Origin of the sequence: Roseomonas alba (assembly GCF_019430885.1) — a bacterium.
Taxonomy (GTDB): Bacteria; Pseudomonadota; Alphaproteobacteria; order Acetobacterales; family Acetobacteraceae; genus Neoroseomonas; species Neoroseomonas alba.
The window spans coordinates 1-227,780 of record NZ_JAHYBZ010000010.1 but is presented as its reverse complement, the minus strand read 5'-3'; the positions used below and the strand labels follow the sequence as shown (position 1 = coordinate 227,780).

Annotated in this window: 203 protein-coding genes, 2 tRNA genes and 3 pseudogenes; 121 read left to right on the top strand and 87 right to left on the bottom strand. The window is 69.4% G+C overall.

The window, feature by feature from the left end; translation table 11 throughout:
* From KPL78_RS25700 to ggt, 3 genes and pseudogenes are all read left to right on the top strand, one after another.
* A pseudogene (locus tag KPL78_RS25700) lies at positions 1-403 on the top strand (hypothetical protein); the annotation flags it as partial.
* Positions 404-456: 53 nt separating this feature from the next.
* Positions 457-711 (top strand): hypothetical protein, encoded by a 255-nt coding sequence (locus tag KPL78_RS25695; RefSeq protein WP_219765831.1) that lies wholly within the window; start codon positions 457-459, stop codon positions 709-711.
* A gap of 16 nt (positions 712-727) precedes the next feature.
* Complete coding sequence (gene ggt, locus KPL78_RS25690; RefSeq protein WP_255569437.1) at positions 728-2,416, top strand: gamma-glutamyltransferase; 1,689 nt, start codon at positions 728-730, stop codon at positions 2,414-2,416.
* Positions 2,417-2,855: 439 nt separating this feature from the next.
* Here the strand turns inward: ggt and KPL78_RS25685 are convergent, their stop codons facing one another.
* The 3 genes from KPL78_RS25685 to KPL78_RS25675 form a co-directional block, all read right to left on the bottom strand.
* A complete protein-coding gene (locus KPL78_RS25685) occupies positions 2,856-4,187 on the bottom strand; it encodes a carbohydrate porin (protein WP_219765829.1) in 1,332 nt (443 codons plus the stop codon).
* A 77-nt stretch (positions 4,188-4,264) separates the two neighbouring features.
* The gene (locus KPL78_RS25680) at positions 4,265-5,605 is read right to left on the bottom strand and encodes a sensor histidine kinase (RefSeq protein ID WP_219765828.1); all 1,341 of its coding nucleotides are present in this window, start codon (positions 5,603-5,605) and stop codon (positions 4,265-4,267) included.
* Positions 5,598-6,275, bottom strand: coding sequence for a winged helix-turn-helix domain-containing protein (locus tag KPL78_RS25675; RefSeq protein ID WP_219765827.1), 678 nt, complete (start codon positions 6,273-6,275; stop codon positions 5,598-5,600). Before KPL78_RS25675 ends, KPL78_RS25680 begins: the two co-directional genes overlap by 8 nt.
* A gap of 201 nt (positions 6,276-6,476) precedes the next feature.
* On the opposite strand from KPL78_RS25675, the gene KPL78_RS25670 reads away from it, so the two are divergent.
* Complete coding sequence (locus KPL78_RS25670; protein ID WP_219765826.1) at positions 6,477-7,931, top strand: Do family serine endopeptidase; 1,455 nt, start codon at positions 6,477-6,479, stop codon at positions 7,929-7,931.
* Positions 7,932-8,325: 394 nt separating this feature from the next.
* Here the strand turns inward: KPL78_RS25670 and KPL78_RS25665 are convergent, their stop codons facing one another.
* The gene (locus KPL78_RS25665) at positions 8,326-8,799 is read right to left on the bottom strand and encodes a GNAT family N-acetyltransferase (RefSeq protein WP_219765824.1); all 474 of its coding nucleotides are present in this window, start codon (positions 8,797-8,799) and stop codon (positions 8,326-8,328) included.
* Between the two features lie 148 nt (positions 8,800-8,947).
* A complete protein-coding gene (gene lpdA, locus KPL78_RS25660) occupies positions 8,948-10,339 on the bottom strand; it encodes a dihydrolipoyl dehydrogenase (protein WP_219765823.1) in 1,392 nt (463 codons plus the stop codon).
* Between the two features lie 243 nt (positions 10,340-10,582).
* Between lpdA and KPL78_RS25655 the strand changes: the two genes are divergently transcribed.
* Positions 10,583-11,581, top strand: coding sequence for a tripartite tricarboxylate transporter substrate binding protein (locus KPL78_RS25655; protein ID WP_219765822.1), 999 nt, complete (start codon positions 10,583-10,585; stop codon positions 11,579-11,581).
* Between the two features lie 13 nt (positions 11,582-11,594).
* Complete coding sequence (locus tag KPL78_RS25650; RefSeq protein WP_219765821.1) at positions 11,595-12,557, top strand: tripartite tricarboxylate transporter substrate binding protein; 963 nt, start codon at positions 11,595-11,597, stop codon at positions 12,555-12,557.
* A gap of 63 nt (positions 12,558-12,620) precedes the next feature.
* Here the strand turns inward: KPL78_RS25650 and KPL78_RS25645 are convergent, their stop codons facing one another.
* Together KPL78_RS25645 and KPL78_RS25640 are read right to left on the bottom strand one after the other, a co-directional pair.
* Complete coding sequence (locus KPL78_RS25645) at positions 12,621-14,003, bottom strand: amidohydrolase family protein (RefSeq protein WP_255569434.1); 1,383 nt, start codon at positions 14,001-14,003, stop codon at positions 12,621-12,623.
* Between the two features lie 27 nt (positions 14,004-14,030).
* Positions 14,031-14,675, bottom strand: a complete 645-nt coding sequence (locus tag KPL78_RS25640) for a TetR/AcrR family transcriptional regulator (RefSeq protein ID WP_219765820.1) — start codon at positions 14,673-14,675, stop codon at positions 14,031-14,033.
* 311 nt (positions 14,676-14,986) lie between these two features.
* On the opposite strand from KPL78_RS25640, the gene KPL78_RS25635 reads away from it, so the two are divergent.
* On the top strand, positions 14,987-16,780 hold the full coding sequence (locus tag KPL78_RS25635; protein ID WP_369412857.1) for a flavin-containing monooxygenase: 1,794 nt from the start codon (positions 14,987-14,989) through the stop codon (positions 16,778-16,780).
* Between the two features lie 37 nt (positions 16,781-16,817).
* Here the strand turns inward: KPL78_RS25635 and KPL78_RS25630 are convergent, their stop codons facing one another.
* The 3 genes from KPL78_RS25630 to KPL78_RS25620 form a co-directional block, all read right to left on the bottom strand.
* Entirely contained in the window at positions 16,818-17,732 is a 915-nt protein-coding gene (locus tag KPL78_RS25630; protein ID WP_219765819.1) for an aminotransferase class IV, read from the bottom strand.
* Positions 17,729-18,769 carry a histone deacetylase family protein gene (locus KPL78_RS25625; RefSeq protein WP_219765817.1) on the bottom strand — a complete coding sequence of 347 codons (1,041 nt, stop codon included), beginning with the start codon at positions 18,767-18,769 and terminating at the stop codon, positions 17,729-17,731. Before KPL78_RS25625 ends, KPL78_RS25630 begins: the two co-directional genes overlap by 4 nt.
* Positions 18,770-19,184: 415 nt before the next feature.
* Entirely contained in the window at positions 19,185-20,063 is an 879-nt protein-coding gene (locus KPL78_RS25620; protein WP_219765816.1) for a LysR substrate-binding domain-containing protein, read from the bottom strand.
* A gap of 125 nt (positions 20,064-20,188) precedes the next feature.
* Between KPL78_RS25620 and KPL78_RS25615 the strand changes: the two genes are divergently transcribed.
* The 3 genes from KPL78_RS25615 to KPL78_RS25605 are packed head-to-tail and all read left to right on the top strand — an operon-like array spanning position 20,189 to position 24,015.
* Positions 20,189-21,163 (top strand): Bug family tripartite tricarboxylate transporter substrate binding protein, encoded by a 975-nt coding sequence (locus KPL78_RS25615; RefSeq protein WP_219765814.1) that lies wholly within the window; start codon positions 20,189-20,191, stop codon positions 21,161-21,163.
* Positions 21,164-21,178: 15 nt separating this feature from the next.
* Positions 21,179-21,967 carry an enoyl-CoA hydratase/isomerase family protein gene (locus KPL78_RS25610; RefSeq protein WP_219765813.1) on the top strand — a complete coding sequence of 263 codons (789 nt, stop codon included), beginning with the start codon at positions 21,179-21,181 and terminating at the stop codon, positions 21,965-21,967.
* On the top strand, positions 21,964-24,015 hold the full coding sequence (locus KPL78_RS25605) for an acetate--CoA ligase family protein (protein WP_219765812.1): 2,052 nt from the start codon (positions 21,964-21,966) through the stop codon (positions 24,013-24,015). The genes KPL78_RS25610 and KPL78_RS25605 overlap by 4 nt, the downstream gene beginning before the upstream one ends.
* Before the next feature lie 38 nt (positions 24,016-24,053).
* Here the strand turns inward: KPL78_RS25605 and KPL78_RS25600 are convergent, their stop codons facing one another.
* The 3 genes from KPL78_RS25600 to ilvE form a co-directional block, all read right to left on the bottom strand.
* Positions 24,054-25,619: a GMC family oxidoreductase gene (locus KPL78_RS25600; protein WP_219765811.1), complete on the bottom strand. Its 1,566-nt coding sequence runs from the start codon at positions 25,617-25,619 to the stop codon at positions 24,054-24,056.
* Between the two features lie 5 nt (positions 25,620-25,624).
* Positions 25,625-27,190, bottom strand: a complete 1,566-nt coding sequence (locus tag KPL78_RS25595) for an ABC transporter substrate-binding protein (RefSeq protein ID WP_255569433.1) — start codon at positions 27,188-27,190, stop codon at positions 25,625-25,627.
* 254 nt (positions 27,191-27,444) lie between these two features.
* On the bottom strand, positions 27,445-28,359 hold the full coding sequence (gene ilvE, locus KPL78_RS25590) for a branched-chain-amino-acid transaminase (protein WP_219765810.1): 915 nt from the start codon (positions 28,357-28,359) through the stop codon (positions 27,445-27,447).
* Positions 28,360-28,488: 129 nt separating this feature from the next.
* Here ilvE and KPL78_RS25585 point away from each other — a divergent pair, with 129 nt between their 5' ends.
* The 8 genes from KPL78_RS25585 (at position 28,489) to KPL78_RS25550 (ending at position 36,329) form a co-directional block, all read left to right on the top strand.
* Complete coding sequence (locus KPL78_RS25585) at positions 28,489-29,310, top strand: enoyl-CoA hydratase (protein WP_255569432.1); 822 nt, start codon at positions 28,489-28,491, stop codon at positions 29,308-29,310.
* An 11-nt stretch (positions 29,311-29,321) separates the two neighbouring features.
* Entirely contained in the window at positions 29,322-30,950 is a 1,629-nt protein-coding gene (locus tag KPL78_RS25580) for an acyl-CoA synthetase (protein WP_219765808.1), read from the top strand.
* Positions 30,947-32,338, top strand: coding sequence for a M20/M25/M40 family metallo-hydrolase (locus tag KPL78_RS25575; protein ID WP_219765806.1), 1,392 nt, complete (start codon positions 30,947-30,949; stop codon positions 32,336-32,338). Before KPL78_RS25580 ends, KPL78_RS25575 begins: the two co-directional genes overlap by 4 nt.
* A 111-nt stretch (positions 32,339-32,449) precedes the next feature.
* Positions 32,450-33,385: a DnaJ C-terminal domain-containing protein gene (locus tag KPL78_RS30905; RefSeq protein ID WP_432761295.1), complete on the top strand. Its 936-nt coding sequence runs from the start codon at positions 32,450-32,452 to the stop codon at positions 33,383-33,385.
* Between the two features lies 1 nt (position 33,386).
* Complete coding sequence (locus KPL78_RS25565; protein ID WP_219765804.1) at positions 33,387-33,701, top strand: chaperone modulator CbpM; 315 nt, start codon at positions 33,387-33,389, stop codon at positions 33,699-33,701.
* Positions 33,698-34,603 (top strand): dihydrodipicolinate synthase family protein, encoded by a 906-nt coding sequence (locus KPL78_RS25560; protein ID WP_219765803.1) that lies wholly within the window; start codon positions 33,698-33,700, stop codon positions 34,601-34,603. The genes KPL78_RS25565 and KPL78_RS25560 overlap by 4 nt, the downstream gene beginning before the upstream one ends.
* A 2-nt stretch (positions 34,604-34,605) precedes the next feature.
* Positions 34,606-35,775 (top strand): Bcr/CflA family multidrug efflux MFS transporter, encoded by a 1,170-nt coding sequence (locus KPL78_RS25555; protein WP_369412856.1) that lies wholly within the window; start codon positions 34,606-34,608, stop codon positions 35,773-35,775.
* Entirely contained in the window at positions 35,772-36,329 is a 558-nt protein-coding gene (locus KPL78_RS25550; RefSeq protein WP_219765802.1) for a GNAT family N-acetyltransferase, read from the top strand. Before KPL78_RS25555 ends, KPL78_RS25550 begins: the two co-directional genes overlap by 4 nt.
* Positions 36,330-36,469: 140 nt before the next feature.
* Here the strand turns inward: KPL78_RS25550 and KPL78_RS25545 are convergent, their stop codons facing one another.
* The gene (locus KPL78_RS25545; RefSeq protein ID WP_219765801.1) at positions 36,470-38,146 is read right to left on the bottom strand and encodes a thiamine pyrophosphate-binding protein; all 1,677 of its coding nucleotides are present in this window, start codon (positions 38,144-38,146) and stop codon (positions 36,470-36,472) included.
* Positions 38,147-38,275: 129 nt separating this feature from the next.
* On the opposite strand from KPL78_RS25545, the gene KPL78_RS25540 reads away from it, so the two are divergent.
* Positions 38,276-38,773, top strand: coding sequence for a DUF3597 domain-containing protein (locus tag KPL78_RS25540; RefSeq protein ID WP_219765800.1), 498 nt, complete (start codon positions 38,276-38,278; stop codon positions 38,771-38,773).
* A 36-nt stretch (positions 38,774-38,809) separates the two neighbouring features.
* On the opposite strand, the gene KPL78_RS25535 is transcribed toward KPL78_RS25540, so the two are convergent.
* Positions 38,810-40,795, bottom strand: coding sequence for an elongation factor G (locus KPL78_RS25535; protein ID WP_219765799.1), 1,986 nt, complete (start codon positions 40,793-40,795; stop codon positions 38,810-38,812).
* Between the two features lie 307 nt (positions 40,796-41,102).
* Between KPL78_RS25535 and KPL78_RS25530 the strand changes: the two genes are divergently transcribed.
* Entirely contained in the window at positions 41,103-42,188 is a 1,086-nt protein-coding gene (locus tag KPL78_RS25530; protein WP_219765798.1) for an OmpA family protein, read from the top strand.
* Between the two features lie 57 nt (positions 42,189-42,245).
* Here KPL78_RS25530 and KPL78_RS25525 read toward each other — a convergent pair whose 3' ends face one another.
* The 7 genes from KPL78_RS25525 to KPL78_RS25495 all read right to left on the bottom strand — a co-directional run bounded on the left by KPL78_RS25525 (position 42,246) and on the right by KPL78_RS25495 (position 52,299).
* Positions 42,246-43,085: a UPF0280 family protein gene (locus KPL78_RS25525; RefSeq protein ID WP_369412855.1), complete on the bottom strand. Its 840-nt coding sequence runs from the start codon at positions 43,083-43,085 to the stop codon at positions 42,246-42,248.
* A gap of 423 nt (positions 43,086-43,508) precedes the next feature.
* On the bottom strand, positions 43,509-44,993 hold the full coding sequence (locus KPL78_RS25520) for a 6-hydroxynicotinate reductase (RefSeq protein WP_219765796.1): 1,485 nt from the start codon (positions 44,991-44,993) through the stop codon (positions 43,509-43,511).
* Between the two features lie 76 nt (positions 44,994-45,069).
* Positions 45,070-46,809 carry a hydantoinase B/oxoprolinase family protein gene (locus tag KPL78_RS25515; protein WP_219765795.1) on the bottom strand — a complete coding sequence of 580 codons (1,740 nt, stop codon included), beginning with the start codon at positions 46,807-46,809 and terminating at the stop codon, positions 45,070-45,072.
* A gap of 142 nt (positions 46,810-46,951) precedes the next feature.
* Positions 46,952-48,970: a hydantoinase/oxoprolinase family protein gene (locus tag KPL78_RS25510; protein WP_219765794.1), complete on the bottom strand. Its 2,019-nt coding sequence runs from the start codon at positions 48,968-48,970 to the stop codon at positions 46,952-46,954.
* 5 nt (positions 48,971-48,975) lie between these two features.
* Complete coding sequence (locus KPL78_RS25505; protein WP_219765793.1) at positions 48,976-49,689, bottom strand: ABC transporter ATP-binding protein; 714 nt, start codon at positions 49,687-49,689, stop codon at positions 48,976-48,978.
* Entirely contained in the window at positions 49,682-50,461 is a 780-nt protein-coding gene (locus KPL78_RS25500; RefSeq protein WP_219765792.1) for an ABC transporter ATP-binding protein, read from the bottom strand. The genes KPL78_RS25505 and KPL78_RS25500 overlap by 8 nt, the downstream gene beginning before the upstream one ends.
* Positions 50,458-52,299, bottom strand: a complete 1,842-nt coding sequence (locus KPL78_RS25495) for an ABC transporter permease (protein ID WP_255569454.1) — start codon at positions 52,297-52,299, stop codon at positions 50,458-50,460. The genes KPL78_RS25500 and KPL78_RS25495 overlap by 4 nt, the downstream gene beginning before the upstream one ends.
* 212 nt (positions 52,300-52,511) lie before the next feature.
* On the opposite strand from KPL78_RS25495, the gene KPL78_RS25490 reads away from it, so the two are divergent.
* Positions 52,512-54,071, top strand: coding sequence for a peroxidase family protein (locus tag KPL78_RS25490; RefSeq protein WP_219765791.1), 1,560 nt, complete (start codon positions 52,512-52,514; stop codon positions 54,069-54,071).
* Between the two features lie 76 nt (positions 54,072-54,147).
* Here the strand turns inward: KPL78_RS25490 and KPL78_RS25485 are convergent, their stop codons facing one another.
* Positions 54,148-55,359 carry an ABC transporter substrate-binding protein gene (locus KPL78_RS25485; protein WP_219765790.1) on the bottom strand — a complete coding sequence of 404 codons (1,212 nt, stop codon included), beginning with the start codon at positions 55,357-55,359 and terminating at the stop codon, positions 54,148-54,150.
* A gap of 195 nt (positions 55,360-55,554) precedes the next feature.
* Between KPL78_RS25485 and KPL78_RS25480 the strand changes: the two genes are divergently transcribed.
* The 4 genes from KPL78_RS25480 to kce all read left to right on the top strand — a co-directional run bounded on the left by KPL78_RS25480 (position 55,555) and on the right by kce (position 57,856).
* Positions 55,555-55,809: a hypothetical protein gene (locus tag KPL78_RS25480; RefSeq protein ID WP_219765789.1), complete on the top strand. Its 255-nt coding sequence runs from the start codon at positions 55,555-55,557 to the stop codon at positions 55,807-55,809.
* A complete protein-coding gene (locus tag KPL78_RS25475) occupies positions 55,806-56,192 on the top strand; it encodes a GFA family protein (protein WP_219765788.1) in 387 nt (128 codons plus the stop codon). Before KPL78_RS25480 ends, KPL78_RS25475 begins: the two co-directional genes overlap by 4 nt.
* A gap of 177 nt (positions 56,193-56,369) precedes the next feature.
* Positions 56,370-56,663, top strand: coding sequence for a 50S ribosomal protein L28 (gene rpmB / locus KPL78_RS25470; protein ID WP_219765787.1), 294 nt, complete (start codon positions 56,370-56,372; stop codon positions 56,661-56,663).
* A gap of 266 nt (positions 56,664-56,929) precedes the next feature.
* A complete protein-coding gene (kce, locus tag KPL78_RS25465; protein WP_219765786.1) occupies positions 56,930-57,856 on the top strand; it encodes a 3,5-dioxohexanoate:acetyl-CoA acetone transferase in 927 nt (308 codons plus the stop codon).
* A gap of 37 nt (positions 57,857-57,893) precedes the next feature.
* Here the strand turns inward: kce and KPL78_RS25460 are convergent, their stop codons facing one another.
* A complete protein-coding gene (locus KPL78_RS25460) occupies positions 57,894-59,768 on the bottom strand; it encodes an ABCB family ABC transporter ATP-binding protein/permease (protein ID WP_369412854.1) in 1,875 nt (624 codons plus the stop codon).
* Between the two features lie 164 nt (positions 59,769-59,932).
* On the opposite strand from KPL78_RS25460, the gene KPL78_RS25455 reads away from it, so the two are divergent.
* The 4 genes from KPL78_RS25455 (at position 59,933) to KPL78_RS25440 (ending at position 64,735) form a co-directional block, all read left to right on the top strand.
* Positions 59,933-61,384, top strand: a complete 1,452-nt coding sequence (locus KPL78_RS25455; protein WP_219765784.1) for a DUF1963 domain-containing protein — start codon at positions 59,933-59,935, stop codon at positions 61,382-61,384.
* A 172-nt stretch (positions 61,385-61,556) separates the two neighbouring features.
* On the top strand, positions 61,557-62,309 hold the full coding sequence (locus KPL78_RS25450; RefSeq protein WP_219765783.1) for a hypothetical protein: 753 nt from the start codon (positions 61,557-61,559) through the stop codon (positions 62,307-62,309).
* Between the two features lie 46 nt (positions 62,310-62,355).
* Positions 62,356-63,210 (top strand): NUDIX hydrolase, encoded by an 855-nt coding sequence (locus KPL78_RS25445; RefSeq protein WP_219765782.1) that lies wholly within the window; start codon positions 62,356-62,358, stop codon positions 63,208-63,210.
* 187 nt (positions 63,211-63,397) lie between these two features.
* On the top strand, positions 63,398-64,735 hold the full coding sequence (locus KPL78_RS25440; protein WP_219765781.1) for a coiled-coil domain-containing protein: 1,338 nt from the start codon (positions 63,398-63,400) through the stop codon (positions 64,733-64,735).
* A gap of 298 nt (positions 64,736-65,033) precedes the next feature.
* On the opposite strand, the gene KPL78_RS25435 is transcribed toward KPL78_RS25440, so the two are convergent.
* Both KPL78_RS25435 and KPL78_RS25430 read right to left on the bottom strand, forming a co-directional pair.
* A complete protein-coding gene (locus KPL78_RS25435) occupies positions 65,034-67,178 on the bottom strand; it encodes a malate synthase G (protein WP_219765780.1) in 2,145 nt (714 codons plus the stop codon).
* Between the two features lie 102 nt (positions 67,179-67,280).
* On the bottom strand, positions 67,281-67,727 hold the full coding sequence (locus KPL78_RS25430) for a hypothetical protein (RefSeq protein WP_219765779.1): 447 nt from the start codon (positions 67,725-67,727) through the stop codon (positions 67,281-67,283).
* Between the two features lie 140 nt (positions 67,728-67,867).
* Here KPL78_RS25430 and KPL78_RS25425 point away from each other — a divergent pair, with 140 nt between their 5' ends.
* Positions 67,868-69,439: a gamma-glutamyltransferase gene (locus KPL78_RS25425; RefSeq protein ID WP_219765778.1), complete on the top strand. Its 1,572-nt coding sequence runs from the start codon at positions 67,868-67,870 to the stop codon at positions 69,437-69,439.
* Between the two features lie 327 nt (positions 69,440-69,766).
* Here KPL78_RS25425 and KPL78_RS25420 read toward each other — a convergent pair whose 3' ends face one another.
* Together KPL78_RS25420 and KPL78_RS25415 are read right to left on the bottom strand one after the other, a co-directional pair.
* Positions 69,767-70,423: an HD domain-containing protein gene (locus tag KPL78_RS25420; RefSeq protein WP_219765777.1), complete on the bottom strand. Its 657-nt coding sequence runs from the start codon at positions 70,421-70,423 to the stop codon at positions 69,767-69,769.
* Between the two features lie 4 nt (positions 70,424-70,427).
* Positions 70,428-70,820, bottom strand: a complete 393-nt coding sequence (locus KPL78_RS25415; protein WP_219765776.1) for a hypothetical protein — start codon at positions 70,818-70,820, stop codon at positions 70,428-70,430.
* A gap of 202 nt (positions 70,821-71,022) precedes the next feature.
* On the opposite strand from KPL78_RS25415, the gene KPL78_RS25410 reads away from it, so the two are divergent.
* Positions 71,023-71,829, top strand: coding sequence for an AraC family transcriptional regulator (locus KPL78_RS25410; RefSeq protein WP_255569431.1), 807 nt, complete (start codon positions 71,023-71,025; stop codon positions 71,827-71,829).
* Positions 71,830-71,952: 123 nt separating this feature from the next.
* On the opposite strand, the gene KPL78_RS25405 is transcribed toward KPL78_RS25410, so the two are convergent.
* The 7 genes from KPL78_RS25405 to KPL78_RS25375 form a co-directional block, all read right to left on the bottom strand.
* On the bottom strand, positions 71,953-72,144 hold the full coding sequence (locus KPL78_RS25405; protein WP_219765774.1) for a hypothetical protein: 192 nt from the start codon (positions 72,142-72,144) through the stop codon (positions 71,953-71,955).
* Between the two features lie 107 nt (positions 72,145-72,251).
* Positions 72,252-73,475, bottom strand: coding sequence for a 2-oxoglutarate dehydrogenase complex dihydrolipoyllysine-residue succinyltransferase (gene odhB / locus KPL78_RS25400; protein WP_219765773.1), 1,224 nt, complete (start codon positions 73,473-73,475; stop codon positions 72,252-72,254).
* 31 nt (positions 73,476-73,506) lie between these two features.
* On the bottom strand, positions 73,507-76,383 hold the full coding sequence (locus tag KPL78_RS25395) for a 2-oxoglutarate dehydrogenase E1 component (protein ID WP_219765772.1): 2,877 nt from the start codon (positions 76,381-76,383) through the stop codon (positions 73,507-73,509).
* 163 nt (positions 76,384-76,546) lie between these two features.
* Positions 76,547-77,443 (bottom strand): succinate--CoA ligase subunit alpha, encoded by an 897-nt coding sequence (sucD, locus tag KPL78_RS25390; RefSeq protein ID WP_219765771.1) that lies wholly within the window; start codon positions 77,441-77,443, stop codon positions 76,547-76,549.
* 2 nt (positions 77,444-77,445) lie between these two features.
* A complete protein-coding gene (sucC, locus tag KPL78_RS25385; protein ID WP_219765770.1) occupies positions 77,446-78,642 on the bottom strand; it encodes an ADP-forming succinate--CoA ligase subunit beta in 1,197 nt (398 codons plus the stop codon).
* Between the two features lie 62 nt (positions 78,643-78,704).
* Positions 78,705-79,658, bottom strand: a complete 954-nt coding sequence (gene mdh / locus KPL78_RS25380; protein WP_219765769.1) for a malate dehydrogenase — start codon at positions 79,656-79,658, stop codon at positions 78,705-78,707.
* A gap of 122 nt (positions 79,659-79,780) precedes the next feature.
* The gene (locus tag KPL78_RS25375) at positions 79,781-80,215 is read right to left on the bottom strand and encodes a hypothetical protein (protein WP_219765768.1); all 435 of its coding nucleotides are present in this window, start codon (positions 80,213-80,215) and stop codon (positions 79,781-79,783) included.
* A gap of 159 nt (positions 80,216-80,374) precedes the next feature.
* On the opposite strand from KPL78_RS25375, the gene KPL78_RS25370 reads away from it, so the two are divergent.
* Complete coding sequence (locus tag KPL78_RS25370) at positions 80,375-80,734, top strand: carboxymuconolactone decarboxylase family protein (protein WP_219765767.1); 360 nt, start codon at positions 80,375-80,377, stop codon at positions 80,732-80,734.
* Positions 80,735-80,872: 138 nt separating this feature from the next.
* On the opposite strand, the gene zapE is transcribed toward KPL78_RS25370, so the two are convergent.
* Positions 80,873-82,069, bottom strand: a complete 1,197-nt coding sequence (gene zapE, locus KPL78_RS25365) for a cell division protein ZapE (protein WP_219765766.1) — start codon at positions 82,067-82,069, stop codon at positions 80,873-80,875.
* A 110-nt stretch (positions 82,070-82,179) separates the two neighbouring features.
* Here zapE and KPL78_RS25360 point away from each other — a divergent pair, with 110 nt between their 5' ends.
* Both KPL78_RS25360 and KPL78_RS25355 read left to right on the top strand, forming a co-directional pair.
* Positions 82,180-83,826, top strand: coding sequence for a glycosyltransferase family 4 protein (locus KPL78_RS25360; RefSeq protein ID WP_219765765.1), 1,647 nt, complete (start codon positions 82,180-82,182; stop codon positions 83,824-83,826).
* A gap of 623 nt (positions 83,827-84,449) precedes the next feature.
* Positions 84,450-85,208 (top strand): sulfite exporter TauE/SafE family protein, encoded by a 759-nt coding sequence (locus KPL78_RS25355; protein WP_219765764.1) that lies wholly within the window; start codon positions 84,450-84,452, stop codon positions 85,206-85,208.
* On the opposite strand, the gene KPL78_RS25350 is transcribed toward KPL78_RS25355, so the two are convergent.
* Complete coding sequence (locus KPL78_RS25350; protein ID WP_219765763.1) at positions 85,195-85,881, bottom strand: RraA family protein; 687 nt, start codon at positions 85,879-85,881, stop codon at positions 85,195-85,197. The genes KPL78_RS25355 and KPL78_RS25350 overlap by 14 nt on opposite strands.
* 223 nt (positions 85,882-86,104) lie before the next feature.
* On the opposite strand from KPL78_RS25350, the gene atpH reads away from it, so the two are divergent.
* From atpH to KPL78_RS25295, 11 genes are all read left to right on the top strand, one after another.
* Positions 86,105-86,707: an ATP synthase F1 subunit delta gene (atpH, locus tag KPL78_RS25345; RefSeq protein ID WP_369412852.1), complete on the top strand. Its 603-nt coding sequence runs from the start codon at positions 86,105-86,107 to the stop codon at positions 86,705-86,707.
* A gap of 2 nt (positions 86,708-86,709) precedes the next feature.
* Complete coding sequence (atpA, locus tag KPL78_RS25340; protein ID WP_219765761.1) at positions 86,710-88,242, top strand: F0F1 ATP synthase subunit alpha; 1,533 nt, start codon at positions 86,710-86,712, stop codon at positions 88,240-88,242.
* 25 nt (positions 88,243-88,267) lie between these two features.
* Positions 88,268-89,155, top strand: coding sequence for a F0F1 ATP synthase subunit gamma (locus KPL78_RS25335; protein WP_219765760.1), 888 nt, complete (start codon positions 88,268-88,270; stop codon positions 89,153-89,155).
* A 16-nt stretch (positions 89,156-89,171) separates the two neighbouring features.
* The gene (atpD, locus tag KPL78_RS25330) at positions 89,172-90,599 is read left to right on the top strand and encodes a F0F1 ATP synthase subunit beta (RefSeq protein WP_219765759.1); all 1,428 of its coding nucleotides are present in this window, start codon (positions 89,172-89,174) and stop codon (positions 90,597-90,599) included.
* A gap of 197 nt (positions 90,600-90,796) precedes the next feature.
* Positions 90,797-91,207 carry an ATP synthase F1 subunit epsilon gene (gene atpC, locus KPL78_RS25325; RefSeq protein WP_219765758.1) on the top strand — a complete coding sequence of 137 codons (411 nt, stop codon included), beginning with the start codon at positions 90,797-90,799 and terminating at the stop codon, positions 91,205-91,207.
* Positions 91,208-91,358: 151 nt separating this feature from the next.
* A complete protein-coding gene (locus tag KPL78_RS25320; RefSeq protein WP_219765757.1) occupies positions 91,359-92,219 on the top strand; it encodes a ferritin-like domain-containing protein in 861 nt (286 codons plus the stop codon).
* An 854-nt stretch (positions 92,220-93,073) separates the two neighbouring features.
* The gene (locus tag KPL78_RS25315; RefSeq protein ID WP_219765756.1) at positions 93,074-94,204 is read left to right on the top strand and encodes a type III PLP-dependent enzyme; all 1,131 of its coding nucleotides are present in this window, start codon (positions 93,074-93,076) and stop codon (positions 94,202-94,204) included.
* A gap of 545 nt (positions 94,205-94,749) precedes the next feature.
* Complete coding sequence (locus KPL78_RS25310) at positions 94,750-95,220, top strand: Lrp/AsnC family transcriptional regulator (protein WP_219765755.1); 471 nt, start codon at positions 94,750-94,752, stop codon at positions 95,218-95,220.
* Between the two features lie 34 nt (positions 95,221-95,254).
* Entirely contained in the window at positions 95,255-95,926 is a 672-nt protein-coding gene (aat, locus tag KPL78_RS25305) for a leucyl/phenylalanyl-tRNA--protein transferase (protein WP_219765754.1), read from the top strand.
* Between the two features lie 73 nt (positions 95,927-95,999).
* A complete protein-coding gene (locus KPL78_RS25300) occupies positions 96,000-96,455 on the top strand; it encodes a carboxymuconolactone decarboxylase family protein (protein WP_219765753.1) in 456 nt (151 codons plus the stop codon).
* On the top strand, positions 96,455-97,321 hold the full coding sequence (locus KPL78_RS25295; RefSeq protein WP_219765752.1) for a sigma-70 family RNA polymerase sigma factor: 867 nt from the start codon (positions 96,455-96,457) through the stop codon (positions 97,319-97,321). The genes KPL78_RS25300 and KPL78_RS25295 overlap by 1 nt, the downstream gene beginning before the upstream one ends.
* A gap of 12 nt (positions 97,322-97,333) precedes the next feature.
* Here the strand turns inward: KPL78_RS25295 and KPL78_RS25290 are convergent, their stop codons facing one another.
* From KPL78_RS25290 to thiS, 3 genes are read right to left on the bottom strand one after another with little or no spacing between them, the layout of a single operon-like run.
* Complete coding sequence (locus tag KPL78_RS25290) at positions 97,334-97,768, bottom strand: VOC family protein (RefSeq protein ID WP_219765751.1); 435 nt, start codon at positions 97,766-97,768, stop codon at positions 97,334-97,336.
* Positions 97,769-97,827: 59 nt separating this feature from the next.
* A complete protein-coding gene (locus KPL78_RS25285) occupies positions 97,828-98,625 on the bottom strand; it encodes a thiazole synthase (RefSeq protein ID WP_219765750.1) in 798 nt (265 codons plus the stop codon).
* Positions 98,626-98,630: 5 nt separating this feature from the next.
* Positions 98,631-98,843, bottom strand: coding sequence for a sulfur carrier protein ThiS (gene thiS / locus KPL78_RS25280; RefSeq protein ID WP_219765749.1), 213 nt, complete (start codon positions 98,841-98,843; stop codon positions 98,631-98,633).
* Positions 98,844-98,974: 131 nt separating this feature from the next.
* Between thiS and aroQ the strand changes: the two genes are divergently transcribed.
* The 4 genes from aroQ to sugE all read left to right on the top strand — a co-directional run bounded on the left by aroQ (position 98,975) and on the right by sugE (position 101,718).
* Positions 98,975-99,427, top strand: coding sequence for a type II 3-dehydroquinate dehydratase (gene aroQ, locus KPL78_RS25275; protein WP_219765748.1), 453 nt, complete (start codon positions 98,975-98,977; stop codon positions 99,425-99,427).
* Positions 99,427-99,888, top strand: coding sequence for an acetyl-CoA carboxylase biotin carboxyl carrier protein (accB, locus tag KPL78_RS25270; RefSeq protein ID WP_219765747.1), 462 nt, complete (start codon positions 99,427-99,429; stop codon positions 99,886-99,888). The genes aroQ and accB overlap by 1 nt, the downstream gene beginning before the upstream one ends.
* Positions 99,889-99,973: 85 nt before the next feature.
* Positions 99,974-101,320 carry an acetyl-CoA carboxylase biotin carboxylase subunit gene (gene accC, locus KPL78_RS25265; protein WP_219765746.1) on the top strand — a complete coding sequence of 449 codons (1,347 nt, stop codon included), beginning with the start codon at positions 99,974-99,976 and terminating at the stop codon, positions 101,318-101,320.
* 83 nt (positions 101,321-101,403) lie between these two features.
* Complete coding sequence (gene sugE / locus KPL78_RS25260) at positions 101,404-101,718, top strand: quaternary ammonium compound efflux SMR transporter SugE (protein WP_219765745.1); 315 nt, start codon at positions 101,404-101,406, stop codon at positions 101,716-101,718.
* A 61-nt stretch (positions 101,719-101,779) separates the two neighbouring features.
* On the opposite strand, the pseudogene KPL78_RS25255 reads toward sugE, so the two are convergent.
* A pseudogene (locus tag KPL78_RS25255) lies at positions 101,780-102,952 on the bottom strand (ABC transporter substrate-binding protein).
* Positions 102,949-103,311: an ABC transporter substrate-binding protein gene (locus KPL78_RS30470; protein ID WP_255569427.1), complete on the bottom strand. Its 363-nt coding sequence runs from the start codon at positions 103,309-103,311 to the stop codon at positions 102,949-102,951. The pseudogene KPL78_RS25255 and the gene KPL78_RS30470 overlap by 4 nt, the downstream one beginning before the upstream one ends.
* Positions 103,312-103,454: 143 nt before the next feature.
* On the opposite strand from KPL78_RS30470, the gene KPL78_RS25250 reads away from it, so the two are divergent.
* The 5 genes from KPL78_RS25250 (at position 103,455) to KPL78_RS25230 (ending at position 109,151) form a co-directional block, all read left to right on the top strand.
* Positions 103,455-105,053, top strand: coding sequence for an ABC transporter substrate-binding protein (locus tag KPL78_RS25250; RefSeq protein ID WP_219765744.1), 1,599 nt, complete (start codon positions 103,455-103,457; stop codon positions 105,051-105,053).
* Between the two features lie 16 nt (positions 105,054-105,069).
* Complete coding sequence (locus KPL78_RS25245; RefSeq protein ID WP_219765743.1) at positions 105,070-106,077, top strand: ABC transporter permease; 1,008 nt, start codon at positions 105,070-105,072, stop codon at positions 106,075-106,077.
* Entirely contained in the window at positions 106,074-107,003 is a 930-nt protein-coding gene (locus KPL78_RS25240) for an ABC transporter permease (RefSeq protein ID WP_219765742.1), read from the top strand. Before KPL78_RS25245 ends, KPL78_RS25240 begins: the two co-directional genes overlap by 4 nt.
* 124 nt (positions 107,004-107,127) lie before the next feature.
* Positions 107,128-108,117 carry an ABC transporter ATP-binding protein gene (locus tag KPL78_RS25235; protein WP_255569426.1) on the top strand — a complete coding sequence of 330 codons (990 nt, stop codon included), beginning with the start codon at positions 107,128-107,130 and terminating at the stop codon, positions 108,115-108,117.
* Positions 108,114-109,151, top strand: coding sequence for an ABC transporter ATP-binding protein (locus KPL78_RS25230; protein WP_219765740.1), 1,038 nt, complete (start codon positions 108,114-108,116; stop codon positions 109,149-109,151). The genes KPL78_RS25235 and KPL78_RS25230 overlap by 4 nt, the downstream gene beginning before the upstream one ends.
* A 99-nt stretch (positions 109,152-109,250) precedes the next feature.
* Here the strand turns inward: KPL78_RS25230 and KPL78_RS25225 are convergent, their stop codons facing one another.
* From KPL78_RS25225 to KPL78_RS25195, 7 genes are all read right to left on the bottom strand, one after another.
* Complete coding sequence (locus KPL78_RS25225) at positions 109,251-110,447, bottom strand: MFS transporter (protein ID WP_219765739.1); 1,197 nt, start codon at positions 110,445-110,447, stop codon at positions 109,251-109,253.
* Between the two features lie 515 nt (positions 110,448-110,962).
* A complete protein-coding gene (locus KPL78_RS25220; protein ID WP_219765855.1) occupies positions 110,963-111,721 on the bottom strand; it encodes an NAD kinase in 759 nt (252 codons plus the stop codon).
* Positions 111,718-112,572 (bottom strand): carbon-nitrogen hydrolase family protein, encoded by an 855-nt coding sequence (locus KPL78_RS25215; protein WP_219765738.1) that lies wholly within the window; start codon positions 112,570-112,572, stop codon positions 111,718-111,720. The genes KPL78_RS25220 and KPL78_RS25215 overlap by 4 nt, the downstream gene beginning before the upstream one ends.
* Before the next feature lie 562 nt (positions 112,573-113,134).
* Positions 113,135-113,527 carry a hypothetical protein gene (locus KPL78_RS25210; protein ID WP_219765737.1) on the bottom strand — a complete coding sequence of 131 codons (393 nt, stop codon included), beginning with the start codon at positions 113,525-113,527 and terminating at the stop codon, positions 113,135-113,137.
* A gap of 4 nt (positions 113,528-113,531) precedes the next feature.
* On the bottom strand, positions 113,532-114,548 hold the full coding sequence (moaA, locus tag KPL78_RS25205; RefSeq protein WP_219765736.1) for a GTP 3',8-cyclase MoaA: 1,017 nt from the start codon (positions 114,546-114,548) through the stop codon (positions 113,532-113,534).
* A gap of 57 nt (positions 114,549-114,605) precedes the next feature.
* The gene (locus KPL78_RS25200) at positions 114,606-115,361 is read right to left on the bottom strand and encodes a sulfite exporter TauE/SafE family protein (RefSeq protein ID WP_369412851.1); all 756 of its coding nucleotides are present in this window, start codon (positions 115,359-115,361) and stop codon (positions 114,606-114,608) included.
* Positions 115,358-115,513, bottom strand: a complete 156-nt coding sequence (locus KPL78_RS25195; protein ID WP_219765735.1) for a DUF3553 domain-containing protein — start codon at positions 115,511-115,513, stop codon at positions 115,358-115,360. Before KPL78_RS25195 ends, KPL78_RS25200 begins: the two co-directional genes overlap by 4 nt.
* Before the next feature lie 99 nt (positions 115,514-115,612).
* On the opposite strand from KPL78_RS25195, the gene KPL78_RS25190 reads away from it, so the two are divergent.
* The 6 genes from KPL78_RS25190 (at position 115,613) to KPL78_RS25165 (ending at position 121,769) form a co-directional block, all read left to right on the top strand.
* Entirely contained in the window at positions 115,613-116,230 is a 618-nt protein-coding gene (locus KPL78_RS25190; RefSeq protein ID WP_219765734.1) for a histidine phosphotransferase family protein, read from the top strand.
* A gap of 122 nt (positions 116,231-116,352) precedes the next feature.
* Positions 116,353-118,953: a hybrid sensor histidine kinase/response regulator gene (locus KPL78_RS25185; RefSeq protein WP_219765733.1), complete on the top strand. Its 2,601-nt coding sequence runs from the start codon at positions 116,353-116,355 to the stop codon at positions 118,951-118,953.
* A gap of 15 nt (positions 118,954-118,968) precedes the next feature.
* On the top strand, positions 118,969-119,451 hold the full coding sequence (locus KPL78_RS25180) for a chemotaxis protein CheW (protein ID WP_219765732.1): 483 nt from the start codon (positions 118,969-118,971) through the stop codon (positions 119,449-119,451).
* A gap of 10 nt (positions 119,452-119,461) precedes the next feature.
* The gene (locus KPL78_RS25175; RefSeq protein ID WP_219765731.1) at positions 119,462-119,845 is read left to right on the top strand and encodes a response regulator; all 384 of its coding nucleotides are present in this window, start codon (positions 119,462-119,464) and stop codon (positions 119,843-119,845) included.
* Entirely contained in the window at positions 119,842-120,945 is a 1,104-nt protein-coding gene (cheB, locus tag KPL78_RS25170; RefSeq protein WP_255569425.1) for a chemotaxis-specific protein-glutamate methyltransferase CheB, read from the top strand. Before KPL78_RS25175 ends, cheB begins: the two co-directional genes overlap by 4 nt.
* On the top strand, positions 120,942-121,769 hold the full coding sequence (locus KPL78_RS25165) for a CheR family methyltransferase (protein WP_219765730.1): 828 nt from the start codon (positions 120,942-120,944) through the stop codon (positions 121,767-121,769). Before cheB ends, KPL78_RS25165 begins: the two co-directional genes overlap by 4 nt.
* Before the next feature lie 242 nt (positions 121,770-122,011).
* On the opposite strand, the gene ctrA is transcribed toward KPL78_RS25165, so the two are convergent.
* The 6 genes from ctrA to KPL78_RS25135 all read right to left on the bottom strand — a co-directional run bounded on the left by ctrA (position 122,012) and on the right by KPL78_RS25135 (position 127,536).
* Positions 122,012-122,752, bottom strand: a complete 741-nt coding sequence (ctrA, locus tag KPL78_RS25160) for a response regulator transcription factor CtrA (RefSeq protein ID WP_219765729.1) — start codon at positions 122,750-122,752, stop codon at positions 122,012-122,014.
* Between the two features lie 143 nt (positions 122,753-122,895).
* Positions 122,896-123,786 carry an alpha/beta fold hydrolase gene (locus tag KPL78_RS25155; RefSeq protein ID WP_255569424.1) on the bottom strand — a complete coding sequence of 297 codons (891 nt, stop codon included), beginning with the start codon at positions 123,784-123,786 and terminating at the stop codon, positions 122,896-122,898.
* Positions 123,787-123,807: 21 nt separating this feature from the next.
* On the bottom strand, positions 123,808-124,257 hold the full coding sequence (locus tag KPL78_RS25150) for an STY0301 family protein (RefSeq protein WP_219765728.1): 450 nt from the start codon (positions 124,255-124,257) through the stop codon (positions 123,808-123,810).
* 58 nt (positions 124,258-124,315) lie between these two features.
* Positions 124,316-125,224, bottom strand: a complete 909-nt coding sequence (locus tag KPL78_RS25145) for a lipid A biosynthesis lauroyl acyltransferase (RefSeq protein WP_219765727.1) — start codon at positions 125,222-125,224, stop codon at positions 124,316-124,318.
* Positions 125,211-126,233 carry a zinc-binding dehydrogenase gene (locus KPL78_RS25140; RefSeq protein ID WP_219765726.1) on the bottom strand — a complete coding sequence of 341 codons (1,023 nt, stop codon included), beginning with the start codon at positions 126,231-126,233 and terminating at the stop codon, positions 125,211-125,213. Before KPL78_RS25140 ends, KPL78_RS25145 begins: the two co-directional genes overlap by 14 nt.
* Positions 126,234-126,243: 10 nt before the next feature.
* Positions 126,244-127,536 (bottom strand): AraC family transcriptional regulator, encoded by a 1,293-nt coding sequence (locus KPL78_RS25135; protein ID WP_219765725.1) that lies wholly within the window; start codon positions 127,534-127,536, stop codon positions 126,244-126,246.
* Between the two features lie 66 nt (positions 127,537-127,602).
* On the opposite strand from KPL78_RS25135, the gene KPL78_RS25130 reads away from it, so the two are divergent.
* Positions 127,603-129,057 (top strand): DUF1254 domain-containing protein, encoded by a 1,455-nt coding sequence (locus KPL78_RS25130; RefSeq protein ID WP_219765724.1) that lies wholly within the window; start codon positions 127,603-127,605, stop codon positions 129,055-129,057.
* A 582-nt stretch (positions 129,058-129,639) separates the two neighbouring features.
* On the opposite strand, the gene KPL78_RS25125 is transcribed toward KPL78_RS25130, so the two are convergent.
* The 4 genes from KPL78_RS25125 to KPL78_RS25110 form a co-directional block, all read right to left on the bottom strand.
* Entirely contained in the window at positions 129,640-130,905 is a 1,266-nt protein-coding gene (locus KPL78_RS25125) for a beta-ketoacyl synthase N-terminal-like domain-containing protein (RefSeq protein ID WP_219765723.1), read from the bottom strand.
* The gene (locus tag KPL78_RS25120) at positions 130,902-132,077 is read right to left on the bottom strand and encodes a beta-ketoacyl-ACP synthase (protein WP_219765722.1); all 1,176 of its coding nucleotides are present in this window, start codon (positions 132,075-132,077) and stop codon (positions 130,902-130,904) included. The genes KPL78_RS25125 and KPL78_RS25120 overlap by 4 nt, the downstream gene beginning before the upstream one ends.
* The gene (locus tag KPL78_RS25115) at positions 132,074-132,520 is read right to left on the bottom strand and encodes a 3-hydroxyacyl-ACP dehydratase FabZ family protein (protein ID WP_219765721.1); all 447 of its coding nucleotides are present in this window, start codon (positions 132,518-132,520) and stop codon (positions 132,074-132,076) included. Before KPL78_RS25115 ends, KPL78_RS25120 begins: the two co-directional genes overlap by 4 nt.
* Before the next feature lie 153 nt (positions 132,521-132,673).
* Entirely contained in the window at positions 132,674-132,955 is a 282-nt protein-coding gene (locus KPL78_RS25110; RefSeq protein ID WP_168043808.1) for an acyl carrier protein, read from the bottom strand.
* A 263-nt stretch (positions 132,956-133,218) separates the two neighbouring features.
* Here KPL78_RS25110 and KPL78_RS25105 point away from each other — a divergent pair, with 263 nt between their 5' ends.
* A complete protein-coding gene (locus tag KPL78_RS25105) occupies positions 133,219-134,583 on the top strand; it encodes a chloride channel protein (protein WP_219765720.1) in 1,365 nt (454 codons plus the stop codon).
* A 112-nt stretch (positions 134,584-134,695) separates the two neighbouring features.
* The gene (locus tag KPL78_RS25100) at positions 134,696-135,187 is read left to right on the top strand and encodes a cupin domain-containing protein (RefSeq protein WP_219765719.1); all 492 of its coding nucleotides are present in this window, start codon (positions 134,696-134,698) and stop codon (positions 135,185-135,187) included.
* A 302-nt stretch (positions 135,188-135,489) separates the two neighbouring features.
* Here KPL78_RS25100 and KPL78_RS25095 read toward each other — a convergent pair whose 3' ends face one another.
* The 3 genes and pseudogenes from KPL78_RS25095 to KPL78_RS25085 all read right to left on the bottom strand — a co-directional run.
* Positions 135,490-137,079, bottom strand: a complete 1,590-nt coding sequence (locus tag KPL78_RS25095) for a GMC family oxidoreductase (RefSeq protein ID WP_219765718.1) — start codon at positions 137,077-137,079, stop codon at positions 135,490-135,492.
* Positions 137,080-137,110: 31 nt separating this feature from the next.
* Positions 137,111-137,575, bottom strand: a complete 465-nt coding sequence (locus KPL78_RS25090) for an acyl-CoA thioesterase (protein ID WP_219765717.1) — start codon at positions 137,573-137,575, stop codon at positions 137,111-137,113.
* A gap of 3 nt (positions 137,576-137,578) precedes the next feature.
* A pseudogene (locus KPL78_RS25085) lies at positions 137,579-138,226 on the bottom strand (HpcH/HpaI aldolase family protein); the annotation flags it as partial.
* Between the two features lie 227 nt (positions 138,227-138,453).
* On the opposite strand from KPL78_RS25085, the gene KPL78_RS25080 reads away from it, so the two are divergent.
* From KPL78_RS25080 to KPL78_RS25045, 8 genes are all read left to right on the top strand, one after another.
* The gene (locus tag KPL78_RS25080; RefSeq protein WP_219765715.1) at positions 138,454-139,302 is read left to right on the top strand and encodes a dimethylarginine dimethylaminohydrolase family protein; all 849 of its coding nucleotides are present in this window, start codon (positions 138,454-138,456) and stop codon (positions 139,300-139,302) included.
* A gap of 5 nt (positions 139,303-139,307) precedes the next feature.
* On the top strand, positions 139,308-140,702 hold the full coding sequence (locus KPL78_RS25075; RefSeq protein ID WP_219765714.1) for an FAD-binding oxidoreductase: 1,395 nt from the start codon (positions 139,308-139,310) through the stop codon (positions 140,700-140,702).
* 4 nt (positions 140,703-140,706) lie between these two features.
* Positions 140,707-141,888: an MFS transporter gene (locus KPL78_RS25070; protein WP_369412849.1), complete on the top strand. Its 1,182-nt coding sequence runs from the start codon at positions 140,707-140,709 to the stop codon at positions 141,886-141,888.
* Between the two features lie 61 nt (positions 141,889-141,949).
* A complete protein-coding gene (locus tag KPL78_RS25065; RefSeq protein WP_219765713.1) occupies positions 141,950-142,780 on the top strand; it encodes a universal stress protein in 831 nt (276 codons plus the stop codon).
* A gap of 143 nt (positions 142,781-142,923) precedes the next feature.
* A complete protein-coding gene (locus KPL78_RS25060; protein WP_219765712.1) occupies positions 142,924-144,093 on the top strand; it encodes an efflux RND transporter periplasmic adaptor subunit in 1,170 nt (389 codons plus the stop codon).
* 6 nt (positions 144,094-144,099) lie between these two features.
* A complete protein-coding gene (locus tag KPL78_RS25055; protein ID WP_219765711.1) occupies positions 144,100-147,249 on the top strand; it encodes an efflux RND transporter permease subunit in 3,150 nt (1,049 codons plus the stop codon).
* A gap of 100 nt (positions 147,250-147,349) precedes the next feature.
* Positions 147,350-149,101, top strand: coding sequence for a metallophosphoesterase family protein (locus KPL78_RS25050; RefSeq protein WP_219765710.1), 1,752 nt, complete (start codon positions 147,350-147,352; stop codon positions 149,099-149,101).
* A 78-nt stretch (positions 149,102-149,179) separates the two neighbouring features.
* Positions 149,180-149,265: transfer RNA gene (locus KPL78_RS25045), tRNA-Leu, on the top strand.
* 176 nt (positions 149,266-149,441) lie between these two features.
* On the opposite strand, the gene KPL78_RS25040 is transcribed toward KPL78_RS25045, so the two are convergent.
* From KPL78_RS25040 to KPL78_RS25030, 3 genes are all read right to left on the bottom strand, one after another.
* Positions 149,442-149,528: transfer RNA gene (locus tag KPL78_RS25040), tRNA-Leu, on the bottom strand.
* A 233-nt stretch (positions 149,529-149,761) separates the two neighbouring features.
* A complete protein-coding gene (locus KPL78_RS25035; protein ID WP_219765709.1) occupies positions 149,762-150,160 on the bottom strand; it encodes a cupin domain-containing protein in 399 nt (132 codons plus the stop codon).
* Between the two features lie 52 nt (positions 150,161-150,212).
* A complete protein-coding gene (locus tag KPL78_RS25030; protein ID WP_219765708.1) occupies positions 150,213-150,839 on the bottom strand; it encodes a glutathione S-transferase family protein in 627 nt (208 codons plus the stop codon).
* A gap of 185 nt (positions 150,840-151,024) precedes the next feature.
* Here KPL78_RS25030 and KPL78_RS25025 point away from each other — a divergent pair, with 185 nt between their 5' ends.
* The 6 genes from KPL78_RS25025 to KPL78_RS30465 all read left to right on the top strand — a co-directional run bounded on the left by KPL78_RS25025 (position 151,025) and on the right by KPL78_RS30465 (position 156,830).
* Positions 151,025-151,507 (top strand): disulfide bond formation protein B, encoded by a 483-nt coding sequence (locus tag KPL78_RS25025; RefSeq protein ID WP_219765707.1) that lies wholly within the window; start codon positions 151,025-151,027, stop codon positions 151,505-151,507.
* Positions 151,508-151,579: 72 nt separating this feature from the next.
* Positions 151,580-152,845: an ABC transporter substrate-binding protein gene (locus KPL78_RS25020; RefSeq protein WP_219765706.1), complete on the top strand. Its 1,266-nt coding sequence runs from the start codon at positions 151,580-151,582 to the stop codon at positions 152,843-152,845.
* Positions 152,845-153,753, top strand: a complete 909-nt coding sequence (locus KPL78_RS25015; protein WP_219765705.1) for a carbohydrate ABC transporter permease — start codon at positions 152,845-152,847, stop codon at positions 153,751-153,753. Before KPL78_RS25020 ends, KPL78_RS25015 begins: the two co-directional genes overlap by 1 nt.
* Positions 153,750-154,592 (top strand): carbohydrate ABC transporter permease, encoded by an 843-nt coding sequence (locus KPL78_RS25010; protein ID WP_219765704.1) that lies wholly within the window; start codon positions 153,750-153,752, stop codon positions 154,590-154,592. Before KPL78_RS25015 ends, KPL78_RS25010 begins: the two co-directional genes overlap by 4 nt.
* Before the next feature lie 44 nt (positions 154,593-154,636).
* The gene (locus tag KPL78_RS25005) at positions 154,637-155,755 is read left to right on the top strand and encodes a 2OG-Fe(II) oxygenase (protein WP_219765703.1); all 1,119 of its coding nucleotides are present in this window, start codon (positions 154,637-154,639) and stop codon (positions 155,753-155,755) included.
* A 211-nt stretch (positions 155,756-155,966) separates the two neighbouring features.
* Positions 155,967-156,830 (top strand): DUF2272 domain-containing protein, encoded by an 864-nt coding sequence (locus tag KPL78_RS30465; protein WP_255569423.1) that lies wholly within the window; start codon positions 155,967-155,969, stop codon positions 156,828-156,830.
* Between the two features lie 15 nt (positions 156,831-156,845).
* On the opposite strand, the gene KPL78_RS24995 is transcribed toward KPL78_RS30465, so the two are convergent.
* The 3 genes from KPL78_RS24995 to KPL78_RS24985 all read right to left on the bottom strand — a co-directional run bounded on the left by KPL78_RS24995 (position 156,846) and on the right by KPL78_RS24985 (position 159,078).
* A complete protein-coding gene (locus KPL78_RS24995; RefSeq protein WP_219765702.1) occupies positions 156,846-157,661 on the bottom strand; it encodes a M15 family metallopeptidase in 816 nt (271 codons plus the stop codon).
* Between the two features lie 31 nt (positions 157,662-157,692).
* Entirely contained in the window at positions 157,693-158,268 is a 576-nt protein-coding gene (locus tag KPL78_RS24990; RefSeq protein ID WP_219765701.1) for an HNH endonuclease, read from the bottom strand.
* Positions 158,269-158,418: 150 nt separating this feature from the next.
* Entirely contained in the window at positions 158,419-159,078 is a 660-nt protein-coding gene (locus KPL78_RS24985; RefSeq protein WP_219765700.1) for an alpha/beta hydrolase, read from the bottom strand.
* A gap of 51 nt (positions 159,079-159,129) precedes the next feature.
* Here KPL78_RS24985 and gluQRS point away from each other — a divergent pair, with 51 nt between their 5' ends.
* Positions 159,130-159,999, top strand: coding sequence for a tRNA glutamyl-Q(34) synthetase GluQRS (gene gluQRS / locus KPL78_RS24980; RefSeq protein ID WP_219765699.1), 870 nt, complete (start codon positions 159,130-159,132; stop codon positions 159,997-159,999).
* A 359-nt stretch (positions 160,000-160,358) separates the two neighbouring features.
* Here the strand turns inward: gluQRS and KPL78_RS24975 are convergent, their stop codons facing one another.
* Entirely contained in the window at positions 160,359-161,168 is an 810-nt protein-coding gene (locus tag KPL78_RS24975; RefSeq protein ID WP_255569440.1) for a substrate-binding domain-containing protein, read from the bottom strand.
* On the bottom strand, positions 161,168-162,658 hold the full coding sequence (locus tag KPL78_RS24970) for an aldehyde dehydrogenase family protein (RefSeq protein WP_219765697.1): 1,491 nt from the start codon (positions 162,656-162,658) through the stop codon (positions 161,168-161,170). The genes KPL78_RS24975 and KPL78_RS24970 overlap by 1 nt, the downstream gene beginning before the upstream one ends.
* A 121-nt stretch (positions 162,659-162,779) precedes the next feature.
* Between KPL78_RS24970 and KPL78_RS30460 the strand changes: the two genes are divergently transcribed.
* From KPL78_RS30460 to modD, 5 genes are all read left to right on the top strand, one after another.
* Positions 162,780-164,036, top strand: coding sequence for a DUF2325 domain-containing protein (locus KPL78_RS30460; protein ID WP_255569422.1), 1,257 nt, complete (start codon positions 162,780-162,782; stop codon positions 164,034-164,036).
* 63 nt (positions 164,037-164,099) lie between these two features.
* On the top strand, positions 164,100-164,870 hold the full coding sequence (modA, locus tag KPL78_RS24960) for a molybdate ABC transporter substrate-binding protein (RefSeq protein ID WP_219765696.1): 771 nt from the start codon (positions 164,100-164,102) through the stop codon (positions 164,868-164,870).
* A gap of 553 nt (positions 164,871-165,423) precedes the next feature.
* Positions 165,424-166,122, top strand: a complete 699-nt coding sequence (gene modB, locus KPL78_RS24955) for a molybdate ABC transporter permease subunit (protein ID WP_219765695.1) — start codon at positions 165,424-165,426, stop codon at positions 166,120-166,122.
* A complete protein-coding gene (modC, locus tag KPL78_RS24950) occupies positions 166,122-167,267 on the top strand; it encodes a molybdenum ABC transporter ATP-binding protein (RefSeq protein WP_219765694.1) in 1,146 nt (381 codons plus the stop codon). Before modB ends, modC begins: the two co-directional genes overlap by 1 nt.
* The gene (modD, locus tag KPL78_RS24945; RefSeq protein ID WP_219765693.1) at positions 167,248-168,096 is read left to right on the top strand and encodes a ModD protein; all 849 of its coding nucleotides are present in this window, start codon (positions 167,248-167,250) and stop codon (positions 168,094-168,096) included. The genes modC and modD overlap by 20 nt, the downstream gene beginning before the upstream one ends.
* 309 nt (positions 168,097-168,405) lie before the next feature.
* Here modD and KPL78_RS24940 read toward each other — a convergent pair whose 3' ends face one another.
* Positions 168,406-169,251, bottom strand: coding sequence for a universal stress protein (locus KPL78_RS24940; protein ID WP_219765692.1), 846 nt, complete (start codon positions 169,249-169,251; stop codon positions 168,406-168,408).
* Positions 169,252-169,568: 317 nt separating this feature from the next.
* Here KPL78_RS24940 and KPL78_RS24935 point away from each other — a divergent pair, with 317 nt between their 5' ends.
* Complete coding sequence (locus KPL78_RS24935) at positions 169,569-171,425, top strand: ribonucleoside-diphosphate reductase subunit alpha (protein WP_408904497.1); 1,857 nt, start codon at positions 169,569-169,571, stop codon at positions 171,423-171,425.
* 84 nt (positions 171,426-171,509) lie between these two features.
* On the opposite strand, the gene KPL78_RS24930 is transcribed toward KPL78_RS24935, so the two are convergent.
* Complete coding sequence (locus KPL78_RS24930) at positions 171,510-172,268, bottom strand: TetR/AcrR family transcriptional regulator (protein ID WP_255569420.1); 759 nt, start codon at positions 172,266-172,268, stop codon at positions 171,510-171,512.
* Here KPL78_RS24930 and KPL78_RS24925 point away from each other — a divergent pair.
* The gene (locus KPL78_RS24925; protein WP_219765690.1) at positions 172,261-172,575 is read left to right on the top strand and encodes a hypothetical protein; all 315 of its coding nucleotides are present in this window, start codon (positions 172,261-172,263) and stop codon (positions 172,573-172,575) included. The two genes, KPL78_RS24930 and KPL78_RS24925, sit on opposite strands and share 8 nt — an antisense overlap.
* Positions 172,576-172,623: 48 nt before the next feature.
* Here KPL78_RS24925 and KPL78_RS24920 read toward each other — a convergent pair whose 3' ends face one another.
* Positions 172,624-173,613 (bottom strand): Bug family tripartite tricarboxylate transporter substrate binding protein, encoded by a 990-nt coding sequence (locus tag KPL78_RS24920; protein ID WP_219765689.1) that lies wholly within the window; start codon positions 173,611-173,613, stop codon positions 172,624-172,626.
* Positions 173,614-173,712: 99 nt separating this feature from the next.
* Between KPL78_RS24920 and KPL78_RS24915 the strand changes: the two genes are divergently transcribed.
* Positions 173,713-174,060: a hypothetical protein gene (locus tag KPL78_RS24915; protein WP_219765688.1), complete on the top strand. Its 348-nt coding sequence runs from the start codon at positions 173,713-173,715 to the stop codon at positions 174,058-174,060.
* A gap of 6 nt (positions 174,061-174,066) precedes the next feature.
* Here the strand turns inward: KPL78_RS24915 and KPL78_RS24910 are convergent, their stop codons facing one another.
* Positions 174,067-175,056 (bottom strand): Bug family tripartite tricarboxylate transporter substrate binding protein, encoded by a 990-nt coding sequence (locus KPL78_RS24910; RefSeq protein ID WP_219765687.1) that lies wholly within the window; start codon positions 175,054-175,056, stop codon positions 174,067-174,069.
* Between the two features lie 169 nt (positions 175,057-175,225).
* On the opposite strand from KPL78_RS24910, the gene KPL78_RS24905 reads away from it, so the two are divergent.
* Together KPL78_RS24905 and KPL78_RS24900 are read left to right on the top strand one after the other, a co-directional pair.
* The gene (locus tag KPL78_RS24905) at positions 175,226-176,995 is read left to right on the top strand and encodes a glucan ABC transporter ATP-binding protein/ permease (protein WP_219765686.1); all 1,770 of its coding nucleotides are present in this window, start codon (positions 175,226-175,228) and stop codon (positions 176,993-176,995) included.
* Positions 176,996-177,184: 189 nt separating this feature from the next.
* On the top strand, positions 177,185-177,616 hold the full coding sequence (locus tag KPL78_RS24900) for a CBS domain-containing protein (protein ID WP_219765685.1): 432 nt from the start codon (positions 177,185-177,187) through the stop codon (positions 177,614-177,616).
* Between the two features lie 81 nt (positions 177,617-177,697).
* Here the strand turns inward: KPL78_RS24900 and KPL78_RS24895 are convergent, their stop codons facing one another.
* From KPL78_RS24895 to upp, 3 genes are all read right to left on the bottom strand, one after another.
* The gene (locus tag KPL78_RS24895; protein WP_219765684.1) at positions 177,698-178,210 is read right to left on the bottom strand and encodes a cupin domain-containing protein; all 513 of its coding nucleotides are present in this window, start codon (positions 178,208-178,210) and stop codon (positions 177,698-177,700) included.
* A 136-nt stretch (positions 178,211-178,346) separates the two neighbouring features.
* On the bottom strand, positions 178,347-181,133 hold the full coding sequence (locus tag KPL78_RS24890; protein WP_219765683.1) for an ATP-dependent DNA helicase: 2,787 nt from the start codon (positions 181,131-181,133) through the stop codon (positions 178,347-178,349).
* A gap of 57 nt (positions 181,134-181,190) precedes the next feature.
* The gene (gene upp / locus KPL78_RS24885) at positions 181,191-181,823 is read right to left on the bottom strand and encodes a uracil phosphoribosyltransferase (RefSeq protein ID WP_219765682.1); all 633 of its coding nucleotides are present in this window, start codon (positions 181,821-181,823) and stop codon (positions 181,191-181,193) included.
* Between the two features lie 135 nt (positions 181,824-181,958).
* Between upp and KPL78_RS24880 the strand changes: the two genes are divergently transcribed.
* The gene (locus KPL78_RS24880) at positions 181,959-183,218 is read left to right on the top strand and encodes a nucleotide sugar dehydrogenase (RefSeq protein ID WP_219765681.1); all 1,260 of its coding nucleotides are present in this window, start codon (positions 181,959-181,961) and stop codon (positions 183,216-183,218) included.
* A gap of 241 nt (positions 183,219-183,459) precedes the next feature.
* On the opposite strand, the gene KPL78_RS24875 is transcribed toward KPL78_RS24880, so the two are convergent.
* Both KPL78_RS24875 and KPL78_RS24870 read right to left on the bottom strand, forming a co-directional pair.
* Positions 183,460-185,823: a glycosyltransferase gene (locus KPL78_RS24875; protein WP_219765680.1), complete on the bottom strand. Its 2,364-nt coding sequence runs from the start codon at positions 185,821-185,823 to the stop codon at positions 183,460-183,462.
* Positions 185,823-187,454 carry a thiamine pyrophosphate-binding protein gene (locus KPL78_RS24870; protein WP_219765679.1) on the bottom strand — a complete coding sequence of 544 codons (1,632 nt, stop codon included), beginning with the start codon at positions 187,452-187,454 and terminating at the stop codon, positions 185,823-185,825. Before KPL78_RS24870 ends, KPL78_RS24875 begins: the two co-directional genes overlap by 1 nt.
* Positions 187,455-187,621: 167 nt before the next feature.
* Here KPL78_RS24870 and KPL78_RS24865 point away from each other — a divergent pair, with 167 nt between their 5' ends.
* The 3 genes from KPL78_RS24865 (at position 187,622) to KPL78_RS24855 (ending at position 190,614) form a co-directional block, all read left to right on the top strand.
* Positions 187,622-188,599 (top strand): Bug family tripartite tricarboxylate transporter substrate binding protein, encoded by a 978-nt coding sequence (locus KPL78_RS24865; RefSeq protein ID WP_219765678.1) that lies wholly within the window; start codon positions 187,622-187,624, stop codon positions 188,597-188,599.
* Between the two features lie 65 nt (positions 188,600-188,664).
* The gene (locus KPL78_RS24860) at positions 188,665-189,639 is read left to right on the top strand and encodes a Bug family tripartite tricarboxylate transporter substrate binding protein (RefSeq protein ID WP_219765677.1); all 975 of its coding nucleotides are present in this window, start codon (positions 188,665-188,667) and stop codon (positions 189,637-189,639) included.
* A 243-nt stretch (positions 189,640-189,882) separates the two neighbouring features.
* On the top strand, positions 189,883-190,614 hold the full coding sequence (locus tag KPL78_RS24855; protein ID WP_219765676.1) for an EthD domain-containing protein: 732 nt from the start codon (positions 189,883-189,885) through the stop codon (positions 190,612-190,614).
* On the opposite strand, the gene KPL78_RS24850 is transcribed toward KPL78_RS24855, so the two are convergent.
* Both KPL78_RS24850 and cysQ read right to left on the bottom strand, forming a co-directional pair.
* On the bottom strand, positions 190,577-191,548 hold the full coding sequence (locus tag KPL78_RS24850; protein WP_219765675.1) for an L-threonylcarbamoyladenylate synthase: 972 nt from the start codon (positions 191,546-191,548) through the stop codon (positions 190,577-190,579). The two genes, KPL78_RS24855 and KPL78_RS24850, sit on opposite strands and share 38 nt — an antisense overlap.
* The gene (gene cysQ / locus KPL78_RS24845) at positions 191,545-192,315 is read right to left on the bottom strand and encodes a 3'(2'),5'-bisphosphate nucleotidase CysQ (RefSeq protein WP_219765674.1); all 771 of its coding nucleotides are present in this window, start codon (positions 192,313-192,315) and stop codon (positions 191,545-191,547) included. The genes KPL78_RS24850 and cysQ overlap by 4 nt, the downstream gene beginning before the upstream one ends.
* Positions 192,316-192,425: 110 nt before the next feature.
* Between cysQ and KPL78_RS24840 the strand changes: the two genes are divergently transcribed.
* The 4 genes from KPL78_RS24840 (at position 192,426) to KPL78_RS24825 (ending at position 197,574) form a co-directional block, all read left to right on the top strand.
* On the top strand, positions 192,426-193,904 hold the full coding sequence (locus KPL78_RS24840) for a leucyl aminopeptidase (protein WP_219765673.1): 1,479 nt from the start codon (positions 192,426-192,428) through the stop codon (positions 193,902-193,904).
* Between the two features lie 10 nt (positions 193,905-193,914).
* Positions 193,915-195,336 (top strand): leucyl aminopeptidase family protein, encoded by a 1,422-nt coding sequence (locus tag KPL78_RS24835; protein ID WP_219765672.1) that lies wholly within the window; start codon positions 193,915-193,917, stop codon positions 195,334-195,336.
* Positions 195,337-195,343: 7 nt separating this feature from the next.
* Positions 195,344-195,793: a DNA polymerase III subunit chi gene (locus KPL78_RS24830; protein ID WP_219765671.1), complete on the top strand. Its 450-nt coding sequence runs from the start codon at positions 195,344-195,346 to the stop codon at positions 195,791-195,793.
* 164 nt (positions 195,794-195,957) lie between these two features.
* Positions 195,958-197,574 (top strand): EAL domain-containing protein, encoded by a 1,617-nt coding sequence (locus KPL78_RS24825; protein WP_369412848.1) that lies wholly within the window; start codon positions 195,958-195,960, stop codon positions 197,572-197,574.
* 42 nt (positions 197,575-197,616) lie between these two features.
* Here the strand turns inward: KPL78_RS24825 and KPL78_RS24820 are convergent, their stop codons facing one another.
* Positions 197,617-198,582 carry a Bug family tripartite tricarboxylate transporter substrate binding protein gene (locus KPL78_RS24820; RefSeq protein WP_219765669.1) on the bottom strand — a complete coding sequence of 322 codons (966 nt, stop codon included), beginning with the start codon at positions 198,580-198,582 and terminating at the stop codon, positions 197,617-197,619.
* A gap of 179 nt (positions 198,583-198,761) precedes the next feature.
* On the opposite strand from KPL78_RS24820, the gene KPL78_RS24815 reads away from it, so the two are divergent.
* On the top strand, positions 198,762-198,935 hold the full coding sequence (locus KPL78_RS24815; protein ID WP_219765668.1) for a hypothetical protein: 174 nt from the start codon (positions 198,762-198,764) through the stop codon (positions 198,933-198,935).
* Between the two features lie 480 nt (positions 198,936-199,415).
* On the opposite strand, the gene KPL78_RS24810 is transcribed toward KPL78_RS24815, so the two are convergent.
* On the bottom strand, positions 199,416-201,281 hold the full coding sequence (locus tag KPL78_RS24810) for an ABC-F family ATP-binding cassette domain-containing protein (RefSeq protein WP_219765667.1): 1,866 nt from the start codon (positions 201,279-201,281) through the stop codon (positions 199,416-199,418).
* A 130-nt stretch (positions 201,282-201,411) separates the two neighbouring features.
* Here KPL78_RS24810 and KPL78_RS24805 point away from each other — a divergent pair, with 130 nt between their 5' ends.
* The 5 genes from KPL78_RS24805 (at position 201,412) to KPL78_RS30455 (ending at position 203,889) form a co-directional block, all read left to right on the top strand.
* Positions 201,412-201,744, top strand: a complete 333-nt coding sequence (locus tag KPL78_RS24805) for an ArsR/SmtB family transcription factor (protein ID WP_219765666.1) — start codon at positions 201,412-201,414, stop codon at positions 201,742-201,744.
* On the top strand, positions 201,741-202,187 hold the full coding sequence (locus KPL78_RS24800; RefSeq protein ID WP_219765665.1) for an SRPBCC family protein: 447 nt from the start codon (positions 201,741-201,743) through the stop codon (positions 202,185-202,187). Before KPL78_RS24805 ends, KPL78_RS24800 begins: the two co-directional genes overlap by 4 nt.
* The gene (locus KPL78_RS24795) at positions 202,184-203,266 is read left to right on the top strand and encodes a WD40/YVTN/BNR-like repeat-containing protein (RefSeq protein ID WP_219765664.1); all 1,083 of its coding nucleotides are present in this window, start codon (positions 202,184-202,186) and stop codon (positions 203,264-203,266) included. Before KPL78_RS24800 ends, KPL78_RS24795 begins: the two co-directional genes overlap by 4 nt.
* Positions 203,259-203,531: a ubiquitin family protein gene (locus KPL78_RS24790; protein ID WP_219765663.1), complete on the top strand. Its 273-nt coding sequence runs from the start codon at positions 203,259-203,261 to the stop codon at positions 203,529-203,531. The genes KPL78_RS24795 and KPL78_RS24790 overlap by 8 nt, the downstream gene beginning before the upstream one ends.
* A 235-nt stretch (positions 203,532-203,766) precedes the next feature.
* The gene (locus KPL78_RS30455) at positions 203,767-203,889 is read left to right on the top strand and encodes a hypothetical protein (protein ID WP_255569418.1); all 123 of its coding nucleotides are present in this window, start codon (positions 203,767-203,769) and stop codon (positions 203,887-203,889) included.
* A 52-nt stretch (positions 203,890-203,941) separates the two neighbouring features.
* On the opposite strand, the gene KPL78_RS24785 is transcribed toward KPL78_RS30455, so the two are convergent.
* On the bottom strand, positions 203,942-204,214 hold the full coding sequence (locus KPL78_RS24785) for an usg protein (RefSeq protein ID WP_432761294.1): 273 nt from the start codon (positions 204,212-204,214) through the stop codon (positions 203,942-203,944).
* Between the two features lie 309 nt (positions 204,215-204,523).
* Between KPL78_RS24785 and groES the strand changes: the two genes are divergently transcribed.
* The 9 genes from groES (at position 204,524) to KPL78_RS24740 (ending at position 212,066) form a co-directional block, all read left to right on the top strand.
* The gene (groES, locus tag KPL78_RS24780; protein WP_219765662.1) at positions 204,524-204,838 is read left to right on the top strand and encodes a co-chaperone GroES; all 315 of its coding nucleotides are present in this window, start codon (positions 204,524-204,526) and stop codon (positions 204,836-204,838) included.
* Positions 204,839-204,892: 54 nt separating this feature from the next.
* Positions 204,893-206,536 carry a chaperonin GroEL gene (gene groL / locus KPL78_RS24775; protein ID WP_219765661.1) on the top strand — a complete coding sequence of 548 codons (1,644 nt, stop codon included), beginning with the start codon at positions 204,893-204,895 and terminating at the stop codon, positions 206,534-206,536.
* 284 nt (positions 206,537-206,820) lie between these two features.
* Positions 206,821-207,801 (top strand): Bug family tripartite tricarboxylate transporter substrate binding protein, encoded by a 981-nt coding sequence (locus KPL78_RS24770; protein WP_219765660.1) that lies wholly within the window; start codon positions 206,821-206,823, stop codon positions 207,799-207,801.
* Positions 207,802-208,007: 206 nt separating this feature from the next.
* On the top strand, positions 208,008-208,211 hold the full coding sequence (locus KPL78_RS24765; RefSeq protein ID WP_219765659.1) for a cold-shock protein: 204 nt from the start codon (positions 208,008-208,010) through the stop codon (positions 208,209-208,211).
* Between the two features lie 9 nt (positions 208,212-208,220).
* A complete protein-coding gene (locus KPL78_RS24760) occupies positions 208,221-209,174 on the top strand; it encodes a threonine dehydratase (RefSeq protein WP_219765833.1) in 954 nt (317 codons plus the stop codon).
* Positions 209,171-210,349, top strand: coding sequence for an amidohydrolase family protein (locus KPL78_RS24755; RefSeq protein ID WP_219765658.1), 1,179 nt, complete (start codon positions 209,171-209,173; stop codon positions 210,347-210,349). Before KPL78_RS24760 ends, KPL78_RS24755 begins: the two co-directional genes overlap by 4 nt.
* A gap of 72 nt (positions 210,350-210,421) precedes the next feature.
* Complete coding sequence (locus KPL78_RS24750; protein ID WP_219765657.1) at positions 210,422-211,174, top strand: SDR family NAD(P)-dependent oxidoreductase; 753 nt, start codon at positions 210,422-210,424, stop codon at positions 211,172-211,174.
* A gap of 194 nt (positions 211,175-211,368) precedes the next feature.
* Positions 211,369-211,899, top strand: coding sequence for a DUF1003 domain-containing protein (locus KPL78_RS24745; protein WP_219765656.1), 531 nt, complete (start codon positions 211,369-211,371; stop codon positions 211,897-211,899).
* Positions 211,896-212,066: a hypothetical protein gene (locus KPL78_RS24740; RefSeq protein ID WP_219765655.1), complete on the top strand. Its 171-nt coding sequence runs from the start codon at positions 211,896-211,898 to the stop codon at positions 212,064-212,066. The genes KPL78_RS24745 and KPL78_RS24740 overlap by 4 nt, the downstream gene beginning before the upstream one ends.
* Before the next feature lie 34 nt (positions 212,067-212,100).
* Here KPL78_RS24740 and ubiG read toward each other — a convergent pair whose 3' ends face one another.
* Entirely contained in the window at positions 212,101-212,829 is a 729-nt protein-coding gene (gene ubiG, locus KPL78_RS24735) for a bifunctional 2-polyprenyl-6-hydroxyphenol methylase/3-demethylubiquinol 3-O-methyltransferase UbiG (protein ID WP_219765654.1), read from the bottom strand.
* 133 nt (positions 212,830-212,962) lie between these two features.
* Here ubiG and KPL78_RS24730 point away from each other — a divergent pair, with 133 nt between their 5' ends.
* The 9 genes from KPL78_RS24730 to KPL78_RS24690 all read left to right on the top strand — a co-directional run bounded on the left by KPL78_RS24730 (position 212,963) and on the right by KPL78_RS24690 (position 221,861).
* On the top strand, positions 212,963-214,186 hold the full coding sequence (locus KPL78_RS24730) for an aspartate kinase (RefSeq protein ID WP_219765653.1): 1,224 nt from the start codon (positions 212,963-212,965) through the stop codon (positions 214,184-214,186).
* A gap of 29 nt (positions 214,187-214,215) precedes the next feature.
* Positions 214,216-215,208 carry an NAD(P)H-dependent flavin oxidoreductase gene (locus tag KPL78_RS24725; protein ID WP_219765832.1) on the top strand — a complete coding sequence of 331 codons (993 nt, stop codon included), beginning with the start codon at positions 214,216-214,218 and terminating at the stop codon, positions 215,206-215,208.
* A gap of 75 nt (positions 215,209-215,283) precedes the next feature.
* Positions 215,284-216,210 (top strand): helix-turn-helix domain-containing protein, encoded by a 927-nt coding sequence (locus tag KPL78_RS24720; protein WP_219765652.1) that lies wholly within the window; start codon positions 215,284-215,286, stop codon positions 216,208-216,210.
* A gap of 100 nt (positions 216,211-216,310) precedes the next feature.
* The gene (gene ispG, locus KPL78_RS24715; protein ID WP_219765651.1) at positions 216,311-217,459 is read left to right on the top strand and encodes a flavodoxin-dependent (E)-4-hydroxy-3-methylbut-2-enyl-diphosphate synthase; all 1,149 of its coding nucleotides are present in this window, start codon (positions 216,311-216,313) and stop codon (positions 217,457-217,459) included.
* Positions 217,456-217,872, top strand: a complete 417-nt coding sequence (locus tag KPL78_RS24710) for a hypothetical protein (RefSeq protein WP_219765650.1) — start codon at positions 217,456-217,458, stop codon at positions 217,870-217,872. The genes ispG and KPL78_RS24710 overlap by 4 nt, the downstream gene beginning before the upstream one ends.
* A gap of 125 nt (positions 217,873-217,997) precedes the next feature.
* The gene (gene hisS / locus KPL78_RS24705) at positions 217,998-219,236 is read left to right on the top strand and encodes a histidine--tRNA ligase (protein ID WP_219765649.1); all 1,239 of its coding nucleotides are present in this window, start codon (positions 217,998-218,000) and stop codon (positions 219,234-219,236) included.
* The gene (prfA, locus tag KPL78_RS24700; RefSeq protein ID WP_219765648.1) at positions 219,233-220,288 is read left to right on the top strand and encodes a peptide chain release factor 1; all 1,056 of its coding nucleotides are present in this window, start codon (positions 219,233-219,235) and stop codon (positions 220,286-220,288) included. The genes hisS and prfA overlap by 4 nt, the downstream gene beginning before the upstream one ends.
* On the top strand, positions 220,285-221,154 hold the full coding sequence (gene prmC / locus KPL78_RS24695; RefSeq protein WP_219765647.1) for a peptide chain release factor N(5)-glutamine methyltransferase: 870 nt from the start codon (positions 220,285-220,287) through the stop codon (positions 221,152-221,154). The genes prfA and prmC overlap by 4 nt, the downstream gene beginning before the upstream one ends.
* 239 nt (positions 221,155-221,393) lie before the next feature.
* Entirely contained in the window at positions 221,394-221,861 is a 468-nt protein-coding gene (locus KPL78_RS24690) for a DUF4167 domain-containing protein (protein WP_219765646.1), read from the top strand.
* A gap of 519 nt (positions 221,862-222,380) precedes the next feature.
* On the opposite strand, the gene KPL78_RS24685 is transcribed toward KPL78_RS24690, so the two are convergent.
* On the bottom strand, positions 222,381-223,145 hold the full coding sequence (locus KPL78_RS24685; RefSeq protein WP_219765645.1) for an MOSC domain-containing protein: 765 nt from the start codon (positions 223,143-223,145) through the stop codon (positions 222,381-222,383).
* A gap of 109 nt (positions 223,146-223,254) precedes the next feature.
* On the opposite strand from KPL78_RS24685, the gene clpB reads away from it, so the two are divergent.
* Positions 223,255-225,840, top strand: a complete 2,586-nt coding sequence (gene clpB / locus KPL78_RS24680) for an ATP-dependent chaperone ClpB (protein WP_219765644.1) — start codon at positions 223,255-223,257, stop codon at positions 225,838-225,840.
* A 58-nt stretch (positions 225,841-225,898) separates the two neighbouring features.
* Here the strand turns inward: clpB and KPL78_RS24675 are convergent, their stop codons facing one another.
* Positions 225,899-227,335 (bottom strand): M23 family metallopeptidase, encoded by a 1,437-nt coding sequence (locus KPL78_RS24675; RefSeq protein WP_219765643.1) that lies wholly within the window; start codon positions 227,333-227,335, stop codon positions 225,899-225,901.
* Positions 227,336-227,780: the final 445 nt, after the last annotated feature.

The following is a 227,780-nucleotide window of genomic DNA, read 5'->3' as shown; positions in this document are numbered from 1 at the left end:
TGCGGTGACGCCGGCGGTGCCCGCGCCCTTCGCCCCCGCCATCCGCCCGGCCCCGGCCCCGGCCCCGGCCCAGGCGCCGGCGCCGGCGCCGGCGGCTGTGGCGCCCGTTCCTCCGCCGGCCCCCGCCACGCGCATCCTGAACGTCGCGAGCCTGACCATCTCCCGCCTCTATGTCGCGCCGGCCGACCAGGGCATCGGGCGGGAGGACTGGCTGGGCCAGGCGCAGATCACCGCCGGCAATGCCGTGCAGATCCGCCCGCCCCAGGGGCAGGGTTGCGTGTTCAACATCCGCGCTGTCTATGTTGGGGGCAGGACCGAGGACCGTCCGGGAGTCGATTTGTGCGCCGCGCCGGAGTTGCGTTTCGAAGGTGGCAAGGCCACGGGCGGGGCATCCTCGCGCTGACGCTGTTCGCTGCGCCGGCCCTGGCGCAGCAGCAGCCGCAGCCACGGCCCTTCGTGCTGCTCAATCTGGGGCCTGGGACCATCGTGGCGGTCGAGCTGTCGGCCGCCGGGCAGGGTCAGTACAGCGCCTCCCTCATCGGCCGGGTCGAACTGCCGCCGGGCAACGCCCTGCACATCACGCCGCCCTCGCATTCCGCCTGCGTGAATGACCTGCGCATCCGCTGGGCCGACGGCCGCAGCCAGGAGCTCGGGCGCGAGGATCTCTGCCAGCCGCAGCGCGTCTTGCGGCTCACATCGCCATCACCCTGAGGGACAGAACACCACCATGAGCCAGCCCTGGACCGATCGCGCCGGCACGCGCTTCACCACCGAGAAGCGCCCCGCCACGGGCACCAGGGGCATGGTGGTGACGAACCATCCGCTGGCCTCCGCGGCCGGCGCCGAGATGCTGGCGGCCGGCGGCAACGCCGTGGATGCGGCGATCGCCTCGCTGTTCACGCTGACGGTGGTCGAGCCGATGATGGTCGGGCTGCTCGGCGGCGGCACGGCGCATCTGCGCCTGGCGGACGGCACCCACACCATCATCGACGGCATGGCGACCTGCGCCGCCGCCGCGACGCCCGACATGTTCACCCCGGCGCAGCCCGGCAATCCGCGCAACCTGGAAGCGGTTGGGCGGCTGAACGCGGTGGGCGGGCTGTCGGTGGCGACGCCGGGCAACCTCAAGGCCTGGTGCGAGATGCTGGCGCGCTTCGGGTCCTTCCCGCTCGCCGATGTCATGGCGCCCGCGATCCGGCATGCGGAACGCGGCTACCGCGCCACGCCGTACCTGGCCGAATGCGCCAAGGAAGCCGCGCCCGACATGGCGAAGGACCCGGCCATTGCGGCGATCTACGTGCCGGACGGTGCGCCGCTGAAGCCCGGCCATCGCGTGGTGCAGTCCGACTACGCCGAGACGCTGAAGACCATCGCGAAAGAAGGCGTCGCCGCGCTGGACGGCGCGCTGGGCCAGGTGATCGGGGACGGCATCGCGCGCGCCGGCGGTCTCGTCACCGCCGAGGACATCCGCGCCTATCGCACCATCGAGCGCGCGCCGCTGCGCGGCCCCTATCGCGATGTGGAGATCGTGCTGCCGCCGCCGCCCGCGTCCTCGGGTGTGCATGTGTTGCAGATGCTGAACATCCTGTCCGGCTACGACCTGCGCGCCATGGGCTTCGGCACTGCCGACACCGCGCATCTGCTCGCCGAATGCCTGAAGATCGCCTTCGCCGACCGCGCCGCGGCCTCCGGCGACCCGGCCTTCGTGAAGGTGCCGGTCGAGAAGCTGACCTCCGCCGCCTATGCCGACGAACGCCGCGCGCTGATCGACATGGGTCGCGCTCAGGCCTGGGGCGCCGGCGTCGCCCCCGAAAGCCCCAACACCACGCATCTGACCGTGGCCGACGGGGAAGGGCGCATCTGCTGCTTCACCCAGACGATCAACTCGACCTTCGGGGCGCGCTTCATCGTCCACGGCACGGGCCTGATCCCGAACAACTACCTGGCGACCTTCGACCCGCGCCCCGGCAACGCCCTGTCCATCGTGCCCGGCAAGCGCGTGACGACCTCCATGTCGCCGATGATCGTGCTGCGCGGCGGCAAGCCGGCCTATGCGCTCGGCATGCCCGGGGGTCTGCGCATCTTCGGGTCGGTCATGCAGGGCATGCTGAACCTGGTCGACCACGGCATGTCGCTGCAGGAAGCCGTGGAAGCCCCGCGCCTGTGGACCCAGGGCGAGGCGTTGGAACTGGAACCTGCCTTCGGCGAGGCGGTGCGCGCCGAGCTCACCGCGCGCGGGCACGAGATCGACCGCATGCCCCATGTCGGCGGCGGCATGTGCGCCATCCGCTTCCATGACGACGGCGTGCTGGAGGGTGCGGCCTGCTGGCGCGCGGACGGGACGGCGGTCGGTGTCGGCGGCGGGCTGGCGCGGGAAGGCGTGCGGTTCTGGCCGGACGCGGCAGGGCAGCGGTGAGGGCGGTGCCTCTTCTTCGACTGTAGGACCGAGAGGGGCTCAGCCCCTCTCGGGCTCACCTCGCCAAAGGCCACAGGGCCTTTGGAAACCTTGATCGGGTGCCGGGTACGACTGTCGGGCTGAGCGTCGGAAGGCGCATTCGGGCGCGAGATGTCCTAGGACGGGCGCTGTGCCCGGCGCCAAGAGCTGACGCTCCAAGGTCCCGGTGGTCACCGGATAGAGCGCCCGGGATCCACAGTTCGGACGCCGGCTCTCGAAGGTCGGGCAGCGAGAGAGCGCGCTTCGTGCATGACGCGAGGGCACCGTACGCATTCCGGCATCGCGAAGCGGCTGTTTTGCCAGGCGCCAGGTATCGGTTTCCAAAGGCCCTGTGGCCTTTGGTGGGGTGAGGTCCGGAGAGGGGCAAAGCCCCTCTCCGCTGCTGTCCCCGCCGTGCCGGCTACAGCGTCGCCACCAGCCGCAGCCCGATCACCACGGCATCCGGCAGGGAGCTGTCCGGGCTACGCTGCTCGTTCGGCTCGCCGGCCGCGGGGTTGAAGTAGAACTGCACCAGCGGGCGGATCGACAGCCGGTCCTTGATCGCCGCGAAGTCGTAGTTGATTTCGAGCACCGTCTCCGCGCTGCGGATCGGCCAGACCGTGCCGTACTCGTTCACGTCGCGGTCGTAGCTGCGCGACTGGTTGCCGATCCGCGCCCAGGACACGCCGACGGAGAAGGTGTCGTCGCTGCGGCCAAAGGGCCCGCGCCAGGCCAGCCCGCCATCGAGTTGCAGGGCGACCGCGTTGCGGTCGTCGGGCTGGGTGAAGACGCGGCCGAACACGGACAGCCATCCTTCGTCGCCGCGCCACAGCGTCACCTCGCCGACGCCGTAGCCGCCGTAGTTGTTGCGGAAGCGCTGCGGGACGCCATTGCTCGCCGGGTCGGCAAGGGACAGGCCGGTCTCGTCGAACAGTACCGAGTCGGTGCCGCCGTTGTAGAACCAGCCGCCGAGCTTCAGCACCCAGCTCCGCGGGGCGTCGTCGCCTCCCGGCGCCTCGCCGCCGGTTACGGCTTCGGCGATGTAGAAGATGCCGTCCGCGGTGCTGAAGGTGGTGCCGTAGCGGTTGTGCATCTGCGGGTTGGTGTCGACGCCGTATTTGCCGCCGGGATTGCCGGAGAACAGCGCGGCGCGGATGCCGGTGCCGCCATCGGGATCGCCGAGGGCGATCCGCGCGCCGAGCGTCGGCAGCGGATAGGCCGGGCCGCCGCCGGGCAGCGTGTTCGCGAGCGAGACGGGCCAGCCGAAGGTGCCGTTGACCAGGTTGCCGGCGCTGAAGGCGGTGATGAACTCGGCATCGGCGGCGAGCTGGCCGGCGCGGATCGATCCCCACTCGCCGAAGCTGCGCTGGACCCACAGCTCGTTCAGACGGACGGTGGACACCGCTTCGATATTGCTGACGGCGGCGAGGCTGCCGACACGGGTCGGCGTCGGCTGCCGGCCGTAGATGCCATAGACGCTCATCGTGGCGGACCAGCCCTCGAGGCCCATCAGCCGTTCGAGGTCGGCTTCGAGGCCCAGGTTCAGCAGGCCGATCGCGGCGGGGCCGGAGCGGATGCCGCCGCGCAGGTTCTGCACTGCATCGAGCGTGCCGACGGCCGAGAAACAGAGGCCGTCGGCGAGGGCGTGGCCACCGTCGCAGGCCTGCTGGTCCTCCTCGTCGGCGGCCGCGGGCAGGGCGGCGCTGGCGAGCATCAGGATCAGTACGGCAAGGTAGGGGCGCGGCGTCGGCATGGGCCGTCCATCTCCGATCGAATTGCTAATGCCTCGCATTCTGACCGTATATTATACCGCGTCACATGAAGGATCGGTTAGGCGGCACGGGGCAGCGCGACCCGCACCCGCAGCCCCGGTGCAGCGTCACCCAAGGTGATCTCCATGCCATGCAGTTCCGCCACGGCGCGCACCAGCGCGAGGCCGAGTCCGCTCCCCGGCGTGGAGCGCGAGGCGTCGAGGCGGTGGAAGCGGCGGAACACCTTCTCGCGTTCGGCTTCGGGGATGCCCGGGCCGTCATCGGACACGACCACCTCATCCGACGTGATGGCGAGGCCGATGCGGCCGCCGCTCCGACCGTGGCGCACGGCATTTTCCACCAGATTCGCGAGCATCTGCGTCAGCAGCGCCGGGTCGCCGGTGAGCATCACGCCCGGCGCGATGGCGGTGGCCAGCGTCTGGCCGCGCTCCTCGGCGGCGGGGGCATAGACTTCGGCCACCGACTCGGCGATGGCCGACAGGTCCACCGGCGCGAAGCCGGCGCGCTGCGTGCCCGATTCGACCTGCGCGATGCGCAGCAGCGCGGCGAAGATCTCGAGCAGCCGGTCGGCCTCGGCCTGGGCCGCGGCGATGGTGGCTGGATCGGGCGCCCGTGCGGCCTCGTCCAGGCGTTGGCGCAGGCGTGTCAGCGGGGTGCGCAGGTCGTGCGCGATATCGTCCGTCACTTCGCGCAGCGCCGACATCAGCGTCTGCAACCGGTCCAGCGTGGCATTGATGCGCGCCGCCAGCCGGTCGAATTCATCGCCGCCCCGACCGACGACGAGGCGATGGTCGAGATCTCCGCCCTGCACCGAAGCGAGCGACGCTTCCATCGCCGCCGCACGGCGGGCGACCGATCGGCCCAGCAGCAGCCCGCCGGCCAGGCCCAGCAGCAGCACGGCGCCCCCGACCCAGACGGCGCTTGCCAGCAGGCGCTGTTCCAGCGCGCGCGCCGCGGAGAGGTCGCGCCCCACCACCAGCGCGCCGCCGCCGGGCAGGGGCTGGGCGTACATCAGCACGGGTGTCTCGCCACCATCCGGCAGGCGGATCGCCCCTTCGCGCCAGCCGCGCTCGCTCGACACGCCGGAGAGATTGCCCGCCAGCCTCTGCCCATCCGGCGCGGCGAGCAGGTAGTATTCCTGCCCGTTGCGATCGGCGGCGAGCCGCGCCTCGATGGATAGCGCCACGCCGCGGGCGCCGGACAGGGCGCCCGATTGCAGCAGCACGCCCATGCCGCGCTCGATTTCCTGCGCCGCCTGGCGCATCGCGAAGCCGGCCGTCACCCACCAGGCCACGCCGCCCACCAGCGCCGTGCCCGCCAGCGTCAGCACCAGATGCAGCAGCGTGACGCGGAAGGCCGTGGTGCGGGCGAAGGCCCAGCGCGGATTGCGTTCAGCCATCGGCGCGGATGACGTAGCCGGCGCCGCGCACCGTGTGCAGCAGGTCCCGCGCGAAGCCCTTGTCGATCTTGCCGCGTAGGCGGCTGATATGGGTCTCCACCACGCTGGTCTTGGGGTCGAAGTGGAAGTCCCACACGCCTTCCAGCAGCATGGTGCGCGTGACCACCTGGCCCTCGCGGCGCATGAGGTATTCGAGGAGGCGGAACTCCCGCGGCTGCAGGTCGATCCGCTTGCCCGACCGGGTCACCGCGCGGCGGATCAGGTCCATTTCCAGATCCGCGACGCGCAGCACGGTGATTTCCTGCTTCATCGGCGGGCGGCGCGCCAGCGCATTGATGCGCGCGAGCAGTTCCGCGAAGGCGAAGGGCTTGGCCAGGTAGTCGTCGCCGCCGGCTTCCAGCCCTTCGACGCGATCGCCGACGCCGGTGCGCGCGGTCAGGAAGATCACCGGCGTCGCAATGCCCGCCGCCCGCACCGCGCGCACCAGCGATAAGCCGTCGAGCTTGGGCAGCATGCGGTCCACCACCATCACGTCATGGCCCCCGCCGGTCGCGAGGAACAGCCCGTCCTGGCCGTCCGTCGCGCGGTCCACCACGTGGCCGGCTTCCTCCAGCCCCCGCGCGACATAGGCCGCGGTCTCCGCATCATCCTCGACGACCAGGATCCTCACGGTGCCTCCCCGAACATCCGGCATGGCCAGCGCTCCATCCGTCCCGGACGGACAGGTAGGGCGTTGGCGGCCGCCGCAGTGAAGCGACCAGCATACGGATCGGTAAGGGGTGCGACAGGGGGCGGGGAAGGGCCAGGGCGCTTTCTGTGCGGGACGCCGAGCCAGAGCGGCCCGGTCCTGGATCCTCAGAGGGAGACACAGATGCCTCGCTTCAACCTCCGCCGCCCCGCGATCGCCGCCGGCATCCTGGCGCTGGCGCTCGGCACCACGGCGCTGACCGCCATCCCGGGCACCGCGCAGCAGGCCCCGGCGCCGGTGGCCGGCGTGGCCCTTCCCCGCCCGGCCGGCCCGGACTTCGCCGATGTCGCCGCCCGCGTCGGCCCCTCCGTGGTCCGCGTGCTGACCGTGGAGCGCGTTGCCCAGGTGCAGCAGCAGCAGCAGCAGATCCCGCCGCAGCTCCGCGGCACGCCGATGGAGGAGATGTTCCGCCGCTTCGGCCAGGGCCAGATGCAGCAGCAGCAGCCCCAGCAGCGCCGTGCCGGCCAGGGCTCGGGCTTCATCGTGGATGCTGCCGGCTACATCGTGACCAATGCGCATGTGGTGGGCGACAACAACGAGGTCCAGGTGGTGCTCGCCGACGGTCGTGAGCTGGCGGCCCGCGTGCTCGGCCGTGACACGGCGACCGACGTCGCCCTGATCAAGGTCGATGCCGGCGCCCCGCTGCCCGCGCTGAACTTCGGCGACAGCGACACCACCCGCGTCGGTGAGTGGGTGATGGCCATGGGCAACCCCTTCGGTCTCGGCGGCACCGTCACGGCGGGCATCGTCTCGGCGCGCGGCCGGCAGATCGGCCAGGGCCCCTATGACGACTTCATCCAGACGGATGCGTCCATCAACCCGGGCAACTCGGGCGGGCCGCTGTTCAACGCGGCGGGTGACGTGGTCGGCATGAACACCGCCATCTTCTCTCCCTCCGGCGGCAACATCGGCATCGGCTTCGCAGTGCCGTCCAAGATGGTGCAGCACATCGTCGCGCAGCTTCGCGACCATGGGTCGGTGCAGCGCGGCTGGCTCGGCGTGAGCCTGCAGCCGATGGACCCCGAGTTGGCGACCGCGATGCGCGCCACCGACGCCAAGGGTGCCCTGGTCTCGGCAGTGGAGCCGGACAGCCCCGCGGCCAAGGCCGGCCTGCAGCCGGGCGATGTGATCACCGCGATCAACGGCACCCGCGTGCAGACCCCGCGTGACCTCGCCGCCGGCGTGGCCGACGTGGCCCCGGGCCAGAGCGCGACGCTCGCCGTGCTGCGCGATGGCAACGCGATGGAGCGCCGCGTGGAGGTCGGGGCCAACCCGGCTAACCAGCAGGCCGCCGGCAAGCCGGATGCGGCGGGTCAGCCGCAGCTCGGCATCGCCCTGGCCCCGCGCCAGGACGGCGGCGTCGCCATCGCCCGGGTGGAACCCGGCTCGGTGGCCGAGGAGCGCGGTCTGCGCCCGGGTGACGTGGTGATCCGCGCCGGTGAGCGCGAGGCGGCCAAGCCGCAGGACGTGGTCGACGCGGTGCGCGCCGCCCGCGAGGCGGGCCGTCCGTCCATCGCGTTCCAGGTCGAGCGCGACGGGGCGCGGCGCTTCATCGCCCTGCCGCTGCGCGCGGCCTGACGGTTCGGCGGTCCGGGGACCTCTTCTTCCCCTCGGTTCCCAGGCTGCCGCTCGGGGCTGAGCCGCCCTTCCACTATCCCCCGGGGCGGGCTCTGCTCCACTGGCGCACGTCGGTCGGATGACCGGCGTGCGCTTTTTTTTTCCGGAACCGAAGACGTCGACCTGCAGGAAGTCGACGCGAGCCGCGGTGCCGGTCTTTCCGGACAGCCTTTCAAGGAAGGTCGTTGCGGCAACGGATGCACCGGTCGGGCGTGCCTCGGGCCGGGTGGCCGCACGTGAAACCGAGGCCCTGACAACGAGGCAGCCGCACGGCTGGCCGTTACGGAAGCGGGGCTCTGCCCGGCACCGCGCCGGGGACCGTCCGCGGTCCCCGGACCCCGCGTGGACCTTTGATTCAACCCAGCGGACGCGCCAGGAAGCGTGTGCCGATGACCGGGGTGTCGTAGTAGGGGGCGATGTCCTGGAAGCCCATGCGGGCATAGAGGGATTGCGCCTGGGCCATGCTGGGGAGGGTGTCGAGGCAGATCTCGCGATAGCCCAGGCGGGCCGCCTCGGCGCAGATGGCCTCAGCCATGGCGCGGCCCAGACCGAGGCCACGGCCGGCGGGCGCGACGTAGAGGCGCTTCATCTCGCAGCGCCCGGCCTGCGCCATGGGCCGCAACGCGACGCAGGCCAGGGCTTCGCCCGCATCGCCTTCCGCGATCAACAGCGCGCCCGTGGGCGGCACATACTTGCCCGGTAGGGCCGCGAGTTCCGCCGCAAAATCCTGATAACCAAGATCGACTGGCAGCGACGCCGCATACTCTTGGAACAACCGCGCCACCTGCGCGATCTGTTCTGGCGTCGAGGCCTGTCCGATGCGGGTCATGCCCCGATTATGCGGGCTGCTGCGCGCTGCCCGCAATGTGCGGGCATTGACAGCGGCGCCCGGCGCCAAGTGACGGTTTCCAAAGGCCCTGTGGCCTTTGGCGGGGAGAGGTCCGGAGAGGGGCGGCGCCCCTCTCCGGTCGCGTTCATCAGATGTGGATCGGCTTCGTCCACGCCGCCAGCGCCGCTTCCTTCACCGCCTCGTTCAGCGACGGATGCGCGTGGCTCACCCGCCCGATGTCCTCCGCGCTCGCGCCGAATTCGATCGCGATCGCCATTTCCGCGATCAGCGTGCCGGCGTCCGGCCCGATGATGTGCGCGCCAAGCACCTTGTCCGTCTTCTTGTCGGCCAGCACCTTCACGAAGCCGTCAGTCGAGCCCATCGCGCGGGCGCGGCCATTGGCGGTGAAGGGGAACTTGCCGACCTTGTATTCGACGCCGGCGGCCTTGAGGGTTTCCTCGGTCGCGCCGACCGAGGCGACTTCCGGCCATGTGTAGACCACGCCCGGAATGGCGTCGTAGTTCACATGCGGCTTCTGGCCAACCAGCATCTCGGCGAGGGCGTAGCCTTCATCCTCGGCCTTGTGGGCGAGCATCGCGCCGGCGATGCAGTCGCCGATGGCGTAGATGCCGGGCACGTTGGTCGCGAAATGGGCGTCGGTCTTGACGCGGCCGCGTTCGTCCAGCGCCACGCCCACCGTGTCGAGGCCCAGGCCCGCGACATAGGGGCGGCGGCCGATGGCCAGCAGCACGATGTCGGCCTTGATCTCCTCGGCGTCGCCACCGGCGGCGGGTTCGACCTTCAGCGTCACGCCATTGGCGTCGGCGACAGCGCTGGTGACCTTGGACTTCAGGCGGAACTTCACGCCCTGCTTCGTCAGGATGCGCTCGAACTGCTTGCGCACCTCGCCATCGTTGCCGGGCAGGATGCCGTCGAGGAATTCGATGACGGTGACCTCGGCACCCAGGCGCCGCCAGACGGAACCGAGTTCCAGCCCGATCACGCCGCCGCCGATGACCACCAGCGACTTCGGCACGGCATCCAGCTCGAGCGCGCCGGTCGAGGTGACGATGCGCTTCTCATCCACCTCGACGCCCTTGAGCGGGGTGGATTCCGAACCCGTCGCGATGACGATGTTCTTGGTGTCGTAGGTCGTGCCGGCGACCTCTACCTTGCCGGGGGCGGTGATCTTCCCCTCGCCCTTCAGCCAGGTGATCTTGTTCTTCTTGAAGAGGAACTCGACGCCCGAGACGTTGGCCTTCACCACATCCGCCTTGCGCGCCTGCATCTTCGCGAGGTCGAGGCCGATCTGGCCGACCACGATGCCCTGTTCGGCGAAATGGTGGCCGGCTTCCTCGAAGGCCTCGGAGGAATGCAGCAGCGCCTTGGACGGGATGCATCCGATGTTGAGGCAGGTGCCGCCCAGCGTCTCCCGCTTCTCGACGCAGGCGACCTTCAGGCCGAGCTGTGCCGCGCGGATCGCGCAGACATAGCCGCCAGGGCCGGCGCCGATCACGATGACGTCGAAGGATTCAGCCATATGACAAAATTCCTGCTTGAGTCGGAGGCGCGCGGAAACTGCGCTGCCTGAAGCTGTGGATCAAGACGTAATGGCGGCCCTGGGCGCCAACAACCGGCTACCTCTGCATAGGCGACGGGCGCTCTGCGCCGCTTTGCGGCAGGTCAGACAGAGGACTTGGGCTGGCGCGCCGCTTGCCCCTATCCTGCCGGGCATTGGCAGGCGCCCACAGATGCGCCGCCGTGAGGAAAAAGGAACGTCCGCATGCCCGTCCGGGACAACACCCGCTTTCTGCCCACGCGCCGCCTGCTGCTGGCGGCGGGGGCGGCCAGCCTTGCCGTGCCGGGGCTGGCCCGCGCACAGGGGCGCTTTCCCGACCGCCCCATCCAGCTCGTCGTGCCATGGCCCGCGGGCGGCTCGGCCGACGCGCAGCTGCGCTCCATCGCCGATCTCGTCAGCGCGAAGGCCGGCCAGCCCTTCATCATCCAGAACCGCCCCGGGGCGGGCGGGACGCTGGGGCCCATGCAGGTCGCGCAACAGTCAAGGCCGGACGGCTACACCCTGACCCAGATGCACCTGTCGGTGCTCCGCCGGCCCTGGATGATGCGCACCCCGCAATGGGACCCGGTGGGCGACTTCACCCACATCATCGGCATGACCGGCTGGCTGTTCGGCTGTGCGGTCAAGGCGGACAGCCGCTTCCAGACCTGGCAGGAAATGATCGCCTACGCGCGGGCCAATCCGGGCAAGCTCAACTACACCACCTCGGGCATCGGCACGACCAACCACCTGGCCATGGAGACGATCCAGGAAAAGGAGGGCGTCCAGCTCACCCACGTCCCGTTCCGCGGGTCCAACGAGGCGGTGACGGCCGTGCTCGGCGGCCAGGTGGACATGGTCTGCGACAGCTCCACCTGGGCGCCTTTCGTCGAGAACAATCAGATGCGCGCGCTGTCCGTCTGGACCGCGGAACGCGTCCAGCGCTTCCCGAATGTCCCGACGCTCAAGGAGCTCGGATACGATCTGGTCGTGACATCGCCTTACGGCGTCAGCGGCCCGAAGGGCATGGATGAAGGCGTGGTCCGCACACTGCACGACATGATGAAGGAAGCGCTGATGTCGCCGCAGAACGCCGAGATCCGTTCGCGCTTCGACATGCCGCTCGTCTACCAGGACACGCAGACCTACCGCGCCTTCATCGCGGAGCGCGTGGAATACGAGAAGGCGATGGTCCGCCGCCTTGGCCTGACGCTGGACGGCTGAGGGGGGCGCATCGATGCTTCGTCGCACGCTGATCGCGGCAACGGCGCTGCCGCTGCTCGCCCGTCCGTCACTGGGCCAGGGGCGGTACCCGAACCGTCCCGTGAAGTTCATGATCCCCTGGGCGCCGGGCGGCACACTGGACGGCTTCATGCGGCTGCAGGCCGAGATCTTCCAGCAGGAATTCGGCCAGCCGCTGATCATCGAGAACCGCCCCGGCGCGCGCGGCACGCTGGCGGCGATCCAACTCGTCACCCAGACGCGTCCTGATGGCTACACCATCGCGCACCATCACCTGTCGGTGATCCGCCATCCCTTCCTGACGCGGCGGCAGACCTGGGACCCGGTGAACGACTTCACCTACATCATGCAGCAATCCGGCTTCGTCTTCGGCCATGTGGTGCGGCCGGATTCCGGCTGGAACACGCTGGCCGAGATGTGGGCCGCCGCACGTGCCCGGCCCGGGCAGCTCTCCTACGCGACCTCCGGCATCGCGACCTCCAACCACCTGGCGCAGGAGGAATTGTGCGAGAAGGAAGGTGTGACGATGATCCACGTCCCCTTCCGCGGCACCAGCGAGAACATCACCGCCCTGCTGGCGAAGAGCGTGGACCTGATTGCCAATTCCAACGCCTGGCAGCCCAATGTGGAATCAGGGCAGTTGAAGCTGCTCGCGGTCTGGACGCGGCAGCGGCTGAGCGCCTTCCCCGACGTGCCTACGCTGAACGACCTCGGCTACAACATGGTCGTCACCTCACCCTATGGCATTGCCGGGCCGAAGGGCATGGACCCCGAGATCACCGAATTCCTGCATCAGGCCTTCAAGCGCATGCAGTTCAGCGACCAGATCCAGGCCTATATGCGCCGCAATGACATGCCGGACGAATATCTCGGACCGGCCGACTACACGGCCTTCGCGCGCGACCGGGCGGTGTATGAGGAACGGATGGTGCGGCGGCTGAACCTGAATATCGACTGATACCCGCCGCCGCTTTTTCCGAGCCGTGAGACCGGGAGGGGCAGAGCCCCTTCCGGAACCACCTCACCCCGCGAAGGCTGCCTGGGCCTGCGGCAGGTCCCAGATCTTGCCGATCGCCGCGACGCCGGCAGCGGTGATCGCGGCCTCATCCGCATGGATGTACCGCCCGCCTTCGATCAGCAGCCGGCCATCCACCAGTACCAGATCCAGATTCGCCCGGTTCGCCAGCCAGACCAGGGCGCGCCGCGGTTCGTACAGCGGTTGCAGGTGCGGGTGCCCGACATCGATCGCGGTGATGTCCGCCCGCGCGCCGGGACGGATCACGCCGAGGTCGTCTCGTCCGATCGCCGCCGCCGCGTCACGCGTCACGGCGTCGATCAGCTCAGGCGCCGAGGCGACCGTCGCCGACCCCGCACTGGTCTTGGAGATGATTGCCGCCGCGTTCATCTCCCCCAGCAGGTCGAGGTTGTAGCCGTCCGTCCCGATCACCGTGCGCAGCCCGTGCGCGCGGAAATGCGCGTAGCTTGCGACGGTGCCGGCGCGGGCGAAGACGCGCGGGCAGTTCAGCACCGTCGTCCTTCGCGCGGCCATCAGTCGGAGGTCGTCATCCGTGCAATCCACGCAATGCGCCGCCAGCAGGTCCGGCCCCAGCACGCCGAGCCAGTCGAGATACTCCGCCGGGGTGCGGTCGTAGCGCGTGCGGATGGTCGCGACCTCGCCGGGACTCTGCGCCAGATGCGTGGTGTTCGGCACGCCGAGCTCCCGCGCGCGCGCGGTTGCCGTGCGGAACAGGTCCGGCCCGACGGTATCCGTGGCATGCGGGCTCATCGCGAGCCGAATGCGCCCGTCATCGCGTCCTTCCCAGGTGTCGTACAGCGCGTTCCAGGCCGCGAGATCTGCCGCGCCATCATCGCCGGCATAGCGCACCACGCCATCCGCGCCGGCCACCGCATCGGCGGTCGAGAACAGGTAGGGCGCTCCGTAGAAGCGCAGCCCCATCTCCTCGGCCGCGGCGAACATCTCGGGCAGGCCGTTGCGGAAGGGTTCCATGACCGTGGCGTTGCCGCCCTTCAGCAACTGCAGCACGCCGAGCCGCGCGACGGCCATGCGTTCCTCGGGCGTGTAGAGCTCCAGACCGCGCCGGCTCAGCGGCATCAGCACGGTGTAGACGATGCTCTTGTTGTTCTTCCGCCCGGCACCGTCCTCGGTGTGGGTGCGGGCGAGCATCTCGCTGAAACAGTGGTTGTGCAGGTTGATCAGACCCGGCAGGAGGAAGCGCCCCGGCCGGTCCAGCACGACATCGGCCTGCGGCCGCGTCGGCGTGACGGCGGCGATGCGCCGGCCTTCGAGCAACACCCAATGGTCGCGCAGCACGGCCTGCGCGCCGTCCTGTTCCGTCAGCGCGAAGCTTCCGAAGATCGCGGTGGTCCCGGGATCGGTCAGCATGCAGTCATCGTCCTTGAGTAGACGCCGTCAGGCATCGAGCGGCGCTGCGCGCTTCTCCACGAATTCGCCGACATAGAGGCGCAGATAGGCCAGGCGCGCGCGCATCGCCTCGGCTGCCATGTCCGGCTCGACGGAGCCGCTGCGCGCGAAGGACAGCGCCCAGATAGAATCCGAGATCGTCACCGAGATCGCGAAGGCTTCCTCCAGCGCGGGGCTCTCCGCCACCGTGAAATGCTGGATCAGCTTGCGGTAGTGGAGGCCGCCGATGCGCCGGTTGGTGGCGAGGTCGGCTGCGCGGATCTCCCACCCGCTTTGCGGGCCGAGGAAGAGCCGCATCGCGACCGGATGCTCATGGTAGAAACGCAGGGCAAGGTCAGCGTGGAAGACGCAGAGATCGCTCCATTGCGTGAGCCGGTCATGGTCGATCCGGTGCGACGCCAGGGCCTCGAAGGCGGTGTGGTAGCGCCGCGCGAGTTCCATCAGCAGCGACTGGCTGGTCGAGAAATAGTGGTAGAGGGATGCAGGTGGGAGCTGCGCCTGCTGTGCGACCTCCTGCAGGCTGAGGTCGGTCACGTCCTGCCGCGCGATCACCTGGTCGGCGGCATCGAGGATCTTCTCGATCCGCAGCCTGCCGCGAGCCTGGCGTTGCGGCGGACCGGGTCTGAGCGGCATGGGGGGGCTGGTCCTCGGAACTGCGTTGCGGGCGATGTGCTGGCGGGTGCAGCCGGGCAAAGCAGCGGGGCGGGAGGCGCCCGATCCGACGATGCCCAAGATTACAGCTTGGGGAGTGATGCGGGCTTTGGTCAAGCTGAAATCCGAATTCATTCGGATTCCATGGCCGTCATGCACACGGATCAGAAGAAATTGGCGCAATTACTCGAAGAAAATTGACTCAGCCTTGCGTGATCGCGCCAGCCTCTGCGATCCTCGGCCATCCGACGGGCGTGATCGCGCCTTCGCCAATCCTGCAAGGAATCCGGCTCGTGCTGCAACTTACCGCAGAGGATCAGGCCAAGGCGTGGCTGGCGCGCCTGGCCGCGGCGCTCGGGGCGCGCGCGACACCGGATGCGCTGGCCCTGTTCCGCCAGGACGGACAGTGGCGCGATCTGCTCTGCTTCACCTGGTCGATCGCCACCTTCGACGGGCCGGCAGAGATCGGGGCAATGCTCGATGCCTGCCTCGCCGATACGGCGCCCGCCGGCATCACCATCGAACCTGGCAGCGGCCGCGAGACGGACGGCACCGTCGAAGCCTGGTTCCGCTTCGAGACCGCGTCGTTGCGCGGCCGCGGTCACGTGCGGCTGGTCGATGGCCTGTGCCGCACGCTTTTCACCGCCGCCGTCGAGATCAAGGGCCATGAGGAGCACACCGGGCGTCGGCGCGAGATGGGCGTCGAGCACGGCGCGTATCGTGGCCGCCAGACCTGGGTGGAACGGCGCGCTGCGCGCGAGGCGGCGCTCGGCACAACGGAGCAGCCCTATTGTCTCATCATCGGCGGCAGCCAGGGCGGGCTGTCGCTGGCGGCGCGGCTGAACCGGCTGGGCGTGCCGACCCTCGTCATCGACAGCCTGAAGCGGCCCGGGGATGCCTGGCGGCGGCGCTACCGCTCGCTGCATCTGCATGACCCGATTTGGGCCTGCCACATGCCCTACATGCCTTTCCCGGACCATTGGCCATTCTACATTGCCAAGGACCGCATGGGCGACTGGCTCGAGGCCTATGCCGATCTGATGGAGATCGCCTTCTGGGGCTCCACCACCGCCAGCAATGCCCGCTTCGACGAGGCGACCGGCACTTGGACCGTGGAGGTCGAGCGCGACGGCACGCCCGTCACGCTGCATCCGAAGCAGCTCGTCATCGCCACCGGCATGTCCGGCGCGCCCGCCATCCCGCGCTTCCCCGGGGCCGAGACCTTTCGCGGCGTGCAGTGCCATTCCAGCGCCTTCGACAGCGGCGCGGCCTATGCGGGGCGCAAGGTGGTCGTCATTGGGTCCAACAACTCGGCGCACGACATCTGTGCTGATCTGTGGGAGCACGGCGCGCAGGTGACGATGGTGCAGCGATCCTCGACCCTGGTCGCGCGGGCCGAGACCCTGTTCCGCTTCATCACCAGCAAGATCTTCTCCGAGGACGCGCTCGCCGCCGGCATCACGACGGAGCAGGCGGATTTCGTGGCTGCGTCTCGCCCGTACTCGATGGTCGCGGAACTGCATCGCCGCCTCTACCCCGAGATCCGGGCGCATGACGCCGCGTTCTATGCACGGCTCGAAAAGGCCGGCTTCATGCTGGATTTCGGCGAAGACGACACCGGCCTGTCGATGAAGTATCTGCGCCGTGCCTCGGGCTATTACATCGATGTCGGCGCTTCCGAACTTGTCGCCAATGGCGAGATCGCGCTGCGCAGCCGCGTGCAGGTGACGCGGCTGCTGCCCGAGGGCGTGGAATTGTCGGATGGCTCCGTGCTGGAGGCCGATCTGATCGTCTATGCCACCGGCTATGACCCGATGGAGACCTGGATCGCGCAGCTTATCTCGCCCGAGGTGGCGGATCGCGTCGGCCATGTCTGGGGGCTCGGTTCCGACACGCGGCGCGATCCTGGCCCCTGGGTCGGTGAACTGCGCGCCATGTGGAAGCCGACGCGCCAGCCAGGGCTGTGGCTGCAAGGGGGCAACCTGCAGCAGGTGCGGTTCTACTCGCGTATCCTCGCGCTGCAGATCAAGGCGCGGATGCTCGGGATCCAGACCCCGGTCTTCGATCCGAAGGGGCTGGCGCACTGATGGATCGGAGAGGGACTCTGCCACTCTCCGTTCGACCTCACTCGTCGTAAGCAACTGCCGTCGTCAGCGCCTCATCCTCGTGCCGCTTCCAGTAGAGGTCGAGGATCCGCCGCGTGATCGGCCCCGGCGTGCCGTCGCCGAGCGCCTTTCCGTTGTACGACGTCACCGGCGTGATCCCGCCCGCGGTGGTCGAGGTGAACATCTCATCCGCCTCGTCGAGTTCCTCGACGCGCACCGGCCGCACCTCGCAGCGCATCTGGAGGTCGGCGGCGATCTCGGTGACGGTGCGACGCGTGATGCCTTCGAACAGGCCGCGGTTCGGCGTCGCCAGGGCACCGTCCTTGACGATGAAGATGTTGTAGCCCGGCCCTTCCGTCACGGTGCCGTCGGCCAGCGGCAGCACGGTGGTGTGCGCATCCTGGTCATAGGCCTCGAAGAGGCTCATCGTCAGGTCGAGCCAGTGGAAGTTCTTGATCCGCTGGTCGAGCGATTCCGGCGGGATGCGCTGCGTCTTGGCGAGGATCAGCTTCAGCCCGTCGCGCCGCTGTTCTTCATTCGCGATCCACAGGAAGGGCGTGACATAGGCATAGAGCCGGTTGCGGCACAGCCGCGGATCCCGCGTCCCCGGCGGCTGCACCCCGCGCGAACACATCACCATGACGAAGGCATCGCGATATCCGGTGCGACGCACGCATTCCATCAGGATGTCGCGCAGTTCTTCGTCGGTGTGCGGCAGGGACATGCGCAGCCCGGCGATGGAGGCACGGAACCGGTCGATATGGTCCTGCATGCGGAAGAAGCGGCCCTTCCACACATGCAGCGCGTCATAGGTGACGTCCGACCGCAGGAAGCCGCGATCGAGGATGGGGATGGAGGCCTCGGCGAGCGGCATGAACCGCCCGTCCATATAAGCCACGCCCTGCGCCGCGGCCATTTCGTCGATCGCGTTCATGCTGCGGTGGTCTCCCGTCCTTCGAAGCCTGCCAGCGCGCCGGCGACGCAGCGCGCGATGGTGTCCATGTTGTAGCCGCCTTCCTGCACCAGCACGGTCGGCAGGTTCAGCGCGGCGAGCCGCGCGCCGATGCGGCGGAAGCCATTGAAGGTGACGGCTAGGCCCGCGGTCGGGTCATCCTCATGCGCATCGACACCGAGTGACACGACCAGCGCCTCCGCCTGGAAGGCCGCGATGCGTGTGCAGGCAGTCTCCAGCGCTGCGAGGAACGCGTCGTCGCTGGTCCGCGCCGGCAGCGGCAGGTTCAGGTTGAAGCCGAGCCCGTTTCCCTCGCCGCGTTCATGCGCATGGCCCGCGAAGTACGGATGATAGTCGATCGGATCGCGATGCAGAGAGACGAACAGCACGTCATCGCGCCGCCAGAACACGCCCTGCGACCCGTTGCCGTGATGCACGTCGACATCGATCAGCGCGACGCGCCCGAAGCTTCGCCGCAGATGCTGCGTGGCGATCGCTGCATTGTTCAGGAAGCAGTTGCCCCCGCCCATGTCGGGGAAGGCGTGATGCCCTGAGGGCCGGCACAGCGCATAGACCGCGCGTTCCCCCTTCAGCAGATGCTCCGCCGCCTCCACCGCGAGGTTCGCCGAATCCCGCGCGACCGCCCAGGTGTGCTCCCCGATCGGCGCCCAGCAATCATGCATATGATAGCCGGCCCGCCCGACGATCGAGGTCGGGTAGCCATGGTCCATGCCACGCACGGGGAAGATATAAGGAAACACGTCCTCCGACGCGCCCTCGATCTTCCGCCACTCCACCCAGGCCTGTTCCAGGAAGTCGAGATATTCCGGCGTATGCACCGCCGCGATCGGCGTCATGCCATGCGGTGCCGCGTTCAGCAGCGTGTGCCCGTCCTGGCGCAACGCGGTGAGGATGTTCTCCGCCCGCGTCGGCAGGTCACGGTTCGCGACGATCCGGCCATGCCGGAAAGTCTGGCTGGGGCGATGCCCTGCGTGATGCGGGGAGAAGAAGGCCTTCATCGGCATGGTCCCAAAGGGCGTCTCGAATTCGAAGGAATTCGATTTTCAGGACGGTGCCAGTATCCCCGTGACGCAGCAAGGGGCGGCTTGATGCCTTTCTGGCCCACCAAGGAACCGGAGGGGCTCTGCCCCTCCGGACCACCCCGCCAAATGATAGATCATTTTGAAAGCCGGACACTCGGCGCCCGGCATGAAAGACCTCCGGCGCCCTTACAGCGCGCTTTGTGCGCAAGTGCAGGTCTCGGCGCCTTTCCTGTCAGCGGCGCCCAGCGCCAAGTGACGGGTTCCAAAGGCCTCGGGCCTATGCGGGCTCCCACTCGCGTTGCGCAGCAACGTGAATGGGTCCCGGTGGTGGGGTGGTTTGGAGGGGAAAGGCCCTCCAATTCTTCTAAGGCCCGCCCGACGAAATTCGTCGTTATTCGATTTCCTGGCCCGCCGGTGCACCGCCATGCGCCTCCGTCACCAGCCAGTCGCGGAACCAGGCAGCGGCGGGGCGTTGCCGGCCAGGCGGCAGCAGCAACCAGTAATGCTCGCCCGTCGCGGCTTCACCGCCCGGCAGGGGCGTCAGGCGCCGCTGCCGGACTTCCTCCGTGACGTAGGAGGGCGGGCAGATCACCGCGCCCAGCCCCTCCAACGCCGCCTGGATGGCGAGCGAGGTGCTCTCGAACAGCAGCGTATGACCGCTCGCACCTTCGCCCTGCGCCTGCAGCCACACCGCCCAATCCCCCGGCCGGATGCGACTGCCCAGCCGCGTCAGATGTGCCGCGCCCGCCCGCCGCAGCGCAGCCGGCGTGGCATAGGGGACGACGGTGATGGGCTGCAGCCGCAAGGCGCCCTTCAGTGGCGGCCCGGCGCTGCTGCGCACGGCGGCGTCCAGCCCCTCGCGCGCGAAATCCACCTCGGGCGCGGTGGAGGTCGCCACCTCGATCTCGACGCCCGGATGAAGGGCGCGGAAATGCGGCAGGCGCGGGATCAGCCAGCGCAGGGCGAAGGTGGTGTAGGCGCGCACCCGCAGCGGCGCCGCCGGCCCGGCCCCGAGTTCCGCCGTCGCCGCCGCGATGCTGTCGAAGGCCTGGCGCAGCGCGGCGGCGTAGCGCGCGCCGGCTTCCGTCGGCACCACGGCATTTGCGCCCCGTCGCAGCAGGGTGACGCCGAGCGCGGCCTCCAGCTCCCGCACGCGCCGGCTGATGGCTGGTTGGGTCACGTTCAGCCGCGCCGCGGCCGCGGCCAGGCTGCCGCCCTCCATCGCCAGCGCGAAGGCGTGCAGGGCTGCGAGCGGCGGCAGGCGATCCATCACTGTAGCCTAACATGATGTTGGGGTAGGACAAAGATTCCAGCCTCGACCGCCGCTGCAGATCGGCACAGACAGGCCGCATCTCGACAATGCCGGCATCCGAAATCCGGCAAGGAGGTCTGTCCATGAACCGCCGCCAAGCCCTGGCGCTCGCTGCCCTGCTGCCCCTGTCGCGCCCCACCTTCGCGCAGGGCACCTTCCCAGACCGCCCGCTGCGCCTGATCATCCCGTTCACCGCCGGAGGCAGCAACGACATCGTTGGCCGCCTGATCGCCGAGGGCATGGCCACCCGCCTCGGCCATCCCGTTGTGGTCGAGAACCGTGGCGGCGCCGGCGGCCTCATCGGCAACGACGTGGTCGCCAAGGCGCCGGCCGATGGCTACACCATGCTGCTCGCCGGAAGCGGCAGCTTCATGATCTCCTCCCTGGTGCAGCCGCGCCTGCCCTATGACCCGGTGAAGGACTTCGCGCCGGTTGGTTTCATCGGCGCCGCGCCGAACGTGATCACGGTGAATCCCTCGGTGCCGGCGCAGACGCTGGCGGATCTCCAGCGCGTCGCGCGCGCCGCCTCCGATCCCCTGCGCTACGGTACGCCTGGCGTCGGCACGACCGGCCACGCGCTGGGCGCGATGATCGGCGTGGTGCTCGGGGTGGAACTCGACCCGGTGCATTACCGCGGCACCGGCCCTGCACTGACCGATGTGCTGGCCGGACGGCTCGACATCCTCACCAACGCCTCGGCACCGCTGCAGCCGCATATCGAATCCGGGCGCCTGCGGGCGCTGGCCATTGCCGGACGCACGCGATCCGCCGCCCTGCCCAACGTGCCGACCAGCGTCGAGCAGGGTTTCCCCGAACTCGATTCCGCCACCTGGTACGCCATCCTCGCCACCGCCGGCACGCCGGCAGACCGCATCGCCATCCTGCATCGTGCCCTGAACGCGACGTTGGCGGACCCCGAGGTGAAGCGCCGCCTCACGGAGAACGGCGTGGACGAGATCGCGCCGAGCGCCCGCCCCGAGGACCTCGCCGCCCTGCTGGCCGAGGATCGTGCCCGCTGGCGTCGCGTGGTCGAACGCGCCCAGCTCCGCGTGGAATGACAGGACCCATTTGCCATGACCGATGAAACCCCGATCGTCCTGACGGTCACCGACGGCGTCGCCACGCTGCGCCTGAACCGCCCCGATCGCCGCAACGCCATCGACGACGCGACGCGCGCCCTCATGATCGACGCGCTGGAGAACGCCGCCGTCGATCCGGCGGTCCGCGCCCTGGTCGTCACCGGCACCGGCACTGCCTTCTGTGCCGGTGGCGATGTGCGCGGCATGCAGCAGCGCCTGAGCGCCCCGCAGGAGGACGTGGCCTTCAACGGCTGGCGCCGCCAGGGCCGCACGCATCGCGCCGTCGCGCTGCTGCATAACTTCCCCAAGCCCACCATCGCCGCGGTGAACGGTGCGGCGGCGGGCCTCGGCGCCGACGTCGCCCTGTGCTGCGACTTCATCGTCGCCGCCGAGAGCGCGCATTTCACCATGAGCTTCATCGCCCGAGGCCTGATCCCCGATGGTGGCGGCATGTATTTCCTGCCGCGCCGCGTCGGCCTGGCCCGCGCGAAGGAGCTGGTGTTCAGCGGCCGCCGCGTCGGCGCGGCCGAGGCGCTGACCATGAACATGGTCGAACGCGTTGTCCCGGATGGGGAACTGCTGCCCGCGTCGGAAGGCTGGGCACGCGAACTCTCGGCGGGCTCGCTTGCCTCCATCGCGCTGGCGAAGTCGGTGATGGACCGCACCTTCGAGATGAGCTTCGAGGACGTCCTCGCCGAGGGCGCCAAGGCCCAGGCCATGTGCTACACCACCGGCGAGCACCGCGCCTCGGTCGCCGCCTTCCTCGCGAAGTCGAAGAAATGAGCGGCCTCGATCGCCTGCTGCGCCCGCGCAGCGTCGCCGTCATCGGTGCTTCCGCCGATCCTACGAAGACCACGGGCCGCCCGGTCGGCTACCTGCAACGCCATGGCTTCGGCGGCGCGATCTGGCCGGTCAATCCGCGCGTCGCCGAAATCGGTGGCCTGCGCTGCTACCCTGATGTCGCGAGCCTGCCGGACGCACCGGATGTCGCCATCGTGCTGCTCGGCGCCGAACGCGCCGGGGATGCGGTGCGTGACCTGTCGGCCCGCGGTGCGGCGGCGGCCGTCGTGCTCGCCGGCGGTTTCGCCGAGACCGGCGGCGACGGCGGCGACCGCCAGGCGCGGCTGAAGGAAGCGGCGGGCAGCATGCGCCTGCTCGGCCCGAACACGATCGGGCTGGTGAACCTTGCCGACCGCATCGTGCTCTCAGCCTCCGGTGCGCTGGAAGTGGAAGACCTCGCCGCCGGGCGCATCTCCCTGGTGTCGCAGTCGGGCGGCATCCTGGGCGCGGTGCTGTCGCGCGGGGCGGCGCAGGGCATCGGCTTCGCGCAGCTCGTCGCGACGGGCAACGAGGCCGATATCGACGTCGCCGATGTCGTCGACCATTTGGCGGGTGACGACAGCACCGACGTGATTGCCCTCTACATCGAGGGCGTCCGCCGTCCGGACGCGTTCCGTGCAGCCGCGTGCAAGGCCGCGGCGGCGGGCAAGCGCCTGGTCGCCTACAAGGTCGGGCGGTCCGAGGCCGGCGCGCAGGCCGCCATCTCCCACACCGGCGCGCTGTCCGGCGCGGACCGGCTGTATGACGCGCTGTTCCGCCAGCTCGGCATCATTCGTGCGGAGCGCTTCTCCGACCTGCTCGACGTCGCTTCGGCGCTCGCGACGCGACGCCTCGTGCGCGGCAAGCGCGTGGCCGTGCTGACCTCGACCGGCGGCGCCGGCGCGCTGCTCGCGGACAATTTCGGCCTGGCCGGCTTCGAACTGCCGCCGCCCGATGCGGCGACCGCCGAGCGCCTCGCCGCGCTGACGGGTGAGGTCGCCGTGGCGAACCCGCTCGACCTCACTCTCGCCGGCCTGAAGTCCGAGGTGATGAACGGCGCCATCGCTGCGCTGCTCGAAAGCCCGACCTATGATGCGCTCGCCGTGGTGGTCGGTTCCTCGGCGCTGGCGCAGCCGCGTCTGGCCGCGGATGCCATCGCCGCGGGGCAGGCGATCAGCGACAAGCCGGTGATCGCCTATCTCAGCCCGCATGCGCCGGCGATCGGCGCGGCGTTGCAGCGCCAGGGCATCCCGGCGGTGAGCGCGCCGGAAGCCGCCGCGACGATGCTCGCAGCGCTGGTGCCGCCCGCGCCGCTCGCCGCGCCAGCCACTGCGCCGGAAGCGCCTGTGGACCTCCCGTCGGGTCCGCTGGATGAGGCGGAGAGCAAGGCCCTCTTCGCCCGCTTCGGCGTCACGCCGGTGCGCGAGGTCGCCTGCGCGACGCCGGAAGAGGCTGCGGCCGCTGCCGCGACCCTCGGCGAGACGGTCGTGCTGAAGGCGCTCTCCCGCCACCTCGCGCACAAGAGCGATGTCGGCGGCGTGCGCGTCGGCGTGAAGCCCGCCGATGTCGCGGCCGAGGGCGCGGCCATGATCGCCCGCGTCACCGCAGCGACCGGCCGTGCTCCGGAGGGCCTGCTGGTCCAGGAACAGTTGCGCGGCGGTGTGGAGGTCATCCTCGGCCTGCAGCGCGACCCGCATCTCGGCACCGCGATTCTGCTCGGCATGGGTGGCGTCGCGGCGGAGGTCTTCCACGACACCGCCCTGCGCCTGCTGCCGATCGACCGGGCCGAGGCGGAATCGATGCTCGCCGAACTCCGTGGCGCGACGCTGCTGCAAGGCTTCCGCGGCCGGCCGAAGGCCGACGTCGCGTCGCTGATCGACACGGTCCTCGCCTTTGCCCGCATGGGCGAGGCTCTCGACAATCGCCTGGTGACGGCGGAGATCAACCCGGTCTTCGTCATGCCGGAAGGGCAGGGGGCACGCGCCGCGGATGCGCTGGCGGTGCTGACCTGATGTGGAGCCGGAGGGGCCTCGCCCCTCCGGGCCGCGTCTCACGCGCGCATTCGTCGCGCCAGATTCTCCCCGATCATCACGCAGGTGAAGTGCAGGTTCGCCCGGCAATCCGTCGGCATGATCGAAGCATCCGCCACGCGCAGGCCCTCGACCCCGCGGACGCGCAGATCGGGATCGACCACGCCGCGCGGATCCTCATGCGCCGTCATCTTGCAAGTGCCGGCGGCATGCTGGATGTCGCCCGCCTGTTCCAGCATCACCTGGTCCAGTTCGGCGTCCGGCAGCGCAGCCGCCTCGGCCAGGCTGAGTTCGGTCTCGCAGAAGGTGATGCGTTCCGCGATGCCCGTCACCGCATCGCGCGCCACGAGCCGTGCCAGTCGCTTCACCCCATCCCGCATGCGCAGCAGGTCCGCAGGGTCGTCGAGCATGTTCTCCTCGACCACCGGCTGCGCGTCCGGATTGGCAGAGGTCAGCCGCACCGACCCGCGCGCATAGGCGTCATACAGCGACAGCCCGATCGCGCCTGAGGAGGACGGCAGGTCGTCATCGGTGACGCCGCGATGGTTGAAGGCAATCATGATCATGTCGCGTTCGGCCCCGCCGGCCAGCCCGCTGCTGTAGGTGAGGCAGCAATTGGTGTGGCGCGCATCGCGTCCGCGCGCGACATGGTCGGGCTTGAGCGCGAGCGTCGCCCGCAGGATCGGATGATCCATCAGGTTGCGCCCGACCGCCGGCAGGTCATGCAGCACCGGAATGCCCAGCGCGGCGAGTTCCGCCGCCGGCCCGATGCCGGACCGCAGCAGGATGGTCGGGCTGTGGATCGCGCCGGCCGACAGCACCACCTCGCGTGCCGCGATCTCCTCCCATGGCCCATCGCCGAAGCGTACCCGCACACCGCGCGCCTGCCTGCCGTCGAACAGCACGCGATCGACCATCGCCTCGCCGCGGATGGTCAGGTTCGCCCGCCCGCGCGCCGGTTCCAGATAGCCGTCGTTGGTCGTGATGCGCTTTCCGTCCCGCAGATTGATCGGGTAGCAGGAGACCCCTTCGCCCTCCGGTGCGTTCAGATCCGCCTTCCAGGCATAGCCATCGGCGAGTGCCGCATCGCGCAACGCACGATCCACGGAGCCCCAGAGTTCCGCCGGCATGCGCCAGACCGGCAGCGGCCCACCCTTGCGCACACCCGGCGCAACGCCGGTATCGGCATCGTCCTCGATGGCGTCGAACAGCGGCAGCACATCGGACCCGGCCCAGCCTTCGCAGCCGGCCTCGGCCCAGCCGTCGAAGGCAGCAGGCACGCCGCGAATGGCGATCTGCGCATTGACCGTGGAGGATCCGCCCAGCGCCTTGCCGCGCCAGTAGAATTTCGGATCCTGCGCCTTGGTTCGCCGTGTCAGCAGCCCGGGCCACTGCCATTCCGCCTGGTGCGAGGGTTGGTGCATGAAGGGGATGATGTTGGCGCTGCGCAACGCGTGCGGCGCCTCGGCGGCGCGCCAGTCACGCCCGGCTTCGAGCAGCAGGACGCGGCGCCCGGGATCCTCGGACAGCCGCGCAGCGAGCGGGGCGCCGGCCGAACCGGCGCCCACCACGATCACGTCATACATCGCGACTACTGCTTCTCCACATTCCAGAAGAGAGGAATTGCCGACGGGATCAGATTGCGCAACTGAGACCGATAGGCGGCCGGCTGCGCGAACTGGCCCCAGGGCACGGCCATCGCCTGGCCATAGACGATGCCCTGGATCTCGCCGGCGATGCGCTGGCGCTCGGCGAGCGTCGGGGCGGCGGCGAAGGCGTCGAACAGCGGCGTCAGCGCTTCCTGGCAATGGAAGCCGCCGGTGGTCGCGCCGGTGCAGTTGAAGCCGATGACCGAATTGGTCAGCGGGTTGTGCAGATCGACGCCGAGTGCATGCACGCCGAACACCGACCAGCCCTCGCGCCGTGTGCGGCGGGCGAGCACCGAGGCCCAGTCCATCACCTGCATGTCCACGGTGAAGCCCGCCCGGCGCAGCCGGTCGGCAAGGATCTCCGAGGAGATCTTCGGTGCCTCCAGGTCGTTCGCCACGAGCACGATGACAGGCTCGCCATTGTAGCTGGTCTGGCGCAGCGCCGCGCGCGCCGCCTCGATGGACGGGTTGCGCATCGGCTCGGTGCCGACCTCGTTCTCATAGGGCGAACCGCAGATGAAGAAGGCGTTGCAGCTCCGCGAATAGCGGTCGGTGAGGCCCATGCCGGTCATCACCTCGGTTTGGTCCACCAGGGACAGCAGCACGCGGCGGATCGCGGGGTCGGAGAAAGGTCCCGACGCGGCATTGGTGCGGTAATGCCCGGTGAACTGCTCGAGCCCTTGGAAATTCATCAGCGAGATGCGCCGGTCGCGTTCCAGCGCGGAGAGCATGTCGAAGGGCGCGTACTGCATGTAGTCGATCTCGCCCGAGCGCATGGCGTTGACGACCGTCGCCCCGTCCGGGATCACGCGGATGTCGAGCGCGTCGATGCGCACCACCTTGCCGCCGGACAGGTGGTCGGCCGGCTCACTGCGCGGCACATAGGCGGCGTTGCGGCGCAGCAGCATGCGGTCGCCGGGGCGATGGTCGGCCCGGCTGAAGACGAACGGGCCGGACCCGATGATCTCCGGGATGCGTTCCGTGCCGGGCGTCGCGGCGAGCCGCGCGGGCATCATGAAGGGGCCTGGCGAGGACGTGGTACCGAGCGTCTCCAGTACCAGGCCGAAGGGCTGGCTCAGCGTCAGCACGAAGGTCTTGGGATCGCGCACTTCGAGCGACGCGGTGGCGCGGCCGAGCCGCCCGCCCAGCGCGCTGCGCGTGAACCAGCGCTGCAGGGAGGCAACGGCATCTGTCGCCGTCACATCCGCGCCGTCATGCCATTTCAGCCCGTCGCGCAGCGTGAAGGTCCAGGTCAGGCCGTCGGACGAGGCCGTCCAGCGGTCCACCATCTGCGGCTTCACCTCGCCCGCCGCGTTCATCGCGAAGAGCGTGTCGAAGACCATGTAGCCGAAGGTGCGGGTGATGTAGGCCGGCGTGAAATGCGGATCGAGCGTGACGATCTCGGCCTCCAGCACCGCCGACAATGTCTGGGCCTGTGGCACCCCCGGCAGGAGGCTGCCGAGCAGCCCCAGCATCGGGAGCCATCGCGTCCGGGATCGTCTTGGCATGCCGCCATCTCCTGTGTTCGTGTCGTGCGCAGACCACCATGCCGGCCGCCCGTGCAACAAGGTGGGAATGCGGGGAAAACCGCAGATCCGTACTGGCATCTGCCCGCCACGCGGGCATGGCGACCGGGGCGCGATGAATTCGACCGCAGCGCTTTCGTGATCAGTTCTGCGGTTCGGGGCGCCGCACCATGGCGTCGCTTCCCGGGCGGGCACCGTGAGCCGGGCGTGGCACGGCGCCTGTCCGATGCGCCGGCTCAGACCACGGGTGTGCGCCATTCCGCATGGGCGTCCGTCGTCCCGCGCACGACGGATTCGTAGGCTTCCTGAAGCTTCATCGTGATCGCCCCCGGCTTCCCGTCGCCGACCGGCAGCCGGTCGATGGTCGCCACCGGCACCAGCTCCTGCCCGGTGCCGCAGAGGAACACCTCGTCGGCGACATAGAGCTCGGAGCGGTCGGCGCGGCGCTCCTCGACCGGTACGCCGAGTTCCGCGGCGAGTTGCATGACGGTGGTGCGCGTCACGCTTTCCAGGATGTCGCTGTCGCGGGCGGGCGTGATCATGACGCCGTCGCGCACCAGGCACAGGCAGGCGCCGGCGGATTCGCTGACCTTGCCTTCGCGCGTCAGCAGGATGGGCGCGTCATAGCCGTCGGCCTTGGATTGCAGCGTGGCGATGCGCCCGGCGTGGTAGTTCGCCGTCGCCTTGATGCGCGCCGGCGTGGTGTTGTCGGCGATGCGCGTCCAGGATGAGACGCCGAGGGCGAGCCCGCTGGTCCGCTTGGGCGAGCGTTCCCGCGGGATGGCGGCGCAGACCCAGCCGACCTTACCCGTGGTGGACTGGTTGCCGAGGCTTTCGATGTGCACCTGCAGCCGGATATAGGCATCGTCGTCCGGTGCATTGGCCTTCACCGAATCGAGCACGCCTTGGCGCAACTCGTCGCGCGAGGGCGGGTCGTCGAAACGCATGAACTTCATGCCCTGGTCGAGCCGCACGAGATGTTCCTCGAGCCGGAAGACCGACAGGCGCTTCGTGACCGGATTGATGTAGGCGCGGATGCCCTCGAAGACCGAGGCACCATAGGCGAGGCCGACAGCCAGCGGATGGATACGCGCTTCCTCGAAGGGAATGGCCTTGCCGTTCTGAATGATGGTGTGCGCAGTCCAGGCCATGCTTTCCCCTCGGGTATCACCAATGGGGGCAGGCTGGCCCGAAGCGGGACGCCCGGCAAGGGCTGGACCGCTTCTAGCTGCGCCCCGCGCGCGCTACTCTACCGCGGAGACAGCGGAGGAAGCTGGGCCATGAGCGCGGCAACGGAGATGGGGACCGCAGCCCCGATGCTGCTGCGGGAGGGGGGGGCGAGCGGCGTGACGGTGCTGACGCTGAACCGCCCGGCGCAGCGCAACAGCCTGTCGCTGCCAATGCTGGACCTGCTGGAGGCCGCCCTGGCCGAAATCGGCGAGGATGCGTCCGTGCGCTGCGTGATCCTGGCCGCGGCCGGGCCGGTCTTCTGCGCCGGGCATGATCTGCGGGAACTGACCGCTCATCGGGCCGATGCCGATGGCGGGCGCGGCTTCTTCGACCGCACGATGGAGACGTGTTCGCGCGTCATGCAGGCCATCACGGCGCTGCCGCAGCCGGTGGTTGCGGCGGTGCAGGGGGTGGCGACGGCGGCAGGGTGCCAACTGGTGGCGACCTGCGACCTGGCCGTTGCGGCGGAACCGGCACGCTTCTGCACGCCGGGGGTCGATATCGGGCTGTTCTGCTCCACGCCGGCGGTAGCCCTGGCGCGCGCGGTGCCGCGCAAGGCGGCGATGGAGATGCTGTTGCTCGGCGAGATGGTCCCGGCGGCGGAAGCCTTGCGGCTGGGCCTGGTGAACCGGGTCGTGCCGGCGGATGCGCTGATGGCCACCGCCCATGATCTGGCGCAACGCATTGCGGCGCGATCGGCATTGACGATACGCATGGGCAAGGCGGGCTTCTACCGTCAGGTGGACAGGCCGCTGGCCGAGGCCTATCGCACGGCCGCCTGCGTGATGACGGAAAACCTGATGGCGCACGACGCCGCGGAGGGGATCGCCGCCTTTCTGGAGAAGCGCCGACCCGTCTGGAAAGATCGCTGAGGAGCGGACACATGGCCGATTACGAGACGGGTCTGGCGCGCAACGCCGCGAATCACCAGCCGCTGACGCCCCTGCTGTTCATGGAGCGCGTCGCGCAGGTCTACCCGCAGGCGCTGGCCGTCGTGCATGGAGCGGTGCGGCGGAACTACCGCGATCTGCGGGATCGCTGCGTGCGACTGGCCTCGGCGCTCGCGCGCCATGGCATCGGGCGCGGTGACACGGTCGCTGCGGTGCTGCCGAACATTCCGGAAATGCTGGAATGCCACTACGGCGTGCCGATGGCCGGGGCGGTGCTGAACACCATCAACACGCGACTGGATGCGGCGACGGTCGCCTATATCCTCGACCACGGCGAGGCCAAGGTGCTGATCGTCGACAAGGAGTTCATGCCGGTGGTCCGCCTCGCCCTGCTTCAGGCCAAGGCGAAGCCGCTGATCATCGAGGTGGACGACCCTATGGCGCCGGCCGCGGCGCAGGCCGAGACGCTCGGCGGCATGGGCTACGAGGCCCTGCTGGCCGAAGGCGACCCGGCCTTCGCCTGGACCATGCCGCAGGATGAGTGGGACGCAATCACGCTCAACTACACCTCCGGCACCACGGGCAAGCCGAAGGGCGTCGTGTATCACCATCGCGGGGCCTATCTGCTCGCGGTCGGCAACGTTCTGTCGGCGGAGATGGGCAAGCACCCCTCCTATCTCTGGACGCTGCCGATGTTCCACTGCAACGGCTGGTGCTTTCCCTGGACGGTCACGGCGCAGGCCGGCGTGCATGTCTGCCTGCGCGCGGTGCGCGGGCCTGACATGTGGCGGCTGATGGCCGATGAGGCCGTGACCAACATGTGCGGCGCGCCGATCGTCATGGCGACGCTGCTGAACACGCCGGAGGCCGAGAAGCGCGACCTGCCGCATCAGGTGAAGTTCATCGTCGCCGGCGCGCCGCCGCCCGAGGCCGTGCTCGCCGCCATGCAGGCCGCGGGCTTCGCCATCTGCCACGTCTATGGCCTGACCGAGGTCTATGGCCCCTCGGTGGTGAACGAATGGCATGCGGAATGGGATGCGAAGCCGGCCCATGAACGCGCCGCGCTGATGGCCCGGCAGGGCGTGCGCTACATCGCGCTCGAGGGCCTCGACGTGAAGGATCCCATGACCATGGAGTCCATGCCGGCGGATGGCGCCTCCCTGGGCGAGGTGATGATGCGCGGCAACGTCGTGATGAAAGGCTATCTGAAGGACGATGCCGCGACGGCTGCTGCCTTCAAGGGCGGCTGGTTCCACACCGGCGACCTCGCCGTGAAGTATCCGGACGGCTACATCCAGTTGAAGGATCGTTCGAAGGACATCATCATCTCGGGCGGGGAGAACATCTCCTCCATCGAGGTCGAGGACGCGCTGTACAAGCATCCGGCGGTCGCGGTGGTGGCGGTGGTGGCGCGGCCGGACGAAAAGTGGGGCGAGACGCCCTGCGCCTTCGTCGAGCTGAAGCCCGGCGTCCAGGCCACGCCGGAGGAGCTGATCGCCTTCGCGAAGCAGCACCTGGCGGGGTTCAAGGTTCCACGTCACATCGTCTTCGCCGAATTGCCGAAGACCTCCACCGGCAAGATCCAGAAGCACGTCTTGCGCAGCCAGGCCAAGGAAGCATGACCTCAGTCGATACGATTCTCGCCCATGCCGCCGCGCGGCGTGAGGAGTCCCGCGCGCGTTGGTTCGAATGGCTGCGCATCCCCTCGGTTTCCGCCCAGCCGAACCATGCCCCGGATTGCCGGCGTGCCGCGGAGTGGCTGGCCAGCCAGCTTCGTGCCATCGGCTTCACCGCCGAGCTGAAGGACACGGCCGGTCATCCGGTCGTGCTGGGGCACCACCCCGGCCCGGCGGGCGCGAAGCGCCACCTGCTGTTCTACGGCCATTACGACGTGCAGCCGGCCGAGCCGATGGAGCTGTGGACCAGCCCGCCCTTCGAGCCTGTTCTCGTGGACGGCCCCAACGGCAAGCGCGCCGTGGCGCGCGGCGCGGTGGACGACAAGGGCCAGGTGATGACCTGGCTGGAGGCGCTGCGCTTCTGGCACGACACGCAGGGCGGCCCGCCCTGCCGCATCACCATCGTGGTGGAAGGCGAGGAGGAGGTGGGGTCGAAGCACCTGCCCGATTTCCTCGAGGCCAACGCCGACGCGCTGCGTGATGCCGATGTCGTCGTCATCAGCGACAGCAACATGTGGGACGTGGCGACGCCGTCCATCGTCACCAGCGTGCGCGGGTTGGTCTACACCCAGCTGGACATCACCGCGGCCAACAAGGACCTGCATTCGGGCCTGTTCGGCGGATCCGCGCTGAACCCGATCAACCTGATCACCCGCGTCCTGGGCGACCTGAAGGACGAGGCCGGGACCATCATGATCCCCGGCTTCTACGACGGCGTGCAGGAGATCTCGGCTGAACGCCGCAAGCAATGGGATGGTCTGAACTTCGACGAGAAAGCTTTCCTCGGCGGCGTCGGCCTGTCCGTGCCGGCGGGCGAGGTGGGGCGATCGGCGCTTGAACGGCTCTGGGCACGCCCGACCGCGGATGTGAACGGCATCTGGGGTGGTTACACTGGGGAGGGCGCGAAGACCGTCATCCCGTCCGAGGCGCATGCGAAGGTCTCCTTCCGTCTGGTGCAGGGGCAGAGCCCGGCCAAGGTCCTCGCCGGCTTCCGCGACTTCATTATTGACCGCATCCCCGAGGATGCGACGGTGAAGATCCAGGTCTTCAGCCATGGCGAGGGTATCGAGATCCCCTCGGACAGCCCCTTCGTCCGCGCCGCCCAGGCCGTGCTGACCGAGGAATTCGGCAAGCCGGCGATCCTGCAGGGCGGTGGCGGGTCGCTGCCGGTGGTCGAGCAGATCAAGCAGATCATCGGGCTCGACTGCCTGCTGGTCGGCTTTGGTCTCGATGACGACCAGGTGCACAGCCCGAACGAGAAGTTCGACGTGGTCTGCTTCGAACGCGGCATCGACAGCCACATCCGCATGCTGGCGGCGCTGGCCGAGGCCTGATCCGCGCCCGCGCGGTTCCCTTGAAAGCGGAACTGCGCGAGCTTTGGTTTGAGCGAGCATCTGCACCCGCCCGGCTGATATCCGGCCGGACGGGACCTTCTCCACGGAGGTATCGTGAACGAGGATCCCTATGACGTCCTGGGCGTGAAGCGCGACGCCTCGCAGGACGACATCCGCAAGGCCTATCGCAAGCTCGCCCGCAAGCTGCATCCCGACCTGAACCCCGGCGACAAGGCGGCTGAGGAGAAGTTCAAGGCGGTCTCCGCCGCGAACGACATCCTGGGCGATGCCGAGAAGCGCGCGCGCTTCGACCGCGGCGAGATCGACGCGGCGGGCAACGAACGACCGCCGCAGCCCCCGCCCGGCTGGTATCGGGACCACGCCGAGGCGGGCGGGCCCTATGCCTCCGATGCCGGCTATGCCGACATGATGGATGAGGACGAGTTGCTCGGCGCGCTGTTCGGTCGCGGCGCGCGGCGGCGCGGTGGAGCGGGCGGCGCGCAGTTCCGCATGCAGGGCGGGGACATCCATGCGCGGCTCGCCATCGACTTCCTCGATGCCGTGAACGGCGCGACCAAGCGCGTGACCCTGCCCGATGGCAGCACGGTCGACGTGACCATCCCGCCCGGCACGCGCGAGGGCCAGGTGCTGCGGCTGCGCGGCAAGGGCTCGCCTGGTATCGGCGGTGGGCCGGCCGGTGACCTGATGGTGGAGGTCAGTGTGGGTGAACACCGCCATTACAAGCGCCGCGACGACGACATCCTGCTCGACCTGCCCGTGAGCCTGACCGAGGCGGTGCTGGGTGGGAAGATCGAGGTGCCGACGCCGGCGGGCCCTGTGATGGTGACGGTTCCGAAGGGATCGAACAGCGGGACGGTGCTGCGGCTGAAGGGGCGCGGGGTGAAGAAGCGCGACGGATCGCGCGGCGATGCCTTCGTCACGCTGCGCCTCGTCCTGCCGGACAAGCCCGATGCCGATCTGGAAGCCTTCGCCGAGCGCTGGACCGCCGGGAAGGCCCAGAATCCGCGCGAAGGGATGGAGGGCTGAGATGGCCGAGATGAACGACCGCCTGCGCCGTCTGCGTCTTCAGGCGACGATGCTGGAAGCCTGGGTTTCGGCCGGCTGGATCGCGCCGGAGACGCCGGAGTACAGCGAGACCGACCTCGCCCGCGCCTGCCTGATCCGTGACCTGCGCGAGGCGATGGGCGTGAATGATGAGGGTGTCGAGGTCGCGCTCGACCTGCTCGACCAGATCCACGGCCTGCGCCGGGCGCTGCGGCGCGTCGGCGATGTGATGCACGGCCTGCCCGAACCGGCGCGGCAGGAAGTGCTGGTGATCCTGCGCGAATTGGACGAGGCATGAGCCCTGGCTTTCACGGCGTCTTTCCCTATCTCGTCTCGCCCGTCGCGCCGGATGGCGCGGTGCTGGAAGCGGAGCTGCGCCGGCTGGTGGAGCATCTGATCGACGCCGGCGTCCATGGGCTGACGCCGCTCGGCAGCACGGGGGAGTTCGCCTATCTCGACACGGCGCAGCGGCGGCGGATCGTCGAGATCGTGGTGGAAACCGCGCGCGGCCGCGTGCCGGTCGTGGCCGGCGTCGCCGCGACGACGACGGCCGACGCGGTGCGCCAGGCGAAGGATTATGCGGCGATCGGCGCGGACGGGATCCTCGCCATCATGGAGGCCTATTTCCCGGTCTCGGAGGCCGGGGTGGTGGCGTACTTCACCGCCATCGCGGATGCGACCGACAAGCCGGTGGTGCTTTACACCAACCCGAACTTCCAGCGGTCGGACCTGACGCTGCCGGCGATCGACACGCTGTCGCGGCATCCGCGCATCGTCGGCATCAAGGATGCCTCGACCAATACGGGGCGGCTGCTGTCCATGCTGAACCGTACCGAGGGGCGGATGGAAGTCTTCGCGGCCTCCGCCCATATCCCGCTCGCGGTGATGATGATCGGCGGCAAGGGATGGTTCGCCGGGCCGGCCTGCGCCATCCCGCGGGAGTCGGTGCGGCTCTATGAGCTGTGTCGAGCAGGGAAGTGGGATGCGGCGCTGACGCTGCAACGCGCGCTGTGGCGGGTGAATGAGCTGTTCGCGGCGCATTCCCTCGCCGCCTGCATCAAGGGAGCCTTGCAGATCCAGGGCTTCGCGGTCGGTGATCCGATCCCGCCCCAGGCGCCGCTCTCGGCCGAGGGCCGTGTGGCGGTGGAGAAGGCGCTCGCGCTTGCTGCCGAGGCTCTCGCCGCCGCGCCCGAGGCCTGAGCGTGCTCGACAGGATTCGACTGCCGCTGGTGCTCGGTGCGCTGGCGATGATCGGGCCGTTCTCGATCGACATGTATCTGCCGGCGCTGCCGGCGCTGGGGGCGTCGCTGAACGCCTCGCCCGGCGCGGTGCAGGGGACGCTGGCGATCTACTTCCTCGGTCTCGCCTGCGGGCAGATGATGTACGGACCGATGTCGGACCGCTTCGGGCGACGCGGACCGCTCTTCGTCGGGCTGAGCCTCTACACCGTGGCGGCGACGGCCTGCGCGCTGGCACCCGATGTGCAGACGCTGACGGTGGCGCGGCTGTTCCAGGCGCTGGGCGGCTGTTCGGGGATGGTCATCGCGCGCGCCATGGTGCGGGATGTGTCGGATGAGCGCGGCTCGGTGCGGCTGATGGCGCAGCTCATGCTGGTGATGGGCGTCGCGCCGGTCATTGCACCGATCGTCGGCGGGGCGGTGCTGCCGGTCTTCGGATGGCGCGGCATCTTCGCGCTGCTGGCGGTCTATGGCGTGACGATGCTGGCGGTGATCGCCCTGTTCCTGCCGGAATCCCTGCCCATCGAACGGCGCCGGCGGGATGGGTTCGCGGCGGTGCTGCGCGTGTGGGTCGGGCTGCTGATGGATCGGCGCTTCCTGGGCCTCGCGCTCGCGGGCGGCTTCATCAGTGGTGGGATGTTCACTTACATCAGCGGGTCGCCCTTCGTGTTCATGGAGTTGAACGGCGTGCCGCCGGGGCATTACGGCTTCTATTTCGGGGCGAATGCACTCGGCATCATGGCGATGGGGCAGATCGTGGGGCGGCTCGCGCATCGCATCCCGCCGAAGCGCATCCTGCCGGTGACGATCACGGTGCCCTTTGTCTCGGGGCTGGTGCTGCTGTTGGTGACGAAAACGGGTTTCGGTGGCTTCCCGGCAATGCTGGTGGCGCTGTTCTTCTTCGTCGCGATGATGGGCGGCGTGATGCCGCTGACGACCGCACTTGCCATGGGGCCGCATGGGGCGGTGGCAGGGAGTGCCTCGGCGTTGATGGGCACGCTGCAATTCAGCATCGGGGCCTTGTCGGGGACGGTGCTGGGCGCCTTACAGGACGGAACGGCGGTGCCGATGGCGATGGTCATCGCCGGGTGCGGCGTGGCGGGGTGGTGCTCGCGGCGGTTCCTCGCGCGATGACGATGCTGATCCGACCATGCCGCGATGCGCTGCCCGAGTATGTCGCGGCGCTGGAAGGTGGCTGGTCGCCTGCGAATGTCGCGGGTGATGCGGTGATCCGGGCGCATCTGGCGGCCATCGCGCGGGATGCGGATGCGTTCCTGGCGAGCCTGCATGACCCGGAGGCGCGCGGGGCGCCGATCACCCTGCCGGATGGGTCGACCGTGCCGCGCCTGCCGTCGTTCACGCGTTGGATCTGGGATGGGCAGTTCTGCGGCGCGATCCATTTCCGCTGGCAGAACGGAAGCGAGGATCTGCCGGCGCATGTGCTTGGGCACATTGGCTATGCGGTGGTGCCAGGGAAGCGGGGGCAGGGGCATGCGACGCGGGCCCTGGCATTGCTGCTGCCCGAGGCGCGGGCGGTCGGGCTGCGGCATGTCGAACTGACGACCGATCCCGATAATGTCGTGTCGCAGAAGGTGATTACGGCGAATGGCGGGATGCTTATGGCGCGGTTCCGAAAGGAAGCGGCCTATGGCGGGAAGGAGGGAGTACGGTTCCGTATCCCGCTGTAGCCCTGGGGCAGCCCACTCCCGTCATTGGCTGAACTGTGGTGCGCGGCGCCAAGTGACGGTTTCCAAAGGCCTTGGGCCCTTGGTGGGCGCGAAGCACTGCTTCGCGGTATGGAGAGGGGCAAAGCCCCTCTCCAACGGTGCTACTGCCGCGCCCGCTCCGCATGCTTCCCCATGGTCGCATAGGGCGCATAGGGCGGCACTGGCCCGATCGCGCGCATGTCCACCTCGACCAGGGCGGGACCGTTCGCCGCGATCGCCTGCGCGACGACCGTGCCGACCGTCTCCGCGCTCGATACGCGGAAGTAGGGCAGCCCTGCGAGGGCCGCCAACCCCTGCAACTCCGGCGTCAGCAGGTCGTGGCCGAATTGCCGGCCATCGGCGACCGCGTCCTGGATGTGGCGGATGACGCCGTAGCCCCCATCGTTCATCACCATCGTCACCAGGTCGGGCTTTTCCTGCGCGGCGGTGAAGATTTCGCACATGCCGAGCGAGAAGCCGCCATCGCCGACCATGGCCAGCGTCTTGCGTCCCTTCGCGGCGATGGAGGCGCCAAGCCCCAGCGCCAGCCCCGGCCCGATCGCCGCGCCGACCGGATAGACCGAGTTGCGCGGGTCGTAGATCGGGAAGACGCGGTTGCCCCAGGTCGAGTTCGCGATGGTGATGTCGCGCACGAAGACGCCGTCGCGCGGCAGGGCGGCGCGGATGGCGTCGGGGAAGGCCGAATAGGGGCCGAGGGTGGCGAGGTATTCCTCCCGTGCGCGGGACTTCAGCGCCGCGAAATCACCCGCGAAGCCGGCATCGACGCTGCTCCGCCCAGCCAGGCGGTCGGCGATGCCCGACATGACCAGCCCCGCATCGCCATGGATGAACAGGCTGTTGGCGTAGGTCCGGCCATCCGCCGAGGCATCGCAATCCGCATGGATCAGCGTCTTCGGCAACTTCATCGAGAAGTCGCCCGTCTCATGCCCGCGCAGCCGCGACCCGACGACGAGCATCGCATCGACCGACCCGTAGAAGTCCTGCACGCGCGGCGACCCGTTGCCGTGCAGCCCGCCAAGGGTCATCGGATGATCCTCGGGGATCGTCCCGCGCCCGTTCCACGACGACACTGCGCCGAAGCCCATCGCCATCAGCCGCAGCGCCGCGTCGCGCGCTTGCTTCGCGCCATTGCCGAGCCACAGCATCGGCCGCTTCGCGGCGGCGAGGATTTCGGCGGCGGCGTCCAACTCCGCCGGGTTGGGCGGCAGCGGCGCGGTGATGGGCAGGACCAGGGACTCCAGCCCGCCGGGCCGGGCGATCGGTGCGCGTTGCAGGTCGATCGGGATTTCCACCGAGACCGGCCCGCGCGGCGCGGACAGCGCCTCGGCCGCCGCGCGCACCAGCACGCCGAAGGCCTCGTTCGCCGAGCGCACGCGGTAGGCGGCCTTGCAGGCCGCCGCCAGCATCGCCGTCTGCCCGGGCACGTCATGCACGGACCCGACGTCACGGTCGATGAACTTCGTTGCCGTCTGCCCGGTGATGTGCAGCACGGGCGATCCGGCGAACCGGGCCTCCACCAGGCCGGGGATGGCGTTGGCCATGCCGGGACCGGTCGAGGTGAACAGCACGCCGAGATGCCCAGCCACCCGTGCATAGGCATCGGCCATGTGTGCCCCGCCCATCTCGCCGCGGCACATCACGTAACGCAGCGCATTGCGCTGCCCGATCGCGTCCAGCATCGGGATGTTGTGGACCGAGACGATGCCGAAGACGGTCGACACGCCGATCTGCGGCAGGAAATCCGCGACTAGATCGGCGACGGTATACGGGCTGGTCATGCAACGTTTCCCCTTTGCGTTGCGTTCAGTGTGGCACGTGCCGCGCGAAGCGGAAGCCCCCGGGGGCGGCGATCGGCCCGCAACGGAGGGGCGGCGCATGGCACCGCATCGCAGACAGGGAGCCAGGCCATGAGCATCTTCCAGTCGATTATGAATGGCGTCTTCGGCCGTCGCGGACAGGGCGAGCCGCATGCCGCACCGACCGGCGCGACCGGGGGTCCCGACTACGACAACGGGCCGCTTTCGGCCGCGCCGGACTCCGCGCCTGACGCCCCGGGCCACAGTTCCGTGAAGCCCGCTTCGGCAGGCGCGGCGGATCCCAATCCGCTCTCGGCAGCACCGGATTCGGCACCCGATGCCCATCGGCCGCAGGTGGACGTGGCGGCGGTGTTGAGCGGGATGGAGGCCGCGTCGGGCCAGAAGCTCGACTGGCGCCATTCGATCGTCGACCTGATGAAGCTTCTCGGCATCGACAGCAGCCTGCCGGCGCGCCGGGAACTTGCGCGCGAACTCGGCTATGCTGCGTCCACCGATGATACGGCCGCCATGAATGTCTGGCTGCATCGCCAGGTCATGCAGAAGCTCGCCGAGAATGGCGGAAGGGTCCCGCCCGACCTGATGGCGTGAAGAACGGGGGGCGTCGTCGCGCCCCCCCACCTTTGCTCAGCGCGCTCGGGCCTCGGCCAGATGGTCGAAGCGACGAGTATAGGTGCCGAGGCCCATGGTCTGCGACCGCAGCTCGATGATGAGGTCGTGCAGCTCCGCTTCGGGCACCAGTGCCTGAACCTCGTCCCAGCCGGGCCAATCGGGCTTCTCGGCGTAGCCGAGGATCTGCCCACGGCGCCCGGTCAGCAGCCGCTGTGCCGCGGCGGTCGAATCCTGCGGTACCAGCACCGTGACCTGGTCCACCGGTTCCAGCATGACGGGCTCCGCCTTGGCCAGCGCCTCCTGCATCGCCATGCGCGTCGCGGTCGCGAAGGCCATGTCGGACGAATCGACCGAATGGAAGGCGCCGTCCAGCAGGGTCACCGCGATGTCCACCACCGGGTTGCCGAGCGGGCCCTTGCGCGATGCCTCCTCCGCCGCATCGCCCACGGCCGGGATGTATTTGCGGGGAATGGCGCCGCCGACGATGCGGTCCTCGAAGGCGAAGCCCTCGCCGCGGGGGCGGGGCGAGACCTCGAGCGTCACATCCGCGAACTGCCCGTGTCCGCCGGTCTGTCGGCGATGCCGCGCATGGTGACGCGCCGCCTGGCGGATGGTCTCGCGGAAGGCGATGCGCGGATGGGCCGTGGTCACGCGCAGGCCATGCGCCTCGGCCAGCCGCGCCACGGCGTGGCCGAGATGCATCTCGCCCTGACCGGCGAGCAGGATCTGCCCGTTCTCGGCGTCGTGCCGGACGAAGACGGCAGGGTCCTCCTCGGCGAGGCGCTGCAGCGCGCCGGACAGGCGAACATCGTCCTTGCGGTCCTCGGTGGCGATGGCGACGGCGAAGACCGGCGCCGGCGGCGCAGGGAAGGGCAAGGTGGGGACATTGCCCGACGGTGACAGCGTCGCCCCCGTCGGCAGCGGGTCGAGCCGACCGAGGGCCACCACCTCGCCGGGGCCAGCCTCGCCGGCGCGCGCCGCCTCGGCCGCCGGATAGCGGGTGATGCCGCCGATCCGCGCCCCGTTGACCGTCGCACCATCCTTTAACGTCCCGCGCCAGATCCGCGCAAAGCTCAGCTTGCCGCCCTGGCCGGCATGGAAGGTGCGAAAGACCTGGGCGATCGCCTCGCCTTCCGGCGCGATGCCGCGGCGTGAAGCGGTCACCTCGGCCGCGGGCGTGTCGTGGCGCAGCGCCTTCCACAGGCGCATCACGCCGTGGCGACGCTCTGCCGCGCCGATCAGCACGGGGTCGAGGCGGCCGGCCGCGACATCCGCATGCAGCGGGCGGTAGAGGTCCTCGGGCGTCGGGATCGTGTCCTCGACCACCTTCTCGAGCAGCGTGTCGTCGTGGTCGGCGAGCGTCTCGGCGAGGGCCGCGCGCGCCTCCTCCTCTCGCGGCAGGATCGAATCGGGGATGCGGATCAGCTCCGAGGCCTCGCCCGGCCGCCAGCGATACGCCCGCGTGCTGACAAGATCGACATAGCCGGTGACCGTGCCGCCGTCGCGGATCGGCACCTGGCGCAGCACCAGCGGGCGGCGCGAATGGGCCTGCAGCGCCGCGATAGTGTCGCGGATGCGACCCTCGCCCAGCGAATCCGTCTTGTTGACGAAGACCATGGCCGGCAGCCCGGCCGCCTCCAGCGCATGGAAGGTGGGGGCGAGGGCGGCGGCGCGCGCCGGGTCCGGTTCGCAGACCACCAGTGCGAGGTCGGCGATGGCGAGTGCCGCCGCGGCTTCCTGGACGAATTCGACCGAGCCCGGGCAGTCGAGCAGCGCCCAGGGCTGATTCATGAAATTGCAATGACCGAGTCGCGTCTCGGTGCCCATGGGCCGTTGGCGCCCTTCGGCGCGACGCGGCGGGGGGCTGCCGGCGGCAGCGAGCAGCGCGTCGAACAGTGTCGACTTTCCACTGCCTTGGGGGCCGATCAGGGCGATGGCGCGAGGCCAGGCCCCGTCGGGCGTTCTCGACGCTGGGGCGGTATCCTGTGGGGTGGCGGGCATGGCGACGATGTCTCCTCCTGTGCCCGGCCGTTGACCGGCCGTGTGCAACGGCGGCCCGGCGGGAGGGGCCGCCATGGCGGAGACTAGACCGGGCGCGGCCGGATGCGGCGAATTTCGTGGCTCGGAGGGATCAGCCGCCGTGGAGACACGGTGTGGCGCGGCCGCCACACTGCTCTGGCGATGTTGAGCCCGGGATGAGGTTCCCGCCGCAAGCGCCGAGAAGTTGTGTTTTAGTGCGTCAGAACCCCTGAAGGGGGGCGCCATGAGCACCGGCGGTGTCGGTGCGGATCGGATGCGAGGAATGACGATGAGCTTCAGGAAGACGCTTCTTGCCGCGACGCTGCTGTCGCTGCCGATGGCCGCGACCGCGAACGCGCAGAGCTGGGATCCGCGGGTGCAGGGCATCTACATCGGTGCCGGCCTCGGGACCAACTATCTCGACACCGCCGATGGCGACCGCACCTCGATCTCCTTCGAGTGGGGCTGGGCCGGCGTTCTCTCGGTCGGCTACGGCTTCGGCAACGGCCTGCGCCTCGAACTCGAGGGCAACTACCGCAACAACGACGTCGACACCATCAAGGTGAACGGCGTGAACACGCCGCGCGCCGGTGGCACCGCCACCACCTGGGGCCTGATGGTCAACGCGCTGTATGACTTCAACCTCGGCCCGGTGCTCCCCTATGTCGGCGTCGGCGCCGGCTATGCCTGGCACGACTACGACAGCGTCGGCTTCCGCCAGAACTCGGGCGGCAACTCCGGCACGGTGAATGTCGGCGGCACCAACGGCGCCTTCGCCTACCAGGCGATCCTCGGTCTCGCCTTCCCGATCCAGGCCGTTCCGGGCCTGGCGCTGACCGCCGAAGGCCGCTTCTTCGGCACGGCGAACGAGGACATCGACGGCCGCGCCAACGGCAACTTCTCGGTCAACGGGCAGGCCTACAACGCTCGTGAATCGGTGAAGTTCCCGGCTGACAACTACAACTGGTCGCTGCTGTTCGGCGTCCGCTACAACTTCGGCCGCACCGCCGCCCCGGTGGCCGCGCCCGTGGTTGCCCCGCCGCCGGCCCGCACCTTCCTGGTGTTCTTCGACTGGAACCGCGACAACCTGACCGACCGCGCCCGCCAGATCATCGCGGAAGCGGCGCAGGCCTCGCGCACCCAGCAGGTCACCCGCCTCGAGGTCAACGGCTACACCGACACCTCGGGTTCGGCGCAGTACAACATGGGCCTGTCGATCCGCCGCGCGAACAACGTGGCTGCCGAGCTGGTTCGCCTGGGCATCCCCCGCAACCAGATCGTCGCCCGCGGCTTCGGCGAGACCAACCTGCTGGTCCCGACCCCGGACAACACCCGCGAGCCGCAGAACCGCCGCGTGGAAATCATCCTCCGCTGATCACCGCATCAGCGTCGGAGACCGGAAGGGGGCGCCGCAAGGCGCCCCTTTCTGCGTTCAGGGGGCAGGCAGGGCAGGGAGGCCTGTGGTGCGCAGCGCGCCACCCAGGCGCATTGCGGCGCCGATGATGTGGCCTGCGGCGCGGAAGGCCTCCGCCCGCGCCAGGCCGGCATCGAGGGCCTGTGCCACTTCCGTCGCCGACAGGGTGCCGACATCGACTGTGACCAGGTGCTCGCCGAGGTCGCTGTCGGGATCGCGGGAGACGGCGGTTGCGCGGCGCACGGCCGGGCTGTCGCAATCCACCGCATTGGCGATCAGCGTCGCGGCGGCATCGGCCATTGCGGCATCCCGCGCCAGCACCGTCACCGCATCCGCGATGCCCAGCGAGAAGGAGCGGCCATGCCGCCCCGACGTCGCCACGCCGCCAATGCCGCTGTCGCCGGTGATAAGCAGCGCACCCTGCAGGGCAAGCCGCAGCGGATCGTCGGCCAGGCCAATGGCGATGCTCTGTCCTGCCGCGACGCGTACGGCGATATCCCCACCATTATTGACATAGGCGCGATCCAGCGGCGCGGCCCGAAGCATCGCGGCCAGCAACGCATCGGCCACGGCGCCCGCCACCGCGGCCATGGGCGTCAGGAAGACCGGAGCGAAGGGCGCGCAGGCGGCGACCATGCGCCGCGCGATCGGATGCGCGACCTGTGGCGCCTCCGCCATCGGCCGGCGGAGCTCGGCCAGCTCCGCCGCCAGCCCGGGAAGGATGCCCGGGAACACGGCAATGGCAGCGGACTCGGCCGCGCGGACCGCATCCGGGGTGCCCCAGGCCCGCAGGACTACGTCAATGGGGCCATGCGACAGGTGCAGCCGATCGCCGGCCAGCCGCTGCACCGAACTCACGACGCCCACGCCTTCCGCCGGGAATGGCCGGCGCCAGGCATCGGCCTCTGTCCAGTGGCCAGGATGCCGTTGTTGCCGCGGTCCGCGACGCTCTGCCCCTCCAGGCCACCCCGCCCAGGTTCCCATCGACGGCGCATTGCAGCCTCGATGGCCCTCCCGGATCCTGGCCATCCTGGGCTTCGGTCGTCTGATACCGGGCGCACCAACAGCCCTTCGTGCACAGGAGCGGGCCCCGGTATGTTGCTTCCCGTGGCGCAGGGCGCCAGATCGAGGTTTGCAAAGGCCATTCGGCCTTTGTCGGGGTGAGCCCGAGAGAGGCAAAGCCCCTCTCGGTTCCGTAGCGGAAGCATCAAGGTCATCCGGAGCTCCCGCAGCCTTCGGTCTGGCGAGGTTCTGGGAGGGGTGGCGCGCCGCCCTCCGGCATTACCGTCCGAACGGCCAGGTGTTCCCCGGGTGCCATGTTTCGACCCGTAGATCCGCGCCGAGACCCCGCAATACATCCTCGACCGGCGTCACTTCTGTCATGTGCCCGCCGAGCCGCTCGTACAGCGCCCTTGGCAGAGTGAATTCGATCGGTGCGACCACGGCGGGCGTCGGCACATGCCCGAAGGCGTGCTTCGGCATGCGCAGTACGTCGGCCATCACGGTGATGCCTCCGCCGGGCCACAGATAGACCGGCGCACCGCCCATGGTGACCCGTGTCTCTCCCCGCGCGACCGAACGCGTCAGCAGTACCGGGTTTTCTGTCACACCCGCGCGCAGCGATCCCCCGGCGCCGGCCATGAAGACCACCGAACACAGCGACGGCTCGCAATTCTCCCCGATGCGATCGACCACCATGCGCACGGCGGCCGGCATCTCGGCCTCGACGGGCCGCAGCGCCTCGTCCAGCACGCAATACAGCGCGTGATCGCCGGTGGTGCTGGTCATCAGCAGCCGGAGCCCGGGCCATGCCATCCTGGGGTCGATGCTCTCGATGATCTCGAGCGGATCTGTGATGTCCGTCCCGCCCCAGCCGAGGCCCGGCTGCGCCACCTGGAAATACCGCCCCGGCGTCGACCGCCGCCCGCGCACGCGGATGCCTGTCGGCTTCATGGCCAGCACCTTGCCGGCCTGGTGTTCCGACAGCACGCCTGTGATGTGGTCGTCGACCACGATCACCTCATCCACATGCCCCAGCCATTGCTGCGCGAAGATGCCGACCGTCGCGCTGCCGCAGCCTACGCGCATGCGGAGTTCCGGCACGCCATCGACGATCGGCGCCGCGCCGGCCTGCACGACAACGGCGTGGCCACCATCTATGGTCATCTCCACCGCCTCGGCATCGCAGAGCTTCAACAGCGTCTCGCAGGTCACGACGCCTTCCTTCTTCGACCCGCCGGTCAGATGCCGGACGCCGCCGATGGACAGCATCTGCGACCCGTATTCGGCGGTCGTGACATGGCCGACCTGCTCGCCCTTCACCCGCACCGGCGCAGCCTCGGGGCCCAGATGGCGGTCGGTGTCGATCTTCACCTTCACGCCGCAATAGCTGAACATGCCCTCCGTCACGACGGTGACGGTGTCCACGCCGTCATGCTGCGCACCGACGATGAAGGGCGCGGGCTTGTAGTCGGGATAGGTGGTTCCGGACCCCACGCCGGTGACGAAGACGCGCGACGGGTCGATCAGCGTGCCGTCCCACTCCGCCTGCGCGAAGGGCACCAAAGGCTGGTTGCCCTCAACAGCATGCATCAGGGCGAGCGCGGGATCGGTGCGGACCAGCACGCCATTGTCGTTGGCATAGCGCGAACACGCGCCGGACCGGCCGGGGCGGATGCGGCAGAGGACAGGACAGGCATCGCAGCGGATGATGCCGTCACCCTCGGCGGCGCCGAACTTTTCGCTGCGGGCGGTGCGATTGGTCATGGCAGCGAAGGGCGGGGGAGTGAACTCCCCCGGACCCCCTCCTTCTTTTGTCTGTCACCAGGGAGCATCAGGCGCATCAGGCGGCGACCCCCCGACGGAGGGCGGAGGTGGCGGCGATATCGACGCTTCCATCGGCGGCGATTGCCACGCCCCACAATGCCGACGCCTGCTGCGCCGTGTAGTAGCCGCGGCGCACGTCACGGGCGACCAGCGCGGGATCGCGTGCGAAGGGATCGCCATAGCCGCCACCGCCGGGCGTCATCACCTCCACGCGGTCGCCGGGCGACAATGCAATGCCCTGGTCCTTCGACAGATGCGGCGGAATGGTCGTCTCGCCGCTCCGATGGATGCGCACCACATTGGGTGCGCCATCGCCGCCTCCGAGCACGCCAGGTGGGCCAAAGCGGCCATGGTCCATGACGAAGGACGCCCGCGCCTCGCCACGCAGCAGCTCGACCTCGTAATGCACGCCGAAACCGCCGCGATGCGCGCCGGCGCCGCCCGACCCCTCGCGCAGCGCGAAGCGCGTGAACAGCACGGGGTAATATTGCTCCATCACCTCGACCGGCGCGGTCTTGCTGATGCCGATGGTCGAGCATCCATTGGACAGCCCGTCCTCACCCGCATTGCCGCCATACCCACCGCCGGTGATCTGATACATCACATATCCGGCGCCACGCGCGGGATCGAACCCACCCAGCGCGAAGTTCCCGGACGTCCCCGCCGGAGCCGCCGTCACCTCATCCGGCAGCGCCTGCACCAGGCACAGGAACACGGCCTCCGCGATGCGCTGGCTGACTTCCGCCGCGCAGCCCGAAACCGGCCGCGGATACCGCGCATCGAGGAAGGTGCCTTCCGGCCGGATGATCTCCAGCGGCGCGAAGGTCCCGGCATTGATCGGTACGTCGGGGAAGATGTGCTTCACGCCCAGGCACACGGCCGAATAGGTCGTGGCCCACACCGAATTCATCGGCCCCGCGCAGGGCTTGGACGATCCCGTGAAGTCGAAGGTCAGCGTATCGCCGCGCCGCGTGACGGCGAGCGCGATGCGCAGCGGCTCGTTCACCACGCCATCCGAATCGACGAAGGCCTCGGCCCGCCAGGTCGCTTCGGGCATGCGGCGGATTTCGGCGCGCATACGCTCGGTGGCGCGGTCGCGGATCAGAGCGATCGCCTCACGCAGCGTGTCCGCGCCATAGCGATCCACGATCTCGGTGAGGCGCCGTTCGCCCACCAGCAGGGCGGCGGCCTGTGCCTTGATGTCGCCGATGCGCTGTTCGGCGACGCGGATGTTGGACTGGATGATGGACAGGATCTCGCGATCCATCTCCCCGCGCTTGAACAGCTTCACCGGGGGCAGGCGCAGACCTTCCTGCTCGACCTCGGTCGCATGCGCGCTGAAGCCGCCCGGCACCATACCGCCCGTGTCGGGCCAGTGGCCGGTGTTCTGCAGCCAGCAGAACAACTGGCCGTCCACGAAGAAGGGGCGGGCGAAGCGCACATCCATCAGATGCGTCCCGCCCAGATAGGGGTCGTTGACGATGTAGATGTCGCCCGGTTCCGGCGCGGCGACCGCACCTTCGCCGATCAGCCGGATCAGGTGGCCGGCCGAATGCTGCATGGCCCCGACGAAGACCGGCAACCCGCCCTCGCCCTGGGCGATCAGCGCACCATCCTCGGCGGCATAGATGCCGTCGGAGCGGTCATCCGCCTCCGCGATCACCGGCGAGAAGGCTGAGCGTGTGAAGGCCAGGTCCATCTCGTTGCAGACCTGCTGCAACCCGGCCTGGATGACGGCGAGGGTAAGAGCATCCATCAGGCGCAAAGGTCGGGGGAGAGAACTCCCCCGAACCCCCTCCTTTTTTTGGTCACTTGGCGCAGCCCCCCGCCGTCAGTCCCCAACGGCCAAAAAACGGAGGGGGATTTGGGGGAGGTGTTCCTCCCCCGTCTTTCTTCCGTCATGCCCGCACCCTCAGATTGCCGAGCGCATCGACGCTGGCCTTGCTGCCTGGCTCCAGGATGATCGTCGCATCCGCCTGTTGCAGCACGGCGGGCCCTGAGATTCGCGAGTCGACCGCCAACGCCTCGCGTCGCCAGATCGTCGCCTCATGCCAACTGCCCTCCGCGTAGAGACGCCGCGTGCCGAGCCGCGCCTCTCCCGTGCCGCCGGCCGCCAGCGCGCGCATATCGAATGTCTTGCGCCGTCCGATCACGCTGGTGGTCAGGTTCACCAGCACGGCGCGGATTTCCGGCAGGCTGACGTGGAAGCGCGCGTAATAGGCTTCCTCGAAGGCCGCCTGTACTTGGCCGCGCGACGGCGTGGCGGAGTCGAGCGCCACGCGGATCAGATGCGTCTGGCCGCGGAACTGCATTTCGGCGACGCGCTGGACTTCGATGCGTTCGACCTCGGCGCCGCCGGCGGCGACCCCGGACCGGCCGCGCGATTCCTGTGCGGCCAGCACTTCGGCGATCTCGGCCTCGGCGATGTCATCCAGCCCGCGGTTCAGCGTGTTCACCACGTCCTGTCGCAGATCGGCGACCAGGCAGCCGAGCGCGTTGGTCAGGCCCGGGCGGAAGGGGACGAAGACTTCCGGGATGCCGATCTCCCGCGCCAACGCCACGGCGTGCAGCGGCCCGGCGCCGCCGAAGGCGAACAGCGCGAAGTCGCGCGGGTCGTGGCCGCGGGACAGCGACACCATCCGGATCGCGCCCGCCATCAGTACATTGGCCAAGCGGATCACGGCCTCCGCGGCCTGTTCCGGCGTCATGCCGAGCGGGTCGCCGATATCACGGGCAAAGGCGTCGCGGACTTCCTCGACCGTCACGCGCCGGCCGGTGGCGAGCAGCGCATCGGGGTCTAGCCGCCCCAGCACGAGGTTCGCGTCCGTCACGGTCGGCCGCGTGCCGCCGCGCCCGTAGCAGATCGGGCCGGGGGTGGAGCCCGCGCTTTCCGGCCCCACGCGCAGCATGCCGCCGCGATCGATCCAGGCGATGGACCCGCCACCCGCGCCCACGGTGCGCACATCGACCATGGGCAGATGGATCGGCAGGCCATAGGCGATCGACAATTCCGCCGAGACTTCCGGCACGCCGCCCGCGATCAGCGCGACATCGGTCGAGGTCCCGCCCATGTCGCAGGTGATGGCGTTGCGCACGCCTGCCTGGGTCAAGGTGGCGGCGGCCGCCATGACGCCGGAGGCCGGGCCGGACATCACCGTCTTCGCCGCTTCCGCCGCGACCGCGCGGGCCGGCACGGTGCCGCCATTGCCGTTCATCACCAACAGGTCGCGCGCATGGCCGGCCTCGGCCAGGCGGTCCTGCAGATGGCGGATGTAGCGGTCGAGCACCGGCTGCACCGCGGCGTTCACCGATGCCGTGGTGCCGCGTTCGTATTCGCGGAATTCCGACAGCAGCGCGTGGCCCAGCGTGACGTAGCCATTGGGCCAGATGGCGCGCGCGATCTCTCCGGCGCGGCGTTCATGCGCGGGGTTCGCATAGGCGTGCAGGAAATGGATGACGAGCGCCTCGCAGCCCTCGCCGATCAGCGCGCGGACCTCGCGTTCGACGGCGGCCTCGTCCAGCGGCGTGACGACGGCGCCGCGCGCATCCATGCGTTCGGCGACTTCGCGGCGCCATTCGCGCGGGATCAGCGGCTCGAAGCTGCCGGTCATGCCATAGGCGCGCGGGCGGGTGCGGCGACCCAGCTCCAGCACGTCGCGGAACCCCGCCGTGGTGATCAGCCCGACCTTGGCCAGCTTGCGTTCCAGCACGGCATTCGTTGTCGCCGTCGTGCCATGCACGATCAGGTCGAGCGCCGCCGGCGTCGTTCCCGCCGCCTCGATCGCGCCCAGCACGCCGCCAGCCTGGTTCGCGGTCGTGGTCGGCACCTTGGCGATGCGGATCGAGCCGTCGGCCTCCTGCATCACCAGATCGGTGAAGGTGCCGCCCACATCGATGCCGGCAATGCGTCGCGTCATGCGTGTCAGACCGTCAGATAGGTGCGGCGGACATCCTCATCCGCCTCAAGCGTCGCGATCGGGCCTTCCCACCGCACCTGGCCCTTTTCCAGGATCAGCGCGCGGTCGGCGACGGCCGCGGCGAAGTCCAGATCCTGTTCCGAGACCAGCACGGCGATGCCTTCCGCCTTCATGCGCAGCACCGCCTCGGCCATCTGCTCGACGATCACGGGGGCCAGGCCCTCGGAGGGTTCGTCCAGCAGCACGGCTTCCGGATTGCCCATCAGGGTGCGCGCGATGGTCAGCATCTGCTGCTCCCCGCCCGACATGGCGGAGGCCCGACGATGCCGCATTTCCGCGAGGTTGGGGAAGATTTCGAACAATCGTTCCGCGGTCCAGGCGGCACGGCCCGCGGGTGCGGCGCGCCGCCCGACTTCCAGATTCTCCATCACCGACAAGTCGGTGAAGATGCGCCGGTCCTCGGGCACATAGCCCAGGCCAAGCCGCGCGATGCGATACGGCGCCAACCCCGCGATGTCCTGCCCCGCGAAGCGCACCGACCCGGCGCGCGGCGTCAGCAGCCCCATGATGGCCTTCATGGTGGTGGATTTGCCCGCGCCGTTGCGGCCCATCAGGGCGGCGACCTCGCCGCGGTCGAGATGCAGGGCCACGCCGAACAGCACCTCGGCCGGGCCATAGCCGGCGGACAGGCCGGAGACCTCCAGCACGCGCTCAGCCATGCGCACGCCTCGCGCGCTGCGCCGCCTTCGTCCCGGCGTGGCCGAGATAGACGCGCTGTACTTCCGGATCGTTGCGCACCTCCTCGGGCGTGCCGCGGGCGATGATCTCCCCGCGCACCAGCACCAGGATGCGATCGGCATGGGCGAAGACGGCATCCATGTCGTGCTCGGTGAACAGCACGCCGATGCGCTGCTCCCGCGCGATGCCGGCGACCAGGGCCATCAGCGCCGCGCGCTCGGACGGCGCCATGCCGGCGGTGGGTTCGTCCATCAGCAGCAGGCGAGGGGCGGCCGCGAGCGCGATCGCCAGCTCGACCCGCTTCACGTCGCCATAGGCGAGCTCGCCGATCGGGCGTTCAGCCTGCGCGGCCATGCCGACGCGGTCGAGCAGCGTCAGCGCCTCGGCACGGTGCATGGCCATGGCATCGCCCAGCAGCTTCCGCGTCTGCCCATGATGGGCGATCAGCGCCATCTGGACATTGCCGATGACGGTGAAGGACAGGAAGGTCTGCGCCACCTGGAAGGTGCGACCCACGCCCATGCGGCAGACCGTGCGCGGCGGCATGCCGGTGACGTCGCGACCTTCGAGCATGACGCGCCCGCCATCGGGACGAAGCTGCCCGCCCACCATGTTGAAGGTGGTCGACTTCCCCGCCCCGTTGGGGCCGATGATGGCGAGCATCTCGCCCGCGTCCAGCGCGAAGGACACATCCTTCGCGGCCAGCACGCCGCCGAAGCGCTTCACCAGGCCCTCGGCTGCCAGCAGCGTCATGCCGCGCGCCTCCGCAGCCCGGCCAGGCCGCGCGGGAAGGCCAGCACCATGGCGATGATCGCAAGGCCCAGCAGCAGCCGCCAATGGTCGGTCAACGGCATCAGCTGGTCCTTCACCGCGTGGAAGGCCGCCGCGCCGGCCAGGGGACCGAACACCGACTGGATGCCGCCCAGCAGGATCATCGACAGGAAATCGACCGACAGCGGGATGGACAGCAGCGTCGGATCGATCGAGCCCTTGGAGAAGGCATAGAGCCCACCCGCCAGCCCCGCCGCCGCGCCGGCCAGGATGAATCCCAGCCAGCGATGGGTGCGCACATCGATGCCGATGGCGTCCGCCCGTGCGGCCGAATCCCGCGCCGCGCGCAGCGTCGCGCCAAAGGGCGCGCGGATCACCCGGGTGAGGAACAGGATGGCGGCAATCGACAGCGCGGCGGTGAGGTACAGGTACACCTCCCGCGATGCCGCCCAGCGGGAGGGCCAGACGCCGACGATCCCGTTGTCGCCGCCGGTCACCTCGACCCATTGGAACACGACGGCATAGGCGATCTGCGCGAAGGCCATGGTCAGCATGGCCAGGTAGATGCCCGACAGCCGCACCACGAAGAAGCCGAACAGCGCCGCCGCGGCACCCCCGGCGATGGGCGCGGCCAGCAGCGCGGGTTCCATCGAAAGCCCCGCCTTGGTCACCAGCATCCCCGCGCCATAGGCGCCGAGCCCGAAATAGGCGGCATGGCCAAAGGAGACGATGCCGCCATTGCCGACCAGGAAGTTCAGCGAGAAGGCGGCCAGGGCGAAGATCAGCACCTCGGTCCCCACCTTCACCGAGTAGTCGTCCAGCAGCGGCAAGGCGAGCAGGGCGAGCACCGCCACGCCCGCCAGGACCTTGCCGAACCGATCCAGCGGGCGCGGGTCGAGGATGCCTTCCGGCAGCACGGCCCGGCCGCTCGCCACATCCGGCTTGCCCAGCAGCCCCCAGGGCTTGACCACCAGCACCACCGCCATCAACAGGAAGGCCAGCACCAGCGTGATCTTGGGGAAGACCAGCACGCCAAAGGCCTGCAGCAGCCCGATCAGCAGCGCTGCCAGGAAGGCTCCCGGCACCGACCCCATGCCGCCGATGACGGTGACGACGAAGGCCTCGGTGATGACGGACAGGTCCATATGGGCGTTGGCGGAGACACGCGGGATCTGGAGCGCGCCGCCCAGCCCCGCCAGCGCCGCGCCGAGGAACAGGGTGCCGGTGAACAGCATCGCCTGGTTCACGCCCAAGGCACCCACCATCTCCCGGTCCTGCGTCGCCGCGCGGATCAGCACGCCGAAGCGCGTGCGGTGCATCAGCAGCCACAGCAGCGCCAGCACCGCCGGCCCGACGAAGATCAGGAACAGCTCGTAGGCCGGGAAACGCTGGTCGAGGATATAGACGCCGTGCCGCAGCCCCGGCGCGCGCGGCCCGGCGATATCCACCGGCCCCCAGGCCAGCAGCACCAGGTCCTGCACGATCAGCACCACCCCGAAGGTGGCGAGAAGCTGGAACAGCTCCGGCACCTTGTAGATCCGGCGCAGCAGCAGGACCTCCATCACCACGCCGAGCATCCCGACCACCAGCGCCGAAGCGATCACGCCGGCGAAGAACAGCGTCGGCGAGCGGTCGAATTCCAGCAGCCAGGGCACGATCGTCACCGCCGCATAGGCCCCCAGCATGTAGAAGGACCCATGCGCGAAGTTCACGATGCGCGTGACGCCGAAGACGATCGTCAGGCCCGAGGCGATGACGAACAGGGACGATGCGCTGGCCAGGCCGGACAGGGCCTGGATGAGAACGAAATCCAGTTCCATCGTCACCCGATCGGATCAGCGGCGGTGCCGGGCATGAATCAGGCTCCGGGGGATGCTGCGAAGCAGCAAGCATCACGCCCGGGGCCCCCGCGGTCCAGTCGCAAATTCGGCGCGTTTCTCATGTCGATCTCGCATTGAAGTGACTGCGAATACACGCCACGGGCCTGTGGCGGGCGCATGATCCCCCGGCGACGACCGCACAGGGGGCACCCATGAGTGACTGGCTTGAGGCACGCCTGTTCCGCGCTGCCGGAAACCTGATCGACGGCTGGGCCTGGCTGTCCGGCGAGGCGAGCGCCGCGGTCATCGGCAAGGCCGTCGGCAGCACGCGCAACCGGCCCCATCCCTGGAGCAGCTTCTCCGACTACACATGCTGGCAGGGGCTGACTGATCGCAGCTACCTCGCGCGGCACCTCCCCCCCGTCGACGTGCCGGTGCAGCCGGACCCAGAACGGGTCCGTGCGCTTTTCGCGCGGCCGGACGGGGAAGCGCAGATCTCGCGCAAATCCACCTGCCTCTTCCCCGCCTTCGCGCAATACCTGACCGATGGCTTCCTGCGCACCGTCCCGGGCCAGGTGGACCGGACCACCAGCAATCACGAGATCGACCTCTGCACCCTCTATGGCCGGACGCCTGCCCAGACCCGCGCGCTGCGGCTGAAATCGGAGGAGGCCGGCCGCCGCGGGCTGCTCAAGAGCCGCATGGACGGTGCGGAGGAATTCCCGCCCTTCCTCTACGCCACCGGCACGAAGGCGCTGTCCGATCCGGAATTCGCCATTCTCGACGCGCCGCTGGTGGATGAGGCCCTGCCGCAGGCGCAGCTCGACACGCTGTTCGCGATTGGCGGCGACCGCGCCAACTCCACGCCCTTCACGGCGATGATGAACACGCTGTTCCTGCGCGAACACAACCGCATCGCCCGGCACCTGCAGACGCTGCATCCGGACTGGAACGACGAGCGCGTCTTCCAGGTGGCGCGCAACATCGTCATCGTCCTCTTCATCAAGATCGTGGTCGAGCACTACATCAACCACATCACGCCCATGCCCTTCAGCCTGCGCGCGGACCCCTCGGTCGCCTGGCATGCCGAGTGGAACCGGCCGAACTGGATGACCGTGGAATTCAGCCTGCTCTATCGCTGGCACGCGCTGATGCCGGACGCCATCGCCTGGCCGACCGGCGACATCCCGCTGCGCGGCTTCATCGCCAACAACGCGCCGCTGCTCGCCGTCGGCCTGGATGCGGCCTTCTCGGCCGCCGCATCCCAGCCCGCCGCCAAGCTCGGCGCCCGCAACACCGCCGCCGCGCTGCTGCATATCGAGGACCGCGCCGTGCTGCAGGCGCGCACCAACCGGCTGGCCCCCTACAATGCCTATCGCGTTGCCTTCGGCATGGAGCCGGCGCGCGACTTCTCGGAGATCAGCAGCAATCCGCAGATCGCCGCGACCCTGCAGGATCTCTACGGCGATCCGGACCATGTCGAATTCTATCCCGGGCTGATGGCGGAGGACCGGGTGAAGGACTCGCCCCTGCCAGGCTTGTTGCTGCGCATGGTCGCGGTCGATGCCTTCAGCCAGGCGCTTACAAACCCCCTGCTGTCCGAACATGTCTGGAACGAGGCGACCTTCACCCCCTGGGGCTTCGACCTGATCAAGCGGACCAGCAAGCTTGGCGACGTGCTGGCGCGCAACGTGCCCCATCGTGGACCGACCCCGGTCGAGATGACCCAGGCCGACTGGCGCTACGGCGATCCGGACGGGCCGGTGGCCTGACCCGTCCGGCCGCGTGGGGGTGCGGCCCGGTGCCCAACGCGGAAACGCGCCGTGAGGCGCGTTTCCCACCCGACTTTCAGCGTGGCCGCGCGACGAGCACCTCGGCCTCGGAGAACATGTAGTCCTTGCCGTCCGCGAAGCGCCAATTGCGCAGCACGCCGCGGCCGTTCTGCAAGGCCGTTTCGCCCACCCAGGCGCCGAGGGTGGACTGGTGGTCCAGCCCGCGCATCGTCACCTTGCCGGCGATGGTCTCGGTCTCGAGGTCGGAGAGCGCCGTGATCAGCGCATCGGTTTCGAGGCCCGGCGCCTTGTTCAGCAGGTTCGCGACCATCTGCACGACGACATAGCCGAGCAGCGAACCCAGCCGCGGCGTGTCGTTGAACTTGGCGCGATAGGCGGCAACGAAGGCCTTGTGGGAGGCCGGCGTCTCGATCTGCTCCCAGGGATAGCCGGTCACGATCCAGCCCTCCGGCGTCTCGTCGCCGAGGGGGATCATGTATTCCGGCTCGCCCGTCAGAAGACCGAGCACCAGGCGCCGCTCGAACAGGCCGCGGGTGTTGCCTTCCCGCACGAAGGCCACGAGGTCCGGGCCGAACAGCACGTTGAAGATGGCATCGGGCCGCGCCTGGGCGATCGCGCCGACCGTTGCACCGGCATCCACGCGGCCGAGGGCGGGGAATTGCTCGGTGACGACCTCGGCGCCCGGGATGACCGTGCCGATCAGCCGCTTGAAGCTCGCCGCCGCCGACTGGCCGTATTCGTAGTTGGGCGCCACGACGGCCCAGCGCTTCTGCGTCTTGCCGCGCACCGCCTCCACCATCATGCGGGTCTGCATGTAGGTGTTGGGCCGGACGCGGAAGGTATAGCGATTGCCCTGGGACATGGTCAGGGCGTCGGTCAGGGCCTCTGTCGCCAGGAAAAGGCGTTGCTTCTGGTTGGCGAAATCCGCGACCGCGAGGCCGACATTGGACAGGAACGTGCCGGCGATGAAGCTGACATTCTCCCGCGTCAGCAGTTCCTCGGCGACCCGCACCGCATCGCCCGGGGTCGATCCGTCGTCGCGGAAGACGAATTCGAGCGGCCGGCCGCCCATCACCCCACCCGCCGCATTCACCGCTTCCAGGGCGAGTTGCATGGCGTTGCGATAGGGTACGGCGAAGGCCGCCATGCGGGAATAGGAGTTCAGTTCGCCGACACGGATGGGGGCCGCCTGCGCGAAGGCCGGGCGGGCCAGTGTCGCAAGCGCCGCGGCGCCGAGCGCGCGGCGGCGAAGGGTGATGCGCGTCATCCGAAAAGCCTCCTGAATGTCCTTGTTGGGGGAATGATCGGGTCGCGCGCGGATGGGCGCAATGGGGCAATCGGGCCGACTTGCCGGTCGGTCGGCGCCCCGCCTGCATGTTCGCGGAGGCGTCATGCATCCGCGGGGGGTTCCGTCACCCGCCCCGCTGCCCCATCTTCGGGCGGTATCAAGGAGTAACGCCGCATGCAGCAGGACCCCGCGGGAATGGCCCCGGAGGATCTGAGCCACGCCGGTTCCGTCGTGGACAAGGCGATCGAATACATGATGGAGCAGAAGATCGCGCCGATCTCCATCGCCTCGGCCCTGCTGGGTGGGGCGCTGGGCCTGCTGGCCCGGACGATGGATGACCGCGCGATCGCCGGCGTGCTGCGCAATGCCCTTGCCTCGGTCGAGAGCGGGGAGCTGAACGAGGCCCGCCAGCACCCGCCCCAGGCGTGAGCGGCCCGGCGCAGCGTGTGGCGCAGTGCGGATGCGGCCAGCTGCGCGCGAGCTGCCGCGGGGAACCGCGGCTGGTCTCCGCGTGCCATTGCCTCGATTGCCAGCGGCGGACCGGCAGCGCCTTCGGCGTCGCCGCCTTCTGGCCGCGCGAGGCCGTCTCGGCCGAGGGCCGTGCCAGCATCTTCACCCGGCCCGGCGCCAGCGGCCTTTCGATCCGCTTTCATTTCTGCCCTGATTGCGGCTCGACCCTGTATTGGGAGCCGGAGCGGCGGCCCGACATGGTCGCGGTTGCCCTCGGCGCCTTTGCCGACCCGGACTTCCCGCCGCCGAGCCAGGCGGTGTGGGTGGAGCGGCGGCATCCCTGGGTCGCGCTGACGGTCTGATACCGGTCAGCCCCGTGCGCCTTGCCGATGGCGAGGTCGCCAACAGGGCTTGGCGGCATGGTCCGGCCACTCCGGGCTTGACGCGGCGGCCTGTCTGGGTCAAAAGCCGCGCCTTCATTGGTTCCACCGGTGCGTGGGAGTCATTCCGCGCGCCCTGATCGTTTCGGGATTACCATCATGGCCCGCCGCTGCGGCATCACCGGCAAGGGCGTCCTGACGGGCAACAACGTCAGCCACGCCAACAACAAGTCCCGCCGGCGCTTCCTGCCCAACCTGCAGGAAACTTCCTTCTGGTCCGACGTGCTCGGCACGGCGGTGCAGATCCGCCTGACGACCAATGGCATCCGCACCATCGAGCACAATGGCGGCCTCGACAGCTTCCTCCTCGGCACGCCCGATCGGCGCCTGCCGGCGGAGGCCCTGACCCTGAAGCGCCGGATCGAGCGCGCGCAGGCGAAGAAGGCCGCGTAAGCGGCCCGCCGGGAGCCTTCAAAGGGCGGCGTCCTTCGGGGCGGCCGCCTTTTTCTTTGGGTTGTCGTTTGCTGTAAGCGCCAGCACGGCCGCTGGCCGCTTGGCTGTTGCGCCAGCCGCTGACGGCCTGGGCGGCGGCGGGCGGGTTGGGCGTGATCGCGCATTCGGTCCCGGCCGATGCGGAGCAGTGGGCCGAATCGGCACCGGGGGACTTTCGGCGACCCGTTGCACGGGACATGATCGACTCTCTTCGCGGAGGAACGCGCATGTCCAAGGTCATCATCACCTGCGCCGTCACGGGCGCCATCCACACCCCGTCCATGTCGGACCACCTGCCGATCACGCCGCAGGAGATCGCGGAGCAGTCCATCGCTGCCGCCGAGGCCGGCGCCTCCATCATCCACCTGCACGCCCGCGACCCGATCGACGGCCGCCCCACGCCCGACCCGGCGGTGTTCATGCAGTTCCTGCCGGTCATCAAGCAGTCCACCGACGCGGTCATCAACATCACGACGGGCGGCGGCCTCGGCATGACGGTGGATGAGCGCCTGGCCGCCCCGCTGCTCGCAAAGCCCGAGATGTGCAGCCTCAACATGGGGTCGATGAACTTCAACATCGCGCCCTCGGCCGCGCGGGTGAAGCACTTCAAGCACGAGTGGGAGAAGCCCTACCTCGAAGGCACCACCAACTACATCTTCCGCAACACCTTCCAGGACATCGAGCAGATCGTCGAACGCCTGGGAAAGGGCCACGGCACGCGCTTCGAGTTCGAGTGCTACGATGTCGGCCACCTCTACAACCTGGCCCATATGCTGGACCGCAAGGTGGTCGAGCCGCCGCTGTTCACCCAGACCATCTTCGGCATCCTGGGCGGCATTGGTGCCGAGCCGCGCAACCTGATGTTCATGAAGGAGACGGCGGACCGGCTCTTCGGCAAGGACTATGTCTGGTCCGTGCTGGCCGCCGGGCGCCACCAGATGCCCTTCGTGACCATGGCCGGCATGCTGGGCGGCAATGTGCGCGTGGGGCTGGAGGACAGCCTGTGGATCGGCAAGGGAAAGGCCGCGACGTCCAACGCCGAGCAGGTCGCGAAGATCCGTCGCATCCTGGAAGAACTGTCGCTGGAGATCGCCACCCCGGCCGAGGCGCGGCAGATGCTTGCCCTGAAGGGCGGCGACCTGGTCGGCTTCTGATTGGCCGGCGCCCGCACCACCCGGTGCGGGCGCGCGATCACTTCACCGTTTCGCCCAGCCGGTTCACGCGCGGGCGGGCCATGTCCGCCTCGGCCTGGGCGCGCGCGGCGGCCTCGGCCGCGGCGACGGCCTGGGCCTGGCGCCGCCACATCTCGGCATAGAGCCCGTCCTCGGCGATCAGCGAGGCATGGGTGCCGCGCTCGGCGATCTGCCCATCCTGCAGCACGATGATCTCATCCGCCTCGACCACCGTGGACAGGCGATGGGCGATGACCAGCGTGGTGCGGTTGCGCGAGACGTCGCGCAGCGCGGTCTGGATTTCCTGCTCCGTGCGGGTGTCGAGGGCGGAGGTCGCTTCGTCCAGGATCAGGATGCGCGGGTCCTTGAGGATGGTCCGCGCGATGGCGACACGCTGCTTCTCCCCGCCCGAGAGCTTCAATCCGCGCTCGCCGACCCGCGTCGCATAGCCCTCCGGCAGGCGCATCACGAAGTCATGCACCTGGGCGGCACGGGCGGCGGCCTCGACCTCCGCGTCCGTCGCGCCGGGGCGGCCATAGGCGATGTTGTAGCGGATGGTGTCGTTGAACAGCACCGTGTCCTGCGGCACCACGCCGATCGCCTGGCGCAGGGAGGCCTGGGTGACGCCCCGCACATCCTGCCCATCCACCAGGACCCGTCCGCTCGATGCATCGTAGAAGCGGAACAGCAGGCGGGAGATGGTGGACTTGCCCGCGCCTGTCGGCCCGACGATCGCCAGCATCCGTCCCGGTTCCACGGTGAAGGACACGCCCTTCAGGATCACCCGGTCGGGGCGGTAGCCGAAGCGGACATCCTCGAAGCGGATCTCGCCGGACCCCTTGGCCAGAGGCGGGGCGCCCGGCGCATCCTGCACCTCGGCCGGCACGGACAGCAGCGTGAACATCTGCTCCATGTCGGTCAGCCCCTGCTTGATCTCGCGATAGGCGAAGCCAAGGATGTTCAGCGGTTGGTAGATCTGCAGCAGGTAGCTGTTGACCAGCACGAAGTCGCCCACGGTCATGTGGCCCTGCGCGATCCCGGACCCGGCGAGCAGCATGGTGATGGTCAGCCCGATCGCCATGATCGTGGCCTGGCCGGCATTGAGCAGATTCAGCGTCGTCTCGGACCGCACATAGGCGCGCTCGTAGCGCGTCAGGCTCTCCTCGTAGCGGCGGGCCTCATGGGTCTCGTTGTTGAAGTACTTCACCGTCTCGTAGTTGAGCAGGCTGTCCACCGCCTTGGTGTTCGCCTCCTCATCCGTCTGGTTCATCGTCCGGCGGAAGCGCAGCCGCCAATTGGTGAACATCAGGGTGAAAGCGACATAGGCGATGATGGTCGCGAGCATGGTCATCGCGAAGGACGCCGCGAACAGCCACCACAGGATCGCGGCCACGAGGATGATCTCGACGATGGTCGGGATGATGTTGAACAGCAGGAAGTTCAGCGATGTCGCGATGCCGCGCACGCCGCGCTCGATCACCCGCGACAGCCCGCCGGTCGCGCGGTCCATGTGGAAGCGCATGGACAGCCGGTGCAGATGCTCGAACACCTCGAGTGCCACGCGCCGGCCGGCGCGCGCCTGCACCTTGGCGAAGATGGCGTTGCGCAGTTCCCCGAAACCCGTGGACATGACGCGCAGCAGCCCATAGCCCAGGATCAGCGCGACCGGGATGGTCGCGGCCGCGGCGATGCCCGTCTTCGGCGCCAGCGTATCCACTGCCTTCGCATAGAGGATGGGCACCAGCACATTCGCCACCTTGGCGGCGGCCAGCAGCACGAGCGCGGCGACCACGCGGATGCGCAGCTCCGTCTCGCCCTTGGGCCACAGATAGGGCGCGATGCGGATCAGGGCGCCCAGATGGTTCTCTCGGGCATGGGGGGCAGCAGAGGACACGCGGTCAGGCTCTCCGGTCAGGCCACGGCAGATGGGGCGGCGGGGCGGAAAGGGGAAGCGCCCAGGGGTGCATGGAAGGCATCGCGCCATCGCGCAAGACCCCCTTTGCGGGCCCCAAGGCTCCGAATAGAAGCGGCTGCCAGACTTCGCCGGGGGAAACGTGCATGAGCCGGGTCGATGAAGCGCATTTTCGTCACCTGGTCGAGGAGACGCGTCTCGATGCGTATCTCCTGACCCGCCGTTACCCGCCCGGCGAGGCGGGAACGGGAGTGACATCCTATTTTGGCGCTACGCCACGTCTTCCGCATGGCATGGACTGGCCCGTCGCGACTGATCGACGGCCCCTCAACTTCCTCGCGCAGATCGATCTTGCGGCACTGGCGCCCATGGCGGGTGGATCCCCGCTGCCAGCGGAAGGAACGCTCTTCTTCTTTGCCGATGCCTGCCTCGACCGCGGCAACCGCCCACTTGACCCGGCCTGGGCAGCGGTCCGCTACACCCCAGGCGGCACTGCGTCCGAAACGATGCGGCCAGCGCCGGACGGGCTGCCTCCCTTGTTCGATCGATCTGGATTCGAAGGGTTCCCGTGGCTTCGGGAACGCGACCCAATGGGTTCCGATGAGCCGAGTACGTATCCGTTCTGGCCAATCGCGCCGCGCCTGATGCGGACCTATGACGAGACGACACCAGCCTCGATCAGACGTGATGGAAGCCAGGAATTTGCCTATGAGAGAGCTTGGAAGGCTGCGCAGGAGGAAGCCTTTGCCGAAGCCATTGGAGAACCGGCCCGGTTCCAGGATCCGTCGTATTGGAGCGAGCCGAACCGTGCGCGCTTCGATTTTGCCCCGATCCGTCCCCAGGAGAGTCGGACGCTTTGGCTGCCCGATGACGCTTGGCCCTATGCCTGGGTCCATATCCGCATTTTCACAGCGGAGATGATGCGCCGGCTTGAAGACACTGAGAGAAACCTTGCCTCGCTCTTGCGGCATGGTGGCGCAACCGAGGCAGCCGTTGCCGAGGCCCGGGCCGTCTACGCGCGCGCTGGATCGCAAGCCGAGGGCTGGTATGCCAGGGCACGCACCAGCGATCTGACGGCACCGGTCCCGCCCGCGGACCGGGCAGCTTTTGTCGCTTGGCTGCGCCAGATCGAGCAGCCCTACAAGCCCGAATGGTCCCTGCGTGATCCGAACGCCCGGCGGTTCCGCCTCCTGGTTGACGGGAACGTTCACGTGCTTGACGCGGTTCATCTGAACCGATGGACCGCCGTGGCGCTGTTGCACGGCACCCATGCTTGCCTCGGCTATGGCGCGCCGGGGACCGTGCCCCGTGCGCTGCCGCCCCATCTGCTGGGCGTTCTGCGTCCGGCCTACGCTGCGTCCCAGCGCGACACCGACGGCCGCCGACGCCTGAAACAACATCAGTTGCTCGGGGTTCCGGTCACGGTGCAGACGGCGGCCGGCGAGTTGCGCCCGACGCACCGCCTGCTGGCGCAATTCGAGAGTGACGACATCCAGTTCTTCTTCTTCGGCGGAGGCATGCTGCAGTTCTGGATCACGCCGGCCGACCTCGCCGAGCGGTGCTTTGACCGCTGCGTCGTCACGGCCGAAAGCACGTGATCGCCGCTATGGCCCGCGCGCAGCAGAGCACTGGCGACAAGCGATCGCATCCATTGGGGGACTTGGCCAGGGGCTGTGAAGCAGCGCATTGCCAGGGCCGCGTTGATGCCGCAACGAGGCGCACCACGGCTGGAATGCACGTCGCTTTCGGCCAACCAAGCTGGCAGGCCCCATGAAGTCCGAACTCCGCGCCAAGCAGCAGCGCATCGCCGGCTATGCGGCCCCCATCCGGGCCGTGGCCGGCAACCTCCCCATCGCCGCGACGACCGCCATCAAGATCACGCGCGCCCTGATCCGCAACGGCCCGTCCAACCAGATCGCCCCCTATACGGGCGGCACCTGGGGCGGGCCGATCCCCGCCGGCGCCCCGCCCCGGGTCCGCGCCTATGACCCACCGCGGCGGGACCAGGGCGGCGACCCCCTCGGCCTGCGCCGCGTCGGGCAGGAGCTCGACCGCTGGTTCGCTTCGACCATCGGCACCCGCCAGGTGGACGACGCGGTCGGCACGCTCGACTACGACGAGGCGCACGCGATGACGCTGCCCAACACGCATCCCTACCGCCTCGACCACACGGACGAGATCGCGGCGGAGGCGATCAGCCACGGCGCCGGGAATTGCGGCTACATCGCCTCGACCGCCTTCTCCCTGCTGCGTCATGCCGGGACCAACCCGATCGACCTGATCCTGATCCTGCCGCACAGCGGCCCGCGCGCCTTCCGCAACCACACCGTCGCGGTGCTCGGCATTCCCGACGTGGTCGGCAACCAGAAGGAGCCACCCTTCGAGCAATGGGCGGATACGGCGGTCCTTGCCGATGCCTGGGTGGACGAGATGAGCGTGCCGGCCTCGCTCCTGGCCGAGCGCTGGCCGCGCGACACCTACCGCTACCTGTCCTATTGCCGGGTGCGGCCCGGCGGCGAGTGATCCGCCCGGAGTCGCGCAGGGGCCATCCCCGCGCTACAGGACGTCCATGCCGGACCCCGCCTTCCAACGCCACATCGACGCCTGCAACAACATCGGCTCGCCCGCCGGGCTCATCCCCTTCCGCATCGGCCCGGCCCAGGTCGGCTGGGTCGCGCCGGAACTCGCCCAGGCGCTGACCTTCCGCCCGCGCGACTTCCACTTCGACAATGACGGTGTGGCGCTGGCCGCCCGGCTGCGCAGCCCCGGCACGCGCAGCGCGGCGCTGGCGGATGCCCTACCGGGCCTCGCCACGGGCGGCTTCCTGCGCATCCGGGGCGAACTGTTCGACGTGCGGGCGACGAGCACCGGCCCGGCGCTCGCCACGCTCGATCGCGGCGCGGTGCCGGCCTTCGGCGTCATGTCCCAGGGCGTGCATGTGAACGGGCTGGTGCGGCGGGCGGACGGGCTGCATGTCTGGGTCGGCGTCCGCGCGCAGGACAAGGCGGTGGCGCCCGGCCAGCTCGACAACATCGTCGCCGGCGGCATCCCCGCTGGCCTCGGCCCCGACGAGTGCCTGGTCAAGGAAGCCGCCGAGGAAGCCAGCCTGCCGCCGGACCTCGCCGTCGCGGCGCGGCCGGCCGGGCGCGTCTCCTATGTCATGGCGAATGGTGAGGGGTTGCGGCGCGACGTGCTGCACATCTTCGACCTCGACATCCCCGAGGGCGTGACGCCGGTCCCGGGCGATGACGAGGTGGATCGCTTCGAGCTGTGGCCCGCCGCCCGGCTGATCGAGGCGGTGCGCGAGGCTGATTCGATCAAGTTCAACGTGAACCTGGTGTTGATCGACCTGTTCCTGCGCGAAGGGCTGATCGCCGATCCCGACGGGGCCCTGCGCGCCGGGCTGGATCAGGGACCGGACTGACCCGCCCCGACGTGGGGCAAGCCTTCGGCAAGGTCTGGCGTGGCAGGCTGGCGGCGGGTGACCCCGTCGCACGCGATTGCAACCGTGCTGCTATGGACTCCTGCGCGCGCTGTGGCCAACTGATCAAAACAGCGTGCGACTCACTCAGCGTGCCGACACGGCCTGACCGCCTCACAAAGAGAAGCCGATGACCGCGACCCGCATTGCCTGCCGCCTGGCCCTGCTTGCCTCGGTGGCCCTGCTGCCCTCTTGCGGCCCGAGCCGTGAGACTCAACAGCGTATCACGGGGCTCGAAACCAGCCTCGCGGCCTCTGAGGCGGAGCGGCAGACCCTGACCACCCGGGTGGCGGATCTCGACCGCACCCTGGCCGAGGAGCGCCGGGTCCGCGGCGACCTCACAGCCATGGAACGCCGCCTGACCCGCGCGCGGGCCGATCTGCGCACCGCCCAGTCGGATCGCGGCACCGCCGAGCAGCAGGCCACCGCCCTGACCCAGCGGGCGGAGGAAGAGGAGCGCCGTCTCGCCACCCTGCGTGGCGACACCGGCCAGGCCGAGGCGGTGCTCGGCGACCGCCGTTCGACGATCGCGGCCAGCGAGACGCGCCTCGCCGGCCTGCGCGAGCAGATGGCCGCCCAGGAACAGCGCCTCGCTGCCCTGCGCAGTGACACGGCGGCGACCGAGGCGCGCCTGGTCGCCCTGGGCGGCAGCGCGACGGCCGAGGAGCGCCGCCTGGCCGGGCTGCGCGCGGAGACGGCGACGACCGAACGACGCCTGGCCGATCTCGGCGCGCGCGCCGGTGCCGAGGAACGCCGCCTCGCCGATCTCGGCAGCCGTGCCGGCACGGAGGAGCGCCGCCTCGCCGACCTCCAGCGCCAGTCCACCGCGCAATCCGCCCGCATCACCGAGCAGGAGGCCCGCACCGCTGCCGCCCGGCAGGCTGCGGACGCCGCCGAGGCGCAGGCCGCCACGCGTCGCCAGACTGTCGCGACGATCGAAGGCGAGCTGCAGCGCCTGACCGCCGCCCGCGACCAGATGGCGACCGAGCTGCGCGGCCTGCAATCCCGCAGCGCCGAGCTGCGGAACACCGTCGCCGAGGCCGAACGCCGCGTCGCCACCTTGCGCGAGAGCGCCGCCGCCGAGGAGCGCCGCGTCGCCACGCTGCGCGAGGAAGCCGCTGCCGCCGAACGGACCGCCGCCGAGCGTCGTGCCGAGGCCGCGGCCGCCGAGCGCACCGCGACCGAACGCCGCGCCGAGACGGCCACCGCTCAGCGCCAGCGCGGCGAACTCGCCAGCCAGTCCGAGGCCCTGCGCGCTGAGATCGCCACCGCCGAGCGCCGCCGCGCCGAGCTGGTGGGTCAGGTCGCCGCCGCCGAGACCCGGCTGACCGAGCGCCGCAATGAGCTGAACGAACTCGAGGCCCGCATCCGCCGGGCGCGGGAACAGACGCAGGGCATGCCGGTGACCGTCACGGCGCCGGCGCCTGCCGCGCCCGAAGCACCCGCGCCGGCTCCGGCGCCGCGCTGAGGGGCTCAGCCCCTCGCCGCGACAGGGCCGCATCTGTCGAGGGGCGTGCTTAGTCGTCGCTGCGGAGTTGGAGGGGCTTTGCCCCTCCAGGCCACCCCAGCAAAGGCCGAAAGGCCTTTGCAAACCTCAACTTGGCGCCAGGCGCCAAAGGCGGAATGGTGCCGAAACCCGCTTCTGCGCATGAAGGGCGCCAGGAGGGGACAGCGCGGGCCTTGTGCCCGGCACCAAAAGATTGCGTTCCAAGTGCTCCAAGCACTTGGCGGGGTGGTTTGGAGGGGCAGAGCCCCTCCAATCTCCGCTACCCCGCCTTCGCTTCCCGCCGCCGCTTCGTCAGCACGAATTCGGTATACCCGTTCGGCTGCTTCGCCCCTTCGAACACCAGGTCGCAGGCGGCCTTGAAGGCTGGTCCGTTGAACCCGTTCGCCATCGGCTTGTAGGCGGCGTCCCCGGCGTTCTGCCGGTCCACCACGGCGGCCATGCGCTGCATCGTGTCCATCACCTGTTGGGACGACACGATGCCGTGCCGCAGCCAGTTGGCGATGTGCTGGCTGCTGATGCGCAGCGTCGCGCGATCTTCCATCAGCCCGACATCGTTGATATCCGGCACCTTGGAACAGCCCACGCCCTGGTCCACCCAGCGCACGACATAGCCCAGGATGCCCTGCGCGTTGTTGTCGAGTTCCGCCTGCACGTCCGACGGCGACCAGTTGGTGTCGCGCGCGACGGGGATGGTCAGGATGTCGGACAGCTTTGCCCGCGCGCCGCCCTGCTGCAGCTCGTCCTGCCGCGCGGCGACGTCGACCTCATGATAGTGCAGCGCGTGCAGCGTCGCGGCGGTGGGGGAGGGAACCCAGGCCGTGTTCGCCCCGGCCTTCGGGTGCCCCACCTTCTGGTCCAGCATCGCGGCCATCATGTCGGGCATGGCCCACATGCCCTTGCCGATCTGCGCGCGCCCGCGCAGCCCGCAGGCGAGGCCCGTGTCGACGTTCCAGTCCTCATAGGCCTTGATCCAGGGCTGCGCCTTCATGTCGTTCTTGCGCACCATGGCCCCGGCTTCCATCGAGGTATGGATCTCGTCGCCGGTGCGGTCGAGGAAGCCGGTGTTGATGAACACCACGCGGTCCTTCGCCGCGGCGATGCAGGCCTTGAGGTTGACGGTGGTCCGCCGCTCCTCGTCCATGATGCCCATCTTCATGGTGTTGCGCGCCAGCCCGAGCGCATCTTCCACGCGCGAGAACAGCGTATCGGCCCAGGCCACTTCCTCCGGCCCGTGCATCTTCGGCTTCACGATGTAGACATTGCCGGCGCGCGAGTTCAGCCGCTTGCCCTTGATGTCGTGCATCGCGATGGCGGTGGTGCACAGCGCGTCGAGGATGGTCTCCGGAACCTCATTGCCGTCCAGCGTGACAGCGTCGGTCATCATGTGGTGGCCGACATTGCGCACCAGCATCACCGAACGCCCGTGCAGCGTCAGCGTGCCGCCGTCGGGCTTGGTGAAGACGCGATCCGCGTTCAGCGTGCGGACCATGACCTTGCCGCCCTTTTCGAACTCGGCGGTCAGGTCGCCCTTCATCAGGCCGAGCCAGTTGCGATAGACGCCGACCTTGTCCTCGGCATCCACCGCGGCGACGGAATCCTCGCAATCCTGGATGGTGGTCAGCGCGGCTTCCAGCACGACATCGGCGATGCCCGCCGCATCCGTCTTGCCGATCGGATGGCTGCGGTCGAACAGCACCTCGATATGCAGGCCGTTATGGGCAAACAGCAGCGCCGAGGGCGACGCCGCATCGCCGAGATACCCGACGCACTGCGCCGGCGAGGCGAGCCCGGTGGTGGCGCCGTCCTTCAGCGTTACCACCAGCGCGCCGCCATCGAGCCGATAGCCCGTCGCATCCGCGTGGCTGCCCGAGGCAAGCGGCACCGCCTGGTCCAGCACCGCGCGCGCCTTCGCGATCACCGCCGCGCCGCGCGCCGGATCGTAGCCCTTTACCTTCGGCCCATCCTGCGGGATCGCGTCCGTGCCGTAGAGCGCGTCATACAGCGACCCCCAGCGCGCATTCGCCGCGTTCAGCGCATAGCGCGCATTGGACACCGGCACGACGAGCTGCGGCCCCGCGATCGTCGCGATCTCCGCATCCACATTGCTGGTGCCGACGGTGACCTCGGCCGGCTCGTCGAGCAGATAGCCGATATCCTTCAGGAAGCCGGTATAGGCCGCGAGATCGACGGGCCGGCTGGGATGGGCGCGGTGCCAGGCATCGATCTCCGCCTGCAGCCGGTCGCGCTTGGCGAGCAGCGACGCATTGGCCGGGGTGAGTTCGCGCAGGATGGATTCCATCGCCGCCCAGAAGGCCTCCGGCGCCACGCCGGTGCCCGGCAGTGCCTCGGTCTCCATGAAGCTGCGCAGCATCGGCGCGACATCCAGGCCCTTGCTTGCCGCCATATCCGCACTCTCCCCCAAAATTCGTGTCGTGCCCCAGCATGGGGCGGATTCCAGGCCCGGCTGTCTACAGTCTTTTCCGCGATGGCGGCAGGGCGGCGCGCTTCACCCCAGGCGCAGCCCATCCAGTTCCCGGCGGCAGGCATCGCTGAAGGCCTTGAGCGGGTCGTTCTCGACCTGGGCTTCCACGTTCTCCGCCATTTCGGCGAAGGTCAGGTTCGGCCGGGCATAGGAGAGGATGATGTGCTCGAGGATCTTCTCGGCCTCCGCCGCCACCGGCGCCGTGGCGAACAGCCTGATCCGCCCGAGCAAAGCATAGGCCGTCGCGAAGCTGCCCGCCTCGCCGGCCACATGCCCCAGCGCATCCATCAGCAGCCGCGCCGCTTCCTGCATGAACTCGACATAGAGCGCCTCGCGCTTGCCGATCTCCGCCGTCAGGCGCTGCTGCCGGTGCGTGCCGCGCTGGCTGACCCAGGCCGTGGTCAGCGATGCGAGGCCACCGATGGCCGAACCGGCAAGCGCCGAGATCGCGGACAGCACAGCCGGTTCCACGCCCGTCCTCCAGGACTCGCCACTGCAATGCCAGGGATCATTCCTGCGGGCCGCGCCGCGCGTCAATTGCCGCCATGGGGCTTGCCGCCGCCCCGCCGCGGCGCGACCCTGCGGCCTGTTTGCAGACAAGGATTGCCGCCATGGCCTGGACCCCGCCGCGACACGTCAGCCAGCACTGGCAGGTGACCAAGCCGGGTGCGACGGGCCGGAAGGGCATGGTCGCGTCCCAGGCGCGCGACGCGGCCGAGGCCGGCATCGCCATCCTCGAGGCCGGCGGCACCGCGGCCGATGCCGCCGTCGCCACCGCCTTCGCGCTCGCCGTCGTCGAGCCCTGGAATTCCGGCATCGGCGGCATCGGCTTCACCCAGGTCGCCGGGCCGGGCATCGCGCCGCAGACCTTCGATTTCGGCCCGGTCTCCCCGCACGCGCTGGACCCGTCTGCCTTCCCGATGACGGGAAAGATGAAGGACGACCTTTTCACCTGGCCCGAGGTCTTTGAGGACCGCAACGTTCACGGCCCGCTCTCCTTCGCCATCCCCTCCTCGGTCGCGGGCTATGCCGAGATCCACAAGCGCCATGGCCGGCTGCCGCTCTCGGTGGTGATGGAGCCGGCTATCGCGCTGGCGAAGCGTGGCCTGTCGCAGGACTGGTTCACCACGCTCAAGGTTGCGAGCAGCGCCTCGGTCCTGCGGCTCTACGACGAGAGCGCGCGCATCTACCTGCCCAACGGCCTGCCGCCGGTCGGCCCCTATCAGGGAGCGCCGGGCTTCTTCCGCCAGGGCCGGCTCGCGGAGACGCTGGAGCGCCTCGCCTCCGCCGGCCTGCGCGATTTCTATGAGGGCGGGATCGCGAGCGAACTCCTCGCCGATTTCAAGGAAATGGGATCGCCCATCAACGCCGCCGACCTGGCCGGCTGCAAGGCGATCGTGAAGCCGGCGCTCGAAGCCTCCTGGCGCGGTCGGAAACTGTTCCTCGCCAACGGCCTGACGGCGGCGCCGACGCTGCTGCGCGTGTTGGAAGGCATGCGCGACGCCGATTTCTCCGGCTCGGCGCCTTCCACGGCCTGGTATGCGCAACTCGCCCGTGTGCTCCGCCAGGCCTATGCCGAACGCCTCGCCGGCCTTGGCGATGCCGAGCCCAAGGCCGCGGAATCCTGCACCACCCACCTGACCGTCTGCGACAAGGACGGGATGATGGTCGCGATGACCACGACGCTGCTGTCGAGCATGGGCAGCCGCGTCGTGCTGCCGCGCACCGGCGTGCTGATGAACAATGGCGTGATGTGGTTCGACCCACGCCCCGATGCGAAGAACGCCATCGGTCCCGGCAAGCGGCCGCTTACCAACATGTGCCCGGTCCTCGCCGCGGCGGCCGACGCGCCGGACATGGCGCTCGGCGCCTCGGGCGGGCGGCGCATCATGGCCTCCGTCTTTCAGATGCTCTCCTACGTTGCCGATTTCGGCATGACGCCGGACGTCGCGGCGCATCACCCGCGCCTCGATGTCTCGGGCCCCGAGGGCGTGACCGCCGATATCCGCCTCGGCGCCGAAACCCTCGCTGCGCTGGCCGCCGAGGACACGGTGACGGAAGTCGAGCACGCCGCCATGCCAGTGAACTTCGCCTGTCCGAACCTGATCCGCATCCTGCCGGACGGGACGCGCGAAGGGATCAGCGACGTGATGAGCCCGTGGAGCGCGGCACTGGCGCAGTAGGCGTCGCGGGATCTCACGCCGGGACGGGATGGTGCCGGTGCAGATCCCGATCAGATGGAACCATCCGATCGGGCGACCATGCTCGCGACGACGAGGCACCAGAAGCGTGGTCACGGGTCCAGGCGAACGGAAACCGGTCTTCGGCCCGAACTGTGGAGCCGAGTGAGGCTGACCGGGTGCATGGGAACGGCGCGGGGAGAGCCCCGCTCCGAATCGGGGCCAATCACGCCAGGGGCGTCGGGCCACCCCGCCGCCCGTCCTGAAACCCTATCAGGCGGCCGGCGCTGGTCGCGAAACGTCAGGAGGCGTGGCAGCCCGATTCCAGCCTCACGCGGCGTCCGACAGCGCTGCGACTTCCGCCGCGAGATTCGCACGCGCGGGCGTCTCGTAGATCGCGCCGAGCCGCGTGCGGAACAGCGGTTCGGCGGCCTCGAAGCGTTGGAGCATTACGCGGCGGCCGGCGCGCCAGGCCGGCTCGCTGACTGCCGCGTATTCCCGCCGCAGCATCCTGCTATTGCGGGCGAAGACCTCCGGCGCTTCGGCCAGTGGCGTCAGATCGAGGTCCAGCAGTCGGGCGATCCGGCAATCCACGCCCGCATACGCCAGGTGGTCCGCGGTGGCGAGGATGGCCTGCTGCGCCCAGCCGGTATCTCCGGGCACCACGCGGCCGAGCAGGGCGGCGGATCGTGCTTCGTTGTCGCGGGCCGTCGGGTCGTAGATCGCATCGTGGAACAGGATGGCGAGGGCGAGGCCGCGATCGCCGGCATCGCCGCCATGCATCAGGTGGCGCAGCCAGAGGAGCCCGACATGGGCCGTGTCGTGATAGGCGCGGTGCGGTTCGGCGTAGCGCTTGGCGACTTCGGCCGCGGCGGTCGCCGGCAGGTCCGCTCGCGTCAGCAGGGCGCCAAAGCCGGCGCGGCATTGATCGAGATTCACGGCCAGCGCCAGGGATGCCGTCGCGTCGTGGTGGGAACTGCCGGTCATGGAACTACCCCGCCCTGCGCAGCGCGAGGTGGCCGCCGGAGTCCTCGAGCAGCAGAACGCCATCCTCGGTCAGGCGGTAGCGATAGGTTTCGCCGGGCAGCATGCGGATCTCGGTGCAGCCGAGCAGGCCGCAGGCACGGCGCGGCGCCCAGTCCTCGATGCTCAGGCGAAGCCAGGGGCCTGTGCCCGTGATGCTCCAATGCCCAAGCACGGTCATGGCGCTGCCGGCGGCATCGATGTCGCGCCGCGCGAAGGCGCCGTCGGGGGAGAGGGTGATCTCGACCGCCTGGTCACCCTGCGCGGCGCGCCAGGTGCCGGCCAGCGGGTTGGCCGAGGCGCCGGAAAACGGCAGGGCTGCGATCAACAGGGCGGTGGCGAGGCGGCTGCGAATGGACATGGCATCCTCCGTCTGCGGAAGATCGGTGTGCGGAGAGTGCCTCCGGAAGTCGTGCCTGGCCCTGAAGCGCTTCACGTCCCGTCACGCCATTGCGCAACCCAGATCAAGTCGTTCCGGGGCATAGGGCGGGCGTATCGAAGGAGCCCCTATGGCGGTTCGCGACAGGACAGGACGAGATTACGCGGCACGGATTGCGCGAGCGATGACATTGGTCACAGCGCGGGCCGATGACCCGCCGGGGCTGGAGGAACTGGCCGCGACGGCAGCCTTCTCGCCCTTTCACTTCCACCGGGTCTATCGCGCCATCGCCGGCGAGACCCCGGCGGAGACGGCCGCGCGGGCCAGGCTGCAAGGGGCGGCCATCGCCCTGCTGAAAGGCGGCGAGACCGTCGCGGTGGTGGCCAGGCGGGCGGGCTATGGCAGCCAGGCCGCTTTCACCCGCGCCTTCCGCGCCGCCTATGGCCTGCCGCCCGCCGCCTATCGCGCGCGCGGCGGGCTGGGCTTCCCGATGCGCAGCGACAGCGACAAGGAGAGCACGATGTTCGAGGTGACAATCCGCAGCACGACGCCGCTGCATCTGGCGGCGATCCGCCATACCGGCCCCTATGACCGGATCGGGGAGGCCTTCGGCCGGCTGCAGGCCTGGGCGGCCGGTCGCGGGCTGATGGGGCCGGGAACGCGCGCGGTGGCGCTGTATCACGATGACCCGCGCAGCGTGCCGGCGGCGCAGCTCCGCGCCGATGCCGGGTTGACCGTGGGCCCGGAGGTGCCCGGCGAGGGCGAGGTGACGCTGCTGGACGTGCCGGGCTTCGCCCGCGTGGCCTCGCTGGTCTTCAAGGGACCCTATGCCGAACTGGAGCGCGCCTATGACTGGATGTACCGGTCCTGGTTGCCGGGCAGCGGGGAGGAACCGGCGGATGCGCCGGTGATGGAGGAGTACCTCAATGATTGCCGGATGCTGCCGCCGGCGGAGTGGCTGACGGAAATCCTGGTGCCGCTGCGGGAGTGAGGGTGCCGCGGAGAGGCCGGAGTGTGAAGGTCCTGGACCTCCGGCACGTCATGGGATCCAAGGGCCTGTGGCCCTTGGCGGGGAGGGGCATCGGGGGAGGGCAGGGCCCTCCCCCGGCCAGGCTCATCGCCGTACGGGCGCGAGCTCCGTCTCCAACTCGCGGATGCGCGCCGTGAGTGTCGTGCGCATCGAGGCCGAGGCGTGCGGCTTCAGCCCTGCGAGCGTTTCCTTCAGCTCGCGCAGCAGCTTCTCCTTCTCCGTCTTGCTCCGCTGAATGGGGCGCGCGTCGGAGAACTGGCCTTCCCGGCTTCGCATGAAGTCACCTCAATGTCGTATGGCTGGCTTTTCGGCCGGCGCCCAGAATCGGCGCGGGCCCGGTGAACATACCACCGGGCCCGCGGAAGTGGGGAATGACGCTGTCGTCAGATGTCGAGCATCAGACGGCGCGGATCCTCGATGCTCTCCTTCACGCGCACCAGGAAGGACACGGCTTCCTTTCCATCAACGATGCGGTGATCGTAGGACAGCGCAATATACATCATCGGGCGGATTTCGATCTTGCCGCCGACGACCATCGGACGCTCCTGGATCTTGTGCATGCCGAGGATGCCGGACTGCGGCGGATTCAGGATCGGGGTCGACATCAGCGACCCGTAGATGCCGCCATTGGTGATGGTGAAGGACCCACCAGCGAGCTCGTCGAGCTTCAGCGCACCGTCACGCGCCTTCTTGCCGAAGGCGCCGATCGCCTTCTCGATCTCGGCGAAGGACAGGGTGTCGGCGTGCTTCAGCACCGGCACGACGAGGCCCGACGGGCCGCCCACCGCGATGCCCATGTGGACGAAGTTCTTGAAGACGAACTCGTCGCCGTCGATCTCCGCGTTGACCGCGGGGAACTCCTTCAGCGCCGCCACGCAGGCCTTCACGAAGAAGGACATGAAGCCCAGGCGCACGCCGTGCTTCTTCTCGAACACCTCGCGGTATTCGGTGCGCAGCGCCATCGCGGCACCCATGTCCACCTCGTTGAAGGTGGTGAGCATGGCGGCGGTGTTCTGCGCCTCCTTCAGCCGGCGCGCGATGGTCTGGCGCAGGCGCGTCATCTTCACGCGCTCCTCGCCGGCTTCGAGCGCGCGGGGGGCCTTCGGCGCGGCAGCGGCGGCGGGAGCCGCGGCTGGGCGGGCGAGGAAATCGAGCACGTCACCCTTGGTGATGCGCCCATCCTTGCCGGTGCCCGCGCCGATGGCGGCGGCCGTCGCGCCCGTCTCGGCCATCATCTTGGCGGCGGCAGGCAGCGGGGACTGGGCCGGCACGGCGACGGGGCCGGAGGCGGCGCGCGGCGCCTCGACATGCGGGGTGGCGGGCGCGGCGGCGACGGGCTGCGGCGCGGCAGGCTTCGCGGGGGCAGCGCCCGCACCGGCGGCGATGGACCCCAGCACGGCGCCCGGCTCGACCTCGGCGCCCTCGGCGGCGGTGATGGCCTCCAGCACGCCGGCGGAGGGCGCATTCACCTCGACCGTGACCTTGTCGGTCTCAAGCTCCACCAGCGGCTCGTCGGCAGCCACAGCTTCGCCGGCCTTCTTCAGCCAGCGGGCGACGGTGGCGGAGGAGACGCTCTCGCCGAGGGTGGGAACGAGGATGTCGGTCATGTCTGCGGTCCGTTCTCTGCCCAGCGCGCGGTCACAGCCCAAGGGCCGCGCGCACCAGGGCTTCCTGCTGCTGCTGGTGAATGCGGGCAAGGCCGGTGGCCGGGCTCGCCGCGTCCTCGCGGCCGACGAAGACCGGCCGCTTCGCCTTGATGTCGATGCTGGTCAGCACCTTCTCGATGCGCCGGTCCATGAAGGTCCAGGCACCCATGTTCTCGGGTTCCTCCTGGCACCACACCACCTCGGCGTTCTTGTAGGGCGCGAGTGCCTTGGCGAGGGCCTGGGCCGGGAAGGGATGCATCTGCTCGACGCGCACGATGGCGACGTCGGTGACGCCCTTGTCCCGGCGCTCCTGCAGCAGGTCGTAGTAGACCTTGCCGGTGCAGAGCACGACGCGATTCACCTTCTCCTCGGGTGCGATCGCGTCGATCTCGGGGATGACGTAGTGGAAGGCGCTGCCGGGGCCGAACTCGGCCAGGCTGCTGATCGCCAGCTTGTGGCGCAGCAGCGACTTCGGCGTCATCAGCACCAGCGGCTTGCGGTAGTTCGCCTTGAGCTGGCGGCGCAGCGCGTGGAAGTAGTTGGCCGGCGTGGTGAAGTTGCAGACGCGCATGTTGCGCTCGGCGCAAAGCTGCAGGTACCGCTCGAGCCGCGCCGAGGAATGCTCCGGACCCTGGCCTTCGTAGCCATGAGGCAGCAGCATCACCAGGCCCGACATGCGCAGCCACTTGGTCTCGGCGCTGGCGATGAACTGGTCGATGATGACCTGCGCGCCATTGGCGAAGTCGCCGAACTGGCCTTCCCACAGCACCAGCGTGTGCGGGTCGGCGAGCGAGTAGCCGTAGTCGAAGCCGAGCACGCCGAATTCGGCGAGCAGGGAGTTGAACGCCTCGAACTTCGGCTGGCCCTCGCGGATGTTGTTCAGCGGGACGTATTCGGCCTGGGTCTGCTGGTCGATCAGATAGGCGTGGCGATGGGAGAAGGTGCCGCGCTGCACATCCTCGCCCGACAGGCGCACGCGATGGCCTTCCAGCAGCAGCGTTCCGAAGGCGAGCGCCTCGCCGGTCGCCCAGTCGATGCCCTCGCCGGTCTCGATGGCCTGCTTCTTGGCTTCGAGCTGGCGCACGATCTTGGGGTTCGCGTTGAAGCCCTCGGGCACGCGGCACAGCGCGGCGCCGACCTCGCGCAGGGTGTCGAGCTTCACCGCGGTCTCGTGGAGCTGCTCCACGTCCTGGCCCGCGGTTGCCGGCTTCAGTCCGCTCCAGTGGCCTTCCAGCCAATCCGCCTTGTTCGGCTTGAAGGACTGCGCAGCCTGGTAGGCATCTTCGAGCCTGGCGTTGAAGGCATCCAGCACGCCCTGCGATTCCTCGGCCGGCACGCTGCCTTCCTTGGCGAGGCGCTCGGCATAGAGGGTGCGGGTCGTCCGCATCTCCTTGATGCGGTTGTACATGATTGGCTGGGTGAAGGCCGGCTCGTCGCCCTCGTTGTGGCCGTGGCGGCGGTAGCAGACGATGTCGAGCACCACGTCGCAGGAGAACTGCATGCGGAACTCGGTGGCGAGCCTGGCGCAGAACACCACGGCCTCGGGGTCGTCGCCGTTCACGTGCAGGATCGGTGCCTGCACCGACTTCGCCACATCCGTGCAGTACAGGCCCGAATAGGCGTGCACCGGGACGGTGGTGAAGCCGATCTGGTTGTTGGTGACGATGTGGATCGTCCCGCCGGTGCGGTAGCCGATGAGCTGGCTCATCGCCAGCGTCTCATAGACCACGCCCTGGCCGGCGAAGGCGGCATCGCCATGCAGCAGGATGCCCATCACCGAATGACGGCCCTTGGTGTCGCCCGCCATGTCCTGGCGCGCGCGCACCTTGCCGGCCACGACCGGGTTCACCGCTTCGAGGTGCGACGGGTTGGGCTGCAGCGAGAGGTGGACCGTGTGCCCGGCGATCTCGATGTCGGTCGAGGTACCGAGGTGGTATTTCACATCGCCCGAGCCCTGGACGTCGTCGGGATTGGCACCAACGCCCTTGAACTCGGAGAAGACCTGCATGAAGGGCTTCTTCACGACGTTGACCAGCACGTTCAGGCGGCCGCGATGGGCCATGCCGATCGCGATCTCGTTCACGCCGCCCTTGGCACCCGTCTCGATCACCGCCTGGATGGCCGGGATGGTGGATTCACCGCCCTCGAGGCCGAAGCGCTTGGTGGAGACATATTTGCGGGCACAGAAGGCCTCGAAGCCCTCCGCCTCGGTCAGGTCCTGCAGCACCTTCTTCTTGGCTGTGGCGTCGAAGGCGGTGACCCAGGGCGCGCCCTCGATGCGGCGCTGGATCCAGGACTTCTGGTCGGGATCCTGGATGTGCATGAACTCGACGCCGATCGACCCGCAATAGGAGGCGCGGCAGATCGCGATGATCTCGCGCAGCGTCGCCGTCTCCTTCCCCAGCACCATGTCGAGGAAGATCGGCCGGTCGAGATCGGCGTCGGTGAAGCCATAGGTCTTGGGATCGAGCTCGGGATGCGGCTTCGGCTTGGACAGCCCCAGCGGGTCGAGCTGGGCTTCCAGATGACCGCGCACGCGGTAGGAGCGGATCAGCATCAGCGCCCGCAGGCTGTCGAGCACGGCGCGGCGCGTCGCTTCGGGATCGGCCGCGGCGGCACCGGGCTTGGCACCCTTGGCGGGGGCAGGGGCCTCGGGGTCGGGGCCGAAATGGCCGCGGATACGCGGCGCCCAGGAGGCACCGGTGGCGTCCGTCAGGACCGAGCGCGCCTCATCGTTCAGGGCGCCGAACAGCTCGGCCATGGTAGGGTCGACGCTGTCGGGCTTCTCGGCCCAGCGGGCGTAGAGATCCGCGAGATATGCGGCATTTGCGCCGGTCATCGCGGTTGCGAGGACGTCAACTCCGGCCATTGGTTCTCTCCGTGCCGGCGGGCAGCGCCGCCGGGGGGTCACGTTCGGGTGGTCTCTGCTGCGACATGCCGCCGCCCCTGGCTTATGAGGGGACGGCGGCGCCACTTAACATAGTGCTCATGCAAGAACTATGGCAGGGCTTTAGCCCTGCCATCGGGACAGGTCAGCCCTTCAGGGCCTTCACCATCGTGGAACCCAGCGCGGCCGGGCTGTCGGCCACATGGATGCCGGCGGCGGCCATGGCTTCCATCTTCGCCGCTGCGGTGTCCTTGCCTCCCGAGATGACGGCACCGGCATGGCCCATGCGGCGGCCCGGCGGGGCGGTCGCACCGGCGATGAAGCCCACCACCGGCTTGTTCGGCTTGCCTGGCCCGAAATTCTCGGACTTCAGGTATTCCGCGGCCTTGATCTCGGACTGGCCGCCGATCTCGCCGATCATGACGATGGACTTGGTCTCGTCGTCCTTGAGGAAGAGCTCCAGCACGTCGATGAAGTCCATGCCCTTCACCGGGTCGCCGCCGATCCCCACGCAGGTGGACTGGCCGAGGCCCGCCGCCGTGGTCTGCGCCACGGCCTCATAGGTCAGGGTGCCGGAGCGGGAGACCACGCCGACCGACCCGCGCTTGTGGATGTGGCCCGGCATGATGCCGATCTTGCAGGCTTCCGGGGTGATGACGCCCGGGCAGTTCGGCCCGACCAGGATCGACTTCGACCCGGAAAGCGCGCGCTTCACCTTCACCATGTCGAGCACTGGAATGCCCTCGGTGATGCAGATGATGAGCGGCAGCTCGGCATCGATGGCTTCGAGGATCGCATCCGCCGCGAAGGGCGCGGGGACGTAGATCACCGAGGCATCGGCGCCGGTCTTGGCGACGCATTCGGCAACCGTGTTGAACACCGGGAGGTTCAGCTCCGGGTGCATGGTGCCGCCCTTGCCCGGCGTCGTGCCGCCCACGTAGTTCGAGCCATAGGCGATGCCCTGGCTCGCATGGAAGGTGCCCTGGGCGCCGGTGAAGCCCTGGGTCATGACCTTGGTGTTCTTGTCGATCAGGATCGCCATGGTCAGGCAGCCTTCTTCACGGCGGCGACGACCTTCTGGGCGGCGTCGGCCAGGTTGTCGGCGGGGATGATGGCGAGGCCGGATTCGGCCAGGATCTTCTTGCCGAGCTCGACATTCGTGCCTTCGAGGCGCACCACCAGCGGAACCTTCAGCGAGAGGTTCTTGCTGGCCACCACGATGCCCTCGGCGATCATGTCGCACTTGGCGATGCCGCCGAAGATGTTGACCAGGATCGCCTTGACGTTGGCGTCGGAGGTGATGATGCGGAACGCCTCGGTGACGCGCGCCGCGTTGGCGGTGCCGCCGACATCGAGGAAGTTGGCCGGCGAGGACCCGTACAGCTTGATGATGTCCATCGTCGCCATGGCGAGGCCGGCGCCGTTGACCATGCAGCCGATCTCGCCGTCGAGGGCGACGTAGTTCAGGTCGTTCTTGACTGCGTCGAGTTCCTTCGGATCCATCTCGCTGTCGTCGCGCAGCGCTTCCAGATCCTTGTGGCGGTACAGCGCGCTGTCGTCGAAGGACACCTTGGCGTCGAGCGCGACGATGTCGCCCGCGCCGGTGACGACCAGCGGGTTGATCTCGACGATCATGCAGTCGAGTTCGAGGAAGGCGCCATACAGCGCCGTGACGAACTTGGTGAAGGAGGCGACCTGCTTGCCTTCCAGCCCCAGGCCGAAGGCGAGCTTGCGGCAATGGAAGCCCGAGATGCCCGAGGCGGGGTCGACGGCGACCTTGAGGATCTTCTCGGGGTGGTGCTCGGCGACCTCCTCGATCTCCATGCCACCCTCGGTGGAGGCCATGATGGTGACGCGCGAGGTGTCGCGGTCGACCAGCAGGCCGAGATACAGCTCGCGCTTGATGTCGCAGCCATCTTCCACATAGACGCGGGAGACCAGCTTGCCCGCCTCGCCGGTCTGCTTGGTGACGAGCGTCTTGCCGATCATCGCCTCAGCGGCGGCCTTGACGTCGTCGAGCGACTTGACGACGCGCACGCCGCCCTTGCCGTTCGGGTCTTCCTTGAAGCGGCCCGCGCCGCGGCCGCCGGCGTGGATCTGCGACTTCACCACATAGACGGGGCCCGGGAGCTGCTTTGCGGCGGCCACGGCCTCATCGGCCGTCCAGGCGACATGGCCGTCGAGCACGGCCACGCCATAACGGCGCAGCAGCTCTTTCGCCTGGTATTCGTGGATATTCATCCCAGGGAACCCCCTTGGCCTGACAGGAAAAGGGCCCGGCGTCGCCGCCGGGCCCCGGTGGATCAGCCCACCAGCTTCTTCGAGGCGTCGATCAGTTCGCGGACGGCGCCGCAGGACTTGTCGAAGGCCGCCTTTTCTTCCGCGTTGAGCTCGATCTCGACGATCCGCTCCACGCCGCCGGCACCGAGCACGACCGGCACGCCGACATAGAGGTCCTTGATGCCATACTGGCCTTCGAGCCAGGCAGCGCAGGGCAGGACCCGCTTCTTGTCCTTGAGGTATGCCTCGGCCATCGCGATGGCGGACGCCGCCGGGGCGTAGAAGGCCGAGCCCTTCTCCAGCAGCTTCACGATCTCGCCGCCGCCATTGGCGGTGCGGGCGACGATCGCGTCGATCTTCTCCTGCGTCGTCCAGCCCATCTTGATCAGGTCGGGGACCGGGATGCCGGCGACGGTGGAGTAGCGGGTCAGCGGCACCATCGTGTCGCCATGGCCGCCGAGCACGAAGGCGGTCACGTCCTCGACCGAGACGTTGAACTCATGGGCCAGGAACAGGCGGAAGCGGCTGCTGTCCAGCACGCCGGCCATGCCGACCACCTTGTTCGCCGGCAGGCCGGACTTCTGCTGGAACACCCACACCATGGCGTCGAGCGGGTTGGTGATGACGATGACGAAGGCATTCGGGCAGTGGGTCTTCACGCCCTCGGCGACCTGGGCGATGACGCCCGCGTTCTTCGAGACGAGGTCGTCACGGCTCATGCCCGGCATGCGCGGGAAGCCGGCGGTGATGATGACGACGTCGGCACCCGCGATCGCGCTGTAGTCACCCGACCCGGACATCGCGGAGTCGAAGCCGTCCACCGGGCCCGACTGCATGATGTCGAGCGCCTTGCCCGCGGCCACGCCCGGGAAGACGTCGAACATCACGACGTCACCGAGTTCCTTGAGCCCGACGAGGTGGGCAAGCGTGCCGCCGATATTGCCGGCGCCGATCAGCGCGATCTTCTTGCGGGCCATGGGGGGAGTTCCTCAAAGCTTGTGATGCGGTGCGGAAAAGCGCCGCTTCCCTACTCCCTGGTCTGCGTGTCGGCAAGGCGCCCCAGGGCGGCTTTCCGGGCTGGTTTCAGCGGGAATGCCGCTCAGAGCGGCAGGCAGCGCACCACATCGGCATGGCCACGGGCGAGGGTAGCGAGAGTCCCGGCCGGGCAGGACTGCGCCTGGACATTGGTGGCCGGGGCCAGGTCGGACTGCCAGGAAACGCTGCGGCGCTCGCCGCCGCGGTTGCGGGTCGTGGCACTCGCCTGCTGGCGGCGGCCGGTCGCGCCACGGCTGGTCGTGGACTGGCGCGCGCCGGTGCGGGCCATCGCGTCGCGGCGCGGCGGGGTGGGGGTGGCGCGGCTGCTGGCCTGGCGCTGCGGTGCGGCGGCGGGGCGGCGCGTCGCGCTTGCGCGGGCGGCCTGAGTGGTGCGGCTCTGCGGTTGGGCCTGGGTCTGCTGGGTGCGCGTCCGCGCCTCGGCAGGGGCGGCGGACGCCATCGTGGCAAGGGCGAGCAGGACCATGGCCAGAAATCGCATGAGCCGAACCTCTCGTTACGTTGCGCGCTGTTTCATTGACTCTACACCGGCGCGCCCGATCGGGGAAACCCCGCGGCCGATTCCCTTGATCCCCGTCAAAGCCGGCCGGACCCTCTCATTCCATAAGAAATCACGAAATAATAGGCAGGAGTGATCACGATGCATGAGGATTGGCCGGCTCTTGCTGCCGGACTTTCGGGCCCGCTCAAGGAACTGCGCGGCGGCGCGGCCGAGGTGATGAAAGGCTTCGGAGGGCTGGCCCGTGCTGCGCTCGAGGCCAAGGCACTGGACACCAAGACGAAGGAGCTGATCGCCCTGGGCATCGCTGTCGCCACGCGCTGTGCGCCCTGCATCGCCTTCCACGCTGAATCGGCCGTGAAGCACGGCGCGACGCGCGATGAGGTGATGGAGACGATGGGCATGGCGATCTACATGGGCGCCGGCCCGTCGGTGATGTACGCGGCCCAGGCGGTCGAGGCCTTCGACCAGTTCCAGGCGAAGGCGAAGCCCACCACATGATGGCCAACGGGCCGATGCGGCGCATCGGCCCGGGAGCGCAAGGCGCGACCACGCCGAGACCGTCCGCCGCCACCGGAGCGGCGGTTCGTGGCGCGAAGCCAAGCCGCGCGGATGCGCGGCGCCCGGCGTCTAAGGGCCCTAGGTAAGGTGAGGTAGCGCCAGGTATTCCTGGCTCTGCATCTCCATCAGGCGGGAAGCGGTGCGTTCGAACATCGCCGCGTTCTCGCCGCGCTGGTAGAGCCGGTCGGGCACGTCCTCGGCACTCGCCACCAGCTTCACCCGGTGTTCGTAGAGCGCGTCGATCAGGGTGATGAAGCGGCGCGCCTTGTCGGCATTATCGGGGCTGAGCCGGGGGATCGCGTCCAGCACCACCGTGTGGAAATGCGTCGCGATGGCCAGGTAGTCGGCCGGGCCGAGCGGCTTGCCGCAGACATCGTCGAAGTCGAAGCGTGCCACGCCGCGCGCGGCCTGCGGGATCTCGACCGCGCGCCCTAGCAGCGTCAGGCGGGTGGAAGGCGCGTGACGCTCACCGGTCAATTCCTCGAAGGCGGCATCGAGCGCCCGTTCGGCGCGGCCGTCGGGCGGCACATGCCAGGTGGGCAGGCCGCGGATGCGGTCGCGCCGGTAATCGCGTGCGGAATCGAGCATCATCACCTCGATCCGCTTCTTGATCAGGGCAATGAAGGGCAGGAAGGCATCGCGCCCGGGCTTGCCCTTGAACAGGTCGTCCGGGGTGGTGTTCGACGTCGCGACGATCACCACGCCGCGGGCGAACAGCGCCTCGAACAGTCGGCCGAGGATCATCGCATCGGCGATGTCGTGGACCTGGAACTCGTCGAAGCACAGCAGCGCGGCCTCGGCGACGATGGAATCCGCAAGCGGCGGGATGGGGTCGGTCGCGTCCCCGTGCTGCTTCTTCCATTCGAAGATGCGGCGATGAGCCTGCTGCATGAACTGGTGGAAGTGCAGCCGTTTCTTGCGCGCCACATCGGCGCTGGCGAAGAACAGGTCCATCAGCATCGACTTGCCGCGCCCGACCTCGCCGACGAGATACAGGCCGAGCGGCGTGCCGTCGGGCGCCTCCTCCACTGGCTTGCGGCGGAAGAAGCGGCCGAGGAAGCCCCCGGTATCGGGCGGCTCGACCTTGGGATCATAGCCCCGGGTGCGCCGCCAGAGGTCCTGCAGCTTCTCGGCGGCAAGCTCCTGCGCGGGGTCGGCGGCGATCAGCCCGGCGGCGATGCGCGCCCGCAGCGCGGGCAACGGGCCCTCGGACGTGGACACGGCCGGGGTGGCCGCCGGCTCAGCGGCGAGCGGGCTGTTCGGGCTGGAATCCATGAGGGGCGCGCATAGACCGATCACGCGCGGGGGACAACCGCAAGCGGGACCTCGCTTTACAGCCGGCGGCGGGCGGGCGAGCCTTCCGGCAACGCCAATCGCCGGAAGCCATGCGCCGCGCTGCCCTCTACTACCATCCGGAAGGCTATACGACCGCGGGCGGACCGGTGATCGGCCGGCGGGTGGCCGGCGAGGAGTTCCTCCGCGGCCTGCTGCGCCATGGCGGGCTGGAGGAGGTGGTGGCGCTGGTACAGTCCGAGGCGCATCGCGAGGCCTTCATCGACCATGTCGCGGCAATCGCGCCCGGCCTTCCCGCGCGCGCCCATGGCTTCGACGCACCGGGCCGCTTCGACGACGTCGGGACCATCTTTCTGCCCGGCGGGGGCATGGGGTCCTATGCCTGGTGGCGGCGCCGGCACCGGCAGGCGGCGTTCAGCCTGTGCGGCGTGACGCACACCACGGCGACCGAACGGACCATGGATGCGCTGGGCGATCTGCTGGTTGCGCCGTTGCAGGGCTGGGATGCGCTGATCTGCACCTCGAACGCCGTGCAGGCCATGGTCCGGCGGCTGATGTCGGAGCAGGCATATTACCTCGGCCAGCGTTTCGGGGCGAAGCAGGTGCCGGGACCGCGGCTCGCGGTCATTCCGCTGGGCATCGACACGGCTAGCTTCGAGCCGGTCGGGGGCGCGCGCGAACGATGGCGCGAACAGCTCGGCATCGGTGAGGAGGAGGTGGCGGCGCTGGTGGTCGGCCGGCTGTCCGTCGCCACCAAGTTCACGCCGGGGCCGATGTATCTGGCGCTGGAACAGGCGGCGCGGGAGGCGCCGCGTCGGGTGCATCTGATCCTCGCCGGCAGTTTCGAGACGCCGCGCGACGAGGCCGCGTTCCGCGAGGGGGCGGCGGCGCTCTGCCCCTCGGTCACGCTGCATCATGTCGATGCCACCCAGGAGCCGGCGCGGCGCGAAATATGGGCGGCGGGCGATTTCTTCACCCTGCCGATCGACAATATCCAGGAGACCTTCGGCCTGGCCCCGGTCGAGGCCATGGCCGCCGGCCTCCCGGTGGTGGTGACCGATTGGGACGGCTTCCGCGACACGGTGCGCCACGGGGAGACCGGCTTCCGCGTGCCGGTCATGACGGCCGGGTCCGGAGAGGAACTGGCGCTGCGCTACGCCGCCGGCACGGATGGGTACGGGCAATACCTGTCGGGGGCGGCGCTGCATGTCGCCATGGAGGTGCCGCGCGCCGCCGAAGCCTATGGCATCCTGATCGGCGACCGGGAGCGGCGGCGCGCGATGGGGGCGGCGGCGCGGGCGCATGCGCGGGCGACCTATGACTGGGCAGCGGTGATCCCTCAGTACCTGGCGCTGTTCGACCATCTGGCGGCCCTGCGGCGGGACGGGCGGGAAGTGGCCCCGGCGGAACCGGGCCGCGACATCGTGCCATTGCGGCCGGACCCCATGCTGGCCTTTGCGGCCTATCCTTCCGATCCGGTGCCGGCGGAGACCTGCTTCGAACTGGCGCCCGGGGCCGGGCCGGAGCTGATGGCCGTGCGCAGCGCCGTGCCGGGCACGGTGAACCGGGGCAGCATGCTGCCGGTGCAGGCGACGCTGCTCCGGATGCTGGCGCGCTTGGCGGAGGGGCCGGCGACAATGGCCGAACTCGCGGCCCTGGCGCAGGGCGTCGAGGCGATGCGGGTGCCCAGGGGGGTGATGTGGCTGGCGAAACTCGATCTCGTGCGGCGGGTACGATGATGTCGCGGCGGCGGGAGGTCTTGGCCGCATGAACCGCGCAGGCCACGCGCAGAACCGGAGGGGCTCCGTGCCTCCGGGCCATCCCGCCGAGGTTCTGGAGCGCCAATATCCGGCGCCGGGCATCACAGGCGCCCTGCCTCGCTGCAAGCTGCGCGCTGCACGGGGATGGGCACCGGCGCCGGCTCTCCCCGTTGCGCCCGGTGCCGGATGGCGGTTTCCGAAGGCCCTCCTGATGAGCCGGCTGGTTCCGCTGGGGGATTGGAGGGGCTTTGTCCTCCAAGCCACCCCGCCAAAGACCGAAAGGCCTTTGGAAACATCGACCTGGCGCCGGGCGCCCCTGACAACATGGCGGCGGAACCCGCACTCGCGCAGGCGGCGCGCTCGGCGGGTGCGACGTCGCTGCTGTGCCCGGCGCCATTCGATGGCTGTCCAGGCGCCCGGGCCACCCATTGGAAGCGCTCAGCGACGGCAATGGGACCCCGATCGCGGGGCGGTTCGGAGGGGTGGAGCCCTTCCATGCCCAACCTCCGCGGAAGCAACCGGATCATCCGGAAGGCCTTTCGACCTTTGGTGGAGGAGGTTCGGAGGGGACAAAGCCCCCTCCGCGCCAAGCGTGCCATCGCGTGACTGACCAGATCCCGTCCTGGGGCGCGATCCTGGGCGTTGCCTTCGCCGCCCTCGTGGGAGGCCTGTCGCGCGGCTTCTCGGGCTTCGGCGCCGCGCTGGTCTTCATCCCGCTGGCCTCGGCCGCGGTGGGTCCGCGGGCGGCGGTGCCAGTGTTGGCGCTGCTCGAATCCGTCTCCTGCCTCGCCTTCTTGCCCGGGGCCTGGGCACATGCGGTGCGGCGGGAGGTGACGGTGATGTCCTGTGGGGCGGTCCTGGCCGTGCCGGTCGGCAGCCTGATCCTCGCCCATAGCGACCCGGTCGCGCTGCGCTGGGGTCTGACGGGGCTGGTGCTGGTTGCAGTCGGGGTGCTGGGGTCGGGCTGGCGCTATCGGGGCAAGGGCTCGGTGCCGCTGGTCGCCGCGGTGGGCGCGGTCGGCGGGGTGATGAGCGGGACCGCCATGCTGGGCGGCGTGGCGCCCGCGACCTGGTGGCTGGGGCGGAACGCCCCTGCGGTGGTCGTCCGGGCCAGCATGAACCTCTATTTCGCCGTGCTGACCGCGGTGGTGATCGCGTCCTTCGCCTGGCAGGGGCTGTTCGCCTGGTCGAGCGTCTGGCTCGCCCTGGCCGCCGGCCCGGTCTACGGGGTGTCGCTGTGGGGTGGGTCGGCGCTGTTCGGCCTGGCCAGCGAAACCGCCTTCCGCCGCATCGGCTATGCCCTGATCCTGGCAGCGGCGGTGCTGGGGATGCCGCTGTGGGACGCGCTCACGGGCCGATGATGCGGGCGGAGGCCATGATGGCGCGGATGCGGTCGGTGTCGGTGACGCCGGCCTCGACTCGGGCGATGGCCTGGGTTTCGGCTACACGGATGGCGGCGAGGCGCTGGAGCACCATCGCGGCCTGATCGTGCGGGATCACCACCACGCCATCGGCATCGCCCACGACGATGTCGCCGGACCGGACGGAAACGCCGCCGATCGTCACCGGGGCGCCGACCACGCCGGGCCCGTTGGCGGCCGGCGAGTTCGGGACGATCCCGGCGGCAAACAGCGGCATGCCCGCGGCGACGATCCCCGCCCGGTCGCGCGCGACCCCGTCGGTGACGAAGGCCGCGATGCCCTTGTTCTTCATCATGCCGGCGACGATGTCGCCCACCACTGCGGTGGCCGTGTAACCGTCATTCGCGACCATCACGACATCGCCGGGCTGGGCCTCCGCCAGGGCGCCATACACGCCGACGACATCGGCGGGGTAGGCGAGGGCGGTCAGCGCCGGCCCGACGAAGGCGGCATTGGCCGGGTCCATCGGCTTGACGCGGTAGTCGAGTGCCCCGCGCCCTTCCATCGCATCGACCAAGTGGGAGGTCTGGGCGCCGCGGAAGGCCTCGATCAGCGCGGCATCGGGCCGGGCATGGCCGCGATGGATGGTGAGCATCGGTGGATTGTCGAGCATGGCGTGGCCCCCTGCGTTGGTTAACGATGGAGCGTCGCGCCACCGACGAAGGCCGTCCAGATGGGGACGGAGCGGTCGAAATCATCCCCGACGGGCCGCGAAAACGTGGTCGATCGGTTGCGGTGCGGCAATGCGTATGTTAAGCGCCGGCCGCCGCTCGGGGCTTCCTCGTGCGGCCATGTCGTATGCCGCAGCCCAGCAAGAAACAGGACCGCGATCGCCCGTGGCCGCCGCCGAGACCATCCAAGCCGCTTCCCCATCCGCCGTGAAAACCGGCGGTGCCCCTGAGCGCTACGCGCTCGCTCTGCTCGGCCTTGCCGATGACAAGCGCCAGGCCGATCCCGCCGCGCTGGACCGCATCGCCGCCGATCTGGAGGCCCTGTTCGGCCTCTGGCGCGACAGTTCCGATTTCCGCGAATTCGTCGCCGACCCGCGCCTCGACGCCGTGAAGCAGCGCGCGGGGGCTTTCGCGCTCCTCGACCGTGCCGGCGTCGGCGCCGAGGTGCGCAACCTGGTCGGCGTGCTGATCACCAATCGCCGCCTCGCCGCCCTCCCGGCGGTGGCGCAGGCCTTCGGAACCCTCCTGGCGGAACGCCGCGGCCAGCAGACGGCCGAGGTGACCACCGCCCATCTGCTGTCGGACACGCAGCGCGCACAGATCACGGCCCGCCTCACCGAGGCCGGTTATTCCAATGTGCGTCTCGCCGAAAGCGTGGATGCCTCCATTCTCGGTGGGCTGATCGTCCGGATCGGCTCCCGCCTTTATGACAACAGCATCAAGTCCAAGCTGCAGCGTCTGCAGTACGCGATGAAAGGGGCCGCCTGACCATGGATATTCGTCCCGCCGAAATCTCGGAGATTCTGAAGGCTCAGATCGCCGGGTTCGACGCCGACGCCAACGTGGCCGAGGTGGGCACCGTGCTGACCGTCGGCGACGGCGTCGCCCGCGTCTATGGCCTGCAGAACGTCATGGCCGGCGAGCTGGTGGAATTCCCCGCGGCCGGCCTGCGCGGCATGGCGCTGAACCTCGAATCCGACAATGTCGGCGTCGTCATCTTCGGCAACGACAAGGGCATCCGCGAGGGTGACACCGTCTCCCGCACCGGTTCCATCGTCGATGTGCCGGTGGGCAAGGGGCTGCTCGGCCGCGTGGTCGATGCGCTCGGCAACCCGATCGACGGCAAGGGCCCGCTGACCGACGTGACGCGCACGCGCGTCGAGGTGAAGGCGCCGGGCATCATTCCCCGCAAGTCGGTGCATGAGCCGATGCAGACCGGCATCAAGGCGATCGACAGCCTGATCCCGATCGGGCGTGGTCAGCGCGAGCTGATCATCGGCGACCGCCAGACCGGCAAGACGGCGGTGATCATCGATACGATCATCAACCAGAAGCCGATCAATGCGCAGGGCGACGAATCCAAGAAGCTCTACACCATCTATGTCGCGGTCGGGCAGAAGCGCTCGACCGTCGCCCAGCTGGTGAAGACGCTGGAGGAGCAGGGCGCGCTCGAATATTCGATCATCGTGGCCGCGACGGCGTCCGACCCGGCGCCAATGCAGTTCCTGGCGCCGTATTCCGGCTGCGCGATGGGCGAGTTTTTCCGCGACAACGGCATGCATGCGGTCATCTTCTATGATGACCTGTCGAAGCAGGCCGTCGCGTATCGTCAGATGTCGCTGCTGCTGCGCCGTCCGCCGGGCCGCGAAGCCTATCCGGGCGACGTGTTCTACCTGCACTCGCGCCTGCTTGAGCGCGCGGCGAAGATGAATGACGATTTCGGCAATGGCTCCCTGACCGCGCTGCCGGTCATCGAGACGCAGGCCGGCGACGTGTCGGCCTACATCCCGACGAACGTCATTTCGATCACCGACGGCCAGATCTTCCTCGAGACCGAGCTCTTCTATAAGGGCATCCGCCCGGCCGTGAACGTCGGCCTGTCGGTGTCCCGCGTGGGTTCGGCGGCGCAGATCAAGGCGATGAAGCAGGTCGCCGGCAAGATCAAGCTGGAGCTCGCCCAGTATCGTGAGATGGCGGCCTTCGCGCAGTTCGCGTCGGATCTCGACGCGACGACGCAGGCGCTGCTCGCCCGCGGTGCCCGCCTGACGGAGCTGCTGAAGCAGCCCCAGTACAAGCCGGTCCCGGTCGAGGAGCAGGTGGTGTCGCTGTTCGCCGGCACCCGCGGCTATCTCGATCGCATCTCGGTCGGCCAGGTGGGTGACTTCGAGAAGCGGATGCTCGCCGACCTCAAGACCCGCGAGCCGGCGATCCTCGACGCGATCCGCACCGATCGGGAGATCAAGAAGGAGACCGAGACCAAGCTGGTCGCCTTCCTCGACTCCTTCGCCAAGTCCTTCAGCTGAGCGGAAAGGGGGCGGAGAGCCTTCCATGGCGAGCCTGAAGGACCTCCGCCTGCGGATCAACAGCGTGAAATCCACGCGCAAGATCACGCAGGCGATGAAGATGGTGGCGGCGGCGAAGCTGCGGCGCGCGCAGCAGCGCGCCGAGGCTGCCCGCCCCTATGCCGAGCGGATGGAGCGCATGCTCGCCTCGCTCGGTGCCGCGGTGGCGGGGCAGCCCGACGCGCCGAAGCTGCTGGTCGGCACCGGGGCGGACAATGTCCACCTGATGGTGGTGGTCAGCGGCGAGCGTGGCCTGGCCGGCGCCTTCAACACCAATGTGGGCCGCTTCGCGCGCAACCGCATCCGGGAGCTGGAGAGCCACGGCAAGACGGTGAAGATCCTCGCCGTCGGCCGCAAGGGCGCGACCTACCTGAGGCGCGAGTTCGGGTCCCGTTTCGTGGGCGAGATCTCCTTCGCCTCGAAGAAGGTGGTGGGCTTCGACGACGCGGCGGCGGTCGCCGCGCAGGTCACCGAGATGCTCGAGGACGGCGCCTTCGACGTCTGCACGCTGATCTACAACCGCTTCAAGAACGTGATCTCGCAGATCCCGACCGAACAGCAGCTCATCCCCGGCGCGGTGCCGGAACAGGATGAGGGCGAGGCCCATGCCGGGCCGCAGGCGCTCTATGAATACGAGCCGGCCGAGGACGAGATCCTGGCCGCCCTGCTGCCGCAGAACCTCGCGGTCCAGGTCTATCGCGCTGTCCTGGAGACCTATGCCGGCTTCTACGGCAGCCAGATGACCGCGATGGACAACGCGACGCGCAATGCCGGTGAGATGATCAACAAGCTCACCATCAACTACAACCGCACACGCCAGGCCAACATCACCAAGGAGCTGATCGAGATCATCTCCGGTGCCGAAGCCGTTTGAGTAGGGACACAGCACGATGAAGAACAACGTCGGCAAGGTCACGCAGGTGCTGGGCGCCGTCGTGGACGTGCAGTTCCCGCAGGAGCTGCCGTACATCCTGAACGCGCTGACCACCAAGGTCGAGGACCGCACGCTGGTGCTCGAGGTCGCGCAGGAGCTGGGCGAGCGGACGGTGCGCTGCATCGCCATGGACACCACGGACGGCCTGGTGCGCGGCACCGAGGTGGTCGACACCGGCGCGCCGATCTCGGTGCCTGTCGGCCCCGGCACGCTCGGCCGCATCCTGAACGTCATTGGCGAGCCGATCGACGAGCGCGGCCCGGTGCCGCATGACAAGTCCTACACCATCCATCGCGACGCCCCGGCCTTCGACGAGCAGGCGACCGCGGCGGAAATCCTGGTCACGGGCATCAAGGTCATCGACCTGCTCGCGCCCTATCTGAAGGGCGGCAAGATCGGCCTGTTCGGCGGCGCCGGCGTGGGCAAGACCGTGACCATCCAGGAGCTGATCAACAACGTCGCCAAGGGCCATGGCGGCGTGTCGGTCTTCGCCGGCGTGGGTGAGCGCACCCGCGAAGGCAACGACCTCTATCACGAGATGATCGACGCCGGCGTCATCAAGCTCGGCGAGAACACCACCGAAGGGTCCAAGGTGGCCCTGGTGTACGGCCAGATGAACGAGCCGCCGGGTGCCCGCGCCCGCGTCGCGCTCTCGGGCCTGTCCATGGCGGAATACTTCCGCGATGAGCAGGGCCAGGACGTGCTCTTCTTCATCGACAACATCTTCCGCTTCACCCAGGCGGGCGCCGAGGTGTCGGCGCTGCTCGGGCGCATCCCCTCGGCGGTGGGCTATCAGCCGACGCTCGCCACCGACATGGGCGCGCTGCAGGAACGCATCACCTCGACGAAGAAGGGGTCGATCACCTCGGTGCAGGCCATCTACGTCCCCGCGGACGACCTGACCGACCCGGCGCCGGCGACCTCCTTCGCCCACCTCGACGCGACGACGGTGCTCAACCGCTCGATCGCCGAGCTCGGCATCTTCCCGGCCGTCGACCCGCTGGACTCCACTTCGCGTGCGCTCGACCCGCGCATCGTGGGCGAGGAACACTACAAGACGGCGCGCGAAGTGCAGCGCGTCCTGCAGACCTACAAGTCGCTGCAGGACATCATCGCCATCCTGGGCATGGACGAGCTGTCGGAAGAGGACAAGCTGATCGTGGCGCGCGCGCGCAAGATCCAGCGCTTCCTGTCCCAGCCCTTCCACGTCGCGGAAGTCTTCACCGGCACGCCGGGCGTGTTCTGCAAGCTGGAAGACACGATCCGCTCCTTCGCGGGCATCGTGGCCGGTGAGTACGACCACCTGCCGGAAGCCGCCTTCTACATGGTCGGCACGATCGAAGAGGCGGTGAAGAAGGCGGAAGGATTGAAGGCGGCGGCGTAACGCCGCAGCCTTCTTTGCTTGGCCCTCAGACGCCGGGCGGCGGCCATCCGGCCGCCTTGGCTTCCGCCGCAGCCCTGGCGCGCTTGAGGGTCAGGCCTTATGGGCGGCGCCGGCCGCTGTGCGGCCGGATTCTTCAAGGACGGCACTCCGCATGTGCGGGCGTGCCGGTTGCACTATAGGTTTCGGGAGCGTCTCCGATGGCCACCTTCCAGCTCGAATTCGTCTCCCCCGAGAAGCTGCTGCTCTCGCGGCCGGTGGAGATGGCCACGCTGCCCGCCGCCGAGGGCGAGATGGGCGTGCTCCCTGGCCATTCCCCGATGATCGTCGCGCTACGCGGCGGCGTGATCACGGTGCGCGAGGATGGCAAGGAGACCGAGAGGCTCTTCGTCGCCGGCGGCTTCGCCGAGGTTACCCCGACCCGCGTGACCATCCTGGCCGATGAGGCGACCCCGGTCGCCGAGCTTTCGAAGTCCGACGCGGCCGATCGCATCGCCGCAGCCGAGGCCGCGCTGCTGGAGGCGCAGGACCTGACGCCGGAGAAGCGCGAGGCCGCCATGGCCCGGCTGCTTTCGGCCAAGGCCATGCTCGACGCCGCCCAGGCGGCCTGATCCGCCGCGCGTTCCGGCGTGCCGTGCTTGATGCAACGCAGACACGCCGCGACAACTCTGTGACAGCTTGCCTTGAAACCGCCCTGCGCAGCATGAAAATGCCTCGCAGGAACAGCGGCTCCAGCCACGGCGACCAGCGGCGAGGTAAGCAATGAAGCATTGGCATATCGACGAGGTGGGCTGGGATCAGTTCGATCCGGCCAAGGTCGATCCGCAGATCATCCCGCTGGTCAAGGCTGCCGCGATGGTCGAGCGCAACGCGGCCGACTATGTCACCTACCTGACCCGAGTCTTCGCCGACGACCCCGACTTCCGCGCCGCCGCCGAGCATTGGGGCGTGGAAGAGACGCAGCACGGAGATGCGCTAGGCCGATGGGGCGAACTAGCCGATCCGGGCTGGAACTTCCAGGATGCCTTCGCCCGCTATCGCAACGGCTACAAGATCCAGCTCGATGCCGATGCCTCCATCCGCGGATCCCGTACGGGCGAGCTGATCGCGCGCTGCATGGTCGAGACAGGGACCTCCTCCTACTACAGCGCCCTGGGCGACTCGACCGAGGAGCCGGCGTTGCGGCAGGTCTGCCGGCTGATCGCGGCGGATGAATACCGGCACTTCAAGCTCTTCTATGACCACATGAAGCGGTATCTGGCGCGGGAGAACCTGTCCTTCGCCAAGCGCCTGCGCATTGCCCTGGGGCGCATCGGCGAGAGCGAGGATGATGAACTCGCCTATGCCTTCCACTGCGGCAACGAGCCCGAATCCATGCCCTACAGCCATGACCGCTGCATCAGCGGCTATATGGGCCGGGCCATGGGCTTCTACCGCTTCCGCCATATCGAGCGGGCGATGGGCATGATCTTCAAGACGGTCGGGCTCGAACCCCGCGGGCGGATGTCCGATATCGCGGCCAAGGGCGCCTGGCGGCTGCTGTGCTGGCGGCGGGACCGCTACCAGGCAGCACTGAAGCGGGCGGCGAATGAGAACGCCGGCGAGACCGCCGCGGCGGCGTGACAGGGCGGCGGAGGGGGGGCTTCGCCCCTTCCCGGACTTCGCCCCGCGAGGCACCACGGAGCCTTTGGAGAACCAGTACCCGGGCGGCCTGAGTCCGGCGGTGCGAAGCGGCTTGGCGGGTGACACGCGCTGCCGGTGCCGCTGCCGACGCTAGGGTGGCGTGGCCGCGTGACGCGATGTGTGATTGGGCTGTGCCGCCCCGGACCGCCGTCATGCCAGCCAATCGGGGAGCGTCCCTGGAAGCCGGGATGCCTGGGGCACCGACGCTGGCCAGCCTTCGGGCTCTTCCGTCTTTCGATCCCGTCCCTGGCGCGGCTGCCTGCCGATCCCGCACGCCAGGGTCTCAGCCGAGCGCATCGGCAGGCGGCATATGCCCTTCGCGGCCATGTTGCGGGCACTCAGGGCAAAGATGCGGCTGCAGCACAGGTGTGATCGCGCAGCCCGAAGCCGCCGGTGGCGATGCCACTGGCTCGTGCGGCCTTCCTTCCGGGCCCCGGTAACCTTCCGGCGATTCGCGCATCCCGCGGGGCGAAACACCCGGCCATCATCGGCTCCTCTGGCCCCTTTCCGGACAATGTCCCGGCCTTAAGAAAAATCTTCGGCCTCACCCGAATTTTTCTCTTTGCGTGGGGTCAGGCCGGCCCTATACGCCGGCCCAGACGCAGTACGCACGTGCCTCTGGCCCCCGGCCCCTATCCGGCCAAAGGGTTTACGCAACGACGTCAAGCGTTCTGGCAACCCCGCCCGGTGGCATCCGGGCGGCCCACTTTGGTCGCTGGTTCGTTCGACCGTTTCGTCAACCTTGGGCCGTCGCCTGGACAGGCGGCCCGCTGGAGCCTGGAAGAGGTGCGGCGATGACTCCCAAGATCGCTCAGTATCTGCGCGACTCTGCGCCTGCGACGCCATGCCTCGTGGTCGATGTCGATCGCGTGGAGGAGAACTACCGTCGCCTGACGACCGCGCTGCCGCTGGCCCGCGTCTATTACGCGGTGAAGGCGAACCCGGCCGCGCCGATCCTCGAGCGCCTGACGGGTCTCGGCTCGTCCTTCGACGCGGCGTCGTGGGAGGAGGTGCAGGCATGCCTCGCCGTCGGCGCGCGGCCGGAGGCGATCTCCTACGGCAACACGATCAAGAAGGCCTCGGCCATCAAGGCCGCGTATGAGGCCGGCGTGACCATGTTCGCCTTCGACAGTGAGCCCGAGCTGCTGAAGATCGCGAAGAACGCCCCGGGTGCGCGCGTCTATTGCCGCATCCTGGTCGAGAACAAGGGCGCCGAATGGCCGCTGTCCCGCAAGTTCGGCTGCGAGCTGGACATGGCGCGCGACCTGATGGTGCAGGCCAAGGAACTCGGCCTCGACCCCTATGGCATCTCCTTCCATGTGGGCAGCCAGCAGACCTCGACCGGCGCCTATGAAGGGGCCATCGCCCGCGTCGCCATGCTCTTCACCGACCTCAAGGAGGCCGGGGTGAAGCTGCGCATGGTCAATCTCGGCGGCGGCTATCCGGTGCGGTATCGCCAGGAAGTGCCAGGGATCGACGATTTCGGCATGGCCATCATGGGGGCGATGACCCGCCATTTCGGCAACGACCTGCCCGAGATGCTGATCGAGCCGGGCCGTTTCATGGTGGGCGATGCCGGCGTGGTGTCGGCCGAGGTCGTGCTCGTCTCCCGCAAGGGCAAGGATGACCCGGTGCGCTGGGTCTATCTCGACATCGGGCGCTTCGGCGGCCTGGCCGAGACCGAGGGCGAGGCGATCAAATACGCCTTCCAAACGCCGCATGACGGGATGGCGGACGGGCCGGTCACCATCGCCGGGCCGACCTGCGACAGCACGGACACGCTCTACGAGAAGTCCAACTACCGGCTGCCGCTGGCGCTGGAGTGCGGCGACCGGGTCGAGTTGCTGTCCACCGGCGCCTATGTGACGAGCTACGCGTCGCAGAACTTCAACGGCTTCCGGCCGCTCGCCGAGCACTACATCTGAGCCGTCCGCATGCGGCCCTGATCGGGGCGCGGCGGGCCAGGTGCCGGTTTCCGAGGGATTTCCCGGGCACCACGGTAGCAGTTGGAGGGGCTTTGCCCCTCCAAGCCACCCCAGCAAAGGCCGAAGGGCCTTTGCAAACCTCAACTGGGCATTGGGCAGGGCGTCCATCGCGAGGTGTCGGAGGGCGCGCAGTGCCCATTACTCCGGGAGGCGCTGCGCGACGAGCGCGTCACCCATTGTTCCGGCCGCAGCGCTGAGCGCCAAAACGAAGTTTCCAAAGGCCCAGCCGCCGATGCGCCCCCAAACACCTTGCATGGCAACGTGAACGGGATCCCGTGACGGGCAGAGGTTTGGAGAGGAGCGGGGGCTCTCTCCAATCGGCAGTGCCAGGGCTTCGCGCGCTTTGGGCATACCCCCCTCAGATGTCGCCACGAGCGGACTACCCAGGCCATCCGCCCCCGGGCGAGGAGAGCCCAGAGCCCTCCTCTGCCTTCCGCGCCCGATCCTGCGTTCCAATCGGCCGCGGCGCCGGATAGGATGCGGTCATGGACAGCATAGACCGGAACATATTGGTCGCGCTGCAGCACGACGGCGCCGCGGGCCTGGCTGAGCTCGCCAAGGTCGCCGGGCTGTCGGTCTCGGCGACGGCGGAGCGCGTCAAGCGACTCGAGGAACGGGGCACCATCCGGGGTTGGCGGGCGGATCTCGACCCGGCGGCGGTGGGCTGCCCGCTGCTCGCCTGGGTCTTCGTCGCGCTGCGCGCCGGGGCGCAGGAGCCGAAGTTCCGCGAGGCGGTGCTGCCGCTGGAACAGGTGCTGGAATGCCACGCCATCACCGGGCCGTGGTCCTACCTGCTGAAGCTGCGGGCCCCGGGCCTCAAGGAACTGGAGGCCTTCGTCGCGCAGGAGATTCGGCGCCGCGCCGGGGTCGAGCGCACCGAGACCGTCATCGCCCTGATGACCGCCAAGGAGACGGCGATGCTCCCGGTCGCCGCGGCGGACGACGACGAAGAGTGACGCGGCGCGGCGGGGTGGTGCAGGCTCGGCACCCATGAGCCGCCGACAATTGGAGATCACGCCGGACCTCGTTCTCCGCGCCTATGCCGCGGGGGTCTTTCCCATGGCGGAGAGCCGTGGGTCGGACCGGATGTATTGGCTCGATCCGGCCTTGCGCGGCGTGCTGCCGATCGATGACGGCTTCCACCTGCCGCGGCGCCTGCGGCGGACGGCGTTGTCGGACCGGTTCTCCGTCACGGCGGACCGTGACTTCGTGGGCGTGATTCGCGGCTGCGCCGAACCGGCGCCGGGCCGCACGGACACCTGGATCAATAGCGAGATCGAGGGGCTGTTCGTCGAGCTGCACCGCCGTGGCTTCGCTCATTCGGTCGAGAGTTGGTCGGAAGGGCGCCTGGTCGGGGGGCTCTATGGCGTCGCGCTGGGCGGCGCCTTCTTCGGGGAGAGCATGTTCTCCCGCGTCAGCGATGCCTCGAAGGTCGCGCTGGTGCATCTGGTCGCGCGGCTACGGATCTGCGGCTTCGTGCTGTGCGACACGCAGTTCATAACCGCGCATCTCGCGCAGTTCGGCACGGTCGAGATTCCCAAGGTGGATTACAAGGCGCGCCTGGCGGCGGCGCTGGAGGTTCCGGCGCGCTGGGTCGCCGAATTGCCGGCCGAGCGGATTGCCGAGGAAATCCGCGCCCTGCGGGGCGCTGCTGCGGAATAGTCGCCGCAGCATGTCACAGGGGACGAGGCTGCCTCGTCCTGTATCCGGAACCCATCGGATGCAGGAGCACCCCATGACCACCCGACTGAACCACTGGAATGTCGCGCCCAAGGTGATGCAGGCCATGCTGGCGCTGGAAAAGGCCAGCCGCAGCAACGGGCTGGAGCCGAGCCTGCTGGAACTCGTGAAGACCCGCGCCTCGCAGATCAACCGCTGCGCCTTCTGCCTCGACATGCATACGCGCGAGGCCCGGGCGGCGGGGGAGACGGAGGAGCGGCTCTACATGCTCTCCGCCTGGGAGGAAGCGACTTGCTACACCCAGCGCGAGCGCGCCGCCCTGGCCTGGGTCGATGCGCTGACCCGCCTGGCGGAGACCGGCGCGCCCGATTCGGCCTATGAGGCGATGGCGGCGGAATTCTCGGCGGAAGAGCAGGTGGCGCTGACGCTCGCGATCGTCACGATCAATGGCTGGAACCGCTTCGCCGTCGGCTTCCGGGCCGAGCCGGCGCGCGCCAAGGCCGCCGCCTGATGTCGGGCGCCGCGGCCGGGGCGGAGGCCTTCCTTGCCGCCCGTCCGCGGCTGCGGGCGCTGGCCTATCGTTTCCTCGGGTCCATGGCGGATGCCGAGGATGTGGTGCAGGCCGCCTGGCTGCGCTGGGCGGAAGCCGACCGGGAAAGCGTTGGCGATGCCGAGGCCTTCCTGCGTCGTATCGTCGCCCGGCTGTGCCTGGATGAGCTGAAATCCGCCCGGCGCAAACGGGAGACCTATATCGGCCCCTGGCTGCCGGAGCCGGTGGTGGAGACGGACCCGCTCGCCGGCCAGGCGGCGGCCGAGGAACTGTCGGTCGCGCTGATGCTGGCTCTGGAACGGCTCTCGCCTTTGGAGCGCGCCGCCTTCCTGCTGCACGACGTGTTCGGCGGCGGATTCGAGGAGGTGGCGGCGACGCTGGACCGGTCCCCGGCCGCGGTCCGGCAATTGGCGGCACGGGCGCGGGCGCATGTGCAGCAGGCCAGGCCGCGCTTTCCGGTGGCGCCGGAGGAAGGGCGGCGGATCGCCGAAGCCTTCCGGGCGGCGATCGAAAGTGGCGACGCGGCGGCGCTGGGGCGCCTGCTGGCCGAGGATGCGGTGCTGCGCACGGATGGGGGCGGGGTGGTCTCCGCGGCGATCAACCCGGTGTTCGGCGCGGACCGGATCGCGCGTTTCTTCGCCGGGCTGGCGCGCAAGGCGCGGCTGGGGCGGCAGCATGAGATGGCCTGGATCAATGGCCTGCCGGGCTATGTCACGCGCTTCGAGGACGGGTCCGTCCAAACCACGTCGCTGGAAATCGAGGCCGGGGCGATCCGCGCCGTCTATGTGGTGCGGAATCCGGAGAAGCTGCGGAGACTGTGCGGCTGATCGGGCCCCGCCTCAGTGCCATTCCGCGAGTTCGACCGTGACGCCTTCCGGCCCCTCGATGAAGACCAGTTTGCGGGCGTGGAAGTCCATGATCTCGTTGCGCCGGCGGAAGCCGAGGGCCTCCAGCTTCGCAAGCTCCGCGTCCACATCGTCCACGGCGAAGCAGATGTGGTTCATGCCGAGCTTGTTCAGCGATCGGATGGCCGCGTCGGGCAGGGGGGCCGGGTGGCGATAGTGCAGGAGTTGGATCTCGGTCCGCGGCGTGGCGCCGTGCAGCACGAGGGTGACATGGTCGGCCTCGATCTCCGGCACGCCCATGTAGGAGGCGAAGGGTTCGCCCGTGATGACGACCGCCTGGGCCTCCTCGAAGCCCAGTGCGGAGAAGAAGGCCTTCGCCGACGCCAGATCGCGCACCACGATCGTCAGGTGGTCGAAATGCCGCACCATGCCGCCGATCCTTGTCCACCCCGTTTCGATATCGTTTTAACGGGGCGGGCGGCGGGGCGCTAGCGGATCAACCCCGTCATCGGGCTCGACGCATCGGCCTGGTAGTTCCACGGCATGCGGCCGGCGAGGAAGGCATTCCGCCCGGCCTCGACCGCCGATTTCATCGCGACCGCCATGCGCACCGGGTCCTTGGCGTGCGCGATGGCCGAGTTCAGCAGCACCGCGTCGCAGCCCAGTTCCATCGCCTTCGCCGCGTCCGACGCCGTGCCGATCCCGGCGTCTACCAGCACCGGCACCTTCGCGTGCTGCTTGATGGAGCGTATCATGAAGGGGTTGGTCAGGCCGAGCCCCGAGCCGATCGGCGCGCCGAGCGGCATGATCGCCACGCAGCCGAGATCCTCGAGCTTCCGCGCCGCCACCGGGTCGTCGGCGCAATAGACCATGACCTCGAAGCCGTCGGCGATCAGCGCCTTCGCGGCCTCGAAGGTGCCTTCCATGTCCGGGTACAGGTAGGGCGGCGGGCCGAGGACCTCGAGCTTCACCAGGTTCCACCCGCCCGCCTCGCGCGCCAGGCGCAGGGTGCGCACCGCCTCGTTCGCCGTGTGGCAGCCGGCGGTGTTGGGCAGGTAGGTGTAGTCCTTGGGCGAGACGAAATCCTGCAGCATCGGCGCATTCGGATCGGACAGGTTCACGCGCCGCACCGCGACGGTGACGATCTCGGCACCCGAGGCCGCGATCGCCGCGGCGGTCTCCTCGAGCGACTTGTACTTGCCCGTGCCGACGATGAGGCGGGAGCGGAAGCGGCGGCCCGCGACCTCCCAGGTGTCGTCGCCGATCGTCGCGGGGGTTCCGTCCATAGGTCTCAGCCTCCGCCGATGAAATGCACGATTTCCAGCCGGTCGCCGGGCAGCAGCGCCACCTCGGGGTAGGTCGACCGGGGGACGATCTCCTCATTGCGCTCGACGGCGACCTTGCGGGTGTCGAGGCCGATGGCGCGGAGCAGGGCGGCGAGGCTTTCGCCGGCCGCTACCTCCCGTGCCTCTCCGTTCACGGTGATGGCGATCATCTTGGACATGGCCACGCGAATGTGGCGAAGGGGACCGGCGGGGGCAAGCGGGGCATCCCGCATGGCTGGGGTGCCGGCCGCTTGCCCCCTGCAAACCCGCCGTGCTAGCCCGTTCCGCCCTCTTCCTGGCGGAATCGTCCGTGACACCCCCCCTCATCGTTGTCCTGAACGGCCCGAACCTGAACATGCTCGGCGTGCGTGAGCCGGAAAAATACGGCACCGCGACGCTGGACGATGTCGAGGCGCTGTGCGCCGAGACGGCCGAAGCCTTTGGCCTGGCCATCGATTTCCGCCAGACCAACTCGGAAGGGGAGCTGGTGACCTGGGTGCAGGAATGCCGCGGCCGCGCCGCCGGCATCATCATCAACCCGGCGGGCTATACCACCACCTCGATCGCCGTGATGGACGCGCTGCTCGCCGTCGATCTGCCGGTCATCGAGGTCCACATCACGAACATCCACCGCCGGGAGGAATTCCGGCATCACAGCTACATCTCCAAGGCGGCGACCGGGGTGATCTGCGGGCTGGGCGTGGCGGGCTATGCGCTCGCGATGCGGGCCATGGCCGATCTGGTCGAGCAGGACGAGGAATAATGGGCAACTTCATCCAATTCGACGCCACCGCGATCCGCGAACTGGCGCAGATCCTGCGCGATACGGACCTGACCGAGATCGAGCTGGTGGACGGCGAATCGCGGCTGCGCGTCGTGCGCCAGTCGGTCGTCGCCGCGCCCGTCGTGGCCCCGGTCGCGGTGTCCGCCGCGCCGGTCGCGGCTGGCCCGGTTGCCGTGGCGGCGCCCGAGGCGTCCGATGCCGACCACCCCGGCGCGGTGACCAGCCCGATGGTGGGCGTTGCCTATCTCGCGCCGGAACCCGGCGCGGCGCAGTTCGTGACGGTCGGGACCAAGGTCACGCAGGGTCAGACCCTGCTGCTGGTTGAGGCGATGAAGACCTTCAACCAGATCAAGGCTCCGCGCGCCGGCACCGTGACGCGGATCCTGGTCGAGAGCGGCATGCCGGTCGAATACGGCGAGCCGCTGATGATCATCGAATGAGCCGCCCGATGACTGGAAGGCCGCAGGCCTGGAAGTCTGAATCGGCCGGCTCCCGCGCGACGCGCGGCGACGTAAGGAAGGCCTGATGTTCGGCAAGGTCCTGATCGCGAACCGCGGCGAGATCGCGCTGCGGGTCCATCGCGCCTGCCAGGAGATGGGCATCCGCACTGTCGCCGTGCATTCCACGGCGGACGCGACGGCGATGCATGTCCGTCTGGCGGATGAGAGCGTGTGCATTGGCCCGCCCGCGGCGCGCGACTCCTATCTGAACGTCGCCGCGATCCTGTCGGCCGCGACGATCACCGGCGCGGATGCGGTGCATCCCGGCTACGGCTTCCTGTCCGAGAACGCCCGCTTCGCCGAGATGGTCGAGGCGCATGGGCTGAAGTTCATCGGCCCGAGCCCCGACCACATCCGGATGATGGGCGACAAGATCGCAGCCAAGGACGCGATGCGGCGGCTCGATGTGCCGCTGGTGCCCGGGTCGCCCGGTGCGCTGGAATCGCTCGACGAAGCGCGCGCCGTCGCGGACCAGATCAAGTATCCGGTGCTGATCAAGGCGGCGGCCGGCGGTGGCGGGCGCGGCATGAAGGTCGCACGGTCCGCCGACGAGCTGGAGGAAGCCTGGCGCGTCGCGCGTGCCGAGGCCAAGGCGGCCTTCGGCGACGATAGCGTGTACATGGAGAAGTATCTCGACCGGCCGCGGCATATCGAGTTGCAGGTGCTGGCCGACACGCATGGCAAGGTCGTGCATTTCGGCGAGCGTGACTGCTCGCTGCAGCGCCGCCACCAGAAGCTGGTCGAGGAAGCCGGCAGCCCGGTGCTGTCGGCCGCGGATCGCGAGGCACTGGGGTCGCGGGTGACCTCGGCGCTGTCGAAGCTCGGCTACCGCAACGCGGGCACGCTGGAATTCCTCTGGCAGGACGGCCAGTTCGCCTTCATCGAGATGAACACCCGCCTGCAGGTCGAACATCCGGTGACCGAGATGGTGTGCGGCATCGACCTGGTGAAGGAACAGATCCGCATCGCGGCGGGCGAGCCGCTCGGCTACACCCAGAAGGACATCCAGTTCCGCGGCCATGCGATCGAATGCCGCATCACCGCGGAAGACCCGGAAACCTTCGCGCCGAGCCCTGGCCGCGTGAACACCTATCACGCGCCGGGCGGGCTGGGCGTGCGCGTCGATAGCGCGCTCTATTCGGGCTACACGGTGCCGCCGCACTACGACAGCCTGGTCGCGAAGCTGGTGGTGCACGCGCCGAACCGCGCGGAAGCGATCGCGCGGATGCGCCGCGCGCTGTCCGAGATGGTCGTCGCCGGCATCCGCACCACCCTGCCGCTGCACCAGGCGGTGATGGAGGATGCGGAGTTCCAGTCGGGCGACTATACGATCCACTGGCTGGAACGCTTCGTGGCGGACCGCCAGGGCTGAACGGCGCCGGGGACGACCCCGGCGCATCTTGTTCTCCGTAACCGGTGGGGACGACCCTGCCACGGGACCGAAGGGGACCTGTGATGGGGTGGATCTATCTTCTGGGCGCGGGGCTGTCGGAAATCGGCTGGGCCGTCGGGCTGAAATACACCGACGGCTTCTCGCGCCTGGTGCCTACGGTGCTGACCGTGGCCAGCATGGTGGTCAGCCTGGCGCTGCTCGGCCTCGCGCTGCGCACGCTGCCGCTCGGAACCGCCTATGCGGTGTGGACCGGGATCGGCACGGTGGGCACCGTGGTGCTCGGCATCATCCTGTTCGGGGAAGCGGCGACCGCGCTGCGCCTGGCCTGCGTCGGCCTCATCCTCGCCGGCATCGTCGGGCTGAAGCTCGCAGGGTAGGGTGGGCCGGCGATCGGGCAGCCGGGAGGTTGCCCCACAGTCGTCCGGCCCACTCCGGCCTTCAGTGCGCGGGCTTCGTGGCCATGGCCGTGGTGCGCTCGTCCACGCGCAAATCATGGGTGATGCCGCGCCGCGTCGCCCAGGAATTGACCAGCTGTAGCAGCGGGATCACCGCCTGGTTGTCGATGGCGACCATGCGCACCGCCCCGCGCAGCAAGGCTTCGCGTTGCGTGTCGCCGAGCGTGGAGGCCGCGCGGTCGGTCAGCGCATCGAGCGCGGGATTCGAGTAGCGCGAGGAATTCGATGCGCCGCGCCGCCGTTCCCGGTCGTGGGTGCCGAAGATGTTGACCAGCATGTAGGAGGCTTCGCCCGTCGAACTGCCCCAGCCGCCCAGGCGCATGTTGAACTCCTGGCGTGCGCTGCAGGAGGAATCGGTGGCCCAGGGCAGGGCCTGCACTTCCGTGTGCACCCCGACGCGCGTCCACATCTGTGCCACTGCATGGCTGATCCGGGCGTCGTTTGGGTAGCGGTCATTCGGACAGGGCGGGGTGATGCGGAAGCCCTGCGGGAAGCCCGCTTCGGCGAGCAGGCGCCGCGCGGTATCAGGGTCGTACGCCGGCACGGGCAGATCCGGATTGTAGCCGAAGGCGCCGTTGGGCAGCCATTGGCCAGTGCCCCGCGCGGTGCCCTCCATCACACGCTCGCCCAGCGCCCGGCGGTCGACGGCGACCGACATGGCGCGCCGCACGCGCACATCATGGAACGGATTGCGCGTGACCGGCTGGCCGCCATTGTCGGTGACCCTCTCGGAGCGCGAATAGCCGGGGCGCATGCAGATCAGGCGCAACCCCTGGATCTCGTGGATGGCGACGCGCGGATCCCGACGCAGGCGCGCGAGATCGGATGAGGGCACCTGGTCGATCAGGACCACATCTCCTGCCAGGACCGCGGCGCTGCGCGCGGCATCATTGGCGATAAACTGCTAGGAGGCGCGCGCCCAGGGCTGCGGCCCGGACCAAGATGCGTCGTTGCGCACGAAGTCGGTGCGATCGCCGGAGCGGTAGGACAGCAGGCGATAGGGGGCCGTGCCGATCGCCGTGGTGCCGGTATTGTACTGCTCCGTGTCCGCGTCGGTGCCGGCAAGGCGGGAATTGATCTGGAGGGAGCCCAGTTCCGTCGGCAGCAGCGGATGCGGCGCGTCGGTGTGGAAGCGGATGGTCAGCGGGTCGATCACCTCGACACGGGCGATGGCGCAGGCCAGGCCGGCGAAGGCGCCGGGGCGTTGCGCACGGCGGGCACGCGCCCGATGGTGAAGGCGACGTCCTCGGCGGTGAAGGCGTTGCCCTTCTGGAAGGGCACATTCGGCCGCAGCTTGAATTCCCAGATCGTCGGTTCGACCAAGCGCCAGGATTCCGCCAGCATCGGCCGCAGGCGGACCGGGGCATCGCGTTCGACCAGCGTATCGAACAGGTGTTGTGTCAGGCTGGCATTCGGCGCCGAATTGTAGACATGTGGGTCAGGCGAGGCCGGCGCCCCGCCGATCGCGATGGTCAGGTTCTGCGCCACGGCGCCGCCGCATCCGGCTGTGATCATGGCTTAGGCAAGGCTGGCGCGCCGTAGGGCAGGGCCCATCATTCAGGTCTCTCCGGCAAGGTCTTGTTCGCCGGCGTCAACCTAGCGGGCCTTCGGGTGGGCTGCTACAAACCGCGCTTCTGACACATGTCGGGAGGCAAAGAATGAAGCGGAACCTTCGGCGGCCCAAGGCGGCCGCCATCGCCATTGCAGCGACCGGCCTCGCGCTGGCCGCGGGCCACGCACGCGCGCAGACCGCGACCATCGCGGTTGGTGCCCCGGTTACGTCGCTCGATCCACACTATCACCAGCTTTCGCCGAACAACGCGGTGTCGGATACCATCTTCGACCGGCTGGTGAACACGGATGCCCGCGCGCGGCAGATCCCGGGCCTCGCCACGGAATGGCGCGTCGTCGAGCCCACAGTGTGGGAATTCAAGCTGCGGCCGAATGTGCGCTTCCAGAACGGCAACGCCTTCACCGCCGAGGACGTCGCCTTCACCATTGGCCGCCTGCCGAACGTGCCGAACAGCCCGTCCTCCTACGCGGCCTATGCACGGCCGATCGAGCGCATCGAGATCGTCGATCCGCTGACCATCCGCTTCCATACGCGCGAGCCCTATCCGCTGCTGCCGCTGGACATGACCAATGTCCGCATCATCGACAAGGAGACGGCGGAGAGCGCGACGACCGAGGATTTCAATTCGCTCCGCGCGGCGATTGGCACCGGCCCCTATCGCGCCGTGTCGCACCGCAACGGTGACCGCATCGAGTTCGAGCGCTTCGACGGCTACTGGGGCGACCGTGCGCCGTTCCAGCGCGTCAACTACCGCATGATCACCAACGATGCGGCGCGCACGGCGGCGCTGCTCGCCGGCGATGTCGACCTGATCGACCAGGTGCCGACCTCGGACCTCGCGAAGCTGCGCGCCGACAACCGCGTGCATCTCTCGGAGACGACGGGCCTGCGGCTGATATTCCTCGGCCTTGATCACCTGCGCCAGGCGAACGAGAGCTCCCCCTTCATTACGGACAATGACGGCAAGCCGCTGGGCCGCAATCCGCTGCAGGACGTGCGCGTGCGTCGCGCGCTGTCCATGGCGATCGACCGCCGCGCCATCGTGGACCGGATCATGGAAGGAGCGGCGACGCCGGCCAACCAGTTCCTGCCCGAGGGTGTCTTCGGCTTCGTCGCCGACCTGCCCGCGCCCGCCTACGATCCGGACGGCGCGAAGCGGCTGCTCGCCGAGGCCGGCTATCCGAACGGCTTCCGCATCCAGCTCAACGGTCCGAACGACCGTTACATCAACGATTCGCGCATCATCCAGGCGGTCGGCCAGATGTGGACGCGCATCGGCGTCCGCACCGCGGTCGAGGCGCAGCCCTGGACCACCTTCGTCGGCCGCGCCGGCCGCTCGGAGTACTCCGCCTTCCTGATCGGCTGGGGCTCGAACCCGGACGGGTCGCATCCGCTGCGCAACATCATGGCGACGGTGAACCGCGATCGCGGCTGGGGTGCGTCGAACCGCGGGCGCTATTCCAATCCGCAGGTCGATGCGCTGCTGCTGCAGTCGCTGTCCGAAATGGATGAGGCGAAGCGTGAGCAGCAGGTCATCGAAGGCATGCGGATTGCTATGACCGACGTCGGCGTGATCCCGCTGCACATCCAGACCAACATCTGGGCGGCGCGGCGGGGCTTCGAACACACGCCACGCAACGACGAGCTGACCCGGGCGCAGGATCTGCGTCCGGCGGCTCGCTGAACCTAGGGCTGATCAGGTGACCGTCTATCTCGTTCGACGTCTGATCCAGGCGCTCTTCGTCGTCCTGGCGATGTCGCTGATTGTCTTCATTGGTGTCTATGCCATCGGCGACCCCGTCGAGATCCTGATCAGCCCCGATGCCGACCAGATCGAGCGCGAGCGCGCCATCCGCGCGCTCGGCCTCGACCTGCCGCTGTGGCAGCAATACCTGGTCTTCCTGACCAATGCGCTGCAGGGCGATCTCGGCCGGTCCTTCGTGTTCAACGAACCGGCGCTGCGGTTGATCCTGCAGCGCATGCCGGCGACGCTGGAACTCGCCTTCGGCGCGACCTTCCTCGCGCTGCTGATCGGCCTGCCGCTCGGCCTCTATGCCGGGCTGCGGCCGAATTCACCGGCGTCGAAGACCATCATGGCGGGGTCGATCCTCGGCTTCTCCCTGCCGACCTTCTGGGTCGGGCTGATGCTGATCATGGTTTTCGCCGTGCAGCTCGGCTGGCTGCCGTCCACCGGTCGCGGCGAGACCTGCTCCGTGCTCGGCTTCATCGGCATCACGCCGTGCAGTTCGGGCGTGCAGTGGTCGTTCCTGACGACCGATGGCCTCGCGCACATGGTCATGCCGGCAATCAACCTTGCCCTGTTCAAAATCAGCCTCGTCATCCGCCTGACCCGCGCGGGTGTGCGTGAGACGATGCTGATGGACTATGTGAAGTTCGCCCGCGCCAAGGGCCTGTCGCCGGCGCGCGTGACCTTCGTGCACGTCTTCAAGAACATCCTGATCCCGGTGGTGACGGTGGTGGGGCTGGAGCTCGGCTCGACCATCGCCTTCTCCGTCGTCACCGAGAGCGTCTTCGCCTGGCCGGGCATGGGCAAGCTGATCATCGACAGCATCAACGTGCTCGATCGCCCGGTGATCGTCGCCTACCTCATGATCATCGTGCTGATGTTCATCACCATCAATCTCGTGGTCGATCTCACCTACTCGCTGCTGGACCCCCGCGTCAGGCTGGAGAACAAGGGCACATGAGCCAGTCCGCCATCGGCGAGGCGGCGCCCGCCGCCCCGCGCAAGGACAAGGTCGAGACGCCGTTCCGGCGATTCGTCTCCGAGTTCGCGGAATCCAAGGTCGCGCTGCTGGGGCTGGTCGTCTTCGCGATCATTGCCATCATCGCGATCCTGGCCCCCTGGATCGCGCCGCAGAATCCCTACGACCTCGCCCAGCTCGACATCATGGATGGGCGGCTCGAACCGGGGTCGCGCAACGGGTCGGACACCTTCAATTACCTGCTCGGCACGGATGACCAGGGGCGCGACATGCTCTCCGGCATCATGTACGGGCTGCGCATCTCGCTGACGGTCGGCGCCGGCTCGGCGCTCATCGCCTGCATCGTGGGCGCCTCGCTCGGCCTGCTCGCCGCCTATGTCGGCAAGCGGACCGACACGGTCATCATGCGCCTGGTCGACCTGCAGCTCTCCTTCCCGTCGATCCTGGTCGCGCTGATGATCCTCGCCTTCCTGGGCAAGGGCGTGATGAACGTCGTCATCGCGCTGGTCATCGTGGAATGGGCCTATTACGCGCGCACCGTGCGCGGCACCGCGCTGGTCGAACGCCGGCGCGAGTACATCGAGGCCGCGCAGTGCCTCGCCCTGCCGACGCACCGCATCATGTTCCGGCACCTGCTGCCGAACTGCCTGCCGCCGCTGATCGTCATCGCCACCATGCAGGTGGCGCGCGCCATTGCGCTGGAGGCGACGCTGTCCTTCCTCGGCCTAGGCGTGCCGATCACCGAGCCCTCGCTCGGCCTGCTGATCGCCAATGGCTATGAGTACATGCTGTCCGGCAAGTACTGGATCAGCTTCTATCCCGGCATCGCGCTGCTGGTCACGATCGTGTCGATCAACCTGATGGGCGATCAGCTCCGTGACGTCCTCAATCCGCGGCTCAAGAAATGAGCCCTCAAACGCCGGACGCCGGCTCCGCCGGCTTGGCTTTCGCGCCTACACACTGGTGTGCTGACGCGACGCGCGTTCAGCGCGCGCCGGTCGCTTCGCGACCGGTTTGCTGGAGTTGCAGAATTTGAGCGCGGCAGCGACCCTCGAGGTCCGCAACCTGCGGACCCACTTCTTCACCCGCGCCGGCGTGGTGAAGGCCGTCGACGACGTGTCCTTCACCGTCGAGCGCGGCAAGGTGCTCGGCCTGGTGGGCGAGTCCGGTTCGGGCAAGACCGTGACGGGATTCTCCGTTCTCGGCCTGGTGGATTCGCCGGGCCGCATCGTGGGCGGGGAGATCCTGTTCCACGGCCGCGACCTGACGAAGATGAGCGAGCGGGAGATGCGCGACCTGCGCGGCAACCGCATCGCCATGATCTTCCAGGACCCGATGATGACGCTCAATCCGGTCCTGCGCGTCGACACCCAGATGATCGAGACAGTGCTGGCGCACAAGAAGGTCAGCCGGGAGGAAGCCCGCCAGCGCGCGCGCGACACGCTCGGCATGGTCGGCATCCCATCCCCGGATGAGCGCCTGATGTCCTACCCGCACCAGTTCTCGGGCGGCATGCGCCAGCGCGTGGCGATCGCCATCGCGCTGCTGCACGAACCCGAGCTGATCGTGGCGGATGAGCCGACCACCGCGCTCGACGTCACCATCCAGGGGCAGATCCTCGCCGAGGTGCAGAAGCTTGCCTCGACCACCGGCACCTCGCTGATCTGGATCACCCACGATCTGTCCGTCGTTGCCGGCCTCGCCGACGATGTCGCGGTCATGTATGCGGGCCGCGTCGTCGAGAAGGGGCCGGTCTCCCAGGTGCTCGATGTGCCGCTGCATCCCTATACGGCCGGGCTCATCGGGTCCGTCCCGTCGCGCAACAAGCGCGGCGAGCCGCTGCGGCAGATCCCGGGCATGACGCCGTCCCTGCTGAACCTGCCGCCGGGCTGTGCCTTCCGCACCCGCTGTCCGCGCGCCGCCGATGTCTGCCTCACCGAGCCCGGCATCCGTGAACTCCAGCCCGGACATGAGGCGCGCTGCTTCATTCCCATGAACACGCCGACGGAGCAGGCGGCATGAGCGAGACCGTCACCGTCCCCCCGCGTGCCATCGATGCCGGCGCGCCGATGGTGGAACTGCGCGGCATCTCCCGCCGCTTCGAGAAGAAGCTCGACTTCGCCGGGCGCATCGCCCAGCGGCTCGGCGCCAATGTGCGCGAGGAAGTCGTGCACGCCGTCGACAATGTCGACCTCACCATCCGCAAGGGGGAGGTGGTTGGCCTGGTCGGCGAATCCGGCTGCGGCAAGTCGACGCTCGGCCGCATGGTCGCGGGCATCATGCCGCCTTCGGACGGGCGCATCCTGCGCGACGGCACCGACCTGCTCGACCGCGGTTCCGCGGCGGCGCGGGAATTGAAGCTGCGCACGCAGATGATCTTCCAGGACCCCTATGCGTCGCTCAATCCGCGCATGAAGGTCGCGGACATCGTGGGCGAGGCGCCGCTGGTCCATGGCATCGTCAGCCGCAGCGGTTACGACGCCTATGTCGATGAGCAGATGCGCCGCGCGGGCCTCGATCCGGCCTTCAAGCGGCGCTACCCGCACCAGTTCTCGGGCGGGCAGCGGCAGCGCATCGGCATCGCCCGCGCGCTGGCGGTGAAGCCAGACTTCATCGTCTGCGACGAGGCGGTTGCCGCCCTCGACGTGTCGATCCAGGCGCAGATCCTCAACCTGTTCATCCGGCTGCGCACGGAACTCGACCTCACCTACCTCTTCATCAGCCACGACCTGGGCGTGGTGGAGCACATCTCCGATCGCGTCGTGATCATGTATCTCGGCCGGGTGGTGGAGGAGGCAGATACCGAGACGGTCTTCACCCGTGCGAACCATCCCTACACGCAGTCGCTGCTCGCCTCCGTGCCGCGGATCGAGAGCCGCAAGCGGGCCTTCTCGGCGGTGAAGGGGGAGATTCCCTCGCCGCTGAACCCGCCGCCCGGCTGTCATTTCCATCCGCGCTGCCCGCATGCGATGGACCGCTGCCGGGTGGAGAAGCCGGTGCTGAAGGAAGTCGCGCCGGGCCAGCGCAGCGCCTGCCACCTGAACGACGCGGCGTGATGCGGTTGCTGGTCGTGCTCGCGGTCCTGCTGGTGGCGGGCTGCGAGCGCGGCGGCGGCACGCGCGGCGCCTATGTCGGCGGCGGCGTCGGGGCAGGCGTCAGCGGGCGCTGACGCCGCCATCGGGTTGCCGCGCGGCGAGGATGAAGCCGCCCGCCACGGCGAGGCCGACGCCCGCCAGCAGCCAGGGCACCGGCCCGTAGCCGTCGGCGGCCTCCCACAGCAGGGCCAGCAGCAGTGGCGCGGCCATGCGCGGTGCGACCGTGATGGCGGACAGCGCGCCTGAAATGGCGCCGAACCCCTCGCGTCCCAGGATCTCGGCGGCGCCGGCGGTGCGCACGATGGTCAGCAGCCCGTCCCCCATGCCCCAGCACAGGACGAAGACGGCGGTGAGCGCGAGGCTCGTCGGGCCGGTGGCGAGTGCCAGCATCCCGACCGGCACCAGGCAGGAGGCGAGATAGCCGACGCTGCGCATGGTCACGCGTCGCCCCGCGGCGAACAGCAGCATCCGCGCGGTGACCTGGGCGGGGCCATGAGCCGCGGCGATCAGCAGAACCGTCGCTTCCGGCCAGTCTCGCGCGCGCAGCAGCGGGATCAGATGCGCTCCGAGACCCATGCCGATGAAGGCATGCGCGGAAAAACACAGGGCGAGGCCCAGGAAGGCTGGCTCCTTCAGCCGGGCGCGAAGCCCGGGACCGGCCCGCACCGTCACCCCGCGCGCCGGCACCCGGGCGTCCCGCAGCATGACGACGGTCCCGAAGGCCGCGCCGAGCTGCATCAACGCCAGCACCTGCACGGCGCCGCGCCAGCCGAGCAAGTCGATCAGCGCCCCGCTCAGCGGGACGAATACGGTGACGGTGAAGCCCGTGACGAAGGTGATGGAGGTGACGGTGCGCCGCACGTCGCGCGCCTCCGCCACCACCACCGCCATCGCCGTGCCCCAGAGACACATGGCCTGCACAAGCCCGAGCAGGATCCAGATCGCGACATAGGCCGCCGGGTGCTGCACCAGGCTCATGGCGAACAGCAGCAGGGCGGCGCCGAGCATGCCAGTGTTCATCAGCCCCCGCGGCCCGTGCCGGTCAAGCCAGCGGCCCGCCGGCACCGCAGCCAGGCCCGCGGCGAGAAGCCCCGCGGTATAGGCGCCGTTGATCAGTACGCGCGACCAGCCGAGTTCGTCGGCGATCGGTGCGACCAGGAGGGGGAAGGGGACATGGATGGTCCCCCAGCCAATGAGCTGCGTGGTCGCCATGCCCCAGAACAGCGTGCGGTCGGGGATGCCGCGGGCCTCGCTCAATGGGGCGGGTTCCGGTGCCGGGCGGACTTCCGCAATGTGCGGGTGCAGCTTCTCATGGATGTTCCGTGCGTGTTGTCCCGCGCCAGAGACGGGTTCCGACGATCTTCACGATGATCTGAATCGATCCGCTGCGGTGGAAGTCGGAGGGGCTCTGCCCCTCCAAACCAGCCCGCCACCGGGGTTCCATTGACGTTGCTTCGCAACGCCAATGGGTGCCCCTGCTGCTTGGAGCACCCGGACGGCAATCTATTGGCGTCGAGCGCGACGAACATGCTTCGCGCGCCAAGCGCGCTTCGTGCACAGGAGGGGGTTTCGGCACCATTCTGCCAGTCGCGCCCAGCGCCAAGTGGAGGTTCTCCAAGGCCCTGCGGCCGATGGGTTCCCGCCTGAAACGTGAACGGGTTCCCGTGGCCGGGTGAGGTCTGGAGAGAGGCAGAGCCCCGCTCCAATCGCCCTTGCTCACCGAAAGGCGGCGTCTATGGGGCAAAGCCCCTCCCATCTTCCGCCATCTGCTCTCACACCGTGAACTGTTCGGCGATGATGCGTTCCGACAGCCCGTGGTCGGGATCAAAGAGCAGGGTGAGGGACACGTCGCGCGCCTCGCGCACCTCGACGCGGCTGACGTCGCGCACCTCGGTGTAGTCGGCCACGGCCGCCGTGGGCCGCTTGTCGCGCTCCAGGATCTCGAACACTACCTCGGCTTCCGAGGGCAGCAGTGCGCCGCGCCAACGCCGCGGCCGGAAAGCGGAGATCGGCGTCAGCGGCAGCAGGTTCGCTCCCAGCGGCACGATCGGCCCGTGCGCCGACAGGTTGTAGGCCGTGCTGCCCGCCGGCGTGCTGATCAGGATGCCGTCGCAGATCAGTTCCGCGAGACGCTGCTTGCCGTCCACCAGGATGCGGATCTTCGCCGCCTGGCGGCTTTCGCGCAGCAGGGAGACCTCGTTGATGGCCAGTGCCTCGACCGGCGGGCCGCCATTGCAGAAGGCCATCATGCGCAGCGGGTGCAGCGTCGCTTCCTGGGCGGCGGCGATGCGCTCAGGCAGGTCTTCCTCGCGATAGTCGTTCATCAGGAAGCCGACCGACCCGCGATTCATGCCATAGACCGGCACGCCGCGGCGCAGGAAGCGGTGCAGCGTCTCCAACATGAAGCCGTCGCCGCCGAGGGCGACCACCACATCCGCCTTGTCAGGCGATGCCGCGCCGTAGCGCGCGGCGAGGACCTCCTGCGCGATGCGGGCGGCCTCGTTGTGCGCGGCGAGGATGGCGAGCTTCACGAGCCGGCCTTGGCGCGCCAGGCGCGCGCGGCCTCGCGATGCTCCTCGAGCGGCATGCCGGCGCGCACGCGCGTGGTCAGCTTCGGGTCGATACGCGCCGTGGCCCAGCCGATGCCGTCGGAGCATTTCACCACGACATGGCCCCAGGGGTCGGCGATCAGCGAATGGCCATAGACGCTGCGCGTCGTGCCGCGCTCGTCATAGGTGCCGTAGGACGCGGCGGCGATCATCCAGCATTGCGTGTCGATGGCCCGGGCGCGCAGCAACACTTCCCAATGGTCCTTGCCGGTCTGCAGCGTGAAGTTGGACGGCACGAGGATCGCCTCCGCCCCCATCCGCCGCAGCGTCAGGTACAATTCCGGGAAGCGGATATCGTAGCAGATGGTGCAGGCGAAGCGGATGCCGCCGGCCTCGAAGAAGGCGAGGTCCGACCCGCCGCCATACAGCGCGCTCTCCTTGTACCCGGTGCCGTCAGGGGCGGTGATGTCGAACAGGTGGATCTTGCGGTAGCGGGCGATCTCGGTCCCGTCCGGACCGAAGACCAGCGTCGTGTTGAACAGCTTCTCGCCGCCATCCTCGATGATCGACCCGCCATGGACGGTGATGCCATGGGTGCGTGCGAGGCCGCGCAGCATCTCATAGGCCGGGCCGCCCTCGCCGCCGGGGGCGGGCAGGATCTCGGCCGCGGCGCGGCGGGAATCGCGGCCGCCGCCGAGGTTGGTCCAGGTCTCGGGCAGGGTCACCAGGCCGGGACGATCGGCCTCGACCGCAGCCTCGATCAGACGGCGGGCCTGGTCCAGGTTGGCGGGCTTGTCGCTGCCCTGGTTCATCTGAATCACGGATACACGCATGACGCCCCCGAAGAATGGAGGGGCCTTGCCCCTCCAAACCACCCCACCAAAGGCCGAAGGGCCTTTGGAAACCTCGATCCGGCGCCGAGCGCCCAGGTCAGGATAAGCGCCGAACGGCGTTCTTGCGCAGTGGGGGTGTGATGATGGTTCGGCGCAACAGCCATGCCCGGGATCCGGATGGCGCTGTAGGGTGCTCAGCGTTGGGCTTCAAAGGCCATTTGGGGGCGCGACCTGAAGGGCTCTGCCCCCTCCCGAACCACCCCGCCATCGGGGTCCCATTCGCGTTGCATTGCAGCGCCAATGGGTGCCCCTGGATGCTGGGTATCCTGGACCGCAGTCCATTGGCATTGGGCACAATGGACATCCCAGATCCACCAAGCGCGCTCGGTGCGCCAGGACGGGTCTCGGCACGCATTCAGCCTGCTGCACCCGGCGCCAAGTGACGGTTGCCAAAGGCCCTGTGGCCTTCGGTGGGGTGGTTTGGAGGGGCAAAGCCCCTCCGATGCCTCAGTGGGGCAATAGGGACATCCGCCAGCCCTGGCGGCGCTTCCGCGAAACCCTCCTACGCCCCCCTATCCGCCTTCGGCCAATCCAGCCGCGGCTCCGCACGCCCGCTGCGCGCCGGGCGAGCGGGCGGCGGCGGCACGGGCGGGGCCACACGCGGATCGAAATCCGGCGTCCGCGGCACGGCGGCGCGGGGCGGGGCGACATAGTCTTCCTCGACCGTCGCGCGCGCGGCGGACAGGGCCGGGCCCTGGCGCATCATGCTGCGGAGGTCGGCGCGCAGGTCGGCGAGTTCGGCTTCGATCGCCTCCAGCCGGGATTTCACGCCGAAGACCGAGAAGGGCATGGCCAGGAAGGCGAGGACCGAAATCGCGATCGCGACCAGCAGCACCACACTGACCCAGGGCGGCATCCCGGGCACCGCGAGTTTGTCGACCAGGTCCTGAAGCATTCTCTCAGCCGCCCGTCATGCTCATGTGGCGTGCGACGGCCGGGCGCTTGTGCCGGCGGTCGATCACGAAGTCATGCCCCTTGGGCTTCCGCGTGATGGCGTCGCGGATCGCCTGGGCGAGGCCGGCATCATCCACGGCGGGGTCGCGAAGAAGTTCGCGGAATTCCGCCGCGTCGTCCTGGCCGAGGCACATGAAGAGCGTGCCGGTGCAGGTCAGGCGCACGCGGTTGCAGCTCTCGCAGAAATTGTGGGTCATCGGGGTGATGAAGCCGAGCCGCCGGCCGGTCTCCTTCACCGTGACGTAGCGGGCCGGGCCGCCGGTGCGGTAGTCGCTCTCCTCCAGCGTCCAGTGCTGGCGCAGGCGGGACCGCACCAGGGACAGCGGCAGGTACTGGTCGGTCCGGTCGCCGCTGATGTCGCCCATCGGCATGGTTTCGATCAGGCAGAGGTCGAGGCCGTGCTCGCCGCACCAGGCGATCATGCGGTCGAATTCGTCCTCGTTCACGCCCTTCAGCGCCACGGCGTTGACCTTCACGGCGAGGCCGGCAGCCTTGGCGGCGAAGATGCCGTCCAGCGTCTGGTCGATCTTCCCCCAGCGGGTGATGGCGGCGAAGACGGCCGGGTCGAGCGTGTCGAGCGAGACGTTGATGCGCCGCACACCGGCGTCGAACAATTCGGTAGCCATTTTCGGCAACTGGGTGCCGTTGGTGGTGATGGTCAGCTCGCGCAGCCCGCCGTCGCCGATCCGCGCCCCGAGGCTGCGCACCAGGTTGATCATGCCTTTGCGGACAAGTGGCTCCCCGCCCGTGAGGCGGATCTTGTCGGTGCCGAGGGCGATGAAGGCGCCGCAGAGCCGGTCGATTTCCTCAAGCGTCAGGATCTCCCGCTTGGGCAGGAAGGTCATATCCTCCGCCATGCAATAGACGCAGCGGAGATCGCAGCGATCCGTCACCGAAACGCGCAGATAGGTCACCGCCCGCCCGAAGGGGTCGGTCAGCCCGGCGGCGGTGGTATCGGTCATGGCCATGGTCTGGATTTGGGGCCGGAGGGGCCATGCCCGCAAGTCCCTTGCTGGGGTTCAGCCAAACAAGGCCAGCGCGCCGGCTGCCAGCAATACCCCCATGGCGAAGGGCCGGTAGAGCCGGACCGGGATTACATGGAACAGCCGCGCGCCCATCGGCACCGAGACCGCCATGAGCGGCAGCATCACGGCGAGCCGCACCAGCGCCGTCATGTCCACCAGCCCGCCCAGAACCGGCGCGATGACCGAGACGATGGCAATCGTCGCAAAGAACATGATGAGATTGGCGCGATGCCGCTTCGCGTCCTCGAGCCCCGCCAGCAGGTAGAGGATCACAGGCGGCCCGCTCATGCCCGTCGAGCCCTTCAGCAGCCCGGCCAGGGTGCCGATGGCGATGTTGAGACCCAGCGGGCGGGACCCGTGGTAGCGCCAGCCCGACATCAGCAGCAGGCCGAAAACCAGGACGAATCCGCCAATGAACCGGCGCAGCGCCTCGCCATCCACCGTGAACAGGATCCAGGCGCCGAGCGGCGTTGCGACCGCCGCCGCCCCGCCCAGCGGCAGCACCACGCGCCGATCGGCCTCCTTGAGCGCCGATGGCAGCAGCTGCACCGAGACCACCAGTTCCATCAGCAGCATCACCGGCACGCCGGCGCGGGGTCCCCAGAGCAGCGAATAGACCGGCGCGAGGATCACGGCTGTACCGAAACCGGAATAACCCCGCATCAGCCCGGCCACGACCGTGGCGAGCGCGGCGGCCAGCAGGCGCCAATCAGCCAGGGCCGCGGTTGCCGTCTCGATGAGGCCACTCACCGGGGGTCGTCGTCCACCGGTTCGAGTTCGACCACCGCTGCGTTGATCAGAACCTTGCCGGCATGCTCGAAATTGACGGTGATGCGCGGCCCTGCCACGGACTGGACCTGTCCCGTCCCCCAATCCGGTCGCGCTGGGAGGCGCACGCGCATGCCTGGTTCGATGGTAGCGGTCACGGCCCTGCCGGTAAGGTGGCGTCAGGGTCGCAGAGGATACCGTCCGCGCCCATGTTGCAAGGGATGCCCGAAACAATGACGGTGCCGCCGGCGGCCGATCTGACCCTCGCGCGGCTCGTGGGGCTGCGTCTCTGCCATGATCTCGGTGGCGTGGTGGGCACCATCGCCAACGCGCTCGACATGATGGAGGGCGTGGGCGGCGAGGCCGCGACCCTGGCCCAGGACGCCGCCGATGTGCTGCGCCGCCGGCTGATCCTGTGGCGCGCCCTGCTGGGCGGGCAGGGGGAGGCGACGCTCGGTTCGACCCTCGCATTGCTCGACGGGCAGTTGTCCGGCGGGCGCGCCTCGGCGGATACGGGCGGGCTCGATCCGGCGCTGGTCCTCGCCGAGGACATGATCCCGGTGGTGCTGGCGGCGATGCTGCTCGGCGGCGAATCGCTGCCGCGCGGTGGCCGGGTGTGCCTGGCGGGCGAACCGGGGCGCGAATTCGCGGTCTGGCCCGACGGGCAGCGCGCCGCCTGGCCGCCGGGCCTGGTGCGGGCCATCGCCGGGGAGATGCCGCCCGATCCGATGGGGCGGGAGGTCATGGTCGTCTGGCTCTGCACCGTCGCCGCGGCGGCGGGGGTGCGGCTCAGCCTCGCGGTGCCGCCGGGCCAGGCGGCGGGGCCGCTGATGCTGACCATGACCGGCTGAGGGCCCGTCCGGGAATGCGCCGACCGGTGCATTCCCGGACGGGCGCTGACATCCGTCCACCACTTTACCGATTCTTCGGCAGGCCCGCGCGATCCTGACGCCCTCGAAACGCGAGGGCTGCGATGGACGACCTGCTGGCGGATTTCCTCACCGAGACGCATGAGGGGCTGGTCGCCCTCGATTCCGCCCTGGTGCGGCTGGAACGCTCGCCGGACGACCAGCCGACGCTGTCGGAAGTGTTCCGCCTGGTCCACACCATCAAGGGGACCTGCGGCTTCCTCGGCCTGTCGCGGCTGGAGGCGGTGGCCCATGCGGCGGAGAATGTGCTCGGCCGCTACCGGGACGGCACGCTGCCGGTCACGCCGTCGGGGATCACGCTGATCCTCTCGGCGCTCGACCGGGTGAAGGCGATCGTCGCGGGGATCGAATCCAACGGCAACGAGCCCGTCGGGGAGGATGCGCCGCTGATCGCCGCGCTGAATGCCGCGGCGGAGGGCGAGGTCGCGGCGGTGCCGCCGCCGGTCGAGGTGCCGCAGCCGGTCGCCGTCGCCGCCCCCGTGGTGCCCGCCGCGCCGGTCGTGGCCGCCGCGCCACCGGCCGAGGAACACGCCCATCCCGTCGAGGCGCATGCCCATGATCCCGCCGCGGATGCCGCGGCACCCGGCGCCGGGGGGGTGGCCGCGCCGCAGACCATCCGCGTCTCGGTCGAGGTGCTCGAGAACCTGATGACGCTGGTCAGCGAGCTCGTGCTGACACGCAACCAGCTCCTGCAGCTCGCCCGCGCGCATCAGTCCGATGCCTTCGCCGTGCCGCTGCAGCGGCTGTCGCACATCACCTCCGACCTGCAGGAAGGGGTGATGAAGACGCGCATGCAGCCGATCGGCAATGCCTGGGCGAAGCTGCCGCGGCTGGTGCGCGACCTGTCGCACGAACTGGGCAAGAAGATCGAGCTCGACATGCGTGGCGCGCAGACGGAACTCGACCGCCAGGTGCTGGAGCTGATCCGCGACCCGCTGACGCACATGGTGCGCAATTCCGGCGACCACGGGCTGGAATCCCCCGCCGATCGCCGCGCCGCCGGCAAGTCGGAGACCGGACGCATCATCCTCAACGCCTATCACGAGGGCGGGCATATCATCATCGAGGTCGGCGACGATGGCCGTGGCCTGCCGGTGGAGAAGATCCGCGCCAAGGCGCTCGCCAACGGCCTGACCACCGAGGCCGAGCTCGCGCAGATGAGCGAGCGCGAGGTGCTGGCCTTCATCTTCGCGCCGGGTTTCTCGACCGCGCAGCAGGTGACCGCCGTCTCCGGCCGCGGCGTCGGTATGGATGTGGTGAAGACCAACATCGAGAAGATCGGCGGCACGGTCGAACTGACCTCGCGCGAAGGGCGCGGGACGACCTTCACCATCAAGATCCCGCTGACGCTGGCCATTGCCTCGGCGCTGATCGTCGAGGCCGGGGGGGAACGCTTCGCCCTGCCGCAGATCGGCGTGGTGGAACTCGTGCGCGTCGGTGCAGCGCAGGACGGCGCGCCGCGCATCGAACGCATCAAGGACGCCGCCGTGCTGCGCCTGCGCGACCGGCTGCTGCCGCTGGTCTCGCTGGCCGGACTGCTGCGCCTGCCGCCGGCCAGCGAGGATGAAGGCTTCGTCGCGGTGATGCAGGTGGGCGGCCAGGCCTTCGGCATCATCCTCGACCGTGTCTTCGACACCGAGGAGATCGTGGTGAAGCCGGTCGCGCCGATCCTGCGGCACATCACCATGTTCAGCGGCAACACCATCCTCGGCGACGGGTCGGTGATCATGATCCTCGACCCCAACGGCATCGCGCGCGCGGCGGGGGTGGGTCTCGACACCACGGCCGAGGAGGAGCGGCGCGGCGTGCCCGCCGTCGGCATGCGGTCCGACGCCAGCACGGCGCTGCTGCTGTTCCGCGCCGGCGATGGCGGGCCGAAGGCGGTGCCGCTCGGCCTCATCGCGCGGCTCGAGGACATTCCGGGCGAGCGCATCGAGATGTCGGGCCTGACGCCGGTCGTGCAGTATCGCGGCGGGCTGATGCCGGTCGTCCCGCTGAGCGCCGGCTGGATGCCGCCGGGAGGCGCGACACGCCAGCCGGTGCTGGTCTTCACCGAGAACGACCGCGCCATGGGCCTCGCCGTCGAGGAAATCCTCGACGTGCTGGACGAGACGCTGGAGATCCAGCCCGGCACCGGCCGTCCCGGATATATCGGCAGCGCGGTCATCGCCGGCCGTGTCACCGAGGTGATCGACACCGCCTATTGGCTCGCCCAGGCCGGGGAGGACTGGTTCCGCCCGAACCGCCCCAGCCGTGCCGATGCCACCCGCCCGCGCCTGCTGCTGGTCGAGGACAGCGCCTTCTTCCGCCACCTCGTCGTGCCCGCGCTGTCGGCCGGCGGCTATGAGGTGACGGCACTGGAGAATCCCGTCGCCGCGCTGAAGCTGCGCGAGGAGGGTGTGCCCTTCGACGCCATCATCTCCGACATCGAGATGCCGGGGATGGACGGCATCGCCTTCGCCCAGACGCTGCGCGCCGGGGGCACCTGGTCCGAGGCGCCGCTGATCGCGCTCTCCTCCCGCGCCGAGCCCACCGACGTGGCGCGCGGGCGGGAAGCCGGCTTCACCGACTATGTCGCGAAATACGACCGCGAGGCGCTGCTGCGCTCGCTCGCCGACTGCCTGTCGGCGCCGCTCGCGGCCTGAGGGGGGAACACGACCATGCAGACCGCCATCGCGGCGAAGGCCGCGCCACCCGCCCATCTCGCCGCGCCGCAGGAGGAGGATGTCTTCCTGACGCTGACCGTCGCCGGCCAGGCCTGCGCCGTGCCGGTGATGATGGTGCGCGACGTGCTCGGCGCGCACGCCATCACACGCATTCCACTCGCGCCGGGGGAGGTCGCGGGCAGCCTGAACCTGCGCGGGCGCATCGTCACCGCGCTTGATTTGCGGCTGCGGCTCGGTCTGCCGGCGCGCGATGCTGAGGCACCGCCGGCGATGAGCGTCGTCGTCGAACAGCATGGCGAGCTCTACGCCCTGCTCGTCGATCAGGTGGGGGAGGTGGTGCCGCTGCCGGCGCGCAACTTCGCCGCCAATCCGCCGACCCTCGATCCGCTGTGGCGCGAGGTGTCGAAGGGCGTGCACCGGCAGGAGGGGCAGCTCGTCATCGCGCTCGATGTCGGGCGCGTGCTGGCGATCGGCTGAGGAGGCGGGGATGGCGCAGCGAAGCTGCCTCGTGGTCGATGACAGCCTGGTGGTGCGTAAGGCCGCGCGCCGCATCATCGAAGGCTTCGGCTTTTCCGTCCGCGAGGCGAAGGACGGGCAGGAGGCGCTGAACGCCTGCCGCGAAAGCCTGCCCGATGGCGTGCTGCTCGACTGGAACATGCCGGTGATGGACGGCATCACCTTCCTGCGCGCCGCACGGCAGGAATTCGGGCCGGACCATCCGCGCATCGTCTTCTGCACGACCGAGGCCGAGATGACGCGCATCCTGGAGGCGCTGGAGGCGGGCGCCCAGGAATATGTGATGAAGCCCTTCGACGCGGAGATCATCCGCGACAAGTTCACCCAGGCTGGCCTGCTGGAGGAAGCGGCATGACCTCACCGCCCCCGGCGGCGGAGGAGATCCGGGTGATGCTGTGCGACGACAGCGCGACGGTGCGCGCGATCCTCGCCCGGTTGCTCGAGGCGGAAGCCGGCATCCGCGTGGTGCATCGCGCGGCGGATGGCAAGGCGGCGCTTGCCGCCCTGGCGGAGACACGGCCGGATGTCGTGCTGCTCGACCTGGAAATGCCGGTGATGGACGGCATGACCGCCCTGCCGTTGATCCTGAAGGCGGCGCCGGGGGCGGCGGTGATCGTCGCCTCCGCGCTGACGCAGCGCGGGGCCAAGGCGGCGATCGCGGCGCTGGCGGCCGGGGCGGTGGACTACATCCCGAAGCCGCAGGGCAGCGGCGGCGGCGCGGCCGATCCGGCCTTCCGCACCGAACTGCTGACCAAGGTGCGCGGCTGGGCGCGGATGAAGCGGCGGGAACGGCAGCGGGCCACGCGCCCGGCCGTGGCGACACCGGCGCCGGCGCCGCTGCGACCAGCGGCGACGGCGCGCGGGTCAACGGCGCGGCCCCTGCTGCTCGCCATCGGCTGTTCGACGGGCGGGCCGCAGGCCCTGGCGACGCTGCTGAAGCGCCTGCCGCGCCTGCCCGTGCCGGTCGCGGTGGTACAGCACATGCCGGCGGGATTCACCGCCATGCTGGCCGAGCACCTCGACCGTGCCGGCGCTATGCGCTGTGCCGAGGCGCAGGATGGCGAGGTGCTGGCGCCGGGGCGGGTGTATCTCGCCCCAGGGGATCGGCATCTGCTGGTCGAGGCCGTGCCGGGCGGCTTCCGCGCGCGTATCACCACCGATCCGCCGGAGAATTTCTGCCGCCCGGCGGTGGATCCGATGCTGCGCAGCGCGGCGCGTGCCGCCGGCGGCCGGGTGCTGGCGGTGATCCTGACCGGCATGGGTCAGGACGGGCTGGAAGGCTGTCGCGCGGTGGTCGCCGCCGGGGGCCAGGTGTTGGCGCAGGACGAAGCCAGTTCGGTGGTCTGGGGCATGCCCGGGGCGGTGACGCGCGCCGGCCTGCCGCTGCTGGTCGCGCCGCCGGAGGCGCTCGCCGAACGCATTGCCGCCACCGCGGCGGAGAGGATGATGGCATGACGCCGGACAGCTTCAATTTCCTCGCCGGGCTGGTGAAGGCGCGCTCCGGCATCGTGCTGACCGCGGACAAAGGCTACATGCTGGAGACGCGGCTTGGCGCGCTGCTGCGGCGGGAAGGCATGCCGAGCCTCGATGCGCTGGCGCTGCGCCTGCGCGGGGCCGGCGCGGAGCCGCTGATCGCCGAGATGGTGGAGGCGCTGACCACCAATGAGAGCTCCTTCTTCCGCGACGGCAAGCCCTTCGACCATCTGAAGAAGCTGCTGCCGCGCCTGGCCGCGGCGCGGGCGCCGGGCCAGCCCCTGCGCATCTGGTCGGCGGCCTGCTCCTCGGGGCAGGAGGCCTATTCGGTCGCGATGGTCGCGGCGGAACTCGCGCCGCTGCTGGGCGGGCGGCGGGTGGAGATCCTGGGCACCGACATCTCGCGGGAGATGCTGGCTCGGGCGCAGGATGGCCTCTTCACGCAGTTCGAGGTGCAGCGCGGCCTGCCGGTGCAGATGCTGGTGAAGCACTTCCGGCAGGAAGGCACGCGCTGGCGCATCGCGCCGGAGCTGCGCGCCATGACGCGCTGGCAGTATTTCAACCTGCTGGACGATTTGCGCGGGCTCGGGCGCTTCGACGTGGTCTTTTGCCGCAACGTGCTGATCTACTTCGACGCACCGACCAAGACGCGCGTGTTGGCGGCGCTGGCCGGGCAGGTGGCCGCGGATGGCGTGGTCTATCTGGGCGGGGCGGAGACGGTGCTGGGCCTCACCGACCGGCTGGTGCCGGCGGCGGGCGAGCGCGGGGTCTATGAGCCGGCCAGGCCAGCGGCGCGGGCGAGCTGACGGGAAAGGCATCGCCGGTGCCGCCACATGCTGCGGGACCGCGATCCTGCGGAATGCTGCGCCTTGGTGCGCGGACCGGGATGATGGTTGCGGTGCGGGATTCGTAGGGCGGTCGCGATGACGGAAGGGGGCATGCCACCTTGGCCATTGCTGCGACGATCCCTGCCCGAAAGGCGCGAGGGATTTGGACCGGGGCGCGGAGATGCCGCCCCGTGCGAGAAGGGGGCAAGGCCCCCTTTCGTTCAGGCGGCGCGGACGTCGATGCCTGCGGCGGGAGCGGTGCCGGCCTGCCAGCCGGCGGCACGGGCGACCGCGGGATCACGCAGGACGTAGCCGCGACCCCAGACCGTGCCGATCAGGTCCGAAGCGCCAGCCTGGGCCAGCTTCTTGCGCAGCTTGCAGATGAAGACGTCGATGATCTTCACCTCGGGTTCGTCGATGCCGCCATAGAGGTGGTTGAGGAAGGCTTCCTTCGTCATCACCACCCCCTTCCGCAGGGCCAGCAATTCGAGGATCGCGTATTCCTTGCCCGTCAGATGCACGGGGCGGCCATCGACCGTCACCTCCCGCGAACCGAGGTTCAGGTTCAGCGGGCCGACCTGCAGCGTCGGCTGGCTGAAACCCTTGGCGCGGCGGACGATGGCATGGATGCGGGCTACCAGCTCCTGCTGGTCGAAGGGCTTGGTGATGAAGTCGTCGGCGCCCATGCCGAAGACCTTCACCTTCGTCTGCGGGCGGGAAATGCCCGAGAGGATGAGGACGGGCGTCTCGATGCGCGCAGCGCGGAGGCGGCGGACCACCTCGGAACCGTCGATGTCCGGCAACATCAGATCCAGGATGACGATGTCGTAATCGTAAAGGCGGGCGAGTTCGACCGCCTCTTCGCCGGTGTCAGCGGAGTCCACGATCATCGCAGCCTGGCGAAGCATCATCGTGATGCCGCGCGCAGTTGTGAGATCGTCTTCAACCAATAAGACGCGCATTTTGGTGCCCTCTCACTCTATGGGCGTAGATTACCACCTATGCGCGTATCCTCAAGCGGTTTTTCACCACCGGTCTGCGTCAAGAATAACGCGTAAACCTGAAAAATCGTCTAAAGCTCTGTTTATGAGACGTTTGTTTATGGTCACCTATCCGCGAGATTTTTGAGGGACGCTACCCACGGTTGTGGCGCCTCGCGGGGCAGGAAATGGCCCGCGTCGGGCACCACGATCCGTCGGAACGGACCGGTGAAATGCCGTTCGCAGCCCTCGCTGTTCGCCGGTGGGTCGACCCCGTCATCCGCTCCGTGCAGCACCACCGTCGGGATCGTGATGGGCGGCTGGGCGATGAGGCGCGCCTCGATCGCCTCCAGTGTCGGGTCGCCGGGCGCGGCCTGGTGGCGATGGCGATAGGACTGCACGACGGTCGCGACGAAGTCGGGATTGTCGAAGCTGGCCGCGGTGCGCGCGTATTCGGCGTCGGTCAGCGGATAGGTCGGTGACCAGAGCTTCCACAGCAGCCGGCAGAAGGAAGCGCGGTTGGCGGTGAGGCCGGCGACCCCGCGTTCGGTGTGCAGGTACCATTGGTACCAGTAGCGCAAATCACGTTCCGGATCGGCCGGGCGCAGGGCGTTCGGGATGTCCTGGATGTTGTAGCCGGCCGCCGAGACCAGCCCGATCACGCGCTCCGGCCACAGCGCCGCGACGATGCAGGCGGCGCGCCCGCCCCAGTCATAGCCGGCGAGCAGGGCGCGGCCGATCCCCAGGGCGTCCATCAGCGCCAGCAGGTCGGCGGCCAGCGCCGCCTGCTGACCCGACCGCGGCGTGGTGGGGTCCCGGTATCGCGTCGGGCCATAGCCGCGCAGATACGGCACCACGACGCGGAAGCCGGCCTCGGCCAGCGGACCGGCGACGCCGTCATAGGTGCGTACATCGTCAGGGAAGCCGTGCAGCAGGATGACCGGCGTGCCGGACTCCGGGCCATGCAGTTCGACGGCGATATCCAGCACGCCGGCGGTGATCATGTGGTGGGTCATGCGTGTTCCTTCTGGCATGGGTCAGTGGCAGGACGCGGACAGTGCCCTCGTCGCGTTGCGGCCGGGCAGAAGCTGGACGCATTCGCGGGTGCTGCTCGGCAGCACCTGGGCGAGCACTGTCGCGGTGCCCCGGTAGCGGCAGACGATCAGGAAGCCGCGCGGGCTGCCGTCCGATAGATCCCAGCGCTGGCGGAGCCGGCCTTCACGCATGGTGCTTTCATCGGGCACCAGTGAGCCAGGTGCCTCGGCGCGCAGGTCGCCCGGGCCGCCATCGACGATGATTACGCCCTCGAAGGTCCTGCGGCCCGGCGCGTCCGGGCCGCGAAAGGGAAAGCCGGTGGGGGAGGGATGCGGTTCGACGATCCAGCCGGCGGCGTCGATCACCGGTGTCGTGATGGTGGCCGGGCAGGCGATTTCGGCCAGGGCGGTGCCGGGGATCAGCAGGATGGAAAGAAGGGCGATGCGATGCATGGGGCCTCGCGCGTTCTGAGCGCAACGAGGCTGGCGCGCGGCCCCCGGCCGCGCAAGGCTATCGCCAGCGGCGATGCATCCAGAGCCACTGGCCGGGATATTCGCGGATCCAGCCGGCGATGACGTCGTTCATCGCCTGGGTCGCGGCCTCGACGTCGATCTGGCCCTCGGCGTCGCGCGGCAGGGCGATCTCCTCGGTCAGGTCCAGGCGAAAGCGGCCATCGGGCAACCGGATGGCGCGCGCGCCATGCACCGGGCAGTCGAAGCGCCGCGCGAGCTGCGCCAGCAGCGGATTGGCCTGGGCCGGCCGGCCAAGGAAGGTGATGCGCGGCCCGCGCCCGAAGCGCTGATCGACCAGCATGCCGATATGCAGCCCGCGTTCGAGCGCCTTGGCGAGCTTGAAGGGCGCGCTCATCCCCGCCGCCACCAGTTGGCCCATGCTGTCGCGGCGCAGTTCGAGGATGGCCTTGGCAACGGCCGGGCTGTTGGGGGTGCGATACAGCACCGCGCTGTGGATGCCATGCTTCGTCGCGGCGATGGCGGGCAATTCCCAATTGGCCAGATGCGCCGAGAAGACGATGGCCGGCTTGCCGTCCTCGCGCAGGCGTTCATACAGCGCGACCGTTTCGGGCGTCGCGGTGATGCGCCCCCTGTCCGGGTGCTCCGGATCGAAGTCCCAGATCCGGTCCATATGGACGTATTCGCAGGCGACGCGGCCGAGATTGTCCCAGGCCTCGGTCAGGATCGCCGCGCGTTCGGCCTCGGTCTTCTCCGGGAAGGCGGCGGCGATGTTGTCCCGCGCGATGCGGTTCGCCCCCGTGAACGGCCCCAGATTGCGCGTGATCCACGCCCCGATGCGCGGTCCGGCATCGGGGCCGAGCAGGCGCAGCAGCGCGAAGACCGCACGGACCAGGAGCCCGAACAGTTTGTCCGCGAAGAGCCAGAGCCTGTACTTAAAGCGTAACAACGATCTTCCCGAAGACGCGGCGGCTTTCCAGCCGGTCGAGCCCTTCCGTGAAGCGTTCCACCGGCAGCACCGTGTCCAGCACCGGCAGGATGCCGCGCGCCATCTTGTCGTAGCCGTCGGCGATGTTGCGCATCGACGCGCCGAAGGACCCGAAGATGCGCAACTGGCGCTGGAACAGCATCATCAGGTTGGTCTCGGCGGACACGCCGGAGGTCGACCCGCAGGTCACCAGCCGCCCGCCCATGCGCAGCGACAGCAGCGATCCCGACCAGGTGGACGCGCCCACATGTTCGAACACCACATCGACACCGACCTTGTTCGTGGCACGCCGCGCGACCGTCGGGAAGTTCTGCGTCGAGTAGTTCACCACCACATCGGCGCCGAGCGCCTTGGCCTTGGCGCATTTCTCGTCATCGCCGGCGGTGGCGATGACGGTGCAGCCCATGGCCTTGGCGATCTTCACCGCCACCGTGCCGATGCCCGATCCCGCGGCGTGGACGAGGATGGTCTCGCCCGGCTCCAGCTTCGCATTGTCGAACAGCATGTGCTCGACGGTGGAGAAGGTGATGGTTCCGCAGGAGGCGTCCTCCCACGAAATTCCCTCCGGCACGCGCACCAGCAGGCGGGCTTCCTGGTTCACCTTCTCGCAGGCGAAACCGCCGACATGGAAGCCCTTCACGCCGCGGACGTCCTCGCAAAGGTTGTCCTGCCCGGCAAGGCAGCGGCGGCACTTGCCGCAGGTCAGCGCGCCATAGGGCGCGGCGCGGTCGCCGACCTTCCAGTCGGACACGCCCTCGCCGACGGCGATGACCTCGCCCACCGCCTCGGCGCCGACGGTCAGCGGCATCTCGCGCTTGGCGAAGGCCATGCCGCGGAAGCCCCAGACGTCGATGTGGTTCAGCGCGACCGCCTTGATGCGCAGCGTCACCTCGCCCGGGGCGGGCGGGGGCGGGTCGGCGACGTCTTCCAGGCGAAGGTCGCGGTCGGCATGAAGGCGAAGTGCGCGCATGGGCTTCCCGTCAGTCAGAATTGGAGGGGCTCTGCCCCTCCAAACCACCCCGCCCAGGGATCCCAGTGACGTTGCTTTGCAACCTCAATGGGGACCCGTCGGCCGAAAGGCCTCTGGACACCTCGACTTGGCGCCGGGCGGTGCGGGCCTTCCTATAAGCGGAGCGATCCGCCCTGCCCAGCACCCAGAATGGCCTGCCCGGTTCGGCGCCCTCTGCCACGCCATCTAGGGCCCGGGCGGGTCGCCACGCGGACGGCGTCACGCCGCTCCAGCGACGGAAGCTGCGGACGAAGGCGCTGTGGTTCGCGTAGGACAGGGCATTGGCGACCTCGCCGATCGTGAGGTCGGTCAGCGCCAGCAACTCCTCGGCCATGACGGCACGGACGGCGTCGCGCTCCCGCACGAAGCTCGTGCCCTCCGCGGCCAGCCGCCGGTCGAGCGTCCGCGACGACAATCCGAGGCCGTGCGCGAGCTCCTCGAGCGTCGTCTCGCCGAGGCTCAGCGCCGGGCGGAGCGCATGGCGCAGCCGCGCCGCGGCCGATTGCAGGTCGAGCCCCAATCGCTCGGCAACCTGCGCGAGCAGCCGCTGGTGCGCGGCGGGGTCGGCGGACGGGTTCGGCGCCGCCAGGTCGCTTCGACGCAGGAGAAGGCAGGTCTGGCGCTCGTTGAAGCGCACCGGAACGCCGGCGAGCCGTTCGAAGCCACGGCCGTCGGGCGGCATGCGTCCCGAAAACTGCACCTCGATCGGATGGACGGCACCCCCGGACAGCAGGGGCACGATCCGCAGGGCGGCGCCGATATAGACCCCGTAGACCTGCAGTGCGGTCGGCGTGAAGCGATCGTAGATCCCGTAGCCGAAGGCGACATAGTCATCCAGCGGGATCAGATAGGCGCTGCCGCTGCTCGATAGCCCACCCTGAACGCTCACATAGTCGCGGAGCGCCTGGCCGAGTGTCGCCGCAGAGCTCATCAGTGCGCCAACCGCCCCGAGACAGCGATGGTCGTTCGCGAGCCCGACGCGCAACCCGAACTCGGACCGGCCCGTGGCCTCGGTGCCGCGCTCAAGCAGGGCGACCAGCGTGCCGTAGGGCAGCCACGCGTCGCGCTGCATCGCTTCTGTGCTGAGGCCGAGGCCGGCGAGGATCGGCTCCGCATCGACCCCGGCTTCGCGCAGCACGGCCGGGACGACGGCGAGCGGGCCAACGCGTTGCAGGGATTCGTGAGGCCTTGAGATCATCGTCCGATTGGCGAGAAAGGATAAGCGCGACGTCTTTCGCACGACTACGACGTCGCCAAAACCCATCCGGGGTTCCTCCGCGTCGGCCCTGGCGGCGTGACGCACCGGATGCGGCTGATGAAGGACATTGCCATGACCGCACCCACCCGCTTCGACACGCTGTCCCGCCGCGGCCTTCTGGCCGCCACCGCGACGACCGCCCTGGCGGCGGAAGCCCTCGCGCCGCGTGCCGCCATGGCCCAGACAATCGGCGCCGATGAGGCGCGGCAGATCGCCATCGATGCCTACATCTACGGCTATTCGCTCGTGACGACCGACATCACCCGGCTGCAGATGAGCAACGTGGCCCAGCAGGGCCTGATGCAGGCGCCGCTCGGTTCCTTCTTCAACGTCCGTGGTTATCCGCCGGCGGATTATCGCGGCGTCTCGGCGACCAATGCCGACACGCTCTATTCGATGGCTTGGCTCGACCTGCAGGAGCCGCAGGTGTTCAGCCATCCCGAGATCAAGGGCCGCTTCTTCAACTTCGAGCTGATCGACCTCTGGATGGTGGTCAAGCATAGCGTCGGGACCAACACCACCGGGACGGCCGCGGCGACCTACCTCTTCACGGGTCCGGGCTGGCAGGGCCAGGTGCCGCCGGGGATGGTCCACATCGCCTATCCGACGCGCTATCTCGGCGTGCTCGGCCGCACCTATGCGCTCGATACGCCCGAGGATCTCGCCATCGTCCACCGGCTGCAGGACCAGTACAAGGTCGTGCCGCTGTCCTCCTGGGGTAAGCCATTCACCTTCGCCGCGCCGCCCGTCGTCGATGCCGGCATTCCGCATCGCGAGGCCCCGCAGAAGGTGATCCTCAGCCTCGGCCTCGAAGGCTATTTCAACTGGATGACCCGGCTGATCCCGGCGGCGGCGGTCCCCGCGGCGGAAGATGCGCCGATGATCGAGCGGATGGCGAAGATCGGCCTGGTGCCGGGTCGGCCCTTCGAGATGTCGAAGCTCTCCCCGGCCGTGCAGGCCGCGCTGCGCGACGTGCCGCAGGTCGTTACCGACCGGCTCAATGCGGGTTGGGCCAATCTAGGCCAGGACCGCAACGGCTGGCGCGTGACGACGAGCGGCGCGATCTACGGCACCGATTACCTGACGCGCGCCATCTGGGCCTCGAATGGCTGGCCCTCGCAGCAGCCGGAGGTGTCCGTCTATCCGACCGTCTATGTCGACAGCACCGGCGAGGCGCTGAGCGGGACGAAGGGCTACACCCTCACCTTCAAGCGGGGCGAACTGCCGCCGCTCAACGAGATGGGCTTCTGGTCGATCACCATGTACCAGATCGACAACGGCCTGTGGTTCTACCCGAACCCGCTCAACCGGCTGACGCTGAGCACGCGGAATACCTTCAAATACAATCAGGACGGCTCGCTGACGCTCTACTTCCAGCACGCCTCGCCGGGCGCGGAAAAGGAGTCGAACTGGCTGCCCGCCCCGGCCGCGCCCTTCGCGATGACCATGCGGCTCTACTGGCCGAACCGGACCCCGCCGTCGATCCTGGACGGCACCTGGGCCCCGCCGCCGGTGGTCAAAAGCTGAACCTGTCGGGCCGTCCCGCAGCGGCGCCGAAGCCATGGTGACGTGAGGGGCGGTTCCGGCGTGAGGGCGTCAATGCGGGGCTGTGGAACCGAGAGGGGCTTTGCCCCTCTCGGGCTCTCCCCACCAAAGGCCGAAAGGCCTTTGGAAACCTCGACTTGGCATTGCGCGCTATCGGCAGAATGCCGTGCCGAAACCCGCATCTGCGCACCACGCGCGCGTGATGGGCACAGCGCGGCAGTCATGCCCAACGCCAAAGGATTGCGGTCCGGCTGGTTCAAGCAGCAGGGGCATCCATCGGCCTTGTGATGCAACGTCGATAGGACCCCAATGGCGGGGTGGTTCGGCGCGGAGCCCCTCCGATCGTCGCCAGCAGATGCAGGGAAGGCCTTCGCAGACCTCAACCGGGTGCCGGGTGATCGGGCCTTCCCAGACGGGAAGCGATCCGCCGCCCCCAGAGTCCGGCAATGCCCTGTCGGCCGGGCACAACCGGCCCGCAGGTACACCAGCGCTAAAGGAGGTTTCCAAAGGCCTTTCGGCCTTTGGTGGGGTGGGGTCCGGGGAGGGGCGAAGCCCCTCCTCGGCTCAAGGCGCCGCGCTCACTACCAGGCAAACATTCTGCCCGCCGAACCCGAAGGAGTTCGACAGCACGTGCTTCAGCCCGGACACCGGCCGCGCGACGTTCGGCACCACGTCGAGCATCACGGTCGGGTCCGGCTCGTCGTGGTTGATGGTCGGCGGCAGGACCTGGTCGCGGATGGTCAGCAGGCTGAAGGCCGCTTCCAGCGCGCCGGCGGCGGACAGGGTGTGTCCAATCATCGACTTGTTGGAGGAGATGGGCGGCGGCGCGTCGCCGAAGACGGCGCGCATGCCCAGGGTCTCCATCTTGTCGTTCTCGGGCGTCGAGGTGCCGTGCGCGTTGACGTAGCCGATGTCGGCGGGCTCAAGGCCCGCATCGGTGATGGCGTTGCGCATGGCGCCGATGATGGCGTGGCCGTCGGGGTTGGAGCGGGTGCGGTGGAAGCTGTCCGCGCGTTCGCCGCAGCCGGCGATGATGCCGAGGACCTCGGCGCCGCGTGCCGTCGCGTGCTCCAGGCTTTCGAGGATCAGCGCGGCCGCGCCTTCGCTCATCACGAAGCCGTCGCGCGACTTCTCGAAGGGGCGGGACGCCTTCTCGGGCGCGTCGTTGCGGGCGGTGAGGGCGGAGAGCAGCGAGAAACGGATCACCGCTTCCGGCTGCACGGACCCATCGGTGCCGAGCGCGATCGCCGCGTCGGATTCGCCACGCTGGATCGCCTCGACCGCCATCTGGATGGCGGAGGCGCCGGTGGCACACGCCGTGGTCAGCGCGATCGGCGCGCCGGTGGTGCCGAAGCGCGCGGCCAGGCGCTCGCCGACGCCGCCGAACATGAAGGTCTCGTAGATGTCGCGCCGGCCGGTGGCGACCTGGGTGATGGCCGGATAGGCGCCGGAGCCGTTCGCCTGGCGGGCGAGCTCGAAGCGCTGCGGCCATTCCAGCTCCACGGGCGGCATGCCGAGCATCAGTGGGCCGGGAAAGGCGCCCGCGGTGCCGAGCTTCGCCTGGGCGAGGGCTTCCGTCACCGCGGCCTCGGCCATGCGTTCCACGCGCACGGCGGCGGAGACGGGGGGTGCGCCTTCCGCTTCCTCGGGCAGTTCGACGGTGCCGGCGATGGTGGTGCGCAGCTTGTCCACCGCGAAGCGGCGGATGCGGCTGATGCCGGACTTGCCGGCCTTGAGCGCGGCCCAGCTTTCCTCGCGGCCCCAGCCGAGCGGGGTGACGATGCCGATGCCGGTGACGGCGACAAGCGGCCGTCCGAGATGATCCTTCATGCCGCGCGCTCCAACAGGGCCAGGGCTTCTCCGCGCCACTGGCCGAAGCCGGTGACGAGGATGCGCTCCACCGCGCCGTCTCCGGCATCGGCCGGGTCCATGGCGGGGTAGAAGCCGCCGCGTGACAGCGCCAGGGCGCCGAGGGCGACGTTGGCGGGGAAGGTGGCCTCGACCCCGTGGCCCAGCAAGGTGCCGGTGCGGCGGATGGCCGCGTCGCCGAACCCGGCGAGGAACTCCTCCTCGGCGGCGCGGGCATCCGGCACGCCGGTCATGCCGGACAGCACGCCCAGGCTGCCCGAGGGCGCGCCGAGCTTCTGCCACAGCGCCTTGGCCGCGGCGGCGGAGGGGTTCGGGCGATTGTGCGCGGCATCGGTTGCGACACCGGACAGCTTCGCGAGCGGCGTCGCGCCGCGCCCTGCGGCGTGTTCCGCGGTCTCCAGCACCAGGAAGGCACCGAGGGCGCCTCCGACGAAGCCGCCATCGCCGGGACGCGCGGACACTGGCGCAAAGGGCCCGCGCCAAAGCGCATTGCCCGAGCCATAGAGCAGTGCGAGATCCCAGCGCTGGGAGGCATAGGCCCCACCTACCAGCGCGATCCCGCCGCGGCCTTCGGACAGGCGGGCGGCGGCGATGCGCACCGCGTCGGCGGCCGCCGCTTCCTCACCCATGAAGGTGCGCGACGACCCCGTCACGCCATGCACGATCGAGATGTTGCCGGCGAGAAGGTTGGACAACTGCGCGAGGAACAGCGTCGGCCGCAGTTCCGTGCCGAGCTTCTCGTTCAGGATCGGACCGGTTTCCTCGGCGGGCGTGGTGCAGAGCGCGGTCGCCACCGCCTCATCCACCGCGATGTCGCGCTCCCCGCCGCCGGCGGCGACGATGAGGTGCATGTCGGAGACGAGGTCTCGCGCGCCGGCCTGGTCGATGGCGAGGCCGGCGGCATAGGTGCCGAGGCGCTGCCAGGGCTCCATCTGCCGCTGGTCGCCCTTCTTCGGGATCTGCTTGTCGAGGCTGAGCGCCGGCAGCGGATGCACCGGGTAGGGCGCGAAGGTTGCCTCGTCCACCACGGGCTTCGTGCCGGGCTGGGACAGCGCGTCCCAATGCGCGTCCGGCCCCTCGCCGAGCGAGGAGACCAGCCCGATGCCGGTGATGACGACGTCCTGCTTCTTCATGCGAGGCCGAGCTCCTGCCCGCGCTGACGCATGGCGGCGGCCAGCTCGGGGGCGGGGAAATCCATGATGCGCAAGGTCAGCTCCGCGTCGCAGATGCGCTTGCCATTCGCTTCGATGCGCGCCTTGGTCACGGCATAGCCGGACCCGTCATGCAGGCGCTGCGCGTGCACTGTCACCGGCGTTCCCGGGCCGACGAAGGAGCGGAACTTCGCTTCCTTCACGCCCATCAGGAAGGGCATGCGCTCGAAGTCCATGAGCTTCAGCAACAGCCAACCCGAGGCCTGGGCCATCGTCTCGACCAGCAGCACGCCCGGCATCAGCGGGTAGCCGGGGAAATGGCCCTCGAAGACCGGGGAGGCGTCGGGGATGGTGCTCTCGACCACGATCGCCTCGCCTTCCAGCGCGGCGACGCGGTCGATCATCTGGAAGTATTCGAGCTTCACGCCCGCACTCCTTCAGTGACCGTTCGGAAATGCGCCGATTGGCGCCGTTCCGTGTCCGGCACCGGCCCGCACCCCTCTCGGCCACCCATCGGCAGTATCCTCGATGGGCGGCCGAGAGGGGTGCGGGCCGGTGCCGGACATTCAAACGGTGTCTCAGCCCCCCTTGGCCGCCACCAGCTCGTCGATGCGGGCGGCCAGGTTCTTCATCACGAAATACTGCTCGGCCGGCGCGTTGCCGGCGTTCACTTCCTGCGTCCAGGCCTCGACCGGCACCTTGATGCCGAAGGCCTTGTCGATGGCGAAGACGATGTCGAGGAAGTCCAGGCTGTCGATGCCCAGGTCATTGATGACGTGGCTGTCCGGCAGGATCTTGTCGCGCGGCACTTCGCTGTTCTCGGCGATGATGTCGGCGATGCGGTCGAAGGACGAGGCCATGGGTGGCCCTCCGTAGGGAATCCGGGGTGGGAATAGGGATTGGGGGGCGTCTTTGGCGCGAATGGGGGCGGAAGGCAAGTTTCGGGCACCGCCCTGGTGTTTCGGAAGGCTATCGAAACCCGACGCCGCGGCACCGGCCTTGCGGAAAGGCAGGACGGATCGCGGACCGGCCGATTGACCCGGGCGGCGACTGCCCCGACCCTCGGGGCAGGCCGTGCCCGCCCTGATCCCGCGGTGACGCGGCGCCGAGGAGCCCAGCCGTCGTGACCCCGACCGCCCCGATGTCGCCGGATCATTCGGCCGCTGCCCCCTCGGCCGAGGCGGCGGGCGCCGCGCGGCGGAATGCCGTCGCCTATCCCCTCGCCGTACTGCTGGCGGGGGTGGCGGGCGGGGTGTCGGGCGTGTCGCTCGCCCTGCTGCTGCACGCGATCCAGCACCTGGCCTATGGCTACAGCCTCACCATGCTGGTGGGCGGCGAGACCTTCCTCGACGGCGTGACGGGGGCCGCGCCGCAGCGGCGGCTGGAGGTGCTCGCGGCCGCCGGCGCCGTGGCCGGGGTTGGCTGGTGGGCGGTGTACCGCTTCGGACGCAAGCTGGTCCCGATCTCGGCGGCCGTGGCGGATCCCGGCAAGGTCATGCCGGCCGGGGCGACCCTCGGCCATGTGCTGCTGCAGATCGTCACCGTGGCCATGGGCTCGACCCTGGGGCGGGAGGTCGCGCCGCGGGAACTCGCGGCCCTGCTGGTCGGGCGGGTCGCCCGCCTGCTGCGCCTGTCGCGGGAGGAGATGCGCATCGTCATCGCCTGCGGCGCGGGGGCGGGGCTGGCCGCAGTCTACAACGTACCGCTGGGCGGCACGATCTTCGTGCTGGAGGTGCTGCTCGGCAGCTTCGCGCTGTCGGTGGCGGTGCCGGCCATGGTGAGCTGCGTCATCGCCGCCTGCATCGCCTGGGTGGGGATCGGCGACATCTACCAGTACAGCCTGGCGCGGATCGGTATCAGCGGTTCCCTGCTGGCCTGGGCCGCGGTGGCAGGGCCGGTCTTCGGCCTCGGCGGCTGGCTCTTCGCGAGGCTGACGCAGCGCGCGCGGGCGGCGGCACCGCGGGACGCCCGGATCATCCCATTCTGCCTGGCCGTCTTCGCGGGCATCGGCGTGCTGGCCATGACCTTCCCGGCCCTGCCTGGGAACGGCAAGGGGCCGATCCAGCTTGGGCTGGAAGGTGATCTCGGCTTGCGCCTCGCCGCGACGCTGCTGGTGCTGAAGGTGCTGGCGACCACGGCCTGCCTGCGCGCCGGCGCCGAGGGCGGGCTGCTGACGCCGGGCATGTCCATCGGGGCGCTGACCGGCGTGCTGCTGGGCATGGCATGGAGCCATCTCTGGCCGTCGCCGGTGGAGCAGGGAGCCTTCGCCCTGGTCGGGGCGGTGGCCTTCCTGGCCGTGTCGCAGCGCATGCCGATCACCGCCATCACGCTCGGCTTCGAGTTCACAGGGGCGGATCACGATTTCGCGGTGCCAATGCTGATCGCGGTGGGGCTGGCCTCGGCGACGGCGCGACTATGCGAGAGCCGCGCCGCCCGCCCGGCATGCATCGCGGCGATGTCCCAGGATCATCGCCCGGACGGCACATAGGCCGGCGGCATCGAGTCCGTTTCGGATCGGCATTGGAGGCTTCGCGCGCGGAACCCGATCCTCCGGACCGTCCCGCGACAGGCGGGTCATCTGCTGATGGAGGACTCATCCCATGACGGATTCGATCCGGTACCGCCCGACGCTGCGCCGTGGCGTCGGCTTCACGGCCCTTCTCCTGACCGGTCTGCTGGGCGCCGCCGGGGCGCAGGCGGGCGCCTGCCCCGACGACCAGCGCCGCCCCGATGCGCGTCCGGTATCAACCGAGCCGGCGCGCGGCGTGACCGACACGGTCATCGCCTCGATCGACGTGGCGCGGGAGCCCGCCGCGATCCAGGGCCGCCAGTTCCGCATGCGTCGCCTGGTGATCGAACCCGGCGGAACCGTGCCCTGGCACAGCCATGGCGACCGCCCGGCACTGATCTACATCGTCGAGGGCACGATCGTGGAATATGCGTCGAACTGCGCGGTGCCCATCACTCACGGCGCGGGCGACGTCGCGTCCGAGACGCATGTGACGTCGCATTGGTGGCGCAACCACACCAACCGGCGGGTCGTGCTGATCTCGGCGGATCTGCTGCACGACCAGAACGACCACAATATGTGAAGCCTGCCGGGGCAGGGAGCCTCCGTGCCTCCTGCCATCGGCCGATGTCGAACTCCCGTATTCGCTCGGATGGTCTGGAGTACCGGCACGCCCCGCTTGTGGGATGCACCGTGCGCGTTCCGGTCCTTTTCCTGCGGCGCGGCGCCCGGCTCAGACTGTCCCGATGATCTGGCTGTGGTGGGAACGGAGGGGCGTTGCCCCTCCAGTTCTGCGACGACAGCACCAGGCACGCGCCCGGAGGAACAAGGCCTCTCCCGGTTTCCCGAATCAGGACCGAGGCCCGCTGGCCCCCGCCGACAGGTTCAGGCCGCGTCCTCGATGATCATTGCTGCACCCTTCTCGCCGATCATGATGGTCGGCGCGTTGGTGTTGCCTGTGGTCAGCGTCGGCATCACCGATGCGTCGATCACCCGCAGCCCGTCGAAGCCGCGCAGCTTCAGCCGGCTGTCTACCACCGCATCCGGTCCTTCGCCCATGCGGCAGGTGCCGACCGGGTGGTAGATCGTGGTGCCGTATTGCCGGTTGAAAGCGAGCAGTTCGTCATCCGAGGCGACACCCGGGCCGGGCAGGATTTCCTGTACGCTGTGCTGCGCGATGGGCGCCTGCGCGAAGATCGCGCGCACCATGCGGATGCCGGCGGCGAGCAGCTCCTGGTCCGACCGCGCCGAGAGGTAGTTCGGCCGGATCGCCGGCTTGTCGAAGGGATTGGCGGAGCGCGCCAGCACCGTGCCGCGGCTGTCTGGCTTCACCGGGCAGACGGCGCAGGTCATGCCGGGCTCCTTCTCGAGCACGCCGAACTGGCCGAGTGCGTAGGAGGCGGGCGTGAACAGCAATTGCAGGTCGGGGCTGGCCAGGCTCTCGCGCGACCGGGCGAAGACCTGGGCGGTGGTGACGCCGAAGGTCAGCGCGCCATTGCCGCGCAGGAAGAAGCGCGCGACCTCCCCGGCAAGACGCAGGCCACGTGCGAGCTGGTTGGTGCTGACGCCATCCTTCACGCGATGCTGCACGCGGGACACGAAGTGGTCCTGCAGATTGGCGCCGACCGCGGGCAGGTCGCTCAGCACCGCGATGCCGAGCGCACGCAGATGCTCTGCCGGGCCGATGCCGGACATCTGCAGCAGATGCGGTGAGTTCACGGCGCCGCCGCACAGGATGACCTCGCGCGTCGCGGTGATGCGGCGCAGCGCGTCGCCCTGGCGGTATTCGGCGCCGGTGCAGCGCCGGCCGTCGAACAGCAGGCGGCCGACCTGGGCCTCGGTCACCACCTGCACGCGGTCGCCGGCGGTGGCGAGGTAGGTGCGCGCCGTCGATCCGCGCCAGCGGCCGATGCGCGTCATCTGGGAATAGCCGACGCCCTCCTGCTCCGCCCCGTTCAGGTCCTTGCGGAAGGGATGGCCGGCCCGCTGCGCGGCCTCGATGAAGCGATGGGTCAGAGGCAGGATGGTGCGGTAGTCCTCCACCTGCAACGGGCCATCGGTGCCGCGGTATTCAGGGTCGCCGCCGTTGCGGTAGGTCTCGCTGCGGCGGAAGAAGGGCAGGACGTCGGCATAAGACCAGCCGCGGCAGCCCATCTGCGCCCAGATGTCGAAATCCGCCGGATTGCCGCGGACATAGAGCATGCCGTTGATCGACGACGTCCCGCCCAGCGTGCGCCCGCGCGGCCAGCGGATCTCGCGAGCGTTCACCGCCTTGTCGGGTTCGGCGACATAGCCCCAGTTCACCAGTTTCTGGTTCTGCAGGAGCTTCAGCATCCCGGCGGGGATGTGGATCCAGGGATGGCGGTCCTTGGGCCCGGCTTCGAGCAGGGTGACGCGACGGCCGGCCTCGGCCAGACGTGCGGCGACGACGCAGCCGGCCGAGCCGGCGCCGATGACGAGAAAATCCGTTTCCATCCCCGATATTCCGCTGTTCTGCGGCAGCGTCCTACGGGCCGGCGCCGAAATCCATCCCCTCAAAGACCCCAAGGATGGTGCGCAGGGCGTCCGGGATCGGGATCGGGCGGCGCGTCGCCTGGTCGGTCAGCACCCAGACGATCTCTCCGGTCGCGAGCAGCGTGTCGCCGCCCTTCGGGAAGACTGCCGGCAGGAAGGCGATGGAGGAGCGCCCGATGCGGGTGCAGCGCGCGGCGATGTCGATCTCCGCCTTGCGGCCGATCGGAACCTTGTATTCGACCAGACCGCGAACGACGTGGAAATCGGCGCCCGTCACCCGCATCTCGTCGGAATAGCCGGCGGCACGGATGTAGTCCGACACGGCCTCATCATACCAGGCGAGGTAGTGACCGTTGAACACGATGCCCTGCGTGTCGAGTTCGACGTAGCGAACCCGATGCGGCAGGAAGAACCGGAAATCGGCGCGGCTCGGGCGCCGCGGAGCCGCGCCGTCCATGCCTCAGCCGCCCCGCGCGGCCTTCACGGCCGCCGTCGCGGCCTGGCACATCAGCCCGACCTCGTTGGCGATGGTCACCAGCTTGAAGCCCTTCTGGATCATCTTGTTGGCATAGGCCGGGGAGCCGTTGTGCAGCCCGGCGGCGATGCCGCGCTTGCCGGTTTCCGCCAGCAGCATGTCGTAGATCGCGAGGATCTCGGGGTCCTCGACGTCGAGCTTCGGCTCCTTGCCATAGGAGAAGGAGAGGTCCGACGGGCCGACGTAGATCCCATCGATGCCCGGGACGTCGAGGATCTCCTTGATGTTCTCGATGGCGGTCTTGGTCTCAATCATCGGGATGACGAGAATCTCGTCATTTGCCGTCTTCTGGTAGTTGCCCGAGGAGCCGTAGGCGCCCGCGCGGATCGGGCCGTTCGAGCGCGTGCCGGCCGGCGGATACTTGCTGTATTGCACCAGGGCGCGGGCCTCGGCGGCAGTGTTCACCATCGGGCAGATCACGCCCATTGCGCCGGCGTCGAGCACCTTGCCCACGATGCCCGGTTCGTTCCACGGCACGCGCACCATCGGCACCGCGCCGGAGGGCTGGATGCCCTGGAAGCAGGCCACGCAGGACAGGTAGTCCTGGACGCCGTGCTGCATGTCGACCGTGACGCTGTCCCAGCCGCACTTCGAATACATCTCGGCGGAGAAGGCGTTCGGGATGGCGAGCCACCCATTCACCACGGCCTTGCCGGCCTTCCACGCTTCCTTCACCGCATTCGCCATGGTGCCGCTTCCTCTCTTGTGCTGGCTGCTATGGCAGGGACGCTAGGACGCGGTCGGGACCTCGTCAAACCGGCTTCTGGACGCGCCGGGACGGCGGGGGCAGGGTGCGGGTCATGAGCCCCTGGAGCGTCTCCTCCGAGACGGGCGTGCTGACCGATGTGCTGGTCTGCCCGCCCGACCACTACCGCTGGATCCCCACCAACAGCATCGTCCGGCGCACCCTGGCTGGGGCGCAGCAGCCCTCGGCCATGGCGCTCGCGGCGCAGCATGGCGAACTCGTCGCGGCTCTGCGCGAAGGCGGGGCGCGGGTGCATGTTCTGCCGCCCGAACCGCATCTGCCCTACATGGCCTATACGCGCGATTCCGTGGTGGTCACACCGTGGGGGCCGGTGCTGTGCCAGCTCGAGCGGCCGCAGCGGCGCGGGGAATATGCTGCTCTGATCGACTTCCATGATGGGTGCTTCTGGCGGAAATCCAGCGCAGGCACGCTGGAGGGCGGCGACATCCACATCCTGAAGCCGGGAGTCGCCTGCGTCGGCGCCTCGGGCGGGCGCACCGACCTCGCGGGGGCCGAGCAATTCGCGTCCTGGCTGCGCGCGGAAGGCTGGGAGGTGCGTATCGAGAGCTTCGACGAGCATTTCCTGCATCTCGACGTGCTGTTCTGCCTGGCCGCGCCGGATCTCGCGGTCGCCTGCCTCGACGTGCTGGACCCGGATTTCGTCGTCTGGCTGACGGGGCATGGCATCCGTTGCATCGATGTGCCGTATCGCGAGGCGATGACGCTCGGCTGCAACATCATCGCCCTCGGGGCCGGGCGTGTGGTATCCGCCCGCGGTTCGGCGCGGTTGAATGCCGCGCTGCGGGCCGAGGGGCTGACCGTCCTCGACCCCGAACTGTCCCTGTTCACCGCCGGCGGCGGCGGACCCCATTGCCTGACCTGCCCGCTCCAGCGGGAGGAGTGAGCCCCATGAGCGCGACCACCACCACAGCCGTCGATGCCGTCATTGCCGCCGCGCGCGGCTTCCTCGGCGACCGGATGTCGACCAACGCCTCGGTCCGCGAGCAGCACAGCCGCGGCGAGGACACCACCACCCCGACCCTGCCCGACGCCGTCGCCTTCGTGGAGACGACCGAGGAGGTGTCGCGACTGCTCGCCCTGTGCCACCAGCACGGGGTGCCGGTGACGCCCTTCGGCGCGGGGACTTCTCTGGAAGGCCATGTGAATCCGGTGCGGCGCGGCGTCTCGCTCGACCTCTCCCGCATGAAGGCGGTGCTGGAGGTGAACGAGGAGGACATGGACTGCCTCATCGAGCCGGGGGTGACGCGGCAGGAACTGAACGCCTTCCTGCGCGACAAGGGCCTGTTCTTCCCGGTCGATCCCGGCAGCCACTGCACCATCGGCGGCATGTGCGCGACCCGCGCCTCCGGCACCAATGCGGTGCGCTACGGCACCATCCGCGAGAATGTGCTGGGGCTCGAAGTGGTGCTGGCCGATGGCCGCGTGATCCAGACCGGCGGGCGGGTGCGCAAGGCGTCCAACGGCTATGACCTGACGCGGCTGTTCATCGGGTCCGAGGGCACGCTCGGCGTCATCACCAAGGTGCGGCTGCGGCTGCACGGCATCCCCGAGGCCGTCTCGGCCGCCGTGTGCCAGTTCCCCACCCTCGCCGCCGCGGTCGAGACGGTCATCACCGTCATGCAGTCCGGCATTCCCGTCGCGCGCATCGAACTGGCCGATGAGGACCAGATGGAGGCCTGCATCAAGTATTCAAAGCTCGAGGGCTTCGCGGCGATCCCGACCCTGTTCCTGGAGTTCCACGGGACCGAGGCCGGGGTGAAGGAGCAGGCCGAGGCGGTCGAGGCGATTGCGACCGATTTCGGCGCCTCGGGCTTCGCCTGGGCGACGGATGCGGAAGCGCGGACCAAGCTGTGGCAGGCGCGGCACGATGCTTATTGGGCGGCGGTCGCGCTCAAGCCGGGGCATCGCGGCATCACCACCGATGTCTGCGTGCCGATTTCGCGCCTCGCCGAAGCCGTGCTGGGAGCGAAGGAGAAGTCGCGTGCGAGCGGCCTCACCTCCTGCATCGTCGGCCATGTCGGTGACGGCAATTTCCACTGCCTGATCCTGTTCCCCGAGGGCAGCCAGGAAGGACTGGAGCAGGCCTGGGCGTTGGACCGTTCGATCGTCGCGGAAGGTCTGTCGCTGGGCGGCACCTGCTCCGGCGAGCATGGCGTCGGCCTCGGCAAGCGCGAGTTCCTCGAGCAGGAGCATGGGCCCGAGGCACTGGCCGTGATGCGCGGGCTGAAGACGAGCCTCGATCCGCGTGGTATCCTGAATCCGGGGAAAATGTTCAGGAACTGACTGCGTGGATCTGCTCGGGCTGTCGGTACTCGCGCTCACGCTCGGGCATGTGTTTTCCAACGCGGTGCGGACGCTGCCGGCGATGGCGGCGGATGTCTTGCAGCGGGATCTCGGTGTCACGGCGGATGGGCTTGCGGCGCTGACGGGTGCCTTTCCGGCGGCCTTCGCACTGGCGATGCTGCCGGTGGGCGTGGCGCTCGACCGCTATGGCGTGAAGCCGACGGCGCTCGCGCTGCTCGCAATCGCGGCGGTGGGTTCGGCGCTCGGCGCCGTGGCGATGGGGCCGTGGTCGATGCTGGTGGCACAGATCGTGCTCGGCATCGGCTGTTCGGGGATGCTGATGTGTCCCGTCACCTATGCCGCGAAGACCTTGCCGCCGCAGCGATTCGGCCTGTGGGGCGGGGTGATCCAGGCCTTCGGCAATACCGGCATGCTGCTGTCGGCGAGCCCCCTGGCGCTGCTGGTGGACCATGCCGGCTGGCGGGCGGGGTATGTCGCCTGCGCGCTGCTCGCGATCGGCGCGGCGGTCGCGGTCTTCGCCGTGGTGCGTGAGACTAGCGCCCCGCTCCAGGCCCGACGCGGGGTGCTGGACGATGCGCGCGACGTCGTCGGCCTCCTGCTCTCGTCCGCGATCCGCGGGCCGGTGGTCATCGCCTTCGCCTCCTTCGCCGCGGTGCTCGGGGTGCGTGGCCTGTGGGGCGGGCCGTGGCTGATGGAGGTGAAGGGGCTCGCCCGCGTTCCCGCCGGCAATGTCCTGCTGTTCTGCACGGCGGCGCTGATCGCGGGACCGGCCCTGGCCGGGGTGTTGGAACGGCGCTTCCAGCGTCACCGCGCCGCGCTGATGGTGGCGGGGCATCTCGGCGCGGCGCTGGCGATCATCCTGATCGTGGCCGGCGGGCTGCTGGGCTGGGGTGTGGCCGCCGATGCGGTGCTGCTGACCGTCTTCGGGCTGTTGATCTCCTCCCAGGTCATCTGCTTCGCGCTGGTGCGCGCGGCCATGCCGCCGGAACGCGTCGGGCGCGCGCTGTCGGCGATGAACATCTCCTTCTTCGGGGGGGCGGCGGTGATGCAGGCGATCTCCGGTGTCGCGGCGGCGGCGAGCGGCATCGGCGCGGCGCTGCTGGTCTTCGCGGCGGGGCTGATCCTGGTCAGCCTGGCCTTCCCGCGCCTGCCCGGGCCGCGCTGAGCCGGCCCGCGTTGGCGATACGGGGCAGGGCGGGTAGCATGGCTCTCGGAGACACCATCGCATGATCCGCAGCATCCTGGTCGCGCTCGATGACACCGCAGGCGCCGTCGCGGCGCGGGACCTGGCGCTCGCCCTGGCGCGCGCCACCGGTGCGACGCTGTCGGCGGCGACGGTGCTCGACTGGCCGCATGTGAAGGATGCGAACGAGGCCGTCCCGCCCGGCGCCGCCGCGTTCAAGGAACGCCGCGACGCCGCCCGCGCGAAGCGCCTGGAGACCGAGGCCGAGGCCGCCTTTTCCGCCTGCACCCAGGCCGCCGAGGAAACGCCCTTCACGCGGCTGCGCCTGACCGACGCGCCGGCCCCCGCCCTGCTGGCGGCCAGCGCGACTCATGACGTGATCGTGATCGGCCGCGATTCGACCCTGGGGCTGGAACAGAATGACGAGGGCCTGGCCCCGGTGATCGAGGATCTGCTGCGTGAGGGCGCCCGGCCCCTGCTGGTGGTCCCGCCTGGCCCGGCGGTCGGGGGCGACATCCTGGTGGCCTACGATGGCTCGGTTCCGGCGATGCGGACCTTGCAGCTTTTCGCGCTGCTCGGCCTCGGGGATGGGGCGGCCGTCCGGGTGCTCTCCGTCGATGACAAACCGGCGGAAGCGCGGCGCCTGGCCGAGGAAGGTGCGGCATATCTCCGTCACCATGGCCTTGCCGCCGAGGCGGTGGCCGTCGAAGGCAGCCACCCGCTGGAGGCGCTGCTCGCCGAGGCGACTGCCATGCCCGCCCGCATGCTGGTGATGGGCGCCTATGAGCATCGCGGGCTGCGCGCCCTGTTCACCGGGTCCCTGACCGAGCGCCTGCTGACCGCAGCGCCCTGTCCCGTCTTCGTGACGCATTGATGTCGTAACGGCGCGTCTGCTCGCAGGCGCGGCGTGCACCACACAATGGCGGGGCACCTATCCGCACGCCATGCGGCACGTCATGCTTGACGCGCCGCACGACGTCGCGACATGTCTCGCTCGTTCTGGTCTGGAAGACGTACATGAACCGCCTTGTCGCCGGCGCGCTGGCTCTGCTCCTCGCCGGCGTGCAGCCTGCCGCTGCTCAATTCGGTCCGCAGGGCCCGCCTGCCGTCGGTGTCGTCACCGCCGAACGTCGTCCCATCACCGAGACGAGCGAATTCGTCGGCCGTGTCGAGGCGACGGACCGCGTGAACATCCGCGCCCGCGTCACCGGCTTCATTCAGGAGCGACTGTTCCGCGAAGGCGGCGACGTGACCGAGGGCGAGGTGCTCTACCGCCTGGAACGCGCGCCCTTTGAGGCACAGCTCGAACAGGCGCAGGCGAATCTTGCCTCGGCCCAGGCGCAGCTCGAGAATGTGCGCGTCGCGCTGGCGCGGGCGCGGGAACTGCGTTCGACGGGCGCCGGGACGCAGGTCGCGCTCGACAACGCCCAGGCGGCGGAACGCACGGGGCAGGCCCAGGTGCTCTCGGCCCAGGCGGCGGTGCGGGTGGCGCAGATCAACCTCGGCTACACCGACATCGTCTCGCCCATCGCCGGGCAGATCGGGCGCACCAACCTCACCATCGGCAATGTGGTCGGGCCCGACACCGGCACGCTGGCGACCATCGTCAGCCAGGACCCGATGCGCGTCGCCTTCACCGTCAGCCAGCGCACGGCTCTGGAACTGCGCGACCGATTCGAGGGCCGCGGCGGACCCGATGCGGTGCGCGTGCGCATCCGGACGGCGGATGGCCGCATGTACGGCCAGGTCGGCCGCGTCGACTTCGTCGACAACCAGATTGATCGCAACACGGACACCATTCTGGTCCGCGCGCTGATCCCGAACCCCGTCCGCCGCGAAACCGAAGGCTCTACGCCGGTCACGCCGCGCGAGCTGGTGGATGGACAGTTCGTCACGGTCTTTCTGGAAGGCGCGGAACCGGTGATGACCATCACCCTGCCGCGTGCTGCTGTATTGCAGGACCAGCAGGGATCCTATGTCTTCGTGGTGGGCGAGAACAACGTCGCACAGCGTCGCAATGTCACGCTTGGGCGATCCTCCGGCCAGACCGCGGTGATCGAAGCGGGCCTCGAGGGCGGCGAGAAAGTCATCGTCGAGGGCATCCAGCGCGTGCGCGCCGGCCAGCCGGTGAATCCCGCGCCCGCCGGGGCACCACCAGGCCCACGGGCCACGCCGGGCCGGGGCTGACCGCGCGTGTTCTCCGCCGTCTTCGTCGACCGTCCGCGTCTCGCGATGGTCATCGCCATCGTCACGGCGCTTGCCGGCGTCCTGGCGATGCTCCGCATCCCGGTCTCCCAGCTTCCGGACATCGTGCCGCCGCAGGTCTCGGTGACCACGCGCTTTCCCGGCGCCTCGGCCGCGGTCGTGGAACAGACCGTGGCGCAGGTGATCGAAGCGTCGGTCAATGGCGTGGACCGCATGATCTACATGCGGTCGAACAGCGCCAATGACGGGTCCTACAGCCTCAATGTCTCGTTTCAGCTCGGCACCAATCCGGATCTTGCCACCGTCAACGTGAACAACCGCGTGCAGGCGGCGCTCGCCCGCCTGCCGCAGGAAGTGCAGCGGCAGGGTGTGACCGTCCGCAAGCAATCCTCGGCGGTGCTGCAGTTCATCTTCCTGTATTCCGAGAGCGGCGAGCATTCGCCGCTGTTCCTGTCGAACTACGCCACCATCAACATCATCGACCGGCTGGCGCGCGTGCCGGGCGTCGGGCAGGTGAACCTGTTCGGTGCCATGGACTACTCCATGCGCATCTGGTTCGAGGTGGACAAGCTGATCAGCCTCAACCTCACGCCCTCTGACGTGGTGGCGGCGATCCAGCAGCAGAATGTCCAGGCGCCGGTGGGACGACTTGGCGCCCGGCCGATGCCGGATGACCAACAGTTCCAGATCAACCTCGAGACCCAGGGGCGGCTGACCACGCCGGAGCAGTTCGGCGACATCCTGATCCGCGCCAACCCGGACGGGTCGGTGCTGCGGGTGCGCGATGTCGCGCGCGTCGAGCTCGGCGCGGCCAGCATGGACACGGAAAGCCGCTTCGACGGCAAGCCGGCCGTGACCTTCGGCGTGTACCTCCAGCCCGGCGCCAATGCCGTGACGGCGGCGGAGAATGTCCGACTGGCGCTCGAGGAGATGCGCTCCCGCTATCCGGAAGGCGTGAACCACCGGATCTTCTTCGACACCTCGGACTTCGTGAACGACACGATCCATGAGGTGATCAAGACGCTGCTCGAGGCCTTCATCCTCGTCGTCATCGTCGTCTTCCTGTTCCTCGGGAATTTCCGGGCGACGATCATCCCGACCATCGCGGTGCCGGTCAGCCTGATCGGGTCCTTCATCATCCTGCTGTCGCTCGGCTATTCGGCGAACACCATCTCCCTGCTCGCCATGGTGCTCGCCATCGGCATCGTGGTGGATGACGCCATCGTCGTGGTCGAGAACGTCGAGCGGGTGATGGAGGAGGAGCCGCACCTGACACCGGCGGAAGCCACCAAGAAGGCGATGGCGCAGATCACCGCGCCGATCATCGCCATCACCCTGGTGTTGCTGTCCGTCTTCGTGCCGATTGGCTTCATCCCGGGCCTGTCCGGCGAGCTGTTCCGGCAGTTCGCGGTGACGATCAGCGCCGCGATGGTGATCAGTGCCATCAACGCGCTGACGCTCTCACCGGCGCTCTGCTCCGTCTTCCTGCGGCCGCATCCCCATGCCGGCGGGCACCGGCCGGGGCTGATGGGACGCTGGCTGCGGGGCATCGACTGGGTGCGCGACCGCTATGCCGGCATCGTGTCGCGGCTGGTGCGCGTCGCGATCCTGTCCATCGTGCTGACGGGTGGCTTTTTCTTCGGCATCTGGGAGATGTCGAAGATCACGCCGTCCGGCTTCCTGCCGCAGGAGGATCAGGGCGCCTTCTTCGTACAGGTGCAGTTGCCGCAGGGCGCCTCGGTCTCCCGCACCCGCGAGGCGGTGGTGCAGGTCGAGGAGATCCTGAAGCAGATCCCCTCGGTGCAGGGAACGCTCGCGATCGTCGGCTTCTCCCTGATCGATGGCGGGGCGCAGTCCAACTCTGCCTTCCTCGTGGCACGTCTGAAGCCCTTCGCCGACCGCATGTCGGCAGCGATGTCCGTCCAGGCGGCGATCGGGCGCGTCTTCGGGGCCGGCCAGGCGGTGCGGACGGCGAATGTCTTCGCCTTCAACCTGCCGCCGATCATCGGCCTCGGCACCGGCGGCGGCTTCGAATACATCCTGCAGGACTATGAAGGGCGGCCGCCGGCCGAACTCGGCGCGGTCATGCTGTCGCTGGTGGTGGCGGCCAACCAGGACCCGCAGCTCACCGCCGTCTTCTCCACCTTCAACGCGACGAACCCGACGCTCTACCTCAACCTCGATCGCGAGAAGGCGCAGGCGCTCGGGCTGCGCATCTCGGATGTCTTCACCACGCTGCAGGCGACGCTGGGCGGCTTCTACGTCAACGACTTCAACCTGTTCGGCCGCACCTGGCAGGTGAACCTCCAGGCGGAGGCGCAGGATCGCCGCGACGTGGACAACATCTGGCGCATCCGTGTGCGCAACAACCGCGGCGAGATGGTCCCGTTGCGCGCGGTCGCCGATGTCGAGACGCGCATCGGCCCGCAGACCATCTTCCGCTACAACAACTATCGCGCCATCTCGATCAATGGCTCGCCGCGGCCCGGGGTGTCCTCGGGCGATGCGCTGGCGGCGATGGAGGCGCTCTCCACCCGGGTGCTGCCGCGCGGCTATGGCTATGAATGGACCGGCACGGCGTATCAGGAAAAGCTCGCCTCTGGGCAGACGGTCTACATCCTCGCCCTCGCGGTGATGTTCGCCTACCTGTTCCTGGTGGCATTGTATGAGTCCTGGGTCATCCCGGTGCCGGTGCTGCTGTCCGTGGCGGTCGGCGTGCTGGCGGCCTTCGGGGCGCTGTTCGTCGCCCATATGTCGCTGGACATCTATGCCCAGATCGGCCTGGTGGTGCTGATCGCTCTCGCGGCGAAGAACGGCATCCTGATCGTCGAATTCGCCAAGGAGAAGCGCGAGGAAGGCCTGTCGATCCGCGACGCCGCGATCATCGGCGCGCGGTTGCGGTTCCGGGCGGTGATGATGACTTCCATCGCCTTCGTCCTGGGGCTGGTGCCGCTGGTCTTCGCCACGGGGGCCGCCATGCTGTCCCGCCGCGCGGTGGGCACGGCGGTGTTCGGCGGCATGATCGGGGCGGCGGTGATCGGCATCTTCGTCATCCCGATGCTCTACGTCGTCTTCCAGACCATGCGGGAATGGTCGAAGCGGCGCTTCGGGCGCAAGTCGGCGGGCAGCGAGGCCTGACGACGCCGAACGGCCGCCCCTGGCGGCCGTTCCGCCGCGGACCGAACTTGCGCTTGTGTACCGACGCCGTGCCGCGTACTGGCCGGGGTCGGATGCTGGCGTGAAGGGCCTGGGCATGAGCTTCGCCGATCCACGACAGGGCGACCTCGAGGATGATGCCTCGAGCACCTCGCACCATTCGCTGCTCGGCCATGCCTCGCGCATGCTGCTGGAGATCAGCCTGCCGAAGCTGGTCCTCGCCGCGACGATGCTGCTGGTGCTGCCGGCCCTGCTGCTGGGGGCGATGCCGAAGGTGGTGGTGTGGCTGAGCGACACGGCCTGGCACGGCGTGGCGCGCTTCGGCGTGGCCGCGGCGCTGATCTGCTTCGCCCTGATTGCGGGCTTCGTCGCCTGGCGGTGGGGGCGCATCCTCTTTCGCGTCGTGGAGCGGAATTTCTGGGCGCTGAATGCCGGCCTGGTGCAGCCGCTCTACACCGCGCTGCGGGAGGCGACGCGGCTCGCCGTCGAATCGGCCGCGCCGGGTCGCCCGCTTGCCGTGACGCGGCGCGACGCGGGGCTGCTCGCCGGCGTACTGATTGCGCTGCTGGGCGCCGCAGTCGCCTGGTGGGCGGGGCCGCTGCCGACGCTGCGCGTCGCGGCCTTCGGCCGTGGGGACATTCCCGGCATCGTGCTGGACGCCATCCGCAACGGGGTCTGGGTGATCGCCGTCTATCTGATGATCGGCGCGCCGGCCTGGAGCATCGCCGAGGCTCTGGCGGGTACGCCGGAGGACATCGTTGCGCCGGAACCGGGTGAGGCGCGTTGGCGCGTCGCCCATCTGTCCGACATCCATCTGGTCGGCGATGCCTATGGCTTCCGTCTGGAGTGCGGCCGCGATGGGCCACGCGGGAATGCGCGCTTCGATCGCGTGCTGGAATTGCTGGAGGCGGAGGACGCACAACAGCCCATCGATGTCGTGCTTATCTCCGGCGACATCACCGATGCCGCGCGCAATGCGGAGTTCATCGCCTTCGATGAGGCCGTTGCCCGGCATCCCACGCTGCGCGATCGCATCCTGATCATTCCCGGCAACCACGATGTGAACATCGTGGATCGTGCCAACCCGTCGCGGCTCGAATTGCCTACGGCGCCGGGCGGGGCGCTGCGGCGGCTGCGGTTCCTGTCCGCCATGGCGCGGCTGCAGGGCGGGCGCGTGCATGTGGTCGATCGGGCGACCCGACGGATCGGACCGACGCTGGATGCCTGGCTGGAAGCGGGTGGCCGAGGCGCTGCGCTGGCGCGCTTCATGGATGCGGGCGGGATGCGGGCAGGTCTCGCCGCACGCGCGGTCTGGAACGAAGCCTTTCCGTTGATCGCGCCGCCTGCGACGCCGGACGGGCTGGGCGTGGTCTTGCTCGATTCGAATGCCGAGACGCATTTCTCCTTCACCAATGCGCTCGGTATTCTTGCCATGGATCAATTGCGGGCGGCGGAGGCCGCCATGGCGCAATGGCCGGCCGCGCGATGGCTGGTCGCGATCCATCATCACCTGGCGGAATATCCGCGGCCTGGCGCGAAACTCGCCGACCGGATCGGCACGGCGCTGGTCAACGGGCATTGGGCGTTGCAGCGACTGCGTCACTTTGCACCGCGCATCCTGGTGATGCATGGGCACCGGCATGTGGACTGGATGGGGCAGAGCGGCGGGTTGCGCATTCTCTCGGCGCCGTCGCCGATGATGGGGGCGATGGATGATGCCGAGCGGCATTTCTGGCTGCATGCGCTGGGGGCGCGGGAGGATGGCGGGCTGGCCCTGTTGGCGCCGACGAAGATCGTGGTGCCTGGCGAACCCCCCGTGACAGAGGGCACCTAGTACAAGGATACTCGTCCCTCTTCGGACGAGCAGGTAGGGTCGGCATCGCGGCCATCTGCACCGCCGAGAAAGACCGGCGCCCGCCTGGCGGAATGGTAGACGCAGCGGACTTAAAATCCGCAGACCGCAAGGTCATGCCGGTTCGAGTCCGGCGGCGGGCACCAGACGCTCGGCAAGGGGGATCGACGCGGCCTACGCGGTTCGGCCCGATTTTCTTCACGACGCTGGACACGAAGGATCGGGAGCGCCAGGTCAGTCGTCTTCGCCCTTCGAAGTATTAGGATCCGCGCCGACAAAAACAGACACTGCGGCGTCTTCTTCTGAGGGCAAAGCCTGTGGGTGGTGCGGGCGGTCGGACTCGAACCGACATATCCTTGCGGATGGCGGATTTTGAGTCCGCTGCGTCTACCAATTCCGCCACGCCCGCGCCTTGCCGCCGAGTCCGACCTTCGCCCTTTGCACCCGGCGACACGTCCTCGGCAATCCGTCTTCTAGCGTGCCAACCCTGGGTCGAACAACGCCACTTCAACGCCCTCTGCGATGCGGCGTCGTGTCGACGCCCAACCCCCTTTGAACCGCCTGCATCCGACGTTCCGTCGCAGGGGCCTGCGCCGTCCCCCAGGTAGCCGGGGCAGGGAACGCCGTCCAGCCCGGCGGAGGTTACTCCGCCGCCGCGGCCTTTTCCGGGGCCGGGACGTTCTTCGTCTCGAACTCGGCAGGGCCGGTGATCTCCAGGATTTCGACATCCTCGGAATGGTCGATCTCGCGATGCCGGACCAGGCGGGGCTGGTAGCAGCAATCCCCGGCCTGGAAGGTCTTTTCGCCGATATCCTCGTACTCGAACTTCACCCAGCCCTTCAGCACGAAGAACATCTGGAAGGGCAGGTCGTGGGTGTGCCACTGGCCGGTGGCATGCTCGCCCGGGATGGCGCGGATCACATGGGCGCCGAAGGCGCCTTCTGTGGCCTGCCTGATGCCGAGGTCGCGGTATTCGAAGAAGGCACGCAGCCCCCGTTCGAAATGGGCGTCCTTCGCGTGACTGGTCGTTGTCGCCGCCATGGTTCGTTTCCTCCGTTCCTCAGGCGGGGGGTTGGGTCCCCCTGCCTGGCATTCACTCCAGCGGCAGGGCGACGTGCGTCACGAAGCCGGGCCGCGTCTTCAACGCCTCATAGTAGCGCGCGAGGTTCGGCAGGTCCGGCCTTTCGATCGGCAGGGCGAACCAGCGATACACCCAGCAGCCGAGCGCGATGTCCGCCAGCGTCACGTGATCCCCGCAGAGGAAGCGTTTCCCTTCCAGCGCGCGGTCCACGATCTTCCACAGGCGGCCGGCATCCTCGCGCGCCTTCTTCTCCGCCGCCCAGTCGCGATCGGGCTCGGGCACCCGGATATGGGTGAAGAAGATGGTCACCAGCGGGGAGGTCAGGTGGCTGGTCTGCCAGTCCATCCAGGTCTCGACCGCCGCGCGGGCGCGGGGTTCGGTCGGATACAGCGTGCTGCCCGGCGCATGCGCGTTGCACAGGTAGCGGCAGATCGTGTTGCTCTCCCAGGCCGACCAGCCGTCCTCCTCCTCGAGCGTCGGGACCAGGCCCATGGGGTTCATGGCGCGGTAGGCGGGGTCCTTGGTCTTGCCGAAGGCGCCGCCGGCGTCGATGCGCTCGTAATCCAGGCCAAGTTCGGTGAGGGCCCAGAGGACCTTCATGACATTGCTCGAACTCGCCCGGCCCCACAGCTTCAGCATGGCATTCCCCCGATGGTCGCGGCGGGGAGGCTAGAGCGGTTCCAGCGAGGGTGGAACCGTTCTCGCTTCGTTTGCGCGGGCATCTTCACCCGCCCGGGTGATTCCGGCCGGGCGGTATCTGTCCCAGGCGCGGTCCGCCCGCCGGTCCAGTTGCGCCGGCGGCGCCGCGGCGCGAGAACGCTGCCATGCCCTATGCCCTGCTGATCGCGGTCCTCGCGATCGCCGCCCCCCTCTTCGCCCAGGCCAGCGAGAGCTGGTGGGGTCTCGCCCCCTGCATCCTGTGCCTGTGGCAGCGATGGCCCTATCGCATCGCGGCGGTGCTGGCCGCACTCGGCGTGGTGCTGCCGGGGCGCCTGCGGGTGGCGCTGGTGGCGCTGTCCGGGGTCAGCATCCTCGTTTCCGGCGCCATCGCCGCCTTGCATGTGGGGGTCGAGCAGCATTGGTGGCCATCCCCCCTGCCAGGCTGCGCGGCCCCGACCGCCGGCCCGGCGACGCAGAGCATCGACGACATGATGCGCAGCCTTGCCGTGGCGCCGGCCAAGCCCTGCGACGAACCGACCTACCTGATCCCCGGCCTGCCGGTGTCGATGGCGGCGATGAACCTGCTCTATGCGCTCGGGCTGGGCGGGCTGGCGCTGGTCTTCGCGCGGCGGCTCGCCAGGCGCTAAACGGGGGCCGATTCAACCCTTCCCACCGACCCGCGTTACACTCCGCGGGCTACCGGGAGGGAGGGGCCAGACATGCGAGCCGCCCTGGCGCTGTTCTGCGCCTTGATCACGACACTGCCGGCGCGCGCCGAGGTCACGCTCGCCGTGTCCTGCGGCGCGGTCGGGATCGAGGCGCAGCTCTGCCGCGAGGGCGCCGAGACCTGGGCGCGCGAGACCGGCAATCGCGTATCGATGATCTCGACGCCGGCGGGCGCGACGGAGCGGCTGGCCCTGTATCAGCAATTGCTGGCCGCGCGGTCGCCCGACATCGACGTCCTGCAGATCGACGTGGTCTGGCCCGGCATCCTCGCCCGGCACCTGGTGGATCTGTCCGACCGGCTGAGCGAGGGCGACCGCGCCGCGCAGTTTGCCGCGATGATCGAGAACGACATGGTGGACGGCCGGCTCGTGGCGCTGCCCTGGTTCACCGCCGCGGGCGTCCTCTACTACCGTCGCGACCTGCTGGAGTCATATGGCCGCCGCGTGCCCGAAACCTGGGCCGAGCTGACCGAGACGGCGCAGCGCATCACCGACGCCGAGCGCGCCGCCGGCCACGCGCGGATGTGGGGCTTCGTCTTCCAGGCCCGCGCCTATGAGGGGCTGACGGTCAACGCCCTGGAATGGGTGAACAGCCATGGCGGCGGGACCATCGTCGATCCCGAGGGCCGCATCACCATCGACAACCCTCAGGCCGCCGCCGCGCTGGCGCAGGCCGCCGGCTGGATCGGCACCATCGCGCCCTTCGGCGTGTTGAACTATGCCGAGGAGGAGACGCGCGCCGTCTTCCAGCCCGGCAACGCCGTCTTCATGCGCAACTGGCCCTATGCCTGGCCACTGCTGAATGCCGAGGACAGCCCGGTGCGCGGGAAGGTCGGCGTCGCGGTGCTGCCGCGGGGCGGCGGCCCGGATGGCCGGCACAGCGCGACTCTGGGTGGCGAGCAGCTTGCCGTGTCGCGCTACTCGCAGCATCCGGAGGAGGCGGCGTCGCTGGTCGTCTATCTGACCTCGCGCGCCGAGCAGAAGCGGCGCGCCATCGCCGGCGGGCTGAATCCGACCTGGCGCGACCTGTATGACGACCCCGAGGTGCTGGCCGCCAACCCCTTCTTCGGCGCGCTGCGCGACACCTTCGAGAATGCGGTGGCGCGTCCCTCCGCCGCGACGGGCACGCACTACAATCAGGTCTCCGCGGAGTTCCGCAACGCCGTCCACACCGTGCTGAGTGGCCGCGCCGAAGCCGCGTCCACGTTGCATCGGCTCGCCGCCCGGCTGCAACGGCTTCAACGCGCCGGGGGGTGGTGATGAGCGCCGGGCTTTCGGCGCTCGCACTGGAACGGCGCCGCGCGGCCTGGTGGTTCCTGCTGCCGGCGGTGGTGGCGGTGCTGCTCGTCGCCGGCTGGCCGCTCGCGCGGACCATCTGGTTCTCGCTGACCGATGCACGGCTCGACGAGACCGCCGCACCGGCCTTCGTCGGGCTGTCCAACTACCTGCTGCTGATCGAGGACCCGGATTGGTGGAACGCAGTGCGCAACACCGTGGTTTTCGCGGTGGCCTCCGTCACCTGCGAGACGCTGCTCGGCCTCGTCATCGCGCTCGCGCTGAACGAACGCATGCGCGGGCGCGGCATGCTGCGCGCGGCGATGCTGATCCCCTGGGCGATTCCGACCGTGGTCTCGGCGCAGATCTGGGGCTGGATGCTGCACGACCAGGTGGGGGTCGTGAACCAGGCGTTGCTCGCGCTCGGCCTCGTCGAACGGCCGCTGGCCTGGACGGCGGATCCGGACCTCGCGCTGTGGGCGGTGGTCGCGGTGGATGTGTGGAAGACCACGCCTTTCATGACGTTGCTGATCCTCGCCGCACTGCAATTGCTGCCGGATGAGATCTACGAGGCCGCGGATATCGATGGTCTCGGCCCGGTGGGGCGCTTCTTCCGCCTGACCCTGCCGCTGATCCGCCCGGCGCTGATGGTCGCGGTCATTTTCCGCACGCTCGATGCACTGCGCGTCTTCGACCTGATGTATGTGCTGACCGGCAACAGCGCGGCGACGGCGTCCATGTCCGTCTATGCGCGCCAGCAGCTCGTCGAGTTCCAGGATATCGGCTTCGGATCGGCCGCGGCGACGGGGCTGTTCCTGATCATCGCGCTCGCCACCGCGCTGCTGCTCACGGCCGGGCGGGTGCGGCTCGGCGCGGCGGAGGGCGGGCGATGAGCGCGCGCCGGCTGCGCCGCCACATCGGGCGCGTGCTCTTCGTGCTGCTGATGCTGCTGATCGCATTCTACACAGTGTTCCCCTTCTACTGGGCGATCGTCACCTCGCTGAAATCGGGCAGTGCGCTGTTCGGGGCAGAGCCCTGGCCGGCCCACCCGGCCTGGGGCAACTACGTCGCCGTCTTCCGCGACCGGCCCTTCGGGCGGAACATCCTCAATTCGGTGATCGTCGCCACATCCGTCGTCGCGGTGTCGCTGTGCCTCGGCGCCACTGCCGCCTTCGCGCTCGGGCGCGTCGCCTTCCGCGGGCGCGGCGTGCTGCTCGCCGCGATCCTCGCCGTGTCGATGTTCCCGCAGGTCGCGGTGCTGTCGGGGCTGTTCGAGCTGATCCGCTGGCTCGGCCTCTACAATTCGCTCGGAAGCCTGGTCTTCTCCTACCTGATCTTCACGCTGCCCTTCACCGTCTGGGTGCTGACCACCTTCATGCGGGAAATGCCGCGCGAGCTCGAGGAAGCCGCCGTGATGGACGGCGCCACGCCCTGGGTGGTGCTGACGCGCGTCTTCCTGCCTCTGATGGGCCCGGCGCTGGCGACGACCGGGCTGCTCGCCTTCATCGCCGCCTGGAACGAGTTCCTCTTCGCCCTGACCTTCACCCTGACGGACGACATGCGCACCGTGCCGGTCGCCATCGCGCTGATCAGTGGGGCGAGCAGCTTCGAACTGCCCTGGGGGCGGATCATGGCGGCGTCGGTGATCGTGACGGTGCCGCTGATCCTGCTCGTGCTGGTCTTCCAGCGCCGCATCGTGGCAGGGCTGACGGCCGGTGCGGTGAAGGGATGATGCCCGTTGCCGAACGACGCTGGCGCGAAATAGCCTTCCCCGCCATGACCCTTCACCCCGGCGATCCCGCCCCCTGGTTCTCCCTGCCCTCCACGGACAACCCGAACTACGCCTTCCATTCCGTGGCTGGCCGCTACGTGCTGCTGGCCTTCATCGGGTCCGCGGCGCGGCCCGAGGCACAGGCCGCGCTGGCCGCGGTAGCTGCCCGCCGCGCCCTGTTCGATGACGAGAACGCCTGCTTCTTCGGCATCAGCGTCGATCCGGCCGATCGCGAGCAGGGGCGCGTCCAGCCTTCGCTGCCCGGCATCCGCTTCCTGTTCGACCTGAACGGCAAGGTCGGTCGCGACTACGGCGTGATCCGCAAGGATCCGGACCGGATCGAGGGGTCTGAGGTCTACGCCCCGGCCTTCGTCCTGCTGGATCCCATGCTGCGCGTGATCGAGACACGCCCGCTCAGCCAGGTCGAGGCGATGCTGAACCACATCGCCGCCCTGCCGCCGGCCGTGCAGCATGGCGGCATCGACATCCCGCCGCCGGTGCTGGTGCTGCCGCGCATCTTCGACCCCGGGCTGTGCCGCGCCCTGATCGCGCATTACGAGGAACAGGGCGGCACGCCCTCCGGCTTCATGCGGGAGGTGAACGGCAAGACCGTCGGCGTCTTCGATCCCGCGCTGAAGCGCCGCGCCGACTGTGCCATCGCCGATGAGGGCCTGCGCATCGCCGCGCGTAACGCCATCCTGCGTCGCGTCGTGCCCGAACTGCTGAAGGTCCACCATTTCCACGCGACCCGCATGGAGCGCTACATCGTCGCCTGCTACGATTCGGCCGAGCGGGGCCATTTCGGCGCCCATCGCGACAACACCACGGCCGGCACGGCGCACCGCCGCTTCGCCGTGACGATCAACCTCAACGCCGAGGATTTCGAAGGCGGCGAGCTGCGCTTCCCCGAATACGGGCCGCGATCCTGGCGGGCGCCGACGGGAGGGGCGGTGGTGTTCTCCTGCTCCCTGCTGCACCAGGCGCTGCCGGTCACGGCCGGGCGACGCTACGCCTTCCTGCCCTTTCTCTACGACGAGGCCGCGGCGCGGCTGCGTGAACAGAACAACGCGAAGCTGGGGGACGGCGTCGGGGCGTATCAGTCCGGGCAGGCGAAGGCGGGGTAGGTCGGAGAGGCTGTGCTCCGGGCGCGAAGGCCGAGAGGCGTCGCCGGTGACCCGGCCGGATCGGACTGGGCGGCCCCTCCGAACCTGCCGGCCCGCCCGCCGTGACTCGGCAAGACCTTCGCCAATTCTTGCGTCGCGTCGTGTGATTCAGCGGCTGGCGAACGCCGCGCATCTATGCGAGAGGCAGCCGACCTGACCAGATTGTTCCGCGATGCCGCCGATACGCGTTTTCCTGCTGGTGCTCGGCCTTGCCGCCTGCGCGGGGCCGCGGCCCCCGGCCACAGTCGAAGCGCCGCCCAACGCGCCGCTGGCGCGCGCCGCCTATGCGGAATGGGAGGCCTGGGGCCGCACCGTGATCGTCGGCTGGCCGGATGAGCGCCCGGCCAACACGGCAGCCACACCCGAGCGCTTCGAGATGCTCCTCTCCTACTGGAATACGCTGCCCGGCGGGTATCGGATCGCGCAGCAACTGGAGAACCGGCGCGCCGGCATGGTCGCCCTCGAACAGCGCATCAACGCGGAGATGGCAGGCGAGGGCGAGGATGGCGGTGCCGGGGGCGGTCCGCGTGCCGTCTTCGGGCTGGACGACATCGCTTTCTATGATTACCCGGCCTGGTCGGCGGCCTTCATCTCCTCGGTGGCGCGGCGGGCGGGGGTGCCGGAAAGTGACCTGCCCTCCTCATCCCGCCATGCGCGCTACATCGACGCGGTCATCATGCACGCCGCCGCCGACCCGGAGCATGCGGCCTATCTGCCCCGCGCGCCGGAAGACTACGCCCCGGTCGAGGGGGATCTTCTCTGCGCCGATCGGGCCTATGTGCGGCTGCCACACTGGACCGCGCGCATCGCTGAACGCGGGCGACCGCGGCCGATGCATTGCGATGTGGTGATCCGCACGCGCGCCGGCTTTGTCGAGGCGATCGGCGGCAATGTGCAGGGCATGGTTGCGCTGCGACGTTTCCCGGCCGACAGCGAGGGGCGCGTGCTGCCAGCACCCTTCGGCAGGCCGTCCTTCATCGTGATCCTCGCCGCGCGGCGGGAGACGGCACCGGTCCCGGTCGCCTCGGCCGAGTGACGCCGGAGCGCGGCGTCAGGCGAAGAGCTCCGGGCGGTATTCGAAGTGCATGGTGTCGTAGTGATACCATTTGCCGCCCCAGATGAAGCGCTCCGCCTCGAAGACTTCGACGATCTCGGGCGGGATGCGGTTGCGATAGGCGATGTCGCCGCGTGTCCGCGTCCAGGCCCAATAGTCGGATTGCCGCACGGCGATGTCGATCGCCGCGCCGAAGCCATGCACGCTGGGCAGTCCAGTATCGGCCACGGCACGGCAATTGTAGGTCCCGGCGGAGGGAACGAGGTAGGCCCTGAAGCGGTCGGGCATGGCCTCCAGCGCGTCGATCACCCGTTCCAGGCGTGAGGCGACATCGTTGACCGTGGTCACGCGCAGCGTTTGCGGCCTGGTGCGCGGCATCCAGGTGACGGGACGCAGATGCAGGGCGGTGTCGCCCTGTCGGCAGTCGCCATACATCTTCAGGAAGAAGGCGGTGTTGCGCAGGCGGCCCGGGCTGTGGTCGCGCGGCGGCGGCAGCGTCATCGGGCCGGGTTCGTAGGTCTGGCGGAGCTGGTCGGCGATGGTTGCCGAGGCCAGCATCTCCGCGAAGGGGCGCGCGGGTTGGCCGGTGCCGATCGGCATGCGCGTGCCATCGGTCCAGACGAGTGTGTCGCCTTCGGGTCGCGCCAGGTGATCCGGGTACGCGGCGATCAGGCGGGGGAGCCGGGATCGGACGACATCGACCGGCGCAGCGCCGGTTGTCCCGGAGGCTTGCGTAGCGCCGGCATCCGGACTGCCGCACCCGGCCAGCGCGGCAAGACCGCCCAGGAACAGCCGCCGCTCGACGCCCGCCATGCGATGTTCTCCGGGCGCGATGCGCCGCCGATCAGCCTTCCAGTTCCGCATCCCAATAAAGGTAGTCGCGCCAGGATTCATGCAGGTAGTTCGGCGGAAAGGACCGGCCATTCTCCTGTAATTCCCACGAGGTGGGCTGGCGCGGTTCCTGGCGTGGGATCATCGCGCATTCGCGTGGCAGGCGGCTGCCCTTGCGCAGGTTGCACGGCCCGCAGGCGGTGACGACGTTCTCCCAGCTCGTCCGTCCGCCGCGGGAGCGGGGGATGACGTGGTCGAAGGTCAGTTCCGGCGTTGGGCGGCCATCACCGCAATACTGGCATTCGAAGCTGTCGCGCAGGAAGACGTTGAACCGCGTGAAGGCCGGCCGCCGCGCCGCGGGGATGAATTCCTTGAGCGCGATCACCGAGGGCAGGCGGAAGGCGAGGGAGGGGGAATGCACCTCCACCTCGTATTCGCTCAGCACCGAGACGCGATCGAGGAACACCGCTTTCACCGCGTCCTGCCAGGACCAGATGGAGAGCGGGAAGTAGGAGAGCGGGCGAAAGTCCGCATTCAGCACCAGGGCTGGATAGGACTGACCACCGGAGAACTGTCCGCCGTCAGGCAAGCGCCGCTCCTTCCAGCGGTGCGCCACCAAGACTTGGGGCCTGACCCGGCGGAAAGGCCCCAGATGATGTGGCGCCGCCGCGTATCGGACGCATGCATGACATGCGGCGCGGGGCGTCGCAAGCCTCGGGCGAGAGGTTTCAATGGCCTGTCATGTTGGGGACAGCATGCGGCGCAGGACCTCCGCGCCCGCAGCCAAGCCGACCTCGTCCAGCCCATGGCCGAGGCCGGGACGGTACAGGGCGCGCACCGGTACGCCGGCATCGATCAGGGCTGATTCCGCCATGCGGGTGGCCGCGACGGGCACGACCTCGTCGGCCTCGCCATGAACCAGCAGGACGGGCGGCTGGCCGCGGATGCGTTCGGCAAGCCGGTCCGCGCCGATCATGCCGCCGGAATAGGCGAGGATGCAGGCGGGATCCGGCACCGCCCCGCGGAGCCCGGCCTCAAGCACCGTCATCGCGCCCTGGCTGAATCCCATCAGCGCCACCCGTCCTGGCGACAGGACGAGCCGCGCGGCCTCCTGTGCCACGAACCGGCCGAGCGTCGCGGCCGCGGCTTCCACGCCGGCTTCCAACTGCATCGGGGATCGGTCCCACAACGGGAACCACTGCCGGCCATAGGGAATCCCGTCACAGGGCTGCGGCGCATGCGGCGCGACGAAAAGCGCGCGGGGTACCGCCTCGGCCCACATGGCGCCCAGGTCGATCAGGTCGTTCCCATCCGCACCGAAGCCATGGACGAGCACCACCAGCGCGTCTGGCGCATCGCCGTCCTTCGGCCCGAAGCGCGGCCCGTCCAGCCCGTCCATGCGCGATCCCCCTTGCCCAGCCTGTTCCTTGCCCGCTACCGGGTGTGACGCATGGGCGCAACCGCCATCGTCACCCGTTTCGCGCCGAGCCCGACAGGGCATCTGCATCTCGGTCATGTCCATTCGGCCGCCTTCGCCTGGCGCCGCGCGCGCGAGGCAGGCGGCCGCTTCATGCTGCGTATCGAGGATATCGACCCGACCCGCTGCCGCCCCGAATTCACCGAGGCGATCCTGGAGGACCTGACCTGGCTCGGCCTGAGCTGGGACGGCCCCGTGCGGGTGCAGTCGGAACACCTGTCCGACTATCGCGTTGTGCTGGATGCGCTGTCGGCGCGCGGGCTGCTCTATCCCTGCTTCTGCACGCGCGCCGACATTGCGCGAGAGATCGCCGCGAGCGCCTCCGCGCCGCATGGGCCCGATGGGCCACTCTATCCCGGCACCTGCCGGCTTCTGTCACCGGCTGAACGCGCGGCCCGCATCGCGCGCGGGGAACCGCATGCGCTGCGGCTCGACATGGCGGCGGCGCTCGCGACGGTCCCGACGCGGCTCTGCTATTGCGAGGAAGGCTTCGGCCGCCTGTGCTGCCATCCCGCGCAGTTCGGGGATGTGGTGCTGGCGCGCAAGGACGTCCCGGCCTCCTACCATCTTTGCGTGACGCATGACGACGCGTTGCAGGGCGTAACGCTGGTGACGCGCGGGGAGGACCTGAAGCCGGCGACCGATCTGCATCGGCTATTGCAGGCGCTGATGGGCTGGCCGGAGCCGCGCTACGCCCATCACGGGCTGCTGGTGGATGCCTCCGGGAAGCGGCTTGCGAAGCGCGACAGGGCCGCGACGATCCGGGCCCTGCGGGAGAGCGGCGTCAGCGCGGAGGAGGTGCTGCGGATGGCGGAGGGGGCGGGTCCGATGAGGTCGGACTGATGGCGCGGTGGAAAGGAGAGGACAGACCTTCTCCGAGCCCTGCCACTCAGATGCCGCCGGCGTCGGCAGGCGCGCGGAGACGGTTGAGAGAGCGGGACATCACGGGGACATGGAGGACCTGGCCGAGCGCGGGTCCTCGCCGGCCGATCCATCCATCCGCCCAGTCACCTGGACCGCCCGCCACGAAGGCCGCTCGCACCAGACGGGGAGAAGGTGGGCGCCGCTCTCCTCGCTGCGATCGACGTTTCCAGGTCATGCCTGGCCTGTGGCTGAGCGCCCGGATCGAGCCGTCCGGCCCACGCCATGAGACGCGAATGGGTTCCGTGCCGAGGTGGCGCAGAAGGGTCCTGCCGTTTCCCTTACTCCGCCGCTACCGCAGCGAACCCATGCCGCGCGAGGATTGCCTGCCCTGCCGGCGACAGGGCGAACAGTGACAGCCGCACCGCCTCCGGCCGGCCCGACAGCAGCGCCATCCCATAATCCGCGCCGACCGCCAGCGCCTCGGGCAGGTCCTGCACGCCGATCCCCGGCAGTTCGGCACGCGCCAGCGCCCCCGAGGTGCAATAGCCAAGAAACACATCCATGCGCCCCGCGCGGAAATTCCAGGCGACCGCGCCGATGCCGGCCGGCGGCGTCGGCGAATTCGGCCCGCCAACGAGTTGCAGCGCCTTCGCCTCCAACGCCGCCTGCGCCCCGGGCCGCAGCAGCTCCGCCCGGCGGAACAGCGCCCAGGCATAGTCGCCAGACGGGTCGGCCCGCGGCGTGGAGGTACCCAGCTTCACCGCCGAATCGAGCAGCGCGTCCAGCACCTGCCCGGTCGGCACGGTAAGACCCGGCCGCGTGATCAGACACAGCCGGTTGCGCACGAAGATCACCGCGGGCGCGACGGTCCGCCCGTCGCGCTCCAGGCGCTGCGCGTGATCGAGGCTCGCCGAGAAGAAGACATCGGCGGGAATGGCGCCGGCCTCGATCCCCTCCCGCATCAGGCCGGACGGTCCGAAGCGGGTCACGACCGGCGCGCCACCAGGCATTGCCGCGAAGGCCTGCGCCACCTCGCCCAGCGACGCGGTCAGGCTGCCCGCGGCCACCAGGCGCACCGGCTCCTGCGCCCGGGCCGCGGCGGGCAGCAGCAGTGCGCAGGCCAGCGCGATGCGGCGGAGGACGCGCATCACGCCGTGCGGATCCACACCGCCTTCACGTTCAGATACTCGTTGACGTGATCCTTGCCGCCCTCGCGCCCATACCCGCTCATCTTGTAGCCGCCGAAGGGCACGGCCGGGTCCATCGCCTGGTAGCAGTTGATCCACACCGACCCGGCGCGGATCGCCCGCGCCAGCCGGTGCGCCTTGGACACGTCGCGCGTCCACAGCCCGCTGCCGAGGCCGAACTGCGTCGCATTGGCGCGCTTCGCTACTTCCTCGATGTCGTCGAAGGGAATGGCGGAGATCACCGGCCCGAAGATCTCCTCCTGCGCGATGCGCATCTCGTCGTGGACATTCGCGAAGACGGTCGGCGGCACGAAGAAGCCCTTGGACAGCGCGCCCTCGGTCAGGCGTTCGCCGCCGGCGAGCGGCGTCGCCCCTTCCTGCCGCCCGATCGCCAGATACCCCGTCACGCGATCGAGCTGTTCCACCGACACCAGCGGCCCGACCTGCGTCGCATCGTCGCGCCCGTCGCCCACGCGCAGCGCCCGCCCGTATTCGGCAACGCGAGCGGTGAATTCCTCATAGACCTTGCGCTCGACGAACAGCCGCGTGCCGGCGCTGCAGATCTGCCCCGAATTGGCGAAGACGGCCATCGCCGCACCCGGCACTGCGGCGTCCAGATCGGCATCGGCGAAGACCACGTCCGGGCTCTTGCCGCCCAGTTCCAGCGACACCCGCTTCAGATTTCCCGCCGAGGCCTGGATGATCTTCTGCCCGGTGACGTGCGACCCGGTGAAGGCCACCTTGTCCACGCCGCGATGCGCGGCAAGCGCCGCCCCCGCCGTCTCGCCGAAGCCCGGCACGACGTTCACCACCCCCGGCGGCACGCCGGCTTCGAGGCACAGCTCGCCGAGGCGCAGCGGCGTCAGCGGCGCTTCCTCGGCCGGCTTCAGCACGACACAGCAGCCCGTCGCGATCGCCGGCCCGATCTTCCAGATCGAGGACGACAGCGGCGCGTTCCACGGAATGATGGCGCCGACCACGCCAACCGGCTCCTTCAGCGTGTAGGAGACATATTCGCCGGGCAGCGAATTCTCGATTGTCTCGCCATGGATCGAGACTGCCTGTCCCGCATAGTAGCGCAGCATCCCCACCGCACGCTGCCGGTTGCCCCGCGTGCGGGAGATCGGCGCCCCCATGTCGATGGTGTCGAGTGCCGCGAATTCCTCGAAATGCTTGTCCAGCAGGTCGGCGAGCCGCAGCAGGATGTTCTGCCGCTCATAAGGCTTGGTCCGGCCCCAGGCGCCCTCGAAGGCCGCACGCGCGGCGGCGACGGCGCGGTCGATATCCTCCGCATCGCCCTCCGCGACCTGCGCCAGCACTTCCCCCGTCGCCGGATTGATCGTCGCGAAGGTCTTGCCGGAGGCCGCTTCCAACCACTTGCCGTCGATCAGCATCCGCTTCGGCCGGCCATCGAGGAAGGGGTGGGTCGTGGGCTTCACATCGACCGTCATGGCGTTCGCTCCTGCTGGGGTGGGTGTTTCCGGCGCGGCTCATACCCTGTTGCCTGCCGGGGCTCCATCTGGTTTCGTTATACTTTATTGGATATAGCGCGACAACCGGACGAGGACAGCCATGCGGGCGAGCATCCAGGACGTGACGGAACGCAAGCCTGCCTGGGCGCTGCGGCTCGGCCACACGGAACGCTGCGACTGCGCACCGTGGCAGCCGGCCCGGCCCGCGCCGGTCGTCGCCGCCCTGGCAATGCTGCGGCGCCGGGCGATCTGGGATCTCGGGCCCAGCCTGCATTGCTCGATCATCGGCACCTGCCTGACCACCGACGCGCTGCGCCGCCTGATGCGCAAAGTGAACCAGGGCGAGGCCGATGCCTCCGACCATCGCCTGCACGGCCTGGCGGTCGGTCCCTGCGGCACGCAGGGCGTGGCGGCGCGGCTGATCAACAAGGCGCTGGACGATCGCCACCGCACCGCCATCCGCCGCTTCGATGCCGCCAAGGACATCCCCGCCCTGCGCCGCCTCTGGGCCGAGGCCCAGGCCGCCGGCGAGATCCCCGGCGCCTATTGGGCGGTGCTGACCCATCCGCTCGTCGACCAGCCGCTGATCGCGGATGTCTTCGGCGACGTACACATGCTCTCCCACCTGGTCGGCGCGGCGAACCGCGCCGATATCCGCCGCCTGGCCGAACAGGATCGCGAGATCGCCGCCCTGCGCGCCACCGTCGCGCGCCAGCAGCAGCGGCTGCGCGACGACATCACCGAGCGCGACGCCCGCATCCATGCCTTGCAGGACATGCTGGCCGCCGAGTCCCTGCGCCGTGCCGCCACCCCCGCCGCCGCGGCCGAGACCGACCATCTGATCGCCGCCCTCCAGGCCCGCTGCGACCGCCTCGCCGCCCGTGCCGACGCCGCCGAAGCCCGCCGCGCCGAAGCGGAATCCCGCGCCGCCGCCGCATCGCGCGAGGCCACCGCCGCCGCCACCGACCGCGACGCCCTGCGCCGCGAGATCGCCGCCGCCGAGGCCGCCCTGACCGACGATTCCCCCACCTCGCCTGCGATCGGCGCCCCGCGCACGATCCTCTATGTCGGCGGCCGGTCCGGCCAGACCGCCGTTCTGCGCCGTGCCGCAGAACGCTGCGGCGCCGAGCTGCTCCACCACGACGCCGAGCAGGGCAGCGCCCTGCTCGCCGGCCTGGTCGGCCGCGCCAGTCTGGTCGTCTTCCCCGTCGATTGCGTCAGCCACGACGCCGCCCTTGCCGTGAAGCGGCTTTGCCGCCAGACCGGCCGCCCCTTCCGCCCTCTGCGCTCGACCGGCGCGGCGAGCCTGCTCGCGGCCCTACAGGACGCCCCGGCGCTGCCCCTCGCCGCCGAGTGATGGACGGGCGCCGGCCCTTCGGCTATTTCCATTGAGATATAACGTCACCGGGAGTTCAGGCCCATGTTCCGTCGTGCCCTCCTCGCGGCCATTGCTGCGCTCGGCCTCGCCACCGCCCCCGCGCGCGCCCAGGAAGGCCCGACCGTCTTCGCGGCCGCCAGCCTGACGGATGCCATGCGCGCCCTCGGCCAGGCCTGGGCGGCGCAGGGCCATCCGGCGCCGCGCCTCTCCTTCGCGGCCTCCTCCGCCCTCGCCCGGCAGATCGAACAGGGCGCGCCCGCCGACCTGTTCATGTCGGCCGATGAGGCCTGGATGAATTATGTCCAGGAACGCAACCTGATTGTGAACGCGACGCGCATCAGCCCGATCGGCAATTCCCTGGTGCTGGTCGCTCCCGCCAACGCCGCGCGGCCTGTGACGCTCGAACGCGATACGAACCTGCTTGCCCTGCTCGGCCCCAATGGCCGCATCGCGACAGGTGACCCGGCGCATGTGCCGGTCGGCCGCTACGCCCAGGCGGCGCTGACCTGGATGGGGCAGTGGGACGCGATCAGCCCGCGCCTCGCCCGCGCCGACAATGTCCGCTCGGCTCTGCTGCTGGTCGAACGCGGCGAGGCCCCCTATGGCATCGTCTATGGCACCGACGCGGCGATCAGCCAGGGCGTGCGCGTGGTCGGGACCTTCCCCGCCGCCAGCCACACGCCGGTCACCTACCCCTTCGCGGTGACCCGGCGCGGTGAAAATAACGCCGAGGCGCGCGGGTTCTTCACCTTCATCACGGGGGCGGATGCCCGGGCCACCTGGCAGCGCTTCGGGTTCAGCCTGGCGCAGTGAGGGTTGGGCGGAGCGCCGCGCTTCCAGTCCGGATACCTCCATTGTGGAACCGAGAGGGGCTTTGCCCCTCTCGGGCTCTCCCCAGCAAAGGCCGAAGGGCCTTTGCAAACCTCAATTTGATGCTGTGCGCCGCTGCCGGAATGATGCCGAGACCCGCTTTTGCGCATGAAGGGTTTTTGGAGAAGGCAGTACGCGCATTGCGCCAAGCACCGGAAGATTGCGTTCCAAGTGCTCCAAGCACCAGGGCCACCCATCGACGTTGCTTTGCAAGGGCGATGGGATCTCAGTGGCGGGGTGGTTTGGAGGGGCGGCGCCCCTCCAATTCCAGCAGCGGAAGCAAGCCGGTCATCAGGCAGGCCTGGGTGAATTTCCATCCGGCGCTGGGCACGACGGGCATTCTGCGCCCTCATGACGCCCATCATGCACAAGGGTGGGTTCCGGCATTGATCCTGACAGCGGCGCGGGGCGCCATGTATCGGTTTCCAAAGGCCCTGTGGCCTTTGGCGGGTGGAGGTCCGGAGGAGGGCAGGGCCCTCCTCCGGTGCCACCGCTGATGTCCTTCGCCCTCTCCCCCGAGGAATGGACCGCTGTCCGCCTCAGTCTGGATGTCGCCGCCCGTTCCGTCCTGACCTCCCTGGTCCCTGCCATCGCCATCGCCTGGCTGCTGGCGCGGGGCCGTTTCCCCGGCCGGATGCTGCTGGATGCGCTGGTGCACCTGCCGCTGGTGGTCCCGCCCGTGGTGGTGGGCTGGGGCCTGCTGATGCTGTTCGGCGTGCGCGGCCCGATCGGCGGTCCGCTGAACGACTGGTTCGGCATCCGCCTGGTCTTCACCACGGACGGCGCGGCCCTGGCGACGGCGGTGATGTCCTTCCCGCTGATCGTTCGCGCCGTGCGGCTGGGGCTGGAAGGCGTCGATCCGGGCTTCGAGGCCGCTGCGCGGACCCTCGGCGCCGGGCCGATAGACCGCTTTGTGACGGTGACGCTGCCGCTGATGTCCCCGGGCATCCTCGCCGGCGCGGTCACAGCCTTCGCCGCCGGCCTCGGTGAGTTCGGCGCCGTCATCACCTTCGCCTCGAACATTCCGGGCGAGACCCAGACCCTGCCGCTCGCCATCTACAGCGCCACCCAGACGCCGGGGGGCGAGGCGATCGCAGGCCGCCTCGCGGCCATTTCCTTCACCCTCGCCATCGCGCTGCTGCTGTTGGCGGAACTTGTCGCGCGGCGCATGCACCGGCTGCTCGGGCGCGGCTGATGGCCGAGATCGCGCTGCGCCACCGCTTCCCGGATGGGGGCTTCAGCCTCGATGTAGCCTTCTCGGCACCGGCCCAGGGGGTGACGGCGCTGTTCGGGCCCTCGGGCTGCGGGAAATCGACCGTGCTGGCCGCCGTCGCCGGCCTGCTGCGGCCGCAACAGGGCCGCGTCGTGCTGGGCGGCGCCACGGTGCTGGACACCCGGGCGGGGATCGACCTGCCGCCGGAACGCCGCCGCTGCGGCGTCGTCTTCCAGGATGCTCGGCTGTTCCCCCATCTCAGCGTCGAGACCAATCTCCGCTACGGCCTGCGCCGCGCCCCGCGCGACGCGCAGGGCCCCGGCTTCGCCGAGGTGGTGGACCTGCTCGGCATCGGCCATCTGCTCGACCGTCGCCCGGCGCGGCTGTCCGGCGGCGAGCGCCAGCGGGTCGCCCTCGGCCGGGCCCTGCTGTCCCGTCCGCACATCCTGCTGATGGACGAACCGTTGGCGGCGCTCGACGCCGCGCGGCGGACCGAGGTCCTGCCCTTCCTGGCCCGGCTGCGCGATGCGGCGCGGCTGCCCATCCTCTACGTGACCCACGCGCTGGAGGAGGTGGACGCCCTCGCCGACCACCTGGTCCTGCTGGAGTCCGGCCGCGTCCTGGCCGAGGGCCCGGTCGGCGCGCTCGCCGCCCGCACCGACCTGCCGCTCGCCGCCCGGCGCGACGCGGGCGTGCTGCTCGACTGCATCGTCTCCGGCGCGACCGAGGGGGGGCTGACGCGGCTCGACTTCCCCGGCGGGGCGCTGTTGACCACCCTGCATCCCGGCCCCGCCGGCACCAGGCTGCGCGTCCGCGTCCGCGCGCGGGACGTTGCGGTGGCGGTCGAAGAACCCCGCGGCCTGTCCACCCAGAACATCCTGAAAGGCATCGTCGCCGACATCCAACCCGCCGCGGAGGGCCCGGAAGTCTTCCTCCGCCTGGCCGTCGGCCGATCCGACCTGCTGGCCCGCATCACCCGCGACAGCGTCGAACGGCTTTCCTTGCATCCCGGCATGGCGATCTGGGCTCTGGTCAAGGCCGTCACCTTCGATCACAGAACGGTGGCGGAGGGCGCGCCCCTCCATCCGACCGCGGCCGGAGGCTCCGATGCCCTACCTGATTCCTGACGATCGCCTCGTGGCCATGCTGCGCGAGGACGCTCCCTATGGCGACCTGACCACGCGCGGCCTGGCCATCGGGGAACGATCCGGCCAGGCGACATTCCGAACGCGAAGCACCGTGACCGCCTGCTGCACCGAGGAAGCCGAGCGCATCATGCTGCTCGCCGGCTGCACCGCGGCGCGGCGCAAGGCGAGTTCTGGCGCGCTGGTCGACGAAGGCGGCGACCTTCTGATCGCCGAAGGCCCTGCGGAGGCGATCCACCTTGGCATGAAGGTCGCGCAGACGCTGATGGAAATCGCCTCGGGCGTGGCCACCCGCGCCCGGCGGATCCTCTCCGCAGCGCGCCAGGGCAGGCCCAACATCGCCGTCGCCTGCACGCGCAAGCACCTGCCCGGGGCGAAGGACGTGATGCTGAAGGCGATCACCGCCGGCGGCTGCGTGCCTCACCGGCTGGGCCTGTCGGACAGCGTGCTGGTCTTCGCCCAGCACCGCGCCTTCCTGGGCCGCACCCCGCCGCATCTGTGGGTGGAACAACTCCGCATCGCCCAGCCCGAGCGCAAGATCGAGGTCGAGGCCGAAACCGTGGACGAGGCCGCGCAATTCGCCGCCGCCGGGGTCGATGCCGTGCAACTCGACAAGCTGACGCCGGAACAGGTGGCCGAGGCCGTCCGCGCGATCGCGCGGCTGCCCAGGCGGCCGCTGATCGCCGTGGCCGGCGGAGTGACCGAGAAGAACGCGGCGGAATACGCCGCCGCCGGCGTCGACCTGCTGGTGACCTCCGCCGCCTATGCCGCGCCGCCGGCGGATGTGTCGGTGTCGGTCACGTCGGTGTAGGCCTGGGGCGCTAGGCTCTGCCGATCACGCTGTCGCTTTCGGCGAGAGGAGACCACAGGGATCTCCATCCCATAAGCGCACAGGCATGGCGCGCGAGGCGATAGAAAGGGTCGTGTGCCGACAGGTCGTCGTGGACGGCCAGCCTGGGGCATGACGCGAAGTCTCGGCGGAGCGCCGTCCCGGGTGGTCACCGCTCGAGGGTCTTCGACGGGGCATTGTCATCTGGCCGTGTGGTCCGGAGGGGCACGGCCCCCTCCGGTTGAGGAGCCACCGGAGGGGAGGCAAGTCTCCCCGCCAATGCCTGCCGCGTCAGTGCGACATCAGCACCGGCACTGTCATCTGCTTCAGGATCGAGCGCGTCACCCCACCCAACACGAACTCCCGCAGCCGGGAATGGCCATAGGCCCCGATCACCAGCAGGTCCGCCGTCATGTCCGCGGCCTGGTTCAGCACGAGGTCCGCATCGGGCACGTCAGGGGCGACGCGATGCTCGACCGTCACTGTCACGCCGTGGCGGGCAAGGTGCAGCGCGATGTCCGACCCTGGCTCCTCGCCATGGCCCTCGATCGAGACGCGGGGGTTGGCGGCGAGGACGCAGGCGGTCTCGGCCTGGGCGATCAGCGGCAGGGCGTCATTCACCGCGCGGGCGGATTCGCGGCTGGCGTTCCAGCCGATCAGCACGCGGCGCCCGACCGAGCTGAAGGTGCCGGCATAGGGCACCACCAGCACCGGCCGGCCGGCGCCGAACAAGACATCGCCGGCGAGGCCGACGGAGCCCGGTATGGCGGTATCGGGATCATCCTGGCCGATGATCACCAGATCCGCATAGCGGGCATGCAGGGAAATCAACTCTGCCAGCATGCCCTCGGCCTGGCGCCACTCGCCGGGGATGGCTTCGCGCCGCAGGCGTTCGCGGTAGTCGGCCTCCACCCGCTTTGCCTCGGCGAGGCTCGCATTGCGCATATCGTCGACCACGGTGGCGATGGCGGCCCCGCCGCTGGCGTCGCCCATGGCGATCATCGGGAGGCCGATATCGATCACGGTCAGGGCGGTCAGATGGGCCTCATGCCGGCGGGCGAGGTCGATGGCGAGGTCGAGACGGCTGCCGCTCTGCGGCGTTGCGTCGAGATGGACCAGAATGTCCTTGAGCGGCATGACTTCCTCCGGCGCCCAGTGGCGCAGCCAAGATCGACGGGCGGTCCGCCCTCGGGGGCGATCCGTCCGACGGGGCGGCAGAGTGGGCCGGTTCGCGCGCGCCGAAAAGTCCCGCTTGCCAAGCGTCTTGCGCCACGGAATCATGAACGAAACGGGAACATGTTTCTGGCTGTGACAAAGTCGGGACTCTTGGCAAGGGGTCTGTGCGTCACCCCATGTGGTGGTCATGTGACTGTGGCAAGACTACATCTTGTGTCCCAGGGGCGATAAACGGCAGGATGCATGCCCAGGGGATGAGTTGGTTGGGGGGTTTGACCGTGTTCGATGCCGTACAGCTTGAAGGCCATGGGCAGGTCCAGATCGACCGGTCGCGCGACGCGCTGCTGACCGATTTCGGCAAGGCGACGCTCGACGATCGCTACCTGCTGCCGGGCGAGTCCTACCAGGATCTGTTCGCCCGCGTGGCCTCGGCCTATGGCGACGACGCGGCGCATGCGCAGCGCATCTACGACTACATCAGCAAGCTGTGGTTCATGCCGGCGACGCCCGTGCTGTCGAATGGCGGCACGACACGCGGCCTGCCGATCTCCTGCTTCCTGAACGAGGCCTCGGACAGCCTCGACGGCATCGTCGGCCTATGGAACGAGAATGTCTGGCTGGCCGCCAAGGGCGGGGGCATCGGATCCTACTGGGGCAATCTGCGCGGCATCGGCGAGAAGGTCGGGCGCAACGGCAAGACGTCCGGCGTCATCCCCTTCATCCGGGTGATGGACAGCCTGACGCTGGCGATCTCCCAGGGGTCGCTTCGGCGCGGCTCGGCCGCCTGCTACCTGCCGGTGCACCATCCGGAGATCGAGGAATTCCTCGAAATGCGCCGCCCGACCGGCGGCGACCCGAACCGCAAGGCGCTGAACCTGCATCACGGCGTGCTGCTGTCCGATGCCTTCATGCGCGCGGTCGAGAATGACGAGGACTGGGCGCTGATCTCGCCGAAGGACGGCGCGCTGATGCGCAAGGTCTCGGCGCGCGCGCTGTGGATCCGCATCCTGACGGCGCGCATCGAGACGGGCGAGCCGTACATCATCTATTCCGACCACGTGAACCGCGCGCAGCCCGAGCACCACAAGCTCGCGGGACTTGAGGTGAAGACCTCGAATCTCTGCTCGGAGATCACGCTGCCGACCGGCATCGACCAGCACGGCGAACAGCGCACCGCGGTGTGCTGCCTGTCGTCCCTGAACTGCGAGACCTGGTTCGAGTGGAAGGACCATCCGCTGTTCATCACGGATGTGATGCGCTTCCTGGACAACGTGCTGCAGTCCTTCATCGACACCGCGCCGGATTCCATGGCACGGGCGAAGTACAGCGCGATGCGCGAACGCTCGGTCGGCCTTGGCGTGATGGGCTTTCACTCCTTCCTCCAGAAGATGAACGTGCCCTTCGAATCCGTCGTCGCGAAGGTGTGGAACAAGAAGATGTTCAAGCACGTCCGCGAGCAGGCGGATGCGGCGTCGCGTCTATTGGCCGAGGAGCGCGGCCCGTGCCCCGATGCCGCCGAATACGGCATCATGGAGCGCTTCTCCCACAAGATGGCGATCGCGCCGACCGCGTCGATCTCCATCATCTGCGGCGGCGCCAGCCCGGGCATCGAGCCGATCGCGGCCAATGTCTACAACCACAAGACGCTGTCCGGCTCCTTCATCGTGCGCAACCCATACCTCGCGACGGTGCTGGAGAAGCATGGCCGGAACGATGACGAGACCTGGACCTCGATCACGGTCACCAAAGGATCGGTGCAGCATCTCGACTTCCTGACCGAGCAGGAGAAGGCCATTTTCAAGACCGCCTTCGAACTCGACCAGCGCTGGGTGATCGAACATGCGGCCGACCGCACGCCCTTCATCTGCCAGTCACAGTCGGTGAACCTCTTCCTGCCGGCCAACGTGCACAAGCGCGACCTGCACCAGATTCACATGAGCGCATGGAAGAAGGGTCTGAAGTCGCTCTACTACTGCCGGTCCCTGTCGATCCAGCGCGCCGACACCATCAGCGAGAAGGTGGTCGGCCAGAGCGACATCATGGCCGTTGAGCCCAAGGCGCCGATCGAACCGACCCTCCCGCTCGCCGCGACCGGCAACAGCAACAATTACGAGGAATGCCTCGCCTGCCAGTGACGGTGGGGCCCGCCCTGCGCAGGGGCGGGCTCAGACACTCCTGCTGACGGCCGTGGCCTCCTGGCCTTGGTGCCTGGGTGGTGCTCACCCCGGGGTTTTCGGGCGCAGCATGCCCATCACCAGCCGCACCAGCGCTTCCTCGAAGGCCTCGGTTCCCAGCATCGGGTGGCGTTCGAAGGCCGCCGACCGGACTGCGCCCGCCACGGCGCGCAGCAGCACGTAGCGCCCGGCCTCGCCCAATGGCTCGACATGGGCGCCGCACCGCGCCTCAATCGCCGCGAGCATCGGTTCTGCCACGCTCACCACATCCTTCGTCTCCTTCGGCACGCGCCGCAGGATGGCGAGCAGCACGGCCCGGCGCACCCCGTGCCGTCCGCGAAAGGCGCCGAGGAAGGCCCGGATCGCCTGGCGGACCGTGGGTTCGGGGTCGGCCGGGTCGAAACCGGCCAGTTCTGCCTCGAGCCGCGCCAGCACCCGTTTCTGCTCCCGCTCGGCCATGGCGACGAGGATGGCATCGCGGTTCGGGAAGTACTGGTACAGCGTGCCGATGGAGAAGCCGGCGCGCTCGGCGATGCGATTGGTCGTCAGCGCCGCCTCGCCTTCCTTGTGGAGGATCTGAGCACTGGCCTCGAGGAGCGTTTCCACCGTCTGCTGAGAGCGCCCCTGCACGGGCGATTTTCGCATGAAATTCAGCAGGTTGGACTGTTTCGCCATGTAACCCCCGGACCATGCGGATGCGAGTGGAGGAAACTGAGCAGGCCTCAGATATTCGCAGCGGCTGGTGACGTCCCGCAACGCTGCGGTGGCCGCGCCGGCGATGGCAAGGAGATCCTGCATGCGCATCCTGTCCGGACTTGCTCTCGGGGCACTGGTCCTCGCTGCCCCGCTCGCCGAGGCACGCGAGATCACCCGCTCCGGCAGCGTCACCGGCCCGCACGGCCAGACCGCGACGATGAGTGGCAACGCCAGCCGTACGCTCGGCCAGGGCGCGACGCGCAGCCGGGTCTGGACCGGCCCACAGGGGCAGAGCGTCTCGCGCCAGGGCGCCGTCACGCCGAATGGCGACGGCAGCGCGACCGGCACGCGCACGATGACCGGGCCTCAGGGTCAGAGCGTGACGCGATCCGGCACGGTCAGCGTCACGCCGTAACGCGCTCGCACCCTGCCGGACGTCACATCCCGGCAGGGTGTGCGGGATTCAGTCGACCGTCGCCCCCGACGCCCGCACGACTTCCGCCCATTTGGCGATCTCGGCTGTGATGAAAGCTTCAAAAGCCGCGGGCGTGGTGCCGCCATCGGGTGTCAGATTCGGCAACTCGGCGCCGAGCTCCGCGAGCTTTGAGCGCGTTATGGGTTCCTTGCTGATGGCGTCGATCTCGGCGCCGAGCCGGTCGATCGCCGCCTGCGGCGTATGGGCGGGGACCTGCATGCCGAACCAGGCGGTGGCCTCGAAGCCTGGCACCATCGTCTCGGCGAGGGTCGGCACATCCGGCAGCACTGCGGAGCGTGCATGCCCGGTGACGGCGAGCGCGCGCAACCGCCCATCGCGGATATGCCCGATGCAGGATGGGATATTGTCGACCGAGGCCTGGACCCGGCCGGCCACCGCCTCGATCAGCATCGGGCCGGCACCGCGGAAGGGCACATGGGTCATGCGCGTGCCCGTGCGCATCAGGAACATCTCCATCGCCATGTGTGGCGACCCGCCGCTGCCCGCGCTGCCGTAGTTCAACTGCCCCGGCCGCGCCTTCGCCGCCGCGACCAGTTCCTCGATGCTGCGGATCGGCAGGGCGTGATGGACCATGATGACGTTGGGCACGCGCAGATAGAGCCCGACGGCGGCAAGATCCTCCGGCCGGTAGGGCATGCGCGGGCCGAACAGGGCGTAGTTGATCGCGGCCGGTGAAACGGCGGTGCTGAGCACGGTGTAGCCATCGGGCGCCGCGCGCGCGACGGCCTCGGTGCCGATATTGCCGGTCGCGCCGCCACGGTTCTCCACGGGCATGGGCTGGGCAAGCCGGACCTGCAACCGGTCGGCATAGAGGCGCGCGGCGAGGTCGGTGGTGCCGCCGGGCGGGAAGTTCACGACCATGCGCACAGGGCGCGTCGGGTAGCGGCCCTCCTCGGCGCGCGCGGCGGCGGGCAGGGCGGTGAGGGCGCCGATCAGCGGCCGCCGCGCGATGATCATGCGGGGATGCTCCTCCGGGGTCGTCTTCTGTGCGCCAGGTCGCTCGGCGTGTCCGGACGGCGAGGGCATGCTGCGTAACAACCGGGAAGGGATAGAGGCATGGCGTATGCGGTGGCCGTGGCGGTGGGACTGCTCGGACTTCTCTCGCTGGTATCGTGCGCGATCGGGTTGTTCCTCGCCACCTCGGCGCAGCGGGCCTTTGAGGCGGCGCTCGCCGACGATGGTAACGACGGCCTGCGGGCGCGCGGCGTGCTGCTGGTCGACCGCATCCGCCATCCGGCGCTGCGCTGGATCGTCAACCGCCGCACCGGCGCGATGGCCGGTACGGTGGTGGTCGCCGTGGTGCGGGACAGGCTTGCCACGCTGCGCCGTTCCTCCCTCATCGGGGGTGTGGTGGGCCTGGGACTGGTGGTTCTCGCCTTCCAGGTCCCTGGCCTGATGGAGTAGCGGGGCTCAGTCCACCGTGATGTGGCCTTTATGGACCACCTCGGCCCATTTCACGATTTCGCTGCGGATGAAGGCATCGAAGGTCTGCGGCGTGGACAGGCCATCCGGCGTCAGGTCCGGCTTCATGCCGCCCAGGTCGGCGAGCTTCTGCCACACGGCCGGATCGGCGAGTGCCGCATTCGTCTCGTGCGCCATGCGGTCGATGATCGGGCGCGGGGTGCGGGCGGGGGCGACGATGCCGAACCACGCCGTCGCTTCCACCGCCGGGAAGCCGGCCTCGGCGGTGGTCGGCACGTCGGGCAGGGAGGGCGTGCGCATGGCCGTGGTGACCGCGAGCGGCCGCAGCCGCCCGTCCCGCAGATGGCCGATGACGGAGGGCAGGTTGTCCACGCCGACCTCGATGCGCCCGGCGATGATTTCCTGCAGCATCGGCCCGGCGCCGCGGAAGGGGACGTGCGTCAGGTCGATCCCCGCCGCCTGCTTCAGCAGCTCGCCCGTCATGTGCAGGGAGGTGCCGACGCCCGAGGAGCCGATGTTCAGCTTGCCCGGCTGGCGCTTCGCCAGGTCCACCAGTTCCCGCAGCGTGCGCACCGGCAGGTCGTTGTTGACGAAGATCGCGTTGGGCACCTTCACCACCAGCGCGACGCCGGCCAGGTCGTCGGGCTTGTGCGGCATGCGGTCGCCATAGAGCCCGAAATTGATCGCGCCCGAGGAGACCGTCTGCATCAGCATGGTGTAGCCATCGGGCTCGGCCTTCGCGACGACGTCCGCGCCGACATTGCCGCCCGAGCCGCCCGGCCGGTTCTCCACCACGACAGGCTGGCCGAGGCGCCGGGTCAGCGGTTCGAGCATGACGCGCGCGGCGAGGTCGGTGGTGCCGCCCGGCGGGAAGCCGACGACCAGCCGCACCGGCCGGGTCGGCCAGGATTGGGCGAAGGCCGGGCGCGCCAGGGGTGCAAGGGCCAATCCGCCCAGCAGGGCGCGGCGGTCGATCATGGTTATGTCCTCCCGGAGCCCGGACGTTACCGGGTCTCGCTATGATGTGAGGACAGACTGGCCTCTCGGCGGCGGGGGATCAACCCGCGGCACCCGGCCGCGTTTCCGCCGGGCCGCGAAAGGCTCTATTGTGCGGGCGTATTCCACCGGGAACAGGGGGCGCGACCGCATGGGGTTCGCCAGGCTCTATGGTCGCGTGCTGTGGCTGCTCGGGGCGGATCGCCCCATGGCGGTCGGTCTCGGCATCGCCGCGCTGGGGCTGGCGGGGCTGCAATTCCTCGAACCCGTGCTGTTCGGGCGGGTGGTCGACCTGCTGGCGCGGTCCGAGAGCATGCCACCGACACTGCTGTGGTCCGAGGCGACCACGCTGTTGACCATCTGGGGCATCGTGGGCCTCGCGAGCATTGCGGCCAATGTGGCGGTGGGGCTGTTCGCCGACCGTATGGCGCATCGCAACCGCCTGAAGGTGATGCACGACTATTTCCAGCATGTGCTCGCCTTGCCGCTGTCCTTCCATGGCGATACGCAGTCGGGCCGGCTGATGAAGATCATGCTGGTCGGCACGGACAATCTGTTCGGGTTGTGGCTCGGCTTCTTCCGCGAGCACATCGTCACCTTCGTCTCGCTGATCGTGCTGCTGCCGCTGACCATGGTGATGAACTGGCGGCTCGGCCTGCTGCTGGTGATCCTGGTCGCGGTCTTCGCCGTGGTGTCCGCCATCGTCATCCGCCGCACCCAGGATGCGCAGGCAAAGGTCGAAGCCTTCCACTCGCGTCTTGCCGGCAATGCGCAGGATGCGCTGTCCAACGTGGTGGTCGTGCAGTCCTTCACGCGGCTGTCCTCGGAAGCGCGGATGTTCGGGGATATCGTGCGCCAGGTGCTGGACCATCAGTTCCCGGTGCTGAACTGGTGGGCGATCGTCGCGGTGCTGACGCGCGCGGCATCGACCGTCTGCGTCATCGCCATCTTTGTCCTCGGCACCATCCTGCATGTGCGCGGGCAGGCGAGCGTGGGCGAGATCGTCTCCTTCATGGGCTTCGCGACGCTGCTGATCGGGCGACTCGAAGGCGCGGTCAGCTTCGTCTCCCACATGGTCTTCGTGCAGCCGCGCATCGTGGAGCTGTTCCAGGTGCTCGATGCGCGATCGACGGTGCCGGAGGCGCCGGATGCCCTAGACATCGGCCGTGCCGAGGGCCGCGTCGCCTTCGAGGATGTTGCCTTCGCCTATCCCGGTGGCCCGCCGATTCTGCGCGACGTGTCCTTCAGCGCGGCACCCGGGCGGACCGTCGCGCTGGTCGGTCAGACCGGCGCCGGCAAGTCCACGGCCATGGCACTGCTGCAGCGGCTGTGGGACCCGGTGGAAGGCCGCGTGACGCTGGACGGCCATGATCTCCGGCAGATCAGCCTGGAATCGCTGCGGCGCAACATCGGCGTGGTGTTCCAGGAATCCATGCTGTTCAGCCGCACCATCCGCGAGAACCTGCTGGTCGGCCGCCCCGAGGCGACGCAGGAAGAGATCGAGACTGCCTGCCGCCAGGCCGAGGCGCATGACTTTATTACCCGCCAGCCCCAGGGCTACGACACCATCGTCGGCGAGCGCGGGTCGAACCTGTCGGGCGGCCAGCGCCAGCGCCTGGCCATTGCGCGGGCGCTCATCAAGAACCCGCCGGTGCTGATCCTGGACGAGGCGACCAGCGCGCTCGACGCCGCGACCGAGGCGCGGGTGCAGAAGGCGCTCGCCGCGCTGATGGCCGGGCGGACGACGTTCATCATCGCGCATCGCCTGTCCACGGTGCGCGAGGCGGACGAGATCCTGGTCTTCGACGGCGGCCGCATCGCCGAGCGCGGGCCCTTCGCGGAACTGGTCGCGCTGGATGGCCGTTTCGCGGAGTTGGTGCGCACGCAGCTCGCCGGCGGGGCGGCCGCGCCGGCGCACTGATCGCGCCGTCTTCAACTTCCGTGGCGCCGCCGCGCTTCGTCCTTGCATCGCGCGTGGTGACCCTGGCAGGCTCGCTTCATGGTTGCGCGGACAGGGATCGCCGGACCCCTCGCTTCGCTGCGGCACCCGGCGCTTCCCTGAAGCCACGCCCTGCGGGTCCCCCGGCCCGCAAAGGAGGAGGGAGCGGACATGACCATCAAATCCATCCTGCGTCACAAGGGCGAGGATGTGTTCTCCGTGGGCCCCGGAGATGACGTGACGGGCATAGCCCAGGCGCTGGCACAGCACCGCATCGGCGCGGCACTGGTGCGGGATCTGGACGGCAAGGTTCTTGGCATCGTCAGCGAACGCGACATCGTCCGCGCCTTGGCGCGCGAGGGCACGGTCGCGCTGTCACGGACCGCGCGCGACCTGATGACCGCGGAACTCGTCACGGTTTCGCTGGGCACCAGCATCGCCGAGGGCTTCGCCATCATGACACAGCACCGCTGCCGGCACCTGCCGGTGATGGAACAGGGCCGGCTGGCCGGCATGGTCTCGATCGGTGACCTGGTGAAGGCGCGCATCGAGCAGGCGGAACAGGAGGCGGAATCGCTGCGCGCCTTCGTGACGGCTGCCTAGCCGCAGCGTCGGGGGCGCCCGGGCCGCGGGCGGCTGGGCGCTCCCTCGGGGGAAAGCGGAGCCTTCCCCCGACGGCGGTCGTCAGGCCGCCGCGTCGACGGGCTGGTAGGGCAGCCGCTTCACGCGATCCATGTTCAGCCCTTCGATCCGCAGCAGGCGCGTCGGCCCGTCGCGGCGCGGGGAATGCAGGATGCCAGGCTCGTAGAGATACGCGTCGCCTGGCTTCATCGCGTAGTCGCGTATGCGCTTCGCCTTGCCCGGCACGCCCTCGGACGGGCGGGCGAGGCATTCCCAATCGGTCATGACCGTCTCGCCTTCCGCCTGGCCGTAGATGGCCCAGGAGGGGCCATGGTCGTGGGGCCCGGAAGTCTTCGCGTCATGATAGGCGTGGGCGAGGACGGTGAAGCCGAGCTCCGGATCCTCGTAGAGCACCTGCCGTTCGGGCGTCTTGTCGTTGATGTTGGCGGCGACGAAGGCCGGGTCCTTCAGGGCTTCGCGCACCAGGTCGCAGACCATCTCGCGGCCTTCGGTGCCGGGATGGTCCTTCAGGGCGCTGCGCGCGCGCTGCACGAAGTCGTCGAGGGTGATGGGCATGGATTTTCTCCTCCCGCCGGGAACCGGAGGGGAAGATGCTCCCGACCAGCGCGCGACGGAAGGGGCTATGCGCGGTTTGGCAGCCTGCCGGGGGGCTCGTTTCCGGTTGCTGTCCGCACAGGCTTTCCCGTGGGCCTCACGGCTCCGCGAGAAAATCCCGGGTTTCGGCCACAGCTTGGGCGAGGCCCAGCCGGCGGATCAGCACGCCGGGGGGTAGCCCGTGCAGCAGGCGGGACGGGCAGGACCGGTCGAGCATGACGAAGACACCCTTGTCATCCGCGCGGCGGATCAGCCGCCCGAAGGCCTGTCGCAACCGGTGGCGGGCGATGCGGTCGTCGTAGTCCTTGGGGCGTGCGCCGGATAGATGGAGGCGCCGCTCACGATGCAAGATGGTCGGGCGCGGCCAGGGTACGCGGTCGAAGACCAGCAGTCGCAACGCGCGGCCCGGCACGTCCACCCCGTCGCGCATCGCATCGGTGCCGAGGAGGCAGGCGTGTTCCTCGGCGCGGAAGACATCGACGAGGGTGCTGTTGTCCATCGCGTCGATGTGCTGGGCGTAGAGCGGGATGCCTGCTTCCTCGAGCGGCCCGGCGATGCGGGCATGGACGTCGCGCAGGCGGCGGATGGCGGTGAACAGGCCAAGGCCGCCGCCACCGGCCGAGAGGAACAGCGCCTGGAACGCCGCGGCGACCTGGCCGGTGTTTTCCTTCGCCACATCGGTGACGACCAGGCAGCGCGTGCGCGCGCCATAGTCGAACGGCGAGGGCATGGCCGCCCGGATCACCGGCACCGGCAGGTGGGAGGCACCGGTGCGCGCCTCGGCTTCGCGCCAGGCCGATTCCGGATCGTCCTCCTCGGTCTCCGCCTCGTCGCGCAGGGTGGCGGAGGTGATCAGCAGCCCGTGCGCCGGTGCCGCCACAGCCTGGGCGAAGGGCTCGGTCGGGTCGAGGTGGTGGCGATGCATCCCGGCATCGGTGTCGTTGCCGCCGCGACGTTCGAGGCTCAGCCAATCGACATAGGTCGGGCGTTCGCCGGGCTCGGACGGCGCGGCCTGGACGGTGGCGAGCATCATCCCCCAGGCGCGCAAAGGGCGCAGGGCGCGGTTCTCCAGCGACCGGCAGATCGCTTCGAGCCGGATACGGTCGCCGACTTCCAGATCCTCGGCCTCATCCTCGAGCCGCGCGGCGAAGCGGTCGCGCAGCAGGACCAGCGGCTCTTCGAGGCGGTGCAGCGCGCGGGCCAGGGTCTGCGCGGCCTCCGGCAAGGCCTGCGTGACCGGGAACAGGTCGCATTCGGAATCGTAGAGCCCGGCGCCATGCGCCTCGTCAGTGCGGGCCAGCACCTGCTCGCGCGTGGCATGGAGAAAGGCCTCGGCGGCGTTCGGCGTCTCGTCCGGCCGCGTGGCAGGCGCCTCTGGCAGGCGGGAGGCCCAGCCGCCGGCGGGCAGGGATCGCGCGGCCTGTAGGGCCGCGTCCAGCGGGGCCTGGAGATCAGGGCGGTCGCCGACCAGTTCCTCGGTGCGCCGCCGCAACCCGCGGGCACGCGACCGGCCGCCTTCCGCGCCGAGCAGCCAGCGGCGCAGCTCTGCCATCTCGGCCCCGGTCAGGTCGGCGGAGAAAGCAGAATCGGCCGCGTCGAACAGGTGATGGCCCTCGTCGAAGACCAGGCGCAGGGGTGGTCCGTCCTCCCCGCCGCCGAGTGCGGCCTGGACCATCACCAGCGCATGGTTGGCGATGACGATCTGCGCGGTCTTGGCCCGGCGGATGGAATGCTCGACGAAGCAGGTCTTGTAGTGCGGGCAGGCGGAATGGATGCACTCGCCGCGCCGGTCGGCGAGGTGCAGCACCGCACCGGGTCCGAACAGCTCCGCGATCCAGCCCGGGAAGTCGCCGCCGAGCAGATCCCCATCCCGCGTCGCCAGCGCCCAGCGCGCGACCAGCCCGAGCGCGATCGCGGCATAGGGTGGGGGCCCGCCCGCCGTCTGATCGTCGAGGTTCAGCAGGCAGAGGTAGTTCTCGCGCCCCTTGCGCAGCACCACGCGGCGGCGGCGTTCCTCGGGGTCGGGAAACAGCCGCGCCGTCTCCTGGTCGATCTGGCGCTGGAGGTTGCGGGTGAAGGTGCTGATCCAGACCGGCGCGCCGTTCTTCTCGGCCCAGACGCTCGCCGGGGCGATGTAGCCGAGCGTCTTGCCGGTGCCGGTGCCGGCCTCGGCCAGCACCAGGGCGGGTGCGCCTGGATGTTCGCGTGGCGCGAAGGCGCCAGCAGCGGCCGAGGCGTAGTCGGCCTGCTGGGGCCGCTGTTCGGCATCGGGGCCGAGGATTTCGGCGAGCCGGCGCCGTGCCTCGGCGGGTTCGACGGGGAAGGAGGCGGCGGGCGGGGGAGGGGCTGTGTCCTCCCATTCCGGCAGGCGGCGCCAGACCTTGTAGGCGTTGGGCATGGGCCGCGCGGCCGGATCGCCGAGCGCGGCCAGCACGGATGGCGCCCAAGGCCAACCCGCCTCGCCCATGCGCGCCGCGAGACCCGCCGCATCGCGGTTGCGCAGCGCCTCCCGCGTTTCGGCGAGGTGCCGCAGCAGATGGGTCGCGATCTCCGGCAGCAGGGTGGCGGCGGCCTCATCATCCTTCGGCTGCGGCAGGTCGAGCGCGAGGGCGAGGCCGCGCGGCGTGGGTGCGCAGGGTTCGGCCGGGCGGCAGAAGGCGAAGAGTTCCAGCAGGTCGTGCGCCGCATCGAAGCCCGGAAGGCCGAGCCGCCGCGCCGTGGAGGGCGTGTGCACCAGCATCGGCGCGGTGTCGCGCAGCCGCGCGGCGATGACCGGGCCGGGGAGGGTCTCGACCTCACCATCGGGGGACAGCAGTACGCCATGGCCAAAGCCCGCGACCAGGGACGGGACGTCAGGCAGCAGGAGTCGCGGGGCGGAAGCCATGATGCAGGGTAGCAGCCGGGCGCCGCGGTGTTAGCCCGGCCGGAGGCGCTTCGAGCACTACCTCGTGCCCCACATCCGGTCCCCCGCATCGCCGAGCCCAGGTCGGATATAGCCGTGGTCGTCCAGCGCGCGATCCACCGCCGCCGTCCACACCGGCACGTCGGGGTGATGCGCATGGAAATGCGCCACACCCTCCGGCGCGGCGAGCAGGCAGACGAAGCGGATCTCCTTGCAGCCGCGGGCCTTGAAGCGGTCGACCGCCGCCACCGCCGAATGCGCCGTCGCCAGCATCGGGTCGAGCACCAGCACCAGCCGCTCCGCCACGTCGCTCGGCGCCTTGAAGTAGTATTCCACGGCCTGGAGCGTCGCCGGGTCGCGGTAGAGCCCGACATGCGCGACGCGCGCCGAGGGCATCAGCGACAGCATGCCGTCCAGCATGCCGAGTCCCGCTCGCAGCACCGGCGCCAGCACCAGCTTCCGTCCGGCCAGCCGCGGGGCCATCATCGGCTCGAGCGGCGTCTCGATCGGCGCATTCTCCAGCGGCAGGTCGCGCGTCACCTCGTAGCAGAGCAGCATCGCGATCTCGCTCAGCAGCCGCCGAAATTCGGCCGAGGCGCAACTCGCTTCCCGCATCAGGCCCAGCTTGTGCTGGATCAACGGATGCGAGGCTACATGCAGCCCTGTGGTCATGCGCGCGTCACCCCGTTCATGGCGGCTCTCACCGCTCGGTTCGTCTGATTGACGCAAAGGCGCGGCCGGCACCAGGGGCAGGACGGCATTTCACCTCTGGGTTGATTTGCAAATTAAAAAGAGCAACCATGGCGTATGCCCGATACTGGCCTGCTGCGCGACGATGCCAGGGCCGCCCCGGTTTCCGCCGGGGAGGTCGTGGTCATCGGCCTCGGCTATGTCGGCCTTCCCATCGCCCTGGAGGCGGCGGCCGCCGGCTATGCGGTCACGGGCTACGACCTCGACCCTTCGGCGGCGCACGCTGCGGAGGCGGCGGCATCCGGCCTCGGGGGTGAAGGCCGCTTTCTCGCCACCGCCGACCCGCGCGCGCTGCCGCGGGCCGAGACCTGGCTGATCTGTGTGCCGACGCCACTCGACGGCGTGGGGCAGCCGGATCTGTCGCTGGTGCAGGCGGCGTTGGCCACCTGCCGGGCGGGGTTGCGGGCGGGGGCGCTCGTCTGCCTGGTCTCGACCTGCCAGCCTGGAGCGACCAACGGCATGTGCCGCGCGGCGCTGGAGGCCGACGGCTTCGTGGTCGGCCGAGACATCTTTCTCGCCGTCTCGCCGGAACGCGAGAATCCGGGCGGGGAGATCACCGGCCCACGCCGCATCGCGCGGCTGCTGGGCGCGCCGGACGCGGTTTCGCTCGCCCGCGCCCGGGCATTCTGGGAACGCATTGCGGAGCGCGTCATCACCGTCGCGACGCCCGAAATCGCCGAATGCGCCAAGCTGCTCGAGAACACCTATCGCCTGGTCAACATCGCCCTGATCGATGAGTTGCATCGCGGCTTCGCAGCGCTGGGCGTGCCGACACGCGCGGTGATCGAGGCGGCGGCGACCAAGCCCTTCGGCTTCGCACCATTCTGGCCGGGGGCCGGGGCGGGCGGCCACTGCATTCCTGTCGATCCCGGCTTCCTGCAAATGGAACTGGCCCGCGCCGGCGTGGCATCCGCGCTCATCGCCGCGGCCACGGAGGCCAATCGGCAGCGCCCCGCGCGCATCCTCGCGGCGATGACGGCGGCCTTCGGGGGCTCGCTGGCCGGGCGGCGCGTGCTGGTGCTCGGCGTGACCTACAAGCCGGAGGTGCCGGACCTGCGCGGTGCCGCGCCGATGGCCCTGCTGCATGGGCTGGCCCAACACGGTGCTGAGGTGCTGTGGCACGATCCTGTGCTTGGCCCGGCACCGGCGGGCCTGGGTGGCGCGCGGCGCGTGGAGCATCCCGCGGGTCACGATGCGGAGGCCGTGGTCCTCGGCGCGCCGCACCGGGCCTATGATCCGGCCTGGGTCGCGGGTCTCGCGCCGCTGGTGTTCGATCCTTTCGGGATGCTGCGGGGCGACAGCGTGCGGGCGGTCTGATGCCGGCCAGCCTTGCGGCTGACCTCGGTATCAGAGTCCTGGTTTCGCGCGCGACCGCCCCACCAACCCCGCGCGCCATACCGCCGCGCCTTGCCGCTGAACTCGACGGTATGGGTGACCGCCTGGAAAGTCCCGGGCGCCGTCGAGCCATTCGACAACGTGGTGCCGAATGGATCGCATGGCGAGGTGCAGGGCCGCGCGGGTCCGGAGGTGGTCCAGGAGCGGCGAGCGGTACTTCGCCTCAATCCTTAGCCAGCGCCCGCAGCGCATCGAGCACCCGCAGCAGCCGCGGTGCCAGCAACAGGTCGAGACCCGCCGCATGCCGCGCCGCTCGGTCATCCGACAGTGGTGCGGGCAGCAGCTCCACGAGGTCGGGATCGTCCGACACGGGGATGCGGCCGGCCAACAATGCCAGCGTCAATGCACCGGGGTCACCGACCGGCAGCGGCGCGTCGTGCCGCAGCGCTGCGGCGAGGCGCGCGGGGCCGCGCTCCCACACGGCGGCGCCGGCCGGGCCGGAGGTCACGCCAGCGGCGAAGGCAGCGCGCGCCTCGGCAATGGACAGCAGGCCGCAGGGCGGTGCGACGGCTTCCGTCACCAGGGCGGCCTCCTGCAGCAGAATGCCACGGCGGCGCGCGCGCGCAGGCACCACCACATCCGGCGCCCGTGCCATGGCGGCGTTGGAGGCGGCGTCGCGGTCGTCTTCGAGGAACCAGCCGACCGTCGGGCCGGCGAAGCCAAGCGCGCGCAGATGCGGCACCCAATCCACCCCGTCATGCGCACCGAGCAGGCGCAGGACGAGATCCGCCTCGATCCCCGAGCCAGGGGCGCGGGAAAGGACCTCCAGCGCCACCCCCCGCACCGCGAGCGCTGCGCGGGCTTCCTCGCATGCCGCGGCCGACAGGGATTCGGCGCAGCGGGGATCGATCAGCAGCAGCCGGGTTGGTCGATCCGGTGGCGCCAGGGCGCGACGCAGCGCCGCTGTCACCTCCGACCGGCGGTTCGGCGGCGGGGTGGGGGCGGCGAAGCGGTCGCGCACCGTCACCTGCTCCAGCGCCAGGGCCGCGCGCTGCCCGCTGCGCTGCGCGGCATGGGTGCGGTAGAACGCCACGGGCCAGCGCGCCTGGGCGACGCGTCCGCCCGCCTGCGCTGCGCGGAGCCACAATTCGTAGTCGAAGACGGCGGAGAGCGACGTGTCCAGCCGGCCGCCCAGCGCCTCCCAGAAGCGGCGGGCGATGAGCACCTCGGGTTGCAGGAAGAAGGCACCCGCGCCCCAGCGCCCGAAGACGTCGGCAAGGCCCGCGACGGTGAAGTCCGCCTGACCCTGCGCCAAGGGCTGCTGCAACCCCGTGATGCGGCGCGCCCGATGCGCCACAGCCCAGCCATGGACCAGATCCGCCGCCGGGTCCGACGCCCAGGCCGCGCCCAGCCGGTGCAGCGCCCCCGGTGCGAGCAGGTCATCGGCATTGATCCAGCCGATCAGGTCGGCGTCGGTCCCCGCGAAGCCTTTCAGGATGGCCTCGGCCGGCCCGCTGTCGCGCCCGACGATCACAGCGTGCAGCCGGTCGCGGTGGCGTGCCAGCACCTGGGCGGTGCCGTCGCTCGACCCGCCATCGACGACGACGTGCTCGACCGCCGGATAGGCTTGCGCGGCGACGGACAGGATCGTCTCCTCAAGCCAGGGACCCGGATTCAGGCAGGGCGTGACCAGCCGGATGCGAGGCCAGCGCGCGCCGGGCGGCAGCAGGCTTTCGAGGCCGCGCCGTGCGGCCTCGGGCGGGGCGGCGAAGGGCCAGGGCAATTCGCCGAATTGCGGCCAGGCCGCGCCGGCGAGCAGCGCTTCGCCTGCGGCCGGCAGACCGCCGAGTAACTCCGCGGCGCGGGGCACGTTGCCGGCCGCCAGCGCAGCATAGCCCGCATTGAAGCGCGCCGAGGGGTCGACAGGCAGCGCCGAATGGGCCGCGGCGAAGGCCATGGCGGCGCGCCCTGACCGGTGTGTCGCGGCATGGGCGAGGCCGGTAAGGCTTTGGATGGCCCCGAGGGCGGGCCGCGTGAGTCTGTCCAGCACAGCGAGCCCGCCACGGGCCCGCACGGCGTCGCCGAGGGCAAGCAGCAGGTCGTCCCGGTCCGCGTCCTCGACCAGCCGCGCCAGTTCTGCCATGTCCGCCGTCGGGGGCGCGGAGGGATCGCAGCAGGCCGCGGTGGTCAGGGCCTCCAGCAGGGCCCGGTCCGCGCCATCCTGCATGCTGCGCCGGAACGCCGGCAGGCCGGCGGCGAGGAACAGGCTGATCGTCGGGCCATCCGGACGCGCGTGCCAGCAGCGGCGGAGCAACTCGGCGGCGACGACAGGCTCGCCCGTAACATGCAGATGCGTGGCGAGTGGGATCACCCCGGCCTCCACGGCAGGGTCGGTCGTGGCATCGAGCGCGGCATGGGCGAGGGCGCGCGCGGATTCCGCGCGTCCCAGCCCGACATGCAGATGGGCCGCGCGCAGCAAGATCGCCGGATCGCCGGGCGCCTCCGCCACCGCGCGCGCCGCCGCGGCCACGGCCGTGTCGATGTCGCGCGCGGCCGCGGCGGCCTCGGCCTCGGCGAGGGCCTGCATCACTCGGCGGCGCGGGCCGGCACGGGCAGCACCGCAGCAAGGGAGGTGCGCACCACGATCGCCGCCGGTCCCGGCGCTGCCAGGGCAGGGGCGAGCCTGGTCAGGTCCGCCTCATTGTCGATGCGCGTCACGGGCACGCCGAAGGCTCCGCACCAGGCCACGAAATCCGGATTGGAGAGGGTGGTGCCGGAGACGCGGCCGGGATGGGCCCGTTCCTGATGGATGCGGATTGAGGCATAGGCGCCATTGTCGGACAGGAGCAGCTTGAGGGGAACGCCGCGCGCCACCGCGACGGCGAATTCGCCCGCGGTCATCAGCGCCCCGCCATCGCCGACCGCCGCGATCACCTGGCGGTCCGGAAAGCGCAGCGCCGCAGCGACCCCCGCCGGCACGCCGAAGCCCATGGCGCCGGAGACGGGCGCGAGCAGCCGCTGCGGCGGCACCCAGGGCACCTTGCGGTAGAAGGGCGCGCCGAAGGTGCCGGCATCGAGCGTCATGATCGCGTCCGGTGTCGCGAGGGCCCCGATGCGGCGAGCCACCTCGGCGAAGGCGACGCCGTCATTGTGCTGGCCGGGCCGTATGCCGGTATCGGCGACATGCAGCGCGCGCAGCCGCGCGGTCCAGGTGGCGCGCGAGGCCGGCGCGGCGGCGGTTTCCGACCCCACCGCGGCGACCAGCGCCAGTGCATCCACGGGAAGGGCGAGCTCGGCCGGGAATAGCCAGCCGAGGAAACGCGGATCGGCGCAGACATGCACGAGGCGCTGCCCCGGCGCGGGCCAGGTCCAGCCCTGGGTCGTGATGTCGGTCAGCCGCGTGCCGAGCGCCAGCACGAGATCGGATTCGGCGAAGGCCGCGCGCTGTGCGTCCGGGTTCCGCAGGCCGAGGTCGCCCGCATAGAGCGCATGGCCGTTGGGGAAGAGGTCCTGCCGGCGGAAGGACACCGCGACGGGAAGCTGCCAGGCCTCGGCGAAGGCGCGCAGTGCCTCGCGCCCACCGGGCCGGTCGAAGGCATGGCCGGCGAGCAGGATCGGCCGTTCCGCCGCGCGCAGCATTGCGGCGAGTTCCGCGATCTCGGCTGGGGCGGGCAGGGCGGGCGCGGCCCGCGTCGCCGGCAGCAACGGCGCGGCGCAGGGTTCCGCCAGCACGTCCTCGGGCAGGGAGAGCACCACCGGGCCCGGGACACCCTGCATCGCCATGGCATAGGCGCGGGCGATCAGCTCGGGCACCTGGTCGGGGTCGGTCGCCTCGCCCACCCATTTCGCGATGCCGCCGAACATCCGGCCGTAGTCGATCTCCTGGAAGGCGTTGCGGCGCAGGTCCCGCTTTTCGACCTGACCGACCAGCAGGATCAGCGGCACCGCATCCTGTTCCGCCGTATGCACCGCGATCGAGGCATTGCAGGCACCCGGCCCTCGGCTGACCAGCACCACCCCCGGCCGCCCGGTCATCTTCGCATCCGCCACCGCCATGAAGCCGGCCCCGCCCTCGGACCGGCAGGTGACGAGGTCGATCCCATCATGGGCATGCAGCGCATCGAGCAGCGCGATGTAGGATTCGCCCGGCACGCAGAAGGCGCGGTCGATGCCCTGGGCGGCGAGGAAGTCGATCAGGCGTTCGGCGGCAGTCGGCATTTGCGGTGCGTTTCCCTGTGTCTTGCCCACCCGGTAACGCGGTGGCGCCGTCCGGTCCATGCCGGGTGTGGCGCGGCGCGGCGATCACGCTATGGTCCGCCTATGCAGGCAAGGCGCGACCCCTTCGCTGGGAACGGGCGACGCCGGGCCCTAGGGAGACGTTCTCGATGCTGCACCGCCGCGCAACCCTTGCGCTTGCCGTCACCTCTGGCTTCGCCGCGCCGCGCCTTGCTGCCGCGCAGGCCGGATGGCGGCCCAACCGGCCCGTCCGCCTGATCGTCCCCTTCGCCCCGGGTGGGTCGAACGACATCGTCGGGCGCATCGTCGCGGAAGCGGCCGGCCAGATTCTCGGCCAGCCGGTGGTGATCGAGAACCGCGCCGGCGCCGGCAGCGTCATCGGCACCGAGGCCGCCGCCCGTGCCCCCGCCGACGGCTACACCATCCTGATCAACAGCGCGCATGCCACGGTGCCCGCCATCGTCGCGCGCGTGCCCTACGATGCCGTCGCGGATTTCGTCGGCGTCGCGGTGGCCGGCTTCTCGCCCTATGTCTTCGCGGTCAACCCGCAGGTCCCGGCGACCACGGCGCGGGAACTGGTGGCGCTGCTGAAGGCCAATCCCGGCCGCTACAACATGGCGACCGCCGGCATCGGCAGCGGTGTGCATGTCGCTGCCGAGCTGTTCCGCAGCACCGAGGGCGTCCAGGCCGAACTGGTGCACTATCGCGGCGGCGGCCCGGCCGTGGCCGCGCTGATGAGCGGCGAGGCGCAGCTCGGCACGCCGACCATGGCGTCCTCGCTGGGCCAGGTGCGGGGCGGGGGTATCCGGGCCCTCGCCGTGTGCTCGGCTGAGCGCAGCCCCGCCTTGCCCGACGTGCCGAGCGCCGTCGAAGCCGGCATCCCCGGCGTGATCCTCGAGGAGTTCTTCCCGATCCTCGCGCCCAAGGGCACGCCGCCCGAGGTCGTGGCCGGCCTCGGCGCCGCCTTCCGGACCGCGATCCAGCGGAGCGCGGAGAAGATGCGTGACCTGGCCGGCGTGAGCCCGCGCGCGGGCTATGACACGCCGGAGAAGGTCATGACGCTCGTGCGGGAGGGGGTGGACCAATACACCTCGATCCTGCGGGCGGCCGGCGTGCAGCCGGAATGACCCGCGCCCCGGATGCGCCGTCGGGCGCATCCGGGATGGCGGAACGACAGGGAGGAACAAGGACAATGAACATCTCACGGCGCCCGCTTCTGCTGGCGGGCCTGGCTGCGCCCGGAATCGCCCGTGCGCAGGCCGCCTGGCGGCCGGACCGGCCGCTGCGCATCATCGTGCCCTTCGCGCCGGGCGGTTCGACGGATGTCGTCGCCCGCGTGCTGTCGGACACGGTGGCCGCGCAGCTCGGCCAATCCATCGTCATCGAGAACCGGGCCGGCGGCGCGGCGGGCCTCATCGGGTCCGAGGCCGTGGCGAAGTCGCCGCCCGATGGTTACACCGTCCTGCTGCATTCCAATGCGCATGTCATCGCGCCATGCCTCGTCTCGCGCATGCCTTATGACGTGGTGGGGGATTTCGCCTCCGTCGCGCATCTGGGCCGGGTGCCGCAGGTGCTGGTGGTCAACAACGCGCTGCCGATCACCGACATGGCCAGCCTGATCGCCTGGCTGCGGGCCAATTCGGGGAAGATCAACTTCGCCTCGGCCGGCATCGGGTCCGGCAACCACTTGGCATCCGAAGTCCTCCGCAGCGCGCTGCCGGGGATCGAGATGGAGATGGTGCAGTTCCGCGGCGGCGGGCCGGCGATGCAGGCGGTGATCTCGGGCAGCGCGCATCTGTGCATCGACCCGATCCCCTCTGCGGTGGGGCACATCAAGGGCGGGTCGGTGCGGGCCATCGCGGTGGCGGGGCCGACGCGGTCCTCCGCCCTGCCGGACGTGCCCTCGGCGACCGAGGCGGGGCTGCCGGCCTGGGACATCGCCGCCTGGTTCGGTGCCTTCGTTCCCGCGCGCACGCCGGCCGCAGCGATCGCCGCGTGGAATGCGGCCTTCAATGGCGCGATGGAACGTCTGCAGCCGCGGTTGGTGGAACTGGCGGTCGAACGGCAGCCGCAGATTGCGACGCCCGCGGCGATGGATGATTTCGTGAAGGCGGACCTGATCCGGGTGGCCGCGATCCTGCGGGCGGCAGGGGTTCGACCGGAGTGATCGCGGGTGGGCCGGAAAGGGGCTTCGCCCCTCTCCGGACCTCTTCCCACCAAAGGCCGAAAGGCCTTTGGAAACTAATACTTGGCTCAGAGCGCCACGGCGCGGATCGATGCCGAATGTCTCGCCTGCGCGCGGAGCGCGGCAAAAGGGAATGACCGTGGCGCCCGGCGCCAGATGCCGGCGGTCCAGGCCGCACTGCGGCCTGGCGGGGTGAGGTTTGGAGAGGGGCGGCGCCCCTCTCCCATGCGACGCGAAGGAGGATACGCCATCATCAAGATCATCACCTTCCTGGCGCGCCGGCAGGATCTGCCGGCGGATGCCTTCCACGCCGCGTGGCGCCACGCGCGTTCGGCCGCGTTGCCGGGCCTGCGCGGCTGCGTGCTGAACATCCCGCTCGAGATCCATTCACGCAGTGATGTCGCCCTGCTCGACATGGATCCGATCGACGGCATCGAGGAACTCTGGTTCGACGATCTGGCGACGGCCGAGGCGATGTTGGCCGCCACGCGCGATGCCGAGGCGGGCTATCGCGGCGCCAGCCGCAGCTTCGTCACGGCCGAGGCGTGGCAGGTCTCGATGCCGCCGGGTCCGCGCCCGGGCGTCAAATCCTTCACCGCCATCCGCCGTCGCGACGATGCGACGCCGGAGGCCTTCCAGCACGCCTGGCGCGAGGTCCATGGCGCCATGGCCGCGACCGTGCCGCTGCTGCGCGGCTTCGTGCTGTCCGGCATCGTCGCGGAACGCCCGACACCGGGCCCCGCGCTGCGCATGGCCCTGCCGCTGGACGGCATCGCGGAGAGCTGGTGCGCGGACATGGACGCCCGTCGCGCCATGGTCGTCTCGCCCGAGGCGCAGCACTGGTTCGCCGATGGCGCGACCTTCCTGGGGCAGGTGAAGACCTTCCTGCTGCGGGAGGCAGTCCTGCTGGCGCCGCCGGTCAGCGCGGCGCCGCGGCCCGTTCCAGCCGGTCGTTGATCGCCGCGCCGAGACCGTCCGTCGGCACCGGCATCACCGCGATGCGCGCCAGCCCGAGACGCTGGCCCTCCGCGTCCAACCGTCGCAGGCCGGCGAAGAGCTGGGCGGCCGCCTCGCGCGCGTCGCGGGTTTCCGACATCTGGAATACCGCCCCCGCCCCGGGCAGGGGCGGGCCGAAGGCGAGCAGCGCCTCATCGGCCGACACCGCCTCCGCCCCCAGCCGCACCGGCAGGCTTGGCGCGTAGTGCGACAGCATCATGCCGGGCGAGCGCAGCGACCGGCTTGCCTGGACGGCCGAGAGCGGGATCGGGCGGGCGACCGGGCCGATCACCGCTTCGATGTCCTCCGCCGGCACGCCGCCCGGCCGCAGCAGCGCCGCCCCGCCGGCGGCGAGGTCGAGCACCGTGCTCTCCACCCCCACCGTGCAGGGTCCGCCATCCAGCACGGCGGCGATGCGGCCCGACAGCCCGTGCAGCACGTGATCGGCCGTGGTCGGGCTGACCTGGCCGGACCGGTTGGCGGACGGCCCGACCACCGGCCGTGCGACCGCGCGCAGCAGGGACAGCGTGACCGGATGCGCCGGCACCCGCACCGCCAGCGTGTCGAGCCCCGCCCCGGCCAGCAGGTCGATGCGGCAGGCCGGGCGGCGCGGCAGGACCAGGGTCAGCGGGCCGGGCCAGAAGGCCTCTGCCAAGGCGTGGGCGCGGTCATCGGGGATCACCTCGGTGAAGGCCGCGGCCGCGTCGGGGAAGTGGCAGATCAGCGGATTGAAATGCGGGCGGCCCTTGGCCTCGAAGACCGCGGCCACGGCGCGCCCGTTCCAGGCATCGGCGCCGAGGCCATAGACCGTCTCGGTTGGGAAGGCGACGAGCTCGCCCGCGCGCAGCAGCGCGGCGGCGCGGTCGATGGCCTCGGGGGGCAGGCGCTCGGTCATGCCGGCAAGCCCTCGACGATGAAGGGCTGGTTGGTCCAGCCGGGCTTCCGATAGGGCAACGGCCCGCCGCCCTGCATCAGCCGCAGCGTCCCGCCGGCCGCTTCCAGCACGGCCTGCGGCGCCGCGGTGTCCCATTCCATGGTCTGGCCGAAGCGCGGATAGAGATCGGCGCCGCCCTCCGCCACGCGGAGGAACTTCTCCGCCGAGCCGATATTGACGATCCGCTGCACCCGCCGTCCGGTGAGGAAGCGCGTCATGCGTGGATCGTCCGGGTGATGCCCGCTGCCCATGACCACCAGGCCTGCCGCCGGCGGGCGACGCACCGCGATGGGCCGCGTGCCGGCCCCGTCGCGCTTGAAGGCGCCGGCGCCAATCCGGCCCCAGAACAGCTCGCCCGTGGCCGGCAGCGCCACGGCGCCCAGCACCGGCCGGCCCCGGTCGACCAGCCCGACATTCACGGTGAAATTGTCGCGACCGGCGGCGAATTCGCGCGTCCCATCCAGCGGATCGACCAGCCAGAAGCGGTCGCCCGGATCGCGCGGGGCGGTGCCGGCCTCGATCTCCTCCTCGGCGATCACCGGGATGGACGGTGCCGCGGCGCGCAGGCCCTCGACGATCAGCGCCTCGGCGATACGGTCGGCCTCGGTGACGGGGGACCGGTCGGATTTGCGCTCGATCACGAAGCCCGCGGCGCGCACCGCGGTGATCGCGGCGGCGGCCTGGTCGGCAAGGCGCACGGCAAGGGCGAGCAGGGCATCATCATCCATGATCACGGGGGTGTGGCGCCGCGGCGCGGCCCCGGCAAGCCCCGCCACTGGCCGTGCCGAGGCCTGGGGCGTAATCTGACCGCCACACTCGCCGCCCGCACGGAGTCACCATGCCCGACATCGCCTTCACGAAGCCCGCGCTGCCGCGTGCGGGTGCGCTGGTCCTCCTGCTGGCCGAGGAAGCGCCGCTCGCGGGCCTCGCCGCCGAGGCCGACGGCGCCACCGCCGGCGCCATCGCCCGCGGCCTGGAAGCGGCGAAGTTCAAGGGTCGCAAGGGGCAGACCACGACCCTCTGGGCGCCCGGGGCAGGCCTGACCAAGGTGGTCGCGATTGGCCTCGGCAAGGTTGCAGACCTGACCGAGACCGGCGCCGAGGCTGCCGGCGGCACCATCGCCGGCGCCGTGGCGCAGGAGCGTGAGGCCCTGGTCGCCGCCGATGGGCTGACCCCGGACCAGGCGGCCTCCGTCGCGCTCGGTACGGTACTGAAGTCCTACCGCTTCGACCGCTACCGGACGAAGGAGAAGGAGGAGGACAAGCCCAAGCTCGAGCGCCTGGCCGTCGCCGTGGCCGACGTGACGAAGGCCAAGGCCGCCTTCGCGCCGCTGCAGGCCATCGCCGATGGCGTCTTCCTGACGCGCGACCTGGTCAGCGAGCCGCCCAACGTCCTGACCCCGGTGGAATGCGCTGAACGCTGCAAGGCCCTGACCAAGCTCGGCGTCGAGGTCGAGATCCTGGGGCCGAAGGAGATGAAGAAGCTTGGCTTCGGGGCGCTGCTCGGCGTCGCGCAGGGCAGCGTGAACGAGCCGCGCATGGTGGTGATGAAATGGATGGGCGCGGCCAAGGGCAAGAAGGCCGCGGCGAAGCCCGTCGCCTTCATCGGCAAGGGCGTGACCTTCGATACCGGCGGCATCTCCATCAAGCCCGCGGGCGGCATGGAGGACATGAAGTGGGACATGGCCGGCGCCGGCACGGTGATCGGCCTGATGGCGGCACTGGCCGGCCGCAAGGCCAAGGCCGATGTGGTCGGGCTGGTGGGGCTGGTGGAGAACATGCCCTCCGGCACCGCGCAGCGGCCGGGGGACGTGGTCAAGACCGCCTCGGGCCAGACGGTCGAGGTCATCAACACCGACGCCGAGGGCCGACTGGTGCTGGCCGATGTGCTGCACTACGCCATCGAGACCTTCGACCCGCGCTTCATGGTCGACCTGGCGACGCTGACCGGGGCGATCATCATCGCGCTGGGGCATGAGCATGCGGGCCTGTTCAGCAACGACGACACGCTGGCCCAGCGCATCGAGGCCGCCGGCAAGGCGGTCGGCGAGGCGGCCTGGCGCATGCCGCTCGGGGATGCCTATGACAAGCAGATCAAGTCCGACATCGCCGACATGAAGAATGTCGGCGGCCGGCCGGGCGGGTCGATCACCGCGGCGCAGTTCATCCAGCGCTTCGTGCAGGGCAAGCCCTGGGCGCATCTCGACATCGCCGGCACGGCCTGGAGCAGCAAGGACCTGCCGACCGCGCCCAAGGGTGCCACGGCCTATGGTGTGCGCATGCTCGATCGCTTGGTGGCGGAACACTACGAGGGCTAAGTCCCGATTCATGATCGCGGTCGAATTCCGCCGCGGGGCCCCGGGGGCCGAGCGGGTCTGCATCCTGCCCATCGTGCAGGGAGTGGTCCCGCCCGAACCGGTCGCCGCCGCCGTCAATGCCGCCCGCTTTACTGGTGCGGCGGGGAAGGTGCTCGACCTGGTGGGCGCGCCGCGCCGGCTGGTGGTCGGGCTCGGGCCGCTGCCGAGCGCGCGGGAGGCCGAACGCGCCGGTGCGGCCGCCGCACTGGCCGCTGGGGCGGTGAGCGAGGTCGCGCTGGCCGGAGAGGGCTTCGCGCCCGAGATCGTCGCGGCGCTGGCTGCCGGGGTGGCGCTCGGCGCCTGGCATTTCGATGAGTTGCGCAGCCGCGACGTGCCGCGCCGCATCGAGCGCCTGATCGTCCACACCCCGGACGTCGAGGCGGCGGAGGATGCCTTCGCCGCCCTCGCGCCCGGCGTGGCCGGCTGCCTGCTGGCGCGCGACCTGGTCATCGAGCCCGCCAATCGCCTGACCACCCGCCGCTTCGCCAAGCGCCTGCGCGCGTTCGAGGAAGAAGGCATCGAGGTCACGGTTCATGGCCGCACATGGCTGAAGCGGCACGGTTTTGGCGGGCTGCTGGCGGTCGGTGGGGGTTCCGAGACGCCGCCGCGGCTGGTGGTGCTGCGCTGGCGCGGCGTGCTGCCCGCACCCCCCGTTGCCTTCGTCGGCAAGGGCATCGTCTTCGACACGGGCGGCATCTGCATCAAGCCGGCGGCGGGGATGGAGGCGATGCGCGCCGACATGGCCGGCGCCGCCGCCTGTGCCGGCGCGATGCTGGCCCTGGCGCGACGGAAATCCCCCGCGCCCGTCGTCGCAGTCCTGGCGATCGCCGAGAATGCCACCGGCGCGAGTTCCTACCGCCCCGGCGATATCATCCGCACGGCGTCCCGCCGCACGGTCGAGGTGATCGACACCGATGCGGAAGGGCGGATGGTGCTGGCCGATGCGCTGCATCATGCCATTGCCGCCTTCCGGCCGCGCGCGGTGATCGACCTCGCCACGCTGACCGGGTCCATCATCACCGCACTCGGGCATCATCGCGCCGGGCTGTTCGGCAATGACGCGGCGCTGATGGCGAGCCTCGCCGCGGCCGGGGAGGCGGTGGGCGAGCCCTTCTGGCCCATGCCGATCGGGGCGCGGCACCGGGAGGACCTCGCCTCGGACGTCGCCGACCTGAAGCAGTGTTCCTCGGAGACGTCCCGCCTGCTGCCTGATGCATGCCACGCCGCGGCCTTCCTGCGCGAATTCGTCGGCGAGCGCCCCTGGGCGCATGGCGACATCGCCGGGATGGACACGGCCGATGCGCCGCACGCGCTTGGCCCCGCCGGCCCGACGGGCTTCGGGGCGCGGATGCTCGACCGGCTCGTCGCCATGCGGTTCGAGGCGGAGCCCTGAGCCTGCCATGGCCGAGATCGGCTTCTACCACCTGACCCGGACGCGGCTGGACCAGGCGCTGCCGCGGCTGCTGGGGCGGGTGCTCGCCACCGGCGGGCGCGCCTTCGTGTTGTGCGGGGAAGCCGAGCGGGCCAAGGCGCTGGACGCCGCGCTGTGGGTCGCGCCGGACCCGGACTGGCTGCCGCACGGCATGGCGGGCGGGGAGAACGATCCGTTGCAGCCGATCCTGCTTGGCACGGCCGATACCTCCCCCGGAAACGGCGCGCGCTTCCTGTTCCTGGTGGACGGCGCGGACAGTGCACGGCTCGGCGATTACGACCGCGTGCTGGACCTGTTCGATGGCGGCGACGAGGGCGCCGTCGCCGCGGCGCGACGGCGCTGGGTGGCGGCCAAGGCGGCGGGGCACGCGCTGACCTATTGGCAGCAGGGGCAGTCGGGTTGGGAGAAGCGCGGCTGAGCCTCTGATGTGCTGGCCGCTGCGGGATAATGCCTTCTGGAAATGCTACCTAGAGTTGTTTTCCGCAACACTGTTACAATCATTACTTGCATTTCTGTGAAGGAGCATGCATCCTTAACGAGGAGTAAGGGCCCGATCATCGTTTGGTGATCACTCATTGAGCGGTGTCAGGAAGGGGCGTCGTGCGGAAACGGAGAGTATTCTACTGGGCAATCTGTCTTTCTTGCCTTGCGATAAGTGCATCAATATTCTCCAGTGTGTATATATCAAGAATTAGAGCGGAAAGAAATTTGCTTCTTGATTTATCTGAATACGCCAAAATAACTTTAGGAAGATTCAATGATACTATATCCCAGGCCAATACTGCCCTGGGAATCATATCGAGCGAGCAGTGGGATGATTGTTCGCCGGCTCATATAGGGCGCATGAGGCAATTAAGCGTCGATATTATGACGATCGATGAGATCGTCTATTATAGAAATGGGCGCTTGTCCTGTACAATTTGGGGAAATACGAACCGGGCGATTCTGGAGAGAGCACCCGATCATACTCTGCCGAACGGTGTTGGAATCACGTTGAACGTCGAGTCGACGGTAAGCCGTGGGGGCTCCATGGTGGCCGTGAGCCATCGTGGCCATGCCGTCCTCGTCAAGCCGCAGAGGATGGTGGACGTCCTGCTCGACACGCATGCGACCCTCGGCGTCGCCATGGATGGGGGAAGGCTGGTCGCGCTGTCCGGCTCCGCGGATCCCGAACTGTTGGCCGTGCTGACCAGCGGGCCGGCTGTCGGCGCGGATGCACGCCATTTCTATGCCTCTGTCGGCGGGCCGGGTTTCATCGCCTTCGCGATCGCCGAAAGGTCCGCGATCGAGGGGCGATGGCGGGAGGAACTGTGGCTCCTGCTGCCACTTGGGGGTGTCGTTTCGCTGGTGCTCGTCGCGACGGTCGCCTGGTTCTCGCGTCATCGCCTCTCGCTCCGGAGCGAACTGGCGAGCGCGATCAGGAACGGGGAGCTCGTCGTCCACTACCAGCCGATCATGTCCCTGGGCACCGGGCGTTGCGTGGGGGCCGAAGCGCTGGTGCGCTGGCAACAGCCGGATGGCCGCATGATTCCCCCTGATTCCTTCATTCCCATCGCCGAGGAGTTCGGCCTGATCGCCGACATCACCGATTTCATGATCGATCGGGTGGTCCGCGACCTGGCCGATATGCTCGCCATTGACCGGTCGGTGTATGTCGCCATCAACATCGGCGCGAGCGACATCGGGAGCGGCCGCTTCCTGCCGGTCCTGGACCGTGCCCTGGCGCGCTGGAATGTCGCCGCGCCGCATGTCTGGCTGGAAGCCACGGAGCGCGGCTTCGTCGATGCCGATGCCGCACGGAAGACCATCACCGCAGCGAGGGCGGCGGGGCATCTCGTGGCGATCGACGACTTCGGGACCGGCTATTCGAGCCTGTCGCTGCTTGAGAAGCTGCCGCTCGATGCGCTCAAGATCGACAAGGCCTTCGTCGATTCCATCGGGAAGGACGCGGCGACCAGCATCGTCATTCCGCACATCATCGGCATGGCGAAGGAACTCAGCCTGGCCATCGTGGCGGAGGGGATCGAGACCGAGGAGCAGGTCGACTATCTTCGGAAGGCGGGCGTGAAGCTCGGCCAGGGCTGGCTCTATGCCAAGGCGATGCCGCTGGGCGACATCATCGACTATTACGGGCACAACAAGGCCGGTCCGTGGGACGGGGTCCCGGTCGATGCCCTGGATCAGGCGGATGGCGCCTGACCCTGGACCGGACAGGCGCGCAGCGTTCTTCCCTGCCGTAGCTTACCCTTCGATGCGGATGCCCGTCACATCCACCAGGCGCTGCCACCGCGCGACTTCCTCGCGCTGGAAAGCCGCGAAGGGCTCAGCCGGCATCGGGGCCGCGACGAAGCCCTGGCTGTTCAGCCTTTCCCGCATCGCAGGCTGGGCGAGGATGCCCATCAACGCGTCGGACAGGCGCGTCACGACCGGGGCCGGGGCGTGGGCCGGAGCCCACAGGCCGAACCAGGCGTCCACGGCCAGGTCCTGCGCGTTCAGCTCGGCGAAGGTCGGCACGTCGGGGGTTTCCGGCAGTCGCGCCGGCGCCCCAATGCCGAGGGCCCGCAGGCGGCCGTCCTTCACAAGCGCCACGACCTGCGGCCAGGTCGAGACGAAGAAGTCGACCGTGCCTGCAACGGTGTCCGTCGTCGCCTGCGCGCCGCCGCGATAGGGGATGTGGGTCGCGTTCATGCCCTCGCGGCGGACGAAGGTCTCGGCGATGACGTGGCTCGCCGAGCCGGCTCCGGAGGACGCATAGGTCACGCGCCCGCCATTCTTGCCCTTGGCCGCGAGCTCGGCGAGCGTCCGCGGCCCGTTCGCGGGCACCACCAGCGCGTGATGCACGGCCGCAAGTCGCGCGATCGGCGCGAAGTCGGCGACCGGGTCATAGGGCAGGGACCGCAGCATGGCGGCATTGGCCGCATGGGTCTGGTTGTTGCCCAGCGCCAGCGTGTAGCCATCGGGCGCCGCCTGCGCGACCGCCTGGGTGCCCACCACGGCCGCACCGCCGGGGCGGTTGTCCACCACGAAGGCGCTGCCCGGGATCGCGTCCTGCAGCGCCGCGGCCAGGGTGCGGGCCAGCACGTCGGTCGATCCGCCCGGCGGATAGGCCAGCACGATGCGCACCGGGCGGGCCGGCCAAGCCTGGGCCTGGGCGATAGCGGGCAGGGCGATGACGGGCGTGGCGAGCAGCGCGCGGCGGCGGATCATGGCGGACCTCTCTCCCGTGTGGCGCGACGGCGCCGATCACCGGACCGTGTTGGCGCATCGTGCCGCGCCGGTCCAGTCGTGCCGCGCGCATGTCACACATCCTTTCGTTGTATTTCTGGCCCGCGGGTGCCTAGGCTTGGGGCTTGCTGGATCGGATTTCCAGCAGTGGGAGGGGCAGGATGGAAAGCATCGCACCACCCCGGCCGGCCGAGCAGGCCGCCCGCGTCCCGGTGAAGCGGGATGTCGCACCGGAGCCGCCCACCGGCCGTGCCCTGTGGCCGACCTTCATGCGGCGGACCCTGGAAGACGAGAAGGTTCGCGCCTGTCCGCAGGAGAAGCGCAAGCCGCAGTGACGGCGGGCGGAGTTGACCTCACCCAAAAGCCGAAGGCCCTGGAACACCGCTGATGGGTTGCGGGTGGCGTGGTCGCTTGTGCGCTGGGTTCGACGCTCGTCGGGCCCGTGCTGCCGAGCGTCAGATGGCGGCTCCCTAAGGTCTTCCTGACCAAGCGGGCGCTTGCGCCGAAGAATTGGAGAGGCTTTGCCCCTCCAAACCAACCCACCCAAGGCCGAAAGGCCTTTGGAAACCTCGATTTGGCGCCGGGCGCCGCTGACAGAACGGATGCCGAAACCCGCTCTTGCGCAGGAAGGGCGCTTGGTGGGCGTAGAATGCCTGCAGTGCCCAGTACCAATGGATTGCGGTCCAGGATGCCCAGCATCCTGGCGGGGTGGTTCGGAGGGGCAGGGCCCCTCCGGTTGCCGCTTCAGCGGGTCTATCCAGGTTGCTGCGAAGGGCCTTCGGCCTTTGGCGAGGGTAGCCCCAGGGGGCAGGACCTCACGCCGCGTCGAGTTGCGCCGACAGTTCCAGCCACTCCTCTTCCAGCGCCGCGACATCCTTCGCGATCGCGGCGCGGCGGGTATTGGCCCAGGTGATGTCCTCGGGCTTGAAGCGCGCATAGGTCGCAGGGTCGGCGAGGCGCTTCTCGATCAACGCATCCTCGCGCGACAGCCGATCGAGCGCGGCTTCGACGTCCTTCAGCCGGGCGCGCAGGGGCGCGGTGGCGACGCGCGTGCCGGCGCGTTCGCGGCGCGCCTCGGCCCGGGCGTCGCCGGTGTCGGCCTTGGCCCCGCCGCGCGCGCGTTCGGCGAGCAGTGCACGATAATCATCAAGGTCGCCGTCGAAGCTGCTCACCGTCCCGTCCGCCACCAGCCACAGCCGGTCGGCGGCGAGTTCCACCAGATGCGGGTCGTGGGTGATGAGCACCACGGCGCCATTGTAGTCGGCGAGGGCCTTCACCAGCGCCTCGCGCGCATCGATGTCGAGATGGTTGGTCGGTTCGTCGAGGATCAGCAACTGCGGCGCGTCGCGCGTGGTGAGCGCCAGTAGCAGGCGGGCCTTCTCGCCGCCCGACAGCGCCGTGATGCGGTTGTCGGCGCGGTCGGCGTCGAGGCCGAAGCGGGCGAGCTGGGACCGGCATTGCGTCTCGGTCGCCTTGGGCAGGGCGGCCTGCATATGGGTCAGCGGCGTGCCGGACAGGTCCAGCTCCTCGGCCTGGTGCTGGGCGAAATAGCCGACCCGCAGGCGCGCGTTGCGGAACTGCGTGCCGCCCTCGGCGGTCAGGCGCCCGGCGATCAGCTTCGCCAGGGTGGACTTGCCGTTGCCATTGGCGCCGAGCAGCGCGATGCGGTCGTCCTGATCCAGACGCAGGGTCAGGTTGCGCAGGATGGGCGGGCCACCATAGCCGACCGAGCAGCCATTCAGGGACAGGATCGGCGGCGGCAGCTCGTCCGGCGAGGGGAAGGCGAAGCGGACGGGGGTATCCTCGACCACCGCCTCGATCGGCGGCATGCGTTCCAGTGCCTTGATGCGGGACTGCGCCTGGCGGGCCTTGGACGCCTTGTAGCGGAAGCGGTCGATGAAGGATTGGATATGCGCGCGCTCGGCGGCGATGCGCTCGTTGGCGGCGGCCTGCTGCGCTGCGCGTTCGGCGCGCATACGCACGAAAGTGGCGAAGTTGCCCTGGTAGAGGGTGATCTTCTGCTGATCGAGATGCGCGATGGAATCGACGCAGCGTTCCAGCAGCCCGCGATCGTGGCTGACCACGATGGCCGCGCCGGAGAAGCGCTGCAGCCAGGATTCCAGCCACATGGTCGCTTCGAGGTCGAGGTGGTTGGTCGGCTCGTCCAGCAGCAGCAATTCGGGTTCGAGGAACAGCGCGCGGGCCAGCGCCACGCGCATGCGCCAGCCGCCGGAGAATTCGCGCGACGCGCGCGCCTGCGCCCCTGCATCGAAGCCGAGACCGGAGAGGATCGCGCCTGCCCGCGCCGGCGCGCTGTCGGCGCGGATGGCGATCAGCCGGTCATGAATCTCGGCGAGGCGCGTGGGGTCGGGGTGGCTGTCGGCCTCAGCGAGCAGCGCGGCGCGCTCGGTGTCGGCGGCGAGCACGACATCGAGCAGGCACTCATCCCCGCCCGGGGCTTCCTGTGCCACATGGGCCATGCGGGCGCGCTGGGCGAGGCGGATCTCTCCGCCATCCGGCTGGAGGTCGCGGGTGATGGCGCGCAGCAGGGTGGACTTGCCTGCGCCGTTGCGCCCGACCAGTCCGACCTTGCGGCCGTCGTCGATCTGCAGGTTGGCGCCGTCCAGCAGCGGCCGGCCGGCGACGCGGATGGTCAGGTCGCGGATGGAAAGGACGGTCATGGGGGCGGGGTTTTAACGCCTGTCTGGGAATTTGCGATGAGGGTTTCGGCGATGCCGCAAGAGGCCGCCGACCCGAACGATCTGCTTTGCATTTGACGTGCGGCCCGTCTCCGCGCAAATACTTAACTTAATGGTTCATCATCAGCATCAACCGCTCGACCGCATCTTCGGCGCACTGACCGACCCCACCCGCCGGGCCTTGTTGGCGCGGCTTGCCGAGAGTGACGGGCTGACCGTCAGCGAACTCGCCCGCCCGTTGCCCATGTCGCTGCCGGCGGTGATGAAGCATCTGGATGTGCTGGAGGGGGCGGGTCTCGTCGCGCGGCAGAAGACCGGGCGGACCGTCACCTGCCGATTGGTCGCCGCACCGCTGGAGGACGCCATGACCTGGCTGCAGCGCTACGCCCGCTTCTGGGAGGAGAGCCTCGACCGCCTGGCCGCCGCGCTGGAGCGCAAGCTGTGACCGTGGTGGCGCCGAGCCTGACCCTGGTGCGCCGGCTGCGCGCGGCACCCGAGCGCGTCTTCGCCGCCTGGACCATGGCGGAGACGCTCGCGACCTGGTTCGGGCCGCACCATACGCGGGTGGAGGAGGCCGAGGTCGATGCCCGCCCCGGCGGCAGCTTCCGGGTGGTGCTGCGCGAGGACAATGGCGGGCGACATGAGGTGGCAGGCCGCTACCTCGACATCACGCCCGACCAGGGCTTGGTCTTCACCTGGGCCTGGCAGAACGCACCCGAACGGGAATCCCGCGTCACCGTGCGCCTGCGGGCAATCCCCGAAGGCACGGAACTGACCCTGACCCATGACCGCTTCGCCGATGAGGCGACGGCGACGCGCCATACGCGGGGCTGGACGGAATCGCTCGAGCGCCTCGCGGCGCGCTTCGCAACGGAGGGAATGGCATGACGCAGGTGAAGCTGCTGCTCGGCACCAAGAAGGGCGCCTTCATTCTGGATGGCGATGGGGATCGCCGCGACTGGGCGCTGCGCGGGCCGTTCTGCGAGACCTGGCCGATCAACCATGTCATTGCCGACCCCGCGACCGGGACGATCTGGGCCGCCGGCGGGAATGAATGGTTCGGGCCGGCGGTGTGGCGGTCGACCGATGTCGGGGAGAGCTGGACGCATTCCAGCACCGGGCTTGCTTATCCGGCCGGGGAGACGCCGATCAAGGCGGCTTGGTCGCTGGCGTTGGGGCCGGACGGGACGCTGTGGTGCGGGGTCGAGCCGGCCGGGCTGTTCCGCAGCGACGACCGGGGCGAGACCTGGACACAGGTGACCGGCCTGACCAGCCATCCGAGCCGCGCCGACTGGCAGCCTGGCGGCGGGGGCATGATCCTGCACGGCATCCTGCCGCATCCGGCGGATGCGGACCGGCTGTGGGTGGCGATCTCGGTGGCGGGCGTCTTCGCGACCGAGGATGGGGGTGCGACCTGGGCCCCGCGCAACCGCGGCACGCGACAGGATTACGCGCCGGAGGAGCAGCGCTATCCCGAGCACGGCCAGTGCGTTCATGCCCTGGCCATGGCGGCGGGCATGCCGGACCGGCTCTATCAGCAGAACCATTGCGGCATGTACCGCAGCGAGGATGGCGGGCGGGTCTGGACCAGCATCGAGGCCGGGCTGCCGTCCTCTTTCGGCTTTCCCGCGGTGGCGCATCCGCGCGACCCCGATACGCTGTATCTGCTGCCGCTGAACGGCGATCAGGCCGGGCGCTACATGCCCGATGCCGCGGCGGCGGTGTGGCGCACGCGCGACGCGGGTGCGAACTGGCAGGCCCTGCGCGACGGGTTGCCGCAGCAGCACGCCTATTTCGGGGTGATGCGGCGGGCCATGGCGGCGGACCGGCTGGACCCGGCCGGGGTGTATTTCGGCACCAGCGGCGGCGGGCTCTACGCCAGCGCCGATGAGGGCGAGGCCTGGACCTGCATCGCCGAACACCTGCCGACCATCCTCAGCGTCGAGACGCTGGTCCGCGATGGCTGACCCGGTCACGGTCCTGTTGCCCGAGGCGCTGCGCCGTCTGTTCCCCGGCGCTCCGCGGCAGGCCGAGGTGACAGCGGGAACGGTGGCGGAGGCAATCGCGGCGCTGGATCGGCTGTGGCCGGGGATGGCGGACCGGCTGTGCGATTCGACGCCGGCGATCCGCCGGCACCTCAACATCTTCGTCGATGGCGAACGTGCCCGGCTCGACACCCCGATCCCGCCGCGCGGCGAGATGCTGGTGATGACCTGGATCAGCGGGGGGTAGGGCGCGCCCGGCGAGAGGGTCCGCCTCGCGCCAAGACGCCTTGCCGACGTGGCGGCGGCCATTCTCCCAACCGCTGATGGATGCACGCGATCTGGATCGGACTGCTACACGCTATTCCATGCCCCGACGGGGCGGAACGCTATCGTCTGGTTGCGCGGCCACCATCGAGCACCCACCCGGCCGGGCGGGACAAAGCTTGAGCGGATGACGCCGCATTGAGTTGGGGACGAACCGGATGTCCAATCAATCCACCCGCCGCGACATGCTGCTGGCCGGCGCCGCCGCAACGCCCGCCAATGTCCAGTTGGCGCAGGCCGCACAACAGGTCCAGGCGCAGACGGCGCGGTCCCGGCAGTAGGGCGACTCGGTGGGTCGGCCACTCCCTTTCGGTTGGGGAGTGGCCGCCGGCCCTAATGCAACGTGAAGACCCCGTTCGCGAATTTCAGCTCCGCTGCCCGGGTCAGCGCGGCCGATGCGACGCGCACCGAATGCAGCGGCCCCTCGATCTCGCGCTGCCAGAAATCCAGGAACCGGGTCAGTTCCGGGAACTCCGGCGCCAGGTCCACCTTCTGCCAAATATAGGCCTGCAGGACATGCGGGTGGTCCGGCAGGTGGTAGAGCAACTCGGCGGTGGTCATCCGCCAGTCGGGGATACGGAGGATCGGTTCCAGTCCCTGCAGCACCGTTTGCAATCCTTTCCCTTGGGAGTGGTCTGCCGTGCGGTTCCTGTCTTCTTCGACGGCTGTTGCTGCGCCATCTGTCACCAGGATGACATGTGCGCTGCACCCAAACGCAAGATAAATCTTTTAGTTTCAGGCCATTAGCACTCTCGCTCGGCGAGTGCTGCCAAACGCTTGACTGTGCCGGAGCGGCGGCTTAGATCGCTGGCACTCCTCTGGGGGGAGTGCTAACGGCCGGGGCGTTCCGGACGACCGGCCAGGCTTCCCAGGGCGAGCCGTCATCAACCCGAGGCTCAGGAGAGAGAGGACATCATGGCTTTCCGTCCCCTGCACGACCGCGTTCTGGTTCGCCGCGTCACCGCGGAAGAGAAGACCGCCGGCGGCATCATCATCCCCGACACCGCGAAGGAAAAGCCGCAGGAAGGCGAAGTCGTCTCCGTCGGCTCCGGCACCATCAACGACAAGGGCGAGGTCCGTCCGCTCGACGTGAAGGCCGGCGACCGCATCCTGTTCGGCAAGTGGTCGGGCACCGAGGTGAAGCTCGATGGCGAGGAGCTCCTGATCATGAAGGAGTCCGACATCATGGGCATCATCGAGGGCACTGCCGCCGCGAAGAAGGCCGCCTGAGGCGCCGCTTCCGCGAACCGACCGACCCAACACAGAATTCAGAGGTAGAACACAATGGCTGCTAAGGACGTGAAGTTCGGCGCCTCGGCGCGCGAGCGTATGATTCGTGGCGTGGACATCCTGGCCGACGCCGTGAAGGTGACGCTGGGCCCGAAGGGCCGCAACGTCGTGATCGACAAGTCCTTCGGTGCCCCGCGCATCACGAAGGACGGCGTGACCGTCGCCAAGGAAATCGAGCTGGCCGACAAGTTCGAGAACATGGGCGCCCAGATGGTGCGCGAAGTGGCCTCGAAGACCAACGACCTGGCCGGTGACGGCACCACCACCGCGACCGTGCTGGCCCAGGCCATCGTGCGCGAGGGTGCCAAGGCCGTGGCCGCCGGCATGAACCCGATGGACCTGAAGCGCGGCATCGACAAGGCCGTCGCCGAGGTCGTGAAGGACCTCGAGGCTAAGACGAAGAAGATCACGACCTCGGCCGAAGTGGCGCAGGTCGGCTCGATCTCCGCCAATGGCGAGACCGAGATCGGCGAGATGATCGCCAAGGCGATGGAGAAGGTCGGCAACGAGGGTGTCATCACCGTCGAGGAAGCCAAGTCCATCCAGACCGAGCTCGACGTCGTCGAGGGCATGCAGTTCGACCGCGGCTATGTCTCCCCGTACTTCATCACGAATGCGGAGAAGATGATCGCCGAGCTCGAGAACCCCTACATCCTGATCCACGAGAAGAAGCTCTCCTCGCTGCAGCCGATGCTGCCGCTGCTCGAAGCGGTGGTGCAGTCGGGCAAGCCGCTGGTGATCGTGGCCGAGGACGTGGAAGGCGAGGCGCTGGCGACCCTGGTCGTCAACAAGCTGCGCGGCGGCCTCAAGATCGCTGCCGTGAAGGCGCCGGGCTTCGGCGATCGCCGCAAGGCGATGCTGGAAGACATCGCCATCCTGACCGGCGGTGAAGTGATCTCCGAAGACCTCGGCATCAAGCTCGAGACCGTCACGCTGAACATGCTCGGCCGTGCGAAGCTCGTGAAGATCGAGAAGGAGAACACCACGATCGTCGACGGTGCCGGCGAGAAGTCCGCCATCACCGGCCGCTGCGAGCAGATCAAGGCGCAGATCGAGGAGACCACCTCGGACTACGACCGCGAGAAGCTGCAGGAGCGTCTGGCGAAGCTGGCCGGTGGCGTTGCCGTCATCCGCGTCGGCGGCTCGACCGAGGTCGAGGTGAAGGAGCGCAAGGACCGCGTCGATGACGCGCTGCATGCGACCCGCGCCGCCGTCGAGGAAGGCATCGTCCCGGGTGGTGGCGTGGCGCTGCTGCGTGCCTCGACGAAGCTGTCGGGCCTCAAGGGCGACAACAACGACCAGCAGGTCGGCATCGAGATCGTGCGCCGCGCGATCCAGGCGCCGATCCGCCAGATCTCGGAGAATGCCGGCAAGGACGGCGCCGTGGTCGCCGGTGAGGTGCTGCGCACCGACACCTACGAGTACGGCTATGACGCCCAGTCCGACGAGTACAAGAACCTCGTCGCGGCGGGCATCATCGACCCGACCAAGGTCGTGCGCACCGCCCTGCAGGATGCCGCTTCGGTGGCTGCGCTGCTGATCACCACCGAGGCGATGGTGGCCGAGCGTCCGGCGAAGCCGGCGGCCCCGGCCGGTGGCCCGGGCGACATGGGCGGCATGGGCGGCATGGACTTCTGATCGGTTCTTCCGATCCGGAGCAGGGGAGGGGGCGGCCTACGGGCCGCCCCTTTCTTTTGTGTGCCCCTCAGACGGCGGGCGCCGGCAATCCGGCCGGCTTGCCTTCGCGCCCTGCGCTGGTGCGCTGGCGGCGGCGGATGGTTTGGGCGCGGTCGCGCTTTGCACTCCCGGATCGCGGCGGGGCCGCGATCCGCCGTTTACGACGGTTGGGCCGGGCTTCATTCCACTATGGCGCGGCACCGCGGAGGTGCTAAGGAGCGGCCCCCAGAAACCGGGACCGTCCAATGAAGCGCCGCGCTCTTCTTCTCACCCCCACCCTGTTTGCGCCCGCGCTGGTCGCGGCCCAGGGCAGCACCTGGCGACCCAATCGGACGGTGACGATGATTGTCCCCTACGCCGCGGGCGGGGGCACCGACATCGTCGGCCGCGAATTCGCGGCCATCCTGTCGCAGAAGCTCGGCCAGACCGTGGTGGTGGACAATCGCGGCGGCGCGGGCGGCAACATCGGCACGACCCAGGCCGTGCGCGCGCGGCCCGACGGCTACACCTTCCTCTACGCCGTCTCCTCCAACATCGTCATCAACCCGCATGTCTATCGCACTGCCGAACGCGAGGATCCCGCGCGGGTGCTGGTGCCGGTCGCGATCCTCGCGAACTACCAGTACATCCTCGTCGCCTATCCGCGCTTCCCGGTGAACAACCTGCAGGAGCTGATCGCGCTCGCGAAGCAGAAGCCGGGCGAGATCACCTTCAGTCATTCGGGCAATGGCGGGAACAACCACCTTGCCGGCAAGCTGCTGGCAAAGATGGCGGGCATCGAGCTGAACGACGTCGCCTATCGCGGCACGGCGCCCGCGCTGATGGATGCGGTGAATGGCACGGTGCAGTTCAACATCTCCTCCCCGCCGCCGGCGATCCCGCTGGTGCGCGAAGGCCAGCTGCGCGCCTTCGCGGTGACGGGTGCGCACCGCTCGCCCGCCTTCCCCGACGTGCCGACCGTCGCCGAGCAGGGCCTGCCCGGCTACAACGTCACCGGCTGGCACGGCGTCTTCTTCCCGCCCGGCACGCCGGAGGACGCGGTCGCGACATTGCGTGCGGCCTCCGCCGAGATCGCAGGCATGCCGGCCTTCCATGAGAAGCTCGGCCGTGACGGCCTCGAACCGCTCGCCGCACCGGTCAGCGCGGAAGCCTTCACGACGCAGGTGCGGGATGAACATGCCTTCTGGGGCCGCACGATTCCGGAACTGGGAATCCGCATGGAATGAGCATGATGCGGCGCCGCTTTCGGCATGGGAATGCAACTCCGGCTTTCATTGACGCAGCCTCAGCAATCTGCATCTGATTCACTTCCATTCGTGCCTAGCCTCGCCTTGCCGTGCCTCCGGGGACCCGGTCGCCTCCAAGCCGATTCAGGGCCCGGCTGGAACATCCGGCGGCATCCCGGCGGCCGGCAAGCAAGGAGACAGGTCGCATGGCGATCGGCACCGTGAAGTGGTTCAACGCGACCAAGGGGTTCGGCTTCATTGTCCCGCAGGATGGCGGCAAGGACGTCTTCGTCCACATCACCGCCGTGCAGAAGGCCGGCCTCACCGGCCTGAACGAGAACCAGAAGGTCAGCTACGACGTCGTCACCGAGCGCGGCAAAGCGGCCGCAGCCAACCTCAAGCCGCTGTAGGATCCGCTTCTGTTCACGCTCGCCGAACTTGAGACGGCGGCAGCGCTCGTCCACCAGACATTCCCGCCCACCCCGCAGCTCGCCTGGCCGCTCCTGGCCGCGCGCTGCGGGGCCGAGGTCCACGTCAAGCACGAGAACCACACGCCCTGCGGCGCCTTCAAGGTGCGCGGCGGGCTCGTCTACATGGATCGCCTGAAGCGCGAGCGCGCCGATGTCGCCGGTGTGATCAGCGCGACGCGCGGCAATCACGGGCAGTCGCTCGCCTATGCGGGGCAGCGCCATGACGTGCCGGTCACCATCCTCGTCCCGCATGGCAACAGTGCGGAGAAGAATGCGGCGATGCGCGCCTTCGGCGCGCGGTTGATCGAGCACGGCGAGGATTTCGACGCGGCGCGGGAGGAGGCAATGCGCCTCGCCGCGCGCGACGGCCTGGAGTTCGCGCCATCCTTTGCGCGTGACCTGGTGCTCGGCGTCGCGACCTATGCGTGGGAATTCTTCCGCGGATCGCCGCTGCTCGATGCGCTCTATGTGCCGATCGGACTCGGTTCGGGCATCTGCGGCTGCATTCTCGCGCGCGACCTGCTTGGGTTGCCGACCGAGATCATCGGTGTGCAGTCCGCCGGCGCGCCCTCCTACGCGCTGTCCTTCGCGGCCGGTCATGTCGTCACGACGAACCGCGCCGACACGCAGGCGGACGGCATGGCGACGCGCGTTCCCGATGCGGCGGCGCTCGACATCATCCGCGCCGGTGCCTCGCGCATCGTCACCGTGGATGACGACGCGATCGCGGCGGCGATCCGCGCCTATTGGCAGGACACGCACAACCTGGCCGAGGGCGCCGGCGCGGCGCCACTCGCCGCCTTGCTGCAGGAACGCGAGGCGATGCGCGGCAAACGCGTCGGCCTGGTGCTGTCCGGCGGCAACATCGATTTCGACCTGTTCCGCGACTGGGTGGTGGCATGACCGAACTGCTGTTGCGTAATGTCCGCCCGATGGGCGGCGCGGCGGCGGATGTGCTGGTGCTTGGCGGCCGCATCGCCAAAGGCGCCGCGCCGGATGGCATCGCGACGGTGGATGGCGCCGGCGCGCTGCTGCTGCCCGGTTTCGTCGAAGGCCACACCCATCTCGACAAGACGACCTTCCACCAGCCCGACTGGCTGGTGAACGAAGTCGGCCCGCGCATCATCGACAAGATCGACACCGAGCGCGAATGGCGCGCGCGCACGGGCCATGATGCGGGTGCGGCGTCGCTCGCCATGGCGCGGGCTTTCCTTGCGCAGGGGACGACGCGCATCCGCAGCCACGTCGATGTCGACACCTCCGGCGGCACGCGCCATGTCGAGGGCGTGCTGCGGACGCGGGAGGCGATGGCTGGCCTCCAGGACATCCAGATCGTCGCCTTCCCGCAATCCGGCATTCTGGCGCGCCAGGGGACGGAGAGCCTGCTCGACGCGGCGCTCGCCATGGGGGCCGACATCGTCGGCGGCCTCGACCCCTGCGCGATCGAGCGCGATCCGGTGAAGCACCTGAACATCGTCTTCGGCCTGGCGGAACGGCACGGTAAGCCGGTGGACATCCACCTGCACGAGCCGGGCGCGATGGGCGCCTTCTCGCTGGAACTAATCCTCGAACGCACCCGTGCGCTCGCCATGCAGGGCAAGGTCGTGGTCAGCCACGCCTTCTGCCTGGGCGACATCACGGAGCGCGAGCGTGACGCGCTGCTGGCGCAGATGGCGGAGCTCGGCGTGGGCATCGCGACCACGGCGCCGGCCTCGCGCCCCGTGCCGCTGGTGGCACCCTGCCGTGCGGCGGGCGTGACCATCTTCGGCGGCAATGACGGCATCCGCGACACCTGGACGCCCTATGGCTCGCCCGACATGCTCGAACGCGCCATGCTGATCGGGCTGCGCAACAACTTACGCCGGGACGACGAGATCGCGCTCGCTTTCGACTGCGTCAGCGATGCCGGCGCGGCGGGCTGTGGTTTCGCGGGTCACGGCCTCGCGCCGGGGGCGCGGGCCGACCTGGTGCTGGTCGAGGCCCGCAGCTTGGCCGAGGCCGTGGTCGCACGGCCGCCGCGGCGGTTGGTGGTGTCGGGCGGACGCATCGTGGCACGGGACGGCATTTTGGTGGCCTAGGTCGGCCAGGCGAGACCTCCCAGACCCGACAACCTCATGCAACGCTGCGTCCATCGCGACAGGAGCATGCGCATGGATCTTCAGCTCACCGGCAAGGTAGCCCTTGTCACCGGCGCTTCGGCCGGCCTTGGCCGTGCCATTGCGACGATGCTCGCGGCGGAAGGCTGCCGACTGGCCATTCTCGCTCGGCGCCGGCCATTGCTGGAGAGTCTGGCGGCGGAGCTTCCGGCTTCGGCCACGCCGCTGGTCATCGAGCAGGATATCTGCGCCCCCGACGCCGCGCCGCGGATCCGTGATGCCGTGCTCGGCGCCTTCGGCCGCTGCGACATCCTGGTGAACAACGCTGGCGGATCACGGCCGCAGACCGACCTCGGCGCCGATGCGGTGTGGGAGGAGGCGATGGAGCTGAACTTCCAGGCCGGCCGCCGCATCACCCACGCTCTCATCCCGACGATGCAGGCGCAGAAATGGGGCCGGATCGTCAGCCTCACCGGTACCGACGAACCGTTTTCCATCAATCCCGCCAATGCGCCGAACGGGGCGGTGCATATTTGGTCGAAGGCGCTGTCGCGGGTGCTCGGCAAGGATGGCATCACGGTGAACTGCGTCCCGCCCGGGCGCATACGGTCGGAGCAGATCGACCTGCGCGTCATGCCCACCGAGGAATCCCGCCGCGTCTGGGCCGAGAAGGAGGTCCCGGTCGGCTATATCGGGCAGCCGGAGGACCTCGCGGTGCTGGTCACCTTCCTATGCTCGCCGCGAGCCCGCTACATCACCGGGCAGGTGATCCATGTCGATGGTGGCACGCTGCGGTCGAGCCACTGATACGGGCCAGCCTATCGGCAGACACGGCATCAAGGTCTTGGTCTTGCGCGCGGCCGCCCCACCAACCCCGCGCGCTATACCGTTCACCTCGCCGATGAGACGGTCATCGGCAGGGCAAGGATATGATGCGGCATGACCATTGAGTGCAGCGGGACGGCGACGCAGGCTGGGGACGGAGCCGCAAGGAACGACCCATGACTGCCAGCGCCAGCCCGCATCGCGCCACCTCCCGCACGCCGACGCCGCATGCCGGCCATCACATCCGCCTCGCTATCGCGCGCGCTCGCGCGCGGCGCCGTTCACCCGGACCGAGGCACCGCCCGAGCCTCGGCGAGCGCCTGGCCGATACCGTCGCCGCCACGGTCGGGTCCTGGCGCTTCATCGTTATCCAGAGCGGGCTGCTGGGGGCCTGGATTGTCGGTAATTCCCTGGCCGGCCGCTCGGCCTGGGATCCGTATCCCTTCATCCTGCTGAACCTGCTGCTGTCCTTCCAGGCGGCCTATACGGCGCCGATCATCATGATGAGCCAGAATCGTGCGGCCGATCTGGACCGCGATCGCGCAACCGCCGACTATCAGGTGAACATCCGCTCCGAAGCCGAGATCGCCCTGTTGCACGAGAAGATCGATTTGATCCGCGAACGCCAGCTCGAGGAACTGATCGGGCTACTCAAATCGACGCTGGCGCGCCTGGAGGTGCAGGAGGGGAAGGGAGCTTCGGCATGATCAATCTCGTGGTCCGTATCCTGCTGGCGCTGGGCGGCAGTCTCGCCGCCCTGTTCGTTGCGCGCGATTCGCCGAATTTCGGCGTCGTGCAGGGCATGCTCTCGACCGTGGTGCTGGTCTGCGTCTTGGGAATCGTCGTGCTCTGGCGCTGGAAGAAGGAGGAGTAGGGTCCGCCGCTGCGGGACCGGGCGGACCGGGGCTTCACTCCGCCATGAGCAGGTAGTTCACCCCGACATCCTGGCTTGCCCGCCAACGGCCGGTCAGCCGGTCCATAGTCATCCCGGCGATGTCGGTCACGCGGTAGCCAACCTGTCGCAGCCCGGCCCCGAGTTCGGACGGTGTGACGAACATTCGCCAGTCATGCGTGCCGATGGGCAGCATGCGCAGCAGGTATTCCGCGCCCAGCTTGGCCATCAGGAACGACCGCGGCGTGCGGTTCAGGGTGGAGAGGAAGATCGCCCCGCCCGGCCGGGCGACCCGCGCCAGGGCGGCGAGGAAGGCCGCGCGGTCGGCGACGTGCTCGATGACTTCGAGGGAGATGACGGCATCGAAGGTCTCGCCCTCGGGGATGTCTTCGGGAAGGCCCTCGCGGTAGTCGATGGCGAGGCCGCTGGCCTTGGCATGGGCGCGGGCGGCTTCCAGCGCGGCGCCGGCGGCGTCGAGGCCGGTGACCAGAGCGCCACGGCGCGCGAAGGCTTCAGAGGCAAGGCCGGCGCCGCAGCCGACATCGAGCAGGCGCAGCCCGGCCAGCGCATCGGGGGCGCCGGGATCGCGGCCGTGGCGGCGGGCGAGGCGGTCGGCGATCCAGCCCGTGCGCAGGGGATTCATGCGATGCAGGGGCTTCATGGGGCCGTCCGGGTCCCACCAGCGGTTCGCCAGGGCGTCGAATTTGGCGATCTCCGCCCCCAGCATCGTGCCGGCCTGCGGCATGGGTCCATCCTTCCAGGCTTCAAGGGGCGGGTTGCGCACGGCCTGCCCGATGGGTATCTGTCCCGGCCCGCCGCCCGGCGCAACCGGCGCCGGCAGGCTTTTTCCGCCCGGCCCCAGGAACAGACCGCCGCCGATGGCTCGCATTGTCATGAAGTTCGGCGGCACCTCCGTCGCCGATCTCGATCGCATCCGCAACGTCGCCAACCGCGTGAAGCGGGAGGTGGACGCTGGCAACCAGGTCGCCGTCGTGGTCTCGGCCATGTCCGGCGTGACGAATCAGCTCGTCAAATGGTGCCAGGATCTCTCGCCGCTGCATGATGCGCGCGAATACGATACGGTCGTCGCGACGGGGGAGCAGGTGACGACGGGGCTGACCGCCATCGCGCTGCAGACCATCGGCGTGGATGCGCGGTCGTGGCAGGGCTGGCAGGTGCCGATCGTCACCGACCAGGCGCATGGCAAGGCGCGCGTCGAATCGATCGACGGCGCCGTGCTCATCGAGCGCATGGAAGCGGGCCAGGTTCCGGTAATCGCCGGCTTCCAGGGCATCGAGAACACCCGCCATCGCATCACCACGTTGGGGCGCGGCGGGTCCGACCTGTCCGCGGTTGCCGTGGCGGCCGCGGTGAAGGCGGATCGCTGCGACATCTACACGGATGTCGATGGCATCTACACGACCGATCCGCGCATCGTGCCGCGCGCCCGCAAGCTGGAGCGCATCTCCTTCGAGGAGATGCTCGAACTGGCCTCCGTGGGTGCGAAGGTGCTGCAGACGCGGTCGGTCGAACTGGCGATGAAATTGGGCGTGCGCGTGCAGGTGGTGTCGTCCTTCGAGGACAAGCCCGGCTCGCTCGTGGTGGATGAGGACGAGATCGTGGAACAGCCCCTGGTTTCCGGCATCGCGTATTCCCGCGACGATGCCAAGGTGACGCTGCGGCGCGTGCCGGACCGGCCGGGCGTGGCGGCGAAGGTGTTCGATGCGCTGGCCAAGGCCAACGTGAATGTCGACATGATTGTGCAGAACATCGGCGCCGACGGCACCACCGACATGACCTTCACGGTGGGCAAGGTGGATCTGGCTCGCGCGCAGGATACGCTGGGCAAGGCGCAGGGTGAGCTCGGCTTCGAGGCACTGCTGGCCGATCCGGATGTTGCGAAGATCTCGGTCGTCGGCATCGGCATGCGCAGCCATGCGGGTGTCGCCAACACCATGTTCAAGGCGCTGGCGGAGAAGGGGATCAACATTCAGGTGATCTCGACCTCCGAGATCAAGGTCAGCGTGCTGGTAGCGGCGGATTATACCGAACTCGCGGTGCGTGCGCTGCATACCGCCTACGGGCTGGATGCGCCCGCGTGAGTGATGCACAGGCCGTACTCGACAAGCTGATGGCGCGCGGGGCGGCCTTCCTGGGCACGCGCTACGCCATCATGGGTGGGGCGATGTCCTGGGTCAGCGAGCGGCATCTCGTCGCGGCGCTGTCCAATGCCGGGGCCTTCGGCGTCATCGCCTGCGGAGCGATGGAGCCGCCGCGCCTGGCGCAGGAGATCACCGGGACCCAGGCGCTGACGGACAAGCCTTTCGGCGTGAACCTGATCACCATGCATCCGATGCTGGATCAGCTCGTCGATGTGTGTCTCGCGGCGAAGGTGGGGCACATCGTCTTCGCGGGTGGGATTCCGCCTGGATCGGCAATCAAGAAGGCGAAGGAAGGCGGGGCGAAGGTCGTCTGCTTCGCGCCGGCGCTGGTGCTGGCGAAGCGGCTGATCCGGTCCGGCGCCGATGCGTTGGTGATCGAGGGGTCCGAGGCGGGCGGGCATATCGGTCCCGTGTCGCTGAACGTGCTGGCGCAGGAGATCCTGCCGCACATCGCCGATGTGCCGGTCTTCGTAGCGGGCGGCATCGGGCGGGGGGAGGCGATCCTTTCCTATCTCGAAATGGGGGCGGCCGGAGTGCAGCTCGGAACCCGTTTCGTTTGCGCGACGGAATGCATTGCCCATCCAGCCTTCAAGCAGGCTTTCATTCGCGGTGCGGCGCGCGACGCCATGCCGACGGTGCAACTCGACGAGGCCTTCCCGGTGATCCCGGTACGCGCCCTGCAGAACGCCGGAACCAAGCGTTTCCTGGAATTCCAGGCCGAGACCATCCGCCGCTTCAAGGCCGGAGAGGTCGAGAAGGATGCCGCGCAGCTCGACATCGAGCATTACTGGGCCGGCGCCCTGCGTCGCGCCGTGATCGACGGCGATGTGGAGAACGGTTCGCTGATGGCCGGCCAGTCGGTCGGCATGGTAACGAAGGAGCAGCCGGCCTCGGAGATCATCGCCGAGCTCGTCGGACAGGCGGTTGCGGCCGTTGCTGCACGGCGCTGCGACGCGGCCTGAGGCCTGTGCCGACCGGTTGGGCCTTTGCGATCGGGCCTCGCAAGGCTAGAAGCCGGCCGTCGAACCCGGACATCCATGAAGCGCTCTCCCCGCCCAGACATCGCCGCCGCCGAAGCCGCCCGTGTGGGCGAGGAGCTGCGTGAGGCACGCCTGACACTCGGCGCCAGCGTCGAGGATATGGCCGATCAGCTGCGCATCAACCGGCGCTACATCCATGCGCTGGAGGAAGGTCGGGTGCGGGATTTGCCGGGGACGGCCTATGCGGTCGGCTTCGTGCGGTCCTATGCGGGGGCGCTCGGGCTCGATCCGGATGAGGCGGTGCGACGGTTTCGTGACGTGACCGGCGGCGGCCAGACCAGGTCCGGTGAGCTGGTCTTCCCGGAGCCCGTGCCGTCCCGCGGCGTACCGGCTGGGGCGCTGGTGGCTGTCGGCGTGGTGATCGCGATCGGCGCCTATGTGGCCTGGTACAATTGGAGTGGGTCGGGCGACCGGGTGGTGGATTCCGTGCCGCCCCTGCCGCCGCGACTGGAGCAGACGGCCCAGGATGGGGCTCGGCTGCGCGATGGCGGGGCGTCGCAGGCCGCACCTTTGCCGACGCCCGCGCCGACGGCAGCGGCACCCGCGCCGGCCCCGACACCCGCCGTGGCGCCTGCGCCGCCGCGCGACCCCAACGAGCCGCGCATCGTGCTGCGGGCGCGTGGCGAATCCTGGATCCGGGTGCAGGATACGCGGTCAAACCAAGTTCTGGTCGATCGCGTGCTGCGGAACGGTGACACTTTTCCGGTGCCGAACCGGGATGGCATCGTGCTGACCACGGGCAAGGCGGAGAATCTCGACGTCCTGCTGGATGGCGAGGTGACGCCGACGTTGGCTGGGGCGACGGGCGTGCGGCGCGGTGTTCCGCTGGAGGTCGGTCGCGTGCGTCCGGCGGCCGAGGCGGCGGCGGGCGCGCCAGCCGCAGCCCAGCCGGCGCCGCGTCCGGGACCTTCCGCGCCGCGCTGAATCAGCCAGTTGCGGAGCTGAAAGGGCCGGCCGCCTTTCGCCGGAGGGCCGGCCGGGCCATATTGGCCGCGCTTCCAGCCAGAGAGATCAGGACGCGAGCATGGCCTATCGCCCCTATCAGCAGATCCTGCGTCGGGCCTCGCGCCAGATCGGCGTCGGGAAGGTGCGCGTCGGCGGGGATGCGCCCATCACCGTCCAGACCATGACCAACACGCCGACCGAGGACGCCAAGGCGACGATCGAGCAGATTCGGCGCTGCGAACTGGCCGGGGTCGACATCGTCCGCGTCTCCTGCCCGACCGAGGAGAGCACCGCCGCGCTGGCCGAGATCGTGCGCGAGGTGAATGTCCCGGTCGTCGCCGACATCCATTTCCACTACCGCCGCGCCATCGAAGCCGCCGAGGCCGGCGCCGCCTGCCTGCGCATCAACCCGGGCAATATCGGGTCGAAGGAGCGGGTGAAGGAGGTGGTGAAGGCGGCGCGGGACCATGGCTGCTCGATGCGCATCGGCGTGAATGCCGGCAGCCTGGAGAAGCATCTGCTGGAGAAGTACGGCGAGCCCAACCCGGAGGCGCTGGTCGAAAGCGCCCTGTGGCACGCCGACCACCTGCTCCAGGAAGGCTTCGACGAATTCAAGATCAGCGTGAAGGCGTCGGACGTGTTCCTCGCTGTCGCGGCCTACCAGCAATTGGCGGAAGCCTGCGACCACCCGCTGCATATCGGCATCACCGAGGCGGGCGGGCGCCGGGCCGGCACGGTGAAGAGCGCGATCGGGCTCGGTTCGCTGCTCTGGGCCGGGATCGGGGATACGCTGCGGGTGTCGCTGTCCGCCGAGCCCGAGGAAGAGGTCGCGGTCGGCTGGGACCTTCTGAAGTCCCTGCATCTGCGGCATCGCGGGGTGAAGATCATCTCCTGCCCGTCCTGCGCGCGGCAGGGCTTCGACGTCATCCGCACCGTGGAGAAGCTGGAGGAGCGGCTCGCGCATATTTCCGAGCCCATCACGCTGTCGATCATCGGCTGCGTGGTGAACGGCCCGGGCGAGGCGCTGATGACCGATATCGGCCTGACCGGCGGTGGGGCGGGCAGCCACATGATCTATGGCATGGGCAAGCAGAGCCACCGCATCTCGACCGAGGAGATGGTGGATCACATCGTCGACCTGGTGACAGCGCGGGCGGAGAAGATGGCGGCCGAGAAGCGCGCCGCAGAGGCCGAAGCCGCGGCGGCCACCCGCCAGGCGGCGGAATGAGGCGAGCGGCGCTGCTGGTGCTGGCCGGGTTCGCGCTGGCCTCGCCGGCATCGGCGCAGAGCGAGGACCCGGCGGAAGTACCGATGGCCTCGGGCGGCGCGGTGTCCTGTTCCGAACTCAACAATCGGGCCATGGAGGCCTCGCTGGTCATCCGCCAGCATGCCAGTGCCCTGTCCGCGGGCTTCGAGCCGGATGCGAGGCCGCAGGCGATGGTGATGCTCGCCTGGCTGGACCAGTGGACGGGGCGGCTCCAGGGGCTGGTGGATGTGGCGGAATTCTCCTCCTGCCTCGATGACGGGGATGCGGAGAGCTATCGACGGGCGCTTGCCATGGCCGCGCGGGTGGCCAATACGGCACGGGAGGAATTGCTTCGGCCCGGCCGTTCGGCCGCCCAGCCGCAGCGCCGCCGCTAGGGCGTGATGGGTTCACATGCGTTCACCAATCGCGCTCTCACTTATTGATTTTTTCGCGTGATTCAGGCCTCCGGTGCACGCGCCCCTGCGGCCATCACGCTCTAACGACCTACGGGATTTCCGGCATGACTGCTCTTCAGCCCGTCCGCGGGACGCGTGACCTCATCGGCGAGGATTTCCGCCGGATGCATCACGTCGCCGAGACGGCGCGGCGGATCAGCGCGCTCTACGGCTTCGAGGAATGGGCGACGCCGATCTTCGAGGATACCGGCGTCTTCGCGCGCGGACTGGGCGACAGCTCGGACGTGGTGATGAAGGAGATGTACTCCTTCCAGGATCGCGGCGGGGACAACGTGACCCTGCGGCCGGAGGGCACGGCGGGGGTGTGCCGGGCGCTGGTGTCGAACGGGCTGACCCAGACCAACCTGCCGCGCAAGGTGTTCTACGCCGGGCCGATGTTCCGCTACGAGCGGCCGCAGAAGGGCCGCTACCGCCAGTTCCACCAGATCGGCATCGAGGTGTTGGGGTCCGCCGAGCCGTTGTCGGATGCCGAGGTGATCGCCTGCGGCTGGCACATCCAGCAGGCGCTCGGCATCGCCGAGGGGACCGTGCTGGAGATCAACACGCTGGGCGATGCGGAGAGCCGCGATGCCTATCGCGCCGCGCTGGTCGCCTATTTCTCGGCCCATCAGGACAGGCTGAGCCACGACAGCAAGATCCGGCTGGAGAAGAACCCGCTGCGCATCCTGGACAGCAAGGATGAGGGCGACCGCGTGCTGGTGGCGGATGCGCCGGTGATCGGGGACCATCTGACGCCGGCGGCGGCCGAGTTCGACCGGGCCGTGAAGGCGTATCTGACGCGCTTCGGCGTGCCGTTCCGGGAGAATCCGCGCATCGTCCGGGGCCTCGACTACTACAGCCACACCGCCTTCGAGTTCGTCACCGACCGGCTCGGCGCGCAGGGCACGGTGATGGCGGGCGGCCGCTACAACGGGCTGGTCGAGGAGATGGGCGGGCCGGCGACGCCCTCCGTCGGCTGGGCCGCCGGCATTGAGCGGCTGTCGATGCTGCTGCCCGAGGCGCCGGCCGCGGCGCGCGCCGTGGCGGTGATCCCCGTGGGGGATGCGGCGGAGGGGCCGGCGCTCGATCTGCTGCAGGCGCTGCGCCGGGCGGGGGTGGTCGCGGAGATCGCCTATCGCGGCAACCTCAAGCGCCGCATGGAGCGCGCCAACCGCATCGGTGCCCGCGCGGCGCTGATCCTGGGCGATGACGAGATCGCCGCCGGCGTCGCGCAGCTTCGCGATCTCGATGCCGGGACGCAGGAGACGGTGCCGCTCGCGGAGGTTCCAGGTCGGCTGTCATGAGCCTGCCCGCACGCCTGGATCGGCTGCTCGCCCGGGCGGAGGAGATCCGCCATATCCTCTCGACCGCGCCCGGGGCCGATATCGGAGCGCTGTCGAAGGAATTGTCGGAGCTTGAGCCGCTGGTCGAGAAGGTTGGCGCCTTGCGCGTTGCCGAACGGGCGCGCGACGACGCGCAGGCCATGATGGCGGACCCGGAGATGAGGGATCTCGCCGAGGCGGAATGGCTGGAACAGAAGGACCGCGTCCCGGCGCTGGAGCGGGAGATCCGCATCCTGCTGCTGCCCAAGGACGCGGCGGATGAGCGGAGTGCCATCCTGGAGGTGCGTCCGGCGGCCGGCGGCGATGAGGCGGGGTTGTTCGCCGCGGAGCTGTTCCGCGCCTATCAGCGCTATGCGGAAGCGCGCGGCTGGCGCTTCGAGGTGCTGGACTACGACGAGAGCGACCTTGGCGGCATCAAGGGCGCGACGGCGGAGATCACCGGGCGCGGGGTCTTCGCTCGCCTGAAGTACGAAAGCGGCGTGCATCGCGTCCAGCGCGTGCCGGCGACCGAGACACAGGGACGCATCCATACCTCGACCGTCACCGTGGCCGTGTTGCCGGAAGCCGAGGAGGTGGATGTGCAGATCAACGACGCCGATCTGCGCATCGACACCTATCGCGCCTCGGGCGCCGGCGGGCAGCACGTCAACAAGACCGATTCGGCGGTGCGCATCACGCATCTTCCCACCGGCATCGTGGTCGCGATGCAGGAGGAGAAATCCCAGCACAAGAACCGCGCGAAGGCGATGAAGATCCTGCGCGCGCGGCTGTATGACGCGCAGCGCTCCGCCGTCGATTCCGCGCGGGCGGCGGACCGGAAGTCCCAGGTCGGGACCGGCGACCGGTCCGAGCGCATCCGGACCTACAATTTCCCGCAGGGTCGGGTGACCGACCATCGCATTGGGCTGACCCTGCACAAGATCGACCGCGTCATGCTCGGCGAGTTCGACGAGATCGTCGATGCGCTGACCGCCGAGGACCAGGCGGCGCGCCTGGCCGCCGACGCGGCATGAGCGGCTGCGCCGATCCGGGCGGGTCGGTCGGCGCCTATCTCTGCCAGGCGGGCCAGATGCTGCGCGCGGCGGGGATCGAGGCGCCGCGGCAGGAAGCCCGCATGCTGTTGGCGCACAGCTTGGCCTGTCGGGAGGAAGATCTGCTGCGCGACCCGCGTGCGGCCGTGCCGGACGAGGCTGCGACCCGCTTCGGCGCGCTGCTGCGCCGACGCTTGGCGCGGGAGCCCATGGCGCATCTGCTCGGCCAGGCCGGATTCTGGACGCTGACACTGGAGACGACACCCGCCACGCTGATCCCGCGCGGGGATTCGGAAGCGATCGTGGAGGCTGCGCTCGCGGCTTTCGACTCGCCGGCGCGGATCCGTCGCGTGCTGGACCTGGGGACGGGGACCGGCGCCCTGCTGCTCGCGGTGTTGGCCGAATGCCCGGATGCGTTCGGCGTGGGGGTCGATCTGTCGCCCGAAGCAGCGGCGCTGGCGGCGCGCAATGCAGCGGCGAACGGGCTCGCCGACCGAGCGGCCTTCTTCTGTGGCCATTGGGCCGAGGCCATTGGCGGTCGTTTCGACCTGGTGCTGTCCAATCCCCCCTATATCGAAAGTGCCGAGGTGCCGCGCCTGATGCCCGAGGTAGCGCGCTTCGAGCCGGCCCTGGCGCTGGATGGCGGGGCAGATGGCCTCGACGCCTATCGGGTGCTCGCCCACGCACTGCCGGGGCTGCTGGCACCGGGCGGGCGGGCGGTCTTAGAGCTGGGGCAGGGACAGCGGGCGGCCGTCGAGGGCCTGGCGCTGGCGGCGGGCCTTGTACCCGTCGCGGCGCGACACGATCTGGGGGGCATCGAACGGGCCCTCGTCCTGGGCGAAAATTGACGCCCTGAAGGTTCAGAAAACAGTTTGGCGATGCCGCAGGGCGCCGCTATGGTCACGACAGCGGTCGGGGAACGGCGAGGCGCCGTTTCCGTACCGGACCAGGCATCAAGCGGGCAGTGGCCCGCGCCGAGGTCGGGACCGCCTGGATGCAACGATGCCGACCGCCGGTTCGCATGCCTGGCCCCGAAGGCCCGGATGCGCAGGGGCGGAGCGGATGCAGGACAGCGAAACACGATACGATGAACATCAAGCGCATGCGCGGCCGCGGCGGCAACCGCCACGGCGGGGGTGGCGGGCACTTCCGGCATGGCGGCGGGGGTGGTGGCGGTGGCGGTGGCGGCGGTGACCGCCAGCCGCTGAACCGCAACCACGTGTTCGATTCCTCCGGCCCGGACATGCGCCTGCGCGGCACGGCGCAGCAGCTTTTCGAGAAGTACCTCCAGCTCGGCCGCGATGCGACGAGCGGCGGCGACCGGGTGATGGCCGAGTCCTACTTTCAGCATGCGGAGCACTATTTCCGTATCCTGAACGCCATGAACCAGGCTGCCGCGCAGCATCAGCAGAATCAGCAGCAGCGTCGCTTCCAGGGCCAGGACGCCAACGGCGAGGGCGAGCCCCAGGGCGAGGCCGTCGAAGTGAGCAGCCCGGGTCCGAACGAGATGCCCGAGGCCGAAGGCGCCGAAGGCGAGGCGCGCGAACCTGCGTGACGAACGGCGGCGCGAGGGACGCGCCGCCGGCGTCATGAGCGGTGCCTGGGGCTTCTCCATGACCGATGCGGTCTGTCCGATGCCGTCGGGCCGCGCCGGTGACCTGTCCATCGGGCAGCTGAAGGGTGTCGCGCCCAGGGCGTTTGTAGGCGCGCCACGCGAAACCGGGCTTTTCCTGCGGAACGGGCCGAAAGGCTGGCCGGCCTGATCGCCGGCCTTTCGGTATTCGCCCGGAGGCTTCGCGACGCGGTCCGCCGCCATCTGCGGCCGCCGCGCGACTTCGACCCCGCCGCTCTGCCCCCGCCCTGGATCGCCTGGCCTGACTGGCCCGCCGAACCGATCGGATGGCGCATGGTCGGAGAGGTCTGTTTCCACCAGCTGCGGGACCGCTACGCGGCCCTGAACCAGGCCGAGCAGGCTGCGGTTGAGCGGACCTTCCCGGTTCCTCCGGGCTGGCAGGGCTATCTGGATGCCAGTTGTAGGGGCTGGCGCCTGTTTGGTTGAGCCCCTCCCTCGGGCCTACCCAGCCGGTTCCAGAGCCTCAAGCGCGTCCCCCACACAGATCCGCCCGCCTTCGATCACCTCCGCATAGACCCCCAGATCCGCATGGCCGAAATGGTCACGCAGCCAGCGGGGTGGCCTGGCATCACGCTCGCCGGTCGACGGGTTCACCTCGGTCGCCGGGCAGCGGACGATGCGCTTGAGCACTCGCAGCTTGGCCTGGCCGAGTTGGATCTCCTGGCCGATCCAGTCGAATTCCGCCCAGGGGGAGCCGCCAGAAACATAGACATTCGCGCGGAAGCGCAGTTTGTCGAGCGTCATGCCGGACGCTTGTTCCAGCGCGCGCAGGCTCGACAGCCCGATGATCGAGACGACCTTGTTCGCGACATCCGAGAAGGAATGGCCCGGCGCTTCGAGGAAGCGGGGCGTGCCGCGCGCCTCCTCGCCGAGATAGACGGTGAGGGCGGCGGCGATCGCCGCGCGACCCTCCTCGCTGCGCGTATTGGCGATCAGGGGCGCGGTGCCGGGGATGCGCAGGATCAAGTCGCCGGTGCGGGCGTCGAAGGCCGAATGGACCAGGGCCAGCCGGGCATTGACCATCAGGCAGCCGAAATGGCGCTTGGGCAGCCAGGCCGGCGCCGCCAGGTCGAAGGGGGAATCGCCCTGGGCCAGGGCAAAGCGGCGATCCTCGGGCAGGGTCCGACCGGGGGTGAGGGCGATCTCTTCCAGCGCCTCGGCGGACAGGCCCTTTACCGGGTAGCGATAGATCGACTCAATGCGCATGGCGTCCCCTTGAACCAGATCAAGGAGACTTACCACATGGCATGCGACAGAGGCGCACCCGCTGCTCGATCGGGGGTGGGTGCGGCCGTCCGCTCAGGAGAGGGACAGAATGGACATCGAGAAGTTTACCGACCGGGCCAAGGGTTTTCTGCAGGCGGCCCAGACCATCGCGATCCGCGAGTACCACCAGCAGGTGACGCCGGCGCATCTCGCCAAGGCGCTGCTGGATGACACGGAAGGCGCCGCGAGCGGCCTCATCCGCGCGGCGGGTGGCGATCCGGCGCGCGTGAAGCAGGCGCTGGAAGCGAGCCTTGCGAAGCTGCCGAAGGTTTCGGGCGGCGGTGCGGGCCAACCGCAGTTCACGCCGGACATCGTGCGGGTGCTCGACGCCGCGCAGCAGCAGGCGACGAAGGCCGGCGACCAGTTCGTCGCGCAGGACCGGCTGCTGGTCGCGCTCGCTGCGAGCGAGGGCGAGACGGGGCGGGCGTTCCGCGATGCGGGGGCCAATCCGCAGCAGTTGGAGAAGGCCGTCGCCGACCTGCGCAAGGGCCGCACGGTGAACAGCCAGAACGCCGAGGAAACCTTCGACGCGCTGAAGAAGTATGCGCGCGACATCACGGCCGCGGCGCGCGAGGGCAAGCTCGACCCGGTGATCGGGCGCGACGAGGAGATCCGTCGCTCCATCCAGGTCCTGGCCCGGCGCACCAAGAACAACCCAGTCCTGATCGGCGAGCCCGGCGTGGGCAAGACCGCCATCGTCGAAGGGCTCGCGCTGCGCATCATCAAGGGCGACGTGCCGGAGGCGCTGAAGGACAAGCGCGTCATGGCGCTCGACCTTGGTGCGATGGTCGCCGGGGCGAAGTATCGCGGCGAGTTCGAGGAACGGCTGAAGGGTGTGCTGCAGGAGGTCGAGCAGGCCGAGGGCGACATCATCCTGTTCATCGACGAGATGCACACGCTGGTCGGCGCGGGCAAGGCGGATGGCGCGATGGATGCGTCCAACCTGCTGAAGCCGGCGCTGGCGCGTGGGGAGCTGCACTGCATCGGCGCGACGACGCTCGACGAATACCGCAAGCATGTCGAGAAGGATGCGGCGCTGGCGCGGCGCTTCCAGCCCATCTTCGTGGGTGAGCCTTCGGTCGAGGACACCATCTCGATCCTGCGGGGCATCAAGGAGAAGTACGAGCTGCACCACGGCGTCCGCATCACGGACAGCGCGCTGGTCGCGGCCGCGACCCTGTCGAATCGCTACATCACCGACCGCTTCCTGCCCGACAAGGCGATCGACCTGGTGGATGAGGCGGCGTCCCGCCTGCGCATGCAGGTGGATTCGAAGCCCGAGGAGCTCGACGCGATCGACCGCGACCTGATGCGGCTGAAGATCGAGCGCGAGGCGCTGAAGAAGGAGCACGACGTCGCGTCCCAGGACCGGCTCGTGAAGCTCGAGAAGGAGCTGGCCGACCTCGAGGAGCGCTCTCGCGAGATGACGCAGCGCTGGGAGGCCGAGAAGGGCAAGGTTGTCGAGAGCCAGAAGCTCAAGGAGCAACTCGACAAGGCACGCACCGAGGTCGAGCTGGCGCAGCGCAAGGGCGACCTGACCAAGGCGTCTGAGCTGCTCTACGGCACCATCCCGCAGCTCGAGAAGCAGATCGCCGAGGCCGGGTCGGGCGATGCGCGTCTGGTGAACGAGGCGGTGACCGAGGAAGGCATTGCGGGCGTTGTCTCGCGCTGGACCGGCGTGCCGGTCGAGAAGATGCTCGAAGGCGAACGCGCCAAGCTGCTGCGCATGGAGGATGAGCTCCGCAAGCGCGTCGTGGGGCAGGAGGAGGCTCTGGAAGCCGTCTCCAAGGCCGTCCGGCGGGCGAGGGCGGGCTTGCAGGATCCGAACCGGCCGATCGGGTCGTTCCTGTTCCTCGGGCCCACAGGCGTCGGCAAGACTGAGTTGGTGAAGGCGCTGGCGCAGTTCCTGTTCGACGACGAGCGCGCCATGACCCGGATCGACATGTCCGAGTTCATGGAGAAGCACGCCGTGTCGCGGCTGATCGGCGCGCCGCCGGGCTATGTCGGCTATGAGGAAGGCGGCACGCTGACCGAGGCGGTGCGGCGCCGGCCGTATCAGGTCATCCTATTTGACGAGGTCGAGAAGGCGCACGACGACGTGTTCAACGTGCTGCTGCAGGTCCTCGACGACGGGCGGCTGACTGATGGGCAGGGGCGGACGGTCGACTTCCGCAACACGATCATCGTGCTGACCTCGAACCTCGGCAGCCAGGCGATCGCGGAACTGCCGGAGAATGCCGAGATCGACGCGGCGCGGCCGGCGGTGATGCGGGCGGTGCGCGAGCGCTTCCGGCCGGAATTCCTGAACCGGCTGGACGAGATCGTGCTGTTCCGGCGCCTCGCCCGCGGGGACATGTCGGCGATCGTCGACATCCAGCTGCAGCGGCTGCTGAAGCTGCTGGAAGACCGCAAGGTCAAGCTGGAACTGGACGACAAGGCCCGCGAGTGGCTGGCCGAGGCGGGCTACGACCCGATCTACGGCGCGCGTCCGCTGAAGCGGGTGATCCAGCGGAACCTGCAGGATCGGCTTGCCGGGCTGCTGCTGGAAGGCAGCATCAAGGATGGGGAGACGGTGCGGGTGACCGCCTCGCCAGACGGCCTGGAGGTGCAGGCGGAACTCGCCAAGGCGGCGTAAGCGGGCCGGCGGAAGCAGTCGGGGCCGGCGGGGGAAACCCTGCCGGCCCTATTCATGTTCAGTCCGGCGCCAGGGCGACTTCGTCGACCGCACCGAAGCGGGCGGCGAGGTGCCTGAGGTCGCGCTGGCGCGCGCGGAAGGCGTTCAGGTCGGCGCCCGCGAGGCGGACCGGGGGCTGCACGTGCTGTGCGGGATTCACCGCACGGCCGTTCACCGCGATCTCGTAGTGGAGATGGGGCCCGGTCGACAGGCCGGTCGAACCGACATAGGCGATCACGGCGCCTTGCCGGATGCGTTGGCCGGTGCGGGTGCTGCGCCCGAAGCGGGAAAGGTGCGCATAGCGCGTCTGGACGCCGTTCGGATGGTTTACGCGCACCATCAGGCCATAGCCCCCCTCGCGCTTCGCGGAGGCGATGGTACCGTCGCCCGCTGCGTAGACCGGCGTGCCCGAAGGGGCTGCGAAGTCGATGCCCTGGTGCATCCGGTTGTAGCCGAGCACCGGATGGCTACGGCGGCCGAAACCGGAGGAGATGCGCGCGCCGTCCAGCGGCGTGCGCAGGAAGGAGCGGCGCAGGCTGCGGCCCTGGTCGTCATACCAGCCGGTGTCGCCGTCGCGGTTCCGGTAGCGCCAGACTTCAAGCCGCTGGCCCGACAACGTCAGCGACGCTTTCAGGATCTGGCCATGGCCGAGCACATCGCCGTCATCGTCGCGGAAGCGGTCGAAGAGGATGGAGAAGCGGTCGCCCGGTTTAAGGTCACGCTGGAAATCGACCTGGTGGCCCAGGATGCGGATTAGCGACAGCGCCATGCCGGCGGGCAGGCCGGCCCGCGTCATGGCCGGAAACAGTCCGCCATCGACGGTGCCCTCGGCGCGGACGAGGAAGCGGCTGCGCGGGGCGAGGGCTTCGTGATCGGTCCAACTGCCGTCTTCCTGCCGCGTGACGCGGACCATTCGGCCGGGTTCGGGCTCGAGCTCGATTTCCTGTAGGGACGGGGCATCGCCAGCGGACAGGCGGATGGCAATCTCATCGCCAGGACGCAGCGTATTGGGGCGGAAGCGGCGGGCCAGGCGCTCGATCGCGGCATGGGCATCGGCACTGTCGATGCCGGCGTCGTCGAGCAGGCCCGCCAGGGTGTCGCCGCGGCCCACCATGAGGATCCGCTCCTCGCGTCCGACGTCTTGGCCTTCGGCAGCCGCCACGGGCGGCGGTTCGTCCGGGGGGGACGAGCCGTCCGGGGCCGCGGCGGGGATCGCCGCGGTCTGCGTCGGGGCGGGCTGGGGATCGGAGCCTGAGGCCGCGGCTTCCGAGGTGGCCTCCGCTGTCATGGCGTCTGTGGCCGAGGCTCCCGCGTCGAGCTGGACCAGTTCGGCGTCAGCGATCAACGGGTCTGCCTCCGCGGGCATATCGAATGTGCGGAACTGCGATTGGCCGAATTTGGTGGCCGGATAGAGGGCAAGAAGCGTCAGGACGGCAATGGCCGGGCGGAGCCGCATCTTCGGGGAGACCTCCTTAGGTTGCGGTTGCACCCAGCGTTGGGCCACGGATTGGACAGGCGTGACAAGATGTTAATGGGCAACCTTCGAGTCTCGATGGAGATCAAGGGGGATACCTATGCGCTAGACGCAATGCACGGACCCGCATGAAACCCGTTTGACATGTCCGGGGCAGGCCCGTAAAAGCCCCCCACGCCAACGACGCGGCGGGTTGACGAAGGGCCGGACGGCCACTAAGTTAACCGGCCCGCTGAGAAGGCGGTTCCTTTCAGATCTGGGGCGGTGCCTCGCAAGAGGTTGCTTGCTGCTGGGTCTGAAACGCTCTTTTAAAATTGCATCGGGTTTTGGAAGTAGATTGGTTCTTGGCTGTCCCTTGGATGTGGATGGCTGGGTGCTGGGCTGAGGAGGCTGTGGATTGTGCCTTTGGTGATCTGGCTGGGCTTGG

Coding starts and splice junctions, on each gene's coding strand:
- ggt (WP_255569437.1), top strand. CDS start 728: ATGAGCCAGCCCTGGACCGATCGCGCCGGCACGCGCTTCACCACCGAG.
- KPL78_RS25685 (WP_219765829.1), bottom strand. CDS start 4,187: ATGCCGACGCCGCGCCCCTACCTTGCCGTACTGATCCTGATGCTCGCC.
- KPL78_RS25680 (WP_219765828.1), bottom strand. CDS start 5,605: ATGGCTGAACGCAATCCGCGCTGGGCCTTCGCCCGCACCACGGCCTTC.
- KPL78_RS25670 (WP_219765826.1), top strand. CDS start 6,477: ATGCCTCGCTTCAACCTCCGCCGCCCCGCGATCGCCGCCGGCATCCTG.
- KPL78_RS25665 (WP_219765824.1), bottom strand. CDS start 8,799: ATGACCCGCATCGGACAGGCCTCGACGCCAGAACAGATCGCGCAGGTG.
- lpdA (WP_219765823.1), bottom strand. CDS start 10,339: ATGGCTGAATCCTTCGACGTCATCGTGATCGGCGCCGGCCCTGGCGGC.
- KPL78_RS25655 (WP_219765822.1), top strand. CDS start 10,583: ATGCCCGTCCGGGACAACACCCGCTTTCTGCCCACGCGCCGCCTGCTG.
- KPL78_RS25650 (WP_219765821.1), top strand. CDS start 11,595: ATGCTTCGTCGCACGCTGATCGCGGCAACGGCGCTGCCGCTGCTCGCC.
- KPL78_RS25645 (WP_255569434.1), bottom strand. CDS start 14,003: ATGCTGACCGATCCCGGGACCACCGCGATCTTCGGAAGCTTCGCGCTG.
- KPL78_RS25640 (WP_219765820.1), bottom strand. CDS start 14,675: ATGCCGCTCAGACCCGGTCCGCCGCAACGCCAGGCTCGCGGCAGGCTG.
- KPL78_RS25630 (WP_219765819.1), bottom strand. CDS start 17,732: ATGAACGCGATCGACGAAATGGCCGCGGCGCAGGGCGTGGCTTATATG.
- KPL78_RS25625 (WP_219765817.1), bottom strand. CDS start 18,769: ATGAAGGCCTTCTTCTCCCCGCATCACGCAGGGCATCGCCCCAGCCAG.
- KPL78_RS25620 (WP_219765816.1), bottom strand. CDS start 20,063: ATGGATCGCCTGCCGCCGCTCGCAGCCCTGCACGCCTTCGCGCTGGCG.
- KPL78_RS25615 (WP_219765814.1), top strand. CDS start 20,189: ATGAACCGCCGCCAAGCCCTGGCGCTCGCTGCCCTGCTGCCCCTGTCG.
- KPL78_RS25610 (WP_219765813.1), top strand. CDS start 21,179: ATGACCGATGAAACCCCGATCGTCCTGACGGTCACCGACGGCGTCGCC.
- KPL78_RS25605 (WP_219765812.1), top strand. CDS start 21,964: ATGAGCGGCCTCGATCGCCTGCTGCGCCCGCGCAGCGTCGCCGTCATC.
- KPL78_RS25600 (WP_219765811.1), bottom strand. CDS start 25,619: ATGTATGACGTGATCGTGGTGGGCGCCGGTTCGGCCGGCGCCCCGCTC.
- KPL78_RS25595 (WP_255569433.1), bottom strand. CDS start 27,190: ATGCCAAGACGATCCCGGACGCGATGGCTCCCGATGCTGGGGCTGCTC.
- ilvE (WP_219765810.1), bottom strand. CDS start 28,359: ATGGCCTGGACTGCGCACACCATCATTCAGAACGGCAAGGCCATTCCC.
- KPL78_RS25585 (WP_255569432.1), top strand. CDS start 28,489: ATGAGCGCGGCAACGGAGATGGGGACCGCAGCCCCGATGCTGCTGCGG.
- KPL78_RS25580 (WP_219765808.1), top strand. CDS start 29,322: ATGGCCGATTACGAGACGGGTCTGGCGCGCAACGCCGCGAATCACCAG.
- KPL78_RS25575 (WP_219765806.1), top strand. CDS start 30,947: ATGACCTCAGTCGATACGATTCTCGCCCATGCCGCCGCGCGGCGTGAG.
- KPL78_RS25565 (WP_219765804.1), top strand. CDS start 33,387: ATGGCCGAGATGAACGACCGCCTGCGCCGTCTGCGTCTTCAGGCGACG.
- KPL78_RS25560 (WP_219765803.1), top strand. CDS start 33,698: ATGAGCCCTGGCTTTCACGGCGTCTTTCCCTATCTCGTCTCGCCCGTC.
- KPL78_RS25550 (WP_219765802.1), top strand. CDS start 35,772: ATGACGATGCTGATCCGACCATGCCGCGATGCGCTGCCCGAGTATGTC.
- KPL78_RS25545 (WP_219765801.1), bottom strand. CDS start 38,146: ATGACCAGCCCGTATACCGTCGCCGATCTAGTCGCGGATTTCCTGCCG.
- KPL78_RS25540 (WP_219765800.1), top strand. CDS start 38,276: ATGAGCATCTTCCAGTCGATTATGAATGGCGTCTTCGGCCGTCGCGGA.
- KPL78_RS25535 (WP_219765799.1), bottom strand. CDS start 40,795: ATGCCCGCCACCCCACAGGATACCGCCCCAGCGTCGAGAACGCCCGAC.
- KPL78_RS25530 (WP_219765798.1), top strand. CDS start 41,103: ATGAGCTTCAGGAAGACGCTTCTTGCCGCGACGCTGCTGTCGCTGCCG.
- KPL78_RS25520 (WP_219765796.1), bottom strand. CDS start 44,993: ATGACCAATCGCACCGCCCGCAGCGAAAAGTTCGGCGCCGCCGAGGGT.
- KPL78_RS25515 (WP_219765795.1), bottom strand. CDS start 46,809: ATGGATGCTCTTACCCTCGCCGTCATCCAGGCCGGGTTGCAGCAGGTC.
- KPL78_RS25510 (WP_219765794.1), bottom strand. CDS start 48,970: ATGACGCGACGCATTGCCGGCATCGATGTGGGCGGCACCTTCACCGAT.
- KPL78_RS25505 (WP_219765793.1), bottom strand. CDS start 49,689: ATGGCTGAGCGCGTGCTGGAGGTCTCCGGCCTGTCCGCCGGCTATGGC.
- KPL78_RS25500 (WP_219765792.1), bottom strand. CDS start 50,461: ATGACGCTGCTGGCAGCCGAGGGCCTGGTGAAGCGCTTCGGCGGCGTG.
- KPL78_RS25495 (WP_255569454.1), bottom strand. CDS start 52,299: ATGGAACTGGATTTCGTTCTCATCCAGGCCCTGTCCGGCCTGGCCAGC.
- KPL78_RS25490 (WP_219765791.1), top strand. CDS start 52,512: ATGAGTGACTGGCTTGAGGCACGCCTGTTCCGCGCTGCCGGAAACCTG.
- KPL78_RS25485 (WP_219765790.1), bottom strand. CDS start 55,359: ATGACGCGCATCACCCTTCGCCGCCGCGCGCTCGGCGCCGCGGCGCTT.
- KPL78_RS25480 (WP_219765789.1), top strand. CDS start 55,555: ATGCAGCAGGACCCCGCGGGAATGGCCCCGGAGGATCTGAGCCACGCC.
- rpmB (WP_219765787.1), top strand. CDS start 56,370: ATGGCCCGCCGCTGCGGCATCACCGGCAAGGGCGTCCTGACGGGCAAC.
- kce (WP_219765786.1), top strand. CDS start 56,930: ATGTCCAAGGTCATCATCACCTGCGCCGTCACGGGCGCCATCCACACC.
- KPL78_RS25455 (WP_219765784.1), top strand. CDS start 59,933: ATGAGCCGGGTCGATGAAGCGCATTTTCGTCACCTGGTCGAGGAGACG.
- KPL78_RS25450 (WP_219765783.1), top strand. CDS start 61,557: ATGAAGTCCGAACTCCGCGCCAAGCAGCAGCGCATCGCCGGCTATGCG.
- KPL78_RS25445 (WP_219765782.1), top strand. CDS start 62,356: ATGCCGGACCCCGCCTTCCAACGCCACATCGACGCCTGCAACAACATC.
- KPL78_RS25440 (WP_219765781.1), top strand. CDS start 63,398: ATGACCGCGACCCGCATTGCCTGCCGCCTGGCCCTGCTTGCCTCGGTG.
- KPL78_RS25435 (WP_219765780.1), bottom strand. CDS start 67,178: ATGGCGGCAAGCAAGGGCCTGGATGTCGCGCCGATGCTGCGCAGCTTC.
- KPL78_RS25425 (WP_219765778.1), top strand. CDS start 67,868: ATGGCCTGGACCCCGCCGCGACACGTCAGCCAGCACTGGCAGGTGACC.
- KPL78_RS25420 (WP_219765777.1), bottom strand. CDS start 70,423: ATGACCGGCAGTTCCCACCACGACGCGACGGCATCCCTGGCGCTGGCC.
- KPL78_RS25415 (WP_219765776.1), bottom strand. CDS start 70,820: ATGTCCATTCGCAGCCGCCTCGCCACCGCCCTGTTGATCGCAGCCCTG.
- KPL78_RS25410 (WP_255569431.1), top strand. CDS start 71,023: ATGACATTGGTCACAGCGCGGGCCGATGACCCGCCGGGGCTGGAGGAA.
- KPL78_RS25405 (WP_219765774.1), bottom strand. CDS start 72,144: ATGCGAAGCCGGGAAGGCCAGTTCTCCGACGCGCGCCCCATTCAGCGG.
- odhB (WP_219765773.1), bottom strand. CDS start 73,475: ATGACCGACATCCTCGTTCCCACCCTCGGCGAGAGCGTCTCCTCCGCC.
- KPL78_RS25395 (WP_219765772.1), bottom strand. CDS start 76,383: ATGGCCGGAGTTGACGTCCTCGCAACCGCGATGACCGGCGCAAATGCC.
- sucD (WP_219765771.1), bottom strand. CDS start 77,443: ATGGCGATCCTGATCGACAAGAACACCAAGGTCATGACCCAGGGCTTC.
- sucC (WP_219765770.1), bottom strand. CDS start 78,642: ATGAATATCCACGAATACCAGGCGAAAGAGCTGCTGCGCCGTTATGGC.
- mdh (WP_219765769.1), bottom strand. CDS start 79,658: ATGGCCCGCAAGAAGATCGCGCTGATCGGCGCCGGCAATATCGGCGGC.
- KPL78_RS25375 (WP_219765768.1), bottom strand. CDS start 80,215: ATGCGATTTCTGGCCATGGTCCTGCTCGCCCTTGCCACGATGGCGTCC.
- KPL78_RS25370 (WP_219765767.1), top strand. CDS start 80,375: ATGCATGAGGATTGGCCGGCTCTTGCTGCCGGACTTTCGGGCCCGCTC.
- zapE (WP_219765766.1), bottom strand. CDS start 82,069: ATGGATTCCAGCCCGAACAGCCCGCTCGCCGCTGAGCCGGCGGCCACC.
- KPL78_RS25360 (WP_219765765.1), top strand. CDS start 82,180: ATGCGCCGCGCTGCCCTCTACTACCATCCGGAAGGCTATACGACCGCG.
- KPL78_RS25350 (WP_219765763.1), bottom strand. CDS start 85,881: ATGCTCGACAATCCACCGATGCTCACCATCCATCGCGGCCATGCCCGG.
- atpA (WP_219765761.1), top strand. CDS start 86,710: ATGGATATTCGTCCCGCCGAAATCTCGGAGATTCTGAAGGCTCAGATC.
- KPL78_RS25335 (WP_219765760.1), top strand. CDS start 88,268: ATGGCGAGCCTGAAGGACCTCCGCCTGCGGATCAACAGCGTGAAATCC.
- atpD (WP_219765759.1), top strand. CDS start 89,172: ATGAAGAACAACGTCGGCAAGGTCACGCAGGTGCTGGGCGCCGTCGTG.
- atpC (WP_219765758.1), top strand. CDS start 90,797: ATGGCCACCTTCCAGCTCGAATTCGTCTCCCCCGAGAAGCTGCTGCTC.
- KPL78_RS25320 (WP_219765757.1), top strand. CDS start 91,359: ATGAAGCATTGGCATATCGACGAGGTGGGCTGGGATCAGTTCGATCCG.
- KPL78_RS25315 (WP_219765756.1), top strand. CDS start 93,074: ATGACTCCCAAGATCGCTCAGTATCTGCGCGACTCTGCGCCTGCGACG.
- KPL78_RS25310 (WP_219765755.1), top strand. CDS start 94,750: ATGGACAGCATAGACCGGAACATATTGGTCGCGCTGCAGCACGACGGC.
- aat (WP_219765754.1), top strand. CDS start 95,255: ATGAGCCGCCGACAATTGGAGATCACGCCGGACCTCGTTCTCCGCGCC.
- KPL78_RS25300 (WP_219765753.1), top strand. CDS start 96,000: ATGACCACCCGACTGAACCACTGGAATGTCGCGCCCAAGGTGATGCAG.
- KPL78_RS25295 (WP_219765752.1), top strand. CDS start 96,455: ATGTCGGGCGCCGCGGCCGGGGCGGAGGCCTTCCTTGCCGCCCGTCCG.
- KPL78_RS25290 (WP_219765751.1), bottom strand. CDS start 97,768: ATGGTGCGGCATTTCGACCACCTGACGATCGTGGTGCGCGATCTGGCG.
- KPL78_RS25285 (WP_219765750.1), bottom strand. CDS start 98,625: ATGGACGGAACCCCCGCGACGATCGGCGACGACACCTGGGAGGTCGCG.
- thiS (WP_219765749.1), bottom strand. CDS start 98,843: ATGTCCAAGATGATCGCCATCACCGTGAACGGAGAGGCACGGGAGGTA.
- accB (WP_219765747.1), top strand. CDS start 99,427: ATGGGCAACTTCATCCAATTCGACGCCACCGCGATCCGCGAACTGGCG.
- accC (WP_219765746.1), top strand. CDS start 99,974: ATGTTCGGCAAGGTCCTGATCGCGAACCGCGGCGAGATCGCGCTGCGG.
- sugE (WP_219765745.1), top strand. CDS start 101,404: ATGGGGTGGATCTATCTTCTGGGCGCGGGGCTGTCGGAAATCGGCTGG.
- KPL78_RS30470 (WP_255569427.1), bottom strand. CDS start 103,311: ATGATCACAGCCGGATGCGGCGGCGCCGTGGCGCAGAACCTGACCATC.
- KPL78_RS25250 (WP_219765744.1), top strand. CDS start 103,455: ATGAAGCGGAACCTTCGGCGGCCCAAGGCGGCCGCCATCGCCATTGCA.
- KPL78_RS25240 (WP_219765742.1), top strand. CDS start 106,074: ATGAGCCAGTCCGCCATCGGCGAGGCGGCGCCCGCCGCCCCGCGCAAG.
- KPL78_RS25230 (WP_219765740.1), top strand. CDS start 108,114: ATGAGCGAGACCGTCACCGTCCCCCCGCGTGCCATCGATGCCGGCGCG.
- KPL78_RS25215 (WP_219765738.1), bottom strand. CDS start 112,572: ATGCGTGTATCCGTGATTCAGATGAACCAGGGCAGCGACAAGCCCGCC.
- KPL78_RS25210 (WP_219765737.1), bottom strand. CDS start 113,527: ATGCTTCAGGACCTGGTCGACAAACTCGCGGTGCCCGGGATGCCGCCC.
- moaA (WP_219765736.1), bottom strand. CDS start 114,548: ATGACCGATACCACCGCCGCCGGGCTGACCGACCCCTTCGGGCGGGCG.
- KPL78_RS25195 (WP_219765735.1), bottom strand. CDS start 115,513: ATGCGCGTGCGCCTCCCAGCGCGACCGGATTGGGGGACGGGACAGGTC.
- KPL78_RS25190 (WP_219765734.1), top strand. CDS start 115,613: ATGACGGTGCCGCCGGCGGCCGATCTGACCCTCGCGCGGCTCGTGGGG.
- KPL78_RS25185 (WP_219765733.1), top strand. CDS start 116,353: ATGGACGACCTGCTGGCGGATTTCCTCACCGAGACGCATGAGGGGCTG.
- KPL78_RS25180 (WP_219765732.1), top strand. CDS start 118,969: ATGCAGACCGCCATCGCGGCGAAGGCCGCGCCACCCGCCCATCTCGCC.
- KPL78_RS25175 (WP_219765731.1), top strand. CDS start 119,462: ATGGCGCAGCGAAGCTGCCTCGTGGTCGATGACAGCCTGGTGGTGCGT.
- cheB (WP_255569425.1), top strand. CDS start 119,842: ATGACCTCACCGCCCCCGGCGGCGGAGGAGATCCGGGTGATGCTGTGC.
- KPL78_RS25165 (WP_219765730.1), top strand. CDS start 120,942: ATGACGCCGGACAGCTTCAATTTCCTCGCCGGGCTGGTGAAGGCGCGC.
- ctrA (WP_219765729.1), bottom strand. CDS start 122,752: ATGCGCGTCTTATTGGTTGAAGACGATCTCACAACTGCGCGCGGCATC.
- KPL78_RS25155 (WP_255569424.1), bottom strand. CDS start 123,786: ATGACCCACCACATGATCACCGCCGGCGTGCTGGATATCGCCGTCGAA.
- KPL78_RS25150 (WP_219765728.1), bottom strand. CDS start 124,257: ATGCATCGCATCGCCCTTCTTTCCATCCTGCTGATCCCCGGCACCGCC.
- KPL78_RS25140 (WP_219765726.1), bottom strand. CDS start 126,233: ATGCGCGCACTTCGCCTTCATGCCGACCGCGACCTTCGCCTGGAAGAC.
- KPL78_RS25135 (WP_219765725.1), bottom strand. CDS start 127,536: ATGGGTTTTGGCGACGTCGTAGTCGTGCGAAAGACGTCGCGCTTATCC.
- KPL78_RS25130 (WP_219765724.1), top strand. CDS start 127,603: ATGACCGCACCCACCCGCTTCGACACGCTGTCCCGCCGCGGCCTTCTG.
- KPL78_RS25125 (WP_219765723.1), bottom strand. CDS start 130,905: ATGAAGGATCATCTCGGACGGCCGCTTGTCGCCGTCACCGGCATCGGC.
- KPL78_RS25120 (WP_219765722.1), bottom strand. CDS start 132,077: ATGAAGAAGCAGGACGTCGTCATCACCGGCATCGGGCTGGTCTCCTCG.
- KPL78_RS25110 (WP_168043808.1), bottom strand. CDS start 132,955: ATGGCCTCGTCCTTCGACCGCATCGCCGACATCATCGCCGAGAACAGC.
- KPL78_RS25100 (WP_219765719.1), top strand. CDS start 134,696: ATGACGGATTCGATCCGGTACCGCCCGACGCTGCGCCGTGGCGTCGGC.
- KPL78_RS25095 (WP_219765718.1), bottom strand. CDS start 137,079: ATGGAAACGGATTTTCTCGTCATCGGCGCCGGCTCGGCCGGCTGCGTC.
- KPL78_RS25090 (WP_219765717.1), bottom strand. CDS start 137,575: ATGGACGGCGCGGCTCCGCGGCGCCCGAGCCGCGCCGATTTCCGGTTC.
- KPL78_RS25080 (WP_219765715.1), top strand. CDS start 138,454: ATGAGCCCCTGGAGCGTCTCCTCCGAGACGGGCGTGCTGACCGATGTG.
- KPL78_RS25075 (WP_219765714.1), top strand. CDS start 139,308: ATGAGCGCGACCACCACCACAGCCGTCGATGCCGTCATTGCCGCCGCG.
- KPL78_RS25065 (WP_219765713.1), top strand. CDS start 141,950: ATGATCCGCAGCATCCTGGTCGCGCTCGATGACACCGCAGGCGCCGTC.
- KPL78_RS25060 (WP_219765712.1), top strand. CDS start 142,924: ATGAACCGCCTTGTCGCCGGCGCGCTGGCTCTGCTCCTCGCCGGCGTG.
- KPL78_RS25035 (WP_219765709.1), bottom strand. CDS start 150,160: ATGGCGGCGACAACGACCAGTCACGCGAAGGACGCCCATTTCGAACGG.
- KPL78_RS25030 (WP_219765708.1), bottom strand. CDS start 150,839: ATGCTGAAGCTGTGGGGCCGGGCGAGTTCGAGCAATGTCATGAAGGTC.
- KPL78_RS25025 (WP_219765707.1), top strand. CDS start 151,025: ATGCCCTATGCCCTGCTGATCGCGGTCCTCGCGATCGCCGCCCCCCTC.
- KPL78_RS25020 (WP_219765706.1), top strand. CDS start 151,580: ATGCGAGCCGCCCTGGCGCTGTTCTGCGCCTTGATCACGACACTGCCG.
- KPL78_RS25015 (WP_219765705.1), top strand. CDS start 152,845: ATGAGCGCCGGGCTTTCGGCGCTCGCACTGGAACGGCGCCGCGCGGCC.
- KPL78_RS25010 (WP_219765704.1), top strand. CDS start 153,750: ATGAGCGCGCGCCGGCTGCGCCGCCACATCGGGCGCGTGCTCTTCGTG.
- KPL78_RS25005 (WP_219765703.1), top strand. CDS start 154,637: ATGACCCTTCACCCCGGCGATCCCGCCCCCTGGTTCTCCCTGCCCTCC.
- KPL78_RS30465 (WP_255569423.1), top strand. CDS start 155,967: ATGCCGCCGATACGCGTTTTCCTGCTGGTGCTCGGCCTTGCCGCCTGC.
- KPL78_RS24995 (WP_219765702.1), bottom strand. CDS start 157,661: ATGGCGGGCGTCGAGCGGCGGCTGTTCCTGGGCGGTCTTGCCGCGCTG.
- KPL78_RS24985 (WP_219765700.1), bottom strand. CDS start 159,078: ATGGACGGGCTGGACGGGCCGCGCTTCGGGCCGAAGGACGGCGATGCG.
- gluQRS (WP_219765699.1), top strand. CDS start 159,130: ATGGGCGCAACCGCCATCGTCACCCGTTTCGCGCCGAGCCCGACAGGG.
- KPL78_RS24975 (WP_255569440.1), bottom strand. CDS start 161,168: ATGCGCGTCCTCCGCCGCATCGCGCTGGCCTGCGCACTGCTGCTGCCC.
- KPL78_RS24970 (WP_219765697.1), bottom strand. CDS start 162,658: ATGACGGTCGATGTGAAGCCCACGACCCACCCCTTCCTCGATGGCCGG.
- KPL78_RS30460 (WP_255569422.1), top strand. CDS start 162,780: ATGCGGGCGAGCATCCAGGACGTGACGGAACGCAAGCCTGCCTGGGCG.
- modA (WP_219765696.1), top strand. CDS start 164,100: ATGTTCCGTCGTGCCCTCCTCGCGGCCATTGCTGCGCTCGGCCTCGCC.
- modB (WP_219765695.1), top strand. CDS start 165,424: ATGTCCTTCGCCCTCTCCCCCGAGGAATGGACCGCTGTCCGCCTCAGT.
- modC (WP_219765694.1), top strand. CDS start 166,122: ATGGCCGAGATCGCGCTGCGCCACCGCTTCCCGGATGGGGGCTTCAGC.
- modD (WP_219765693.1), top strand. CDS start 167,248: ATGCCCTACCTGATTCCTGACGATCGCCTCGTGGCCATGCTGCGCGAG.
- KPL78_RS24940 (WP_219765692.1), bottom strand. CDS start 169,251: ATGCCGCTCAAGGACATTCTGGTCCATCTCGACGCAACGCCGCAGAGC.
- KPL78_RS24925 (WP_219765690.1), top strand. CDS start 172,261: ATGCGCATCCTGTCCGGACTTGCTCTCGGGGCACTGGTCCTCGCTGCC.
- KPL78_RS24930 (WP_255569420.1), bottom strand. CDS start 172,268: ATGCGCATGCAGGATCTCCTTGCCATCGCCGGCGCGGCCACCGCAGCG.
- KPL78_RS24920 (WP_219765689.1), bottom strand. CDS start 173,613: ATGATCATCGCGCGGCGGCCGCTGATCGGCGCCCTCACCGCCCTGCCC.
- KPL78_RS24915 (WP_219765688.1), top strand. CDS start 173,713: ATGGCGTATGCGGTGGCCGTGGCGGTGGGACTGCTCGGACTTCTCTCG.
- KPL78_RS24910 (WP_219765687.1), bottom strand. CDS start 175,056: ATGATCGACCGCCGCGCCCTGCTGGGCGGATTGGCCCTTGCACCCCTG.
- KPL78_RS24905 (WP_219765686.1), top strand. CDS start 175,226: ATGGGGTTCGCCAGGCTCTATGGTCGCGTGCTGTGGCTGCTCGGGGCG.
- KPL78_RS24900 (WP_219765685.1), top strand. CDS start 177,185: ATGACCATCAAATCCATCCTGCGTCACAAGGGCGAGGATGTGTTCTCC.
- KPL78_RS24895 (WP_219765684.1), bottom strand. CDS start 178,210: ATGCCCATCACCCTCGACGACTTCGTGCAGCGCGCGCGCAGCGCCCTG.
- KPL78_RS24890 (WP_219765683.1), bottom strand. CDS start 181,133: ATGGCTTCCGCCCCGCGACTCCTGCTGCCTGACGTCCCGTCCCTGGTC.
- upp (WP_219765682.1), bottom strand. CDS start 181,823: ATGACCACAGGGCTGCATGTAGCCTCGCATCCGTTGATCCAGCACAAG.
- KPL78_RS24880 (WP_219765681.1), top strand. CDS start 181,959: ATGCCCGATACTGGCCTGCTGCGCGACGATGCCAGGGCCGCCCCGGTT.
- KPL78_RS24875 (WP_219765680.1), bottom strand. CDS start 185,823: ATGCAGGCCCTCGCCGAGGCCGAGGCCGCCGCGGCCGCGCGCGACATC.
- KPL78_RS24870 (WP_219765679.1), bottom strand. CDS start 187,454: ATGCCGACTGCCGCCGAACGCCTGATCGACTTCCTCGCCGCCCAGGGC.
- KPL78_RS24865 (WP_219765678.1), top strand. CDS start 187,622: ATGCTGCACCGCCGCGCAACCCTTGCGCTTGCCGTCACCTCTGGCTTC.
- KPL78_RS24860 (WP_219765677.1), top strand. CDS start 188,665: ATGAACATCTCACGGCGCCCGCTTCTGCTGGCGGGCCTGGCTGCGCCC.
- KPL78_RS24855 (WP_219765676.1), top strand. CDS start 189,883: ATGCGACGCGAAGGAGGATACGCCATCATCAAGATCATCACCTTCCTG.
- KPL78_RS24850 (WP_219765675.1), bottom strand. CDS start 191,548: ATGACCGAGCGCCTGCCCCCCGAGGCCATCGACCGCGCCGCCGCGCTG.
- cysQ (WP_219765674.1), bottom strand. CDS start 192,315: ATGGATGATGATGCCCTGCTCGCCCTTGCCGTGCGCCTTGCCGACCAG.
- KPL78_RS24840 (WP_219765673.1), top strand. CDS start 192,426: ATGCCCGACATCGCCTTCACGAAGCCCGCGCTGCCGCGTGCGGGTGCG.
- KPL78_RS24835 (WP_219765672.1), top strand. CDS start 193,915: ATGATCGCGGTCGAATTCCGCCGCGGGGCCCCGGGGGCCGAGCGGGTC.
- KPL78_RS24830 (WP_219765671.1), top strand. CDS start 195,344: ATGGCCGAGATCGGCTTCTACCACCTGACCCGGACGCGGCTGGACCAG.
- KPL78_RS24820 (WP_219765669.1), bottom strand. CDS start 198,582: ATGATCCGCCGCCGCGCGCTGCTCGCCACGCCCGTCATCGCCCTGCCC.
- KPL78_RS24815 (WP_219765668.1), top strand. CDS start 198,762: ATGGAAAGCATCGCACCACCCCGGCCGGCCGAGCAGGCCGCCCGCGTC.
- KPL78_RS24810 (WP_219765667.1), bottom strand. CDS start 201,281: ATGACCGTCCTTTCCATCCGCGACCTGACCATCCGCGTCGCCGGCCGG.
- KPL78_RS24805 (WP_219765666.1), top strand. CDS start 201,412: ATGGTTCATCATCAGCATCAACCGCTCGACCGCATCTTCGGCGCACTG.
- KPL78_RS24795 (WP_219765664.1), top strand. CDS start 202,184: ATGACGCAGGTGAAGCTGCTGCTCGGCACCAAGAAGGGCGCCTTCATT.
- KPL78_RS24790 (WP_219765663.1), top strand. CDS start 203,259: ATGGCTGACCCGGTCACGGTCCTGTTGCCCGAGGCGCTGCGCCGTCTG.
- KPL78_RS30455 (WP_255569418.1), top strand. CDS start 203,767: ATGTCCAATCAATCCACCCGCCGCGACATGCTGCTGGCCGGCGCCGCC.
- groES (WP_219765662.1), top strand. CDS start 204,524: ATGGCTTTCCGTCCCCTGCACGACCGCGTTCTGGTTCGCCGCGTCACC.
- groL (WP_219765661.1), top strand. CDS start 204,893: ATGGCTGCTAAGGACGTGAAGTTCGGCGCCTCGGCGCGCGAGCGTATG.
- KPL78_RS24770 (WP_219765660.1), top strand. CDS start 206,821: ATGAAGCGCCGCGCTCTTCTTCTCACCCCCACCCTGTTTGCGCCCGCG.
- KPL78_RS24765 (WP_219765659.1), top strand. CDS start 208,008: ATGGCGATCGGCACCGTGAAGTGGTTCAACGCGACCAAGGGGTTCGGC.
- KPL78_RS24755 (WP_219765658.1), top strand. CDS start 209,171: ATGACCGAACTGCTGTTGCGTAATGTCCGCCCGATGGGCGGCGCGGCG.
- KPL78_RS24750 (WP_219765657.1), top strand. CDS start 210,422: ATGGATCTTCAGCTCACCGGCAAGGTAGCCCTTGTCACCGGCGCTTCG.
- KPL78_RS24745 (WP_219765656.1), top strand. CDS start 211,369: ATGACTGCCAGCGCCAGCCCGCATCGCGCCACCTCCCGCACGCCGACG.
- KPL78_RS24740 (WP_219765655.1), top strand. CDS start 211,896: ATGATCAATCTCGTGGTCCGTATCCTGCTGGCGCTGGGCGGCAGTCTC.
- ubiG (WP_219765654.1), bottom strand. CDS start 212,829: ATGCCGCAGGCCGGCACGATGCTGGGGGCGGAGATCGCCAAATTCGAC.
- KPL78_RS24730 (WP_219765653.1), top strand. CDS start 212,963: ATGGCTCGCATTGTCATGAAGTTCGGCGGCACCTCCGTCGCCGATCTC.
- KPL78_RS24725 (WP_219765832.1), top strand. CDS start 214,216: ATGGCGCGCGGGGCGGCCTTCCTGGGCACGCGCTACGCCATCATGGGT.
- KPL78_RS24720 (WP_219765652.1), top strand. CDS start 215,284: ATGAAGCGCTCTCCCCGCCCAGACATCGCCGCCGCCGAAGCCGCCCGT.
- ispG (WP_219765651.1), top strand. CDS start 216,311: ATGGCCTATCGCCCCTATCAGCAGATCCTGCGTCGGGCCTCGCGCCAG.
- KPL78_RS24710 (WP_219765650.1), top strand. CDS start 217,456: ATGAGGCGAGCGGCGCTGCTGGTGCTGGCCGGGTTCGCGCTGGCCTCG.
- hisS (WP_219765649.1), top strand. CDS start 217,998: ATGACTGCTCTTCAGCCCGTCCGCGGGACGCGTGACCTCATCGGCGAG.
- prfA (WP_219765648.1), top strand. CDS start 219,233: ATGAGCCTGCCCGCACGCCTGGATCGGCTGCTCGCCCGGGCGGAGGAG.
- prmC (WP_219765647.1), top strand. CDS start 220,285: ATGAGCGGCTGCGCCGATCCGGGCGGGTCGGTCGGCGCCTATCTCTGC.
- KPL78_RS24690 (WP_219765646.1), top strand. CDS start 221,394: ATGAACATCAAGCGCATGCGCGGCCGCGGCGGCAACCGCCACGGCGGG.
- KPL78_RS24685 (WP_219765645.1), bottom strand. CDS start 223,145: ATGCGCATTGAGTCGATCTATCGCTACCCGGTAAAGGGCCTGTCCGCC.
- clpB (WP_219765644.1), top strand. CDS start 223,255: ATGGACATCGAGAAGTTTACCGACCGGGCCAAGGGTTTTCTGCAGGCG.
- KPL78_RS24675 (WP_219765643.1), bottom strand. CDS start 227,335: ATGCGGCTCCGCCCGGCCATTGCCGTCCTGACGCTTCTTGCCCTCTAT.